Below are 230686 nucleotides of genomic sequence, written 5' to 3' on the forward strand. Positions count from 1 at the left end.
AGCAGGCTCCGGCATCTCCACCTCATGGCCAACGAGTTGGTCAGCCTGCCGGCAGAGCTGCCATCCAGGCTCCGCAGTTTGACTGTCGATGGCAACCAGCTGACCGATCTGCCCGCCCTTCCGGCAACGATCGAGGAGTTCTCCGCCAGCAATAATCAGCTGACCAGTTTGCCCGACCTTCCAGCCAGGCTCCGCCGCCTGGACGTCAGCGAAAATCAGCTGACGAGCCTGCCCGATCTTCCAGCCAGACTGCGCTACCTGGACGCAAGCGACAACCAGCTCACGAGCCTGCCCGACATCCCGGCCAGGATTGGATACCTGGACGTCAGCGAAAATCAGTTGACCGATCTGCCCGGGACACTCCCGGTCGGGCTTGAAATGCTCGGCGCCAGTAACAACCAGCTGACCGGCCTGCCCGCGACCGTGCTGACGCAGCTCGGCAGCGCGTCCAGCATTGACCTGCGGTCTAATCCGATACCGGCGCCGGTGCTGGCCGATTTGGCGTCAGCCACGCGTGGCGCGGATTATGCCGGCCCGCAAGTCTTGCTGTCGATGCCGCTACAACCGATGGAACACCAGTCGCGGCCCCTGCACGAGGTTGTCGCGGACTGGCTCGCGGACCAGCCTGGCGCAGTGGACGCGTGGCAGGGCTTCGCCGCAGAGCCGGGTGCGCAGGACTTCGCTCTGTTTCTCGAAAGACTTGCGGGCACCGTAAACTATGGTCATCAGGCGTTCCGCGAGCAGGTGGCCGAGAATTTGCTACAGGCCGCGATGAGGCCGGCGCTGCGCGAGCGGCTTTTCGAGCTGGCCAATGGATCGACTGCGTCGTGCGAGGACCGCATCACTTTGACCTGGAACGGCATGCAGACCGCACGCCTGAACGCTGATGTCAAGGAAGGGCTCTATGACAATCGGCTCGATCAACTGCTCCAACACGGCCGTGTTATGTTTCGTTTGGAGGCGCTTGACGACATCGCACGCAAGACGGTCAGCTCGCTGCGTGGCGCCGACCCGCAGGCAAATATCGACGAGATCGAGGTCTATCTTGCCTATCAGACCCAACTACGGGATCAGCTGGAACTGCGCCACATCGCCCCGGATATGCGCTTCTTGAATCTCGCTGACGTCACGCCGGACGACGTTGCCAGGGCTGAGACGTCGGTACGGGAACAGGAAGCGGCGGGTTTGGCGGATTTTCTGGCAACGCGCTGGGAACCTTGGGATACGGTGGTGAGGCGGATCGCCCCCGATGATCATGCCGCGATGCGAGACCGGCTTGCCGATGCGCTGGAAGATGAGTTTCCGACGCGCTTGAACGAACGACTCGCGGAGCATGGCCTGACAGATGATGTCGATGCCCGGCGGGTAGTCGGAGCCCAGATCCTCAGCGAAATCGCCCGCGAGATCAAAGGCGAGCTGATGCATAAGGTTCTCCGGGAGCACGGTCTCGAGCCCTGATCGATGCGATCGCCGCCCCGATCATGCAGGCGCGGCGTCGCCTTTTCATAGAGCTGATGGAGGGCGGCATCGGCGTCGTAGACGGCCACGCCAGCCTCGCGAACGCTTGGTGGATTTGCCCATCCCGATTGAGCCGGTCAGTCTGAGGATCCAAGCCGCAGGGATTCGCGCCGCGCGTGGTCATCTAGGACCCTAGTTCGATCCTGCGCGCCCACTGCCTATTCCGCCAAATTGTCCGGTGCGAAACTACAGGTGCATTTCAGCCGGAACCGGCTTCCGAGCGTGTTTCCAGTTCAGCTGGGCGATCGCCTGGTCGGCTACTGCAGAAAAGTTCGCACCTGCCATGATCGTAGGATTGAGCATGTTCCCGTGCAGCCGAGCAAGCGCGCGCAACTGCGCGCGGAATCGGTAGTTCTTACTCTCGGCTTCCCAACATGGAGTTCGCACGCTCGATCGTGTTGTCGGTCGCGCCCCCTATCTTCGCAGGCTTTGGCTAGTTGCTGCGCCCCTGCAGGGCCCTAGAAGCCGCACTCGCCAGACATTCCAAGCTCGGCCGCACAACCCAAAATCATTTAGCGACAGATCGACGAAAAAGCAGCTTCCCAGATTCACACACGTGAAGGCCGCCGGTCCGCGAGCGTCCGCAGCGGCCCTTTTGCGGGACAAGGTTGCCCCTTTTGGCTTGCCGTGCTCAATGCTAGCCAGAAGGTCGCGCCCCCTCACGTTGTGCCGTTGAGCCGGATGATCATGCCCTCATTTCAGCTTGCACCCCAGCAGGAAGAGTTCCTGAACAGCTTTCTCGGGCGGAACGATGCACGAACTCTGCTCGTGGCAGCGCCCGGCTCGGGTAAAACGGTAACATCCAACATGGCTGGCGTCCGGATGTTGGCACGAGGTCTAGTCGACCGCGTGTTGCTCGTTGCTGGTCACCGTGTGCTGGTAGACCAGTCGCAGCGCCTTCTCAAGAACGGTGATTTAGGGCACGAGACTGCCTCAGAATCCGCATTCGTAGCCACAACATACGCTGCGTTGATTGAAGATCCCGGTGGGATTTGGAAGGATGTGGCACCAAGAACGCGATGGCTGTTTCTCTTTGAAGAAGTTGATTGGGCTGACCCTCAAGTCGAAACGATTGTGGCTGACGCGCTTAGCCGCTTCCCTGGTTCTCGGGCGCTTGTTGTCGCGAGCGAGGCACCGCCTATTGCGGTGGACACTCAATTTACTTTCCAGTTCTTTGGGCGCGACGCGCTCGCCGAACCAGACACTCGCTTCCGGCTTGAGCAGTATGCTCCCAGCGTCGGGTTGTTGCAGAGGATTCAACGGAAACTCATCCAGATCGATGATCTCTCCTGGCGAGAGTTCGAGCAACTAATAGCCAGCATGCTTGAGGCTGACGGCTATTTGGTCGAACTACTGAAGGGCTCAAAGGATGGCGGCGTTGACGTCGTTGCGATCAAAGACCTCGGCGAGGCCGGGCTATTTAAGTCCGTTTGGCAGGCGAAGAAGCACCGTCTTGATCGGAAGGTTGGACTCTCGCTCGTACGTGAGCTAGCCGACACGCGGTTAGAACATGGTGCAAGCAAGGGCATCATCGTAACCACGTCATTTCTGACGAGTGGTGCACTGGAGCGCGTTGAACGCGATCAATATCTGCTCGGAAAAGTTGACCGGGCTGATCTTGACCAGTGGATTGAGAGAACTCTCCGAGCTGACTGACAAGGGAGATCCGGCGAATGAACCTGATCAAACGAGTTTGAGTTAGCGCCGTACGCCTCGCGAATGCTAGAACTTGTTGAAGAGCAGGTTCATTGTCTTCTCAGAGCAGAACCGAATCCGGAGGTCGAGAGCAGCGGTTCACGATTGTGTTCCTGGTCAACAGCTACCGCGACAGACATCCGAAAATTCCGCAACGCGGTTTCGCGGAAAATGTTGCGCCTTACTGCGACCTGAGCCGAGCGCAACCCGCCAAAAGGCCCAAAAAAGACACGACCACCTGTCAGAATTCGCGCCGCATCGAGCGGCTTGCTCGAACCCTGACAGGCAGCCGCTACTACTTGTGCCGGCTTATCCGCAACGGCCAGCGATGCGCGGATGCTCTCCGGTCCAAGTTCAGCAGCAGATACGGAACAGGGTCGAACATACCCTTTCTGGCCGCCACGATCTCCGCGAGCGCGTTGCGAACGTCAATCTGTCAGGGGGCCGATCCGAGGCAATTGCCCACCGAGGGACATCGCGCACTACATGCCCTGATTTGTCTCGTCGAGGCAGCCTATCACTTGGTTCGTAACGCGGAAGCCTCACTTAAGAATGGTGACCGCTATCAAGACTCGCGGCTGCGAGAAAACGCAGTAGAGCTGCAAGGCAAAGTTCTCATATCGCTGGACATTCAATATATCTTCAGCGAATGTGGTTCTCCTCGCGCACGAACTCAGTTTGCTTTCCGTCGCATCGTTATTCAGCGGGTTGATAGATTTAACGTCGGCGGCAAGAGCTCAAAACATCGGTTCGGTCTTACACGCCGGTTTGGCGGTCACGAGGAGAAGATTCGGTTTCTCGCCTTACTTACTTGCGCCAATTCTTATCCTCGAACCGCCCGATCGCGGAACAGGTCGCTCTTGTCGCCGGGCCAGGCGATGATGTCGGCCAGCGAGTTCGCTTCCATCCGCGCGCGGCGCTTCCTCACGGAGTCAGCCATCGCTCCTCACCGTCCGGGACAGGGCCACGCCCTCTTCAGGGCGGCGGGGAACATGATCGCCGGCAGGCTGTCTCGTTTCGACGGGTGTCCTTGAGGTAGGCGCAGAACACGTCTGTCACCTGCTCGAGCGTGGCGCGGTCGGCTTGCGCGCCGTATCGGGCGCGCACGAAGGGCAAGACGGAGAATGGCGTCGGTTACGTGAAGAAGAACGCGATTGCGGGGCATTCCTTCGCGAGCTGGGAGGCATTCGAGGCGCATCTGGCCGGATGGGAGCGTGAGGTTGCGAACGTTCGTATCCACGGCACGACCGGCGAGGCGCCGATCGCTCGCTTTGCGCGTGACGAGCTAAATCGGTTGAAGCCGCTCGGCGGGCAGCCGTCGTTCGGATCCTTGCGTGAACTGACCCGCGTCGTCGGCCATGATTGCGCCGTCGAGATCGACACGAACAGCTACTCAGTGCCGTGGCGCCTGATTGGCCAGCGCGTGGCGGTAACGATCGCGGCCGGGGAAGTGCGGATCCGCCATGGATTGCACCAGGTTGCGATCCACAAGCAATCGGATGGACGCCGGCTGCGGATCATCGACACCGCCCATCTCGATGGTGTTGCTGGTCGCAATGGCGCGGTCCGCCGGGCTGAGATCGCGGCGGCGGTGCTGGCGCCGTCCTCACCGCCGTCGCTGTTGCGCCCTCTTGCCGAATACGAAGCCGTGGTTGGAGGAAGCTTCTGATGGCGCGGGCAACGAAAATAATGGAAGCAACGACCGATCCGCTCGATGCCATGCTGGCGCGACTGCAGCTCTCCGGTATCCGCGATCAGCTCGACAGCCTGCTCGACGAGGCGGCGCGCGCGAACCTGTCGTCGCGTGAGACGCTGATCCTGCTGTGCGAGCGCGAGATCGCACGCAAGGACCATCGCCGCATAGAGATGGCGCTGAAGCTCGCACACTTCTCGGCGGTGAAGGAGCTTGCTGGCTTCGACTTCGAGGCGCAGCCGTCAATCGATCCAAAGCAGATCCGTGTCTTGCCGCATCACGTTGGATAGCCAACGGAGAGAACGTGCTGCTGCTCCCCGCCAGGCGTAGGTAGGACGCACTTGTCGATCGCGCTCGGGCGAGAGGCGATCCTGGCCGGATACACGGTGCAGTTCACCACGGCGACGGCGCTAGTCGCTGGCCTTGCCAAGGCGCACGGCGAGCGACGCCTGGACGAGAAACTTCTCGCGCTGTCGAAGCCAAAGCTGCTCATCGTCGACGAACTCGGCTACCTGCCGCTAGAACCTGACGCGGCCCATCTGTTCTTCCAACTGGTCAGCCGGCGATACGAAACCGGCGCGATGCTGATCACGTCGAACCGCAGCGTTGCCGAATGGGGTACAGTGTTCGCCGAGCCGATGGCTTCATGATGCCTCCTTCTTCGAACGCTTGGTGCGTCGTACCCGATTGCGAAGCTGACTGATCTGTTCGTCGGAAAGCTCGATCTGCCATGGCTGACCTTTGGCTAACTGATGACCTGCCAGCAATCCGCGCGCGAGATAATCGAACACCGTCTGTGGGGTTACTCCAAGCTCGGCCGCCGCGCCCTGAATCGAGAAGCTCCCGTCGGGCCAGCGCATCGGGTTCTTGTCCATGCCGTTGATTTTGACGGTGGGAATGCCCCAGCGGGTGCGTAACACCCAGACGTTCTCGCCTTTGAAGGCGCAGCCTCGGGCCGCGACGAAGCCTTCCTGATTGAGTATCGCCGCGATCTCGCCATCCATTTTGTGTTCAGCATTCAACTCGAGGATCCGTCGCCGCAACCGATCAATGTCGATGTAATCGCGGTAGGTGTGAACGCGCCGTTGTACGTGATGCTCGCTGGTTGCGCCGGTCTGCCAGACGATCTTGAGCCACACTTGACCTCGGGTCCGCTTCTGATCAAGAACGACTTCGCGGATGACAAATCGCAGAATGCGCTTGCGATCGGCTGCCGACGTGGTGGCCGTATTCCAAATCCGCGGCAGGTTCTCGCCGAGCGCTTGTAGCCCAGCGCGTTCCGCCGGGCCAATCAGAAGCGGCTCTTGTGCGCACCAACGCGCATGCTGCTGCTCGACCGCCTCGACGACACGCAGCTTCTCTTCCCAAGCCCGCTCAAGTGAGCGCGCCACAAGACGGTTCTCGGGTTCTACGGCGTCATACTGACGCCGAGCGCGCTCGGCCTCGTAGCGGGCGCGCTCCACGCGAAGCGCCCACTGGCGCTCGAGCTGACGGCTCTCCTGCTCCAGTTGGCCCGCCGCCGCGAGTGCGATCTCAATCTGATCCGGCACCAGGGCATCGAGGACCACCCGCTCGACCAGCGCGTCAACCGCCAAGGCCCGGACTTCCTGACACAGTGCACTGCCTTGCTGGTCCCGATCCGAGCGGCAGCAATAGACCGGATAGTCGGCATTCGGGCCCGTGTAGCGCATGCTCATGCGCCGTCCGCAACGGCCGCAGATCGCAATTCCTTGTAACAGGGCTACCCCCTTGCGCGGTACGCCAGAATGTCCTGCCTCATAGCGGAAGACGTTATCTGCCAGTCGCCCCTGGTTGGCCATGAACTCCTCCCAGCTGATATAGCCTGGGTGAGCGGCGTGGAGGCAAACCGCCCAATCCCCGATCGCCACCTTGACCGTTCCCGTCAGCGATCCCGGCCGGCATCGGCTCGGATCCTTTTGCCGGCGGCCATAAACATACGCCCCAGCATAGGCCGGATTTTGAAGGACGCTAAGGACGCGTGCACTATCTGGCGCACGCCAGACGATCTCGTGTGGAGATGGTCCAAGCAGCGGTCGAACCGGCAAGGACAATCCGTTCCTGTCCAAGTAACGCATCACACGGCGAGCGCTCTGCAGTTCCCGGAATTTGGCGAACACGAGATGAAGACGGGCCCGCACCTCCTCATCGGGATTGAGAACAATTGTGCCCGCTCGATCATAGGCGAGCCCGGCTGGCAGCGGCAGCCGCAGCTCGCCCCGCGCCGCCTTCTGGCGTTCCCCTTGGTGAAGGCGCATCCGAAGCTGATGCAACTCCGCCTCGCTCATGATGCCGGACAAGCCCAACAGCAGGCGGTCGTGGTAGGCGCGCGGATCGTAAAGCCGCTCGCCATCCGCAATGAGCACGCCGAACACCGAGCACAGTTCGAGAAGCTGATGCCAGTCCCGGTTATTGCGGGCCAAGCGAGAAGCGTCGAGGCTTACCACAAGACCGGCGTTGCCAAGGCCGATCTCGGCAATGAGCTTCTGGAAACCATGACGATCCACGCCGCCAGCACCGGATTTGCCCAGATCCTCGTCAATGACCTGGACGCGCTCCGGGGGCCAACCCAGACCGATGGCACGATCGACGAGGCGGTACTGCAGCTCCGTGCTCTCCTGGTGCTGGCGCACCTGGTTCACGGATGACTGCCGCACGTAGACATAGGCCAACTTGGCTCGGTGCGCAGTCGTGAGCCGCTCGTCAGCGACGTTCAAGCTGATCAGCACGACCCAGTCCCCTTCCGGGCGTGCCGGGAACCGCTTGCATTCGCCGCAGCAGCGTGGCGAGGATTTGAGCGATCTGGGTTTGCGTCGCGGTCGACAGATTCGGCCACAGGCGCGGAATGTCGGCCGTCGGATGGCCGGGTGGATTTGCCAACGTCGGCAGGGGTCGATACGCAACGCGACCTGGAAGCGGTCGGTGGGTCATCGCGAATCACCTTCTCGTCGAGAAGGCTCAGACTCGCGCTCAAATGTTGCATCAATGGGATCAGCGTACGTGCACTGATGCGCGGCAGATCGGCCGCATCCGGGCGGGAAGTGATCGGCGTCTCGGCAAGATCCGTCGACGCGATCCGAACCGCCCGCGGCCGGCCGTCCGGCAGCGCGACAACGACGTAGGCGGGACCGCGCCCCGACCGCTCCTTCAGCACCTCAAGCCGGTGCCCAAACAGAAAATGATGCGGGTCCGTGATCGTGACGTGAGACACGACCCGCTCAAGAATAGGGGTACTCTGACGTGTTCGGCGACCCTGTGGTCGCCACCGCGATCCTTGATCGCCTGTTACACCACAGTCACGTGATCACAATCCGCGGCGACAGCTACCGCTTGAAAGAAAAGCGTCGTAGCGGGCTTTTGCAGAAGGCCGCCGCGCCAGAAGCTAAATCGGAGAAAAAGCCGTGAAGCAAGCCGCTCGCTCGCTACGGCGCTATGGGGGCGCGCTCCGCGAGCGGCTTGCCACATCCACCAAAACAACAAGGGGGTCACTTCTTCACGTCGCTACGGGGCGCATTGCCTCAGTAAAAATGTTACCGGACAACTTCCCTGTCGTGTCTGGGGCGGAGCTGCCGAATCAGTTCGGTGGCGGGTATGGCAGGGAAGATCAGCATGCGCGCAAAGCGCGAGATCACATCAGCGCTGGTGGAGCGTTATCGGGCGAGCGGACGGCTCGAGAAGGCACGGATCCTGGACGAGCTGTGTGCCGTTACGGGATGGCATCGCAAGCACGCTATCCGAGCACTGTCGGTGGACGGGGCATCGGGATCGGCCGTGCCGCGGCGACGGAGCCGGACCTACGGAGCTTCCATTCGCGTTGCACTGATTGTGCTATGGGACGCCTCTGACCGGCTCTGCAGTAAGCGGCTCGTCGCGATGATCCTTTTGCTTCCGGCTCTTGAACGGCACGGCAGATTGAAGCTTTCTGCCGATGAGAGGTCGAAGGTTTTGAAGGTGAGCGCGGCGACGATCGATCGCCTGCTGAGCGACGTAAAGATCGCAGCAGCCGGAGGACGCCGACGGCGGGCGGGCTTTTCCAGTGCCGTACGGCGGCAAGTCCCGGTGCGTACATTCAATGACTGGGGATCACCTCCGCCGGGGTACTGCGAAGCGGATCTGGTTGCGCACGGCGGCATGTCCGTATCCGGCGCGTTCATTCAGACGCTAACAATGGTGGATATCGCAACGGGGTGGACCGAATGCTTTCCGCTCGTCGTGCGTGAAGCAGCTCTTGTGGTCGAAGCTCTCGAGCGCGCGCAGAACCTATTTCCCTGGCCCGTTCGGGGGCTCGATTTTGACAACGACAGCGCCTTCATGAACGACACGGTCGTGTCGTGGTGCCGTTCTCACGATGTCGAAGTCACTCGTTCCAGGGCCTACAAGAAGAACGATCAGGCATTCGTTGAACAAAAGAACGGAGCTATCGTTCGCCGCCTGGTGGGCTACGGGCGGTTTGAAGGCATTGATGCTGCTCGCTCATTAGCTCGCCTGTTTGCGGCGGCACGGCTGCACATCAATTTCTTCCAGCCCTCGTTTAAGCTGAAGGAGAAGCACCGCGAAGGTGCCAAGATGATCAAGCGCTATCTTCCTCCCGCTACGCCGTACGAAAGAGCATTGGTCCACCCGAGGCTCAATGAGGCATTCAAAGGTCGGCTGCGGGAGATTTACCGGACGCTTGATCCGGTGGCATTGCTGGCACAGATGCGGGACGCTCAGAATGAGCTGGGTAAGCGCGTCGATCAACGGGCTGGAAAGCCAGCGATGACTGTCGCGCAGGGGCATGGCGACTTAGCGGCCTTTGCCCGAGAGCTCGGCGATGGTTGGAAACAGGGTGAGCAGCGGGGCATTCATCGTCGTCGCTATGTGCGGCGCAGGCCTGTGCCACGTCGGCCATCGATGCTCGACCCCTACATTCCCATCATCGAGGAATGGCTCGCCGCGGCTCCGCACTTGTCCGCGGTCGATCTTCTCTCCCGGCTGGAAGCGCATGCGCCCGGTCGGTTCAGCGGCCATCAGCGGCGCACGGTGCAGCGATTGGTGAAGAATTGGCGATCAAAGGCCGCTCGACAGCTCATCAGCAGCACAGAGATCACACTATCGGTCCAAGCTTCGCGCCTTCGTATTTAATCCTGACAGGTTCTTTCGCCGAAGCACCGCAAGCCGCTCGCTCGCTACGGCGCTCTGGAGGGCGCGCTTCGCGAGCGGCTTGCTCCGACTCGCGGCAGCCGATCCAGAAAGACACCAGGGTGCGCTTCAGTAACATTGTCATCTGAGGCAATATGCGGGGTTAAATCCGGACGTCGCTTGACAGTCTCTATCGTCGGACCTTCGGCAACGTCTTCTAAACTGTCCTGAGCTATTCTTGTGGCATGGACGACGATGATGTACCTGCGGGGGGTGGGACCGCTCTTAGACAGAGCTATGCCGGTCTAGCCGCTTGGATGGTGCGGTTTAACCGCGCATCTGAGCCTAGTCGATCGCCGCACCCGACGCGGGCTGAACAACCCAATCGAGTTCTCGATAAACCGCGTCGGCCCGCGCCCCCGCGCCCATAAGCTCGGACGAGGCCACGTCGACGAAAAGCCGCAACTTGAGCCGATCTTGGTCACCGGAAGAGGAGGGGCGATTAATCTCCCGTGTTGGCGACGGAGCCACTGCGAAATTGGAGAACGGCTGGGTCGAACACGTCGGTCGGTTTACGCTCGCCTCCAGCGCTTTCAGAGGCAGCGGTGGCAAGCGAGCAGAACAAGCGGGAAATTCTTCCCGTAGTTGCACATTGTTTAAACCTTACCGCCTCGCATTGCTCTTTCGCCAGCTACCGCTTCAATCCTCAGGCCATCACTCGCCTCACATGCATGTCTCGCCAGTGGCAGAGACCCTCACGGCGGGGTCGATCGGCAAAGTATCGCGTTGCTGCGGCGGAGGACCCAAAAAACGAGACTGGCAGCGCCTCATGACCCACCGGCGTCGAGCGGTAACCGGGCATCAACCGATCCCGCTTACGATAGATCATCGCGGATTGGTGACGAGTACCGCGGTACGCATGGGCATTGAGAACCCGCTGGCTATCGAGGCCGGCGGGTTTTTCGTTGACTAATTTTCTCTGTACGGAATACCGAGGTTGTTGCAGGCCGCCGCGAATGACGCTTTTGCCTTGGCGTCTTCAAAGCAGAACTTAGTGCCGACCTGCGCGCGGTCTGTCCACCAGCCAACATTTGCACCTTTCGCGATACGAAAGGCTTCGTCGCGCAAAAGGTCCAGTTGCCTCCCGGCAGCACGGACAATCACGCAATTTTCTTCAGGCATAGGTATTGTCTCCAACGGCAACGAACCACAAAGTTGTCAATTGAACGGAAAACGTTCGGCCGGAGCGGCTGTCAGCAAAACGCCGCAGCAGTCGTCCTGCTGCGGCCCCTTCTCAAAACATTGCTGGGTAAAAGAGGATCTAAGTAGAACAAGTAGGATATGCGCCAGCTCCGGTAAGAATTTTCTAACACATGTACGCCGCCAGTCGCGAATCATTTCGCCAGTTCGGAATTTGGAACTTTTGCGTCCCCGGCGCTCTGACCCGCAATTGGATCGGCAGCCGGGAGCATTGGGGCTAGGAAACAAGCCGTGCCATGCTCGCTCTCAAGGTGCAATCCGTCGAATGACATTGATTTCGGAACGGTATGTTCGCCCGCGGGAACGCAGGAAGCTTGATCCGATACGAGCGACATCTTAGAGCCCTGAAGAGTGCCGCGCCGATCGTGCGGAACGTCGCGGCGCCGGCCGCAAGGGTCGTACCAGAGCGGCGCCTGCGGCCCTTCCCCTTTATCAGCAGAGCTGTGGGAATTTGGATACAAATCCGTGAATAATTGGAAAGCGAAGAAACAGCTGATCGGAAATGTGTTGTGTCTCGCGGGTGACGGCCTCTGTCCCAGGAGGCAAGAGCCTGTCCGGAGGCCCCAGCATCATCATGCCCCCCGGCCCGATGCTGGGGCCACCACGGGCGCCGTTTCCGTACGAGGCGTCGATTGGACGAGACTTGGAGAGTCCTGTTTGCTATCAGTGCGACGGCTGTTGTCGTCGTTGGCTCATTCTTCGCCATCCGGTTATTATCGGTTTGCACCTGTGACTTCGATCTGAATTGATCACTGCCCGGGTGGTCTACGATTGCAAGTCGTGCATCGCCGCACTCGAAGTCGGGGCCGAACGTCGGCTCCCCGAGAGCCGCACCCCAGAAGACAAACCGCGGCTCGAGATCTGACAGTAGGACGTCATCAGCCCAGCGATGCAGTTCACCGTGGTGTCCGCAATGGCAGTAGACTAGGACGCCGCGCAAGCCCGTCTCGCGCATCTCCGTCGAAGGTGATCTTGAACGGCCGACCGTCAGCATGCGTGGGCTTGGGGCGTCGGACTGGGCGAGGCATGCCGCCATTCAAGCGGCATCACAAGTATCTCGCAAATTATAGATCGATGGTGGCCTCGAACCCGCGCGAGCTACAGCCTCTTGTGGGTGTGGAAAAGCAAAGCCTGTCGGTCACTCGGAGAGAGCGATTGAGGCACCGGTTATATCCAAAGGCATACATACCCGATTGCCGGATCTTCCTAGACCTTAGTATGCCTCGGCGGCCCCCCATTACTGTCGAGGCCTCCAACGGCTCCGGCGGGTTGTGCTGGGGCCGTTTTTTTCGGCCAGCGATCCGCACCCAGCGCAACGCGGTGCCCGCAATGTGGAAAGTCTCACAGCTGTCAATTGCGAACTTAGGAACGAGACGTCGGCTTTCACATTCCTTCTGAAGTGCAATCGGGAGCCTCAGCATGGCAATCCAAATCGTGATGGATCACAGCGGCGACAGCCAGCACTTCTTCGACGAATCCAATGCAGAAGCATTGGCAGAGGCGGAGAAGCGTTTTCTGCAATTTGCCTTCAAAGGATATACAGCGGCGGTGCGGAAGGGGCCCGGTGAGATAACCAGGATCACCGCGTTCGATCCGACTGCCGAAGAGACACTGTTTTTCCCGCGGCTCGTGGGCGGGTGATGATCTGGTGACGAGAAGGCTTCAACGCATCGGCCTGTCGCTCCATCGAAGCGTCGCGATTGGCAGATTTTATCATGCAGCTAAGGCCGAGAAGACGATTCAGGCTTGTGCGCTGCGACTGCTGCGTTCCTGGCTTTCGCCTGAGCAAAGGGCAGAGTTCGATACCAGGGGGTACTTCGATGTGGTAGGATGCGATAGCGGGAAGCGTTACCGCATCCGGCAGGGAACATCCGGGAATTTCAACGAGCTCGACGAGTACGGGCGGCTCGGCACGGGCTGGTGTTTCGTCCCGCTGGGTGGCTTGGTCGAGGGCGACGTCATGCTCGCTCAAAAGATAGCTCTGGAGACGGACGAGGAGCGCGCTTTAAGCGTTGCCAACACTTCCCGGGACCGATTCGGTGGCGCCTACCAGATGGTCGTTCAGCAGAGAGGAGAAGTTTGGGCGCACGTCTTTATCCCAGCTAAGAGCCGGTCGGGACAATCAATAAACCTCCAGGCATTGTCCGCAGGCAGGGGAAACTGCGGCTCGACTCCGCCGCGGCAATCGAGCCAATCGGCATTATGTTCCGAGATCCAATCCGCCCCTAGCGGGCCCGATGACTGGCCACGTTCACAATGGAGACTTGGCGCTATGTTTCATTACGGGCGTGGTTCGGGGCACAAATCTGAGCGATGCTTTGCGCTTCGACGGGAGCGGGGTGCTGCTACTGAAGGACTCTTAGGCAGCACGACGATGACCTCAATCACCTGTTTCAAGATCTCTGTAGCTAAGTCAGCAATCACCAAAGCGAAGTCATCCTCAATCTCCGCAGCGGTGCTTCGTCCTTCGCATATACGTACAAGAGCGGTCCGTCGACTTCAGCAAATCTGACGCCGGCGAACACACAGTCGCGCCTATTCACCTGCTAGCTTTGCCTGAATCGCGTAGTTCTGGGTATCGCTGAGATCCATGGCGCGGAGATAAAGTCACTTGGCGCGAAAAAAAGTCATAAAAAACATTTCAGCAACCTATTGCAAGCGAATTGGAGGAAACGCTTGCTGTCTGCGGGTGCAGTTCTCACGCGCTCCACCCGACGCAACATGATCGTGTAGGTGCTGGCCGTGGAGCAATCCACATTTCGCGCGGATTGTTGTGGCGCACTCCACCTTAGTGCGCAATTCGTTGTCGGCTCACCTGGGCACGGATCCTCCCGCACGAGATCCGGCCGCTTGCGCGCCTACTGCGTGGCCAGTTTGGTTCACTGGCGCTGTCCGATGCCGCTGGCTCTCACGAGGCCACGTAGTTGCTTTTCCTCATTGCTTCAAGTTAGTCGAAACTCTTCCGCTTGGACCGAGCCATGAGAGGCCTTTGAAGCTCTTGCGTGGTTGAATCTTCCCATCAACAACCTGCTCTCTATTGATCAGCTTTAGATCCCGAATAGGGTGAAAGGTCGCATCGCAGTCGAACATCGTCCCAATACCAAAGATCCCAATCCCTCGAGCCTCTGCCTTCCAACAAGTCGCCTCATTAACCAGCTTATCAAACGACAGCGTCTGCTTTCCATCAAAACGACGCTCGTCACTTGTAACTGACTACGGCGCTCCTTCGATGTCGAACGACGCGATGCCGGTCGGGTCGACCATCTACGTCAACAGTACGAGCGCGCCTCCCGGCTACGTCAAGGAAAACGGCGTGCTGTTGTCGCGGGCGTCCTTCCCGGCTCTGTGGGACTACGCGAACGCCTCCGGAAACATCGTCAGCGAAGCGGCGTGGGCCAGCCGGCGGAAGCAGCGGCGCGTTCTCGACGGGCGATCTGTCGACGACCTTCCGAATTTCGACGCTCGCCGCGAGTTTTTCCGCGCTACGACGACGGCTCGGCGGGGTCGACGGCGGCCGCCTGCTTGGCCTGCAGGAGGCTGAAACCAGAAACGTGGGTCGCGCCGGCCAAAGCTACCGGACCGAGGTATCCGTGCTCGCGTTGGCATGTTGGGGAACGAGTCCCTCCCTTATGCCTGCGTTGTCGTTGGACGAGGGCTCCTCGAGACAAGGGAGCGATTACCGCCGCGTCCAGTTACGAGCATCCATCGGTGCTACGCTGCGACAGGCCTCAGCGACTTGGCTCATGCAGCGAGGCGCGGATCCGTGGCAGGCAGCGGAGTATCTCGGGATGTAGCTTGAGGTGCTGTTCAACACGTATGGCCATCACATTCCCGACGATTTGTCCGATGCCGTCGACAGAATCGCCAAGTGCTACCCAGCCAGCGAACGAAAAGCGCACGTATCTGGTGCGATATCTGGTGCGGTGCTTCCGATGAAACGAAACTGGGCCTGATAAGTCACTGATTTCATTGGTGGGCCCGGCAGGACTCGAACCTGCAACCAGACCGTTATGAGCGGCCGGCTCTAACCATTGAGCTACAGGCCCCGCCGCGAGGCGGCTCGCGGGAACACGCGGCCGGCAACGGTGCGCGGTTCGTTTACAGGGATGAAGGCGGGGGTGCAATGCTGGCGCCAAAGCATGATCCGGAAAAGTGCGAAGCGGTTTTCCGGAAAGGTCATGCGTAAACAACAACCTAAAGCGATGACGATTCATCCAAATCTCATCGCGCCGGCGGAAGGGAGCGCCAGCGCCCGAATTTTTGAATACCCGAAATCTGCGATGATGCCCTTATAGTCCTGTTTTGCCCGACGGGTCAAATCGAGCTTACGGCAAGGCTCGTTTCTTGCTTCCGTAACCCCTTGTAATTGCTGGCCTCGTCTACTGTGCATGGGGTTGTTTTTCGACTTTTTGTCTGAGGGGGACCGCACGGTCCCCACAGATGTCTCGCAAGCAAGCGGACGGGCCGCCGCCTAAAGCGCGATGAGATTTGGATGAATCGTCATCGCGCTTTAGCTTGTTGTTTACGCATGATCTTTCCGGAAAACCGCTTCGCACTTTTCCGGATCATGCTTTAGTCCACGGAGACCCCGGCGAACTCCACCACCTTGCGCCACTTCTCGGTTTCGTCCGCGACCAGCTTGCCGAACTCGGCGGGCGTCATCGGCTTGGGGAGGCCGCCGACCTCAGTGAGGCGCGCGACCAGCTTGGGGTCCTTCAGCGCTTCGCCGACGGCCTTGTTGAGGATCTCGATCACCTCGGGCGGCGTGCCCTTCGGCGCGGAGATGCCGTAGAAGCCGACCGATTCGAATCCCGGCACGGTCTCGGCGATCGCGGGCACGTCGGGCACGCTCGGCCAGCGCTGCGGCGAGGTCACGCCGAGCGCGCGGACATTGCCGCCTTTCACCTGCTCCATCGCCGAGGGCAGATTGTCGAAGATCAGCTGCACCTTGTTGGAGATGATGTCGGGGAAGGCGATGGCCGAGCCGCGATAGGGCACGTGCACCATGTCGCACTTCGTCATCACCTTGAACAGCTCGGCCGACATGTGCACCGAGGTGCCGTTGCCGGAGGAGGCAAAGGAGATCTTGCCGGGATTGGCCTTGCAATAGTCGATGAACTCCTGGACCGTCTTCGGCGGAAACGCGTTGGAGACGACCAGCATGTTGGTGAGCTGCATGATGCTGGCCACCGGCACGGTGTCGCGCAAAAAGTCGAACGGCAGCTTCTTGTAGAGCGAGGTCGAAATCGCGTTGTTGGGCGCGACGAACAGCAGCGTGTAGCCGTCCGGAGGCGAATTGATCGCGGCAGCCGCGGCGATGTTGCCGCCGGATCCGGTGCGGTTCTCGACGATGAATTGCTGGCCGAGACGGTCCGACAGCCACTGCGCCATGATCCGCGCCACGATGTCGACCGGGCCGCCGGCGGCAAAGCCGATCAGCCAGTGCACGGGACGGTCGGGGTAGCCGGCGGCGGCGGGAGGGGTGGCGCTGAAAAGACCTAAGAGAACTGCGAGCCCGAAAACACCGTTACGCAAAATTCGCAACATGACGCCTCCCATTGCTTTATTGTCGTTGGAGGGCATGCTTTCACAAAAACGCGCGGCTGCCTACATCGCCGCAAGTCGATGTTGACGCAGGCCCGCCGGGAGCGACCATGAGATTCGCGATGATGCTCATCAGTGCGGCGCTGCTCGCCAGCTCCGCCGCCGCCCAAACCGGAGGCACGGCCATTCCGACCACTACTCTCAGCCTCGGCACCGCGACACCCGGCGGCGGCTTCCCGCTCTATGGCAATGCCTTCGCCGAGGTGATGAACGCGGCCGATCCGGAAATTTCCATCGCACCGCGCAACACCAAGGGCAGCAACGAGAACATCCCGCTGCTGGAGAAAGGCGAGCTCGATCTTGCGCTGGTCGCGGGCGAGCCGGCCTATGAGGCCTTCGCCGGCATCGGCCGTGCGCCGGTACGATTGAAGATTCTCACGGCGATCTATTCCAACCCCGGCATGTTCGTGGTGCGCGCGGACAGTCCCTACAGGACCATTCGCGATCTCGTTGGCCAGCCCGTCGCGTTCGGCGCCAAAGGCTCCGGCCTGCCGATCCTGGCGCGCTATGTACTCGATGGCCTCGGCCTGAACCAGGACGAGGACTTCAAGGCGATCTATCTCGACCGCGCCGGCGACGGCCCTGCGATGGTCGAGGACGGCCGCGTCGCCGCGCTCTGGGGCGCCGGCATCGGCTGGCCCGGTTTTGCCGCGGTCGCCTCGAGCGCATCGGGCGCGCGCTTCATCGCGCCCAATGCCGAAGAGATCGCGCGCATCCGCGCCAAGCATGCGTTCCTGAAGCCGCTCACCGTGCCGGCCGGCAGCTATCCGAAACAGTCCGAGCCGATCGCTTCGCTCGGCTCGTGGAGCTTCGTGCTGACGCGCGAGGATCTGCCCGACGATGTCGCCTATCGGCTCGCGAAGACGCTGCACGGTATCGAGGCGACGTTCTGCAGGAAGCTCGCGCAGGCCTGCGAGACCACGGCCGCGAACACGGTCGCGGCCGCGCCGAAGGTGCAGCTGATCCATCCGGGCGTGATGAAGTACTTTCGCGAGATCGGCGTGGTGAAGTGACCGCGTAGCGGTCATTCCCTGGCGCGCGAAGCGCGAACCCGGAATCTCGAGATTCTCAGGTGCGCAATTGCGCACCGTAGTTCGGTCCTGCGGACCGCCCCGGGATGACGGCTACCTCGTCACTTCTTCACCAGCGCACATGCCGGGTCCGGCGGACCGAACGCCTTGTCGCCGGAGATGGTCGTGAGGATCCTGTAATAGTCCCACGGATATTTGCTCTCCTCCGGCGTCTTCACCTGCACCAGCCAGAGGTCGTGCACCATCAGATTGTCCTCGCGCAGTTTGCCGTTGCGGGCGAAGAAATCCTCGATCGGCTTCTCGCGCATCTTGGCCGCGACCTTGAGCGGATCGTCGGTGCCGGTCTCCTTGATGGCGTTGAGATAGTGCATCACGCTGGAATAAACGCCGGCCTGCCACATCGACGGCATCTTGTTCATCTTGGCAAAATAGCGCTTCGACCATTCGCGGGTCTTGTCGTCCATGTCCCAGTAGAACGACGTGGTCAGGAGCAGGCCTTGCGCCGCTTGCAGGCCGAGGCCGTGGATGTCGGTGATCAGCGCCAGCAGCGCCGCCATCTGCTGGCCGCCCTTGAACACGCCGAACTCGGCGCCGGTCTTGATCTCGTTCATGTTGTTGGGGGGACCGGCGGCAATGCCGATGATCTTGGCCTTGGAGGCCTGCGCCTGCAGCACGAATGAGGAGAGGTCCGGCGTTGCCAGCGGCGGCCGCACCGAGCCCAGCACCTTGCCGCCATTGGCGGTGACGACGGCGGAGGCGTCGCGCTCCAGCGAATGGCCGAAGGCGTAGTCGTCGGTGATGAAGAACCAGCTGTCGCCGCCGCGCTTGACCACGGCGTCCGCGGTGCCGACCGCGAGCGCGCGGGTGTCGAACACCCATTGGATCGCGTAAGGCGAGCAGAACTTGCCGTGGAAATCCGCGGTGCCGGTGGAGTGGGTGATGAACAGCCGCTTCTTCTCGTTGGCGATGTTCTGCACCGCGAGCCCGACCGCCGAGACCGGCACGTCGACGATCAGATCGACGTGGTCGACGTTGTACCAGCGCCGCGCAATCGCGCCGCCGACATCGGCCTTGAGCTGGTGGTCGCCGATCACGACGCTGATCGGCTTGCCGAGCACGGTGCCGCCGAAATCGTCGATCGCCATTTGCGCCGCCGTCACCGAGCCCTGGCCGGTCGGCGCCGAGGCCGGGCCGTTCATGTCGGTGAGCACGCCGATCTTGACGACGTCGTCGGAAACCTGCGCCGACGCCGCACCTGAAAGCAGCGCCGCCGTCAAGGCGGCCGCGACCGGCAGTCCAAATCTGGTTGGGTTCACGCTTGTCCTCCCCTGAGCCGGCTCGTTGGCCGGTGTTGCGTCCGGGTATGCCCGGCTGAATTGGTTTCTTTTGCAACTGTTTGGGGGCGGGCGTCAACGTCAGGCCGCGAAGCGGATCAGCCGTGCGGGCGAGGGATCGTAGCCGGTCAGCTCCTCGGCACGCTGGCGCAGCCGCCGTTCGTTCAGGAAGCGGAGCAAGGCCTGCATGGCAGGGCGGAAATAGCTGCGCTGCCGAGGTCAAAGTTCTCCCAGACCAGCGGCACGAAATCGAGACCGGCCGAGCGCGCCGCGGCGCGCGTCGCAATGCCGCAATCGGCCTGGCCGGCGCGGACCAGTTCGGCGCGGGAACCATGCCCGATCATCTCGCTGCTTTGCAACACATCCGCACGCGCGATTTCTGCTCTGGTGAACGATCCCAGAGCGCTCTGCGTTGCCGAAGTTTCCCGGCTAAGCAGCGCAAGCGCGTCACGAGTGCGGCGCAATCGATCATCATGATCGCGTCATAGCCAGTGGGGAACTTGATCATGGGCCGCCTATCCGTTGCCGTCGCGCTTCTCTGCGGCCTTGCTGCGGGCGTTGCCGCGTCGTCCGCGCAGGACCGCGGCATAGTCCTCGCGACGACGACGGCGACGCAGGAGTCCGGCCTGCTCAACTATCTGCTGCCGATCTTCCGCGACAAGACCGGCATCGACGTCACCGTGATCGCACGGCGCGCCGACGAAGTGCTCGATGGGGCGCGACGGGGCGAGGTCGACGTCGTGCTGATGCACGCGAGGCCTCAGGAGGAGAAATTCGTTGCCGACGGCTTTGGCGTGAAGCGCTACGACGTGATGTACAACGATTATGTGTTGATCGGGCCGAAGAGCGATCCTGCGGGCGTGAAGGGCAAGGACATCGCGACGGCGCTGAAAGCGATCGAAGCCAAGGGCGCGCCGTTCGTGACGCGTGGCGATCGGTCGGGCACTCACGCCGCGGAGCTCGCGCTTTGGATCGTCGCCGGCATCGACATCGCGAGCGCCAAGGGCGCCTGGTATCGCGAGGCCAAGCAGGGCATGGACGCGGCGCTCGAGGCCGCGCGTGCGGCAAACGCCTATGTGCTGTCGGATCGCGGCAGCTGGACCGGCTTCAGGGATCGCGGCGATCTCGACATCGTCGTCGAAGGCGACCGGCGACTGCTCAACCAGTATGGCGTGATGCTCGTGAGCCCCGAGAAGTTCCCGAACGTGAAGAAGGACCTTGCGCAGACCTTCATCGACTGGCTGACGTCGCCGGAGGGGCAGACAGCGATCGCCGGCTACAAGGTCGACGGGCAGCAGCTGTTCTTCCCCAATTCGGACAGGTCCGGCGGCTGAGGCCGTCGTCGCCGGCGGTTGCCAAACCGGACGATGCGTGATCCATCATGGCGCATGACCCAGCGCCTGCCATCCTCGCTCACGCCGCTCGACACCGCGCTCGCCGCTTTGCTGCGAGGCGTTGATCCCGTCGCGCCGGTGGAGGTGCCGCTGGCGGACGCGATCGGCTGCATCGCGGCGGGCGCTCCGCTGCCTGCTGCCTATCCTTCGCGCGACATTGCGGCCGCAGACGGTTGGGCGTTATCCGCCAATGATCTCGTCGGTGCGTCCGCTTACTCGCCGCTGCCTTTGACTAAAGTGCCGTCGTGGGTCGAGGCCGGCGACGCGATGCCTGCGGGCTGCGATTGTGTGCTCGATGCCGACGCGGTGGAGGTGGCGGGGCCGCTCGCCCAGGTGCTGGCGGAGGGCGTGCCGGGGCAGGGCGTTCGGCGCGCCGGTAGCGACATCGTGGAACGCACGCCAGCCGGTGCCGAGGGCTGTCCGATCGGTGCGACGGATCTGCTGCTCGCGCGCGTTGCGGGCCTGGAGAAAATCGGCGTGCGGCGGCCCCGACTGCACATCGTGAACGTGCCGGGCGCAACGGCAACGATGCATCTGATTGCCGGGATCGCGTGCGCCACGGGATTGAACGCGGAAACGCGTCAAGCCCGTGCACGCGATGCAGCATCGATTGCCGACGTGCTTGATGCGTCCTCCTGCGATCTTCTGCTGTCCATCGGCGGTAGCGGCGTCGGCCGACAGGACGCCGCCATCACGGCCCTGGCGCAGCGCGGCGAGGTGATGGCGCACGGCCTTGCGCTCCAGCCCGGGCGCACCGCCGCGGTCGGACGGCTCGGACGAGTTCCCGTCGTCGCCTTGCCCGGCTCGCCCGATTCTGCGCTGGCGGCGTGGCTCGCGCTCGTGCTGCCGCTCGTCGACCGTTTGTCGGCGCGTCGGCCGCGACTAAAAGTGTCCCTGCCGCTCGCGCGAAAAATAGCATCCAGTGTCGGCATCGCTGAGATCGCTTTGCTGGCCGAGGAACATCGTGCCTGGCTGCCGCTTGCCGTCGGAGAATGGCCGTTTCAGGCAATCGCCGGTGCGGACGCATGGCTGCTCATTCCTGCCAGTCACGAGGGATTTGCGGCAGGTACGCCGGTGGATGCCCATCTGATGCGGGAGTGATATGGGTCCTGGCATGACGATGATCCCGAAATCACCAGACCGCAGCGCGCTCGAACAGGAGCAGTTCCTCAAGATCCTCTCGCGCGAGGAGGCCCTGGCGCGCTTCGAGGCGGCCTTGTTGCCGCACGCGCTTCGCAGCGAAACGCGCAAGCTCGCCGCTGCGCTCGGCGCGGCGCTCGCCGAGGACATTACCGCGCCGATCGACGTGCCGCCGTTCGACCGCTCCAATGTCGACGGCTTTGCCGTGCGCTCTGCCGACCTTGCGGCGGCCGGCGAGGGCGCGCCCGTGCGCCTTGCGTTGAATGGCGAGACAATTCATTGCGGCACCGCGCCGTCGCTGCAGGTGGCCGCCGGGACTGCGACGCCGATTGCCACCGGCGGTCCGCTGCCGCGCGGCGCCGATGCCGTGGTCATGGTCGAGCACACCCAGCCGGCCGGGCCGGATGCGATCGATGTCCGTCGCGCCGTCTCGCCGGGGCAGTTCGTCTCATACGCCGGATCCGACATCGCGCGCGGCGAGGCGCTGCTGCGCGCCGGCACCGTCATGGGCTCGCGCGAGATCGGCATGCTGGCGGCTTGCGGCATTGCCGAGGTGAGTGTCGCGCGCCGGCCGCGGGTTGCCGTGATCTCCACCGGCGACGAACTGGTTCAGCCCGGCCAGCCGCTCGGACCTGCCGAAATCTACGATACCAACGGCGCCATCGTCGCGGCCGCGGTCGACGAGAATGGTGGCGAGGCCGTTTTCCTCGGTGCCATTCCCGACGATGAAGCCAGGCTCGAAGCCGCCATGTGCAGCGCGCTTGCGGATGCCGACATGCTGGTGCTGTCGGGGGGGACGTCGAAAGGCGCGGGCGATCTCTCCCATCGCATCATCGGCCGACTCGGCGCGCCCGGCATCATTGCGCATGGTGTTGCGCTCAAGCCCGGCAAGCCGCTTTGCCTTGCGGTCTGCGACGGCAAGCCGGTGGTGATACTGCCGGGCTTTCCAACCTCGGCGATGTTCACCTTCCACGATATGATCGTGCCGGTGCTGCGCAGGATGGCCGGCCTGCCGCCGCGCTCCGATGCCAAGGTCAGCGCGACCGTGCCGGTGCGCATTGCGTCCGAGCTCGGCCGCACCGAATTCGTCATGGTCTCGCTGGTCCAGGGCAGGGATGGCCTGATTGCCTATCCCTCCGGCAAGGGCTCTGGTGCGATCACGTCATTTGCACAGGCCGATGGATTCCTGCGCATCGACGCGCTCGCCGATCAGATGCCGGCTGGGACCGCGACAGAGGTGACGCTATTCACGCCGCATGTGCGCGTGCCCGATCTCGTCATTGTCGGCAGCCATTGCACCGGCCTCGATCTCGTCACCGCACAAGTCGCGCATGCCGGCCTGACCGTGCGTTCCATTGCGGTCGGCAGCCTCGGCGGCCTCGCAGCGGCCAAGCGCGGCGAATGCGATCTCGCGCCGATCCACCTGTTCGACGACAGGAGCGAGACCTACAACACGCCTTATCTCGTCGACGGGCTCGAGCTCGTCCCAGGCTGGCGGCGGATGCAGGGCATCGTCTTCCGAAAGGGCGACACGCGCTTCCAGGGCCTGAACGCGAAGGATGCGGTCGCTGCCGCGCTCGCGGACTCCAGCTGCATCATGGTCAACCGCAACCAGGGCGCCGGCACGCGCATCCTGATCGACCGGCTGCTCGGCGGCGTACGGCCGGACGGCTACTGGAACCAGCCGCGTTCGCACAATGCGGTGGCGGCGGCCGTCGCCCAGCGCCGCGCGGACTGGGGCATGACGATCGCGCCGGTCGCCCATGCGGCCAGCCTCGGCTTCATTCCGCTGGCGGAAGAGCATTATGACTTCGCGCTGGTGACGGCGCGCAAACACCGGCCGGCAGTGCAGGCCTTTCTCGATGCGCTCGGCTCGGACGCGGCCCGCGTAGCACTCGAGCGCGCCGGCTTCCGGCCCGCGTAGATACCAGCTGGGTCTATCCCGGGTCACGGCCAGAGCTCAATGCACCGCCTTAGGACGCGTCATCCAGCGCCGCCAGCCGCTCGGCCTCGGCAATGTCCTCGACCGTGTTCGCATTGAAGAATGGATCGAGCGGCTCGGTCGGCCATGTCACCGTCGCCAGCGGATAGCGTGCCGTCCAGCGGTCGATCTTGCGGAGGTCTTCGACGACAAGGGCGTGGCGCAGTTCGTCGCGCAAGGCGACGCGCCACAGGCCGATCACCGGATGCGACTGCTCGCCTGATGCGGCGACCGCGAGCTGCGCGTTCTCACGCGCGCGCGCGTCATGTAGCCGTGCGACGAGATCGCGCGGCAGGAACGGGCAGTCGCCGGCGGCGCTGAGCACCCATTCGATCTCCGGCCGGTTCGCCGCGGTCCAGTCGAGCGCGGCGAGGATGCCGGCGAGCGGGCCGGGGAAGCCGGGCACGTCGTCGGCGACGACTTGCAAGCCGAACGCGGCGAAGCGGGCGGGATCGCCGTTGGCGTTGAGGATCAGCCCGCTGCACTGGGGCGAAAGGCGCGCGATCACGCGCTCCAGAATGGTGCGGCCGCCGATGGTGCGCATCGGCTTGTCGCCGCCGCCCATGCGCCGCGCGAGACCGCCGGCGAGCAGCACGCCAAGAGTCGAAGGAACACTCGTGGCGGGGATGTCAGTCGTCACCGCCTTCACCCTTGCGCTTGTGCTTGGCGGACTCCTCTTCCACATAGGCGAGGTTCTGGTCGTAGACGATGCGCTCCTCGCCCGCGAGCGCAATGAAGCGCTTGCCGCGGGTGCGGCCGACCAGCGTCAGCCCGACCTGCCTGGCGAGGTCGACGCCCCAGGCGGTGAAGCCGGAGCGCGAGACCAGGATTGGAATGCCCATGCGCACGGTCTTGATCACCATCTCCGAGGTGAGGCGTCCCGTGGTGTAGAGGATCTTGTCGGAGGGATCGACGCCGTGGCGATACATCCAGCCTGCGATCTTGTCGACGGCATTGTGGCGGCCGACGTCCTCGGTGTAGCAGAGCGGCGTGCCCTCCTTGCACAGCACGCAGCCATGGATCGCGCCGGCCTCAAGGTAGAGCGAGGGCATGGTGTTGATGGTCTGCGTCATCTGGTAGAGCCAAGAGGTGCGCAGCTCCGCCTTGGGCAGCGCGGCGCTCTCGACCGCCTCCAAGAGGTCGCCGAAGGCGGTGCCCTGCGCGCAGCCCGAGGTCTGCGTGCGCTTCTTCAGCTTGGCCTCGAAATTGGTGTGGTGCTCGGTGCGCACGACGACCACCTGGAGGTCGTCGTCGTATTCGACCTCGGTGACCACGTCATTATATTTCAGCATGTTCTGGTTCAGCAGATAGCCGAGCGCCAGATATTCGGGGTAATCGCCGATCGTCATCATGGTGACGATCTCCTGGGCATTCAGGTAGAGCGTCAGTGGCCGCTCCATCGGGACCTTGATCTCGACCCTGGCGCCGGTCTGGTCAGTGCCGGTCACGCTCTGGGTCAGGCGCGGGTCGTCCGGATTGGGGACGATCAGGGGCACCGGGGCTTTGTCGATCTTCATCATGGCGGCGAGGTTAGCATGACATTCGGGTCAAGCCGATATAAGCATGGCGGCAAGAGAGCGAAATGCCGCCTCGTCGTCATTGCGAGCGCAGCGAAGCAATCCAGAATAATATCCGCAGTGACGGTCTGGATTTGTTTCGCTGCGCTCGCAATGACGGCCGGCGGGTTCCATCGGCTGGCGAGCCGTTGGCGGAGATCGAACGGTTATGAAAGTCATCGGCCTTGCAGGCTGGAGCGGTGCGGGCAAGACCACGCTGTTGACGCGGCTGATCCCGCATTTCAAGGCGCAAGGCCTGCGCGTCTCCGTGATCAAGCATGCGCATCACCAGTTTGACGTCGATGTGCCCGGCAAGGATTCCTGGCGCCATCGCGAGGCCGGCGCGGCGGAGGTGCTGGTCGCTTCGTCAAAGCGGTGGGCGCTGATGCATGAGTTGCGCGGGGCGGCGGAGCCGCGGCTGCCGGAGCTGCTCGAGAAGCTCTCCGCGGTCGATGTCGTCGTGGTCGAGGGCTTCAAGCGCGAGCCGCATCGCAAGATCGAGGTGCATCGTGCCGCGAACGGCAAACCGCTGCTCTTTCCCGACGATCCCGGAATTGCCGGGATTGCGACCGACACCGCGGTTGAAACCCGGCTGCCGACCGTCCATCTCGATGATATCCCTGCTGTAGCCGCGTTGCTGCTGCTTGCGGCGATGCCGGTCGAGGAAGTGGTGGCAAGAAGCACCGCGATACGCTGACGAGGCACCATGGCGCAATTATCGGACGATTGCTTTGCCTTCGGCGGCCCGATGATGTCGGTCGACGAAGCCGTCGGCCTCATCACGACACGCGTCAACGCGATCACCGATCTCGAGACTGTTGCGCTGGTCGATGCCGACGGGCGCGTGCTCGCGCGCGATATCGCGGCGCCACTGCCGCTGCCGCCGTTCACCAACTCCGCGGTCGACGGCTACGCCGTGCGCAACGCCGACCTTCCGCAAGCTGCGGAGCAGGCATTCCCGCTCGATGGTCGCATCCAGGCCGGCGGGCTTGCGCAAGCGCCAATCAAGCCCGGCCACACCGCGCGGATCTTCACCGGCGCGCCGATGCCGCCGGATGCCGAGACCGTCTTCATGCAGGAGGACGTCCGCATCGATGAGTCCGGCAAGATCGTGTTGCCGCCGGGGCTGAAGCCCGGCGCCAATGTCCGTCCCGCAGGCGAGGACATTCCGCAAGGTCACGTCGCGCTGCGCGGCGGCCAGCGCTTGCGGCCGCAGCATGTCGCGCTCGCCGCCGCATTCGGCCTGACGAGGCTCGACGTCGTCAGGCGCATCCGCGTCGCCGTGTTCTCGACCGGCGACGAATTGGCCTCACCTGGCGAGCCGCGCTCCGCCTCGCAGCTGTTTGATTCCAATCGCTTCATGCTGATGACGATGCTGCGGCGGCTCGGCTGCGAGGTCAGCGACCTCGGCATCCTGCGGGATGAGCGAACGTCACTTGCGAGCGGCCTGAAACAGGTCGCAGGTCACCACGACCTGATCCTCACCACCGGCGGCGTCTCGACCGGGGAGGAGGATCACGTCAAGGCGGCGGTCGAGAGCGTCGGCTCGCTGGTGCTGTGGCGGATGGCGATCAAGCCCGGCCGTCCCGTGGCGATGGGTATCATCGACGGCGTGCCGCTGATCGGATTGCCGGGCAATCCCGTCGCGAGCTTCGTGACGTTTGTCCATGTGGTGCGACCGACGGCCTTGGCGCTGGGGGGAGGCCTACCGGAGCCGCTGACGCCCATCCCGCTGCGGGCGGCGTTCACTTACAAGAAGAAGGCCGGGCGGCGCGAATATGTGCGCGCCTCGCTGCGCCGCGCTGAGGACGGCGGCCTCGAGGCGATCAAGTTCCCGCGCGAAGGAGCCGGGCTGTTGTCCTCGCTGGTCGAGACTGACGGACTCGTCGAACTCGGCGAGGACATCACCAATGTCGAGCCGGGTCAGGACGTGGGCTTCCTGTCCTACGCCGACCTGCTCTAGGGCCCTTCCGTTGACGCCATCGCTTCGTCCCGCCATGTTGCGGCCATGGCCAGAACGACGCTCGATCTCACCGGACTGAAATGCCCGCTGCCCGCCCTCAAGACGCGCAAGGCGCTCAAGCCTTTGCAGCCGGGTGATCAGCTCGAGGTTCACTGTACCGATCCCTTGTCGGTGATTGACATTCCGAACCTGATTCGCGAGACCGGCGACAAGGTCGAGATCACCGAGCGCAACGAGACGCGCATCGTGTTCCTGGTCGAAAAGAGCGACGCCCCGTAGGAAGGCGAATATTCACGGCGGGGACGTTTGACTATGCTGCGCCTGGGGGAACGGCCGGAGCTTCGCTGCAATGCGAAAGGCGCCGATTATTGTGGTGGATGATCTCAAACCTTAAACATCGGGCATGACTTTCTCAACATCGAGGGCAAGCGCAGCCGCAAACCCCACGGTGGGTCGCGAGCCTGCCGTCAAGCTCGGCAAGGCAGCTGCAGGGCCGGAGTTCAGCGCGCTGGCGCAGGCCTCCATCCTGATCGTCGACGACGAGCCGGGCATGCGCAATTTCCTGGTGCGCACGCTGGCGCCGCGCTGCAAGCTGGTGGACGAGGCGGCCGATACCGACCAGGCTTCGCGCAAGCTCGATTCCAATCGCTACGACGTCGTCATTCTCGATAACATCATGCCGGGCAAGAACGGCGTCGATTGGCTCGCCGAGCAGCGCGCCGTCGGCTTTTTCGCCGACGCCATCCTGATCACCGCCTATGCCGACCTCGACACCGCGATCCAGGCCCTGCGCGCCGGTGCGGCCGATTTCGTGCTGAAGCCGTTCCGCTCCAACCAGATCCTCAACGCGGTGGCACGATGCCTCGACCGTGTCCGCCTGCAGCGCGAGAACTATGTCCTGCGCTACGCTTTGCGTGCCTCGTCCGACCGCACGTTCCTGCGTGACAATCTGATCGGACGGTCGGCGGCGACGCTGCGCGTGCGTGAGACCATCGCCCGCGTCGCGCGCCTGCCGACCTCGGTTCTCCTCACCGGCGAATCCGGCACCGGCAAGGAAGTCGCCGCGCGCTCGATCCACTCGCTGTCCGATCGCGCCGACAAGCCCTTCGTGCCCGTGAATTGCGCGGCGATCCCGCCCGAGATGATTGAGGCCGAGCTGTTCGGGCACATCAAGGGCGCCTTCACCGGCGCCGATTCGGGGCGCGAGGGCCTGTTCCTGTATGCGCATGGCGGCACGCTGTTTCTCGACGAGATCGGGGAGCTGCCGCTGCCGATGCAGAGCAAGCTGCTCCGCGTGCTCGAGGACCGCCGCGTCCGTCCGGTCGGCTCCGAGCGCGAAGTTCCGGTCGACCTGCGCTTCATCTTCGCAACCAATGCCGAGCTGCAGAAGGAGGTCGAGAAGGGACGTTTCCGAGCCGATCTGTTCTACCGGCTCAACGTGATGCAGATCCGCCTGCCGCTCCTGAAGGATCGCGGCGATGACGTGCAGGAGCTTGCCACCATCTTCATGAGCAAGCTCTCGGCTCAGCTCGGCATGCCGCCGGTGCCGATCGACGCCTCGGTGCGGGCGGCGCTCGCAAGCTATGACTGGCCGGGCAACGTGCGCGAACTGCGTAACCTGATCGAGCGCACGCTGATCCTCGGCGCCTTCCCCGACGATTTCGCCGGCCCCCGCGACAACGGTCAGTCGGCGCCTGCCGACAGTCTCGCGGAGCTCGAGCGCCGTCACATTCTCGGCGTGCTGAAGGAGGTCAATGGCAATCGCGAGGAGGCGGCGCGGCGCCTCGGCATCTCGCGCAAGACCATCGACCGCAAATGCGCGTTGTGGGATGTCTGATGCTGGCGGCCGCAGCGGCGAGCCCGTGCGGGGACGCTCCGTCCGCTTCCGGCTGCTCGCGATCGCGCTGCTGCCGATGCTGGTCATCCTGCCGCTCCTGCTCGGCGTTGCGATCTATCGCTGGAACGCGAAATTCGACGCGACCCTGATCTCCAAGGTCAACGGCGATCTCACCATCGCCCACCAATATCTCGCCCGCATCCTCGAAAAGACCGGCGTCCAGCTCCGGGCGCTCAGCCTGTCGGCCCGCTTCCACGAGGTGCTGGCGCCGGATGCGCGCGGCTCCCTGCAGGATCTGCTCGATGAGACCCGCAAGGAAATCGGCCTCGATTTCCTGTATCTGGCCAACGGCCACGGCGACGTCCTGGCCTCGTCGCCGCCGCTGCAGCATCGACCGAGAAGTGACTGGCCGATCATCATGTCGGCGCTGTCGGGCCAGGCTCCTGCGACGGGCGTCGACATTTTCGGCAATGACGAGCTCGCCGCAATTTCGCCGGCCCTGGCCGAGCGCGCGCGCTTGGACCTCGTGCCGACCCCGAACGCAGTGCCGACCGACCGCAGCACGGAGACGCGCGGCATGGTCGTGCATGCGGCCAGCCGGGCGATGCTGCCTGACGGTGGCGCCGCTGCGCTGGTCGGCGGCACACTGCTCAACCAGAATCTCGAATTCATCGACACGATCAACGATCTCGTCTATCGCGCGGCGAGCCTGCCGGAGGGCAGCCAGGGCACCGCGACGCTGTTCCTGGACGACGTACGGATATCGACCAACGTCCGCCTGTTCGAGGGACGGCGCGCGCTCGGCACGCGCGTGTCGGCGGCGGTGCGCTCGGCCGTGCTGGGCGAGGGGCGCACCTGGCTCGACAGCGCTTTCGTGGTCAATGACTGGTACATCTCCGCCTACGAGCCGCTGGTGGACAGTTACGGCAAGCGGGTCGGCATGCTCTATGTCGGCTTTCTGGAGAAGCCGTTCAGCGAAGCCAAATACCAGACATTGGTGATCATCATCGCGGCGTTCATCATCATCACCGCCGCGACCGTACCGATCTTCCTGCGCTGGGCGAGCTCCATCTTCATGCCGCTGGAGCGCGTTACGGCGACGATCACCGAGGTGGAGCGCGGGAACCTCTCCGCCCGCACCAAGATGCCGGTACTGGGCGACGAGATCGGCCGCGTCGCGGTTCATCTCGACAGCCTGCTCGACCAGATCCAGGAACGCGACCGGCAACTCCGCGAATGGAATGAAGAGCTGAACGTGCGCGTGCGCGAGCGCACCCGCGACCTCGAGCACGCCAATCTCAAGCTCGAGGCAACCACCAAGCAGCTCATCATGTCCGAGAAGCTGGCTGCGATCGGCGAGATCACCGCCGGCGTTGCGCACGAGATCAACAATCCGATCGCGGTGATGCAGGGCAATCTCGACGTCATCCGCAGCGTGTTCGGCGGCGATGCCGACAAGGCGAAGGTCGAGTTTCGCCTGCTCGACGAGCAGATTCACCGCATCAGTCAGATCGTGACCAAGCTGTTGCAGTTTGCGAGGCCGGAGGAATATGCCGGCTATGTCGAGCGCCATGCACCGGCAAGCGTCATCTCCGACTGTCTGCCGCTGGTGCAGCATCTTCTGAACAAGACCGAGATCGCCGTGGTCAGGGATGATCGTGCCAACCGGCTCGTGCTGATGAACAGCAACGAGTTGCAGCAGGTGCTGGTCAATCTCATCGTCAACGCGATCCACGCCATGCCGGAAGGCGGAACCCTGACGCTCCGCTCCTTCGATGCCGAGCGCGAAGGCCAGCAGGGCGTCGCCATCGAGGTCGCCGACACCGGCATCGGCATGAGCGCTGAGGTGATCGAAAAGATATTCGACCCCTTCTACACGACGAAGCGGCGGCAAGGCACCGGGCTCGGCCTCTCCATCAGCCAGACGCTGATCAAGCGCCAGGGCGGACAGATCACGGCCGAAAGCCGCGTCGGTTCCGGGAGTACATTCACGGTGTGGCTGCCGGAAGCGACCTGATTGGACATTTTGTCCAAGGACCTCGGGACATTCTGTCCGACGCAGCACATTGCGCTGCGGGAAGTCGTTGAATTGTCACGATGCCATTTCTGGCACGCGCGTTGCTCATTTCAAGACAGGGTGTTGAGGGGATGAGGGCGCGATAGCCGTCACTGCAACGCTGCTCGCAAGGCGAAGGGACATCACCCGCGATCAGCTGCTTGCTCGGTGCGCATGAGGCGATGTGCACCAGACATTCCGCTTCGACATGAAGTCCGACCCGTCATGCGCGGCTGCGAGCACGCATGACCGGTCTCAAACCGATGTGCCGGAAGGCCGCGCTTGGGAGGTAATGCTTATGACGACTGCCGATACCGTTCTTGCACCGGTTGGTGCTTCCGGCTTTCTCGATCGTGAACGCACGATCGCGACGGCCGGGTTCAATCGCTGGCTGGTGCCGCCGGCGGCGCTGTGCATCCATCTGTGCATCGGCATGGCCTACGGCTTCTCGGTGTTCTGGCTGCCGCTGTCGCGCGCAATCGGCGTCGCGGCGCCGAAGGCCTGCCCCGACATGTCGCTGTGGCAGGAGCTGTTCACCACGACCTGCGACTGGAAGGTCGCGAGCCTCGGCTGGATGTACACGCTGTTCTTTGTCCTGCTCGGCGTTTCGGCCGCGATCTGGGGCGGCTGGCTCGAGCGCGCCGGTCCGCGCAAGGCGGGCGTCGTCGCTGCCTGCTGTTGGGGCGGCGGGCTTCTGATCGGTGCCTTCGGCGTCTACGTCCACCAGCTCTGGATCATGTGGCTTGGCTGCGGCGTGATCGGTGGCGTCGGTCTCGGCCTCGGCTACATTTCCCCGGTGTCGACGTTGATCAAATGGTTTCCGGACCGCCGCGGCATGGCGACCGGCATGGCCATCATGGGATTTGGCGGCGGTGCCATGATCGGAGCGCCTCTGGCCAATCTCTTGATCAACTACTTCAAGACGCCGACCTCCGTCGGCGTCTGGGAGACCTTCGTCACGATGGGGGTGGTCTATTTCGTCTTCATGATGATCGGCGCCTTCGCCTATCGCGTGACGCCGGCCGGCTGGCAGCCCGAAGGCTGGACCCCGCCGGTCAAGGCCAACGCGATGATCTCGAAGAACAACGTCCATCTCAACGACGCGCACAAGACGCCGCAGTTCTGGCTGATCTGGTGGGTGCTCTGCCTCAACGTGTCGGCAGGTATCGGCGTGATCGGCATGGCCTCGCCGATGCTTCAGGAGATCTTCGCCGGCAAGCTGATCGGTTTGCCGGAAGTCGGCTTCAACGCGCTCGATGCCGGGCAGAAGGCGCAGATCGCCGCGATCGCCGCCGGCTTCGCCGGATTGCTGTCGCTGTTCAACATCGGCGGCCGCTTCTTTTGGGCGTCGCTGTCGGACAGGATCGGGCGGAAGAACACCTACTACACGTTCTTCATCCTCGGCATCGTGCTCTACGCGCTGGCGCCGACCTTTGCGGCGATGGGCTCGAAGCTCCTGTTCGTGGCCGGATTCGGCATCATCCTGTCGATGTATGGCGGCGGGTTTGCGACCGTGCCGGCCTATCTTGCCGACATGTTCGGAACGCAGTTCGTCGGCGCCATCCACGGCCGTTTGCTGACGGCGTGGTCGACCGCCGGCATCATCGGCCCGGTCGTGGTGAACTACATCCGCGAGTTCCAACTTGCGGCCGGCGTGCCGCGCGACCAACTCTACAACACCACCATGTACATCCTCTGTGCGATGTTGATCGCGGGCCTGATCTGCAATTACCTGATCAAGCCCGTGGATTCGAAGTGGCACATGAAGGAGGCCGACGTCGCCAAGTTGCAGGCGGCGAGCGCCAGCGCCGCGGCTGCGGGGCCGCACGGCTCCTACGGCATCGGATTTGGCGGGCTTGACATCAAGGCGGCGTTCTTCTGGGCGATCGTCGGCGGTCCTCTCCTCTGGGGTGTCTGGAAGACGCTGGAGAGCGCGGTCAAGATTTTCTGATCTTCGCCGCGGGCGGGAGCGCAGCTTGCGCGCTCCCGCCGTAGCCTCGGAGCCGGAGCGCGATACGATTTCGCTATCGCAGCATGGGAAGCCTTTATTGATCTCCACACCAATTCAGGCTTCGTTCCATCAGTTGGCGCGTTAGACGAACGCAAGGCTGTGTCCGGCAGCACTCCAAGGTTGCCTTTCGAGCCGCGCTTAACTGCTTCCGAGAGCATGAGAATTTGCTTGGCATCTGGCATGCCAGAAGCTAGAACTGGAGCCGTTCTAAAAGACGAGATCGAGACCAATCGATGAGCCACGACGTGCACAAGGTCCGCCCGTTCGAGCATCCCGGCGAGGGGCGCCGACGCGCCAAGGCGACTCCCAAGGGGCGGCAGGTCGATCCCACGGCCGCGCACGAGATCGAGAAGTTGCTCGGCGACAGGCCGCGGCGGCGCGATCTCTTGATCGAATATCTGCACCTGATCCAGGACAAGTACCATCAAATCTCGGCGGCGCATCTGGCCGCGCTCGCCGACGAGATGAAGCTCGCCTTCGCCGAGGTGTTCGAGACCGCGACCTTCTATGCGCATTTCGACGTGGTGAAGGAAGGCGAGCCCGACATTCCGCCGCTGACGATCCGCGTCTGCGATTCGCTGACTTGCGCGATGCTTGGCGGCGAGAAGCTGCTCGAGGATCTGCAGAGTGCGTCAGGTCCCGGCATCCGCGTCGTGCGCGCGCCCTGCGTCGGTCGTTGTGATACCGCGCCTGCCGCGGAAGTCGGTCACAACTTCGTCGATCACGCCACCGTCGCCAACGTGATGGCGGCGGCCAAGGCTGGTGACACTCACGCGCATCTGCCCAAATATATCGACTACGATGCCTACGTCGCCGGCGGCGGCTACAAGCTGCTGGGCCGGCTGCGCTCGGGCGAGCTGTCGAAGGACGATCTCCTCAAGGCGCTCGACGATGCTTCGCTGCGCGGCCTCGGCGGCGCCGGCTTCCCGACGGGACGGAAATGGCGCGCGGTACTGGGCGAACCGGGCCCGCGGCTGATGGCGATCAACGGCGACGAGGGCGAGCCGGGCACGTTCAAGGACCGCTATTACCTGGAAACCGATCCGCACCGCTTCATCGAGGGCATGCTGATCGGCGCGCACGTGGTGCAGGCCTCCGACATCTACATCTATCTGCGCGACGAATACCCGGCATCGCGCGAGATCCTCGAGCGCGAGATCGCCAAGCTCCCTCCGGGCGGCCCGACGCTGCACATGCGCCGCGGCGCCGGCGCCTATATCTGCGGCGAGGAATCCTCGCTGCTGGAAAGCATCGAGGGCAAGCGCGGCCTGCCCCGGCACAAGCCGCCATATCCGTTCCAGGTCGGCCTGTTCGGGCTGCCGACGCTGATCAACAACGTCGAGACGTTGTGGTGGGTGCGCGACATCGTCGAGAAGGGCGCCGATTGGTGGAAGGGCCATGGTCGCCACGAGCGTCATGGCCTGCGCAGCTTCTCGGTCTCGGGCCGCGTGAAGAATCCCGGCATGAAGCTGGCGCCCGCGGGCATCACCGTGCGCGAGCTGATCGACGAATATTGCGGCGGCATGGCTGATGGCCATCAGTTCTATGCGTATCTGCCAGGCGGTGCCTCCGGCGGCATCCTGCCGGCCTCGATGGACGACATCCCGCTCGACTTCGGCACGCTGGAGAAATACGGCTGCTTCATCGGCTCGGCTGCGATCGTGATCCTGTCGCATAGTGACAGCGTGCGCGCGGCAGCACTGAACCTGATGAAGTTCTTCGAGGACGAGAGCTGCGGCCAGTGCACGCCGTGCCGCGTCGGAACCCAGAAGGCGGCGCTGCTGATGCAGAGGCCGGTCTGGAACCGCGCCTTGCTGGAAGAATTGAGCCAGGCGATGCGCGACGCCTCGATCTGCGGGCTCGGACAGGCGGCATCGAACCCGCTGTCCTCTGTGATCAAATATTTCCCTGACGAGTTCAAGGAAGCGGCCGAATGACGAAGATTACGTTCGAGCTCGACGGCAAGCAGGTCGAGGCCAATCCCGGCGAGACGATTTGGCAGGTCGCCAAACGCCAGGGCCGCGACATCCCGCATCTGTGCTACTCGCCGGCGCCCGATTATCGCCCCGACGGCAATTGCCGCGCCTGCATGGTCGAGATCGAGGGCGAACGTGTGCTCGCGGCGTCCTGCAAGCGCACGCCGTCGGTCGGCATGAAGGTGAAGACTGAATCCGCGCGTGCGATTGCGGCACAAAAAATGGTGATGGAGCTGCTCGTCGCCGACCAGCCGGCACGCGAAACCTCGCACGATCCGGATTCGAAGTTCTGGCACTGGGCCGAGACCACGGGTGTCACCGAAAGCCGCTTCCCCGCCGCCCAACGCTGGGCGACCGACGCCAGCCATCCGGCGATGCGCGTCAATCTCGATGCCTGCATCCAATGCGGCCTGTGCGTGCGCGCCTGCCGCGAGGTCCAGGTCAACGACGTCATCGGCATGGCCTATCGCAATGCCGGCGCCAAGATCGTGTTCGATTTCGACGATCCCATGGGCGAGTCCACCTGCGTCGCCTGCGGCGAATGCGTGCAGGCCTGCCCGACCGGGGCGCTGATGCCGGCCGTGATGCTCGACGACAAGCAGACCCGCGTCACCTATGCCGACAGGAAGGTCGACTCGCTCTGCCCGTTCTGCGGCGTCGGCTGCCAGGTCACGTATGAGGTCAAGGACGAGAAGGTGATCTATGCGGAAGGCCGTGACGGCCCCGCCAACCACAACCGTCTCTGTGTGAAGGGTCGTTTCGGCTTCGACTACATCCACCATCCGCATCGCCTGACCAAGCCGCTGGTGCGGCTGCCCAATGCGAAGAAGGATGCCAACGACCAGGTCGATCCCGCCAATCCCTTCACGCATTTCCGTGAAGCGAGCTGGGAAGAGGCGCTCGACATCGCGGCTGAGGGATTGGTCAAGATTCGCGACGAGAAGGGCGTGAAGGCGCTGGCCGGCTTCGGCTCGGCCAAGGGCTCCAACGAAGAGGCGTATTTGTTCCAGAAGCTGGTGCGTACCGGTTTTGGCTCGAACAACGTCGACCATTGCACCCGTTTGTGCCACGCCTCGTCGGTCGCGGCGCTGTTCGAAGGACTGAGCTCGGGGGCGGTGTCGGCGCCGTTTGCGGCCGCGATGGACGCCGAAGTGATCTGGGTGATCGGTGCCAACCCGACGGTGAATCATCCGGTCGCGGCGACCTACATCAAGAATGCGGCGAAGAACGGTGCCAAGCTGTTCGTCATGGATCCCCGGCGACAGACGCTGTCGCGTCACGCGACCAAGCATCTGCAGTTCAAGCCCGGCTCCGACGTTGCGATGTTGAATGCGATGATCAACACGATCATCACCGAAGGCCTGACCGACGACCAGTATATCGCTGGCTACACTGAGGGCTTCGAGGAGCTCAAGGAGAAGATCAAGGAATTCACGCCGGAGAGGATGGAGCCGATCTGCGGCATCCCGGCGCAGACGCTGCGTGAGGTCGCACGGACCTATGCGCGCGCGAAATCGTCGATCATTTTCTGGGGCATGGGCATCAGCCAGCACGTTCACGGCACCGACAATGCGCGCTGCCTGATTGCGCTTGCATTGATCACCGGCCAGGTCGGCCGTCCCGGCACCGGCCTGCATCCGCTGCGCGGCCAGAACAATGTGCAGGGCGCCTCCGACGCCGGCCTGATTCCGATGTTCCTGCCGGACTACCAGCCGGTCGGCCGCGACGACCTGCGCGGCGCCTTCGAAAAGCTCTGGCAGCAGGACCTCGATCCCGTCCGGGGGCTGACCGTGGTCGAGATCATGAACGCGATTCATGACGGCGAGATCAAGGGCATGTATATCGAGGGCGAGAATCCCGCGATGTCCGATCCCGATCTCCAGCATGCCCGCGAAGCGCTCGCCATGCTCGATCATCTCGTGGTGCAGGATCTCTTCGTCACCGAGACCGCATTCCATGCCGACGTGATCCTGCCGGCCTCGGCCTTTGCGGAGAAGGAGGGCTCCTTCACCAACACCGACCGCCGCGTGCAACTTGCGCGCCAGGTGATCAATCCGCCGGGCGATGCGCGGCAGGATCTCTGGATCATCCAGGAGATCGGCAAGCGCATGGGGCTGCCGTGGAATTATTCAGGCCCCGGCGACGTCTATACCGAAATGGCGGAGCTGATGCCGTCGCTGAAGAACATCAGCTGGGAGCGGCTGGTGCGCGAAGGCGCGGTCACCTATCCGGCCGACGCTCCCGACAAGCCCGGCAACGAGATCATCTTCACCACGGGCTTCCCGACCGCGACCGGCCGCGGCAAGATCGTGCCGGCCAAGGTCATCCCGCCGGACGAGATTCCGGACGATGAATATCCGATGGTGCTGTCGACCGGCCGCGTGCTGGAGCATTGGCACACCGGCTCGATGACGCGCCGCGCCCAGGTGCTCGATCAGATCGAGCCGGAGGCGGTCGCGTTCATGTCGCCGCAGGACATGCGGAAGAAGAACCTCGCGCCGGGCGATTTCATTCGCCTGGAGACTCGCCGCGGCGCCGTCGAGGTCAAGGTCCGCTCCGACCGCGACGTGCCGGAGAACATGGTGTTCATGCCGTTCTGCTACGCCGAGGCGGCGGCGAACCTGCTCACCAACCCGGCGCTGGACCCGTTCGGCAAGATCCCGGAGTTCAAGTTCTGCGCAGTACGGGCCGAGCGCGCCGAGATGCGGGACGCGGCGGAGTAGGGGGGCGTCGCGGGTGGGGCGCGCATCTGCACCCACACCGTCATTGCGAGCGAAGCGAAGATTCCATGGGGAGTGGATAGCGACCAGGTCTGAGGCCAGACTGAGGGTTGCTGAATCCATTCAACCTGGAGACGACGATGTTGCTCGATCATCCTTCCGACGGACTGGCCGCTATCCGCACGCAGTTTGGCGCAATTTTTGTGTCATTGGAACTGAGCCGTTCGACATGGCTGGTCACTTCGCTGTCGCCCTGCAAGGGTGAGAAGATGTCCAAACGCAGCATGAAGGCCGGCGACCTTTCGGAACTGTTGAAGCTGTTTGCGGAGCTGAAGCGCAAGGCGCAGGCGCGAACGGGTGAGAGCTATCCGATCATCGCGATCCAGGAGGCGGGGCTGGACGGGTTCTGGCTTCACCGCGCCCTGCAGCAGGAAGGCATCGAGAGCCACGTAGTCGATCCGGCCTCGATTGCGACGCCGCGCCGGCGCCGGCGGGCCAAGACGGACCGGCTGGATGGCGAGACGCTGTTGCGGACGCTGCTGGCCTACAAGCGCGGCGAGGTACGGGTCTGCGCCATGGTCGTTGCGCCCTCTCCGGCAGAGGAGGACCGCCGTAGGCTGTGCCGCGAGCGAGAGACCTTGATCGCGGAGCGGATCGAGCATGTGAACCGGATCAAGGGTCTTCTGTTCGCGCAAGGGATCTTCGACTACGCGCCGCTGCGGCGAGACCGGCGGAAGCGGCTGGAGCGGACGGGCGACGGGCGCGCCTTGCTGGCGCATCTGAAGGCGCAGATCAGCCGCGAACTCGACCGGCTCGAACTGCTGCTCGACCAGATCACGGCGGTGGAGCGCGAGCAGGATGCGTTGCTGGCCGCGAGCAAGGCGGCGGGGAGAAGACCGTATCGAACCCGGTGGCAATGCTGCTCGAACTGAAGAGCCTGGGCCCGAACTTCACGGCCGTTCTCTGGTCGGAGGCCTTTTACCGGCAGTTCGCCAACAAGCTGCTCGTGGCCCTCTGGAAGTACGTGACCGCGGGCGTGGTGATCGAGGGAGCCGAGATAAAGGCCGCCGCCTGACACCACGCTCCTCAGCCTCAAAGCCAATCTGCCGAGATTGATCAGCCTCGGCCGATCCGGGTGGACGAACCGATGGATTGCATGGCTTCAAACGCCGTAACGAAGAATGGTCTCGTCCTCTCGAGCCTGCCCGCCGCAAGCGGAATGTTGGTGCAGCCGCCGCCGCGCGGCGACCGAATGTGAGTTTGATCTGGCAAGCAAACCAGATTGCAAAAACCGGCCCGACCACGGTGGTAAATACCGTTTATGTCCAAAGTCACCCCCGCCACACGTGCGCTTGGCGCCGCCGGTGTTGCCTTCACCGTTCACACCTACGACTATGATCCCGACGCCGAGAGTATCGGGCTTCAGGCGGCCGCTGCCCTTGGCGAGGACCCGGCGCGCGTCCTGAAGACGCTGATGGCGCTGGTCGATGGCAAGCCGGTCTGCGTGGTCGTGCCGTCCGACCAGGAGGTCTCGATGAAGAAGCTGGCGGCGGCGGCGAGCGGCAAGTCGGCGCAGATGATGAAGCCGCCCGAGGCCGAGCGCGTCACCGGCTACAAGGTCGGCGGCATCAGCCCGTTCGGGCAGCGGCGGACGGTGCGCACCGTGGTCGAGCAGAGCGCGCTCGCCCATGACCTGGTCTATCTCAACGGCGGGCAGCGCGGCTTGCAGGTGCGGCTGAAGCCCGGTGACGTCAGGGAAGTTTTGAAGGCGGTCGTCGCGGACGTGCTGGCGTGAGCGTCTCGGACTATTGCTTCTGCAGCAGCTTGAGCCGGCAGCGCAGCGCTTCGCGGATGTGTGCGCGCGCCAGCTGCTCGGCCTTGTCGCCGTCGCGCGCGGCGATCGCGTCGATGATAGCCTGATGCTCGGCGTGGCTGGTCGAAGGGCGGCCCGATACGGTGAAGGTGGTCGGGCCGAGCAGGGCGATCCAATCCTGCAATTCCCGCGAAGCGTTGTCGAGATAGCGGTTGCGTGCGGCGCGGCAGATGGCCTCGTGGAAGGCGCGGTTGAGCCTCGCCATTTCGGCTGCGTCTCTCGCGGATGTCTCGACAAAGGCCTGCTCGATATCGCAGAGCGCGTCGATCTCCGTCATTGAAGCGTGCGCGGCGGCGAGGCGCGCGGCAGCGCCTTCCATGATCTCGCGCATGGCGTAGAGCTCGAGCACCTCGGAGATGTCGAGATTGCGGACGATCAGCCCGCGGCCGCCTGCGGGCGCGACGAAACCGCGCGCCGCGAGCCGGCCCAGCGCTTCCCGCACCGGCGTGCGGCTGACCTTGAGTCGCTGCGCCACTTCCTCCTCGCGCAGGCGGTCGCCGGCGCGGTAGCTGCCGGCCTGGAGCGCCTCGCACAATGAGCGGAACACGGCTTCGCCCAGCGCCACGCCGGCGCCGCGCGAAACCGATCCGCCTGTCTTTGCCGGGCGTCTGGCCATGATCCCTCGATGCGCATCCTGCCCATGCAGAGATGCCGCTTGCGCCTGTTATGTATATCTTTGTATACAAAAGTGCGCAATGGCGGATCGGCGGCAATCGAGCCCCCGGCCGGCAGAATGTCTCCAACTTCGTCGCATCGGGCAGACGGCATGGGCAGCAAATACGACGTGCTGGTGATCGGAGGCGGCAACGCGGCCCTGTGTGCGGCGATCAGCGCACGGCGCGGCGGCGCCTCCGTCCTCGTGCTCGAAGGTGCGCCGAAGTTCTATCGCGGCGGCAACACCCGCCACACCCGCAACATGCGCTGCGCCCACGATGCGGCGACCGAAATCCTGACCGGCCCCTATACCGAAGAGGAATTCTGGGAGGACCTGCTGCGCGTCACCGGCGGCCAGACCGACGAGGAGCTGGCCCGTCACATGATCCGGGAGTCCAAGGACATCCTGAACTGGATCGTGGAGCAGGGGGTACGCTGGCAACCCTCGCTGGGCGGCACGCTGAGCCTCGGCCGCACCAACTCGTTCTTTCTCGGCGGCGGCCGGGCCATGCTGAACGCGTTGTATCTCGCGGCCGAACGGCTCGGCGTCGAGGTCGAATACGACGCCGAGGTCATCGACCTCGTGATCGAGGATGGCATGTTCCTCGCGGCGCGCCTCAAGCGGCCGGTCAAGGGCGAGACCGAGATCCGCGCGACTTCGCTGGTCGCGGCGGCTGGCGGCTTCGAGGCCAACGTCGAATGGCTGAAGCGATATTGGGGCGAGGCTGCCGACAATTTCCTGATCCGCGGCACCCCCTATAATCGCGGCTCGATCTTGAAGCTGCTGCTCGACAAGGGCGTGCAGGAGGTCGGCGATCCCACGCAATGTCATGCGGTCGCGATCGACGCCCGCGCGCCGAAATTCGACGGCGGCATCATCACGCGCCACGACTCCGTCGTGTTCGGCATCGTCGTCAACAAGCATGCCCAGCGCTTCTACGACGAGGGCGAGGACATCTGGCCGAAGCGCTACGCGATTTGGGGCCGCCTGGTCGCGGCGCAGCCCGACCAGATCGCCTACATCATCTTCGATTCCACCGTCGTCACGAGCTTCATGCCGACGCTGTTTCCGCCGATCGCCGGGCAGAGCGTCGCCGAGCTTGCCGGTAAGCTGGAGCTCGATCCGACCGCGTTGGAGAAGACCATCACTGAATTCAACGCCGCGGTGCGGCCCGGCACGTTCGATCACACCATTCTGGACGACTGTCGTACAGAGGGCATAACGCCACCCAAGACGCACTGGGCGCGCAAAATCGAAACGCCGCCTTATCTCGCCTATCCGGTGCGGCCCGGCATCACCTTCACCTATCTCGGCACGCGCGTGAACAAGGAGGCGCGGATGCTGATGAAGGGCGGCAAGCCATCAGGCAACATGTTCGCCGCCGGCGAGATCATGGCCGGCAACGTGCTCGGCCAGGGCTATGCGGCCGGCATGGGCATGACGATCGGCAGCGTGTTCGGGCGGATCGCAGGACGGGAAGCGGCGGAACATGCACGGAACTAGGATTTTGGACGAAGCCGACCGTCTGATGACGGTCTGCAATTCCTGTCGCTATTGCGAGGGTCTGTGCGCGGTATTTCCGGCGATGGAGATGCGGCGCGCCTTCTCCGACGGCGACCTCAACTATCTCGCCAATCTCTGCCATGCCTGCGGCGCCTGCTACGTCGACTGCCAGTTCTCGCCGCCGCACGAGTTCAACGTCAACGTTCCCAAGACGCTTGCGGTCGCACGCGCGGAATCCTATGCGGCCTATGCCTGGCCGCGCATGCTGTCCGGCGCGTTCGCGCGCAACGGCCTCCTCATCAGCATCATCGCCGCGCTGAGCATGGCGGCCTTCATCCTCGGCTTCGCCGTGCTCAACGATCGCAGCGTGCTGTTCGGCGTCAACACCGGGCCGGGTGCGTTCTACAAATTGATGCCGCACAATGCGATGGCTGCGCTGTTCAGCGCCGCACTTCTCTATGCCATCCTGGCCCTCGCCATGAGCGTGCGCGCGTTCTGGCGCGATATTGGTGCGCCGATCGGCGGCCGCGCCGATGGCGGCTCGATGTTCCAGGCGATCCGTGATGCCGGCGAGTTGCGCTATCTCCATGGCGGCGGCGTCGGCTGCTACAACGAGGACGACCGTCCGACGGACCGGCGCAAGCTCTATCATCATCTGACGTTCTATGGCTTCCTGCTCTGCTTTGCCGCGACGTCGGTGGCGACGCTGTATCACTATCTCTGGGGACGCCAGGCGCCGTATCCGTGGTGGGATCTGCCGGTCGTGCTCGGCACGCTCGGTGGCATCGGTCTGATCATCGGGCCGATCGGCCTGTTCATGGCCAGGATGCGGCGCGATCCGGCGCTGCTCGACGAGAGCCGCTACGGCATGGATGTCGGCTTCATCGCCATGCTGTTCCTGACCGGTTTCACCGGGATGCTGCTGCTGCTCTTGCGCGAGACCGGCGCGATGGGGCCGCTGCTCGCGCTGCATCTCGGTGCGGTGTTTGCCCTGTTCATCACCATGCCCAACGGCAAGTTCGTGCACGGCATCTATCGCTTCGCCGCGCTGGTGCGTTACGCGCAGGAGCGGCGAACGGCGGCATGACCGGCGAACCCGCTCGCCGTCTTACGCCACCTCGCGCTCCGGCGCGGAAGCCTGCTCGCGGGGCATCGCCGTCGCCGTGACGTGCTCTACACCAGCACCGGTTTGCGCACGCGGCCGGCGTCGCCGAACACGCGCAGGTAACGCTCGATCTCCGAGGGAAGGCCGGTCGCTTTCTCCGGATTGTCGGAGAGCTTGACGGCCGGATGGCCGTCCACCGACGAGACCTTGCAGACCAGCGAGATCGGATCGAGATCGAACGAGCCATCCGGCGTGCAGCCGACGAAGTCGTTGGTGAGGTTGGTGCCCCAGCCGAAGGAGAGCCGCACGCGACCGGCGAAGTGATGATAGGTCTCCTCGATCGAGCCGACGTCCATCGCGTCGGAAAAGACGAGGAGCTTGTCCTTGGGGTTGCGGCCCTTTTTCTGCCACCAGGCGACGATCTCCTCGCCGGCCTGGATCGGCGGCGCGCTGTCGGGGCGGAAGCCGGTCCAGTCGGCGACCCATTCCGGCGCATCGCGCAGGAAGGCCTTGGTGCCGAAGGCGTCGGGCAGCGCGATCAGGAGGTTGCCGCCATAGGTCTGGCGCCACTGGTCGAGAATCCGGTAAGGCGCCCAGCGCAATTCCTCGTCGTCCCTGGCGAGCGCGGCTGCGACCATCGGCAGCTCGTGTGCGTTCGTGCCGATCGCTTCGAGATCGTTGTCCATCGCGAGCAGCACGTTGGAGGTGCCGATGAAGGATGAGCCCAGGCCTTCCTTCACCGCCTCGACGCACCAGCGCTGCCAGAGGAAGCCGTGACGGCGGCGGGTGCCGAAGTCGGAGAGCCGCAAGTTCTCCAGCTTGCGCAGCCGCTCCACCTTGGTCCACAGCTTGGCCTTGGCGCGGGCATAGAGCACGTCGAGCTCGAAGCGGCCGCGGCCCTTCATCGCCGCGCGCGAGCGCAGCTCGTTGAGGATCGCAAGCGCCGGAATTTCCCACATCGTGGTGTGGGTCCAGGGGCCATGGAAATGCAGCTCGTACTGGCCTTCGACCTTGCGCAGCTCGTACTCAGGCAAACGGAATTCCGCCAGCCAGCGGATGAAGTCCGCCGAGAACATATGAGTCTTGCCGTAGAAGGTGTTACCGGCGAGCCAGATCAGCTCTTTCTTGCTGAAGCGGATGGTGCGGGCGTGGTCGAGCTGGGCGCGCAGCTCGCCCTCGTCGATGATCTCGGCGAGCCGCACATGGCGCGAGCGGTTGATGACCGAGAAGGTCACCTGCTGACTCGGGTAATCCTCCCGAATCATCTGTAACATCAATAGCTTGTAGAAGTCGGTATCAAGCAGGCTGCGGATGATGGGATCCAGCCGCCAGCTGTGATTGTAGGTCCGGCTCGCAATGTCGGTCACTGTCATGAGCGGATTTTAGCGCGGCTCCCCTTGCGCAACCAGTGGGTTTGCGAAGGGCAGTCTTGCAGACGACGGCACCTGACATCAGGACTTGATATCAGGGCTCGATGTCAGGGCTCGATATCGGGGCTCGATGTCAGGACTCGATGTCAGGACTTGCCGGCCGTCGCCGCGACGGCCTCGAGCTGGCTCCTGACCCAGCGGTGGGCCGGGTCTTTCTGGTAACGCTGGTGCCAGACCATGAACATCGGCAACTCGGCCAGGGTCCGCGCGCGGGACGCCAGCGGTATCGGCGTTTGTCCAAAGCCGCGCATCACGCCGGATGCGAGCAGGCTCGGCATGCTCGCAAGCATCTGCGAGCCGCGCAGGAACGACGGCACGCCGGAGAAGCTCGGCACCGAGATCGCGATGTCGCGATGGAGCCCGTTGGCTGCCAGCCGGCGATCGAAGTCGAGCCGCTCGTTGTCGGTATAGACCACGGTGATGTGACGCGCCGCGAGATAAGTGTTGCGGCTGGCCGGCGCGGCACGCGCCTTTGCGTCGTAGTAGCAGACGTAGTGATCCCTCAGCAGCCGTTTCTGCACGATGTCGACGCCGGATGGCGGCAGCGGGGTGATCAGGAGGTCGCAGCGGTTCTCGCGCAGCATCGCCGGCGAAGGCGATTGCGAGGGAATCACGCGCAGGTTCAAGCTCTTCACTTGTGCGGCGACGTGATCGAAGAACCGTGGCAGCAACAGGTCGCGCTGGAAGTCGTTGGCGGCGATCGTCAGCGACAGCTGGGCCTGGGCCGGCGCGAAGCTGACGCCGCCGGCAAAGCTGCGCATCTCATCGATCAGCGCGCGTGCCTTGCCGGCCAGCGCCTGGGCATGAGCCGTCGCAACGATGCCACGGCCGGACTTGGCGAACAGCGGATCGCCCGCGATGCGCCGCAGCTTGTTCAGGGCGTGGCTGACCGCAGATTGCGTCAGGCCGAGCCGCGTGGCCGCCGCCGTCACCGAACCTTCCTCCAGCACGGCGAGGAACAGTTCGAGGGCGTGGCCGTCGAGAGCCAAATGATCGATTTTCTTCATGAAATATATTATAATCGATCTATTTATCTGTGGAATAGTCCGGCCCATGATCTCCCGATAAGCCGCGCCCGGACCTGGGCGCTTCAGGGAGAGACAACGCCGATGAATGCCCAGGCGCCAGCCTTGCAGGATCCCCGCCTCAACCGACCCGAGCCCTTTACGCCGCCGCTCGGCGACGGCGGCTTCTTTCAGCGCGACCGTTCCATTCATCCGCCGGCGCATGCGCCGGGGTACAAATCCTCGGTGCTGCGCTCGCCGCGCCAGGCGCTGCTGTCGCTGGAGAACTCGATCTCGGAGATCACCGGGCCGGTGTTCGGGCACAATGATCTCGGCCCGCTCGACAATGATCTGATCCGCAATTACGCCAAGGACGGCGATCCGGTCGGCGAGCGCATCATCGTCCATGGCCGCGTGCTGGACGAGACCGGCCGCGGCGTTCCGAACACTCTGGTCGAGTTCTGGCAGGCCAATGCCGGCGGCCGCTACCGGCACAAGAAGGACACCTATGTGGCGCCGATCGACCCGAATTTCGGTGGCTGCGGCCGCGCGCTCACCGACGATACCGGCTACTACTACTTCCGCACCGTGAAGCCGGGGCCCTATCCCTGGCGCAACTACGTCAACAGCTGGCGCCCCGCTCACATCCATTTCTCGCTGTTCGGCTCGGGCTTTGCCCAGCGCTTGATCACGCAGATGTATTTCGAGGGCGATCCCCTGATCCCGGTCTGCCCGATCCTGACGACGATCCCGGACAAGGATGCACTCGACCGCCTGGTGGCGCCGCTCGACCTCAACGCCTCGACGCCGTTCGACTCGCTGGCCTACCGCTTCGACATCGTCCTGCGTGGCCAGCGCTCCACCTATTTCGAAAATCGCACCGCGGGGAACTAAAACCCATGCCGCAGCCGCTCAACTATCTCAAGGAAACCGCCTCGCAGACCGCCGGGCCCTACGTCCATATCGGCCTGATCCCGGCGATGGCCGGCTTCGACATCTTCGAGAAGAATTTCTCCAACGTGCTGGTGACGCCGAATACCAAGGGCGAACGCATCACGCTGGAGGGCAGGGTGCTCGACGGCGCCGGCACGCCGTTGCGCGACGTGCTGCTGGAGATCTGGCAGGCCAATGCGGCCGGCCGCTACAACCATCCGGCCGACCGTTCGGCCGGTGCGCTGGAGGAAGAGTTTCGCGGCTGGGGCCGCGCCGGCTCCGACTTCGACAGCGGCCTCGTCACCTTCGAGACCATCAAACCGGGCGCGATCACCGACAGGACTGGGCGCAAATGCGCGCCGCACGTCAATCTCTGGATCGTCGCGCGCGGCATCAATATCGGTCTCAACACGCGGCTCTATTTCTCGGACGAAGAGGCCGCCAATGCCGCCGATCCCGTGCTCAACCTGATCGAGCAGCCGGCCCGGCGGGCGACGCTGATCGCAAAGCGCAGCGAGCGTGCCGGCAAGATCGTGTACACCTTCACGATCAATCTGCAGGGGCCGGAGGAGACGGTGTTCTTCGACGTGTGAGTATCCTGCGGTCGTCTCGCAGGGTCACTCGACCCGGTCGTCGCGCTTGATCGTTCCGCGCGCGAGGAATTGCTGCGGCTGCCGCAGCTCGCGCGATCCCGTGCGCTCGACCGGATCTCGTCCCAGCTTTGGTCTCAGTTCGGCCAAATCCATGAAGACGTCCGCCTGCCGGCGCAAGTCGTCGGCGACCATGGGGGGCTGAGTGGACAGTGTGGAGACGACCGTCACGCGGACACCGCGGCGTTGCAAGGCCTCAACCAGCGAACGGAAATCGCCATCGCCCGAGAACAACACGATCTGATCGACGTGCGGGGCGAGCTCCATCGCGCTTACGGCGAGGTCCACATCCATGCGGCCTTTCACCTTGCGGCGGCCGGTCGTGGCGTCGACGAATTCCTTGGTGAGCTTTGTGACGACGGTGTATCCGTTGTAGTCGAGCCAGTCGATCAACGGGCGGATCGACGAAAATTCCTGATCCTCGATGAGGGTCGTATAGTAGAAGGCCCGAAGCAGCGTACCTCGGCTTTGAAATTCGCCGAGCAGGCGTCTGTAGTCGATGTCGAAGCCGAGCGCCTTGGCGGTGGCATAGAGATTGGAGCCGTCGATGAAGAGCGCGATCTTCCCAAACGAAGACATTATGCACAAATCCCCAGTTCGACACGAAAGCTGACCGTCCAGCCGGAATGGCTCGGTGTGTCGGCCGGAAAATACTGAAGGCGCCGATGGCTTGCCTAAAAAGCGGCGCAGACGACCGGACAGGGTTGGCCGCCTTGCGCCGAGGTTAGGGAGGTTCCATGCCACCAGCGCCAGGGCGCCGAATGCAGTCACGCTAAGGCGTTCGCATCCCCTGCTCAATTGTACGGAGGTAAAGGGCCTCTATCCAAAGGATGGGACGCCATAAACGAAGGTAAGTGGCCGCGAAGACGCCGGATTGAGGCGGTCGGCGCGCACCGCGGCCTAGTAGAATGCGACGCTTGCAGGTTTGTCTTCCGGGGCCTCAGCTTTCGCTGCCATGGAGCTGGGCGCGGAAGGCGCGCGGCGATACGCCCGTGGCTGCGGCGTAGACCCGGCTGAAATAGGCAGGATCCTCGAAGCCGAGCGCGTAGGCGATCGTCGAGACCGGCAGGTTGGTGTAGACGAGGTTGCGCCGCGCCTCGCGGATCAGGCGATTGAGGATGAGATGCGAGGCGGTGTCGCCGGTCGCCGCCCGCGTGATCCGGTTGAGATGCGTCGGGGACACCGACAGCGCCTTGGCATAATCGGCGACGCTCCAGCGCTCCAGGTGGTGCTGCTCCAGCAGTGCCTCGAAGCGGCGGAATAATCCGCTTTCCGCCGTACCGCTGCCGCCGCACTCGCCCGTGAGTGCGCGTGCCACGAGCCCGATCATGGCCGCCGACAGGGCGCGGAGCACGTGCGCACGGCCGAAATGGCGAGCGGCGTGTTCGGCGAAGATCTGATTCATGATGGCGCGGATCTGCGGCGTGCCGCGCACCACGCCCGATTGCGACAGGACACCGCGCAGGCCCTCGGCCGAGAGCAACGCCTCATCCAGAATCTCCGCCGCGATCGTCAGTACCCAGCCCTGGGTACCGGGCACGAAGCGGAAGCCATGGACGTGGCCGACAGGCACGTTGACGATCTGCATCGGCCTCAAGAGCACCAGGCGCCCGTCGAGTGTCGCCTCGCCGCCGCCGCGCTCGATCAGCAGCACCTGGTGCAGCCGGGCATGGCGGTGCACGGCCAGCGTCCAGTCGTGCAGCATCGAGCGGGACGCGATCGTCTCGCAATGCACGACATCCGGCAGATCGCCGGACTCGCCGAACAGATTGTAGACCCGGATCGGCGGAGCAGGGGCGGCATTCTTCATGTTCGAATAGTACAAGACAATGACGAAACCCTCCATCGGTTTGCGGCGCCGATTCTGCAAAAAAGTACCGACGGGAGGATGCAAAAATGAAAGTTCAGGTCTGTATCATCGGCGGCGGGCCGTCCGGGCTGCTGCTGTCCCAGCTGCTGCACCTCAAGGGCATCGATACGGTCGTGCTGGAGAAATACAGCCGCGATCACGTGCTGGCCCGGATCCGCGCCGGCGTGCTCGAGCACGGCTTTGCGAAACTGATGCGCGAGGCGCAATGCGGCGTGCGGATGGACCGCGAGGGCGAGATGCATCGTGGGTTCGAGATCGCCCATGACGGCATGCTGTCCCATATCGACCTGCACAAGCATTCCGGCGGCAATTCGGTGCTGGTCTACGGCCAGACCGAGCTGACGCGGGACCTCTACGAGGCCCGCGACCGGCTCGGCGGCAAGGTCGTGCACAACGCCGAGGATGTGACCCCGCACGATCTGACATCCGACCGGCCCTATGTGACGTATCGCTCGAACGATGAAACGATCCGCGTCGATTGCGACTACATCGTCGGCGCCGACGGCTTCCATGGCGTCAGCCGCAAGTCGATCCCGAAGGACGTGCTGCGTGAATATGAAAAGGTCTATCCGTTCGGCTGGCTGGGGGTGCTGTCGCGCACGAAACCGGTGTCGCCCGAGCTGATCTATGTGAAGCACGCGCGCGGCTTTGCGCTCTGCTCCCTGCGCTCGCAGGTGCTCAGCCGCTACTACATCCAGGTGCCGCTGACCGACAAGGTGGAGGACTGGAGCGACGATGCGTTCTGGGCCGAGCTGAAGCGCCGCCTGCCGGAGGAGGTCGCGGGCCGCCTGATCACGGGGTCGTCGATCGAGAAGAGCATCGCGCCACTGCGCAGCTTCGTCGCCGAGCCGATGAGCTATGGCCGGCTCTTCCTCGCCGGCGATGCCGCCCACATCGTGCCGCCGACCGGCGCGCGCGGCCTGAACAGCGCCGCCTCCGACATCTACTATCTCTACCATGCCATGCTCGCGCACTATCAGCACGGCGACGATTCCGGCCTCAAAGGCTATTCCGCCAAGACGCTGGCGCGGATCTGGAAGGCGCAGCGCTTCTCCTGGTGGATGACGATGCTGCTGCACCGCTTCCCCGACCGGATCGAATATGAGGATCGGCTGCAAAAGACGGAGCTGGACTATCTGCTCTCGTCCGAGACAGCGCAGCGCCTGCTCGCCGAGAATTACGTGGGCCTGCCGTTTTAGGGAGCGCTCTCGCAAGATGCGTGCTGCCATCCCTTCTTCCCTTGTGTGAGAGGGTGGCGCGATGCGCCGGATGAGGGGTTCTGCGCTACTTCCCTTCCAGGATATTGACCGGCGTCCAATCCGACGGCGGTGGACTTGCCGCAAGCGCTCTCGCGCGTTTTTCGAACAATGCCGACGCCGGATCGGTCTCTGCCGTCTTTCCGAATGCATCCGCCGCCTTCGCAAACTCCCTTGCCCGCCAGCACGTCAGCCCCTCTGCATACGCGGCGGCGACCTTTGCCTGCGCGGCGGTCTCCGCGCCCATCTCCGCCAGCGGCTCGAACACCCTGATCGCCTCGCCGCGTCCCATCACCCTGATGGCATCGAGCTCGCGCCAGGCGAAGGTGTCGCCGGTCTGCGCGACCGTCGCCTCCGATGCCATGATCGCGGTGCCGTAATATTTGTTGGCGCCTTCGAGCCGCGAGGCGACGTTCACGGTGTCGCTCATCACGGTGTAGTTGAAGCGGCGCCGCGAGCCGATGTTGCCGACCACGGCTTCGCCGCTGTTGAGCCCGATGCGATGCGACAGGCCGTGGCCGGCGAACGCGGGATGGCGGGCATTGAGCTCCGCCAGCTTCCCGTGGCACTTCAGTGCGGCACGCACCGCGTTGCGCGCGTGCGCGGGATCGTCGGCGGGCGCGCCGAACATGGCGACGATGGAATCGCCGATATATTTGTCGACGTAACCGCCATGACCTTCGATGATGTCGGTCATGGCGGAGAGATATTCGTTCATCAGCGTGACCAGCTCACCGGGCGTCATCGTCTCTGCGATCGAGGAGAAACCGCTGAGGTCGGAGAAGAACATGGTGACATTGCGCATCTCGCCGCCGAGCGCCGGCATCTTGCCGGAGGCGACCATCGTCTCGATCACTTCAGGCGCGAGATAGAGCGCAAAGCTCTTGCGCAGGAAACGCTCGTCGCGGTCTGCCAGCACGAAGCGATAGCCGGTCATCATGGCGAGCGCGGCAAGGCTCGCGAGCGCAGGCTCGGTCAGCGGCAGTGCCAGCGCATGCACGAACACGCCGACGGCCGCGGCCGTGTAAACGGCGGTGAGGGCGAGCCAGGCGATCACCGCACCGAAAGGCGCGAGCATGCGAGCCGCGCAGGCGATGATCGCTGCGAACGCAAATGTGAGAATGGTCCGCATGGGAGAGCCGAGCTCGGTCACTGCGTCCTGCTCGATCAGGCTGCGGACCACAGTGGCATGCACGAACACGCCTGCAACGTCGCTGCGGGTCTTCGCGGTGCTGGCAGGGGCGGGCAGCGCGCATCGCGACCCCGGCGAGCCGTCATATCCGCCGGACAGCCGCATCGAGGTGAGCTTGCGATCCTCGAAATTGAGGATGGTGCCGAGCAGCACGACCTTGCCCTCGAAGGCGCGGCGGAAGAAATCACGGTCGCCTTTCTCGACGCAGGCGCGCAGGTCGGCGAATGAATAGGCCGGGACGTCGCGGCCGAGGCCGCGGAAGTTGAGCGTGAGCGTGTTGGGCACCGCGCTGGGGACGGCATAGCCCGACAAGTTCGTCATTCCGGTCGGTCCGATCTCAGGCTTGGCACCGAGGGCGCGCGCGGCAAGCTCGACCGCCATTGCAGGCGCCGGCTGGCCCGCAATGGAAAAGCTCAGCGGCATCCGCCGGATGACGTCGTCACTGTCGGTATGGACGTTGAGCGCGCGGATGTTGTTCTTCACCGCCAGTTGCTGCGCGCGGTCGGGCCTGTCCGGATGGTCGTTGCTGAGAATCTCGCCCAGCACGAGCTTGCCGCTGTCGGAAAGTCGCCTGAGCGCAATCAGATAGTCCCGGTCAAATCCCTTCATGCGCGCGCCGAGCGGCGCCTCGCCAAAGGGAATCTCGGACTGCTCGATCGAGCTCGGAAAGATGACGTCGAAGCCGATCACCTTGGCGCCGCCCTCAGTGATGCTCCCGAGCACCCGGCCGATCTCGCGCGTCCAGGTCTGCGTCGGCGACCCCTTGAAGGGTGGCGTGTCGTAGGTCTCCCCGTCGATCGCCACCACGACGACGGGTGATGTCGCGGGATCGCGGCGATCGCCAATGATCTTGCCGCGCAGCGCCGTGAGGATGTCGAGGGAGAGACCTTGCAGCGTCTCAAGCGGGGGCGACGTGAAGACCCCGCCCGCAAGGAGCGCGATCAGGATCGCCGCAACCATATCCCGCCTGCCGATCCGCCGCATCGCGCCTTCGCCAGGCTCCCTATTCGAGACGCAGCAGGCGGCCGATGATCGGGGTCGGCGAGGAGGTGGCGCTCGCGTCGATCTGGAAGGTGTAGCGCTTGGCACCGAGAATGGCGAGATAGCTGCCGCCCGGCGTCAGTGCCTTCCCGGTCTTGGCGAAATCATAGAACTTGCCGCCGATCATGGCATCGCCCTTGAGCGGCACGCTGATCGTGGGCTCCTTGCCGTCGGTGCGCTCGATCACCAGCGTGCTGCCGGCCTTGGCTTGCACCAGCGGCGAGACGCCGTAGAGCGTCGGCAGCTTGGCCGGCACGCCCTTCGCGTCCGACCGCATGGTGCGGAAGGTCGTTGCGGCACTCTGGTTCGCCTCGCGCTCGGACAGTTTTGCCGCATTGGTATCGCAGGGCACCTTTTCCCGCTTGACCTCGCCGAGCTGCACGGTGCTCTGCTCGGCGCCGACCAGGACGACACCCTCGCTGATGGTCTCGCGCTGGCAGGATTTGAGGTAGCTGAGCGTGATGCTCGCCTTGGGCCCGAGCTTGATGATCTTGCCCGGCGCCACATAGTCCATGAACGCGATGCCATCGACCTTGCCCTGGACGTCCTCGACGATCGCGGCAGGAGTCTCCGCCAAAGCAGGGGCCGCAACAAAAAACGCGCCGACACAGGCGCCGATCAGGCATTTCATGGGAATTCTCATCTAATTCGACGATGCTCTGGTGCCCCGTCCTGGTTCGATGCCTAGCAGCAGGGCGCCGGGGCAAGTGTGACCAGAATCACTCTTAGCTGTTGGTGCCACTCTAGCAGGAACAGGTTCAAACCGGCGACCGCAGAAAAATGAAGCCGCGGCAAGATGTTCGCGAACTGATCATGTCAGGCGGTCGGCCTCGGCCGATTGGCCGGACGGCTCTCCGCCGCACCCTCCATAGCTGGAACGAGAGGGGACTCGATCCTCTGAAAGGAGGTCGTCCGCTGACCGGCGGCGATCTCGATCACCTCGTCCCAGCGCGACAAGAAAGCCTCGACGCAGGCGGGATCGAACTGCCGGCCCGCGTTCTCAGCGAGGTAAGTCCGCGCCACCTCGAGCGGCATCGGCTCCTTATATGGCCGCCTCGTCGTCAGGGCGTCGAAGACGTCGGCGACTGCGACCACGCGCGCGGCGACCGGGATTTCATCCGCCTTGAGCCCGTTCGGATAGCCCGCGCCGTCCCAGCGCTCGTGATGTCCTGCGGCAATTTGCGCACCGAGCCGGATCAGCTCGCAGCCGGAATCGGCCAGGATTCGCTCGCCGATCGTCGCGTGCGTCCGGATCACCGCCATCTCCTCGTCGGTGAGCTTGCCTGGCTTGAGCAGGATATTGTCGGGAATGGCGACCTTGCCGACGTCGTGCAGCGGCGCGGCGAGATAGATGTCGCGGCAGAGTCGGGCCGGCAGGCCGAGCTGCTCGGCGATGATGCGGCTGTAGCGGGCGACCCGCAACGTATGCTCGCCGGTGTCGTTGTCGCGGTATTCGACCGCGAGCGCGAGCCGCAGGATGATCTCCTCCTCGCGCTCGCCGAGCTTTCGTGTCGCGGCCGCGACTTCGCTGGCCAGGTGCGCGGCGCGATCGTTGAGCTTGCGCACGGCTGCACCGAGCTGAATCAAATTCCGCAGGCGCACCGTCATCTCGACGCTCTGCGGCGCCTTGGGCAGGAAATCGGTTGCACCGGCCTGCAGCGCTTCCATCTTGACGTCATCGGTCTGTCGCGAGGTGATCATCGCGATCGGAATGTCGGAGCAGCCGGCCAAGGTCCGGAAGACACGGATGAAGCTGATGCCGTCCATATGCGGCATCTCATAGTCGACCAGCACCAGATCGAAGACGCGCTCCTGCGCGCAGGCCAGCGCCTCCACGGGATCGAGGAAGGCGGTGGCCTCGACCAGACCTTCGGCCTCGATGTGACGTTTCAGGAAGTTGAGGACGGAGCGACTGTCATCAACCAGGAGCGCTTGGGTCAGCATCGGCGGCCGGGGCTCTCTTCGCTGGCAAAGGCACGGCCCCTTGCATACCGCGCACGATTTAACGCGAAGCAAATGCATCGTGCAGATACGCGGCGATGGACATGCGCACCTTGCATGATATTTCGCCACGCTATGCACGGTTGGATGCATTCGCGCGAAGTCCTTGGGAATGTGACCCGTAGTCGTACGGAGTCCTCCGTTAGGGGTTTGCTCATCTGATTCGCGTCAAACGTGTATTAGAAGTTTCGCAAAGGCGGGGCAGCGATGGCGCTCAATCCCACGGAGCCGAAGTGGTCGTTACGGTTGCCCGCCGACTGCAGCATTGCGGCCATTCGCAGCGTCTACGACCTCGTTCGCGAGGCGTTCGGCCGCCAGGAGCGGCTCGAGATCGACTGTTCGAGCGTCGATAAGGCCGACGTGACCTCGATCCAGCTTCTGCTGTCGACCGCCAAGACGGGCGAGGCCCAGGGCCGCCCGGTGGTCCTGACCTCCTTCTCCCAGTCTCTGCGCAACACCCTGCGCCGCGCCGGCTTCGCCAGCAATGCGCTGATCGATCAGCATTTCCCGCAAAAGAAAGATGGCATCTAATGGCCACGATTCTGACCGTCGACGACTCCCCCAGTATCCGGCAAATGATCAAGGTCGTGCTCGAGCCGGCCGGTCACAACGTGATCGAGGCCGGCGACGGCGCGCAAGGGCTCGCCAAGGCGCAAGCGGGCAAGCTCGACCTCGTCATCACCGACCTCAACATGCCCGTCATGAATGGACTGGAGCTGATCCGGGCACTGCGCAAGCTGCCGAGCGCGGTCGGCATGCCCATCGTGTTCCTGACCACCGAATCCAACGACGCCGTAAAGCAGGAGGCCAAGAGCGCCGGCGCCACCGGCTGGATCACCAAGCCGTTCAAGCCCGAGCAGTTGCTCGCGGTGGTTGGCAAGCTGGTGCGCACATGAGCGCAATGGACCCGGCCGAGGTCTTCCGTCAGGAAGCCAGCGAGCTCTTCGAAGTTCTTGAAGGGGCCTTGCTCGATCTCGGCCAGTGTCCCGACGACCGCGAGCTGGTCGATTCCGCCTTCCGCGCCCTGCATACGATCAAGGGATCGGGCGCCATGTTCGGCTTCGACAAGGTCGCCTCCTTCACCCACGAATTCGAGACCGCCTTCGACCGCGTCAGGAAGGGCGAAATCAAACCGACGCAGGAGCTGATCTCGGTCGCGCTCGCCGCCAAGGACTACATCCGCGCGTTGATCGAGGACCCGCAGTCGACCGACGACATCATCGGCGAAGCCATCCTCGACGACCTCAAGCGCTTCGTCTCCGCCGACAAGCCTGCCGCTCCGGTCGTCGAGGCACCGCTGCTGTCTCCACCCGAGAGCAAGCAGGCCGGCTGGCACCTGTATCTGGAGTTCGATTCCCATATCCTGCGCAACGGCTCGAATCCGCTCGATCTGTTGGAAGATCTCTGCAAGCTCGGTCCCTGCTTCGTCGTGCCCGTCACCGACGGCATCCCGTTCCTCGACGAGATGGAGCCGGAAGACTGCTATCTGAAGTGGGACGTCAAGCTGCACGCCGCCTGCACCAAGGACGCCATCGACGACGTCTTCATGTTCGTCCAGGACGAGATGAAGTTGACGCTCTCGCCTTTGCAACGTGTCGAAGCGCCCGCGCCGGTCCCGTTGTTCCAGCTGTCCGAGGAAGAGCCGGTGATCGCCGAGATGGCTGCGCCGGTGGTGGAGGCTGTTGCCGAGCAGCCCGTCGCAAGGGCGGAACCCCAATCTGAGGCCAAGCCGGAGACGAAGCCGGAGACGAAGCCGGAGATCAAGCGCGAGGCGGCACCCGCGCGCCGCGAGGACGGAAAGCAAGAGCGTGGCATCGCCACGGTTCGCGTCCAGGCCGAGCGCCTCGACGAGCTGATGGACCGGGTCGGCGAGCTCGTCATCGCCCAGGCGCGGCTGACCCAGCTCGCCGCCTCCGGCTCCGACCTCTCGATCAAGATAATCGCCGAGGAGATCGAGCGCCTTGCGTCCTCCTTGCGCGACACCACGATGGGCGCGCGCATGGTGCCGATCGGCTCGTTGTTCGGCCGCTTCCGCCGCCTCGTGCACGATCTGTCGCGCGACCTGTCCAAGCCGGTCGAATTCGTCACCTCGGGCGAGGATACCGAGCTCGACAAGACCATGATCGAGTGCCTCGCCGATCCGCTGGTGCACCTGATCCGCAACGCCATCGACCACGGCATCGAAGACACCGCGACGCGCGCCGCCAACGGCAAGACCGAGCAGGGCCGGATCGAGCTTGCCGCGGTGCATTCGGGCGCGCAGGTGCTGGTCACGGTGAAGGACAATGGCGGCGGTCTCAACACCGCGCGCATCCGCGCGAAGGCGGAAGAGCAGGGGCTGATCGCGGCCGGCGCCGTGCTGACCGACCATGAGATCCATCAATTCCTGTTCCACCCGGGCTTCTCGACGGCGCAGACCATCTCGGCGCTGTCCGGCCGCGGCGTCGGCATGGACGTGGTCAAGCGCACCATCGAGAACATGCGCGGCTCGATCGACCTGTCGACCAGGCCCGGCCAGGGCACCACCGTGACGCTGCGCCTGCCGCTCACGCTCGCGATCATCGAAGGCCTGCTCATCCGCGTCGGCGAAGGCCGCTACATCATCCCGCTGTCGGCGGTCGAGGAATGCGTCGAGCTGACAGCCGAGGACGAGCGCTCGCGCGGCCGCAACTTCCTCAACGTGCGCGGCAACCTCGTGCCCTTCTTGCGCTTGCGCGAGCTCATGGCCGCATCCGGTGCGCCCGACCAGCACCAGAAGACGATCATCATCTCGACCGGCGAGACCCGCGTCGGCCTCGTCGCCGACCAGATCATCGGCAACCACCAGACCGTGATCAAGTCGCTGTCCAAGCTGCATTCGGACGTCACGATCTTCTCCGGCGCGACGATCCTGGGTGACGGCACGGCGGCGCTGATCCTCGACGTCGCGCAGCTGGTCTCGCTGGCGCAGTCGAAGTTCGAGAAGCAGCATATCAACGAGGCGGCGTGATGAACGGCGGGTTGGCGGGCGAGCAGCAGTCGAGTGCGATGCAGGTCGTGATGATCGGCCTCGGCGAGGAGAAGTTCGCGCTGGACGCGGGCCTCGTGCGCGAGATCATCGATCCCGTTCCCGCGACCCAGGTTGCGGGCGCGCGAGCCTTCGTTCCCAGCGTGATCAACGTGCGCGGCAACGTCATTCCGCTCGCGGATCTGCGCATCCGTTTCGGCATGCCGCAGCTCGACAACTCCGCCGACACCCGCATCGTCGTGATCGAAATCGAGATCGATAACGAACCGGTGCTGGTCGGCGTGACCGCGGACAAGGTTTACGAGGTCACGGAGATCTCGCAGGCCGATGTGCAGCAGACGCCGCGTGTCGGCATGCACTGGAAGCCTGAGTTCATTCGTTTTATCGCGAAGTGGCGTGAAGAGTTCGTTATTGTTCCCAACATGGAACACATTTTGAATTGAGAGCGGTCTCGAGAAGGCCGGTAAATTGGGGGCTCGATATGCGATTCACGATCAAGGCAAAGCTGGCTTGCGCGTTTGGTGCGATCATCGTGCTTTCGGGACTCACGGGTGGACTGGCTTTTCTGAAGCTTTCGGATCAGGTCGAGGTCTCCGCGGATTTCGTGGTGCGCGCGGCGCGCATCGACAGGGCCGGCGAGCTGCAAAACAACGTGCTCTATCAGACCCGGGCGGAGCGCGACATCATCCTCGCGTCCACGGACGCGGAGATGCAGAAGCTGGCCGATGAGATCAAGAAGTATCGCGCCGAGGTGAGTCGTCTTCTTACCGAGATCAAGGCGACCGCTTCTGACGTCGGCAAGCACCTGCTCGACAAGTTCTCGGCGTCTTACGACAAGATGAATGCCGGAGAGGACGTCATCGTCGGGCTCGCGATGAAGAATTCGAACTATCGGGGCGGCCAGCTGTGGACCACCGACGCGATGCCGATTCTGAAGCATTGGAACGACTCGCTCGATGCGTCTCTCGCCGAGCTGAATCGCCTGCCGCCTTCCGCCGAGAAGAACAGCGCCGTTCTGGCGATCCATGCCATCAGGCTCGAAGGTGTCCGCCTGCAGCGGCAGGTCGCCTTGTCGTTCTCGGCCTCCAGCGTCGAGGAGCTGAATGCCGCGATCAAGTCAATCAGCGAAGGAGACGAAGCGCTCAAGGCGGCAACCAAGCAGGCCGTCGCCCCCCTCACCGCGGCCGGCGTGTCGCCCGCGAGCTTTGTGGCTCAGACGGATCGCCTCGTCAATGTCGTCTCCCGCGTGGCGGAAATCGTGAAGGAGGGCGGTAATATCAGGGCAACCACGCTTGCCGCGACCGAAGGGAAGGCGAACGCTATGGACGCGATCGCAACCTCGGGCGAGTACATCACGCTGGTCAAGAAGCAGATGACGGAGATGTCCGCGGAGTCGGTGCAGAATGCCGCTCGCGCAAAGATCATGTTGGTCAGCGTCATCGGATTGTCACTCCTGCTTGGCGTAGGATCGGCAGTCATGATGGCACTCAGCATCAGCCACGGCTTGTCGCGCGCGGTCAGCCTCGCCAGCGCGGTCGCCAATGGCGATCTGAGCCAGACGATCGCCGTCAAGAGCAACGATGAGATCGGAGATCTCGTCCGTTCTCTCAACGTCATGGTCGAGAAGCTTCGTCAGGTCGTGTCCGAAGCTCTCACCGCGGCCCAGAACGTATCTGCCGGCAGCCAGGAGCTTTCCGCCAGCGCCGAGCAGCTGTCGCAGGGTGCGACGGAGCAGGCTTCCTCGGCGGAAGAAGCTTCGTCTTCCATGGAGGAAATGGCGTCCAACGTGAAGCAGAACGCCGACAACGCCAACCAGACGGAGAAGATTGCCGCACAGTCGGCGCGCGATGCCGAATCCAGCGGCAGCGCTGTCGGTCGGGCCGTTCAGGCAATGCAGACCATCGCCGAAAAGATCACGATCGTTCAGGAGATCGCGCGGCAGACTGACCTGCTCGCGCTCAACGCTGCCGTCGAAGCCGCTCGTGCCGGTGAGCACGGCAAGGGCTTTGCGGTGGTCGCCTCCGAAGTGCGCAAACTCGCCGAGCGCAGCCAGGCCGCCGCCGCCGAGATCGGCACCTTGTCGAGCGAAACAGTCAAGGTTGCCCAGGAGGCCGGAGAGATGCTCTCCAAGCTGGTGCCCGACATCAAGAAAACGGCGGAGCTCGTTCAGGAGATCACCGCGGCCTGTCGCGAGCAGGACGTCGGCTCGGCCCAGATCAACCAGGCGATCCAGCAACTCGACAAGGTCGGCCAGCAGAACGCCAGCGCATCAGAGCAGGTCTCCTCGACCTCCGAGGAGTTGGCCTCCCAGGCCGAGCAGTTGCAGTCGACGATCTCGTTCTTCCGTATCGATGACACTGCGCGCGAAGCGAAGGCCGCACCTCAGGAGATCGACCGGGCCGTTGGACAGCTCCGCGCCCAGGCGGCGAAGATGGCGGCGGTCGATCGCCGCGGCAAGGCGCCCGCTGCCAAACCGGCCCGAGCCCTGAAGGTTGCCGGCGCGGGAGGCGGCTTCGCCTTCGACATGGATGCTGGCGGCGACGATCGCGACGCGGAGTTTCAACGCTGACTGGCTGGTCCGAACGGGCCTCTCCCAACATCGAATGGACGCACCATGGCCGCAACCTCGCAATACCTGACGCTCGGTCTCGCCGGCGAGACGTTCGGCATCAGCATTCGCAACGTCCGGGAGATCCTGGATATGCGGCCGATCTCGCGGCTGCCGCATGCGCCGAGCTTCCTGCTGGGCATGATCGACGTGCGCGGCAGCGGCTATCCGATCGTCGATCTCAGGACCAAGCTCGGCTTGCCAAGCGTCTCGGCGACCGAGGCGACGCGCATCATCATCCTCGACGTGCCGATGAAGGACCGCCTGGTCGGCGTCGGCTTCGTCGCGGATTGCGTGTTCGAGGTCACCGACATCGACGAACAGGCGATCGAGCCCGTGCCGGAGGTCGGCGGCAAATGGCAGTCTGATTATGCGGCCGGTATCGGGCGCAAGGGCGAAAAGTTTGTCATCATCTTTGATCTCGCCAAACTGATGGCGAAGGACGAGTTCCCGGACGGGCGCGATACTGCCGTGGACGCGTCCCGCGCCGCCTGAGTTTGTTCGGTTTAGGCGTTATCGAGCGTACGCAGCTCCATTCGAACCAAAAGGGATTGAGATGAGATTCACCGTCAAAGCCAAGCTGGCCAGCGCATTCGGAGTGGTCATCCTGCTGTCCATGATCGCCGGCGGGGTCGGTTACATGAAGCTGTCCGATATGGTCGGCACCACCGAGGCTCTGGTCGCTCGCGCGAATCGCATGGAAAAGGCGTCCGAGCTCAAGGAAGGCATCCTGCTCCAGCTTCGCGCGGAGAAGAACTCGATCCTCGCATCGGACGCCGAATACGATCAATTCGTCGCCGACCTCGCCAAGACCCGCGAACAGCTCGCAAAGTCCAAGGACGAGATCTATGCAGCCGCCAGCGAAGGCGGCAAGAAGCTGATGGATGGCTTCTCCGCCGCCTATGGCAGGATGAACGCTTACCAGGACGAAACGGTCAGGCTGGCGAAGACCGACAAGGCCAGGGCGATGGACCGCTCGATGCATGACGGCCGCAAGGTCGTCGCCGATGCGCTCGAAGCGGCCAATGCCTACATCAACAACGTCAAGAAGAACATGGCCGAGCAGGTCGAGCAGGCGAGGCAGGATGGCTCGCGCGCCGAGCTGCTGTTGATGATCCTGGTCATCGCTTCGCTCCTGATCGCGGCGGTGGCCGCCATCTTGATCGCACTCAACATAAGCCGGTCGCTGGGGCAGGCCGTCGGCCTTGCCGATGCGGTGGCGATCGGCGATCTCAGCCAAAAGATCGAATCCTCCAGCGACGACGAGATCGGTGATCTCATCAAGTCGCTGAACGCGATGACGGTGAATCTGAATGCCACCGCGGCGGTCGCCAACGAGATCGCACGAGGCAATCTCACGATCGAAGCCAAGCCGCTGTCGGACAAGGACACGCTCGGCCTCGCGCTCGAACGCATGGTGGAGAAGCTCCGGCAGATCGTATCGGAGGCGCTGACGGCGGCGCAGAACGTCTCTGCCGGCAGCCAGGAGCTCTCCGCGAGCGCCGAGCAGCTCTCGCAGGGCGCAGCCGAACAGGCCTCGTCCGCCGAGGAAGCTTCTTCATCGATGGAGGAGATGGCCTCGAACGTGAAGCAGAACGCCGACAACGCCAACCAGACCGAGAAGATCGCCGCGCAGTCCGCCAAGGACGCCGAGGCCAGCGGCGCCGCCGTGGGCCGCGCCGTCAACGCGATGCAGACCATCGCCGAGAAGATCACGATCGTGCAGGAGATTGCGCGCCAGACCGACCTGCTCGCGCTCAACGCGGCGGTCGAGGCCGCGCGCGCCGGCGAGCACGGCAAGGGCTTTGCGGTGGTCGCCTCCGAGGTGCGCAAGCTCGCCGAGCGCAGCCAGGCGGCCGCCGCCGAGATCGGCACGCTCTCGGCCGACACCGTCAAGGTGGCGCAGGAGGCGGGCTCGATGCTCGCCAAGCTCGTTCCTGACATCAAGAAGACGGCCGAGCTGGTCGAGGAGATCACTGCGGCCTGCCGCGAGCAGGACGTCGGTTCGGCGCAGATCAACCAGGCGATCCAGCAGCTCGACAAGGTCGGCCAGCAGAACGCCAGCGCCTCCGAGCAGGTGTCCTCGACCTCGGAGGAGCTCGCCTCGCAGGCCGAACAGCTGCAGTCCACCATCGCCTATTTCCGCATCGAACAGGGCGCAAAGAGCCAGGCGCCCGCGCCGATCGACCGGGCGGTCAGCCAGCTGCGGGCCAAGGCGGCCTCCATGGCGGCGGCTGAACGACCGGCCAAGAAGCCGCAGGCCAAGCCGGTACGCGCCGCAAAGGTCGCCGGCGGCGGCTTCACTTTCGACATGAATGACGGCGAGGACGACCGCGACGCCGATTTCCAGCGCTAGGCCCCCGCGAGGCTCCTGCGGACCGGTCCGTTCGGTGACCCGTCCGCCTTCAGCGGTGACGTGAACACGTGGGATTCAACATGGCCAGGATGACCCGACATTCAGTGCAGGCGGCCGTTACGAAGCAGGGTCGTCGTCCATGATGCCCGCCATGCCGGATACGGCCGTGCATCTGTCCGACCGCCACTTCCGGACCATCGCCGAATTGATCGAGAGCCAGGTCGGCATCAAGCTGCCGCAGGGCAAGCGGCTGATGCTGGAGGGGCGGCTGCACAAGCGCGTGCGCGCGCTGAACTTCGCCGGTCTCAATGAATATGTCGAGAACCTGTTCGAGGCGGATCTGTTCGAGACCGAGCTTACTCATCTCATCGACGTGGTGACGACCAACAAGACCGATTTTTTCCGCGAGCCGCAGCACTTCACCTTCATGAGGGACGTCGCGGTCCCTGCTCTGCTCAAGTCGCATGGACGGAAGAATGCGAACCTGAAGATCTGGAGCTCGGCGAGCTCCACCGGCATGGAAGCCTACACGACCGCCATGGTGCTGGACGACATGACGCGGAACGGCTCGCGCTTCCAGTACCGCATCCTCGGCACCGACATCTCGACCGCGGTGCTGCGCCTCGCCAGGACGGCGATCTACACCCGCGATGTGCTCGCCCCGGTGCCGGAGCCATTCGCAAAACGATATTTCTCGTCGTCGCGGGACAGGTCGCGCGGCGAAGTGCGGATCGTGCCCGAGTTACGGCGCATGACACACTTCATGAGGATGAACCTCATGGACAAGTCCTATCCCGTCGATCGCGACGTCGATATCATCTTCTGCCGCAACGTCCTGATCTATTTCGAGCGCGAGACCCAGCGCAAGGTGGTCGAGCAATTGTGCGGCCATTTGCGTCCGGGCGGTTACCTGCTGGTCGGGCATTCGGAATCGATGATTCACAGTACCGTGCCTGGGCTGAAGCAGGTTCAGCCAACCATCTTCCAGGTCTAGCCGGAGCGCAACCACGATGCCGAGGGGGAAAGTTCGCGTGCTGATCGTGGACGATTCGGCGTCGGTGCGCCAAATCCTGCAGACGATCCTTTCCGAAGACCCTGATATCGAGGTGATGGCGACCGCCTCCGATCCTTTCGCCGCGGCGCGCCGGCTCGAGAAGGAGTTGCCCGATGTCATCATTCTCGACCTCGAAATGCCGCGCATGGACGGCATGACGTTCCTGCGCAAGATCATGGCGCAACGTCCGATCCCGGTGATCATCTGCTCCTCGCTCACCGAGGAGGGCTCCAACGTGATGTTCGAGGCGTTCGAGGCGGGTGCGGTCGACATCGTGCCGAAGCCGAAGATCGACACGCGGCAGGCGCTGCTCGAATGCTCCACGCGGTTGCGCGAGGCCGTGAAATCGGCCGCCCGCGCCCGGGTGCGTCCGCGCGCGGAGCGTCGGGAGATCGAGAAGAAGCTGACTGCCGATGCCATCATCCCGCCGCCGGTACAGGGCAAGGTCCGGCCGACCACCGAGCGCATCGTTTGCATCGGCGCCTCGACGGGCGGCACCGAAGCGCTCAACGACGTCCTCGAGATGCTGCCGGCCCACTGTCCGCCGATCGTTATCGTCCAGCACATGCCGGCAGGCTTTACCGCGGCCTTTGCCAGGCGTCTCGACAGCGTCTGCCAGATCCGGGTCAAGGAGGCCGAGGACGGTGAGCCGGTGCTGCCGGGCTGTGCCTATATCGCGCCGGGCGCCCGCCACATGCTGCTCCAGCGCATCGGTCTGCGCTACCAGATCGCGATCAAGGACGGACCGCCGGTGTCCCGGCATCGTCCGTCGGTGGACGTGTTGTTCCGCTCGGCTGCCCAGCATGCCGGCGCCAACGCACTCGGCGTGATCATGACCGGCATGGGCGATGACGGTGCGCGCGGCATGCTGGAGATGCGCAAGCTCGGCGCCGCGACGCGGGCGCAGGACGAAGAGAGCTGTGTGGTGTTCGGCATGCCCAAGGAAGCCATCGCCCATGGCGGCGTCGAGAAGGTCGTTTCGCTGCACCACATCCCGCGCGAGATCATGCTCTGGTATCAGGCCGGGCATCCAGCGGTGGCAGGCTGACCGCAATGTCGCTCATTCCAGCCAATATGCTCACCGAGGCCATCGCCGGGATCGAGGACGTCTCCTCGCGAATCGAGGCCGTGTTCGCGCGCGTCGGCAACGAGCTGGGACGCGGGCATCTCGTCTTCAAGGAGCTGAACCAGGGTCTCGCGGCGCTTTCCGGTGAGCTCTCCGGCGCCGAGATCGAAGGCGCTGCATCGGCGCTCCAGGAGATCGCCGCGCGGCTCAACGACCTGGCGCAGGCGCTGCCGGCCGAGGCCGCGCTGCTGGAGACCATCGGCACGAGCACGGCGGAGGCGTCTTCGCTGCTCAAGCCGCTGTTCAAGCACATCCAGATGATCACCATCATCGCGCGCAGCGCGCGGATCGAGGCGGCCTCGCTCGACGGCGACCGCGAGGGCTTTCTCGCCTTCACGCAAGAGGCCTACGATCTCGGCAAGGCCGTGCAGGGCGCGATCGAGGGCTGCGCGCGGGATCAGCAGCGCCTGTCCGAGGCGGTCGCCACCGCATTCGGCCGGCAGAAGGAGTTCGAGAGCCGCTACCGCAATCAGCTGGCGGCGGAGAGCGTCGAGCTCGCGTCCGCCTATTCCGGGTTGCGCGATCAGCGCAGCAACAGCAGCCATCTCGCCGATCTTGCGAGCGCCAGCACGAGGAAGATCGCCGAGGCGGTCGGCAGTGCGATCATCTCCTTGCAGGCGGGCGACAGCACGCGTCAGCGTCTCGAGCACGTCTCCGATGGCCTCACGCTCGCCTCGGGATCCACCCCGAGCCTCGTTCCCGAACCCGTCGCGAGCGACGACGGGGTGCGCACCATTTGTCAATTGCAGGCGGCCCAGCTCAGAGATGCCCAACGCGAGTTCGGCGGCGACATCGGCCAGATCGTTCACGCGCTGACCGCAATCCTGCGCGATGCGGGCAGTGTCGTCGGCCGGGGCCGCACGCTGTTCGGCGGCGAGGAGGGCGGGTCGTCATCGTTCCTGGCGCGCATCAAGCAGACGCTGGCGCACGCCTCGACCCTGATCGCCACCTGCGAGGGCGCCGGCCGCTCGGTGGACGAGGCGCTCGCGATCGTCGAGGAGACGCTGACGAAATTCCGCCACGCCATCGCCGGGCTGGCCGAGGCGACTGTCGACATCACGCTGATCGGAATGAATGCGGGCCTCAAGGCAAGCCATCTCGGCAGCCGCGGCAGCGCTTTCGTCGTCATTGCCAACGAGCTGAAGGCCACCGCCGACCAGGTCTCGGCGGGGGCGGGGCGTCTGAGGCCCGTGCTCGACGGCATCGAGCGCTCGGCCAGGGACCTGAAGGAGCTCCGCGTGCAGGGCGATCCCACCCAGCTCGCCAAGCTCGAACCGCAGATTCTCCAGGCGCTGCGCGAGGTCGAGGCCGGCAATGAACGGCTCGGCAAGCTGATGAGCCGGCTGATCAATGAAGGTGCGGAATTCGAGGAGCTCATGAATTCGGCGCAAGGCCTGATGACCACGCTTGGCGAGGCCTCCGCGGCATTGCCCGCGGTCGCAGCGCGGCTCGAAGCCGCAAGCGCTGGCGCGCAGAAGCCGCGGCCCCAAGCGCAGGATCAAGCGATGCTCGACCAGCTGTTCGCGCGCTACACCATGGAGCGCGAGCGGCACGTCCACCGGAAATTTCTGCAGACGCTCGGGCTGGCGTCGATCGCGACCACGCGCCGGGTCGAGGCGATCGAGAGCGCGGACGACGGCATCGAATTGTTTTGATGCTGCCGTGGGCGTCGCCTCGCGCCCGCGGAAATTTGACGGATTGACTTTGCAGGGCGTTAACCGTGGCGGAATGCTCGCCGCGACGGTCATTGTCGCGCCCTCACGGTTCGTTGCAAATACGCATGGAATTCATGGGTGGACGTTTCCATGCTGAAAGAGGGCAAATACGCGGCGTGGTTCAGAACCGCGCAAGCACAAGGCACTGGTATCGTGCATCTGGCCCAGGGTCGGATCTCGGGCAGTGACAGCTTCTTCACCTATGGCGGCTCCTATCGGTTCGACGACGACCAGCGTTTCACGGCCGTTCTGACCACACGGCGACATGCCGACGGACCGCCGACCGTGTTCGGGTTCGACGAAGTCGAGGTCGAGCTCTCCGGCGTGTATAGCGGTGCGATGGCGACCTGTTCGGGCACGGCTCGCCAAGCGCCCGACGTGAGGTTCGAAGCGACCCTGATCTACAGCCAGGAAGTCGCGCCGGCTGCCGACGCCCGGAGCGCGGTCGTAAAGCTCAATGCCGACAAGCTGCCCAAGGGACTCGACGGCCGTTCCCGACCGCGGCCTCCGTTCAGGGCGGGCTCGCCCAAGCAAAAGCCAAATCGGCAATAATCCTCCATGGCGGAATTTTCCGGTTGCGGTCGGTGTTTCGATCACGATAGGGAGCGGAGTGTGCGGGAGGAGTGCATGAGCAAAGTGGCACTGTTGGGGACACTTGCGCTCGTCGGAGGCATCATTGCGGCGAGCGGAACGGCAAACGCGGAAGTCGTGAAGCTGCAAGCCGAGCTCAAGGGAAGCAATGAAGTGCCTCCGAACGGCTCGACCGGGTCGGGCAAGGCCGAGGCGAGCTACGACACTGAAACCAGAGTTTTGACTTACGTCGTCACCTATACCGGGCTCACGGGGCCGGCGATGGGGGCGCATTTTCACGGTCCCGGCGAGGCCGGCAAGAATGCCGGCATCGTCCTGCCGTTCAAGACGGTGCAAAGCCCGATCCAGGGCCATGCCACGCTCACCGAGGCGCAGGCGGCAGATCTGCTGGGCGGCAAATGGTACGCGAACATCCACACGGCCGCGAATCCGGGCGGTGAGTTGCGCGGTCAGATGATGAAGTAAAAGCGCGGTCCACCGGTCATCTCGCCAAGGAGATGCGGGCCGCCTCAGGACGGAGGTCTCGGAAGGAACGCCAGGATCATCTGGGCGAGCATGACGCCCACAGTGCCTCCTGCCGCCTTCTGCAAAACGTCGAGGAAGCCCGGATCCCGGTCGGGGATGAACGCTTGCATCAGCTCCAGTCCCATTGCGACCGCGATGACGAGCGAGCAAGCCAAACCGATTCGTCCGGGCAGCAGGAAGGAAAGCAGAAAACCGAGCAGTCCATAGGCGCTGAAGCGCTCGATCACGACGACCCAGTACGCCTCGTGATGCCCCATGAGCGCCGGCCTTCCCGACAGTTTCGCCAGCGTGGCGTAGACGATCAGGGCAAGGCAGATGCTCGCGGCTGCAATGACGTGGTTTCTGCGCATGGCGCCAGCATAGCCGGTTGGTTGCCGGTCTGGTTCGAAAGCCGAAAATATCGTTAAAGGCCCGCGTCGGGATCAGGCCACCAAAACCGTGTCGCCGGAGACCGCCGCGCCTGACCGCGTCACGCGGCGCGATACCACGAGCTCATTGAAGCGGGCGGAGGGCAGGGGCGGCGCAACGAGATAACCTTGGCCCTCCTCGACGCCGGACGCGATCAATGCACGGAGCTGCTCCTCCGTCTCGATGCCTTCCGCGACCACGGTCATATTGAGGTCCTTCGCGAGCGCCACCAGCATTTCCACGATCGCCGTCGTCGATGCGTCCACGGTGATCGTGTCGACGAAGAACTTGTCGATCTTGATCATGTCGGCGCCGAGGCCCTTCAGCCGGGACAGTCCGCTATGGCCGACGCCGACGTCGTCGATGGCGACGCGGAAGCCGTGATCCCGCAGCTCGGCAACGACCGCCGCGGCGCGCGCGAGATCGTCGAGCTCGTCGCGCTCGGTGATCTCGACCACGATCTGGCGCGCGGAGACACGCGCCGCCAGGACCGTGCGGCGCAGCGTTTCGACGAAGCCCGCACTCAGGAGATGATTGGGTACGACATTCAGGGACAACTTGAAATTCTTGTCTGTCTTCAGCAACGGCTTCAGTTCGGCCAGCGCCGATCCCAGCAGATGCCAGGTCATCGCCTGGATGCGCCCACTGGATTCGGCGAGCGGAATGAAGTTCATCGGCGGGACGACCGAGCCGTCTCGGCGCAGCCAACGCGCCAGAATCTCGCAGCCCTTGATCTGACCTGTCCGCAGGTCGAAGATCGGTTGGTAATATGGCTTGAACTCGCCGGCTGCCAGCGCCCGATCGAGATCGGCGACAGGCTCCTCCATGCGGCGGCTGCGTGCCAACAGGATGCCAAAGATTGCGCCAAGTCCGAGGGCCACCGCGACTGTGGGCCAATATGCCTCGTTATTCCAGCTCGCAAGCACCGCGCGCTCGAGCTGGATCGTGGCATGAAGCGGGAAGCGGACGGAATTCCGCTCGAAGCTGATCGGCTCCAGCAAGGACTTACCGGCGTCGCTCTGGAATTTGCCGAGCTTCTCGCCATTGCCCAAGGCGAGGATCACGTCGCTGCGTGCGCGCAGCTCGGCGGGCATGATATCGAACAGGCTGGCGTTGATGCCGACAATGGCGACGAGCGCGGAGCTGCCATCGATGTCCCTGAGCACGCCCAAGGCGGCGCCCCCGAACTGCTCCACGCGAAACAGCGAAAGCGCCTTGTCGCGCGAAGGCAGCATGTCGCGACGATCGACCCATCCCTTGTCGAATTCGAGCGTCTCGGAATAGGCCGAGCAGATCACGGAGCCATCCGGCTTGACGAGCCGGACGTCCTTGATCGCCGAGCGCTGATAGACGTGCAGGCGGATGGCTTGCAGTGCGCCCGGCTCGCAGCTGACTAGCTTGCGCCTTGCGAGCTCGTCCAGGCTGGCCGCGGCAAAATCGACCGCAAATTCCGACCGGCGCAGAACGACCTCGGTCAGCTCGTCGAGCTGATGCGCCTGCTGGCGGCGAATGACGGCCTCAGCGGCGAAATGACCCGCCAAGGCGAACGCCATCGTGCTCGCAAGCACGAGCGCCGCAAACGGAAAGGTTGGTCGCAGCAATCGCATCCGGCTCAGGTGAAATCAGGCGAGGCTAGAATTCGGGCAAGGCTTGAATTCGGCCACGGCTTGGCGATTGATCCTAGCCAGCAAGGGCTAAGATAGGGTTTAACGGAGCGACCGGCCGGACGGCCGACCCGAGGATGGCCTGACCAATGGTCCGGCGGCCCGGATAGAAACGAGCATGGAAAGTTGAGCAGTATGATCAGGACGTTAAGCCTCCTCCTGGCGCTAGCCGTCGGGATCTCTGTGGCTTCGGCGCAGGGAACCAAAGACACGCCATCGGGCACGCAGCCGACTTCCGCGACGCGCAGCGGCACGGGCACCAACTCCGGTTCGGACAGCATGGGGGGTGCGTTCAAAGGAACGGGGACGCCGAACTACGGCACCAGCCCGGGGATGGGCTCCCAGAAGAGGACGCACAACTAGTTGAGCAGGCCAGGCCGCCGGGCAGGACGCTCAATCGATGCTCACTGCCCGGGGCGCTGGCGGACGGGAATGAGCTCAGGATAGGACCGGTTAGGTCCGTCGATGCGGTGCGCGGCGGAATGGCGAATCGTCCGCAACCGGAGCAGCACGAAGGCGATGTTGATCGCCAGCCAAACCAAGATTGCGGAAATGGCAAAGTGGAGCACCGCCAGACCTCGCTGCGAGATCGGGTTGATTTGGTTCCGTCCCGCCGAGGGCAGGGCTATCGCATATGGGTCGTGGCTGCAGCCTGCGTGCACGCCTCGTCCTTCGAGACGGCGCGTACGCGCCTCCTCAGGATAAGGCCAATCAGCGTCAGTGCCCGTTGAAGCTGCTGCCGCGCACTCCGTCCTCATGCTGAGGAGCCCGCCTCAAGCGGGCGTCTCGAAGTATGGCCGCAGGGAAAGGATCTCATATGCGATGGCCCTGCGCCGAAGGGAAGCCGTGCAGACTGCGCCGCCTGCGGCGAGCGCGGCCGTTTTCGCAATCAGGTTTTCTTAGCCGCCTTCGACTTCAACGAAAGACCAAGGCGCAACGCCATGCGCTTGATCGCATCGGGCGAGCGCCCGAGAGCTTTCGCCGCTTGCTCCAACGAGGCTGAAGACTTGGCCAACTCCATGAGCCGGCGATCTTCCTTGAACGACCAGGGCCTGCGCGCCATAACCGAAATGATCCTCTCGTCGACACAACGACAAAGCCGCCAAGCGGACCCATGTTCGCTCGACGGCTTTGCTTGGGTGGGGCCGGGCTTGGGGGAGCCCGGTGCGGAAGATGGATAAGCAAAGCGCGAGGGTTCGCAACAAACAACGGGGATTAAGCTAACCTCTCAACCTTACCGCGCTGAAGTTGGTGCATGACGCTCCGTATAACCACGGGTGTTTTCCTCAGCGGTGTCACCCGCGACGGCTGCCAGACGTGTTCGAGAACGTGCCGGAGACATTAGCGTGCAGATCGCAGCTGTGCCCGACCACAGCGCGTTCAGCCGCTTCGTTTGAGGCTGCTTGTCGAAATGAAACAGGGGTTAACATCGCCCGCTGGATACTGCTCTCGAACAATGAGAGATTGCGTCATCTTCTGCAGGGGCTATCGCATATGGCTCGCGACGGCAGCCTGCGCGCAGGCCTCGTCCTTCGGGACGGCGCTTCCGCGCCGCCTCAGGATGAGGCTAATCGGCGTCAGTACCCGTTGAAGCTGCTGCCGCGCACTCCGTCCTCATCCTGAGAGCCTGACTCAATAAGGAGCCCCCTAAGGCGGGCGTCTCGAAGGATGGCCGCAGGGAAAAGCCATCAAATGCATAACCCCGTCATGACGACCGAGCTTCGAGCATCACGTTGCACAAACTTCATGTTCGTCTGACAAAAGTTTCAGCGCCGCTGATCTTGAACTCGTTACAGCATCACGTTGAAATGTACCGGGAGGTGCGTTCCGAAAATTGGGAACATTCCAAATGCTTGCAGTTCTGGTTTTGATTTCGATTTTTGCAGCTGGCTTTTGCTGTGGCTATGGTGTGCGGGCGTGGCGCTCGCGCAAGCGATCAGCCCGATATCGTCTCTATGCGCCCTACACGCCGGCATCGATGGGCGTCAGGCAAAATGAGCATCCATCGTGATGGCAGAGCCATGGACGCGGTGTCGGCTGGGGTTGATCTTGCCTTGCCGAAAGATCGGATAACCATGTGCAGTTAGGTTAACATGGTGCGGTCCTTGAGAGCTTCGGAAAGGCAACCTAAACGTATCAGTTCATGGCGAGAATTTGGCTGCTTCGATATTTTTCGCGGCGCGCATAGGTAGCGTGAATGGCGTATTTGATTGCGTTGCCGGGCGCGATTTGCGTCCTTATTTCGATCGCGTTTGTTCGTAGCTTTGATCGGCGGCTGAAACATCTTCCGGGTCCTTGGATCCTGAACGAGGGCCATTCGAATGATTGATCAAAGGCACAACGCGCCCCGCAGATATTTCGTCGACGCCCAAGGACATCGTGTTCTGATCGGCCTGTCTGCGGAAGAGACGGCAGAGTTCGAGGCGCTCGATCTTGCACCGGACGAGACAGTGCAGCTCGCATCCGGGATCTGCGTGCGCGAAGGCGCCGCTGCCAGGCACGAAATTCGCTGGCGCGAGCTCTATGCCAAGCACGAAGGAGCTTGGCGGGCGTGGATCGTACAAAGCCAGGCAGGGCGAGCGCAGGATTTAAGCTTTGTTAACTATGTCTGACCGATGGTAGCCGTCTGAATCTCGAATGTGGGATGGCCCAGATGTTTCAGCTGTTCCTGAGAGCGCGCGCACACAATCTTCTCGGCTCCCGCCGCGAGGACAAAGGCTTCAAAGCCCGCTCCGTCGAGCGTGATGCCGAGACCGACCGCGTGCGGATCGGTGCCGTCCTGGCGGCGATCGAAACAGCGTTGCAAGAGGCGGAGAGGGAACAGGTCGGGCTCAACCGGCGTGTTGACGATGCCCTTGCGCGTGCATCCGTCACCTTCGGAAACGGCACCGACGAATATCTCGAGCGCGAGGCGCTCGATAATTATCATCAGGATCTCTTTGCAGCCGACATCTCGAACGGCCAGCGACGGCTCAAGGAATTGGCCAGCACCATTGCCCACTTGAAGTTCGTCAAGACCGCAATGCTCACCCGTTTCCCGGACTTCAAGCCGCCGCAGCTCAACAGCTAGTTGGGACCTCGGTGCGCGCTTTGCGGCCATCCTTCGAGACGACCGCTTCGCGGTCTCCTCACAGGATGAGGGACGGCGTGCGCGGCAGCAGTTTCAATAGGCTCTGACGTCGATTAGCCTCATCCTGAGAAGCGCGTACGCGCCGTCTCGAAGGACGAGGCGTGCGCTGAGGCCGCCGCCGAGTCTTGCGATAGCCGTTGCAGGCAGACCGCGTGACAACTCGGCATCGCTTTGCCGTTTGGCGCTTCGTTGCTTTTTGGTATGGTTCCGGCAAGCATTCACGGACTGAAGGAGCGAAGCGGTGCCGGTCAAGAATTTGCGGACGTTGGTTGGATTGGCAGGTGCCTTGACGCTGGTCGCGCCGGCGACGGCTTCGGCCATCACTGCCGAAGTGGCGCGCGCATGCGATGCCGCGGTCGCCAAGGCCTTTCCGCCCAGACAAATCGGCAACCCCGCGGCCGGGAGCGCCAAGGGAACGGCCAAGGATCGGCGCGAATACTTCCAAAAGTGCGTCGCCAACAACGGCAAGGTCGACGACATGCCGGCGGATGCGCCAAAGGACAACAAGCCGGCCAAATAGGAAAGGGGGACGCAGCGTTATCTTCGCGGCGGCGGGCAGGGCGAGTAGAACGCGCCGTTGGTCGCATTGATGCGTTCGACGCATTGATTTGGATCAGTGATCGTTCCAGCCACGGTGAAGTCATAGCCCATGCCCTTGACGACGACGATGTAGCGGCCCGGCGCAAGCGCAAAACCGTCTTGCTCCGGCTGCAGCAATAGCATTCTCGACTGATCTTCGATCGGACCTACCTTGTAGGGGTAGGACATGCTGCGGATGACCCAGGAATCGCCGGCGCTGACCATGGCGGCTTTCCCGGTGGCATCGACGCCCATGGCCCGGGAGACCTTCGCGACCACCCGAACTTCGGTCCCGCTTGCATCGACACCTCCGTCGGGCCTGAACACGATGAACTTGACGTCGCCGTCCGGCAATGTGGTCACGCTCGGCGTGTTGATGGCGGCGGAGATCGCGACGCGCCGGTCCGGGATTTTTCCAGGAACCGGCTTGAGTTCATGGAGCTGGCCCTCGCTCAAGGCGTAGACGCCGAACGTCGTCGGCAAAGGCATCGAGGGTTGCGCAGCTGGCGCCGGATCCTTTGTGCTCTCCGCCGTTCGTTCCATGGTCTCGCCTGCCGAGCGAGTCGGGATCGCGGTCGGCTGAGGCTCCGGACTTTTCGGCGCACGCTCGGACAGCGGCGCCACCTGCGACGATGCGGTCAGTTGTGTCTTCAGCCGTGGCCAATAGATGGCCGCGGTCCCGGCGCCCGCGATGAGCAGGAGGATGGGGCTCAATCGAACCAGAGAATTGAAGGCGCCGCTCCGTTTGGCTCGGTCGGGCGATCGTGGCGGTGCGGCAGGATGGCGCGGCGTCTCGGCAGCCGTTGGAATGGCCGCTGAAGCCGAGGCAGCCGGTGCCGGAACAGAGACGCTGACCGGCGTCGCGGGGGCGGCCTTTGGCGGTGGGGATGTTCCGCTTCGTTCAAAGGTCCGCTCGACCTCCCGAATGGCGCGCTCGAGGACTTGCTGGAGCTCTCGCGCTTCCCGCGCATCGGTGTGGGTGAATTGTTCCAGGAGCTTGATCCGGGCCAGCTCGTACACGACATCCCGCATCTGCCTGGGATCGTCGGAGATTTCGCGGATCCGCTCCGTCAGCAGGCGGACCAGTCCGGCCTGGATCTCTTGCGCCTGCGAGGCGCTGGCTGCTGTGTCGCCGGGCTCCGTCATCAAGGCCGATCAACTAGCCCGGATGGTGCTGTTTCGCTAGGGCTTTTCACCTTCGGATCCCACCGGCCGCGATGAATCGCCTTGATGATCCGACCTGCAAGGGTCCGACGCGATCGTCTCTAAGAGCTTGCTTTTGGTTAGAAACCTGTGACATTTCGCCTAGCTCCTTCTTCCAGTGTGTGATCATGCGCGGCATTTTGACAGCAATCATGTTCTTGGCCTTCCTGGTTCAGTCTGCTTCTGCGCAAGGGGTCAAGGATCAGGCCAACACCACCAGCTCCAGCATCGTGACGACGCCCGAGAAGAAGAAGCAGACCACCCAGGCTGCCTCGCGGCCTACCGCTGTCCGGAATGTGACGGGGAGCCTTCCTGCCGGGCGGGCGGCCCAAGGGGTCTGGAGGGATGGCAAGCTGATCGCTGTGCCTCGGTGAGGTCACCCGTGCCTCGCTGAGATCACCCGTGCCTCGCTGAGGTCACGCAATGAACCGTGATGCCGCCGTGAAGGAACGCTGTTCGCCTCCCTGACGTTCTTGCTCGGGAGATCCCGCATGAAACGACTAGTCTTGATCACACTCGCGCTTGTCGGGCCTGCTGCCGGCGCCTGGGCCCAGGGCGTCAATGACCCCTCGACGCCCAATCGCAACGTGATCATCGTCAACCCGTCGCAGCCCTCGCCCCCTAACGCGACGCCGAATATCCCGAGCCGGATCGAGCCGCCCGTGACGAGGGGCGGATACGCCCGGCCCTATCACGGGAATAGAACCCGGGGCAGCGGCTCGAGCCCCCGTTAGTCGCGCTGAACACCAGGATGCAGGGCGGGCTATTGCGGATTGACCTCGACCTCCACTGTCGATGTCCCTGCAACGTTACGGTTCTTGCCCGAGATCAGCAGTGTGAACTTGTCGCTGCCGCGCGTTTCGTTTTCCGCCGAATAGCGGAAGCCCGATCCGAGCACCGCCAATTGTCCCCGTGATGGCCCGCTCACGACCGATACCTTGAAGATCTGCATGTACGACCAACGCAGGCCCTGGATGCAGTCCGCCCCAGGGGCGATCGACATCGTCCATTTCACCGTATCGTGCGACAAGGCGAACGGCGTGCGTTCCTTGATGCAGAGGGGACTGGCGTGCGCCGCGAGGCTAGGCACGGCGGACGCCGCAACGGCAACACCCAACAGCAATACTGGCCTTGCACGCATTCTCGGTAACTCCAGGAGCGGATGCCGAAGTTAGCAGCAATGACCTAATGCGGTCTTAGAACGACGGTCTTAGAACGGAGCTGTTCGCCCTTAGGCCGATCATACGACGTGGATCTCGGGTGCGCCAATCCATCCGGTCGGCCTTTCCCAGACCATGCCATCCTAGCCCTGTTTTGCCCGACGGATCAAATCGAATTTCGGGAAATACGTAACTCATTGATTCGACTGGTGTCCGCTACTGTGCATGGGGTTGTTTTTCGCTTTTTGATGGGACGGCGCCCAGCGCTCTTAAAATATTGCAATTGGCGCCCTCATGAGCTGAAGTTGCGGCGGCCTCGCGGCCGCTCGGCCCATTTGGGAGTCATCGGAGTGCGATCCACTCGCCGCAAGTCCGTATCAGATCGCTGGATGCTGGGGCGCGCGCCGGTCAAGGCGACCGTGGCCGCCGCTGTCGGATTGGTCCTCCATGCCTGTCCGCTTTCATGCCTTGCTCAGACCGAGCGGGAGCCGTCGGTCAACGACTATCTTCCACCAAGCGAGCCGGAAGTCTCGCGCCACGAATGGCGGCAGCGGATCGAGGAGGCGCGGCGGCGGGCCAAGGAGGTCTCGCGCGAGCGGCGGGAGCATCCGGAGCTCTACAAGCCGATTCCGGAAGATCCGGATCTTGTCGCGACCGAACGTCTCCTCCGCGACGACAGCCTGCAGCGAGGCGACATCGTCGCGACCAAGAAGGGCATGTTCGTCTATCAGGGCCGTTCCGACCAGCCGCGCCGGGATCAGGACTTCGTGCCCGTTCACCCGAAATCGGCGCGCTGAGCTAGTACCGCCGCAAGATCTCGTTGAATTTGGGATCGGTCACTTCTGTGGTCTCGAGCAGCAGCGACTTGCCTTGCGGAGTTGCCTGCACATAGGCCGCGATCAGCAGGGGCTCGTAACGCGAGCGATTGGCCAGCGCCGACCGGATGTCGGATTGCGCCAGCAGCCTGACCTCTTCGTCGGTTGCAGCTGCGCCCGAGGTTACGGTCTGGACACGAGAGAAGGCAACGTCGATCGGCACAGCCCCGGTCAGGTAGGACATCTTCACGGCGGGCGTGACCGCCGCGCCGGCCTGCGCCTGCAGCGTGCCGAGCGTGAGCCACAGCGCGGGTCGGATCGGTGAGACTTTCAAGGCAGCGATGATCGCGGCTTGGACCGTCTTGTTCTCGCTGGCCCTTCCGCCTGCGTCGATCGACGGAAAGTGAAGAATGCCAGCCGCCATCGCTGCCGCGTAATTCGCCAGCAGATCGCCATCCCATGAGAAAGATGCCAGGCCGCCGGCGGCTGCCAGCTTCTCCTTGTCGGGCGGGATCTCGCCCGAGAACAAGTCGCTGGCGCGAAAGCTCGGTCGGATCAGATCGCCATAGAACGTCATGCAGGCATGAAGCGCCAGCACGATGGCGGTGCAGATGCCGATGACGCGAAGCAGGTTGATGCGGTTCATGGAGGAGTTGACGGGGCCGAGGTTCGGCCAGACCATTAAATTGCGAGCAGACTATCGCCTTGGATCGTTAGCAGCGTCAAGTTTCCGGTCGCGTAGGCGCCGGTGTCGATGTTGATGCGGTTCGGACGGATATCGGGCGCGCTGACCGGCGTATGACCGTGAACGATATATTTGCCGAAGCGCTCCTCCGAGTTCAGGAATTCCTCGCGGATCCAGAGCAGATCCTCATCCTTCTGGCGATCGAGCGCGACGCCCGGCTTGACGCCGGCATGGACGAAGAAGAAGTCGCCGCAGGTAAAGGACGAAGGCAGTTGCTGGAGGAAGGCCAAGTGCTCCGGCGGCAGCGCGCGTTTCAGTCCCTCGATCAGCTCGACCTGCTGCTCCGCGGACGGATTCATGGTCGGCGTGATGCCGTAGGAGACCAGCGTCAAGAGGCCGCCATAGTGGCGCCACTCCTGCAGGCGGGCGGGGTCCTTGAGCACCTCGAGCAGGAAGACCTCGTGGTTGCCCTTCAGACAAACCGTCTCGTGCGATTTCGAGCGTTCGATCAAGAGATCAAGAACAGCGCGTGAGTCCGGGCCGCGGTCGACATAGTCGCCGAGGAAGACCTGAATGGCGCGTTCGGGCGCCGAGCGGGCGAGATCGACGTCGATCACGGTTAACAGCGATTGAAGCAAATCGGCGCGGCCATGCACGTCGCCGATCGCATAGACGCGAACGCCGTCGGGAAGCCGAGGCTTGGTCTTCTTGCGAAAGCGGCTGGAAAGGCCCATCAGGTCGGTCGAATCGCTTCTAGCGCCACGAGCAGAACGTCGTGCCCGCTCTTAGCAGAACAAGTCACGCATCGGTATTCTTAATTGTCTCTGACCAACGGGCCCGCATTTTGATTCAAGCATTGCGCGGCCTTTGAGCCGTATTTCAAGACGTCTCGCGTAGCGTCTCCCCAACAAGAACGGGGAGCGCGACATGCGCAAAGTTGTAAAGTTCCTGGCGGCTGCCGCCGCCATCGTTGTTGCCGTGGGGGTGCAGCGGAGCGCGGAGGCCGCCTTTGTCGGTGCGCCCATGGGGCTGCGCGGTGCCATCCAGTACATCAAGTTCGACCAGCCGACGCTGGCGCCGATGGCGTTCACAATCTTCTGCCTGAAGTACAAGGACGAGTGCAAGCCGCGGCCGCAGCAGATCGTCTTCCGGGGCGGACGCCTGAAGCTCACGGCCGAGCGCATGGCGCAGATGCAAGAGGTCAACCAGCGGGTCAATGCTACGATCCGTCCCGAGCCCAACCTGGAAGGGCTGCGCGGCGAGAAGTGGCTGCTGCATCCGGCGAGCGGCGATTGCAACGACTATGCTGTGACAAAACGCCACGATTTGATCGCCAAGGGCTTTCCGGCCCGATCGGTGCTGCTGAGCGAAGTCGTGACCACCTGGGGCGAGCATCATCTCGTGGTCGTGGTGCGCACCTTCTCCGGCGATCTCGTGCTGGACAATCTTTCCGGCCACATCATGCCCTGGTCGAAGAAGCCATATCGCTGGGTCCGCATCCAGTCGCCCAAGAACCCGAACTACTGGGCCTCGCTCGGCGATCGCGCGGTCTGATCACCCGCGCTCTATCGTGATGAGGATTGGCTGACGCTCTGCGAGAGTCCCAATCCCACGATCACCGAAAGACACAGGATTGCTGCCGGGTGCAGCAATCCGGGCCCATCGAAGCTCTGGACGAGCGCGAAGAGAACACAAGCGGCGGCTGCCGCCGGAAAGAACGAGTCGCGTCCGCGCTGCAGGGCACCGAAGAACAGGCGGACCAAGGCGATCAGGCTCACTGCGATCATGGCAGCGAGGCCGATCCATCCCGTCCCCGCAAAGACGGAAGTGGCCGCCGAGGGTGCGGTCAAAACCGCGCCGGCATCGCTCTGATAGATCCTGCCCATCGCAGCAAAGGTCCCGGCGCCGGCGCCGAGCCAGCGTGTATCGGCCAGCATGCGCTCGAGGGCGGCCTTGGTCTCGGTCCCCATCTCCGGGACGAGCCGCAGGAGGATCGGTCCGGAGCTCTTCTCGAACAGGAAGGTCAGCACGATCGATGCGCCGATCAGGGCTGCCAGCGACAATGCGCTCGCGGCCAATGGCGACAGGTCCAGCCTGCGGATGACGAGGATCAGCAGGATCACCACGACGCCAAAGGCCGCTGCAATCGCGCTGTTCGTGCCTGAAAACCCCAAGATCGCGGCGGCGCTGACCAAGGCCCCGACGAGACCGCAGAGACCGATCGCGACCGAGCGAAGCAGCGAGTGATGGGTCTCCGCCCGTTCAGCCGCGAGCTGCATGACCGCCAGATTGAGCATGAAGCCGAGGCCGGCCAGGGTCGTCGTGAGGTCATGGGGCGCGGCTCCGGCAAGCGCCGGCGAGACCCGATGCAGGTCCAACATCAAGGCGGAGACTGCGGTTAGTCCGCTCAGCACGAACAGGACCAGCTCGGCACGGCCGCGGTTACGGACCACCAGGATCGCGACGCTGAGCAACGAGACCGCAGCAAGCGCCAGCAGCAGCGCGTTCACCGTCAGGCCGATATCGGCCGTGATCGGCCCGAGCGACAGGCCGCCGAGCACGTCGTGAGCGCTGGCCCAGATGGGGTGCGCAAAGCTCAGCGGAAGCGGGGCGAGCTGGCCCGCGATGCACAGCGGAACGGCGAGCAGAATCCAGCGGCCCCAGGACGTCGCGCGGACGTAGTGCTCGTAATCGGCCTTTCGCGTGCTCATGGCGGCGGCCAGCAAGCTTAGAGCTGCGGCCATCGTCCCCAGCTGTACACCGATTTTGGCGCCGGCGATTTCGAGAGCGGAAGCGGAAACGATGGAAACGATGAGGGCAAAATAAGCGAGGGACAAACGGCGCTCGATGCGGAATCCTGAAACGGTCAGGTCACCATACAAGCGAGCGATGGGTTTTCAAGCGAAGGTCTGCCCAGGCGAACAGCTCGGCTCCAGCCATTCGCGCGCGAAAGCTTCAGCGCGGCGTCATCAGCGCAGAGTTTTGATGGGTCGGGGGAGCACGCGGCCGGCGCGCGCAGCAGCTAGGCCAAAGCGTGCGCCTGACCCGAAGAGATAGCCGCCCTGCAGGGAGATGGCTGCGAACACCACGCTTTTGAGGCTCTCGAGCGCCGTGAGATCGGCCAGCAGGCCGACCGGGACGGCCGCGAGCACCATGACGAAGGTCAACGGCAGCAGCACCAGGACCCGAAAGCGTTGGCCCAGCACCGCACCCATCAAAAAGCTGAAAATCAAAAACGCGGTCATCCGAAACACTCTCCGTGCTCCGGACCCTAGGTTTCCCACCCTAAAAAGACCCTTAAGTTGTATGGCTAAATTTGGCCTATTGGCTGCAATTTGCTTTCAGCGAATTGTACGCCTCCCGCAGCCCGTTCAGGGCTACCGTACCCTTGATCTCGCTGTCGCTCTCCCTCACCACCACGGACAGCGAGGGCGTCGTCTGCCACTTGCCGGCGGCAAAGGCGGAGACCTCGTCGGGCAGCAGCACGGCAGCGCCTGCGGCCGCCATGCTGGCTTCGAACGTCAGCGTGCCGCCGCCGCTCGCGGCGATCGTGACCTTGGGGTGGCTGCGGGGCGGGAAGGGCCGGATCAAGGCCACCAGCACGTCGATCTTGCCCTTCGGTGCGCAGCGGACGATCAGGCCCGCGAAGTCCGGGTCGGATTGGGTCGTGTCCGCCGTCTTCATGATCGCGGCGAAGCTCTCGCCATCCTTGGTGCCTTGGGTGCGGGTGAACTTCCAAACGGAGGAGGGGGACGGGGTGGCCACGGCAATGATGGGTGCACCCTGGCAGGACGATCGCGCGCTGCTGGCGCAGGGATCGGCCCGTTCCAAGGGGCGGTCCGCGCTGCCAAGGAGCGAACCTGCCAACAGCGGGATCAGAAGAAGACCAGACACGGCGGACTCCTACTCTTACGGACCCAGCCATAGCAGACGGACGCGAGCCCAAGAAGCCGCGCACTCGACACATCGAGTCCCTGACTGGGGCGGATTGCCCGCCAACCGGGCACACGAAATACAACAAATGGTCACAAAGGGTTAAACTAGGCCCCAAACAGTGGCCCGCACGCAACAGTAGCCAACGGATCGCTCCGTTAACCACCGGGAACACTTGTCGCACCCACCCGCTAGGCCGTACCAATTTACGTCAATTGGGGACCCTCGGGCGCGATTCATGTCATCTATTGCCAAGAACTATGTGTTGAAGCCTGCGTTTCTGGCCGCCGCTCTGGCGCTCGGGGCCTGCTCGACCAATCCCGGCTCGGGACCGCTGACGGACGACGTCAACAACAAGATCCAGACCGAAAACGCGCCGGCCTACGAGCTGGTGCCGCTCAATCCGGCGACCGTGAAGATCCTGCACACCCATGAGCCCAAGGGGCTCGCCGGCGTGTTCACCGACCGCCGTCCGCCGGCCAGCATCGTGTTCGGCATCGGCGACGTCGTCAGCGTCACCATCTTCGAAGCTGCGGCAGGCGGTCTGTTCATCCCGGCGGAAGCCGGCGTCCGTCCGGGTAACTATGTGACGATCCCGGATCAGTCGGTCGACAACGACGGCTTCATCACCGTGCCCTATGCCGGCCAGATCAAGGCTGCGGGCCGCACGGCGGTGGAGATCCAGCGCGCGATCATCGAGAAGATCGGCAACCGCGCGATCGAGCCGCAGGCGGTCGTGGCGATGTCTTCGCAGCGGACCCAGCTCATCAGCGTGCTCGGCGAAGTCAACTCGCCGGCGCGTTATCCGGCGAGCGCGGCGGGTGCCAAGGATCGCGTGCTCGACGCGATCACCCGCGCCGGCGGCATCAAGGGCCAGGGCTTCGAGACCTGGGTCATGCTGGAGCGTGGCGGACGTCGGGCCACGGTGCCGTTCGAAAATCTCGTGATGGCGCCTGAGAACAACGTCTATGTGCGCCCGGACGACAGTATCTACGTCTATCGCGAGCAGCAGAAGTTCCTGGCGTTCGGCGCCAGCGGCCAGAGCGGCGAGTTCAACTTCGATGCTTGGCGCATCAATCTCGGCGAAGCCGTCGGCAAGGCCGGTGGTCTCCTCGATGGTCAGGCCGATCCTGCCGCGGTGTATCTCTATCGCCGCGAGCCGCGCGATGTTGCGGCCCAGCTCGGCATCGACGTGAGCAAGTACACCTCGGAGACGATCCCGGTCATCTTCAACGTGAACTTCCGCGATCCCGGCGGCTTCTTCCTCGCCACCAAGGTCATGATGAAGAACGGCGATATCATCTACGTCTCGAACTCGCGCAACGTCGAAGTTGCCAAGTTCCTGAACTACCTGCGTGTGATCATGGCGACCGGCAGCGATGCCGTGAACCTCGCCAACGACACGCTGATCTTCCGCAACAACGTCAAGCTGGCGCCGTAAGACGCCGACTTGACCGACCAAAGACGATGGCACCGGGGCTTTGTCCCGGTGCCATTTTCGTTTAGCGATCCAATCGGTATTGTCGCCGGCCGGCGGGCAGGTTCGGATCTAGGCGTCACCGAGTAGGACGCGCCCGCTACTGGTCTCCGCACTGCTGCAAGGCCCTTCATGCGCTCTCGAAGATTTTGCCGTCTTCTGGCTCTCGTCCCGCTTGCCTTCGCCCTGGTGCCGCTCGGGCCGGTGCTCGGCGCTGCCGCAGAGATGGGCGTTCGCCATCGCATCGATGTCATGGTTTCCGCCGAGCCCGATGCGCCCGTCCTGTCGCGCCTCAAGGGCGCCAGGGGCGAGCTCTCCTTCATCGTCCGCCTCTCGGCGAACTCCAACCAAAGTAAGTTCTTCGGCATGCTGCGCCCGTCCTTCCCCGCCGTCGTCGTGCCCGATGGCCCTGGCAAGCCGCTGGTCCAGCAGACCAAGCTCTGGGAGGAGGATGTCTGCCATCAGCGCCGCGGCCTGCCGAAGGTCACGGTGACCCAGCTCGGCGGGCATTTTGCCGAAGGCGAGGAGCGGATCGAGATTTCCGCCATCAACCGGCACATCGGCGTCCTCGTCCCGCCCGACGAATTAACCCCCGGAATAAAACTCGATCAGGGGAGTGATAGCTTTGGACTATTCTACGCGTTCCGGGCGCAGAGCCGGAACAGCCGCCTTAACGTCGATCTGAAGATCTATCCGATCGATTGCTTCCTCTAGCTTCAAGCAAAGCTCGCGCGAAGAAAGCTCGCTCCAGAACGACGATGCGCCTTTGGCTTCCAACCATAACCTGGTCCAACTTTCGCTGGTCGTGGAGCCTTCCGGCTGCCTTCATCCTGTTCTTCGTGGCCGCCGCCGCGCCGTTTCCGTTCGGCTCGACCAATGATCTGTCGATCGCGTTCTGGTGCCTGTGTCTCGGCCTCGGGGTGATGTTCGCGCCCACGCGCGATCTGCGCCCGCCGCATCTCTGGCTGCTCGCCGGCATCGGCGTGATCGTCGCCGGCTATGCCTTCGTGCTGCATGAGCAGCTTTCCGACCATCCCTGGGTCGCGCCGTTCCAGCCGATCTGGAAGCAAGCCTCGGATTTGCTCGGCGTGCCGATCGCCCCGTCGGCCGCGATCCTCAAGAACGAGGCGTTCTTTGCGCTCGGCGCGCCGCTTGCCAACATCCTTGCCATCGTGCTCGGCATCACCGTCGGCGCCGATCGGATGCGCGCGCGCCGCCTGCTCTGGGTGATCGCGATCTCGGGCGCGGCCTACGCCCTCTATGGCGTCGCCTCGTTCCTGATCGAGCCCACCATGATCCTGTGGCGGGACAAGACGGCGTATCTCGGCAGCGTCACCGGCACCTTCATCAACCGCAACACGGCGGCGGCCTATTTCGGCTCCTGCGCGGTGATCTGGATCCTGCTGATCCTGGAGGACGTACGCCGGCGCCTTCCTGAGCACCATATCGAGTGGCGGCGACTGTCGTTCGATCTGCGTGCGATCCCCCCAAGAGAGATTCTGCCGCAGCTTAGCTGCCTGTTGATCTGCCTGATGGCGATGTTCATGACGACCTCGCGCGCCGGCGTCGGCCTGTCGCTGCTCGCGATGATCGTGGCGACGTGCGTGTTCTTGAAACGCGACCTGCGGCCGCGCACCGGCATCTGGATCTCGCTCGGCTCTGGCGTCGCGGTGGCGCTTGGCCTGTTGCAGCTGCTCGGTGGCCGCGTCTCCAGCCGGTTCGACAGCCAAGGCCTCGCGGATGAAGGTCGAATGGAAGGCTGGAAATCGACCTTGCAGATCATCGCCGACAACCCCTGGTTCGGCACCGGCATGGGAAGCTTCCAGTGGGCTTTCCCACCCTACCGCAGCCCAAACATCTCGATTCGGGGCGTTTGGGACGCCGCGCACTCGACGCCGCTCGAGCTTGCCTCCGATGTCGGCATCCCCCTAGGGCTGCTGGTGGCGCTCGCCTGGATTGCGATGTTCGTGATCCTGACCCGCGGCGTGTTCGGACGCCGTCGCGACGTGATCATTCCCTTAGGCGCGGCGGCCACCGCGATGTTGTCGCTGCTGCATTCGTGCCTGGATTTCACGCTGCAGGTGCCGGGCTACAGCATTCCCTTCTTTGCGCTTTTCGGGGCGGGCCTGGCGCAGTCCTTCTCGAGGCGGGAGAGCCGTGTCATGACCGAGCCGGGCGGCACCAGGGGAAAGTCGAGGCCCCCGCAACCGCAGGCTCAGCGGCGCGCCGGCTGCCGGAGCTTAACAAAAGTCTCAAGATTTTAAGCAGTTGCGCCGTTTACGAAATCTTTAGAATAAATGGACAGTCCTTTCCACTTCGGATAGGTTCCTGCATTGCACAGCCATTTGCCCGGGCCGAGGAGCACATCGGGGCAGCTGATTTTCTGGAGGTTGATTTATGAACGTTATCAAGATTGCGCTTCGCATGGCTGCCGCCGCGGCCCTCGCCGCGATGATCTCGTCCGCTGCCAGCGCTGCCATTTACCCGCCGCAGCGCCAGCTGCCGGCCACTGTCATTTCCGAGTTCAAGGCGGCGCCGAACAGTCTGCTGCAGCAATATCCGACCGGTGGCCCGCAGCTGATCTCGCGCGTGCGCGACCTCGGCGCCTCCGATCCGACCACGCTTCCCGGCCTGATCGCGCTGCTCAAGGATCCCGCGACCACGAAGGACCAGATGCGCGCGATCGTCGCCGGTCTCGCCCAGGTCGCTCGCATGGCCGCGCAGCAGGATCAGGCCTATGGCAATGAGATCCAGACCGCGATCGCCGGCACCGGCAATCCCGACGTGATCGCCGCCTATCAGGCCGCGACCGGCGACGTCGCGATCGCGGCGACCGGTGGCGGCGCCGGCGGCGGTGGCACCGGCGCAGGCGGCCCGACGGGAACGAGTGGCTTCGCCAATGGGGGCGGCGGTGGCGGCTTTGTCCGGTTCGGCAACAACACGACCGGCAACAATGCGTCCAACATCGGCAGCGGCAGCGTCGGCGGCACAACCGTCAATCAGTCCACTAGCCCGCGCTGACCGGACCCGGCTCTCTCGGCCGGCTCATGACACCTCACGGCAGCGGCGCCAGCGGGCGCCGCTTTGCTTTTGCGCCGTTAAGCTTCCCGCAAAAAGTCGCGCAAACCGCGCGCTGCGTTGCGTAGCGCGCGTTCAATTGCAGGCAGGCCTGTGCTAGTGTTTGCGCGCAGGGCGGGTTTGGCATCCGGTTTGCTCCGGATAGCCATTAGCGCTTTTGGTCAGCATTGATCCCAAGACGACAGATCGATCCATTTTCAGGAAATTGCCAAATGCTGCAGGTGAATAAGCCGCCGTCGGAGATCAACCGCGAATTCCTCGAGGTCGATGCCTCGCTTTCGCGCTCGCTTACTCTCTACCTAGACATAATCCGCCGCCAATTCCCCACAATGGTCACCATCGTCTTGGCTTCTGTGATCCTGGCGTTGCTCTATCTGCTCACCGCAGCGCCTCAGTACAGTTCCACGGCGTCGATGGTGATCGACACTCGGAAGGTGCAGCCGTTCCAGCAGCAGTCGATGCTTACCGACCTCGCGATCGATTCCGCAACGGTGGAGACTCAGGTCGAAATCCTGAAATCGGAAAACATCAGCCTCGCCGTCATTCGTGAGCTCCGCCTGATCGGTGATCCCGAATTTTCCGGCAGTGGCGGCGGTCTGGCCGGCGCTGTCGTCACTTCAGTTGGCGGTCTATTTTCAGGACGCAGTGCGGCGTCCGAATTCGAGTTGACGCGAAGGGCCTTGCAACGCTTCGAAGCCAACAGGAGCATCAGACGCCTCGGCCAGACCTATGTCATGGAGATCGGCTTCACCTCCCACGACCCACAGAAATCCGCATCAATTGCCAATGCGATTGCGGACGCATACATCGTCGATCAGCTGGAATCAAAATACCAGGCGACACGCCGCGCCAGCGTCTGGCTGCAGGATCGGATCAAGGAGCTGCGCACGCAAGCTTCCGCTGCCCAAAGGGCGGTGGTCGATTTCAAGACCGCCAATAACATCGTCGATACGGGCAAGGGGCTGATGAACGAGCAGCAGCTTGCCGAAGTGAATAGTCAGGTGGTTTTGGCTCGCGCCGCTACGGCCGAAGCCAAGGCGCGGCTCGACCGCATCAATAATATTCTTAAACAGGAAATTCCGGACGCTTCCGTTGCCGATGCCCTAAAGAATGAGACGATTGTTAAGCTGCGTGGTCAATATGTCGACATGGCCTCGAAGGAGGCGATCTGGTCGGCGAAATACGGCTCGGATCACCTCGCGGCTATCAATCTTCGGCGGCAGATGGCCGAGATTAAGAAGAACGTCGCCGAAGAGCTGAAGCGGATTCAGGAGTCCTACAAGAGCGATTACGATATCGCAGTCACACGCGAGGAAAGCATCAGGTCGAGCCTCAACGCGGTCGTCTCGGAATCTCAGCTCACTAACCAAGCGCAGATACAACTGCGCGAACTTGAGAGCAACGCACAGTCCTACCAGGCAATGTACGACAATTTCCTGCAGCGCTACATGGAGTCGGTCCAGCAGCAGTCGTTTCCGATCACTGAGGCTCGGGTAATCAGCCCAGCGACCCCCTCGCTGGGGAAGAACTCTCCCAAAGCACTGATTGTCTTGGCGGCTGCTCTTATGGGCGGATTGCTGCTTAGCTTCGGCGCGGCAGCGGCACGCGAGATGACTGATAAGGTGTTCAGGACCACCGGCCAAGTCGAGGAGGTGCTGGGCGCGAACTGCATCGCGATCCTGCCGACGCTAGGTTCTGATGGAGCTTCGCCGGGGCTCTCCACCAATGTCTTAAAGCAGAAGGGCAACCCGCACCCGGAACTGTTGCGGTATGTAGTCAATAATCCCTTGTCCCGCTTCGCAGAAGCAGTACGCTCGCTGAAAGTAGCGGTGGACCTCAATTCGATCGTGCGCGAGAATCGCGTGCTCGCGGTGACATCGACGCTGCCAAACGAAGGCAAGAGCACGGTTTCAACTAACCTTGCGCAGCTGATCGCACATTCAGGCGCCCGGGTGATCCTGGTCGACACGGACCTACGCAACCCCTCGTTATCGCGCGAGCTGATGCCAAACGCGGAAATCGGCTTGGTAGAGGTGGCCGCGCAAAAGGCCAACCTCGAGGCTGCGCTGACCGTCGATCCCGAAACAAACCTGTCGATCCTACCGGCTGGTACCACCTCGAAGCTCATGCACACAAACGAGATCCTAGCCTCCAAGGCGATGCACGCTCTTATTACGCAGCTTCGGTCGAAATACGATTACGTGGTGCTCGACATGCCGCCGATGGCCCCCGTTGTCGATGTGCGTGTCACCTCTTCTTTCGTCGATTCCTACGTGTTTGTGGTCGAATGGGGCAAGACGAAGATCGACGTGATCAAGCACAATCTACGCACTGCGCCGGAAATTCAAGATAAGCTACTCGGCGTTATCCTGAATAAGGCGGACACCAAAGCGCTAGCACGTTACGAGTCCTATTATGGACGTTATTACTACCAGAAGTATTACGCCCGCTATGGTTACCTGGAGTAGTGTATTACCTGCACGGTTCGCGCTGCTGCGAGGAGCCGTAGTGCTTTTTGGTCTTCTCGGCGTGTATTGGGCGTCAATCCAACTGTCATCACTCAGGTCTGCAGCACCTGCTGCTGAGATGACAGCACGCATAATGGCCGATGAGCCGTTCAAGCGGGGCGTGTTAAGCGAAATACTGACACAAATGGAAATAGAACCGCAATGGGTTCAGCGCGCAGGCTTTGCGCGTGCGACGGCCCTCGTTTGTGTTCGCGTAGCCGAAGAAGCGCCGCAGCGGAAAAGCTCGCTTGAGACCGATCGGGAATTCGAGCACGCGGAGGCTAAAGTACGTCTGGCGCTTTCACAGAACCCTGCCGATTCCTTTCTTTGGCTGAACCTGTATTCAGTGCACAATGCTAGGTACGGCCTTGGTTCGCAAAGTTTGAGCTATCTCGCACAATCATATGTGACTGGTCCGCGTGAGGGTTGGATCGCTGTTCGCCGCAACAGACTTGGTCTTGCGGTTTTGGCAATGCTCAGCGCCAAGACGCAGGGGACCGCAATCAACGAATTCGCAAGTATGGTTAGCGCTGGGCTCATCGAGGAAGCTGCGAGTAACCTAACAAGTGTTGGCTGGAGTCATCGCGCCCGTCTGCTTGCAAGCCTACGCGACACCGATATCGTTGCACGATATAGCCTCTCTAAGGCCCTATATCGCGAGGGCATCAACGTGGCTATCCCTGGAGTTGATGCTGATCAACGACAATGGTTTCGCTAACCGTGAAATGGCTCCCGTGGACGGCTCACGCTAGACACAAGCCTAGGCGGAACGGCGCTCCTTGCGTCGTGATCGGCGGAACGAAGTAAAGTACGTTTTGCAAGGCATTGCTGTGGCAAACGCGGCGCAAAGGTGCTCGCTCGTCAAGACGCCAACCACAATGGGACTTGATGCCCAAGTGTAACTGCAACAACGTTGTGCCCTTGAATCGCAGATCACCCGACCCACCGCATTGACACCCAAAGCTTGGGATCCAAGGTAAGCGTCGTTCTCAGGCCACGGCTTTGAAGGCTTGAGCTCGGTAGGCCCAGGGCAGTAGCTGGTCGATGTCGCGGTTTGGATGCCCGTTGACGATCCTTGTCAGGACGTCGGTGAGATAGGCGAGCGGATCGACGTCGTTGATCTTGCAAGTCTCGACCAAGGTTGCGACGACGGCCCAATGTTCGGCGCCCCCGTCGGATCCGGCAAACAGCGCGTTCTTGCGACTGAGCTTGATGCCACGGATTGATCGTTCGACCGTATTGTTGTCGAGTTCGATGCGGCCATCATCGATGAAGCGCGTTAAGCCTTTCCAGCGCGAGAGGGCGTAGCGGATGGCCTCGGCAAGCTTGATCTTCTGGCTGATGAGAGCCAGCTTGCCGCGCAGCCATACTTCGAAGGCATCGGCCAGTGGTCGGCTCTTCTGCTGCCGCACGAGGCGACGTTCCTCCGCGCTGCGGCCGCGGATCTCCTTCTCGATCGCATAGAATGCGGCGATGTGCTTCAGCGCCTCGCTCGCGATCGGCGCGGGGCCGGCTGTCGCGAGTTCGTAGAAGTTGCGCCGCATGTGCACCCAGCAGAAGGCGAGCTCGACCTCGCCACGTTCGGCAAGCTTTGGGTAGGCGTTGTAGCCATCGACCTGCAGGACGCCTTTGAAGCCGGCAAGATGGCTGAACAGCCGCTCGGCCTTGCGGTCGGGTGCATAGACATAGGCGATGCCGGGAGGATCGAGGCCGCCCCAGGGCCTGTCGTCGGCAGCATAGGCCCAGAGCTGGCCGGTTTTGGTGCGCCCTCGACCGGGATCGAGCACCGGCACCGTCGTCTCGTCGGCGAACAGCTTGGACCTCGCGCGAAGCGCCGTGAGAAGGCGCTCATGCAGCGGGCGCAGGTGGAAGGCGGCATGCCCAACCCAGTCCGCCAGCGTCGATCGATCGAGAGCGATGCCCTGGCGGGCGTAAATCTGCGCCTGCCGGTAGAGCGGCAGATGATCGGCATATTTGGACACCAGAACCTGGGCGACGGTTGCCTCCGTCGGCAGTCCGCCCTCGATCAACCGGGCCGGAGCCTCGGCCTGCAGGACGCCATCTTCGCAAGAACGGCAGGCGTATTTGGGACGTCGGGTGACGACAACGCGGAACTGGGCCGGCACCATGTCCAGCCGCTCGCTCTTGTCTTCGCCGATCTGGTGCAGGTCGCCCTGGCAGCAGGGACAGGTCTTGGCGTCGAGGTCGACCACGACCTCGATCCGCGGCAGATGCGCCGGTAGTGCTCCGCGATTGTTGCGGCGCCTGCGTGCGCGCTCCGCCCGGCCTTCCGGAGCTGCCTCGTCTTGGCTGGCTTCCGTACAGGCCGCAACCTGTTGGACGTCCTCGAGACCGAGCAGCATCTGCTCCTCGGGAAGCGACTCTGCCTTCCGGCCAAAGCGATGACGCTGCAGCTCCTTGATGATCTGGCGCAGCCGCTCGCTCTCGTGCCGCTCGGCAAGCAGCATCGCCTTCAGCGTCTCGGGATCATCAGGAAGGTTATCGCTCACAGGCAAATCAGAGCATATTCGCGCCCGCCTGACGACGTGCTCGATGCCCCTGATTCACTTCGCCGCAGCGCGGCCCACAATTATCCCGCTTGCGTCGGAACGACTGTCTCCCGTGCCGCGTGGACACGCCGCCAATCGAGCCCTTCGAGCAGCGCCGACAATTCCGCCGCCGACAAACGCATCACGCCATCCTCGATCTTCGGCCAGCGGAAGACGCCTTCCTCGAGCCGCTTGGCGAACAGGCACAAACCCGTACCGTCCCAGAAGATCAGCTTGATCCGGTCCGCGCGCTTGGCACGGAACACATAAACAGCACCCGAGAACGGATCGGCCTTCATGTGCTCGCGCACCAACATAGCAAGCCCCTCCATTCCCTTGCGGAAGTCGACCGGCTTGGTTGCCACCATCACCCGGACAGTTCCGGACGGGCCGATCACCGGCTCGCCTTCAGCGCATGGACGATGGCCGCAATCATCGCCAAGTCCGCGCCTCGGCCGACCCGGATAGTGACGCCTTCGGCTTCGATCTCGATGCCCCCGACATCCGACTTGGCCTTGCGTCGCGCTGTCTTGCGCTCACGGCCAGCAACCGCGACTGGTGCCATGGCGTCTACCACCGCCGGTACAAACGGCGGATCGTCAGCCATCGACGTCGGCAACCGGCGTGCTTGCCGGCGCCAGGTGAACACTTGTTGTGGGGTCAGCCCGTGTCGCCGGGCAACCTCGGAAACGACCGCGCCTGGTAGCAGCGTCTCCTCGACGATCCGGGCCTTGTCGTCCTTCGAGAACCAACGACGGCGTCCCGTCTCCGTGATCACTTCCAGCCGGCGCGCCGTCACGTCCGACTTAAGCGTATGGTCAAGCATAGACACAAGCCGATCCCTTCAAAGAGATCGTGAAACTCGCCTATCCCATGTGCCGCGAGAAGGTGGGAGCGGAACGACGCTTACGATCCAAGTGCCGACAGGCGGGGAAAATCGGCTCCCCTTAACGGCTTGTGGGCTTCTTCACGACGAAAAGCGCCGCCCGAAGACAAGTGCGTCCTGCACTTTGAGCGCATCGACTTTGAGTCGAGCAGGGCTCTCGATTAAGAAGTACGACAAGTAGCTCCACACAAAAGTAAGAACATAACAGGTGATTGCGAGAAGTCCCATGGTCAAGTACGTAGCCTGCAGAATCTTGTCTCCGAGAATGTTTAGGAAAACAAAGATAAACAAAATATGCCACATGTATATGGAATAGGTAAGCTGTCCCAGTGGAGCCAGCCAGCGTACAACTCCTGAATTCCTTCTGGTCAAGTCTGAGGAGATGGCGGAAGCCACCGTTACATACATGAGCCCCAGTATCATCTGGAGAGGTGCTCCCGAACTAATCGCGCATACGGTCGTACCTAAGGCGATTGAGAAGAGCAGCCTCGGTGCTGGTAGGCGGCCAACCATTGCGCGATGATTAAATAGACAGCAACCGACTAGAAAAGATGGGCACGCCCGCAATACCGGCGGGAGATCAACCCATTGGTTGATGTTCGTTTCAAACGTGAGTAGACCAAGAAGAAGCGCGGCTGTGATCCCAATCAACGCGAACCGCATCTTGGTCGCAACCAAAGCGACAATTGGGAAAATGGCATAGAGCACCATTTCGGCGCTGATCGATGAAGACGGGAAATTGAAATAAATCTGATTTCCGCAAGGCAGAAGTGCATGGAGGAGGAAGGCAGTTTCCAGAATACAAGCTGGACTAAAGCTCGGAATGTGATTGCTCGAGGCCCCCACGAGCAACAGAACAGACCACATCGCTATTGATGTACCTAGGGTCACCAAATGCAGGGGCAGCAACCGTCCAATCCTTCGTTGAATGAACGTTATGAAGCCAGCCCTTGAATGCACTCTGTGCTGATATACATGCGAAATAATATAACCCGAAATTACAAAGAATAAGTCGACGAATAACGTCAGGCCGATAAATCGATTTGCAATTTGTGCTCGCTGAATAACAGGAGCAAAATACTCGACCGAATGCCACCCCACAATCGCGACTGATGCTATCAACCTGAGGACATCGAGGTGAAGAAGGTCTTCTGAGGGCGCAATTAGGCGATAAGGCCATCTCTTCATAACTGCTGCTGTCTTTGATGAGTCGCGAGCGATTTCAAGGTTTCTAGCGTCAAACAGTTGGTAAGCGCCCTATCGGGGACCAACTGTTATCGCGTGGAAATCATAAATAGTGAGTTGAAGTTGGCGAGCTCAAGCGATCAAGTTGCTTAACAGGTGTAAGCAGACGCTCCGGCTTCTTGGCCCTAGAGTACTGGTAGAAGACGTATAGGAAGAGAATCGTGGGATAAACGTTTAAATTCACAAAGCGATCGTTGAATGCAAGCATTGGGGCGAAGGGAAGGAGGTAAATGGAGTGGCCGTATAGCATCACGGCAAGAAATCTCTGCATAAATGCCGAGAGCGCGACTATGCCCATAAAGCCATAAAATGCGAGCGGATAGAGAAAGAAACTATGCGGCTCCGTTGTGCCGAGTCGGATGTAATAGTCGGAACCGGCGCCAAACACTGGATTATTCAACCAGGTTTCGATTGCGTTTGCCCAATACTGGCCTCGGCCGGAAGCGCCTGTGCCTTCGCCTCGGTACGCATCATCGAGCAACAGCAGTTTAGCAACCCAACCCGAGACGTCGGAATTCAGTATTATCAAGAGTAATCCGATGCAAACGAAGATCACTAGCGCGAGGCGAGTAAACTGGCCTACGCGACTGAGAAGTTGGGAGACGAGCATCCCTCCTATAAAAAGTATTCCCAGCTCCGCGGCTCGACCTTGCATCAAGAATGCGGGAATGAAAAATAAAGGAAGAGCGAGCAGCGATAATCTCGGCGCTTTTACTAGCAGCGCAGCAAATGCTCCCCCGAAGAAAATCTCTGCCCCCAAATTTGGATGCGACTGCGAAAAATAAAGATATCGCCCAAACACCACGGCAATATTGCCTGTTTCGACGAGAGCAAGATAGGTAGCAGCGTTCGCTAACGTGCTGAGAAAAAGGCCCCTCCAATAATTTGTGCTGACGAAATTTAGTGAAACAAATAAATTGATGCAGAAAACGATGATCCTTATCGTCGAGATAAATTCCACTTCGTTTATCGCGGCTGAAGTAACTTCAGCAAGCAAAAGAACGTAGAGAAAGGGGACGCTAGTTCGTGCAGCTTCCGTAACTTGTCGGCCGCGAAGAAAAAGAAGGCACAGCTTGAACAGAATCGTAGCGGCGTAGTACGTGGACTGATCAATCTGAAACAGATACGACAGGAACACGAGACCGTCGACCGCTCCCGCCACGAGGGAGAGTCGCGCTTCAAATCGGGTTGCTGCGTCGTCGACGTGGGTGAATTGCAACTTCACGCTCCGGCACCGGCACGATGTTCTGCTCATCGCGACAGAACACGAACCCAATCAACTTCCAATTTGTGCAGAGGGCCGTCTTTGTGTTTGTTCGAGCCCAAAACCATAAACATCTCTTGCGTCTCGCAGATTTGTGGCGGCGTGGCCTCAAGCACAGGTACAGAGTCCAAGAACCACGTCAATTTATCCGGCGTCCACAATAGCCCATAGTTGTGCCACACAGAAAAATCCACGGCATAAGGCAGCTTCTGGCGTGCATTCTTGTTACGCACATGCGAGCTACTTGTCCAATCATGAACCGAACCGACAAATAAGTTAGGTCCAAAGTTTTCAAATACGTCGATCTCGCACCAGTGATTGTCGTCAATTCCTAACGAATGGGGACGGCTGAAAAGCCAGAAAGCCGACCAGTCGAGTTCATCATTGGCAAACCTCATCCGTGCTTCAAAAAAGCCGTGATGAAAGGTAGCTCCGCCTGGGCCGCGTCTTGGTACAGTTGTGATCGACGTCTCAGTTGTTCCAGGAGGCGTCGTAAGGGCCAAGATCCCTTTTGATACATAAATTTGATCCAATGGATTCGGTTCTTGGTACCACAACGCATTGTACCAAGGATTCCGTTTCGTGACAGCAGCATCTAAATTGAGTTCGCTGAAATCATCTTCGAAGGACAAACGTATATAGCCCTGAGCCAATACTTCCTTTGGCAGGTCGCGGCCGACTGAACTGTCCGCCATTGCATTCGTTGCGCACACGACAAACAGAGCAAGTACAAACGAAAAAAAGCGATGCACGGAGATTCCTTCTTGATCAGTCTCACGGTCTAAGGGGCCGAGGCAACGGTTGCCGCGCTTAGTTCGCTGGTCTGTTTCGCTTCTTAGCGAAGATCATCAGGGTAGTCTTAAATACTGAGGGCGATATAAGCTGTGTGAGCTTGAGCAACGAAAAGAGGGCCCGACTATTGAAGTGGTATGCGGGGCACGCGTCCCAGACGTAAGTTGCATGCTCGTAGCGTGAACTCGGGAAATGTGTTTTCAGAGAGCTGATTGTATTCAGACGATAATAGGCAGGGAAGACATCCTCTTCTTTGCGGGACGGCTGAGCTCCGTGCAGGAGCTGCGACTTGAGCCTAGGTGAGACAATGCGGTTCACGATGGCAATATAGCCGTGCCGATTAGGCGTTCTCGCGCACAACCAGCCTCCCGGCTTCAATATCCTATCCAGTTCGGCGCAGGCAATCTTCGGATCGGATATGTGCTCGAACGTGAAATCCGATACAATCATGTCAGCTGATCCGTCTGGAAGTGGTATCCGCTTGTCGCTCAATACGATCGCGCGATCTAATGCAGGATTGGACTGTACGACCGGATCAACATCTACACCTATGACCTCTCTTACCTTGCCCTTCAACGTTCGGAGATTTCTTCGATATGTTACGAGATCGTCGATGTGAGGTTCTCCGCGACCGGCTCCGAAATCCACAACTGTAAAATTCGGCTGAATCAACGCATTTACGCGCGAATAGAACTGGACCGTGCCATCCAGCTTATCGAAGCCACCTGCCCTCAGTTCAGGCAGCAGGTCGAACAAGAAATCGGGTTCAGAATTCATTTTAATTCCAAATCTCAGAGATTACAGAGCTCTTTGTGCTTTCCAATTGTTGGATGGAGTCGGAGATCGCGCAGCTCGCGGGACCCTACCATGCGCCGTCAATCGCAAACTATCGTCATTGGTGAGTGACCTATCTGGAGCTGAGAAAATACAATCGGATCCGGTTTCCGATATTTTGACGGTCTTTGCCTAGCACGTCGAGAAGCTCTTGTGGGGTGGCGAGCAAATTTTTGCTCGTTCGGTAAATCATCCACGCTGTTGCACAATCAAGTAACAGCACGGCCAGCGCTCCGCCCATTTCGCGCCCATAGCTCGCGAGCAGATACGCTAGTGCCACCGACGACATCGAAAGCAAAAGATACATATACGAAAACTGCTCGTGGCGATTTATCGCCAGGAGCAGATTGGAAACCGGCAGCCAAAGCCCATGGACTACCATCGCCAAAGTCATAAGGCCGAGAAACGTCCAACTCGCTTCGATTGCTCCGTGTGTCCATATTCGCACGATCTGTCCACCAAAGACGAGCAATACTAGAGATGTGGGAAGTAGGACTGCTAAGCTGGTCAATAGACTTGCGGCGACAATCCGTGCTTGAGCAGTGCGATCTAGCTGTGCGCTCACTACTGAATACTCCGGAGCGAGTGTCTTGTGCACAACTCCCGCCAACTGGATTCCGATGCGGGTAAGGGTTCGAATTGAGGAAAAGATCGCTGCTGACGAGACCGAAGACGCCGCCCCCACTGCGAGCGTGGTTCCTTGCAAGAAGGTGATTTGGGCGGCGGTGAGAGCGAACGCCCCGGCTGAAGGTCTAAGCAACCTTCGCACTTCGCTCCATGAAGCTCTGCCCAAACCGAGTTTGAGCCAAGAAGCTCTATTGCATAGCAATAGAGCTTGGAGACCCACGCCCACTGCCCTGCAAAGCACGAGAGCCAAGCTGGCGGTCGCGGGTGTTTCGTTCAAAACGCCAATCAGAACGAGGGCCACGCCCTCTGCTAAGAAAATCAAAGCTTGCGAGTAGGTGCCGAACGCGTACATGCCGACACAGCGGAAACCAGCAAGAAAAACCCCTCCCTGCAAGGAAATGACTGCTTGTAAGGTGAGCAGAGAAAGTGTCAGCCGGGCGGAAGCTGGTGCAACTGTGTTTGGCGGCACAATCACTTGATCCGGCATTGTCCATATTAAGGAAAGGCCAACGATTAATACGAGAGACGAGAGTACAGCAATTGCGGCCCAAGCATTCTGAAACGCAACAACCGCACTAAGGCGGTCTCCGCGAGCTACGTGCATCGTCATGTCGGCGCCGGCTGCCGTGGACAATCCGAGGTCGCCCAGCATCAGGTAGGATGGTACTGCTGATGCCAAAATCCACCAGCCGTAAAGTTCCAGTCCCCAATGAGTTATCAATGTGGGAACCAGCAAAAGCTGGATGATAGCGATGATGATTTGAGTAAAGGCGTTCGCACCCACTCCATGCAAAACACGCCTCCACATAGTCTTACCATCCATGGTCTTAGCGTCGCGCGAGGCGGATCGAACCATCTAAGATATTTTGGGCTGCACTCTGCGGTGTGAATGGTCCAATTTGGTTGATGCAGAACTCGGCCGTTGTTCTGAACTCCTTGAGATGAGCAACGGCTTGCATTTTCCTTGTCAGATCGTCGATGTCGCCCCACGCGAACACGTATCCCGTTTTACTATCGATAACGAGCTCTGGAACGCAACCGCATCTGTCGCTTACCACCACTGGACAGCCATGGCTCAGGCTTTCGTTGATGACAAGGCCCCAAGGCTCGCTGCGGCTCGGTAAGATCAACGCGGTCGCCTTCAGATACTCCAAAAAGAGTGCATCGCCATGCTTTGGGCCAGCAAATTGAACCAGGGAGTCTGCACCCAGTTGGCTGCACAACAATCTAAGATGTTTTTCCTCAGGACCGGCTCCGACCAATATAAGCTGAGCGTCTGGCGAGGCTCGTAGAACACGAGCGAATGCAAGTATCAAATGATCAATGCTTTTTTCACGAGACAAACGCCCGACGTAAAGGAATCTAAGGGGGGCAGATGGATCATACATCTGTATGCGACGTTCTAGCGCGAGCTCTGGAGTGTATCCCTCATACAGAGCGGCCGCTTGGCAGCCGCGAATGATCTTGTCCGCTGTGGCCCCATAGAGCGCGACGTATTCTGCGGCGCGCTGGCCATAGCAGAAGATGCCGCTGCACCATCGGAAGAATGCGCGTTTAAGAAGGCCAACAATAAACTTCTGCTTGTTGTCATACACCGTCGAATCGCAAAAGCATGCGAAAGTCTTGCCACGAAGGAGGAGAATCATTGCCTGAATCCAATATTCAGGTCGGTCGTAGCCGGCAAGTATTGTCGTATCGGCATCATCACTCCAAGCCTTCTTCGCGATCTGCCACAGTAGCGATAGCCGGGGGATGGCCTCGTAGGCGCCGTTGAATAGCAATTCGTATGAATATTTGTGCCAGGACGTATCCGTTGGTGGTAAGCTGGTCCGCTGGTTTGCGGTTTCGGCAATTTGATACACCTGCAGTTGGATCTTTCGCTCGGCGCAAAACGTTTGCAGGGCAGAGAAGACCGCGGCTTTATAACGAGACCACATGATATTGTGCCAGACGACAATCTTCATGAATAACACCTAACGCTGCCGCTGAAGCGAGATGGAGCCGAACGCACTAAATCGTCTAACGAATGGAGGGCTGAGGTCTTCGTGTCTTGAAATTCGCGAACGATCTCTTGGCGGTCGAAAGTGCCCGTTGGATGCTCTCGCAGCAGTTGGCCGAGGTAAGTGCTTGCCCGTACGCAGAAATCATCAGTGATAGGAATCGCCAGGCCGCTCTTTCCGACTTGACTGCCGATGCAGCCGCGATCGTACGCAATCACCCGGTTTCCGGCGGCGCGGGCTTCGAATAATACGGTGGGTTGGGCTTCATTTGCGTAGTGCGTGGGAAATACAAACACGTCGATACTGTGATAGAAACGGTTCTTGGCATCGCCGTAAACAGGTCCGAGATATTTGAGCATGCCACCTAGTTCGGCTTCGGCGGCGAAGACGTTTGCTCTATCTTGCTCGTTCGCGATCGGACCAGCGAGCAGCCCCTGCACCTCGACGCCGGAGTTGCTTAAGTGGCGCAGCAGAGCGAGAAAGGTGTAGAGGCCCTTCTCTCGCGTCAGATTGCTGAGCAAGCCGATGCGCAAGCTTCCAGATGCGCACCCTGCTTGGGCAACGAAGGGCTGAACCTCCACGAAAGCGGCATTAGAGATGATGGAGGACTTGAGGACCTTGCCATAACGTCGTTCGAAGCGTTCGCGCATCGTCGTGCAGAGAAAGATGTGGCGGATCTGCGCCCTGCCGACTCCTAGTATCAATTCTATTAATCGGGACGCGCAATCGATGTAGCTGAAGCTGTGATGGTGGAGAAAGATCGCGTGGCCGAATAGGCGCGCAACTACGACCAACGCCGCCGTATAGATGAGGCCCAAATCCCCTTCGCATCCCAAATAAACCAGCCTAGGAAGCCGGTTATTTCGCGCAATTCGCCAGCAAGCGCGTATCGTCTGGCGGCTTTTTTGAACATGCTTTCGAAGACCTTGCCGATTACCCGGCGAGATATTGATCGTTTCAATCTTCGCGTTCTTACTGAGGGTCTCAATAAGACGGGCGGTGATGTAAGCATAGCCCGTCACTGGTGGCGGGATTTGCCCAACAGCGATGATGTATGGTTGCGCGTCGGAACTTGTGATCGTAGGCACTTATCGATGTCCTTTGAGATCTGCCGGATGGCCTGCTACGATCGTTGCCGGATCGATAGATCGGAGGACCAGGCTCCGTGCGCCCACAATTGCGGCGGCGCCGATGGTTACGCCGGGAGCGATAAAGCAATCTGCGGCGATCCAGGCCTCGCGCTCTACAACGACCGGCTTGGCAACTAAGGGAAAAGTGATGTCTTTATGGTCATGCGTGGCTGCGCAAAGATATGAACGTTGGGAAACGACGGCGTGGTCACCGATGCTGATCGGCCCGAGGCTATAAAGCTCCGCATTATCGCCAATCCAGCAATAATTGCCCAACTTAACCTTCCAAGGGTAGGTCACCCGAACGGTTGGGCGCACTAGCACGCCTTTACCTACTTTTGCTCCGAACACACGCAATAACCACCTGCGCCAGCCATAGGCGGGCTGAGGAGACCACGCAAATAAGGTTTGTTGTACGGTCTGCCATAGCAGAACCGTCAGTGCCGAGCGTCCTCTGAAACCAGGTGGCACTTTGGATCGCGAAAGGTCCTGAAACCTCAGTGGGCAGTCGATCATCATTACGTTCTCGCGATCAATACGCTGTCGGCCGGAAAGTGAGCATCACCGTCCGCAACAAGATCGTGACGTCCAGCCACAGGCTCCATTTATTAATGTACCACAGATCAAACTCCACGCGCTTCTGCATCAGCTCGAGCGTGCGGGTTTCTCCGCGGTAACCATTAATTTGAGCCCAGCCGGTCATACCGGGTTTGACGTGGTGGCGGAAGGCATAGTTGCCGATGAGCTGCTCATACTCGGTGTTGTGGGCGGCCGCGTGCGGGCGCGGGCCGACCAGCGACATGTCGCCCTTGAGCACATTGAAGAGCTGCGGCAGCTCGTCGATCGAGGTCCTGCGCAGCCATTTTCCGATTCCCGTAACGCGCGGGTCATTCTTCTGCGCCTGCACGATCGTCGGCCCGTCCTCGAGCACGTGCATGGTCCGGAATTTTAAGATCCTAAACGCGCGCCCACCAAAGCCGTGGCGAGTCTGCCGGAAGAATACCGGACCCTTCGAGCTCAGCTTGATCAGAATCGCGGTCGCCAGCATCACCGGCGCGAACACGAACAGCGCTAAACTCGCGCCGACGAGGTCCAGCGCCCGCTTTAGCGCACGCTCGCGCCAGGACAGCGGAGCGCGGCGCAGCTCGGCGGTGAACATGTTGCCGGTACTCACTAGCGGATAGCGCAGGAACCGCGCGGCGTTAGGGTCCGGTACCAGATGCACGGGGATGGGAAGGATCTTCAGCGTGTCCAGAATGCTGTCAATCGCGTGCTGGCGACTCCAGTCGATCAGTAGGAAAACGTGCTCGATCCGGTTCTCGCGTGCGAAAGCGATCAGCTCCTCGAAGCGCGGCGCGAGCGATGAGAGCAGCAAGGGTGAGGCGAGGTCCTTTGTCGGGATCTCCATCACCTGCACAAGGCGGTATCCGTGCTGGCCGAAGTCGTCGACCGCGTTGGAGGAGGCGGCAAGGCCGAACTCCGCGATCATGATCGCCCGGCCGTTGGCAAAGGCGCCGGTGCGCAAGCCATGCGCGGTCCAGCGTGCCGCCGCGATCTTCCAAGCGAGCAGGGCGGCAAGGCCGACCAGATAGAACGAGATCGTGGTGCCGCGCGAGAACTCATCGCTGACCTTCATCGTGAAGGCGATCGCCAGTAGCGCGCCGAACAGCCCGGTCCACGTCGTCAGCGTCATTCGGAAGATGCGCGGCAGATTGGTGATGTTCTTCAGGCGGTAGCCATGCTGCACCACGGTCAGCAGGACGAAATTGATCGCCACCAGCACGCTGGCCGCCGCGTAGACATCCGCCTTGCCGAGCATGCCCGTGGTTGCAACTTGATAGCTGATCGCGCAGCCGACCCCGCTGACGACGATCAGCGCCGCATCGACCACGGTCATCAGCCGTTCCACGACGCCAGGCCGCAGCCAGCTCGGTGCATACCCTGAAGCTGCATTCGCCGCAGGCTCTGCCACGCAACTTTTCGCGGTAGAATCAGCGACCGGGACCGGCCGTGTGGAAAGAATTGTCATCCTGCCAAACTCATTTACGCAAAATACACTTTACTCGAACGAGCCGTCGTATCGTCAAAATTGCTGTTAAAACAAGGCGAAGGAAGAATTAACCTTACCCCACGAGCTGCATTCTAGCCTATCTCGTTCCGAGTGATATGCTAAATTTCAGAACCTGTTAGGAAGTCCTCATTGCCTCGCATCCAGTCCCGGCGGCGAACCCGGTCGAGAGGGAAGCGGTACCTCGCCATTGGCCTTGCTGCCGTCGCTTTGGTGGGGCTCGCGCTTCTCCTTCTTCGTCCCGAAGCAGCCCCCATCCGAGCCCAAACGTCTTTCCGGACCGGCGCAATCAAGCTCCTCCTTGACGGGCGATACGGCGCGAGGTTTGCCGGCGAGCTCGCTGCATTCAAGCAGGGATATTTCTCTTCCCGCGTTGAGGTATCGGCTCAGCCCGAAGACCCAGACTTCGTCCAGACCATTACACGCCAACATGCTATCGGCGTGACGAGCGGCCAGAACTTCCTGCTGGCCAGCTGGCGCGGCGTCCCTGTGACTGCGATTGCCGCAAGCTTCCTCGATACCTCTGTCGCGATTTTCACGCTCGAAAGCTCCGGCCTGCGGCGGCCGGCCGATCTCGTCGGAAAGCGCGTCGGATACCGCAGGGCGAGTGAGGGAGACGTCGTCTTTGATGCCATGATGGCGCAGCTCGGGCTTCCTCGCAGTCAGATTGTGAAGATCCCCGACCGCGACAGCTTCGAAGCGCTGACGGCCAGGGAGGTGGATGCGATCATTACCGCTATCGACGAGCAGCCCGATCCCTCCAGCTCGACCTTCGTGAAGCTGAACGTCATCAAACCGCAGGATTACGGCATCCACGTCCCGGGCCAGGTCTATTTCGCAAGCAATGATCTCATCCATGACCGGCCGTCCCTGATCGCCGACGTGCTCCAAGGCATCATTCGAGGATGGCAATTTGCCTATCGGGACTATGCACAGAGCGTGCCCGTTCTTGCCGGTCCAGCCGGGCTAACAACCGAGCGGCTGAGATTCGAGCTACAGCAGCAGCGCCCGCTGGTGCTGCCGGCCGGCGGCCGCATCGGCGACTACGACGAAAGTCGCTGGCGGACGCTTCGCGACATCCTCCTGTTCGCCAAGCTCGGCGCGGAAGACGTGCCTTTGGCCCAGACGGTCAACTACCAGTTCCTTCGAGATGTGTACCGGCGTTCACCCGACCTCGCTGCTCCGGGCGCCTGGAGCGAGGAAAAATAGGACCAAGAAGCCACACTTGCCCGCCATATCGTCCCAAAAGGCCTTCAGCCGCCCCCGCATCGGTTGCATTTCCGCCGGTGGCCTTGGTAATGTTCAGTATTGGGCTAGTGCGGAGTCCCGTTACGGACCATGACTTTGGCCGGCTAGGGTCTGACAAGCGCGTGTCGGAATCAAATCCGCAGGGGCGAGGAGCTTTTTGGATGTTTACGACGTCGATGCGAGCAGGTCTTTTGGCTGCAACTGTTACCTTGTGTGCAGCGACCGGGGCGAGCGCCGCAATGCAGATGCCGGCGCCGGCCGCCCTGCTCACGGGCGAGAGCCAAGCGAGGCCTGTCACGTTCTGGGCGCAGCCATATCCCTACCGATATGTGCCGCGGCGCCACTGTCCGTTGGTACGGGTCGAGACGCCCTATGGCTGGTACATGGACCGCGTTTGCGCGCCTGTCGGTCCGGTCCTGCGTCGGGCGTACTGAGATTAAAGTAAACCGAGCGGCGACTGCCGCTGTCACCAATCCTTCCAAGGCAGTCGCACAGTTGATGCGGCTGCCTTGCTCGTTTTTGTTTCATTGTGTGCTGATCATTTGTGCGCGCAGCGCAGGTTCACCATGAATATCTTTGTCGGGCCGGGGCAGGCTGTCGCATGGTGAAGATTGTGTTAGCAGATTGGCGGGGCTGCATCGGCAGCGTGATTGCGTAATGCGACCGGCCGCCGGATCTCGCCTGGTGGTGCGATCCAGCCGGAAGCTGACAGAGGATACGATGGCAGTGGCTTCAACCTACGATCTCACGGGCAAGCGTGTCTTCGTCGCGGGTCACCGCGGCATGGTGGGATCAGCTGTCGTCCGCCGGCTTGCGTCGGAAAATTGCACCGTGCTGACGGCTGATCGGCGTGAGCTGGATCTGACCAAGGAAGAACCCACGCTCAAATGGCTCGAGGCCAATCGCCCGGACGTCGTGGTTCACGCCGCTGCAAAGGTTGGCGGTATCGCAGCCAACAACAATTTCCCGGTTGACTTTCTCTGCGACAACCTTGCTCTGGAATTGAGCGTGATCCGCGCAAGTCACGCGGTTGGTGTGCGGCGCCTGCTGTTCCTCGGCTCCTCCTGCATCTATCCAAAGCACGCCAAGCAGCCGATCGCCGAAAGCGAATTGTTGACCGGGCCGCTCGAGCCGACCAACGAGTGGTATGCGATCGCGAAGATTGCCGGCCTCAAGATGTGCCAGGCGTATCGTCGGCAATATGGCGACGATTTCATCTCGGTGATGCCGACCAATCTCTACGGCCGCGGCGACAATTATCATCCGGATCATAGTCACGTTCCCGCCGCGTTAATCCGGCGCTTCCACGAAGCCAAACTCGTCAGTGCACCCAGCGTCGCGGTGTGGGGCACCGGCACGCCGCTGCGCGAATTCCTCAATGTCGATGATTTTGCGGATGCCTGCGTTTTCCTTGTGAAGAACTATTCGAGTGACCAGCCAATCAATGTTGGCAGTGGTGACGAATTGTCGATTGCCGAATTCGCGACCACAGTCGCGGAGGTCGTGGGCTATGGAGGCAAGCTTTCGTTCGATACATCCAAGCCCGACGGAACACCACGCAAGCTGCTTGATAGTTCGAGAATCCGAGAGCTTGGTTGGCAGCCGAAACTTGCACTGCGGGCTGGTCTCGCAGGGGCCTACGCAGATTATCTCCAAGGCTACGGACGTCATCTGGAAGTCAGCGCGACGCGCTGAGCTAGACTACTTAGATTGCAAGCGTCTTTTTATTCTGAACTTTGAATTTGGACGGGCTTTATGCGTATCCTCTTGGTCGGCATCAATTATGCCCCTGATCTGATCGGCGTGGCGAAATACAACGCCGAGCTTTGCGAAAGTCTGGTGGCCGAGGGTCATGAAGTCAGGGTGATTACGGCGCCTCCCTATTATCCCGCTTGGAAGATTCCTCCGGCGTTCAAGCCGTCGTACTTCAGATCGAGAGATATGGACGGTGTTCGGGTAACGCGGACGCCAATTTATGTGCCTGGACATCCCACTGGTCTCAGACGGCTGGTCCATCACGCTTCATTCGCGCTGACGAGCGCGGCGCCTGTGCTTTTTGAGGCGCTATCCTGGCGGCCCGACGTTATGATCGCGGTCGCGCCATCGCTGATGTCGGCTGCCTTCGTTTCGTTCGTCGCTCGTCGCGTTGGCGCCAAATCATGGCTTCACGTACAGGATTTCGAAGTGGATGCGGCGTTCGATCTCGGTCTGCTGCGCAATCCTTCTCTACGGAAATGGATGCTTCGTTTCGAAGCAGCGATTCTCAAATCCTTCGACAACGTTTCAACCATCTCTCAAGCAATGGTGGAGCGGCTGAGGAACAAAGGTCTGAGCTCCGACAAAGCCGCCGAGGTGAGAAACTGGATTGACACCGTCGCGATCTGCCCGGCCTCTCGAATAACCAAATACCGGCAGCAGCTGAAGCTGGGCGAGGACAATCTCGTTGGACTCTATTCCGGCACGATGTCCAACAAGCAAGGCCTTGAACTCGTAATCGAGGCCGCGATTCGCTTAGAGAAAAGTCATTCGCATATTCACTTCATCCTTGCAGGCGAAGGGCCTCACAAGATGAGGCTCGAGCAGCTTGCCGCCGGGCATCACAATATCCACTTCCTAGGGCTTCAGCCCAATGACAGCTTCAATCAGTTGATGGCCACGGCCGATTTCCATTTGATTCCGCAGAAGGCCGAGGCCGCCGATCTCGTGTTGCCTTCGAAGCTCGGCGCGATCTTCGCATCTGCTCGGCCGGTCATTGCGATGGCTGAAGAAGGCACTGGCCTCGCCGCGGAGGTTACGGATGCGGGCCTTGTGATTCCACCGGGAGATTCGTCGGCTCTCGAGCTTGCAATTTGCCAGCTTAGCGAAGCGCCCGCGCTCCGTGAGCACTACGGCGAAGAGGGAAGAAGGCGAGCCCTTGATCGTTGGGACCGGCGTACGATCGTGCGCCGGTGGTCGGACGCCATGACAGGCCAGCGCAATGCGGTAGGGCAGACGAATGTCGGTCTGGCGGGCGCTGACGTTGGGCTCCCGGTGGAGGATGCCGTTCGTTAGCCCTGAAGTATTCGACCGCAGTTGGTTGCAGTGACTGCTTCCGAAAAAAATGAGCGCCGCGATGGGCGCTCAGTTGCTTGGTTGGTCGCCTTCCTGGCCGATCTACAAGAGCTACTCGTGTCGCGGATAATATCTAAAGCCGTGCTGCTTGATGAGTTCGTCGCGCTTGGCGGATTCGAGATCCTCCCTCATCATTTCTCGAACCAGACTTTCGAACGACGTCTTGGGCGCCCAGCCAAGCTTCTGCTTGGCCTTTGACGGGTCACCAAGAAGCGTCGCGACCTCAGTGGGGCGGAAATAGCGGGGGTCGACGGAGACGACACACTTGCCCGTCTTGGCGTCATATCCCTTTTCTTCGGCGCCGCTTCCCTCCCAGCGGACTGTCATGCCGACTTCGTTGGCTGCGACATTGACAAAATCTCGGACCGAATGTTGTACCCCAGTGGCAATCACGAAATCCTCAGGCTTGTTCTGCTGCAGCATCAGCCATTGCATTTCGACGTAGTCACGCGCGTGTCCCCAATCGCGGAGGGCATCCAGATTACCCAGATAAAGCCTTTCCTGCAGTCCCAAATGGATCCGCGCCAAAGCACGCGTGATCTTTCGGGTGACGAAGGTCTCGCCGCGCACGGGAGATTCGTGGTTGAAGAGGATGCCGTTGCAGGCATACATCCCATAAGCTTCGCGGTAGTTGACCGTGATCCAGTAGGCATAGAGCTTGGCGACCGCGTATGGCGATCGCGGATAGAAAGGCGTGGTCTCCTTTTGGGGGATCTCCTGGACCAAGCCATACAGTTCGGATGTTGACGCTTGATAGAAGCGCGCCTTCGTCTCCAGGCCGGTAATGCGCATCGCCTCGAGGATGCGCAAAGTGCCGAGGGCGTCAGAATTCGCTGTGTATTCGGGTTCTTCGAACGAAACGGCAACGTGGCTCTGCGCCGCGAGGTTGTAGATTTCGTCTGGCTGCACCTGGCCAACGATCCGGATCAGGCTCGAGGAATCCGTCAGATCGCCGTAGTGAAGCCGGAGGGGCGGATTGGGCTCGTGCGGATCGAGATAGAGATGATCAATGCGGTCGGTATTGAAGAGGGAGGTCCGGCGCTTGATGCCGTGGACCTCGTATCCCTTCTGCAGAAGAAGTTCAGCCAAATAGGCGCCGTCCTGGCCCGTGACGCCGGTAATAAGTGCTCGTTTCTTTGCCATAGATAATCTCTAGGTTCGGTAGGCCGTTCGTACTCGAAAACGAAGGGGAATGGGAGGTGGGCTACGTTAAGAAAACAAGCTTAGATTAACGGCATTGAGGTCTGCGCAATAGGCAACCGATGTCCTGCTAAGGCAATTTTCGAATTTGTCTTCCCATGGTAAAATTCTGGCTCTATGGATGTTGTACGATTTGTGAATTGAATTTTGCCTGGAGCTTCAGGTTTTGGACAAACGCATAATCCCCCTGATCATGTGCGGCGGTGCCGGCACGCGGCTGTGGCCGGCTTCGCGCGAGGTTCGGCCCAAGCAGTTCCTGCCGCTGTTCGGCGCGCGCTCGACGTTCCAGGACACGCTGCTGCGCGTGTCCGATCCCTGTTCGACCGGCCGATCGTTATCACCAACGCGTCCTATCGCTTCATGGTGCTGGAGCAGCTCGCCGAGATCGGCATCGAGGCGGACGTGATCCTCGAGCCGATGCGGCGCGATTCCGGTCCTGCGATCGCAGCCGGCGCGGCGTTCGCGCAGAACCGCGCCAGTGAGGCGATCGTGCTCGCGCTCGCCGCCGATCACGTCGTGCAGAACAAGGCCGCTTTCGTCGCCGCCTGCGAAGGCCTCGCCGCCGCGAATGCCGGGCGCATTGTCACTTTCGGCGTCAAGCCGGAGCGGCCGGCGACGAATACGGTTACATCAATCCGGGCGAGGTGATCTCGGGCGAGGTGCATGCGGTTGCACGTTTCCTCGAGAAGCCGGACGCGGTGAAGGCCTCCGACTACGTCAATTCGGGCTATCTCTGGAACAGCGGCAACTTCATGTTCCCGGCGAGCGTGCTGCTCGACGAATATCGCAGGGTCGATGCGGCAAGCGTCGAGGCGGTCACCAATGCGGTCAACAATGCCGGCCGCGATCTCGGCTTCGTCACGCTGGCGCCCGAGGCGTTCGGTGCGGCGAAGGCGATCTCGATCGACTATGCCGTGATGGAGAAGACCTCGCGCGCGGCGGTTGTGCCGGTGTCGTGCGGCTGGTCCGACGTCGGCTCCTGGCACGCGGTGTGGGAGCTCTCGGAGCAGGACTCGCAGGGCAATGCCGCGCACGGCACCGCCGTGTTCGAGGATTCCCGCAACTGCAACGTCACCACCGATTCCGCGCTGGTCGCACTCGAAGACGTCGACGATCTCGTCGTGGTCGCCACCGCGGACGCAGTGCTGGTCTCGCGCCAGAAGGATGCCAACGGGCTGAAGCGCCTGGTGACGAAGCTGAAGGCGGTCGCACCGAAGGTCACCGAGGAGCATCTCAAGGTGCACCGGCCCTGGGGCAGCTATCAATCGGTCGACAACGGCGAGCGCCACCAGGTCAAGCGCATTGTGGTGAAGCCGGGCGGGCGACTGTCGCTGCAGAAGCATCATCATCGTGCCGAGCACTAGATCGTGGTCCGCGGCACGGCGCAGGTGACCGTCAACGAGACCGTGAAGACGGTGCACGAGAACGAGTCGATCTACATCCCGATGGGCGCCGTCCACCGGATGGAGAATCCCGGCAAGATCCAGCTGGAGCTGATCGAGGTCCAGACCGGCTCCTATCTCGGGGAAGACGATATCATCCGGATTGAAGACGACTATCAAAGAACCTAAGCAACACCCGAAGTGCGCATTGCGATGATCGGCGCGGATAGGTGGGAGGGCTGGTGTCCGGCAACTCCTTCGCGGTTTTCGGTCACCGCCTGATCTGCGTCGACAAGGACGAGAAGACGATCGCGGCGAGATCCCGATCGACTTACCCGGGCTTGACGAGCTGGTGACGAAGAATGTCAAAGCCAAACGGCTGAATTTCACCGCTGACCTGAGCGAGCCGGTCGCAGCGACCGATGCCGTGTTCATCGTGGTTGGCATGCCCCCCGTCGCGGTGGCGGCCATGCCAATCTGTCCTCTGCCTACGCCGCCGCCCGAGATCGTGTCGCACACCGACGTCACATGGTGGTAACGAGATTGACCGTGTGGGTCGGCACCGGGGACGAACGCATCATCCGGGAAGCCCAATCGCAAGGCCGATGTGGTTGACGCCTTCACTCTCGAATTCCTGCGCTTCAACCTCAGATTGGTCTGACCCTTAACACTCGGCGCGGAACCATTTATCCGCCTCTCTTGCACGGTACCCAGCACGGTAGAAAGGCCGGCCACAACATCGCGCCGGCTGATTCGGCAACGCTCCAGCGTAGGCGGAATTGCCAGTCTCCTTCTATGGCGTCTTGTTGCTCATGTGCCCCCAACGTGCGTGATTGATCAGGAAACCCAATCAGTGATTGTGGCCTTGCCCGAGAATGCAAGTTTACGCAAGGGCTCTGCCGCTTTCTCCGGGAGGTTCGTTCCCTGCATAGTCTCCTGGAGAGAGATAGGTCGATCTGAGCTACGTACTCTAGGCTAGCTAGACCGCGTACTCATAAATCTTGGGTTCGCTCTGGTACCCGCCACCTTTGTGCAATCGCAGCAAATGACGCGATGAGCCACTTGATGACCTCACTGGCTTCCGAACTGTGTGTCCAACATGCGGCTACAATTGCTCGACCTGTTCGCGCAAATGGGAGAGGTGCCGTATAAGCGCCGCCAGCTTCTGCTCGAAATCATCCTTGACCGGTCCGGCCGGCAGTCGGTCGCGAATCTTCTCGGCGCCCATCAGCGCGGTCTGGAGATGGCCCACCGCGGTCCACAGCTTCGTTTTCGTGAGTCTGTCCAGCGCCTCCGCAAGAGCGCGCTCGTTTTGGAGCTCGGACGGTAATAGCGGGCAACGAGATTGCTTGAAATGAACGACCGTCCCCATGGCTATCTCCAGATCTATTTTTGGATTGCTGGCTCAATTGTGATATGCGGCCCTGGACAGGGACTTGAAATCCGCGCTTAAGCGGCCTGGATGGCAGAGAGAAATCTCTGGACTTCATGTTCCAAGCGACTGCGTTCTCTCGTGAGAGACTGCGCGGACGCTAGCACCTGCGAAGATGCTGATCCTGCCTCGACCGCGCCCCGTTTTACTTCGGTGATGTTCGAAGCGACTTGTGCCGTTCCCCGGGCGGCATGCTGCAAGCTGCGCGAAATGTCTCCGGTCGTATTGGACTGCTCTTCCACGGCAGCGGCAATTGCGGCCGTAATCGCCGAGATGCGATCTATTGTTGTGCTGATATGTTTGATCGCGTCGGCGGATTCCTGCGTTGCGATTTGTATTTCGCTGATCTGCTCGCTTATCTCGCTGGTCGCCCGCGCGGTCTGGCCGGCGAGGGCTTTAACCTCGGAAGCAACGACCGCAAAGCCCCTGCCGGATTCTCCAGCCCGCGCCGCTTCTATCGTCGCGTTCAGAGCCAGTAGGTTGGTTTGCCCTGCGATGGTCGTAATAAGGCCGACAACATCGCCTATGCGCGTTGCTGCCGTGGACAATTTTTGGATCCGATGATTGGTTTCTGCAGCCTGACCAACCGCTTCGCTCGCGATTTTGGTCGATGCCTCGACCTGTCGGCCGATCTCGCTAACGGATGATGTCATCTCCTCAGTAGCTGACGCGACAGTCTGAACATTGAGAGATGCTTCTTCGGACGCCGCCGCCACTGTTGCCGAAATATGCAGGGCTGTATCAGCGGTCTTAGATAGAGTCTCTGCAGCCGCTTCCAGTTCGCCGGAGGAGGTGGAGAGCGCGGCCACGAGTTCGCCGATCATTGATCGGAAGCCGCCGGTAATCGTGTCGATCCGCTGACCGCGTAAGATCTTGGCCTCGGCCTCTGCTGCGGCAAGCTTGTCCGCGGCTTGCTTTGCGATGAGGGACTCTTTGAAGACCTGCAGGGCAGCGGCCATTTGGCCGATCTCGGTATGCTTGGCCCGGCTATGGACCACCACGGTAACATCGCCGTTGGCCAAAGCCCGCATTGGCGCAATGATGGATCTAATCCCCATTGAGATGTCGCGCAACAGCAATAGGCCGACGATAGAACTGAGTACCAAGGTGAGGACAAGAGTCCCAACAATGAGAGCAAATGCGAAGGCATAGGTCTGCTCAGCACTCTGACCAGCGGCCGCTGCACGCTTGTTGTTGATGTCCATTGCCTTCAGCAGGGCCTGTCCACTGTCCTGACGCAGCGGCTGCATTTGATGAACGATCAGATCGCTGGCAGTGGCAATATCATTCCTGCGGGACGCAGCGAGCACGTCTGGAACTTGCGCGACATACGCGCTCCAGAGTTGTTGGAAGTCCGTGTAAAGCTTGCGCTCTTCCGGAGAGGAGAGCAGCAGCTCGTAGGCGGCGCCCTCCTTTTCGATGTCGCGCGTCAGGTCGGCAAGAAGCTTCTCGGCTGAGGCTTTCTTCGCGGAGTCGGATTCCAGAATGTGATCGCGCACGACGCTGCCATATCGGATGGTGTAGGCTCTGAGGTTACCGAGCAGGCGGACCGCGGGCAGCCAACGGGATTGGAACTCAGCGACGCCCCCCTGGATGAGCCGCATGTTGCTGATGGCGAGCAGGCCAGTGCCGCCGAACACGAGAAGGAGCAAAGAAATAAAGACGACGAGTTTGCTCCTGATCGAATAGCGCGAAAGCATGGCAAGCGACTCCTGCGAAATGAGCGACAGCACAAATGGAAAATATTGGAAGATGATGTTTCCTAGACGCCGTCATGCTGCAGGCCATCCAGTAAATTTTTTACCAAGATTTAGTTGAAATTTGCGTTACAGCAATCATTGATTGCACATCTTTTGCGCACGGCGGGGAGGATTTAGGCTGTTTGAAACCTGGAGCCGCGTAGCAGCGGACATCGCGCATCGATCGAATCGGGCGGATTCATGGGCGGTATTTTCCACCGTGAGCGATGACCGCGGCCAGGCCAGGAACGTTGCGTTTGGCCAGCCCCCTTGTGATCCAAACTCGCGCACTGGGCGCTCGAATCATGCGCTACGAACTCGCCGACGCGAGACACTTTGACGCGAACAACTTCAATTAAGATGGAGATATCGGCCGTGAGGGACAACGCCATTGATCGCTATGCCGATTGCGTCGTAGATCGGAGCGGGCTGGAGGCGAGCCGAAGGAACGGCTGATGCCAACTACTCTCCAAGAACAACTGGACCAGGTTGAACGCGACATAAAGTTATACATGGAGTTTGATGCAAACGAGAAAGATCGTTTCAATCGCGAGTCGTACTTGTGGACTGCAGAGGATCGCATCGAGTGGCAGGAGATACAACGTGACAATGCTCAACGACTCCGAGAGCTGCTCGAGGAGCGTGACCATTTGCGCAGCCGGTTGGGCCTATGAAACGACAGTCAGATGATTGCCGTAGATCGCAAGTGCGAAAGATCGCAGCTGCTTCGACATTTCCCTCAAGAACTCAAATGCTCGGCTCGAAACTATCAGTTCGCCGAGACTGAAGATGGGCTCGCGTCCTGCTTGCGATTATGGGAGCTTGCTTTGGGATCGTTACGCGTATTCTTGTGGGCTTGAGTAACTCATCGGTGTTGGACCATCCATCCGAGGTCAACGACGGGCCGCGTTCTAGTCTGCTGGTGCTCGCGAAAGATACCTTAATATCTGCTGCCGGCCCGCCGGGTACCCGCCGGTTCCGCGGTTGATAGGGGAGTTGCGTAGAGGCTCCGTAGGGGACTGGCACTAAAATGTCTTCGGATGGCTCCGAAACAGATTCCTCAGGTAGAGATCGTCCGACCGCTAACATGGCGGGCTGCTCTGCTGGATGGATGTCTGGAAGGGCAGCTTCCTCGAGCCTCTTCTGATAGGCGACCTCAAGAGCCCTGGCGTCTGCCTCTAGAAGAGCGTTCTTGAGAGGAATGCTGACCTTGGCCCAGGCAAGCAGCGCCTCGTCGTCCTCCTGACGGCCATCCATTTGTGAATGGGATGGCGGAGGCGCTTTTGGATAAGCTTCGCGGGCGAACTCGATGTGAGTCCAAGACTATCCAAGCAATTTTAGTCGCAGTTTCATGGTTAAGAATAACCAATCATTGTTGCGGCTAAGGCTTTACGAGTTCTTGTTCGAGCGCCGCGATCTGCGTGAGGATGATCTCGCTCGGCGCAAATCAACGAGTTTTCCAAGTGAGCATCGCTGGCGCGAGACGAGCAGAGTGCCTTTACGCTAATCGAGTATCGAATGTGACCATCATTCTCACCTTGCTTCTGGCAAGCACGATCCTGGGATTGTTGACCGGTTTGTTTTATCGGATCTGGGCGGTTGGTCTCTTGTCAGTCCTCATCGCTATCCTCTCAGCCTTGGTTCTCCACTTCTTCGGATTTCGATTGCTCGAGGGCGTAGCTGTCAGCGTTCTTTGTCTTGTAGTCTGCCAGCTTGCATACTGGGTGTCCTCACTTGGCTTGCTCAAGGGAGCGGATCTATCTGAGGATGAAATCGACGGCTGTCCAGGAGGCGAGCGCGAGCAAGATGTCGACGACGAGAACCGCTAGCGCTATACGGATCAAATTCGGATCCTTGCGACGCCAGCGTCTCGTTGTCGCCAATATCCGCGAATGGCCTCGCGGCGAGTCAGCGGCGGGTCTCGCTGCTGTCCCGAACAAGAACGTATTCTTTTGACGCAACCAGTAGTTCATTCTGAAACACCACCAAGCTTCTCAAAGCGCTATAGAGCGTATGAGCAAAAGCGATGCCATCAGGTAATCTGAACGGCTGCAGCGGCATCGTTCGGGCGATCATGCGCGCCGCGGCTCGACTTGGTGCCGTGTACTCTTCCAGGGTCAGCGAGCTGTAGCCCAAAGCAGGCCAACAAGGTGCCTCGCTCAGGGCCTCTCGTGCCGCATTGGGGTATCGCTCCGGCGAGGACCGCCTTGCGCGGTTTGATGGAGGATGAAGACATAGGCGTATGACTGACCATATGCCTATGCCGAAGGTTTCCCGGCTTGAAGTCGTCTCGACGGGCGCTCGACGCCGTTGGACATTGGAAGAAAAGCAGCGGATCGTTACCGAGAGCTATGGCGGCCACGTTTGGTGTCGGTGACGGCGCGACGTAATGGGCTGTCGACGAGCCAATTGTTCACGTGGCGCCGGTTGACGCACGAAGGCAAGTTGAGCGGGGATGCCGCGCCGGTGCTTGTTCCGGCTCGGCGGCGGCTGTCGTGTTCGCGTTGACCGTGACGTGGACGTTGAGGCGCTGCAGCAGGTTCTTGAGCTTCCGAGACGGCGATGATCCCGATTCCGAGCGGCGTCAGGGTCTGGATCGCGACCGCCACACCGACATGCGCCGCGGGATGCAAAGCCTGGCGCTTGCGGTCCAGGAGAGCCTGAAGCGCGATCCCCATGCTGGCGATCTCTACATCTTCCGGGGTCGCCGCGGCGATCTGGTCAAGATCCTCTGGCATGACGGGCTGGGCATGTCGCTCTACGCCAAGCGCCTGGATCGCGGCAAGTTCATCTGGCCTTCGGCGTCGGACGGCGCGGTATCGATCTCGGCGGCGCAGATGGCCTATATGCTGGAAGGGATTGACTGGCGGAATCCGCAACTGAGCTGGCGGCCGCTAAGCGCGGGCTGAGCGCAGAATCCGCAGCTTTTTTTGCATTTTGGGGAATCCCAACGCGTCCAATCTGTGATTCACTGTGTCGCATGGATGCTGAGCGCGACGCTGTTCCGGATGACATTGCCGCCCTGAAGAAGGCGCTGGCGGTCGAGCGCGCGAAGGGTTTGGAGATCGCCGCTGAACTTGCGGTCGCCCGCGCGAAAGCGTCGGAAGATGAAGCGCTGACCGCGCAGCAGACGCTACAGATCGCCAAGCTAAGGTATCAGATCTACGGCCAGCGGTCGGAGCGCTCGTCGCGCCTGATCGAGCAGTTGGCGCTGGCGTTCGAGGAGCTGGAAGTCGACGCCGCCGAGGACGAGCTTGCGGCGGAACGGGCCGTGGCCAAACGATGACGGTGCGCGCGGATTTACCCGCAAGCGTGCCGAGCGCCAGACCTTCCCCGAGCACCTTCCCCGGGAACGGGTGCTAATCGATGGACCTGGGGCTTGTGAATGCTGCGGCAGCAATCGCCTGCGCAAGCTTGGCGAGGACGTGACGCTGACGCTGGAAGTGGTGCCGCGCCAGTGGAAGGTGATCGAGACGGTCCGGGAGAAGTTCTCCTGTCGCGACTGCGAGAAGATCAGCCAGGCGCCGGCGCCGTTCCATGCCGTGCCCCGGGGTGCGCGTTCCAGCCGATCGTGATCACCGATTCCAGGCCATCGTGATCACGCGTTCCAGAGCATCGTGATCACCATTTCCAGCCGATCGTGATCGATCGGGGGCAACCAGGAGGCGTCCACCGCTGACAGTCTGCAACCTGGCTACCTTGGTCTTTTGCCTAACCGCAGAGGATCGAGATGCCGACCGAGAGACTGTCCATGCGCCACATTCGTGAAGTTCTACGCCTGCACTACAGCGTCGGCATGTCGCAACGCGCCGTTGCCCGCAGCCTCGGCCTGGCCCAAGGCACGGTCAGCAAGTACCTGAACCGAACCCGCCGCGCCGGCCTGACCTGGCCGTTGCCGCCGGAGCTGGATGACGATGTCCGGCTCGAGAACCGCCTATATCCGCCACCATCCGATCGGCCCAGCGACGAGCGTCCGCAGCCGGATTGGGCGCTGGTGCATCGCGAGCTGCGGCGCTCAAACGTCACGCTGATGCTGTTGTGGGAGGAGTATTGCGACGCAAACTCCGACAGCTTCAGCTACTCGTGGTTCTGTGAACGCTACAAGGAATGGGCCGGCCGCCTCAAGCCGACCCTGCGCCAGGTTCATGTCGCCGGCGAGAAGCTGTTCGTTGATTATTCCGGCCACACCATGGAGGTGGTTGACGGGCTCAGCGGTGAGGTGCGGAGCGCGCAGATCTTCGTCGCCGTGCTCGGCGCCTCGAACTACACCTACGCCGAGGCCAGCCTCAGCCAGAGCCTGCCGGACTGGATCGCCTCGCACGTTCGGGCGTTTGCCTATTTCGGCGGCGTGGCCCGGCAGACGGTGAGCGACAACCTGAAGGCCGGCATCACCCGGGCCTGCTTTCATGAGCCGATGGTCAACCGGACCTATGCCGATCTCGCCCGCCATTACCGCACCGCCATCGTCCCGGCGCGGCCGTATCGGCCGCGCGACAAGGCCAAGGTCGAAGTCGGCGTCCAAATCGTCGGACGATGGATTCTGGCGCGCCTGCGCAACCACCGCTTCTTCTCGCTTGCCGCCCTCAACGAGGCGATCCGTGTGCTTCTCGCCGATCTCAACAATCGACCGCTGCGCAGCTGGGGACGAAGTCGGCGCGACCTGTTCGAGGAGCTCGATCGTCCGGCGCTCACCCCCTTGCCGGATGAACCGTACGAGTATGCCGAGTGGAAGCGCTGCCGGGTCAATCTCGACTATCATGTCGAGATCGCCAAACATTACTACAGCGTTCCTCACAACCTCGTGCATCAGGAGGTCGAGGCTCGGATCACCGCGCGAACGGTCGAGATTTTCCTGCGCGGCAAGCGCATCGCCTCGCACCTGCGCAGCACGCTGCCGCATCGCCCAACGACGATTTCCGAGCATATGCCGAGCTCGCATCGCCGCTATCGTGACTGGACCCATGAGCGTATTCGTTCCGAAGCCGCCAAGGTCGGCCCCGACGTCGACACTCTGATCGACGTCATCCTGCGGTCGCGGCCGCACCCGGAACAGGGCTTCCGCTCCGCCATCGGCATTCTCGGGCTGGTCAAGCGCTACGGCCAGGAACGCGTCGACGCCGCCTGCGCCCGTGCCCTCCTGATCAACGCCCGTTCGTACAAATCGGTCGCCGCCATCCTCAAGAACGGCACTGACAGAACCGCTCCGCCCGCCGAGGAGGCGCCCATCCTCTTCCACGCCAACATCCGTGGCCGCAGTTACTACAATTGATCAGGAGAGATCAGCATGCTCATTCACCCTACCGTCGATCGCTTGCGCGCCCTCGGCCTCGCCGCCATGGCCGATACCCTCGTCGAACTGCAGAACAATCCCGAGGCGGCCGGGATGCCGCATCCCGATTGGCTCGGCCTCCTCGTCGATCGCGAGGTCACCGCCCGTGACAACCGCCGCCTCACGCGCCGCTTGACCAGTGCCAAGCTCCGCCAGGCGGCCGCCATCGAGAATGTCGATTATCGCACCGCCCGCGGCCTTGACCGTTCGCTCTTCCAGACCCTCGCCACCTGCCAATGGATCCGTGATGCCAACCACCTGGTCATCGTCGGCCCAACCGGCACCGGCAAGTCCTGGCTTGCCTGCGCGCTCGGCAACAAGGCTTGCCGCGACGGCTTCTCCGTCCTCTACAAGAGGGCATCTCGCCTGTTCGCCGATCTCGCCCAGGCGCGCGGCGAAGGCCGTCTGGCGCGCCTGATCGCCGCTCTGGAGCGCGTCAATCTCCTCATTCTCGACGACTGGGGACCCGAACCGCTCACCGCCGACCAGCGGCGCGATCTGCTCGAGATTGTCGATGATCGCTACGACAAGGGGTCGTTGTTGATCACAAGTCAGGTCCCCGTGTCGCAATGGCACGACGTCATTGCCGACCCCACTCTTGGCGATGCGATATTGGACCGCATCATTCACAATGCGCATCGCCTTGAGCTCAAGGGCGACAGCCTGCGCCGTCAGGCCGGCGAAAAGAAAAAACCGTGAGCGCCTCGCGCACGATCGCCCCGCCGGCCCACAGGCCCCTCCCGCGCGCGTCGCTACGTCGCTCGTGGGGCACTCCGCGCCGCGCACGGGGCCCTCCCATGGACCGCCGGGACGATCTCCAAGCCAGCCCAACCATCCTTGACGAGGAGACTATTTCCAGCACACTTAAACCCGTCAGTCGTGTTCGTCTCCTGTGATCACGATCATCTGGAATCCGTGATCGCCATCGTCTGGAACACCTGATCACCATTCCTGGAATGCGCACCCCGGGGATGGGCTGGCCCGAGCCTGTTGGCCATGATCATGTTCGAGAAGTTCGGTCAGCATCAGCCCTTGAACCGCCAGGCCGAGCGCTACGTGCCGGAAGGCGTGCCGATCGCACTGTCGACCATGGCAGATGCCGTAGGCGCAGTCTGTGCCTCGCTGGTTCCCCTGCTGCACTTGCTGGAAGCCCATGTCATGACGGCCGAGCGCCTTCATGCCGATGATAATGTGCTGCAGAAGCACACGGAAAGGATGATCGAGATGATCTGAAAATCTGTGTGCACAAGCTGTGGCAGCGGGGTAGGCCCCTCGGGATCGACTTTCAGGAGGAGGTCCCAAATCACTTCAAGCGGCTTCGCTTAAGAGGCGCGGTCGTGAGCGTTGAAGCCAACGGTCGGGAATACCCGAGCGGATAGGCGCCCGAGAGACGAATGAAAATGAACCCGCCGATGAACCGTCGTAACGTGGAAATCGTCGTCAAAACCAGAGGTGTGTCGTCCCTCTGGGATGAGCCCGCCGGAAGCCTGATGACCGGGCGGGCGGCGACCGGCGTTGAGGGGGCGTGAATCGGATGCAGGCGCTGCCGTGGAACTGCAGGAACCAGTCGCTCCGATGGAAAGGGAGAAGCACAAGCGGAGAAGACCGCGAGGCGAGATTACCGACGCGGAGCACTGGGACGGACCGATCCGTATTAGCGACGAAGGCTCGTAATGGGGCCGGAGCAAAGGGATCGGATCAGGAGGGCTGGCCACCGTCGCAACTGACAACAGGAGGACGGCGGTGAACCAGCCGAGCAAATGGTTCAACATCGACAAGAGAGAGGTGTACGAAGCATATCTGCAGGTGCGATCCAATGGTGGCGCAGCCGGTGTCGACGGAGTGACGATTGAGCAGTTCGAATCCAACTTGAAGAGCAATCTCTACAAGATTTGGAATCGAATGAGCTCAGGCGCTTACTTCCCGCCGCCTGTTCGCGCCGTCTCCATTCCAAAGAAGAGTGGGGGCCAAAGGATCCTCGGGGTGCCCACTGTGGCAGACCGCGTGGCACAGACGGTTGTCAAACAACTAATTGAGCCGGCTCTCGACGCAATCTTTCTGGCGGATTCTTACGGCTACAGACCCGGTAAATCGGCTCTCGATGCCGTAGGCATAACGCGACAGCGGTCCTGGAAGTACGATTGGGTTCTGGAGTTCGACATCAAGGGACTGTTCGACAATATCGACCACGAGCTTCTGCTGCGGGCCGTTCGGAAACATGTGACGTGCGCATGGGCGCTGCTCTACATTGAAAGATGGCTGACAGCGCCGATGGCGCAAGAGGATGGAACGATAATCGAGCGAAGCCGCGGTACCCCACAAGGGGGCATGGTGAGCCCGATCCTCGCCAACCTCTTCATGCACTATGCATTTGATCTCTGGATGGCACGGATGTTCCCCGATCTCAGGTGGTGTCGGTATGCAGATGACGGGTTGGTGTCAAGCGACGTCCGGATTTAACCCCGTAGCGACGTGAAGAAGTGACCCCCTTGTTGTTTTGGTGGATGTGGCAAGCCGCTCGCGGAGCGCGCCCCCATAGCGCCGTAGCGAGCGAGCGGCTTGCTTCACGGCTTTTTCTCCGATTTAGCTTCTGGCGCGGCGGCCTTCTGCAAAAGCCCGCTACGACGCTTTTCTTTCAAGCGGTAGCTGTCGCCGCGGATTGTGATCACGTGACTGTGGTGTAACAGGCGATCAAGGATCGCGGTGGCGACCACAGGGTCGCCGAACACGTCAGAGTACCCCTATTCTTGAGCGGGTCGTGTCTCACGTCACGATCACGGACCCGCATCATTTTCTGTTTGGGCACCGGCTTGAGGTGCTGAAGGAGCGGTCGGGGCGCGGTCCCGCCTACGTCGTTGTCGCGCTGCCGGACGGCCGGCCGCGGGCGGTTCGGATCGCGTCGACGGATCTTGCCGAGACGCCGATCACTTCCCGCCCGGATGCGGCCGATCTGCCGCGCATCAGTGCACGTACGCTGATCCCATTGATGCAACATTTGAGCGCGAGTCTGAGCCTTCTCGACGAGAAGGTGATTCGCGATGACCCACCGACCGCTTCCAGGTCGCGTTGCGTATCGACCCCTGCCGACGTTGGCAAATCCACCCGGCCATCCGACGGCCGACATTCCGCGCCTGTGGCCGAATCTGTCGACCGCGACGCAAACCCAGATCGCTCAAATCCTCGCCACGCTGCTGCGGCGAATGCAAGCGGTTCCCGGCACGCCCGGAAGGGGACTGGGTCGTGCTGATCAGCTTGAACGTCGCTGACGAGCGGCTCACGACTGCGCACCGAGCCAAGTTGGCCTATGTCTACGTGCGGCAGTCATCCGTGAACCAGGTGCGCCAGCACCAGGAGAGCACGGAGCTGCAGTACCGCCTCGTCGATCGTGCCATCGGTCTGGGTTGGCCCCCGGAGCGCGTCCAGGTCATTGACGAGGATCTGGGCAAATCCGGTGCTGGCGGCGTGGATCGTCATGGTTTCCAGAAGCTCATTGCCGAGATCGGCCTTGGCAACGCCGGTCTTGTGGTAAGCCTCGACGCTTCTCGCTTGGCCCGCAATAACCGGGACTGGCATCAGCTTCTCGAACTGTGCTCGGTGTTCGGCGTGCTCATTGCGGATGGCGAGCGGCTTTACGATCCGCGCGCCTACCACGACCGCCTGCTGTTGGGCTTGTCCGGCATCATGAGCGAGGCGGAGTTGCATCAGCTTCGGATGCGCCTTCACCAAGGGGAACGCCAGAAGGCGGCGCGGGGCGAGCTGCGGCTGCCGCTGCCAGCCGGGCTCGCCTATGATCGAGCGGGCACAATTGTTCTCAATCCCGATGAGGAGGTGCGGGCCCGTCTTCATCTCGTGTTCGCCAAATTCCGGGAACTGCAGAGCGCTCGCCGTGTGATGCGTTACTTGGACAGGAACGGATTGTCCTTGCCGGTTCGACCGCTGCTTGGACCATCTCCACACGAGATCGTCTGGCGTGCGCCAGATAGTGCACGCGTCCTTAGCGTCCTTCAAAATCCGGCCTATGCTGGGGCGTATGTTTATGGCCGCCGGCAAAAGGATCCGAGCCGATGCCGGCCGGGATCGCTGACGGGAACGGTCAAGGTGGCGATCGGGGATTGGGCGGTTTGCCTCCACGCCGCTCACCCAGGCTATATCAGCTGGGAGGAGTTCATGGCCAACCAGGGGCGACTGGCAGATAACGTCTTCCGCTATGAGGCAGGACATTCTGGCGTACCGCGCAAGGGGGTAGCCCTGTTACAAGGAATTGCGATCTGCGGCCGTTGCGGACGGCGCATGAGCATGCGCTACACGGGCCCGAATGCCGACTATCCGGTCTATTGCTGCCGCTCGGATCGGGACCAGCAAGGCAGTGCACTGTGTCAGGAAGTCCGGGCCTTGGCGGTTGACGCGCTGGTCGAGCGGGTGGTCCTCGATGCCCTGGTGCCGGATCAGATTGAGATCGCACTCGCGGCGGCGGGCCAACTGGAGCAGGAGAGCCGTCAGCTCGAGCGCCAGTGGGCGCTTCGCGTGGAGCGCGCCCGCTACGAGGCCGAGCGCGCTCGGCGTCAGTATGACGCCGTAGAACCCGAGAACCGTCTTGTGGCGCGCTCACTTGAGCGGGCTTGGGAAGAGAAGCTGCGTGTCGTCGAGGCGGTCGAGCAGCAGCATGCGCGTTGGTGCGCACAAGAGCCGCTTCTGATTGGCCCGGCGGAACGCGCTGGGCTACAAGCGCTCGGCGAGAACCTGCCGCGGATTTGGAATACGGCCACCACGTCGGCAGCCGATCGCAAGCGCATTCTGCGATTTGTCATCCGCGAAGTCGTTCTTGATCAGAAGCGGACCCGAGGTCAAGTGTGGCTCAAGATCGTCTGGCAGACCGGCGCAACCAGCGAGCATCACGTACAACGGCGCGTTCACACCTACCGCGATTACATCGACATTGATCGGTTGCGGCGACGGATCCTCGAGTTGAATGCTGAACACAAAATGGATGGCGAGATCGCGGCGATACTCAATCAGGAAGGCTTCGTCGCGGCCCGAGGCTGCGCCTTCAAAGGCGAGAACGTCTGGGTGTTACGCACCCGCTGGGGCATTCCCACCGTCAAAATCAACGGCATGGACAAGAACCCGATGCGCTGGCCCGACGGGAGCTTCTCGATTCAGGGCGCGGCGGCCGAGCTTGGAGTAACCCCACAGACGGTGTTCGATTATCTCGCGCGCGGATTGCTGGCAGGTCATCAGTTAGCCAAAGGTCAGCCATGGCAGATCGAGCTTTCCGACGAACAGATCAGTCAGCTTCGCAATCGGGTACGACGCACCAAGCGTTCGAAGAAGGAGGCATCATGAAGCCATCGGCTCGCCGAAGACTGAGCCCCACTCGCCGACGCTGCGGTTGCTGGTGAGCAGGATCGCGCCTCTCTCGTAACGGCGGCTGACGAGCTGGAAGAAGAGATGTGCGGCATTGGGCTCAAAGGGCAGATAGCCGAGTTCGTCGATGATCAGGAGCTTTGGCTTGGCAAATTGCGCGAGCCGCTCGTCAAGCCTGCCTTCGCTGTGTCCTTTGGCGAGTTGCGCAACGACCGTCGTGGCTGCGACGAACTGCACGGAATGCCCAGCCAGGATCGCTTCACGCCCCAGCGCGACCGCCAGGTGCGTCTTGCCAACGCCAGGCGGCCCAAGCAGCAGCACGTTCTCGCCATTGGCAATCCAGCGCGCACCGGCAAGCTCACGTACCTGCTTGGGGTCTAGGGACGGCTGGGCCGAGAAGTCGAAGCCGGAGAGATCGCGAACGAACGGGAAGCGAGCGAGTTTGAGGGTCATCTCGATGCGCCGCTCGTCCTTGCGGGCGATCTCGCGCTCGCACAGTAGCACCAGGGTCTCGCGCAGGCTCAGCTCTTGTCGGCCGGCCTCGTCCAATAGCCCATCCAACTGGTCGCGGACGGCGGTCAGCTTCAGGCGGGTCAGCATATCGCTCAGGCGATCGGGGACAGCGGCGCGCATCAGAAGCCCCCTCCGACGATTGCCTCATACTCGCCGAGCGGCCGCAGCAGCGCCGGCGAGTGCGGCGCAACGGACGATCCTGCGAGCGCGGCAGCTCGGTTCGATCTAAAGCCAGTCAGGCCCGCAAAATGCTCGGGGTCGACGACGCGGCGGCGACGACCGGCACAAATCGGATGGACGGCCACCTCATGGATCCCATGGTGGATGCGCACCAGCCCGTCGGCGATCATCACTCGCACCATCTCGCCGATTAGCCGCCAGGGCACCGAGTAGGCGTTGCCATCGATCTCGACGGCACAGTCGGCCTGCACACGGCGGATCACTTCACGTGCAGCCTGGAAGGGCGGCCTCCCAACGATGGGCTTGAGTGCCTGCGCTTCCGCCCGCCTGAACCGCTCGATCGGAGGCTCGCCGGTCGTGCCATGCTGGCGCAGGTCGGCGACCTCCCGCGTCCAAGCCTCAAGATGCGCCTCAAGGGCGTCCCAGCTCGGGAAGGCGCGGCCCGCGATCGCGTTTCGTTTTACGTAACCAACGCCGTTCTCGGTCTTGCCCTTGGTCCGGGCTCGGTATGGCGCGCAGGCACGGGGCCGGAAGCCCCAGTGCTTGGCAAATGCGCTCAGCTTGTCGTTGAAGACCACTGTGCGCGTGATGGCGTCATGCTCTACGACCAAGGCACGGGCATTGTCGAACAGCACTTCTTCGGGCACGCCGCCGAACTTCATGAACGCGCTTTCCAGGCCGTCGAACCAGTTCTCTTGCCGTTCGTTGCGGAAGGCTCTGACATGATGCCGGCGCGAGTAGCCCAACGTGGCGACGAACAGGTAGACGCGAACCTTGGCGCCGCCGATCTCAACCAGCCGTTCACCAAAATCGATTTGCAGTTGCTTGCCAGGCGCTGTCTCGAACCGCACCGTCGCGCGCGCTTCCGCCGCAAGCTCCTGGCGATAGCGCTGTACCGCCCGCTCAACTGTGCGCAGGCAGACAACGATGCCTTTCTCGGCTGCCAACTCCTGGCGGATCACGTCAGCATTGCCGCGGTGCTGCCGCAGACGCTCCTTGAGCCAGCTCTCCTGGCCCTCAAGTGCCTTTTTGCGCTGCGGTTGCCGATAAGGTGTCCAGCCGCCGGCCGCGATGTACTCCTTCACCGTGTTGCGGCTGATCCCGAGCTCCCGGGCAATCCGTTTGCTACCCCACCCCAGCTCGTTGAGCCGGAGTATCGCCGAAACCTCGTCCGGCTCCAGCATGGCCTCCCTCCGCGGATCTTTGAACCGCAGAGGACCTGAACTGAGTCGCTGCATAAAACCCCCGTTTTGATCGTGTCGCGAGGGGGTCAATTCCTCGTGTCGTCAGGGGGGCAATTTCCCATGTCGCCCGACAGGGTTGGTACATTGTCGGAATGAGATGGAGGCGCAAAGCGTTCGCGAAGCGCTCCAGGCTCAGCTGGCGGAGTGCTGTCTGGAACTGCATGCTACGAAGACGAGGATCGTCTACTGCAAGGACGACCGACGCCGGGGCAAGAGTGAGACGGTTATGTTTGACTTTCTCGGTTATTGCTTCCCGGCCGCGATCGGTCCTGGGGCCGCGTTCGCAGAGGATGTTCTGCGGGTTCACTCCGGCGGTCAGCAAACCAGCGCTGAATGCCATGCGAGCGACGATCCGAGGCTTGAAACTTCGCAAGCGAACCGAGGTGACTTTGGACGATATTGCCCGCGAGCTAAACCCGATGGTTAGGGGTGGATCGCTTATTATGGGCAATATACGCGTTCAGCGCTCTATCCTTTGGCGCGCTACATCAACCAGACGTTGGCTATCTGGTTGAAGCGAAAGTACAAGCGCTTCCATCACCGCTTGGGACGCGCGCGTCTCTTCCTGGAGAAGATTGCGCGTCTCTACGGATTTCCGGCCGACCAGGTCGACGTCAAGTTTGATGGCTTTTCCGGCGCGGGAGCCAATACTCCACTCCCAGCTCCGCGAACGTTTGCGCATCTCAAGTTCGAAGAACGAGAAGTCGTCCAAGCCTCCTGCGAGGAAGAGCGAGGAAACGCGTGGTGGCGAGCGCGTTGTTTCTCTTGCGCTACTTAAGGAACCCATCGGAGCCTTCGGACTAATTGCAGGAGCAGCTTGATTGCCGCCGTCCCCGTAGCCATCGCCTATGGCAAGCGGGTGAACTGGGCTCGTGTGCGCCCTGGTCCCGATCTATCGTGCGGAATCCGTCTAAATGTCCGCTAAACGTCACCAAGACTGCCCTCGGTAGCCAGAATGACCTTGGTCGGGTCACCTCCATGAAGCGGACATTCCCGCGCTGTGGGCTGAGGTCAGCCACGGGGCCAGAAGCTGACATCGACCACCGCGTCTGCAGCGGTCAAAGGATCGCTGATGCGAAGTCCGGACTGCCCTCAACGGCATGTTGCGTGATGATGTCCATTCTTGCTCGGACGTAGCGCATCCCGACGCAGCTAGCGCCAGCGTCATTTGCAATGCTTACGGTGAGCAAGGAACTTCCCAAATCCTTGGGATATCCCTGTTATGCACAGCACTCCCGACATATACCTTCGTTGTGTTGACAATCTCAAAAAAAGTTCGGGCGAGAGTCGCAAACCGAACCGACATTCCCGCTTCTCTTTAACAAAGTTGTATTGGGTCGGGGCTAAATCACGGCTCATCCAAAATCTGATCGAACACAGAGCGTGAGCTCTCGTGACGCAAGCGAGCGTCGCGAGGAATGCTTTCGCTTGAGAAAGGGAATGTTGCGTGAGTGAAAGCGAAATGAAACTGACGCCGAACGGAACGAATGTTTTCGGGATGCCATGGTTGGATTTCTCGAAGGTCGCCTTCCCTGGCGTGGGGCGCGAGCTTACCGAGCGAGGCCTCGCCCGCGCACGGGAAGGTTGCGAGAAGATCAAGGCCGCATCGGAAGAGATGACGGAGGCGCTGCGCGAGACCTATTCGAGCAATGCGAGATGCCGACCGACTACGGGCTCAAGGTGTTCGAAATCTCAAACGCCAATGTCGCTTCTGCGCTCGATTTCTTCGTCCATCTGTTCGGCAGCAAGTCAGCGACCGACGTCTATACCTTATCGGCGGCGCAAGCGCGCAAGGCGTTCGACACCGCCTCCGACCAGAACAAGGAATTGTGGGCGCTTGCCCAGAAGCTCGCGACGGAAACGGGTGAGCCGATCAGGAAGCATTTCACCAGGGTTCTCCACCAAGGCGGCGGCTAAAAAGCGCGCTCAATTTCACATCCAGATTCGTTTGAGGAGGGACCCGGCCGGTTTGAGCAAGCCGAGCTGAGCGAGCACGCCCCACCGCCCCATGCTCGATCAACAAGGTGCGCGACGCCCCCCAACCCCGCACCGACAAGAGGCGTATTCCAACCGGCCGGTGCTTTTCTGCAAAATACAACAAAGACAAATCGCAAGGGAGGGCAACATGGGAATGGTTATGGTCAAATGTCCGCAAACCGGACACGCGATTCCCACCGGTATCCAGACTGATCGCGAGAGCTTTGGACGCCGCGCGGTGTTTTTCTCGCGAACCCGTTGTCCGATCTGCCGCACCGATCACGCGTGGTTTGCGCGGGAAGCCTGGGTCGACGAGCCGGGCATCCGGATCGCGCCGTCATAGCGGCGGCTCCCGAAATTACCCCAACGGCGAACGGCTTTGTTGACCTTGTCTCGGTCCCGGCGGTCCTCAGACGCAAGCTGCATGACCGGCTCATGGATTTCGGCCGGGACACAAGGTGCGAGACATTCATGAACCCTCTATCGGCGAGCGACGTGTTCTGTACGGTCGCCATCATGAGCGTCACCTTCCTGGCCGAGGTTGGGCTCTTTATTTTGATTGGAATGCTTTGAAAGGAGCGCGCGAGCTGGGCAGCGCCGATGCAGGTCTAGGACCCCGCAAGCTTCAACAGCGGGGGAAATGCAGACATCACCCGAGGTCGCAGAAGGGTCATTCGCGTCGTTCCGGTCGCGAGCGAGCCACTTCCGATCTACCCCGATCATCAGACAATTTCAGAGACCGTCTCGACTTCGCATTCGGGGCCAGTAGCGGACAACTTCCTGGCCCTCTCTCAGGGGAGTGACCTCGCCCGGAACAGGTGGACAAGTTCTACCCTGCACATTTGCGAATCCCTGCTCTGTGCTAAGCGCCAGAACGACAGGCTTGGATGGCGATTCCTTTCGCGTCCGTGGAGTTTGCGAGATGTTGGTGGTCCGAGAACGAGGCCCCGCTTACCGGACGATTGAACGCTGGGCGCGATCGGTATTGTTGGAAGCTGGTGCCATCCGCGAGTGCGAGGAGCGGTTGGATGCAGGACCGCACAGATCCACATGCTCGTCAGCTCGCTTTCGAAATTGCTCGGAAACATTCTCCGGCCGGTGTCTCGCCAGAAGCGGCTGCCCTGGCAGTAGCGGAGGTCCTCGACGGCATCGGCGAAACTTGCCCTGAGTGCCTGTCCGAAGACGGGCACTGACAACGGTCTGTTTGGCTCGGGGTTTCTCGCCTGGCTGCGTCCACTCAAAGGACAGGTAGAATCGGCCTGACGGGCTAGGCGAGGCCCCTTCGCTTTGCCTTCAGAAAGTGTCTACGCCCAGAGATATTCCAGCAGTGCCTTGCTTTCCTTCAAGTCGCGAACGTCGAAGCCTTCGTTGAACCAACCGTAGACCGGCGCGAGAAGACCGCGTGCTTCATCACACTTGCCTTGATCACACCAGAGCCGAGCGAGACTGACGGCAGAGCGAAGTTCCCAGAGTTTCGCCTCCTGCTGGCGAGCAATCGCGATGGCGCGTCGAAACTCAGTCTCCGCCTCGACCTCGGCACCCGGCCGAGCCATCAGCATCAACTCGCCTCGTCGCCGGTGCAGCTCGGCCTCGAACCATCGCACCCCCAATTTCTCGGTGAGTGCCAAGGCGTCGGAGAGTTGACCGAGCCCGGATTCAAATCGTGCTGCCTTTGCCTCGGCTGCCGCGAGCTGCGCGAGGTAGAACGGAAGAGTCCATGCTGCGCCGGATGCCTGGAATCCCTCGATACCGTGCCGCAGTAAGTTCACCCCGGCTTCGGCGTCGCCGGCTTCGGCCAGCGTCCAGCCGCGATAGGCCGTCCCCATCGCGAGAAAAAAAGCAAAGCGCTGCTCGGTGGTAAGCGCTACTAGCTCCTCCGCCCGTCGCCCAACCATAGCCGCATCATCGAGCACGAAATGCAACCGGCAGGCAACGCTCAGCGCGAATGCGAGGCTGATCGGGTGAGATGAATGCCGCGCCTCCGTCAAGGCATCCCTGCTCTGCACGCGCGCCTGGTCGGCGAAGCCAAGTAGGCCACACGTCAGCGACAGGAACGAAAGCATCGCTACGCGGGCGTTTTCCGCGAACAGAGCCGTCAGAAAGCGCTGCTGCTCCGGATCGTAGAGGGCGAGCCCCCGCTCAAGATGGGAACGCGCCAAGGCCAATTGCCCGCGATGAAGCCAGCTATCGCCGACTGCCCGGTGACCGGCGACAAGAATGGCCGCGTCGTTTTGTCGTCCGGCCAAATCGAGCAGATCCTCGGCGATGCGATGCGATCGCTCAGTTTCACCACGCACGTGATAATGCACGAACGCGCCCCAGAGCGCCTTCAGCAGGTTCGGCGTGTCGTTCAGTGACTCGCAGAGGCAACGCGCCCGGGCGTAGGCCCTGCCAGTCTCTTCGGCCGCATGGCCCTTTGCGGCGATCAGCGCGCCGCCGAGCGCGAGTTGAAGGTGAGTTTCGGTGCGCTGTCGCCCCGGGGTATCTGGTAGATGGGATAGCAGATCGAGCGCCCTTCGCATCTGTACGATTGCTTCTGTCATTGCCGATCGAGCTTTCGAACGCTCACCAGCCTGCTGCCAATAGGAAACCGCCTTTTCGATCAAACCCGCATGCCCGCAATGGTGAGCGAGGATCTCCGGTTCCTCTTGGATGCCCCGAGCGAGCCTCTCCTCGAGCGTGCTAGCGATCCGCGCGTGCAGCTCGCGGCGTTGGCTGCGCAACAGTGTGCCGTATGCCGCGTCTTGGACCAGTGCGTGTTTGAACAAGAAATTGGCGTCGGGCGGTTCGCCTCGCCCGAAAATGAGCCCGGCGTTGATCAGCCGGTCGATCGCCGCTTGCAGCTCGTTGTCGCACCGCTGTACGATCGCAGCAAGCAGATCGTAGGAGAACTCGCGGCCAATGGCCGCGCCGACTTGGGCCAACTCCTTAGCTATCGGACCGATTCGATCGAGCCGCGCCATCAACGAAGCATGCAACGTGGCCGGCACAGCAAGTCCGGGCAGGGGCGCGAAGGAGATGGCTCGCGCGAACCCCTCAGGGTTCGTTTCGAGCACCGCTTTGGTCAACTCCTCGACGAACAGCGGCACGCCATCCGTTCGTTCAGCAATTTCATTGACGATTTCGCTCGGCAGCGTCCGGGTGCCGGCCACGCTCCGGATCAGTGCGGCGCCCGCGCTCTGGTCCAGCCGGTTCAGCACGAGCAAGCTGACGTGCGGCTTTCCGGTCCATACCGACTGGAACTCGGGGCGACAGGTGATCAGGACCAAAACCGGTAGGCTTGCTACTCGATCGACCGTTTGGTCCAGCAGCTCGCGCGAGCTCGGATCGATCCATTGCATGTCCTCGAACACAACCATAATTGGATGTCTTTGTGCGAGAGTTTCAAGCTGGCGAACGAGAGCGGCGAAGCTTCTCTCCTTCTTTTGTTGCGGCGTACCGGTAACCGGCAGATACAGATCACCGTCCGGGATCGACAGCAACTCGGCCAGGATCGCCACGTCCTCGTCGGAGGGCAATGCCGGGGATAGTAGCACTCGGAGTTTATCGAGCTTCGCCCTTGGTGTGTCCTCACGATCAAAACCAGCCGCTCGCTGGAGTTGTGCGGTGAAGGGATAGAGCGCACTTTCCTGATGACGTGGCGAGCAGAAATAGCGCAAGTAGGTGTGCGGCTCGCGCTCGATACGCTCCTGGAGAGCCGCAACGAGGCGCGACTTGCCGATCCCCGCCTCGCCAACGAGCAGTGTTACTTGACCGGTACCCACTCGCGCACGGCGCCAGCTTCGCTCCAGCCGCGCAAGTTCTTCCTCGCGCCCAACCAGCGGGGCGAGGACCGCAGGATGCAACGCCTCGAAGCGGCTTTCCGCTGTTCCCTCATGCAGCACCCGCCAGGCCTGCACCGGCGTGGCGAAGCCCTTCAGCGTCACCGCGCCGAGATTCTCGTAGTCAAAGAGCCCGCCGATGAGCCGCCGCGTGTCCTCAGCGATTACCACCCCATCGGGCTCGGCGAGCGCTTGCAGTCGAGCGGCAAGGTTCGGCGTCTCGCCAAGGACCGCCTGTGCCTCCGCAGCTTCGCTGCCGATAAGGTCGCCCACGATGACGAGACCAGTCGCGAGCCCAAGGCGAACCCGAAGCTCGAAGCCGGGCGGGGCGCCCGGCGCGTTCTTGGGCGCGGCGATCTCAAGCGAAGCGCGCACCGCGCGTTCGGCATCGTCCTCATGCGCTGAAGGATGGCCGAACAGAATGAGCATGCCATCGCCGATGTAGCGGCTGATGGTGCCACCGTATTTGCGGACGACCGCCGCTACGCTATCACGATACTCGGCGATTATGTCTCGTAGATCTTCCGGATCGAGCATTGTCGCAAGTGCCGTCGAGTCGACGAGGTCGCAAAACATCACTGTGAGCTGGCGACGCTCGGCGGAAGAACTTGGTGCGGGTGACAAGCTCGAGCGTTCCGTGACCCGTGCTACGATGGACGTCGATGCGCCCGCCCCTGCTGTTACTCGCGGCGGTACTGTCGGCGTGAGCGCGGCACCGCAGTCGCCACAGAAGTTCTTGCCTGTCGGATTGTCGGCCCCGCAGGCAGGGCACCGAAAGACTAGCGGCGCGCCGCAATCGCCGCAGACCTTCTTTCCCTCTGGGTTGACTCTGCCGCAACTCGGACAATCCATGCCGCACCCGATCGAATTGCTGACCTACATGACTTCACGTCGGTCTGGGAGCGACTCTTCAGAGTGCGCTCTTTGAAGATTCTTCGTCAGCTGCCTGCCAAGCGCCAAGAATGATCAAACTCACGATGATCAGGACGTAGATACAGGCGATAGTCGCAGGAAAATGAGCCAGCCGGGTGTCATCGTTGCCTCCCGAGCGGTTGTCTCTAGAAGCTTAAGCCGGCAGGCTCGACAAGAGTTATGAAGTGGCTAACACTCTGCAGCTCAAGCCTATTTTCAATCCAAGAAAGCTGAACATAGCCTGTCGCGAGCCAAGCGCGAAATTGGTGATGATCAGCAAATGCCTGCACCTGTAGGCAGTCCACTAACTACTGCCTGCCGATTCGATGAAAGGTCCTCTCGCGCGTCAGCAACCGAGTGCAAGCAAAAATCCAACTGCAGCGCGGAATGACTTACTACTAGCTGCATTGCAGATCGGGTTGTCGCGCTGAGGCCGCTACTGCACGTCTTGCCAATCGCGCATCGAAGAGCGCTCAAAGCGCGGGCACAAGACTGAGCGTGCCGGGCGCGGGTTATGGGGCGCCGCCTCACCCCAATCTGTTAGCCACCAGACCGCATCAGAAACGGATCCATTGACAGAGCTAATCGGTCCGCAACTTGCGGTGCGACCGGCGTGGATTGCAGTTCGGTAGGCAGCGAGCCGAGAGAATTGACGGCAAGAACAGCTATCACAATCGCGGAGAGATATTCGATCCTCATGGCGATGATACTCCATCGCTGATGACAAGACAATTGTGTTCGCTCAAAATTAGTTCCCTCGCAGGCAGGTTCATGATTGCCGATCAGGGGCATGAGGCCGATGATCGCGGCAGTGAGAATTGCTTCGCTGGCGTAAAGGGTCATAGCGTGCCTCGCATATTGCGAAGCTCCGAAGCCCTCAAAACCTATCGAAGTCAGGAATGTTTCAGTTCCAATAGCGTTAGGCATGCTAACGCATTTTGAGTTCCTTGATCACCAAACAATTTGCCGCTTGCGGGATCTTGATGATCTTGCTTGCGACCATATCCGTGGCGATCGTCGCGATCCGTGACGCGAATCGTATGGAGCGCCTGCTCTTAGCTGCCGTGATGCGGCTAACCATTTCAGACTTAGAGCGGCGGTTTGTACTCGCAGGAAGCGCACGCGGGAGAACATGATAGCACGGGACGCGCGGTCCATCGAAATGCGACTGCGCTTGGCGGGACCGCCGGGAGGACCACGAACAAAAAGAACAGCCTTGCAGGAGCAACGAACCGTCTTACGCGTTTAACGCCGCAGGGAAGCTGTGTACATCCAGAACAGTCGCAGCTATGGCGGACAGCCTTCCAACGCGTACCCCTAGTTCATCTCCGGATCACGAGTCGGAGCATCGCCGGGCAATCTGCGACGAGATCGGTCAGCAGCTTCGCGGGATCCTTGCCGACGATCTCACGCCACTACCATCGCGTCTGGAAGGCATGGTGGACCGGCTGACCAAATTGGACGGCGATGTAACGTTGATTGCGCCGGGTCGCCAGGACGATACGTCACCCCGACCGCGCCGGAATTTTGTGTCTGCGCTTTGGCAGGTCTTACGACACGGCCTCTAGGCGCGACCGCCCTCCTTGAGGATATTTCACCCGCACGTTTTCCGACTTTGCTCGCACCCTGGCTTGAACGAGGCAAATCGCACGTACGCATGGGCGCCTTTCTAATGCCAGTGCATTGGTAGCGCGCGCGATATCTGGCTTTCCCTTGGAAGCGGACGTTTGTGCTGCCCTCTAGGATGTCTCATTCGGGTCAACTGCGGATGCTGTCGCGCCAGGTTGGCACGGTTGCCCGCGAGGAGTATCTTCGGCTCTGACGAACGGGGCAAGTCCGGATCAGGTGTCTTATGGCCGCACCGGCAACTCATTGCGTCAAGAGCGGTGACGTTCACCTCGCCTATCAGGTCCTTGGAAATAGACCGTTGGATTTGGTATTCGTCCCGGGTTTCGTCTCGCACGTTGAGGCGAGCTGGCACGTGGCGGAACGCAGCGCGTTCTTCCGTCGCCTGGCATCGTTCGTCCGCCTTATCCTTTTCGACACGCGCCGCACCGGAACGTCAGACCGAGGATCGCAGATCTTCACCCTTGAGCAACGCATGCACGACGTGCAGACGAGTCTGGAGAAAGTCGGTTCAGAGCGCGCGGTTCTGTTTGGCGCATCCGAGGGCGGCGGCCCGTGTCTGCAATCCGCGCTCCGACCGCTCATCTTACATCGTATTGGAGACCGCTGGCTCGAGATCGAGCACGCGCGCTCCTTGCTTTTGCAACAACTACGTTGCCTTACAGGAGGTGTATCATGAAGACCGCACTTCTTATTGCAGCTATATTAGCTGTGGGTGTCGTATCAGCTGATGCTGGTCATAATCAGCGTCATGGTTCATCATCATTCCATAAAATAGCACCGTGTTGGATCAAGCATGGCGGCTGTTGGTGTTCCAGCAGGCGGTAGTCTTGGCGAGCAGTCTGCTTCGGCGCTTTATAGGCGGAATCTGCGCGACTCAGGCTACGATGCTAAGAAGAACTTTGATAAAGCTGGTCATATGTGCGTGTCCTGTGATTTTTACGGCAATTGACCAAGCTGGTGCTGTGGCGACTGAGAACGGGATAACAACAGGAGCAGCCGGGCAGGACGAACCGGGCCGGGTGTGCAAATAAAAGCCTTGCATTTTTTGAATACGAGCTTCGCCAAAAAATTGCCCCCAAAGACCATGATGGGGTTCCTGTCGGGGCTTTTTTGTTCGCCTGCCCCGCACTCAGCCATGCGTTCTTATTCGCGCCTGATGGAGTTGATGCCGATGTAACCGTCCGGTGCAGCTTGCGTTACTGATGTAGTAGACGCAGCATTGGTCATCTGCTTTGGCAGGCATTTGGGTCTCGCTTCTTTGCTTGCGTGTGCGTCGTCATTATTGTCTGCGGCATAAGCCGACCGCCCGCGTCAAAGACGCTCGTGGTGTTGGCGCTATCCCTACATCGGCGCTGTCCGGCTCGTGCGGAGACGGCTTGAGCCAGACGAGCCGATCACGGTAACCGGAACGCTGGGCGAGCACTGATTTAGGAAACTCCATAACGCAACCAAGGGGAACGGCTCATCCCAACGGGATGCCGATGGATCCAAAAGCTGACGGGCCGCGGGTTAGGCCACAAGGTCAGCTGCGGGCCCAATAGACGACATCTCGGGTTGGGCTCCTCGTCGGCGACGAGAATGTAAACGCTCAACTCGATTGCCTTATACTGCCACCATCCGCGGCAGGGTGATCGTGAACTCAGTACATGCTCCCGGCTCCGTTACGAAGGCGATCCTGCCGCCGTGTTGTTTGACGATGATGTCGTGGCTCATCGAAAGCCCCAGCCCGGTGCCTTCGCCGGGGGGCTTGGTCGTAAAGAAAGGGCTGAAGATCTTCGCTTTGGCCTCCTCCGGAATCCCGACGCCATTGTCGCGGATCCTAATCTCTACTTCGTTTGCCAGAGCTCTCGTGGTGGCGCTCAATGTCGGCTCGAAATCAGCGTCGGCAGCTTCCTTACGCTTGTGAGCCGCATAGATGCCATTGGAGATCAGGTTGAGGAGCACCCGCCTGATCTGCTGCGGATAAAGCTCCGCTGTTCCGGCGTTCGGGTCGAGGTCGCGTTTAAGTGTGATGCTAAAATCGGATTTCTCCGCGCGGGCGCCGTGATAGGCTAGGTTGAGGCTTTCCTCGACAATTGCATTGATGTCGGTCGGGCGACGTTCGCCGGCCCCCTCGCGGGAATGCAGCAACATGTTCTTGACGATGGAATCGGCGCGTTTGCCGTGCTGGACGACCTTGTCGAGGTTGCCCTTCAGCATGCGGGCAAGCTCGTCTACGTCTGCGCGGATCTTCTCATCGAGTTCCGCCTTTCCGAGCAGCTCGTTGAGCTCGCCGATCAATTCGGCGGACAGAGAAGAGAAATTGTTGATGAAATTGAGTGGGTTCTTGATCTCGTGCGCGATGCCGGCAGTGAGCTGGCCGAGGGATGCGAGCTTCTCGTTCTGCACCAGGCGGTCTTGGGCGGCGCGCAATTCATCGAGGGATTTGGCTAGTTCCCGGGTGCGAGCTTGAACCTCCTCGAACAAGCGGACGTTGCCAAGCGCGATCACCGCCTGATCGGCGAAGGTCTGCAGGAGCGTGACCTGCTTGTCACTGAAGGGCTGCACCTGGGTGCGGCGAAGTACGATCGCACCAATGCTGCCACCTTCGCTTAGCATCGGCACGGCGAGAAGGGTCCGGCAACCATCCTGTCGTGACATCGCCTGCGCAATAGGAAAGTTGACGCCTTCGTCCGAGAGGACGTCATGCAAGTGTATCGGCACCCGCTCGGCAATTGCGAGACCCGACACGGAGGTGCGGTCGTCGGTCCACGTCTGAGTTCCCATTCCGATCGGTCCGTGATGCGCGCGAACGACGAGATCCTGGTCCTCCTTCAGAACTACCACCGAATCATAGGCATCACAGAGCTCGCCGGCGCTCTCGACGATGGTGCGCAAGACGGGCTCAACATCGGTCGGCGACGAGGCGATCACCTTGAGAATGTTGGCACTTCCGGTCTGATAGGTTAGCGCCTCGGAGAGGTCGCGCGTCTTCGCCTGCACTTGTTCAAATAATTTGACGTTCTCGATCGCGATCACCGCTTGATCGGCGAACGTCGCTACCAGTTCGATCTGCTTGTCCTCGAAAGACCCGGCGGCGAAGCGAAACAGGTTGATGACACCGAAGGCGTGCCCCTCCCGGACGAGCGGCACACCAAGCGCGGCCCGCATGCCGATGAGCCTTTGTGCTTGCGGGCGATTGAAGTCGGGATCAGCGAGTAAATCCGGGACGTGAACGGGACGGCCATCAAGAATAGTTCGGCCGAAAATCGAGCCGCGGTCTGCCTTCGTCGTGTAGGTCTGGAAATGCTCGATCCACTCGGGTTTGCAGCCATAGGCGGCGGCGAGCCGGTAATTTCCCTCGTGCTCGTAACGGATCGTTCCAATCTCGGCGTCGCACAGCCGACAGGCTGACGAAAGCAGGGCATCCAGCACGGTCCGCAGATCGAACGCCGAGCGACTGATCACCTTGAGTACATCGGCGGTCGCGGTCTGCCGCTGCAAGGCCTCGCTTAACTCATGCGTCCTGAATCGAACCTGCTGGAACAGACGCGCGTTCTCGATAGCGATCACTGCCTGGTCGGCGAAGGTTTGCAGCAACTGCACGTGGTGATCTATGAACGATCCCGCTTCGAGCCGCGTCACGCTGATTAGGCCGATCGGCACATTATTGCTCATCAGCGGCGCGAGCAGCATGCTGCGGAAGCCACGTGCCCGAGCGATCTGCTTGATCTGGGAGTCTGGAAGCGTCTCGACATCGCCAATCTGAACCGGTTTGCCGGCCTGTGCGAGCCTGAACGGCTCGAAGCGGGCGACAGGAGTCGGAAATCGGGCCTTCAGCACCTTGTCGGCGGCCGAGCTAGTCGGCGTGAAGGCCGCAAGGTGCGCAATGTCGTCGACGAAGCGGAAAACCGCCGTCGAAAAGCCGCCGATCAGCTGCTTGGCGCTGCTCGCGATGGCGTCGAACACCGGCTGTACGTCGGACGGCGAGGAGGCAATCACCTTCAGGATGTCGGCAGTGGCGGTCTGCCGCTCCAGCGTTTCCCTGGTCTCGTTGAACAGGCGCGCATTCTCGAGCGCCATCGCTGCCTGGCCGGCAAAGCCCTGCAGCAGCACGAGCTCATCATCGGAGAACGGATCGAGCCGGTCGCGACAGACGATCAGAGCGCCGATCGCTTTGCCCTGGATACGCAGCGGCGTGCCGCACATGGTCCGGGTGCCGGCGGCCTTGGCGTGCGGCAGGCCGGGAAACTCGGCTAGATCGGGATTGAGATCGTCGAGATCCGGCACGTGGATTTGCCGGTTTCGACCGACCACCGCGCCGGGCATGTTGCGGTCGCCCGCGTTGACAGCGCTCGGCGGCAAGCCCGCGCGGAGGAGCTCGTCGCTCGCGCCGTACCGGAAGGCCTTGCCGCATTCGCCGTTCTCGGCAAGCTGGATCCAGACGCTGGAGGCCCCGATCAGCCGAACGGTAGTCTCCGCTATCTGTTCCAGAGCTGAGTCGGCGTCACCGGAGGTGCTCGCAATCATTGCCAGGATATCTGCGCTGGCTCTTTGGCAGTCCCGCGATTTTGCAAGCTCGCGCTGCAGGTGTTCGATCTCGACCGCGCTCGACTGGTTCTTCTGTTCTAGCTCGGCGATCCTGCGCGCAAGATCGGCGTCTTGAGACAGCCTGGTCATCGATAAATCCATATCGCCCAGCGCCCGCCGGCGCCGCGCTAAATTATCTAAAAACCCAATTACTCCGCGGTCAAGCTAAGCCGGCCAGCGATATCGTTGCAGATACTGGAACAAACGATCGAGTACCCTTCAGTTCCGGGCCACCACGTTCCAAGTCCGCTCAGTGTCAAATTGCGAAGAACTCAAGATGAGCAAATCTAGGCCGCCAAGTGACAATGAGCGAGCCTCCGTCAGACGAGGCGTTACGTCGCTGGTGGGCCAGAAGCCGACCACGTTTCAGTTAACCCGTTGACGTGCCCGCACGATATGGGCACCAGGTCCGAGCGCGATGCCTCGCCTTAGGACTCCGTAATAGTGCTGGGCTATTTCGCTGGCACCGAGATCTTCCACTACGTTAAACCCCACGCCGTGCAGCAAGTGGTGCAACTCGATCGGCTCGAACAGGCTGAGCCAAGGCTCACCTCGCGCGGCCGCCCTTTCTGCAGTTGCCACAATGCTGGCGCGGCGCTCAGCAGGATAATTCTCAAACGGTTCGGCATAATCGAAAACGACAGCAGCTTGTGGTAGCTCGGATATGAACTTCAAGGTGCACCAGACCGCATGCTTTGTCAGATATGGTACAACGCCAAGCCATTGAAAAAAAGCTGGCTCGTCCACCATGAAACCGACTCTCGTTAGACCTTCTGCCAGACTTTCTCGTTCAAAATCGATGGGCGCGAAGACAAGCGACGGCGGCTCGGACAGGCCCGCGGCCTTTATCCGATCGCGTTTCCATACCTGCGTTGCAGGGTAGTCGACCTCGAAAACACGAAGGCCTAAATCAGCATAGGGATTTCGCAAGGAGAATGTGTCGAGACCAGCACCCAGTACCACGACCTGACGTACGCCACGTGCAACGCAGTTTGCTATTGTGTCTTCGGAGAACCGGCTGCGTGCGGCTATGAATAAGCGCATTGGGCGCACGGAATCATCTCTTGCGATCTCGCTCAAGGACGCCGCCGTCTCCGGGTCTAGTATTCTCAGCGCAAACTGATCCTTGAAAACTGCCCCGCGTTCCAAGGTTTGGTGAATGGCGCGGTAAGCAGCTGCCCGCCGAGCGGTTTGACTTGGTTGTCCATCACGCATGACAATTTCGCCAGTCGTTTGGTGCTGGAACGCGCCTTGTAGCATGCCGGCGGCAAAAACTCACGTTGGCTCGCCCATCGACCTCCCAAGCGGCATCATATCGGCCCGGGGCCACGAGGTCTGCAACCTACCGTGCTAAGCTGGTGCCGCTCATGCAACCGCCCGATGGTCTAGCGCGTGTTCGCTCTTACCGCTCGGGGTGGGGGAGAATCAGCAGCGCCGCCTCGCAGCCACCTCGTAGGGGACGTGGTTGGCTATAGCCGACCGATGGGTCAAGACGAGCGCGGAACGCTTCGCCGGCTTAAGGTCATTCGGCAAAATCGCCGAGCATCATGGCCGTGTCGTCAAGACGACTGGAGACGGCATTGTCATCGAGTACCCAGCGCTGTAGAGGCTGTAGCCTGCGCGGTGGCCATTCAGCGAACGTCCCGGGCGTACTCTGAAAGCGTACACTTGGTGCCGGAATCAGGAGTAACACCGGGCAACGACCGCTTCGGGTGTGCGCCGTGAAAAGGCGGCGCTTTCCAGTGGGTGCAAGTCCCACCCGGCAAACGCTCCAGCCGGAAGCAATCGGAGCAGTCATGGAGGTAACGAAGTGGCTGAAGCCTTCGATTAGCGTGTCACGAATTGGTGACAGCGCGAGTGTGCAGGCCGTAACGCGAGTGAACGCCGAGCAAGCCTCGAAAAGGACGATGCGCAGGCCGACCCGACGACCCTTTCGGGGAAGGCTGATACGGCTGGGGGATTGAGCGAAGTAGTACGCCCAGCCGCTGCGCCGGGGTAGTGGCGACAGCATGTACACAAGGAAAGCGTACGCAACACGGGAGGCCCTACGACGTGGTCAGGGATGATCAACCGGACGCCCGCGAGGGACAGGCCGGGCGCCGTGGGGATGCGGAGAGGTTCGTAATACCGCTGAAGCCGGGTAACGCCGGGGGAGGGAAGGGACCTCAGTTCAAGACGAACGCAAGACGTAGTGAGGGACCTGGGGATTGGGCAACCTATCAACTCCGAAGAGTGTTCAGAAACTGCAGACGGCGTTGCACGCGAAAGCGAAGGCAGAAGCCGGCTACCGCTTTTATGCCCTGTACGACAAGATCAGCCGGGAAGACATCTTGGCCCATGCCTATGCCCAATGCCGCTCCAACAAGGGCGCACCGGGGGTGGATGGTCAGGACTTCGCGGACATTGAAGCGTATGGGGTGCAGCGGTGGCTTGGCGAACTGGCGCTTGCGCTCAGGCAGGAGACGTATCGACCGGACCCTATCAGAAGAGTGTACATCCCGAAGGCCAATGGCAAACTCAGGCCATTGGGCATCTCAACCTTGCGCGATCGGGTCTGCATGACGGCAGCGATGCTGGTGCTGGAACCGATCTTCGAAGCCGACCTTCCACCCGAACAGTACGCGTACCGTCCTAGGCGAAATGCTCAACAGGCGGTGGTCGAGGTGGAAGGGCTGCTGTTCCGTGGTCACCCGGAAGTCGTCGACGCCGACCTCGCGGACTACTTCGGGAGCATTCCGCATGCCGAACTTCTCAAGTCGGTGGCGCGCCGGATCGTGGATCGGCGCGTGCTGCATCTGATCAAGATGTGGCTGGAATGCCCTGTGGAAGAAACCGACGATCAAGGAAGGAAGACACGCACGACCGAAGCCCGGGACAACCGGCGCGGCATCCCGCAAGGTTCACCCATCTCGCCACTGCTGGCTAACCTGTACATGCGCCGGTTTGTGCTGGGATGGAAGATGCTCGGTCTCGAGCGAAGCCTCGGCACTCGCATCGTGACCTATGCCGACGATCTCGTGATCCTATGCCGGCGGGGCAAAGCCGAAGAGGCCTTGTCGCGACTGCACGAGATCATGGGCAAGCTGAAGCTGACGGTCAACGAGGACAAGACACGAATCTGCAAGGTGCCGGAAGAGGAGTTCGACTTCCTGGGATACTCGTTCGGACGGATGTACTCAGCGAGAACCGGCCAGGCGCGCCTGGGGTACCGGCCATCGAAGAAAAGCATCAAGCGTATGGTTGAGCAAATCCATGCGCTGACGGACCGAACGGGGACGTGGCAAGACACCACAGAGTTGGTGGCGAAGTTGAACCGCACGCTGCGCGGATGGGCGAACTACTTCAATGTAGGCACCGTCACCAAGGCGTATCGGGCGATCGACAACTACACCGCTGTGCGGTTGCGCCGGTGGTTGCGCATCAAACACAAGGTCAGGCGACGCAAGGGCGGGACCTATCCACTCTCGCACCTTTACGGGCACTTCGGGCTCGTACGTCTCACCGCACTTGGGCGCGACGTGCCGTGGGCGAAGGCGTGAGGCCTTGTCCGAGAGCCGGATGCGGAAGATCTGCCTGTCCGGTTCGACGAGCGGGATGTGGAAACGGAGTCACGGCTACACCACTAAGGCACCGCCAGACGAAAGGGGCGGCAACAGATATGTGCAGCCTAAAGCCACCGCGCCACATCTCGACTCCACCAAAAGAGCCGGTTTGAACGGCGCCGTGTCACTTCCGGTGTGCCCCGATCAGCAGACCATATCTGCGCCAAACCGAACTTCGCCATCGGGCCACAAGCGGAAGTATCCCAACCGCGCAAGTCTAGTCCTGTCTACTTCCAGAATCGGACACACATTCCAGCTCGGCTCCGAGCTCTCAAGCGTATGGGTCGATGCTTCAGGTGAGAAGCAAGTTGGCATCGACCGACGCTGGCGCAAATGGACGAGAATGTCATAAGCCGAACGCTTGCTCATCAGGGCATGCGAAGAGCTGCAAATCGCTCGGTTAGAACCGTGGCTATGCGTCGGCGTTTTGGCACCGAACGAGCAATTGCGCTCGTCGTGGCTTGATAAGTCGCTTCGCATGTCGAGCAAACGTGCTATTATCACGACAGAAGCCGTAGGTTCGCCATGACAGCTATTGCGGAATGGTTGGCATCGATAGGCTTGAGTGAGTACGCGGGGCGTTTCGCCGAGAACGCTATTGATCTTTCGGTCCTGGGCGATCTTACAGAGCAGGACCTGAAGGACCTTGGCGTCTTGCTGGGACATCGGCGCAAGATGCTTCGTGCGATTGCCGAACTTCGGGGCGATGTTCCTCCGGCAGCTCCGACAGGGAGCAAGAAGGTACCGCGGGAGGGCGCCGAGCGCCGTCAGCTCACGGTGATGTTTTGCGATCTAGTGGGCTCGTCTGCACTCTCGGTCCGCCTTGATCCCGAGGACCTGCGAGCGGTAATCGGCGCCTACCACGCTTGCATCGCTGAGATTATAACCAAATCTGAGGGGATCATCGCCCGGTATATGGGGGACGGCGTTCTTGCCTATTTCGGCTTTCCCCAGGCACACGAGGATGATGCCGAGCAGGCGATCCGAGCCGGGTTGGCGTTGGTAGATGCCGTCGCTAACCTGAAAACAGAAGCCGGCGCGGTGCTCCAGGTTCGCGTTGGCATCGCTACCGGAATGGTTGTAGTAGGCGAGTTGATTGGCGAAGGCGCTGCCAAGGAACAGGGGGTAATTGGTGAGACGCCGAATTTGGCCGCACGCCTGCAGGCGCTCGCAATGCCGGGCACAGTCCTGATCTGTGAGAGTACGCGTCGACTCACGGAGGGACAATTCGAATACCGCAATGTCGGCCCGGCTATACTCAAAGGATGGGTAGAACCGCTACCGGCATGGGAGGTGTTGGGAACGAGTGGGGTGGAAAGCCGTTTCCAGGCGCTGCACCAGACCCGATTGACCCCCCCAATCGGGCGTGACGAGGAGATAGATCTGCTGTTACGTCGCTGGCACAACGCCACGCGTGGTGAGGGCAGCGCTGTCGTGCTCACCGGAGAGCCGGGCATCGGAAAGTCGCACATCGCACAAGCGCTCGAAGAACGACTCAAGGAAACCGAACCGCACGTCACGCTGCGCCTCTTCTGCTCGGCGCACCACACTAACAGCGCGCTGTACCCGTTCATACGCCAACTCGAACGAGCCGCGCGTTTCGAGCGAACCGACTCGCCAGATGTGAAATTCGTCAAGCTCCAGGCTTTGCTGGCGCAATCCGGTGCTGCCGCAGACCAGATAGTACCACCTTTGGCAAACCTCCTATCCGTGCCTGCCGGTGATCGCTATCAGCTGCCAGATCTGAACCCACACAAGCGGAAGGAGATCACACTGGCGGCGCTTCTGATGCAGCTCAATACACTCGCGGCACGTCAGCCCGTCTTCATTGCCTTTGAGGATGCTCATTGGGCCGATCCTACGTCGCTTGAGCTCTTGACGCTTACACTGGAACGAGTACCGCAGCTTCGGGCGCTGGTGCTCATCACCGCGAGGCCGGACTTCATGCCCCCTTGGCCGGGTCATGCGCATGTGACGACGATTTCGCTCACCCGCCTGAACCGACGCAACGGTGCAGCACTGATCGAGCGCGTTACGGCCGGCAAGACACTCCCAAAAGAGGTCACGGACCAGATCCTCGCTCGTACGGACGGCATACCCCTCTTCGTCGAGGAACTAACCAAGACGGTGCTCGAAACAGGCTTGTTGCACGAGCAAGACGATCATTATGTCCTCAGCCGGCCACTGCCTCCGATGGCGATTCCGACGACATTACACGCGTCTCTCATGGCAAGGCTCGATCGGTTGGCCCCGGTGAGGGAGGTGGCTCAGATTGGCGCTGTGGTGGGTCGCGAGTTCTCCTACGAACTGCTGAGCATAGTCGCTGGATTGCCCAGAGAGAGACTTGACGAGGCGCTTGGTCAGTTGGTTCGATCAGAGCTGATATTTTGCCGAGGCGAGATACCCCGGGCGGTTTACACCTTTAAACATGCGCTCGTGCGAGATGCTGCCTATTCGGGACTTCTGAAGAGCCGGCGCGCGGCGCTGCATGCCATGATTGCGGATGCCTTCGAGCGGCATTTCCTGGAAATCGTGGAAGCTCAACCGGAAACAATCGCGCATCATCTAACCGAGGCGGGACTGTTTGAAAAGGCGACGGGATATTGGCTGCTGGCAGGCAGGAAAGCCGCCATGCGCTCCGCCAACCTCGAGGCCATTGCTCAGTTGGAGCGGGGTATCGAGACCACTATCCACTTGGCCGATGGTGAACGAAAGGACAGGTTGGAGCTTGATTTTGCAGTCGCGCTGGGACCCTGCCTGATCGCTACCCAGGGGCCCGCTTCCAACAAAGCGGTGGCAACCTTCGCTCGCGCGCGGGAGCTGTGCGAGCGCCTCCGAGATCCCCCTGAACAATTGCAGATTATGTTCTGGTTGACTACCGCGAGCGTCATTCGCGGCGAGTTGCCGGTTGCCCAGGAAACGATCGCGGCACTGCTTCATCTCACCGAGACGCGCGGCGATCGGCCAGCGCTGCTCAATGCGACCCGCGGTCAGGCCATGATTCGCCTTTTCATGGGACGTCTCACCGATGCCCGTGAAGCTATCGAGCGCGCGGTTGCGGAGTTCGAGGCAAGCTCTGAGGATGACAGATTGGCCGCCCGAGCAGCCGGTCAGGATGCCGGAGTAGCTGACCTTGCGCTGATGTCATGGGTTCTCTGGCTGCTCGGTCACTTTGATGCAGCTAGCGCACGCGTGGATGCCGCCATTCAACGCGCCGACGTCATCAATCATCCTCACTCGCAAGCGTATGCCTGCTACTATGCTTCTGTTCTCCACGCTCTTCGCGGCGAATTGTCGCGCGCGCAACGCTATGCGGACCGCTGTCGCAGCTTGTCGGAGGAGCATGGATTCCGCCAATGGCACGGGCTGGCGCAGGCCGTCCGTGGCATATGCGTGACAATGCTTGACCCCTCCTCCAGCGCCGTCGAGGAGATCCGAGCTGCAATGGACGAATATCGTGGCGCGGGTTACCAACTGGGAATCACGGCGCTATATGTGCTGTTGTGCCCGGCTTTGCTGCTTGGACAGGATTACGAGACTGCGATGGCGCTTATCGAGCGGGGCCTGACGACAACCACTCGCAATAGCGAACGGATATTTGAAGCCGAGCTGTATCGATTAAAAGCGCGTACCTTGATGCTTCGCGGTTCAAGAGATGCCGGAACCGAGTTGCTCCAAAAGGCCTTAACGACGGCAAGTGCCCAACGGGCCAAAGCTCTTGAACTCAGAGCCGCAATGGATCTTGCCGCCGTCTGGGTGGAGGAAGGCGACCGTGAAGAAGCGATCAAGGTCCTCACGCCCGTCTACGACTGGTTCACCGAGGGTTTTGAGACGCAGGACCTCAAGCAAGCACGGGCTCTGCTCGATCAACTGCGGTCTACAAGTGCAAGACCGCGATAGTTCGTCGTCCGTTAAGAAGCCGATTGCAGCGGTGAGCGGTCGCTGATGGCTGCGATGAGGGTGGCCAGGAAGAGGCACCAAAGAACCCTCAGCCAGGCGAGGATGCGGCGGAAGTTGTGACCGACGGCAGAGAGGATGACGTTGGCGGCATCGCCGGCGCGGCCTTTGAGGTAGCAGCGGCCGAGGTGACCATCGGCCTTCAGGTGTCCGATGACGGGTTCGATGGCGGAGCGGCGGCGCAGCTCGCGCTTGATGATACCGAAGACGCCGCGCTTCTGGCCGGAGATGAAGACACGGCGCGGGTTCTGCGCGTCATGGCCGCGGTATCCCTTGTCGACATAGGCCCGCTCGATCGGACAGCCGGTGAGTGTCTCGGTGCGGTCGATGACGTCCCGCAGGGTGTGACCGTCGTACGGGTTATCGGGTAGCGCCCTGGCGTGCAGCACGAACAGGCCGCCGGGAGCACGGCGGTTGTTGGTGACGATGGAGGCTTTGACACCGAACTCGTAAGGCGCGGCTGCTTTGCCCTTGCCGATGCACTCGACCTCCGGAGCATGGAAGGAATACAGCTTCCAGCCGCGCTGGCGCTGCTGCTGCGAGCGGATCTGCGCGGCCCGGCTGAGCGGCAGGGCGAAGGCGTTCTCGAGCACGGCCTGAGCTTCGATCTTGCGGCGGATATCGCGGATGATCCGGCCCAACCGGCTGCGCAGGATGCGCAACTGCCGCTGATGCCGTTTGAATTGCTTGGCATGGGCGTAGCGGGAAGCCATCATGGCCGCGGTCTTGGCAATGCGAAGATAGGACTGCCGCAGCCTGATCCCGTGCTTCCTCGCCAGACGGTTGAGCCCCTTGATCGCCGCGTGCAGCAGCTTGGCATCGGTCGGGAAGGTGATGGCCTTTGGCTGCACCGTGGTATCGACTGTGACCCGCTTGAGGTCTTGGCCGCGTAACGCGCCGGCCTCGTGCGCCACCCGCAGGCTCTCGGCCAGCAGCAGTTCCAGCTTGTCGCCGAGCCGCTTGCGCCAGTGGCTCAGGTCCGAGCGCTCGTGCGGGAAGGCGTGCTGGAAGAACTCTTCGCCGGTGAAGTACTGGAAATATGGGTCGTGGACCCAGCGCTCGCAGACCCCTCATCGGACAGGCCGTAAATGTGCTTGAGCAGCAGCAGCCCGATCACGAAGCGGGTCGCGATGCCGGGCCGGCCGTTCTCGCTGTAGAGCGGCGCGATCTCGCCGTCGATCCAGTCCCAATCGACCTTGCCAGCGAGCTGAACCAGCTCGTGCTTCATGTTGATGATCTGGTCCAGCCTGGCCCGGAACAGATCGCCCGATCCCGTCGTCCTGTGCTTCTTCGGTCGCATCGCCACCTCCGATGCGGCCACCGAATCATGTCTGGCGATCGACGGAATCCTGAAAATGAAATTGCAAGGTTCCGATGCCCGAAGCATCAAAACCCTGCAATCCTAAAACACCCCGCAACCACAAATGCGATTCCAGCTCAATCGCTTAGCCGCTCTTCACGGATGACTAGTTCAGATCTGCTAACTCTCGGCGAGCGCTTTCTTCAGCTTTTGATAGTCATCGCGAATTCGTCGCCAATCGGCATCTTGCTCGGGTCTTTCGTTGATGAAGAGCGGTTCTCCAGGATGGGGTGTATCCTTGTTTTGGCGATATTGCTTGATCGCTTGTTCCGCAGACTCTCGCCCCAGCTTTCGCCCATTGTCCAGGTTGCTGTGATTCCATTTGAAGTTGATGTGCCCGGGGACATGAATTTCGACAACCGTGCCATTCCATACGTCGCTTGAACTGTGAACTTGCGAATCTTTGGCCTTCGAATTCTTAGTCTTCGCAGCATTATTCTTCGAAGCCTCAGCTCTTGTTTTCTTGTAATTCTGATCCTCCGCAGTGTTGTCTTTCGATGCGTCGCATTTCCGTTTGTCGTACCGGACGTGGTATTTGAACAGCTTCACGTCATCTTCGCCGACCGACGCTGCAAACAATTGGCAGAGATTTGCCAGCGCATCGTGAAGATTGTCCGGCTTTCGGATTTGTTTGGAATCGACAATCCGGCTAATCCATATTTCATCGAGCTTTTGCCCTCTCACCTGGAGATCGAGCAGTCCCTCGAAATTGACCGTATCCACCAAGGCCCCTTCGCAGTAGGTCGTTCCATCGATCTCCACGGTTTCTTCGATGAAGGGAAGAGCCGAGCACGCGCATAAGGACTGTGCGGTGATAGGGCCGCCGTATCTCTTCTTTATGCTTTCGTCGGTCTTGTTCAGCACCGGCATCGGACGATTTGCGAAGAACGTGAGCTCGTGACGATCCAGATCCCACGCGTTGTGAAAGATTAGGGGTTTCTTCTCCGCGTCGTCGCGACCGGATGGGGACAGCCGGTCGAATTTGATCTTCTTCATGAACTCGCTCTCCGGGTAGTTTATTCTGGAGAGTCCGTTGAACTTGGACAGGTACATCAGGGATGTCAGATAGCGGATGAAGGGATTAGGAGCCATCACCTGGTTGAGTATCCATCGATTGAGATCTCCTTCGTCCAACCTCTTGAAAGATCTTCTTTCACCGGTCGGCAGTTGATCCATTACAATTGACAGGGATTCCTGGACGTAATCGAAGATCCTGTAGGGCTGCCATTGAAAGTCCTTATAATTTTTGGGGTCAGTAACGAATTTGTTGAATGCGTCTATGTTGCTGCGCCAATCCGGCCCGAACACGGTGTTTATCGGGAAGCGCCTGTAGCCCTCATCGTCTCGAAATACGCCATCTCGGAAGAATTCGTAGGTTTCTTCGACCTTACCTTTAGCATTGGGTTTGTCTGATTGGTTGTAGACGATACCGACCCATGCACCGATGCAAGACAAAGACCATACGTCGAAATGCAGGTCGGGCTGATTGGCAAGGGCTTCCAGAACCCCGATGTGCAGCCCCGCTGCCGGCCCACCTCCACCGAGCGTAATTGCTCTACGCGGCTCTCCGTTGGTTGGCATTTGAATTCTCCCTACGCATTACTGTCGACGCTCCAATCAAGTTCTAAATTCCGCAACTGGCCGCAGATTAGTTCGTTTTCAAGCAATTGTGAAGTATATGCTGTGAGCGGGCAGGTTGTGATGGAAATCGAATACGGCAGCCGACCTGACGCAGAGCGGTGTAGATCACTCCTATCTTGTTCTTACCGAACGATCGGCGGGCCTGCTGGCTTACCCCTTTTTAGTCCCATCGCCCCATGATGTACCGGTTCTATCCGTAGTCGTTGAGCGGTCGCGCAGCCCACTCCGATGTCGACAGTGGGTCACGTCGATTGAGCTCGTCCCGAACCGGTCAGGATTCAGCCGACATTCGAGCAAATGTCGCGAACGGTCGAGAAGGGCCATGTGTGGACGGCTCCGGGTTGGCAAGAAGAATCTTCACGTCGCAGCATTGGTCGGAGCAGCCATGTGTTCGGCCTGTTTGCGCGGCTCTCATGACCGCTGGCCATAATGCCCTCCGCGGATCAGGTCCCTATCACAAGCACGCATTCGAAGATGCCTTGGCCCATTGTGGGTTGTCCTGATCGCCGGATCGACCGGCACTGCATTACGTGCTGTTCGTCCTCCCAACCGTTACGCCACGCCGGCTGGCCGGTGTGATCTCATTCACGCCGCGAGAGCGGCAGGTTCCCTATAGCGTTCGTTCCTTGCCATCATCGCCCATGCCATCCTGGCGAGCTTGTTGGCGAGCGCGATGGCAGCGACCTTGGTGGGGCGCCGCGCCAACAATCCAGTGAGCCAGGGCCTGTGACCGCTGCCGTGGATCTTGGCATAGCGGATCACGGCGAGTGCGCCTGCCGTGAACAGGCTGCGCAAATAGCGATCGCCTTGCTTGCTGATACTGCCAAGCTTGTCCTTGCCCCCGCTCGAGTTCTGCTTCGGCACGAGCCCGATCCAGGCCGAGAAGTCCCGTCCCGATCGGAAGGCGTTGGCATCGGCAACGCTCGCGACCAACGCTGTTGCCAGCGCCGGCCCGACGCCGGGGATCGCGTCCAGCCGTTTGCTCGTCGCGTTCAATCGATGCCAGCTGATGATACGTCGGTCGAACTCTAGGATTTGGGCCTTCAATGCCCGCAATTGGCTGCCGAGAGCCGCAAGACACGCGCGGGCTACCTCTGGGAGCCGGTGGTCGGCTGTATCGGCGACGACTTCCAGCAGTTGCTCGACACCCCTGCGCCCGACAGGAGCGACAATCCCGAACTCGGCAAGATAGGCGCGGATTGAATTGATGACGGCAGTCTGCTGGCGGATGAAGAGATGGCGCGCTCGATGAAGCATCAGACAGCTCTGTTGCTCGACCGTCTTGGTCGGCACGAATCGCATGTTGGGTCTCGTGACCGCCTCGCAGATCGCCTCCGCGTCGGTGCTGTCGTTCTTTTGCCGCTTGACGTAGGGCTTCACATAGGCTGGAGGCATCAACCGCACCGTATGTCCCAACGCCTGCAGCTCGCGGGACCAATGGTGCGATGACGCGCAAGCCTCGATCCCCACCACGCAAGGCGGCAGCTTCTGGAAAAATGCCAGGACGTGTCGGCGCCGCAACTGACGGCGTATGACCACCTGGCCGGCTGCATCAACACCATGCACTTGAAAGACCGACTTCGCGATATCCAGACCGATTGTCGAAATTGACTGCATAGGCTCCTCCTCCGAATCGTGGGAGCCTCAAAACGGCGCCCACTCCTTGGCACTCTCGTGCCCGTGGAGGAGCCGTCCACAGCATCACGAGCGTAGCGTCGCAGCCATCCTCGACCCTGGTCCGTTCGCACCTCGCAAGCCGTCTCAAACGGGAACAGCTCTGAAGGCTCGGCGTGGACACCGCCAAGAAGCAAAGCAGAGGCAAGGGACGCATTCAGCTATCGATCGCCCCAGAGACAATCCGGAACGCCGCGCGACAATCTGGTCCCGCAGCAAAGTACATTCATCTCGAAGCGCGATGTGGCCCAACTATTTTGGTGGACTGTCAGCGTTCCAGGTGTCTCGCCAATACAGCCATTTGCCGCCGACCTTTTTCGATACCGACAAGAACTTGCCGGTCTCGACAACCTTGCCTGCCTTATCCTTGACTGTATAGGAGCCCGAAGACCAACCCAGATTGCCGTTTGCGCCACCATCCTGTTTGTCGCTGAAGCTGAACACAAGGCCGGCTTTGGCTGCGTCTGACGCCATGTTCGCCAGGGAGGTGCGAATGGCGTCGCGGCCTATGACAGCCGGCGCATTGGGTGGCATCAGAACTGCGTGTTCGTCGTACAACTTCGCCATCACATCGCCATCGGCGGCGGTGAAGCCTTTCAGCCACGCCTGATCGGCGGCATGGAGTGCCTTCACTTCCGCGTCTGGTCCGGCGGCCCACGTCGGTAAGACGTCGGCGGAGAACATCATAAGGAACGCTATGACATATGCGGCCCGGACTGCTGTGCGCATGGTTGTCCCTCCACGTTGATGTCGATACGTTCAGGGTATCACTTCGGGCGCCCGAGGTAAGGCGGTTCCAGCGGAGTGCTCCCTACCTCCCTACCGGCGCTGAAAAGCTCTAGGCGCTGCTGAGAGAGAGAATTTCCGCAAGCTGACGACGCCACGCGAGGAGTCGCAGGTCGAGTGCCTAATCGGCGATAGATTGGTGATTTGCTCACGTACAAACATCGTCGTCCGGCAAGATCGGCCTTGGGTCATTCGCGTCGATCGGGTTCTCTGACGGCCGAAGGGCTTGTGCCTTGGCCGGCTAAGCAACTGGTTAAGACCTCGCGCCTCGAGGCTGGTATGGGTCAAAGCAGCAGTTAAAGCAGCCGCCGTATGAGGGTCTCCGGCAGACAGCCGAGATGGCAGCCGCTGCAGCGGTGTTTGGATCGGCCGACGCAGTCCAGTTAAGCAACGAGCCGTTCAATTCGGCTGATCGATCAGATGAAGGAATGATGCGGCGTTGGGACAGCGTGGTTGTCGATTCACATCGCTTGCGCGAATAGAAGTTTGAGCATTGAATCAGCGCGGATAACCACAACTGCAAGTGGTTTCTCGGGTATGCCTGCCGCTCTCGCAGGATCAAGCGATGCAGAGATTCGCCTGGGTTTCGGGCGCGTGATGGCTTCATGCGTAGCTGAACCGGAGAGCTACGCCTAGTCGCTCCTGCCAATTGATTGGGAGTAGCCACACGCGCCTCATGCGCGCCTAGCACGGTCGACGGCCAACAAACGGGAGGAGAACAATGAGCAGCTGGCTTAGTGAGCGAGAACAGCGTCTGGTCGCGGGCGCGGAAGCAGCATCGGCGGCAACGCCTATCCCGACCCAGATTGTCTCCAATGGCGAATATCTCCCGCCCCCGCAGAGCGATACGCAAAAGAAAGTCGAGGCACGGATCAACGAGCTCGCTGAGGTCAACGGCAGACACCTCGGCTTAAGCCGCAGGCAGTTCTTGCACACGAGCTGCGGCATGGCGGCAGCGTTCCTCGCCATGAACGACATCTACGGCAATGTTTTCCAGGTCGCGCCCGCTGAAGCCCGCGAGCCCGAGCTGATGCTGGCCCGCGCGGAGAGCCTTGCAGGCCAATTCATCTTCGATGTCCAGACTCATTTCGTGCGGGACGACTTCGACCACAAGGAGCTGTTGGGGCTGGCGGACTTTGCGAGCCAGCACTGGAATCCGAAGATGAAGGAGGAAGGCGTCTCTTCGCTTGCCCGCTACAAATTCCAAAACTATGTGAAAGAGATCTACTACGACAGCGACACCAACATGGCGCTCCTGAGCGGCGCGCCCTTCGACGACCCGAGTTGGTGGCTGCTGTCCAATGAGCAGATCGTCAAGGCGCGAGAACTGATCAACGACTTCGCCGGTTCGCGCCGCCTGCTGGCGCATAGCGTCATCACCCCCAAGCAACCCGGCTGGATGGACGAGGTGGACAAGGCAATCGAGGTCTACAAACCGGATTCCTGGAAGTCCTACACGATTGGCGATCCGCTGGCGCCCTCGAAGTTCCCATGGCGGCTCGACGATGAGCAGGTGATGTATCCGTTCTACGAGAAAGCAGTGAAGGCCGGCATCAACACGCTGTGCATCCACAAGGGGCTGCTGCCGCCCGATTACGAGAAGTCGTTCGCCGGCGTCTGGCAATATGCAACGGCGTGGGACATCGGAAAGGCCGCGAAGGATTGGCCGCAGATGAACTTCGTGATCTATCACTCGGCGCTGCGGCCGTTCCTCGAGCTACCCGATCATGCGTGGGCGGAGTTCGAGCAGACCGGCCGTATCCAGTGGGCCACCGATCTCGCGGAAATCCCGCAGAAGCTCGGCGTCGCCAACGTCTATGCCGAGCTCGGCACGTCCTTTGCCAACTCGGCGGTGGCGCATCCCAAGTTCTGCGCCGCGCTGATCGGCACGCTGATCAAGGGGATGGGTGTTGACCACGTCATGTGGGGCACCGACTCGGTCTGGTACGGCTCACCGCAGTGGCAGATCGAGGCGCTGCGCCGGCTCGAAATCCCCGAGGATATGCAGAAGAAGTACGGCTTTGCGGCGCTTGGCGACGCCAACAGCGCTACCAAGCAGCTGATCTTCGCGGGCAACGCAACCAGGTTCTACAAGATCAAGCTGAAGGCGGCCGAGAACACCAGGATGCCGGCTTTTTCCGAGGACCGCCTCGCGGCGCTCAAGAAAGAGTACACACAAGCTTCGAAGCAACCGTCCAACCTGCGCTACGGCTACGTTCGCGCCGCCTAGGAACGATGCCAACAGCGTGGACGAGCTCGGCCGGCAATGGACGCGCGGCTGCCGCAAATCCGACTTCGGCTCAGGGTCGATCGCGCCGTTTCGCGCTCGACAACAAGCTTTCGGTAGGCTCCCATAAGCGGGCATGTAGCTGTACCGCATCAACGGAAGCGATGGGCCAGATTCGGAAGTCGCAGTTTGGGCGGCGAAATCCCGTTCGCTCCGGAATGGCCTGCTAGGGTATTTGATAAAGATGTACCCCGTAGCCTTCAAATTGGTCTTCGAAAGAACCTTGCGCGAGGGATACGCTACGCCCCTCGCCGATGACCCGAGCACTGGTCTGATGAACGTTATTGACCGTGATCCGCGCTGTGGACGGAGAGTTCTGCATCGCGACGGCAAAGATATACGTGTTGTCTTTGTACACCTTCACCATGGTTGCGATCGGGACCTGCGAGTTTACGGATATAGCCCCGGATACGCTTGGGCTCTTCAACGCTGGCGAGAGAGACAAGATCAATCGGTTCGTTTTCGTGACCTCCTCCACGATATCGGGGTAACGGAAGATGGCGTCCTCCCGGAAGGTTGGTTTAAACTCATGCACGAAATAAAAAATGCCTGTCGCGCCATGAACCAATGCCATCCAGATCTCCGCCCGAACTTCCGCCGCAGTCGGTCGACGAGTTGGATCTAGTGCCGTTGTCTCGAGCGCCATCCATACGCTTTGCCCATCGGTAGCCCTCTTCGCGAGATTGGTGACGCCACGCGCAACATATTCCAGCCTTCCCTTAACTTGGGGCGTAGTGGATCCCACTGGATAGATGTCGTACGACAAGAGATCTGCACCTTGGATCGCAATATCGTAGTATCCCTGATCACCGTTGCAGGGACCACGACCGCGCCAGAATTCGTTGGCTACACCCTGCCCGAAATTGATCATGATCGGTCGCGTTGGATCCCGGGCTTTCATCTCTCGCGTACGCCGAGCGACTTCAATTGCTGGAATGCATGTTCCATACACTCCTGGCCCGATTGGTTGGGCATTGTCCGGTTCGTCTTCTTGCATCCACGCTTTTATAACGTGCCGGTTGACCGATTTCAGCGCAACGTCGTTTTGGCCGGCAATGGCGAACATGTGCTGCCGCGCCAATGCGGCGAGTTGCTCTTCAGTGGGTCCTTCGTACAATCCCACAAAGGTATTGATCCCGATTGCCTTGTAAGAGGCAGCGCGAGTCGGCGATTGCAACCAAACGCCAATCGGGAAGAAGTTGGCATCGGTGGGAAATCCATTTACCTGCAACTCGCCACCCGATACGGGAGCTCCCACGAAGAGCAAGACTGCGACAACTATCCTGAAACCGAACGGCATGGCGCGACCTCAGCTAAGTTGTTGACACCAATGAAGCGATCCCACGTCATCGCGTCGACTACTGGACCATCAAATGGAGCCTAGCATATTCAACCTAAGCCACCCGTACAGATGATGCAGGCAGAACCGCTCTGGACGAGGCGCGGCGGCCTAAGGTCGGCTTCGGGTGTGCGCCGTGAAAAGGCGGCGCTTTCCAGTGGGTGCAAGTCCCACCCGGCAAACGCTCCAGCCGGAAGCAATCGGAGCAGTCATGGAGGTAACGAAGTGGCTGAAGCCTTCGATTAGCGTGTCACGAATTGGTGACAGCGCGAGTGTGCAGGCCGTAACGCGAGTGAACGCCGAGCAAGCCTCGAAAAGGACGATGCGCAGGCCGACCCGACGACCCTTTCGGGGAAGGCTGATACGGCTGGGGGATTGAGCGAAGTAGTACGCCCAGCCGCTGCGCCGGGGTAGTGGCGACAGCATGTACACAAGGAAAGCGTACGCAACACGGGAGGCCCTACGACGTGGTCAGGGATGATCAACCGGACGCCCGCGAGGGACAGGCCGGGCGCCGTGGGGATGCGGAGAGGTTCGTAATACCGCTGAAGCCGGGTAACGCCGGGGGAGGGAAGGGACCTCAGTTCAAGACGAACGCAAGACGTAGTGAGGGACCTGGGGATTGGGCAACCTATCAACTCCGAAGAGTGTTCAGAAACTGCAGACGGCGTTGCACGCGAAAGCGAAGGCAGAAGCCGGCTACCGCTTTTATGCCCTGTACGACAAGATCAGCCGGGAAGACATCTTGGCCCATGCCTATGCCCAATGCCGCTCCAACAAGGGCGCATCGGGGGTGGATGGTCAGGACTTCGCGGACATTGAAGCGTATGGGGTGCAGCGGTGGCTTGGCGAACTGGCGCTTGCGCTCAGGCAGGAGACGTATCGACCGGACCCTATCAGAAGAGTGTACATCCCGAAGGCCAATGGCAAACTCAGGCCATTGGGCATCTCAACCTTGCGCGATCGGGTCTGCATGACGGCAGCGATGCTGGTGCTGGAACCGATCTTCGAAGCCGACCTTCCACCCGAACAGTACGCGTACCGTCCTAGGCGAAATGCTCAACAGGCGGTGGTCGAGGTGGAAGGGCTGCTGTTCCGTGGTCACCCGGAAGTCGTCGACGCCGACCTCGCGGACTACTTCGGGAGCATTCCGCATGCCGAACTTCTCAAGTCGGTGGCGCGCCGGATCGTGGATCGGCGCGTGCTGCATCTGATCAAGATGTGGCTGGAATGCCCTGTGGAAGAAACCGACGATCAAGGAAGGAAGACACGCACGACCGAAGCCCGGGACAACCGGCGCGGCATCCCGCAAGGTTCACCCATCTCGCCACTGCTGGCTAACCTGTACATGCGCCGGTTTGTGCTGGGATGGAAGATGCTCGGTCTCGAGCGAAGCCTCGGCACTCGCATCGTGACCTATGCCGACGATCTCGTGATCCTATGCCGGCGGGGCAAAGCCGAAGAGGCCTTGTCGCGACTGCACGAGATCATGGGCAAGCTGAAGCTGACGGTCAACGAGGACAAGACACGAATCTGCAAGGTGCCGGAAGAGGAGTTCGACTTCCTGGGATACTCGTTCGGACGGATGTACTCAGCGAGAACCGGCCAGGCGCGCCTGGGGTACCGGCCATCGAAGAAAAGCATCAAGCGTATGGTTGAGCAAATCCATGCGCTGACGGACCGAACGGGGACGTGGCAAGACACCACAGAGTTGGTGGCGAAGTTGAACCGCACGCTGCGCGGATGGGCGAACTACTTCAATGTAGGCACCGTCACCAAGGCGTATCGGGCGATCGACAACTACACCGCTGTGCGGTTGCGCCGGTGGTTGCGCATCAAACACAAGGTCAGGCGACGCAAGGGCGGGACCTATCCACTCTCGCACCTTTACGGGCACTTCGGGCTCGTACGTCTCACCGCACTTGGGCGCGACGTGCCGTGGGCGAAGGCGTGAGGCCTTGTCCGAGAGCCGGATGCGGAAGATCTGCCTGTCCGGTTCGACGAGCGGGATGTGGAAACGGAGTCACGGCTACACCACTAAGGCACCGCCAGACGAAAGGGGCGGCAACAGATATGTGCAGCCTAAAGCCACCGCGCCACATCTCGACTCCACCAGACTGAGAAAAGCTCGATGCGAGCAATTCGCGTCCGCTAGACCCAGCGAAGCAGACCTGAAGAGTGCAAGCCGCAAGCTTCGCCTATGGCCGGAACCGACATTCGGATCGGTAGACCGGAGCCGTCTACGGCGCGTCTTCTTGGCTGTGCCCGCAGGGTACAAGCGCGACCACACTCATCGCGCCGTGTGAGTTCGAATAAGTCACACCGTCAGCTTCGCAGCCGCAGGCTCAGCATCGGCTAGCTCGTTCGCCGCCAGCATCACCGGCTCGAGCAATATCTGTCTGATCACCGCAACCCCGTTAAGCGCGGCTCGCTGCGAATGAAAGCGCCACGTCATTAGGCGCAGGTTGCACAAGATTTAGACTGGCTTCCCTCAAGGCCTTCGCTCTTGGAGGCCCAGCAAGCTGCACCTGCGCCGAGCAGGGCACGAGGAGCCTATGTCCTCGATTCTAATTTTGCTGGCCGCACTTTCAGAAATGCGCTTGAATAAATTCGTACAGCGGAGGTTTGACGGTCTTTTGATGACGAACAGCTTTGATGAGGTGCCATACGATGCGGTGGTGCTGGGCGCTGGCATCAGCGGCTTGGTCGCCACATCGATCTTGCTCCGCGACGGCGCCCGCAACGTCATTGTCATCGACGAGTACGCCCAGAGCGGTGGAAATCACATTGATTGCAAGATCGGTGACTACACGTTCGACGTCGGCAGTTACATCTTTCAGGATGATTCCCCGTTACTGTCGCACTTTCCCGAGTTGTTGCCGCTCTACATTGAGATCCACCCGTCTTGGGGGCGTCTCACGCCGCAAGGCGCAGTAAGCCACTATCCGCTATCGATCGCGGATGATCTGGTTTCAGCTGGTCCAATGGAGTGGCTTCGGATGGCGGGCTCGATCGTTTTTGCCCGAACGTTCCGCCGCAAGATCCGGAGCGCTAAGGACTTTGCAACGTTCTGGATCGGAAAGCGGTTACTGGAGCGCACAGGACTCGGCTTCTATTTGAGCCGGTTCTACGGATTTCCGGCCGACCAAGTCGACGTCAAGTTTGCCGAGAAGAGAATGCTTTGGATCAAAGAGCATGCGACGCTACGAAATCACGTTGCTCGCGCGTTGCGTCGCGCCCCTGACGCGCCCACCAATCGACAACTTGTTCGACCGCGGGAGGGCTTCGCATTTCTTTATCAGAAGGCAGTGGAGCGGCTTGAAGGTCGAGGCGCAAGCTTCGTTCTGGGGGCCAAGATAACTGGTGTTGAAAGGCAGAATGGTGGCTTTTCGATTGTGCTGGGAAACGAGCGCGCGATTGCCGGCCGGCGGCTGGTCTCGACCGTTCCCCTCGCGCGCATCCAGGATTTGTGCGGATTGCAAACCCATCGCGAACTTAAAACTGTCACGTTGCTGACGCTGTTCTACAGCTTTTCCGGTAAACGGGGTTTTACGCAATCAATCCTATATAATTTTTCAAGAGAAGGTGCTTGGAAGCGCCTCACAATGCACTCCGATTTTTATGGCAAGTGCCACGGCCGAGAATTCTTCTCGGTTGAAATCAATGCTGAGCACGTGGCGCACGATAGGGACAAGGCAGATTGTGACTTTAGAACCCATACCTGCGACAACAGTTTGTTTCTTGGCGACCTTCGGCTTGAGGGGGCGCATGCGCTTGGCAATGCCTATCCCATCTACACCGATCAGGCCGACGAGCGCGCCGGAAGGGCGGTGGCCGCACTGCGCCAGTTGGGAATCGAATCGATTGGGCGGCAAGGTAGATTTGACTATCAACCTACCGCGCGTGACTCCACGTTGAAAGCAGAAGCCGCGCTTCGTTCGGACTAGATCACGAGAGCCTGGTCAGATGCGAGCGCATTCAGGTTTGGTGAATTGCTTTCGCAACCGAGGCAGCAGCGGTTGGAGCCGCGCAGAGGTGGCAAAATAAGATTCCTAGAGCAGCAGAAGCGGATCGTGGGGTGGGCTCCGAGAGCCGGCCGGGTGGGGTGTCGCGGGCTGATGGGCCATCTTCCTAACCGTGCCGATGAGGCCTCGTAAGCGACCGCAGTTTCTGCAAAAGACAGGTGTGTCATCGAGGGCTCCGTCGTTACACTCGAACGTAACGGCCATCGTCGCGCAGTTCGAGCAAACGGATTCAAAATCCGTAGGGTCGGTCGAGCTCGCGCTCATCATCATCATCCTCATTGATGCAATCGATGGCTTCAGAGTCGATCTATTCGTGGCTCTCTAATTCCTGTGCAATCGAGCGATTATCAATTCCAATCAGAGGACCTTCTGTCTCGCAGAGGGCTTCAGGTCTACGTCAATATGCCGAATCCTCAAACAGAGCCGGGAGGGTCGCCAGCATTATCTTTGTGTCGAGCATGATGGACCAATTGCGCGCGTAGAATGCATCGCATGCGACGCGCCGGCGGTAAGTGGTTGTGCTGCGACCGCTCACTTGCCAGAGGCCCGTGATGCCAGGACGGCAGGCGAGGTAGGCGTCGACCTTGGAAGCGTACCGCGCCAGTTCGTCTTCGGTGACCGGCCGAGGACCGACGATGCTCATGTCACCTCGAATGACATTGAACAATTGGGGCAATTCGTCGAGGCTTGATCGACGCAGCACTGCGCCCAACAGCGTGACGCGAGGGTCTGTTCGTAGCTTGCGAGCGGCCTTCCACTCGGCAGCGGCCGCAGGATCCGACTCCAACAACCGCTGCAGCCGCTCCGCTGCGTCAGGCGCCATGGTGCGGAACTTGAGACATTCGAAGGTCTGACCATTAAAGCCAACCCGCTTGTGACGAAACAGCACCGGTCCTGGCGAGAACACAATCAAGGCCGAGCAACAGAGCAACAGCAAAGGAGAAAACAGCAGAATGCCAAAAGCTGCCAATACAAGGTCAATCGATCTCTTTACGAGTGTACCCACGGGACGCGGTGCCACGTGGGCGGGAGAACGTGTCTTTGCAGAAATAAAAGGCAACTCGCCGCGTGTATCGACCACATTGGCCATTGCGGGAACTCCATAAAACAACACCTAAAAAGCCTTCGAACTCGTCCCCTCTTTTTCTTTCGGTCTCATCGCCCGAATACGAGCACATTAAATTCTGACGCGGTGCAAAATTAATACAAGTTTAAAGTTTCGGCAGGGCCAGCGGATTTTTTCAGCGTAGTATCATTGAGCTCGTGATGGCTTTGCGATTTGAATTCGGCGGCAGCAGCGCCGCTACCTTCCTTCAGTTTTGATAATAGGAGTAGCGCCGATCGGAATAACCCTCAAAGCGACGCATAAACACTTCGTCGGTTTTGTTGAGGACGGCGCCAAGCAATCGTTCCGAAACAAGCGGCGATGACTGGATTGCCTTGAGGACCTCGTTGGTGGACGTGCCCCATTCAACCACCATCACAAACGCGTCAAACAGGCTTGCGACCGCTCTGACGTCAGCGATGGGCAAGATCGGCGGCAAATCGCAAATGATGTAGTCGTAGTCCTCGCGAGCTCGCTCCAGTCCCAGCCTGATCGATGGCGCACAAAGCACATCCGAGCTGTTTGAGGGCGGTGCCCCAGATGGCGAGGGGACGACATCGAAGTTGAAATTGAGGTCGTTGATGATCACGTCCTTGAGGCGCAACCGATCGACCACCATCCGCTGCAGCCCCAACCGGCGCTCGTAGCCAAGCATTTTGGACAAGGCCGGTTTACGTAGATCCGAGTCAATCAGGAGCGTGCGGGCCCCGGTTCTCGCAAGAAATGCGGCAAGCGCCGCCGTGGTGGTTGTCTTCCCTTCACCGGGAAGAGCCGACGTAATGCCGATCACCTTCGGCTTCGCCGGATGCAGGTCGATGGCGACCTTGATGTAACGCAATGCCTCGGCCGTAGCCGAAAAAGGAGCGGCTTGGTTGATCTGGTGGAAGGCACTCGCGTGACCGCCGCGCAATCGCGTCCTCAACTTTGAAACAGCTGGGAACGCAGCCAGGCACGGCGTGCTCAACAGCTTCTCGAGCTGGTCACGTGTGTGGACCCTCCGGTACATGAATTGCTCTCGGGCTATTGCTGCGAGAGTGCCCAGGCCGAGCCCGCACATCGCTGCGAAAGCCAAGGTGATTGCGAGCTTGGGAGAGCTTGGCTTTGCAGGTGCCGAGGCTTCCGTCACCACGCGGGCCTCGGTCGACGGAAACGACTGCTGCTGCACCGACTGGGTGAATCGAGACAGGAAGGCCTCGTAGATGCCGCGGTAGGTGTTTGCGCCCGTTTCCAGCTCACGCAGGTGAACCTGAGCTTGCCGCGTCGCCCCGGATTGCTGGAAGATCTCGATCATTCGCGTATCGATCGCCTCCTCCTGCGACTTCGCAATCTGGAGTTCGCTCTTATAGCTCTCCGCGATACGGGAGATTTCATCCCACATCGACCGTTGCAGCGCGGCCATTTCCGATCGGAGATTCCTGGCGGCCTCATGCTCGGCACCATAGCGCGCGCTCCATTCGGCCTGCTTGTTTTGGTTCTCCAGGTATTTCTGACGGAGCTTGGTAATGACCGGACTGTTAAGCGCATCGGTGACAACCGGATCCGGGATCGTGAAGTTTTCCTTCTCAGGTCGTTGTTCGAGGATGCGTTGTATACGCTCGAGCTTTGCGCGAGCTTGGCTGGTGTCGGCGCGTGCTTTGGCCAGTGCGACGCCGAGCTGATCGAGCTCAACCTCGCTCGCCAGTTTGCCTTCGACGCCAATGATGATGCCGTTTTCGGCCTTGAAGTCCTGCACGGCTTTGTAGGCATTGCTGGCCTGCTGACGGAGTTCGCTGATCCGCTGTTCCAGCCAAGCGCTGGCGCGTCTTGTAGCCTCGTACTTTGCCTGCAGCCGGTATTCGATGTAGGCATCGGCGAAGGCATTGGCGATCCGTGCAGCCTTGTCCGGGTCAAGCGAGGTATAGGCGATCTGCTCGACGTAGCTGCGGCCCAAACGGGTGACGCGCAGATTGTCCTTCAGGACCCCAAGCGCGCGTCGCTCCAGTTCTGCAGACGAAGGCCTTTCTTCGGACGAAGTCGTTAGCCGCAACGATCGGGCCAAGCGGCTTGTGATTGCATCGCTCGAGGCGACGAACTCTGGATCATCCGTGAGATGCAATTTGTTGATGACCGCTTTTCCGACCTTTTCTGACCTGGTGGTCTCGATCTCACTCTCCACAACGGCGTCGTCTACGCCTTGATGTTCCTGGGAATTCTCACTTCGTGGGGAGGTAATTCCCTTGGTATCAATGAACATGTCAGCCTGCGCCGTGAACTTGCGAGGCGCCGTCCCGACGTAGAACGAGCCAAGCGCCAACGAGGCGGCCGTCATGAAGGCGATAAGACGCCATTCGCGACGTAAGAAGTCGCGTAACAGAAGCAGAGATCTTGCCTGATCAGGGGCGGCTTCTGTCGCCGTTGCATAGGGCCGAAATTCGCCGGCGATGTTCATTCCACGCCCTCAACTCAATTCGTTTTAAGAACGCACCCAGTCCAAAAGGAGCAGCTCGCATCTGCTCGCGTAAACAAGAATTGGCATTTAAACAAAAAGGAGTATTGCCCATTAAATTGATGTTACAGAGCACAAATGCCGTGCAGGCTGTGCTCAAGAACCGGTCAATTGAGGGTTGAGCCCATGCTGATCGTTTCCATGCGTTGCTGCCTCGATCTGGCGCGTTGGGCTAAAAGGAGATCGATGTGCGATCGCATTTTGCGGATGAATGGCTCGCGGCCAAACTGCTGGGCATGAGCGACAATAGCCTCGGGCTCAAAGGTCATCCGCTCGAATCTGGCAATGCTATTGCTGATGGCATCAACTGTCTGCTCGTCGAAGAAGAGACCGGTCACGTCGTTTGCGACCGTCTCGGTAGCGCCCCCCCGCCCGAAAGCGAGCACCGGACGTCCGCTCGCCATAGCCTCAACCGGCACCATGCCGAAGTCTTCTTCTCCCGGGAAGATGAGCGCGCGACAGCGCGCGTAATGGTGCTTGAGTGCCTCAAACGGCTGCGGTCCGAGCACGGAGACGGTCGGACCGGCGAGGCGGCGAATCTCGGACAGCATCTCGCCACCGCCGATGACCACCAGCTTCAGTTTCAATTCGTTAAACGCGCGTACCGCAAGGTCGGGTCGCTTGTAGGATACGAGTTCGCCGGCCATCAGATAGTAGTCGCCGAGCTCGGAGGACGGGCACGGCGCGAATGCTGCAGTATCCACTGGAGGATGAATTACGTTGGCTGCGAGACCGTAGTAGCGACGGATGCGGTCGGCGACGGTCGCGGAATTGGCAACGAAGCTATCGACCCGCGCGGCAGAAGCGACATCCCACAGCCTCAGATAGTGCGCGAGCGAGGGCATGGCCAACCGCGCGAGCGAGCCTGCGCCTGCTCGGTAATCGTGAAACATATTCCAGATGTAGCGCATGGGCGTGTGGCAATAGCAGACGTGGAGGGCGTGAGGAGGAGCAATGATGCCTTTTGCCGGTCCGGATTCGCTGCTGAGGATCAGATCATAGTCGCGTAAATCAAGCTGCTCCAGCGCGAGCGGCATGAGCGGGAGATAAGTCTTGTACATGCGTGGAGCGCGCGGTAGCCGATTGATAAAGGTCGAAACAACGCGGTGTTTTCGAATAGTTTCGGAGACCATTTCTGGAACATAGACATGCGTGTAGATGTCTGCCTCGGGATACATCTCGCAAAGAGCTTCGAGGACTTTCTCGCCCCCGCGCATTCCCACAAGCCAATAGTGAATGATCGCGACTTTCATGCAGTCAATCTTTCGCAAATGGATCGAAATGATGTGCTGTGATTGCGCAGTGGGATTGAGCCGACATCTACGCTTCAGCGTGGCAGGACCTCAGGGGCAGGCGGGCAACCTTCGGCCGGACCAGGGCCGCGCCCGTATACGTGGACATAGTCGATCAACAGCGTGGAAGGACTGGGTGTCTGATCGATCGGCCAACCACCGCCGAGGGCAAGGTTCACAAGAGGGTAGAGCGGGCCGTCGAGTTCAGGCGGAGTTGGTTGGCTCCAGACCGGGGTTCTGTCGAAGAAGAACACGACGGCTTGCGGCGAGATATCGACGCCGAAGGTGTGGAAGTCTTGCACGAGCGCATCGTTCGGCACCGTGACCTTCTGCGCCTCGCCCCGGGTCTTCTGCGGTTGCTTGTACCAGATGTGCGTGGCGGCCTGATAAGCGGATGTAAATTGCCCATAATACTCGATGACATCGAGTTCGACGTTTCCTTCCGTCACCGTGGCGGGCTTCAGAGCAGCAAGCCAGAATGCGGGCCACGTTCCCGGACCGGGCGGCATCTTCATGCGCGCCTCGAAATAGCCGTACCGGGTTCCGGTCCCGGCGCCGGAAGCATCGGCTGCCGCCAGAAGACCCGACGTCCACTTGCCGTTCCGATCCTTTGAAGCGGTGATAGTGAGAACTCCGTCTTCCACCTTGAATGGCCCCCTTGGTCCCGGATTGGCAAACGCCGCGTCGCCGAAATCCCCCGACCATGGGGTGTGTGCGGTCCAGCGGGCCGCGCCCAGGCGGGTCGCTGAGACACTGAGCTCGTTGAAGTCTTCAAGCAGGACCGGATGAAGTTCACAGGATGCAGGCTGCTCGGCCGCGAACGCAGAACCGAATGAAATCCCGACAGTTAGCGCGACCGTCGTGGCCGCCCAGGTCAGGTGTTTTGTTGCATGCCCCTTCTCGGTCATTCCGCTCTCCTTGATCCTGCATCGTGCACTTCGACCGTCACACTGCCCCTGCGCGGCTGCTGACCCGAACACCAAAGCCATATAGCGCGCCGACATAGACACTGGCGCCGAACAGAGAGATCACTCCCAGTTCAAAAAAGGCAGCCAGATGGATTTCGGGCAGCTTGTATCGCAGGCCCATCACCAGCAGGGTCATCACCGCACATGCGGCGGCGATCGGCCACAGATTGGCCGCCTCAGACGCGACGCTTGTTCCGACCAGTTGCCGGGCGCCTATCAAGGAGAGGACGAACATGATGAACGAAACCGCGGCTCGTGCCGCGACCACGCCTGCAAGCGAATAGAAGTAGAAGCCAAAACACATCAGAACGATCTTGGCGCACAGCTCGACCAGGGTGAGGCGAAACACCAGATGGGTTCGATTGGTGGCCAGCGCCAACGAATGCAGGGGCTGATAGAACGCGCTGAGGACGGTCGACAATGCGAGCCACCGCAAGTAGAGTCCAGCCTCGCCCCACTGCGGCCCCAGCAGGACCTCGGCGATCAAGTCCGCGGTCAACGACATTCCGATGCAAGCCGGCGCGGCAAGTGACATCGTGAGCCGGGACGCCTTCGAATAGGCATGACGGAGCCGGTCCTGGTTCTGGTTGATCTGCGACAGTGCGGCCATGAGAGGCTGCATCGCCGGGCCGATCAGGCTCTGGGTTGGCATCACCGATAGATCGCTGGCGATGGTGTATTGACCCAATGTGGCCTTGCTCGAGGAATAGCCGAGTAGGATTCGATCAAACTGCCAGCTCAGGGCGATGATGATCTGAGCGCCGCTCAGCCAACCGAGAAAAGCCGAGAACTCCCGAAACTTCGACAGCGAGAGGTTTGGTCTGTAAGGGGCCAACAGATACGACATCGATGTGGCGGCCAAGGACGCTGCGATGCCGCTGGCGACAATGGCCCAGTACCCAGCGCCAAGTCTGACTGCTGTCGCTGCAATGATCGCCGCGGCAAGTTTGCCAAAGATCTCCGCAACAAAGACTGGCCTGAAAGCCAGGCTGCGGGTGTGTTCGACCATTCCAGGGCTATACAGGCTGCGAGCCAAGGGTCCGATGGCGCTTACGATGATCAAGCTGGCCAGGCGGGAATCCTGGTAAATCTGAGCAAAGGGCCACGCCACCAGCAAAAGCACCAATGTCAAGGCGATGCCTCTCAGCGCGCTCAAGGTGAAGGCAGTGTCCAAGTGCGACTTCGTTACGCTTGGCAAGCGCGTCAGAGCCTGCAGCGTTGGGACCTCGAGCACCATGTCCGCGATGATCGTTACGGTAGCGGCGAGGGCGGTGAGGCCGAAATCAGCGGGCGTCAGGATGCGTGCGAGGACCAAAAGCGTGACGAAATCGATAGCCCGGGCTGTTAGCCTGGACGACACAGTCCAAGCGGCGCCCAAGAGGGTTTTGCGGGCAAGCACGGCTCAATGCCTGCACGTTGAGACGAGGCGCTGCCTGGTCGTCGATGCGGAAAGAGTGCCGGCTCGCGCGGCTTCATGAGGCAGTGGCGTCATCGCGAGTGCCTGTGCTTGGAGTTACTGGTCGCGGGCGCGAGCTCTTGTCGCTCGGTATGAGGGTCGCTGCGCGCTCGGGCTCAAGACGGCCTCTCAGAACGTCGGCGAAACCGAGCGCGTTTCCGCGAAGGCGGCCCCGCCGATCGATGAAAGGTTCAGGTCTGGCGGCGCGCGCCAGGTTGATGGCGACGTTCCGAAAGATCTGCATTGTTGCCTGCCGAGGCGTCATCGTGCCTTTGCGCAGCAGGTAGATTGGATTGACGACTTGGGAATAGCCCAGTCGGTCTCCGGCAACACGGCCCGCCTTCTGTCCCATATGCACGCCGCGGGCGCGGGGAGATTTGATCAGCCGGCCGCCTCGCTTTGCAAGCGCCGCGCCAAAATCCCGGTCTTCCTGCCATCCATAGAGCACGAGCCGCTCATCAAAGGTTATGTTGCCGATCGCAGACATGCGGAAAGCCATGTTGCAGCCGTACGGGCTGAATGGTTCGATGCGCGGTGCTTCGGGCGACAGCGTGCCTTCCGTCAAGATGCGCAGCGCTTCATCAAAACTCAATCCCGGTCCAAGGATGCCATCAGCATAGAGATACCCAGTGAAGCCGACGACCTCTGGTTCGTCTCGAAACGTTTGCGCGGCCGCGGCCAACCAATCGGGATCCGCCAGAAAATCATCGTCGAAGAACACGATCACGTCGGTCTCATTCCTGAGCGCGGCCAACGCGGTATTCCGCTGAGCCGGCAAGCCGCCGGGGCCGGTGACAAGCCGAACGCCGGGCAGCTTGGCGGCATCGCCGGCATTCTCACGGTTGACGCAAGAAACGATGACGGCGTCCGGCTTGAGGGTCTGGGTCTGCAGCAAGTGAGTCAGGGTAGCCGTCACAGTTTGAGGTCTTCCTCGTGTCGCGATTGCCACCGCCACTCTAGGCATGGGTCCGACGGTGGTCTCACGCCTTCTCAGAGCCGATGCAGGCTCTTGCATCAGCTCGACATAGCCAGCCGCGGTGCGCGCCCAAGAAAACATCCTGATACGCTCACGGCCACGTCCGATCAGTTCATCGCGCTGATCGCCGGATATCGAGAGTTGCCGAATGCACTGAACCCATCGCCGTGGATCGTCGGGGGGAGCGAGCAAAGCGGCATCGCCGCACACTTCGCTCATGCTGGCGCGATCCGAGGCAACGACAGGACAACCACGAGCCATCGCTTCGACGATCGGAAGCCCGAAACCTTCTGTCCACGATGGAAAGATCAAGCACAAGGCGCGATCCATGAGATAGGCGAGATCGTCATCGGTGACGCGGCCGAGCAGGGTCAGGCCGCGTGCGTTCGTTAGACGTTCAGGCGAAAATATGTCCGCGCCGCCACCGGCGACGATCACGTCGATGTTCATTGCTGCGAGCTCCGGAGCGATGGTGCCAACCAGCTGCAGGTTCTTGTGCGGAGCGCGCGATCCGAGCGCCAGCACGAACCGGCCCTCGGCCGCAAGCTGGCAATCCTTGCGCGCGAGGCTGGGGTCCCAGGCCAAGGCGTGCTCATGTCCATTCGGAAGCACGGCAATGTCCGCGGCGCGTAGCGGCAGGTGCCGGGCAAGTTGTCGGGCCGAATAGGCTGAAACGGTGGTGATCCTTGCAGCGCGCTTGGCCAACAGCGGTTGCAGGGCGCGATAGGTCGCGCGAAATGCTCGTCGATAGCTCTCCGGTGCATCGAACACGTTGGCGTCGTGAATGCACACGACCTGATCCGGTTTGACGGCCGGCGCCGTGTTGCCGAGATTGAGCAACCGTCCGGGCCACCGCCCGGGAAGAACCAATTGCTCCCAGAGGTGTCCGTCGAGAGGCCCCGCCGTAATGAGTGGCATGGCCTGAAGCCGAGGATCGGGGGCGGCCTTGGGGGCAATGATCGGAACGATTGCGCCGGACCCGATGAGTGCTTGATTCATTGCCGCCGTGACGCCCTGGGCGTAGCGCTGCACGCCACTTGTGGGCTGAGTCAGATAGCGGCCATTGACGGCAAAACTGCTGGATGCATTCATGCTTTGGCTCCCGATGGTTCGGACGGCGTGAGCAGCACTCCTTCGAGGTGATCCCGCGGTGAGGCGCAAGCCAGCGCGGCGAGGGCATAAAACAGCAGACCTTGCTCCACGGTCGGAGCCGCCAATGTGTCACCGATGATGAGAGCCAAACATGCATTGCGCGCGGCTAGGCGAGCGTCGGTCTCAAAAGCACGCGGACCATTCAATGGTGCGAACAGGGCTGTTGCGGCGAAAAGCAGATAGAAGGCAGTTCCCGGAATACCAACGTTGGCAAGGAGTGCGATCGGAAAACTCGATGTGCGGATGGTTCCGAGCCCAACGCCAAAACCAAAGGAGTCAAAGAAGTTCTGTAGGGCAGCCGCATTCCAAGAGCTGCGCTCGACGGCCGAGGTCGTAGAGGATTTGTTGAGTATCAACGTATCGACATAGGCACGCACCGTTTCGCTAGCTCGCTCATCGAGGAGCACGGCCAAGATCAGGATGCTCAAGAGGATCGGGGTGCATAGCACAGCGGCGGAACTGAGCGGACGGTTCGGCTGAAAGCCCGATCGCCGCAGAAGTCCGGCGTAAAGGATCAAGCCGACCAGTGGAGCCCCAGCAAATCCAGTCGAGGAGGTTGACAGAATGACGAGCGCCAGCGATGCCAGCGCCATCGGGCCGGTGAGCATCGGGAACCTGCCGCTCAGAAACAGTGTGCCGGTGAACGCGAACGCGCCGAGAGTGGCGCGCGCGAAGGCGGAAGCTTCGGGAAATGAACCGACGATCCGCTTTACACCGTTGACCTGATCATCGGAGTGCATTGTGTACTGGGCGTTCCGCATGAAATCGAGAAGACTTTGGGTGCCCGTCGCATACGTTCCGACGTCCAGCATGGCGAGCAGGACGTTTCCGGCGCAATAGCCGAGTACCGCGGCGACAACGGCGCGAAAGCCGACATAAGTCGTTGCGATCGCGGCCGTGATCCCGAAGCAGGCGAGATCGGCTGCCATGTAGACAGACTGAGTAAAATTGCTGGACACTGGCCCAAGCGGGACGGTCGAGCCGGTGTCGGCGTATTCCGACGCGCCAAGAGGAACGATCTGCGTTGCGCCAGCCAGTAAACGTGGCATCAGGACAGCAGAGCCAACGCCAAAGATCACCATGCATAACAGCCAAAATCCAGGCTGGCCGAAGCTCATGGCTCGCATCGCAGCGGCAGCCTCGTGCCGCCGAGCGAGCACTGCCGCCACGGCGAAGCTTAAGAACAGGTGTGCCGGTTGGATGTTTGCACCGCCGACGAGAATGGCGGCGGCCGCGCCAAACAGGGCAGTGCCCATCAGTACGCCGAAGGTGGCGCGATAACCGAGCGGCAGGCAAAGCAACCCGAGGAGGATGGTCAAAATCCCGATCGGTTCTACCGACATGGCGCACCGGTGCGGGTTGGCTCGAGTGCGCCGCCTCGCGTCCTAACCGGAGTCGCGGAGCCAGCGGGGCGAACGGGAGACGGCGCCTGAAGTGCTGCTGGATTCGGCATCGGCTGTTTCAATGCTGGCGAGCCATCATGCCCCTGACAGAATGTATGGAATCGAGCATTGGCAACAGAGCGTGCTTAAGAATGGGAAATTGCCGAGCTATTGCGCCCTCACGCCAGAGTTCAAAGCGCAGCGATGCCAGCCTGTTCAACACCGGCTGGGGTTGCTCGGCGCGCAAGGCCTGCAGCACATCGGACCTGCCAAAGTCGACGGATCGGCCCGGCACTTCGAGACATCGCAATTCGCCGGCGGTAGGCCGCGTAATGGCCTGCTTGAGCCGAACCCAGGCGGGATCGGCATCGCGCAGTGCCGCCGCCCCGCCATCGATCGGAAGGTCATCTACGTAACTGAGCGCGCCGGACAGCAGTTCGTTTCCGCGGCTGGCGTCGCTGATCCCAAACCGGATATCGCCGCAATTGGCCGCGACATCCTCTCCCTCGTCGACAAAAGAAGTGACCGAGGGGACCCTGGGCTCGAACAAGCTCTCAATCAAATGCCAGTACCGCAGGACAGAGGAGCGGACGTCGAGCGGACTATAGCGATTGCGCTCAACCACGAGGCCGAACACCTGCTTGAAATGTTCTTCGCTGTGTCCCTTATAGTTTGATCGGGCAAACTGAATGGTTTCAATTTGTAGCGCCGGAAAGGCACTGGCCAATAGCCGCTGTGTGCTTCCATAGAGACCGGTATCGCACAACAGAATTCGGCGCGCATCGCTCCGGAGCTTGGCAAAGTGCCGCTCGAATAGCGCGTTCTGCCGGCAGACGTCAGACAAAACTGCCTTCGCGCGATCATCGAATAACATGGCGTAGAATACGTCTGCACGAAATGGCTGCTTCCACTCCTCTGGCAGCTCGTAGCGCCCTCCACCAAAGGCACAAGCCACATCAAGAAACGAGCGGCCTCGAAACTCACGGGCAATCTCTTCGAGCGCAGAAGCGCTGCGAACCATCACCGCAGCCCGCGCCGCAACGAGGCGAGAGACCATGAAGTTCTGCCGAGGCATGCCGAGCGGCAGCGAAAGTCGAGCGGCGACTCGTTCGAAAACTTCCCTTATTCCAACACCGCCCCGGGCGCAAAACAGCAAGGTCGCCTTGTCGCATGCGTCCACTTCGGCGGCGTATAGCCAAATCAGCAAACAAAACTGAGTGACGATGGGTCCAAGGACAAGACGTCCAAACGCGTACGCATTTTCGGGTGTCTCCGCTGCCGAGCACTTGCCGCGCTTTGGTCGCGACAATGCAGCCCGAGCGGCAACCAAACCGCCATTCGCCTTGCGCAAATAGCTGAACCAGACGGGCCGGGGTGTATGAATGACAGTTAGTCCAAATGCCGAGGCTTGACGAACGTCGGCGTGCGGATCATCGCCGACGTGCAGAATTCGGCCTAAGGGCACCCCTTCTGCTTCGGCGACCCGGGCAAACAGCGCACCGTCACGCTTGGTGCATCCCTGATCGGCGCTGCTGTAGATCTGGTCAACAACATCGCGCCCATGAAAATGGCAGATCAGTTCATCGAGATCTGCAGACGACAGCATGGTGTCGCTGACGGCGACAATGCGGTAGCCCGCCGCTCGGCGTGCGCGGAGAAGCCCGGCCAAGTTCCGGTTTGCAGCGAGAGAGGTCTTCTCGACCTCGAGCTCAATTGCCAATCGCGCAGCGCTCAAGGAAGCCGGAAGACCCAGCAAGCGAAGTTGCCGATCAATCACGTCGGCCAGTCGGACCTCACCGGATCCGCGCACGGCGAGCGATCGGAAGGCAACTCGCTCGGCTTCCTGTCTGGTTCTCGACAGCAGAGCAGGTTCGATTTGCCAGCCGCGCTCCCGAAGAAAGCTGCTGAATAAATGCTCACCGTGCACAATCCGTGAGCGAGCGGAGCGTACGGTTCGCAGCAGAAGCGTATCAAAGACGTCGACGGATATCAGATCGAATCCATCGGCGGCTCTGACGCGCTCGGCTAGCCTATGTGACTTCATAAATTACAGACTCCAAACGCACCGAAATGACGCAATACGCATAACGGTCGCAAATTGATTTATGCTAGGCGAGCTCCGCAATTAGATGTTGCTCAGATCAATAAATTGTTTGTAGCATTTTGCGTGCCAACTCTGAGAGGCGTTCATATTTAAGAATTATATTGATTGGCGAATTGTCAGCCGAATTCTCACGATCTCAGCTGACAATTCCAGCGAGGGGTATCTAGAGAATAATGATGCGATCGCTTACTAAGCATGGGATTTCCGCGCTTGCTTCTGTTGCCTCCAAGGCAGCACAAAGCGCGTCGTTGCGCAGGATGATATTCAATGGCATCCGGTTGCGGCGCCCTGAAGTGGAATGTTTTGGTCGAATGGACGAGATCCGCTTCCTGGCCTACTGCTTTCTAAATCGCGACCGATCGCGATCGCAAATATTTCAAGACCTGTGGGTCAGTTACGAACTCGGAGAGAAGCAGGGCGGGTTCTTTGTCGAGTTTGGCGCAACCAACGGCGTTACGAATAGCAATACCTGGTTGTTGGAAAAGGAATACGGCTGGCAAGGAATTTTAGCTGAGCCGAATCCATTCTGGCACGACGCGCTCGCGCAGAACCGGGCTTCGCGCAAGGATCGTCGGTGCATCAGCTCGAGCTCAGGCAGGAAGGTGCGCTTCTTGGTAACGAACGAAGTGGATCCGGAGCTCAGCGGGGTGGCCGAATTCGCCTCGGGTGATCACTTTGCAGCCGTGCGTTCTGCCGGACGAGAGATCGAGGTCGAGACGGTTTCGCTTAACCAACTGCTGGCGGACTGCAATGCTCCTCGCAGGATTGACTACATGTCGATCGACACCGAGGGGAGCGAGTACGACATCCTAAAGAGCTTCGATTTCTCCCGGTACAGCATCGATTTACTCAGCGTGGAGCAGAACCGGAAAACGGAAGCGGCGATTCAGACGCTTCTGACGGCGCGCGGATACAAGCGCGTCTTTGAGGAGTTCTCGCAGTGGGACGGCTGGTATGTGCATTCGGAGCGCATGATCTCTCGTCGTGGCACGAATCTTGACAGGTGCGTTGGCGCAAGCCCCGTCCAGAACGTGGCGTTGGTCGAGAAAGCGAATGGCTGACCAGACACGGGATGAGCTTTGAATGAAAGAGTTTTCAGCACGAGCAAGAATGCCACACGCATGTCATCGTTAGAGCCCGCGGCTGAAGCAAAGTGCATCAATGTCGCAATGTTGCTCAGCTGCAGTTCCTTCGAAGGATTTTTTGGGTGGGTACAGGGTCAGACGCGCGCCAGTTATCTCGAGCGCTATCGAAACGACTGGGCGTGGTACTATGCTCGCGGTTTGAGCCGAAACGGGATTAGGCCGTTGCTCTACATCCCCTCACTGCGGGAGTCGGGAAAGTTCGCCACAGATGTTGGGATCGACGTTCGATTTCTGCCACTCGAGAGTTGGTACCAGCTGATCGAACAGGTGTGGGTCAAGCGCCTGTCGCGCCGTTCGCGCTGGTCGTTATATGCTGAGGAACGGTTGAACACGATTGCCTTTATGCAGCCGCTTCGGAAGGCGCTGGCTGCGGACAAAATTGATCTGCTGTACGTGCAGGAATATTGGAGCGGCAGGTTCGATCACCTCGCAGGTCGAATTGATCTGCCAATCGTCGGTGCAGATCATGGTGGCCTATCGGATCGTGTCGTGAAGCTGTTCAAACGCGATAGCTTTCGCAAGGCGGCGTTGCTCTATGGTCAAACCGAGCAGGAGTGTCGCATCGTCAGTCGATATGGCGGTCGATCCCGTCTCCAGCCGAACGGCTGCGACGTATCGGAGTTCTTTCCGGATGCGGCCGCGAGCCGTTCCAAGACGATCCTGACGATCACGCGTTTGACCAACAGGCAGAAACGCACGACCGACCTAATTCGCGCACTCGCCAAACTTCCAGAGGAGTGGACGCTGGATATTGTCGGCACGGGGCCCGACAAGGACCTGATGCAGGGGCTCGTGGCAAAACTCGGCTTGTCGCACCGGGTGCGATTTCATGGATTTGTCGATCGATCCAAGGTGCGCGCGTTGCTGTGCCGGTGCGGCGTATACGTGATGCCCTCGGCGAACGAGGCGGTGGCACTTGCTGTACTGGAGGCAATGGCTTGCGGTGCGGCGGTGGTTCTGAGCCGCATACGGGCGTTTGAGCAATTGGTCACGCACGGAGTTAATGGCGTGCTGTTTCCCGTCGGTAACGTAAGAGATCTATCCGCCGCCATTCTGGATGCCTGGCGCAATCGTCAATCACTTGGCCGAGCAGCAAGCGAAACCGTCCACGAAAGCTACAATGCGGAGAAGCTGTACGCGGAGCTTGCAGATAGTCTGCGAAGATCCGCTCATCACACTGTCGCCACCGCGGCGGAATCAAGCTTGAACTTGGAGGCTTTGTCTTAGCGGTATAGGGCGGGAAATCATAGGCGACGGGTCGCCATCTTTCGAGAAGGTTTGCGCAATGAAGGAATTATACGAGGGTGACGCTTACGGAAAGAACAATCCGACATGGCACGAGGAGGATGCGCCGTGGAAGGCCAGTCACGTCGCGCAGATGATCCGGCGAAACAACATCCCAACCGAGCGCATATGCGAGATTGGCTGCGGGACGGGCGAGATCTTGCTGAACCTGGAAAGGACGTTTCCGGACGCGCGCTTATCGGGGTACGAAATCTCGCCCGATGCGTTCAGGCGCGCAGCGGCAAAAAGTACTCAACGTACAAAATTTCACTTGAGCAATCTTCTGGGCGAACACGATTTAGAATTCGACGTTATTCTCGCAATCGACGTGATCGAGCACGTTGAGGACTATATTTCATTCATAAAGCAGTTGCGTCGGTTTGGAACATTCAAGATCTTTCACATCCCGTTGGATCTCTCCGCGCAATCCATTTTGCGGGCTTGGCCGATTGCCGACCTCAGACGCAATGTCGGACATATTCACTACTTCTTCAAACAGTCGGCGTTGGCCACGCTCGAGGATTGCGGCTACACGATTGTCGATCATTGTTACACCGCCAGTCGGTTGGAATTGCCCAATCAGGCCTTCACAAGTCGTCTCATGCGGCTGCCCCGCCGCCTGATGTTTGCGTTCAATGCGGATCTCGCGGTGCGTTTGCTAGGCGGCTACTCGCTGCTGGTCGTCGCAAAATGAGGACCGATCCCGCAAGTCTGCTGGGTTGCGGCCATAGGCTGAGCCCTGTGATCGGCCTCAGTTGGAAGCGATCGATCCTGAATTGGACCTTCGCTTATCCGCTGCAGCCAGCTCATCTGGCGCAATCAGCTTGCGCGGATAGGCGCGAAACAGCGCGCGGATAGTGACCCCAACAAAGTAACCGCCTTGCAAGATGGCTTGGGTGGCGAGGACGGCAAGCACGGTCTCAAGCCCGCCGAGGCGCTGATTGAGTGCCAGGAAGATCGTGACAAGCAGTACTAGCAAGACAAAGGGGAGCAATGCCCGAAATCGGAAGCGCAGCCCCAACACCGCTCCGAAAATTGCCAGTCCAATCGCCGCGTATTCCATTCCAGTGTCCTGCGATGCGCGAAGTCCCTTCGGAAGAGCTGAGCTGAACCAACGTCCTTGCGACCGGTTTCGTGCCCCTCACGCCGCTTGGGGCCGGAGTTCGACACCTTGCCTCGCCGCCCCACTGACGAACCCGTCAAGTTACGGAATCACCTGTGCGAGAACGTAAACTGGCAGTGTGGCAAGATCTTGTGGCGGCACTCACGGGGCGCCAAGCCAGTTTGGTGCATCCGAACAATAACTTAGGCCTGCTTGTCAGACCAAGCCCTGTGAAAGCCGCCGACGAGTCAGAATAGCAAGCGGAGCAACCAGATCAAGTTGGCGCATTCCCCGTCAACGGCTTTTTTCGGCACAGGGATTTGTGTTCCGACCGATGTCACCTTGGCAGGGTATTTGCAGCGTAAGCACCGTTGGTTTTCCAGCTTGAGGTCAATCATCCCGGTGAACGCGCTGGACCAAGGACTGGGGTGTCTTTCATCTTCCCTGGCTATTTGCCGCAGGTGTGCATGCGTATTGTACAATTGCTCAATCATACACGCCGGCTGAATGGTCATGTGCATGCCGCCGTGGACCTCGCCTGTGCACAGGTGAAACTCGGCCATCAAGTCGCAATGGTGAGCGGCGGCGGCGATTTTGATGCCCTGCTCGCGGAAAACAATGTCGAAACCATCCGCATCGGTTTGGAGCGTCGACCTAAGGAGCTGCTGCAGGCCACGCTGTCGCTCTATCGGCTGATGCGCGATTGGCGGGCAGAGGTGGTTCATGCCCATATGATGACCAGCGCCGTCCTTGCCTGGCCAATTTGCAAGTTGCTCGGAATCCCGCTCATCACGACCGTTCACAATGAATTCGAGCGAAGCGCAGTCCTCATGGGCCTCGGAGCGAGAGTGATCGCGGTTAGTGCAGCCGTCGGTAAGTCGATGCGAAGGCGAGGCATCCCACAGTCGAGGATCCGCGTGGTTCTGAATGGAACAATCGGTGCAGCGCGGTTCGAGCAAAAGGATCGCTCGCCAGCCTCGCTTCAATCACCGGCGATCGTGTTCGTTGGCGGACTGCATCCGCGAAAAGGGCTATCGGACCTCTTTTCCGCGTTCGATATGGTTTACGCTGCGCTCGGAGCAGGACGCTTATATATTGTCGGCGACGGTCCGCACCGCGAGCAATATGCCGTTCAGGTCAGCTCGATGGCATGCGCGTCGGCGGTGACCTTCTTGGGTGCTCAGGATAATCCTTTTCCGTTCCTGTCAGGAGCCGACATATTCGTGTTGCCGTCGCATGCTGATCCCGCTCCGCTGGTGCTGTCGGAAGCGCGGGAAGCTGGCTGCGCCATCGTCGCGACCGATGTCGACGGAATTCCTGAACTGCTTGAACAGGGGAAAGCAGGCCTTCTCGTTCCCGTGGGCAACCCGCAAAGACTTGCCGAAGTATTGCGCTGTTTGCTCCAGGACCAACAAGCCGTGCTGGAATGGAAAAAGAAAAGTCAGTTCAATCTAGAGTTTCTTACAATCGAGCGAGTCGCTCGGCAAACGCTCGCGATTTACCAAGAGGCGTCCGGTCCCATTCATGCTCACGCCTGAAGCAAGCGATGTCAGTGACCCAGCTGAAGCGACGGCGTGCTCGAGAATAGAGGCCATCGATGCTGCTAGGCTCGCCGTCATCATCACCTGCTTCAATTACGAGGCTTACATTGAGCGAGCGATCAGAAGCGTCTTAGACCAGAACTGCGATGCCTGCGAACTCCTGGTGGTGGACGATGGCTCAACTGACGGCTCGTGGGAGACGATCACCCGCTGCGCGGTGACTGCATTCAAGATCGAAAACCGCGGGCAGCTAGGGGCCTGCCTGTTTGGGCTAGAGAAGACCCAAGCAAGATTCATCTTGTTCCTCGACGCCGATGATGAGCTCAAGCCAGGTTCACTGGCCAGAATCCTGGCCGAATTGGACGAGCGCGTTGCAAAACTGCAATTTGGTCTGACGCTCATCAATGCCGAAAGCAGGCCTATCGGATCGTTTTCGTCGCTCGAATCGTTTCGGGAGCGCGACCGATTGGTCAATGAGGTGCTCAGACGCGGCGTCTACAAGACGCCACCGACGTCTGGAAACGTATTTCGTCGGGATGTCTGCGAACTGCTGCGCGAGGTGGACTATGACAAGGCCGTTGATGGAGTGATTTTGTTTGTTGCTCCTTTCTTTGGTGACGTCGTCAGTCTTTCCGAAGAGCTGGGAAACTACCGCGTCCACGGCCTAAACGATTCGCAGCTCGGTCAGCTTCCAAGCGCTTCGTTGCTACAGCGCGATATCAAGAGGTTTGTGGCGCGTACCGAGCACTTGCGCGCGATTCTCGCTCGAGTGGCTCCGGGCCGAAGATTGGTTGAGCCGCAAGGCGCCTTTTACTATCGCGAGCGAAGCTTCTGCCTCCAAATCGTATCGGGAAGCAGCTCACGCGCTTCGATGTTGCCGAAACTGATAGCGAGTGTTGGCTCCGAGCCTTTCCCAATCGTTCAAAAAATGGCACTGGTTGCTTTCTTTGTGCTTGCGGCCATGCTGCCTCGCGAACCAGCCAGAGCATTGATGGCCTACAGGTCTCGAAACCGGAGACGATCGGGACGTCTCCGCGTTGTTTTGCGGCGCTAGACAAGGCGCTGTCATGGGCCCGGTGGCGGCCGTTCTCGATGCCATTATTCAGGTCCTGGGACCCGTCGCCCCCCACGGGCCGAGCTATCGGTTCAACCCATCTACCCAACTAGATCACTAGATCATGGAAGCTGAAGAGTTGGCCGAGCACATTTCCGATCGCGCCCTGCGGAAGGTTCGTTCCGTTGAAGCTGACGGAGTCTACGTAAAGATTGCGGTCGGTGTCGGGGGTGCCGTCCCAGCGGTCGTTGAGAAAGTGGACCAGGACAGTGTGATCGCCGGGTCCCCAATCCCCGTGCACCGCAATGGTCTCGGATTGACTTGCCGCATGCGATGCATGGGCCGTCAATGTCCCACCGACTTGGTTGCCATCGACCGAGATGGTGTAGAGCGCGTCTCCAAGATAGGCATCTTCGCTGATCTTGAACACGAGTTGATCCGGACCGGCGCCGATCGACGTTGATGAGCCGCTTTGTGTTTGTGAAGGCGTACTGGTCGAATTTGTCTGCGGTGGGGGCGTTATCACCGGCGTGGTCGTTTCGGCCGATGCACCATCGTGGAAGCTGAAGGTCTGTCCGAGTACGTTTCCGATGGCGCCTTGCGGAAGGTTCGCGCCGTTGAAGCTGACGGAGTCCACGTAAAGATTACGGTCGGTATCCGGGGCGCCATCCCAGCGGTCGTTAAGGAAGTGAACCAGGACGGTGTGATCGCCCGGTGCCCAATTGCCATGCACCGCGATCGTGTCGGATTGACCGCCCGCATGCGATGCATGGGCCGTCAATGTCCCGCCGACCTGGTTGCCATCGACCGAGATGGTGTAGAGCGCGTCTCCTAGATAGGCATCTTCGCTGATCTTGAAGATGAGTTGATCTGGACCGGCACCGATCGATGGTGATGAGCCGTCTTGTGTTTGTGAAGGCGTACCGGTTGGATTTGTCGGCGGTGGGGGCGTTATCACCGGCGTGGTCGTTTCGGCCGATGCACCATCGTGGAAGCTGAAGGTCTGTCCGAGTACGTTTCCGATGGCGCCTTGCGGAAGGTTCGTTCCGTTGAAGCCAACGGCGTCCACGTAAAGGTTGCGGTCGCTAGCCGGCGTGCCGTCCCAGCGGTCGTTAAGAAAGTGAACCAGGACGGTGTGATCGCCGGGTCCCCAATTCCCGTGCACCGCGATCGTGTCGGATTGACCGCCCGCATGCGATGCATGGGCCGTCAATGTGCCGCCGATCTGGTTGCCATCGACCGAGATGGTGTAGAGCGCGTCTCCAAGGTAGGCATCTTCGCTGATCTTGAAGACGAGTTGATCGGAACCGGCGCCGATCGATGTTGATGTCGGTGTTGCTTGGGGTGTGCTCGACGCAGTTACAGCGCCGTAGGTCCCGGCGTCATTACCCGCGGGAGATGAGACCGGCTCTAGAGAAACAGCTGTCGCCGATGGGTCGGCCGAATAAACGCGGATGTAATCGATCTTACTGGTGATAGGTATCCCCGCGAGGCTTGCGGGCTCTTGCGTAGCCAGATTCGCCAGAAGGTACATTGGCTGATGCATGTCGCTTGGCGTTGCGCGAGTCCCAACCAGCTGGCCATCGATATAGAAACTGATCTGCTCATTCTGCCAATTCACGCCATAGGTATGATAGCCAGCAGGATTTGGCAGTTCGCTATAGACCTGGAGCTGCGTCTGCCAGTTTTCATTCAACGCTCGGTCCGTTGTGTGAATGGTGCTGTATGCCCCTTTACTCCAGACGCCATAGTGCTCAACCACATCGAGTTCTTGCCACCGTCCGAGCCCATTCGGGTCGGGAAGAGTTTTCACGGGCAGCAGCCAAAATGCATCCCAAGCGCCTGGTAATGACGAGAACTCCGTCCGTATCTCGAAGTAACCGTACTGTTGTGAGAAAGTCCTCTGGGTTGTTATCAGTCCGGACTCCCAGCTCCCGGGAACTCCGAATGGAGTACGATCCGGAACAGCGGTAATCGCAAGCACTCCTTGGGAAACGGAGAAAGGATCGTATCCCGAGCTGGGGTCGACGAACGAGCTGGTGCCGAAGCCGACGTCGGACGCCGCATCGCCCAGCCATTCGGCCCTGGTGTCCGCCCACTTCGTGCCGGCGCCAGTAAGTGAAATGCTCCTGGAATTGAATTCATCGTCGAACGTCAGCTTGTAACCGCTAAGATCGATCATCGAAAATCTCCGCGAGTAAAGCCTTGAGCGGAACGAACGAATTATTTTGCGCGAGAAATGCTTCGAAGTTGCTGTAGCGAAAAGTGTGAGAGACTCGCTCGCGATGCGTTGATCGTTCGACGGCTCGGAGTATCAAACTTGCGTCAGTAGACAGTTCACACGTATCGGGCCGTCAGTGTCGGCATGTGAGGGCCCGACATACCGCCACGCCCTTCGAGACCAAGATTTAAAGGACCGGATCACCGCGATCTCTCTCGACTATACGCCCGTCAAGCCTGGAAGTGCATGGTGACGGAAGTGCATCCCTGCACCAATTTTAGGCGATTGCCCGGCGCGGACGCTGACCTCGCGGTCCTGCGTCAATCCTTTTGAATCACAATAGACGCAGAGCAGTGGGCTTGGGCCGAGCCAGTCAGTTGCGGTCCGCTGATACGCCTCAGAAGCCAGCCCGCCATGACTTCGGACCAAGGCACGCATGGCCAGGTCAGGTCGACTCTCCGCCAAGCAGAAGGCAGAACGCCCGCTCCGCTCAAGTCAGGCGATTCCATGGACTTACGATACGGTAAGCCTGCGCGTCCAGAGTTGCGGGTCGTGATTCGATTGTATGCGCAGAAAAGCGTATTGGTCGGAAGCTTCGTTGACGTTGAGAATGGCCGTACTCAGATTGTCGAGAACCAAGATAGCTCTGCCTTCTCGTACAAGCAGAACCAGGTGGTGCTCTCCGGTTGTCCGAATGCCAACCTCCGCAAGAAGAAGAGACGAACTCGGCCAACCTGCTCGCAGCAGCAGATGGCGCTTTGTGACAGCGTAGTCCGCGCAGTTTCCCTCGCTGGGAAAGATCTGCCAGTCATAGTCATTGCGGCTTGCCGCCAACGCCTTCGGCATGATGCTGAAATTGACCATGGAATTGATCTGGTTGAGCTCTCGCCATCGCTGACTGCGAGAACGGAAATCTGTAATACGCAGATCGCCATGTTGCTGGCAGTCTTCGGGATATCGGACGCAGAACAGAGCGAACGAAAGGGGAGCGGCGACTTGCTGTTCAAAACCGCAATAGGCCGGTTGGCCGCAAATCCAATAGATTATGGCAAGTGTGCTTGCAGCATATCTGATCATCGCTTGGTGCCTGACACCATCGCTCTATATTGCAGGCGCAAAAATGGGAACGCTATATCAATTATGGGGCAATTGATGCCTAGCCTTGAAGCGTCGCTGCCGCAGCCGTTTGCCGATCCAAGAACGCGGCGCTGTTGCGCGACGTGATCGCGAAGACGCAATCACGGCCTTAGAGAAAGGGGACAGACTTAACGTGTAAGAATTGGCTTCTCTGTCCAGAAAATTGCTTGGCGCACCGAGGGCCCCGACGCCATTTCGAGCAGCCGCCGGCCGTGCGCGATCGTTCCAATTCGTGGTGCCATCGCAGTAGCTGTTGGTTCCGCACAACGTACCCAGCTCATAAGCCGAGCGACAACATAGCTGCGATCAGCCAGAGACCCATGACGGCTAGCCTTGCTAGTTGCGCCGCATCAGCTTTCTAATGATAAGCGCAGCTTCGGCCTGAGTGAACCCTGGAAAGTAATTGTTCTGAAGCTCGATCGATGCAAGCAGAAGAGCGTCGTTCTCCGCCTCAACGATCAGCCTCGCCAGCAAGTCTTCAGATTCTGCCAACTTGCGCCCGTTATCACAGCCTTCAAGAAGATTGGCGACCCTCGCGCGTGGTGTCATACAAATTCCTCGCGAAAATTCACTCCGAAATCCCGGATCTCTCGAGGGTAAAATGACGTTTGATGCAATTGTTCAAGATAGTTATGGAAACGATAGCTGTATAACTCCGGTTTGCCGTCAAGCTTGACAAGTGCATTCCGCTCCCGATCGGAGAACCCCTTCTTGCTTGCGTAGGCCCTCACAGCGGTAGCTAAGAGCAGATGTATTTCAGGGCCGAGCCGGTCATCCGCGAGATACGATCTTGGTCATAGCCTGAGTTATACCGACGCGCGCGAGAGCGACGACCGAGATCCCGCAGACACCTCCAGCCACTTTGACCAGGCCATCCATGAGGTCACCATGTCTATCCGGAGTCAGCAGCTGCAGGGCTTCGAGGATGACTGCGCTGCCGACGACGATTACAGTTATGAGGATAATGCGATTCGAGTAGGCCAGCACGAACACGAGACCGAGGATGAAGAATGCGGCAAAGTGCTCGAAGTGACGGGGCGCAATCATGGGCCGATCGTGAATGGGAGCGAGCGTCACAAACGTGACGAGGGCGAGAGCCAACCAACCCGCGGCGAGAAAGAATTTGACCATGTCTGTTACGATCCAGAGTTCGTGTTCGGTGCAATGAGGCGAACGGCGCGAACATTTGGCCCTGTGTCGCAGCGGTTATCAACCGTATCGGATGATCAAAAGGTATGCAGGGGCCGCACGATCGATCGGCAGAGACCGTTTTAGGCGCGAGCCTGTATTTGCGTTCATCCGAGTGAACGAGTTGTGAGCGCCTGCTGCGGCGGAGTTCGCAGCGGTAGGCGGCTCCGAAGCTTGCAGGTGCGATGCCGCTACTCCGATGTTGCTTCGCATCCCGCTTTCGGAACTTCGATCAAGCGAACACATCTGTGAGCGCAAGCGAGAATCGAGAGTGCGCGGTCGGGAATATCGATCTGATCTTTCAGCGTGGCCGCCGCATCGGTGCGCTGACGAAGCGCTGGTGCCTGATCTCGCGCAGCAGCAATGTGCGTTTGGTTTGCGCGGCGTTGAGCAAGCCTTCGAACAGGACCAGGACCTCGCGCGCCTGGACGTAGACTTCAGTGGTGACGGCATCTTGATCAAAGCCCTAGGCGGCAAGCCGCGCTTCGATCTCGGTCGCAGCGACGGGATCAATGCGCCAGCTCAGGGCATTTTGCTGCGTGTAGTATTCGGCCTGGTGTTCGAAGTCGGGATCGATCCCGACCATGTCGATGCGCCGTAGCGCCGCTTCGATCGACTTTTGACGATAGGTCTCGAGCAATTTGTGCCGCAACATGCGGTAGCGCTGGATCTCCCAGGACAGTTCGGCGATGTCGATGGCGAGCAGCCATTCGATGGCAGACCGGGGGCCGCGCCGAGGTTGGCGAGGACGGCTGCGGCGCCGGCCGCGCTGTCGATCGGACCATGGACCGGGCTCGCCGCCCACAGTTCCTGCGCGAGCGGCAGTGGCGCGATCTGCAGGTTCGCCCACCACGGCCGTTCGTTGCCGTGCCGATGCAACAAACAGCAGGTGCGCCTTGCTGAGCTTGCGGGGTGGCTCCTTGGGATGAGCGAGCCCGGCCTCGGGTAGCGCCGGGCTCAAAGTTGTGCCCCTAAAGAACCGGAATATTGGCTCTGTAACAGAAGGGTGGGCGCGCTGGTCGGATGAGATGAGGCGTAGGCAGGGGGCATCGTTCCAAGACCGAAGCATCACGCGTCGCACCTGCAAGGAGAGGGTCGATCCAGCCACAACCGGATCACCTCATCAACATCGGGATAGGCGAGCGGTTGGTTTTCCAACCGACGCCGGAAAGCCTCGCCAATGGCGTTGAGCCGGGCACGACACTTGCTTTCTCGGCCGGCTCGGGCGAGCGGCGTGCCCTTGATGAGCTCATAAAATTCCGCGTCCCCAAAGCAAAAAAACTTGCGGGGACCATTCCGAGCCGCCCGAAATGGGGATTTACGCCCTTGGCATCGATGGCCATCCATCAGGGGATTCGCACAACGTTGCTTAAGGCAAACAATGACTCGCCGAACGCGCCATGCGATTCCAATACACCCTTATTTGTGCGGGAGCGTCCATTTCTAACACGCGGTGGCGCTGGTTGTTTGTGTGCGGGCGAAGACGATGCCGATCCATGAGCCCGAACGAAATCTGCGATGAAGGACTGTTCGGAGTGCGGCGACCTTCGGTCGAACCAGCACGGGGCGCGCTCGAAGTCGGAGGTGATGCTGAGGTAACAGGATGCGCCTAAGCCGGTATCTGGCCCCGCTTGCAGCCACCGAGCCGAACGGCTCGGGTAACGTTTTCGCAGGATCGGCGACGTAGGATGTAGCTTTACTCGCCGACAGGCCCGCCGTGGGATTGCCCATGACCTCACATTGCGACGATGAATTGACAAGTATCTCGCGAGACATTGCAGCCAAGCAACTCAGCATTGAAAACCAAGCCATCTTGATTGAGGTGCTTGAACAGGACGGACACGACATGGTTGAGGAGAGAAGCAGGCTCGCCAAGGAGCGATCCAACCTGGCAAGGCAGATCGCGCGACAACTCAGGCTGCTACAGACGCGATGCACATTGGACGAATGAGTTCGTTGCGGGCAGCACAGAATGATCGAGCGTCGAAAGCGTGAGCGTATCGAGGTGGACGAGGTCGCCTACGTGTTCGGCGACGGCGCCAGTTTGCGTTGTCGCGTGGTCAACATGTCGGATCAAGGCGCAGCAATCGAGCTTCCGTCGAAGCGATACGTGAATTCCACATTCAAGCTGATGCTTGAAAAAGATCGCAGCATTCGAAGTTGCCGATTGATCTGGTCGAGTGGCAATCTGATCGGCGTTGCGTTCGAGAGCTCTAGTAACCCTGCGTGAGCAGGCATGATCTGTGCTGTCGCTGGGAGGAATCGGCGATGTCCAACAATAGACTGGAAATACGTCCGTGGTCGCCCGAGGAAGAGGCGCATCTCCGTGCGCTCATCGAAAGCGGTATGACTGCAACCGAGATCGGCCGGCAGTTAGGCCGAACTCGTTTGGCGGTTTACGGTCGATTGCAGCGCTTCCGTAAACAGGACGGTCGCGTAAGCCGCACCAGCGGGCGCGTTTTCCCGCAATGGGCCGGTTAGTCAAGCCCGAGCCAGGCTGCTAAGTCGGTGCTGGACGACGCTGGTGCACCGCAGACGATTGTGGCAGGATAATACGGCATGCGTTGCGCCATGCCTGTGCTTCCCTCTGGATCGAAAACGGCCACAACCCGAAGCAGATCCAGCGCCTAATGGGGCATAGCTCGATCAAGGGTATTTGACGTCTACGGGCACTTTCTTTCAAACGCTGACGCGGATCAACGCGCCGCCGAAGCACTTCAGGCCCGATTGCTCGGGAGCTAATTTGATGGATTGGTTTAAGTCTCGGTTTCGGCAAAGCAAGGTAATCGCCCCCTCCTGGCCGTTGCATCTCGATGCCAGCTCCGAAGCTGCATTATCTGTGGCTCTTCAAAGCTTACCCGTCGGCGCGAGCGGATGGATTAGCAAGAGCGAGGCGGCCCAACTCTACTCAACCAGCGATGTTGCCTTCGATGAATGGGACAGCGCGGGCATACTCGCTCTTTCCGAATTCGCGGCTTACGAAGAGCACCGCTGCGATTTTCGCTTGGAGTCCGATCGCGTGATCTTCACTCGCACGTGAGCGCCACGCCAGCGCAACACCAAGGAGCTAAGCATGCCCTGACCCGCGATGGCACCAAGACGTTCCAGCGGGTCGTTGTTCATCTTCGCATCGAATGTCAGGCGTACGCATACGACGAAGGCCGCCTGATTGACGCATGCGCGCGAGCACGGCGAGTTCTACGATGGCGTTGCGTGAAGGGTCAGGCGGCTTGCTGATTGGCGGACTTGCCGGCTTGGTGCAGGAGCTTCCATTCCCAGGGCAGCAGTTCGCGCAGACGCGAGGTGGGAAGATCAGCGATCCGGGCGAGGACGTCGGCGAGCCAAGCCTTGGGATCGACGTCGTTGAGGCGACAGGTCGTGATCATCGTCAGCATGATAGCTGCACGATCGGCGCCACGCTGGCTGCCAGCGAAGGTCCAGTTGCGCCTTCCCAAGGCAATGCCTCTCAATGCACGCTCAGCGCAATTGTTGGTCAAGCAGATCCTGCCATCGTCGAGGAAGCGGACGAAGTCGTCCCAGCGCTTAAGCATGTAGTTCATGGGCTTCAGGACCTCGGCGGAGCGCGAGAGGCTTTCTCGCTCGCGGAGCAGCCAGTCGTGCATGTCGTCGAGCAGCGGCTTGCTCCGCTCCTGGCGCACGGCACGCCGCTCGTCGGCGCTACGGCCGTTGATGGCGCGCTCGATCTCGAACAACGCATCCAGACGCCTGACCGCCTCCAGCGCGATCGGAGAGACCGGTTTGCCCTTGCCTTCCCGGGCGGCTTTCTCGATGTCAGCCAGCTCGAAGAATCCCCGCCGCGCATGGGCCAGGCAAAATGCCGGCGTGATCGGCATTGCTTTCCTTTTTGGGTCGAACAACGGCTCGAAGCCGCCATAGCAATCCGCCTGCAGAATGCCGACGAAGGCGGCCAGATGCCTCTGAGGATTTTCGCCCCGTCGATTGCCCGAGGCATAATAGACCGCCGCCGGCGGCGCAGGCCCGGCGAACGGCCGGTCATCCCGCACATACGTCCAGATCCGGCCGGTCGTGCATTTGCCCTTCGCCAGGACGCGGATGGTGGTGTCGTCGCCATGAAGGCGCTCGGCCGCGAGCACGTGACGCTCGATCAGCTGGAACAGCGGCATGACGGCGAAGGTTCCGTGGCCGACCTGGTCGGCCAGCGTCGACAGCGGCAGATCGATCCTCTCGGCCTTGAAGCGCACGCTCTGGCGGTTGAGCGGGATATGCATGCCGAATTTGTCGAACAAAATCGTCGCCAGCAATTGTGGGCCGATGAAGCCGCGGGGCGTCGCATGGAACGGTGCCGGCGGCTGGCTGATCTTCTCGCAATCGCGGCAGGTGAACTTCTCGCGTACCGTCTCGATGACCTTAAAGCGACGCGGAATCTCCTCCAGCGTCTTGGTCACATCCTCGCCGACCTTCGCCAGCCGCGATCCGCCGCAGCAGGCGCAGGTCGTTGGAGCCTTGATGACGACGCGCTCACGTTCGATGTCGTCCGGCCACGGTTTGCGCACCGGCCGCTTGCGCGTGAAGGCGCTCACGCTCTGGGTTTTTGCCGCGGCAGCCTGCGCAGCCAGCTCATTCTCGGTCGCCGTGGTGGCGAGTTCTTCGAGCTCCAATTCCAACTGCTCGAGTAGCCGCGCCGTGCGCTCGGAGCGCTGCCCGTGCAGTTCGCGTTTGAGCTTCTCGATCCGTAGCTCAAGATGAGCGATCAGCACCTCGCTGTCCGACAGCTCCGCCCGCGCGTTGGCGGCATCCGCGACTGCCACATCGCGTTCAGCCTGCAACGCCTCGCGCTCGGCCAGCAGCGCAAGGTAGGCGCTTGCGAGATCCGACGGAAGATCATCCGGCTTCGATGTCATGAAGCCATTGAATCAGATCGAGCATCAGATTCAAACCCAAAACGATTATCCGACCCGCGTCGGGCGCTGGGTTTCTTGCGGATTGCGCCAATCGATCCCGGACAGCAGGTAGCTCAACTGCGCCAGCGAGATCGTTACCGCTTCACCGGCAACCGATGGCCAGATAAACTTTCCTCTCTCGAGTTTTTTTGTGAACAAGCAGGCTCCCTGACCATCGTGCCAGATCACCTTCACAAGATCGCTGCGGCGACCACGGAAGACAAACAAATGACCGCTAAGCGGTTCTTTGTGCAGCACCTCCTGCACTTGGAGGGCCAGCGATGGAAAGCCTCTGCGCATATCCGTGTAGCCTGTAGCCAGCCACACTCGCACATTCCCTGGTACAGAAATCATCGGCGTCCAAGCACATCGAGGACCCGCGCCACCGCCTCCGGATCGACGTGCGCATCCACCCGGATGCACCGTCGGTTGCCGAGATCGATCTCTATCAATCCAGTACGCGCAGCTGCCGCCGAACGAACTCGGCCATCAACCGTAGGCAAAAGCTTCGGAGTTTCTTCAGCCGAGGCTGCTAGGGCGGCGATCTGCACCGGCGTAAAAGATGGTGCAACTTGTTCCGATGTCCGTGCTTGGCGACGCCAGGTAAACACCAGGCTGGCCGCTACTCCGTTGCGCCGCGCAACCTCAGTTACCTTCGCGCCCGGTGCCAGCGTCTCCTCGACAATCCGTGCCTTGTCGTCCTGCGACCAACGCCGCCGCCGCTCGAGCCCGCCCAAAACCTCGACCCGCATCGCCTGATGACCTTAAAGCTAGACTTAAGGTCACACGCTTCGCGAATTACCACCCGTCACGCAAGACGGTCCTCGTCGGAGGCGTACTGTCAGGCTGCACCGGCGAACGGGCCTTTAGGGTTCTTAGAGTTCGTCCGGCTCCGAGGTGCGATAGACTAGCATCCAACTGGCGGACCTTCGCTTGTGGGTACTTTCTGCATTGACGCCAATGTCGCAGAAATATCAACTCGGCGCATGAAGGAAATGCAAGCCCAACTAGACCTGCTGCGCGCGCAAATTGCTGAATGCGAGCGACTTCAGATTGTTGCAAAAAATCAGGCTAAGCGCGATGTATATGCGCGACTGATCGTGCGCTATCGGGCCATCGCTACCGAGCTGGAGCATGCGATAGCAAATCTACCGTCATCTTTCGACACCCCCCTACGCCGCACAGAGGAGGAGTAACACCACCGCACGACGTGCGCCTTGGCCTTAAGTTTGAATTGAGCGATGGGCTAATGCTGGCCTAGTAAACGCACTGTCGGACCCAGTAGCCACCGCTCACCCGTATCCACTGGCATGGGCTCGGCGGGGGCTCTTTGATGATCGGCCACCCATGAATATCGATGTCAGTTGGCGCGGTGATGCCGCGCCAAAAGACAGCATTCGCTTTGGACGAATGGCAAACCAAACCTCCGGCGAGGCAGACAGCGGCTACGCTGCACAGCAGGAAACGGCTCATTTGTCTGATCCCGGTGAGACGTTGAACCCTTGCCGATGCTACGCGAGCCGCCGGGTTTTATCCACACCCACGAGGAGAAGTATGCCACTCCGGGGGGCGCTCCCCAACGTACAACACGGGCCGTTGCCGCTATGTTGCGTTGGAAGTGCGCGTTTGTGAGATCAGGCGCCTCGCTCCTAATTCGGTCCTTCGAAACAGTTCATTAGCTTTCACGTGGCTTGCTAGGAACGTGCCGATTACCGCCGATTGCGGCACATTGGAATGGGAATGCCGGCCCCGGCTGTTTCTCCCGACCTGCGGCTGGGGCCGTTTTTGAACTTTTGCTGTTCGTTCAACCCGGTCCATAACTATGTTTAGAGGCGTTGCCACAGCGCTGTTTGGAATGGGTATCTTTTCGCAGCTTGATCGAGCGTTCTTCTATGGCCGCCATACCGACGCCGCGCTCAAGATTGCGCGGGAGATTGGCCGAGGCTTTGGGCTGTAGGTCCGCCGCGCTGCGCTCAACATCGCTCGCGGGACTACTTCTTCAACAGCAGTCCCAACGTTCGTGCCATGCGCCTCACCGATCCAGCATGGCGGCCGAGTTCGGCGGCTATCTTCGATGTGCCAAATCCCTGCCGGGCGAGCCTGACCAATCGTCCGATCTCCTGCTCGGCCCGTTGCTTTGGCTTCGGTGTTTTCATGATGCGGCGCTCGATCCGCACCGGTTAACCGTGAGCGTCATCCAGGGACCACGCACTGAGGGCTGATCTGGTCGGCTAAGAATATCTCGCGGAATGGTTTGTCGCGGGGTCACAATGTCCAAGGATAGTCGTAAGGATAGTCGTAAGGATAGCGATAAGGATAGGCATACGTCTATCCTTGAAGCGCGCCGACACGCTGCAGCGCATCGAGATCATCACGGGGACGGGCCGGCGTCGGCGCTGGTCGACCGACGCGAAGGCGGCGATTGTTGCGGAGAGTTTTGCGCCGGGGGCGAGCGTGTCCGCGGTGGCGCGGCGGCACGATATCAGTCCAAGCCTGTTGTTTCTCTGGCGTCGCCAGGCAACGCAGGCGCCAGTCGCGGAGCGCGGGGACAGAGGCATGCTACCTGGCTTTGTGCCGGCCGCGATCATCGGCTGCGGGAGCAAATTGCCGAGTGGGGAGCAGGCGGCGATCGAGATCGAGGTCGGCGCGGTTCGGATCCGTGTCAGGGGGACAATCGACCGGCGGGCACTGTGCGAGGTGCTGGCGGCAGTCGGGGCGATTGGTCGATGATCGGGCTTCGATCTGGGTTGTCGATCTGGATTGCGACGCAGCCGGTCGATTTCCGCCGCGGCATGGACTCATTGGCGATGCTGGTGAGCGAGGCCTTTGGAGCCGATCCGTTCGACGGCGGACTTTATGTCTTCCGCTCCAAGCGCCGAGATCGCGTGAAGATCCTGACCTGGGATGGGAGCGGCCTTGTCCTTTACTACAAAAGAATCGAGGGACAGTTCACCTGGCCGCCGATCAAGGGAGGCGTCATGCCGCTATCTCATGCTCAGCTCTCGGTGCTGCTCGATGGCTCGGACTGGAAGCGTCTGCCGATGCGAGTTGTGGATCAGCCACTACGAGCTGGTTGATCCTTATTAAGAGTCGTTCGTCACTCATGCGGAGTTGTTGTAGAATCACTCTGCATGAGTGATTTGCCTTTCGATCCAGCATTGCTCCGTCAAACCGTGATAGTGCTATCGTCACGGCTTGCGGCGTTGTCGGCGGAATGCAGCTCGCTTTCGGCCTAGCGTGATGCGGCAATCGCCCAACGCGACGCTGCGATCCAGGAGAACGACAAGCTCCTGATGATCCTGTCCCAGTACAAGCGCACGATCTTCGGTCCCCGCTCCGAGACACTGGATCTCGGACAGCTGTCTCTCTTCACCATCACGGCACAGGCGGTTCGTGCCGCCGCCAACGACGACGTGACCGGAGGCAGGCTGCCCGACGGAGCGGAGGACCGTGGAAAGCGACCGGCGCGACGCAACCGTGGGAAGCTTCCGGAGCATTTGCCGCGCATCGATGTCGTGATCGATATGGAGAGCCAGATCTGCCCCTGCTGCGGCGAGCAGCTGCACAAGATCGGGGAGACCGTCAAGGAAGCCTTCGACGTCATTCCGATGCAGTACCGGGTCAAGCGCATTGTGCGCCCGCGGTACGGCTGCCGGGGATGCCGCCAGGGTGTCCTGCAGGCACCCGCGCCGGCCCAGGCGATCGACGGTGGGATGGTGACGGAAGCGTTGCTGGCCCACATCGCGGTGATGAAATACGGGTACCAGCTGCCGCTGTATCGCCAGGAACAGATGTTTGCCGCCCAAGGCATCACGCTCGACCGGCAAACGCTGGCCTCGTGGATGGGCCGCGCCGCCTGGTGGCTGAAGCCGCTTCACACGTTGTTGCGCGACACAGTGATGTCCTACCCGCGGCTGTTTGCCGACGAGACGCCGCTGCCAGTTCTCGATCCCGGCCGTGGCCGGACCAAAGTCTGCCAGTTCTGGGCGATCGCCACCGATGACCGTCCGTGGGGTGGCCCGGCGCCGCCGGCGGTGGTCTACATGTTTGCCGAGGATCGCAAGGCGATCCGCGCCAAGCAGCTGTTCGGGGACTACCACGGCATCCTGCAGGTCGACGGCTATGCCGCCTACAAGGGCCTGATCAAGAATGGCGGCCATCTGGTGCAGCTCGCGTTCTGCTTTGCGCATGCGCGGCGGAAGTTCTGGGACGTTCACGTCGCGACGAAGTCGCCGATTGCCGCGGAAGCGCTGCAACGGATCGCGATGTTCTACGCCATTGAGGATCGCATCCGCGGTCTGCCAGCGGCGCATCGGGCTGCGGTGCGGCAAACCAACACCAAGCCGCTGATCGAGGACTTCAAACCCTGGCTCGAAGCGCGACTGCTGGAAGTCTCGAAGAAGTCCGGTCTGGGCAAAGCCATCCGCTACACCCTCAACCATTGGGACGGCCTGACGCGCTTCATCGATGACGGACGCATCGAAATAGACAGCAATACGGTCGAGCGCAGCATCAAGCCGATAGGCCTGGGAAAGAAGAACTACTTGTTCGCCGGCAATGAAGGCGGCGCCGAGACATGGGCCATTCTCGCCTCGCTCATCAACTCGGCAAAGCTGCAAGACATCGACCCGCGGCACTATCTGACCGATGTTCTCGAGCGCATCGTCTCTGGACGCACCAAGATCAATCAGCTGAACACGCTGCTGCCGTGGAATTGGAAGGCCGAACGCGACGGTTCGGAGGCAAAGCTCGCCGCTTGATCAGTTCGACGGCAAGGCGTCAGGAACTTCCTGCGCATCGCTGGCGTCGTCGTAGATCTCTTCGCGGATCACGCGCAGCGTCACCTCGTGCAGATACACTTGCAGCGCACCCTCCAGCTCGGTGAACTCCGGCAGCAGGACTCGATCGACGAAGCCTCGTGATGCACGGACCATCACCGTGTTGCGTCGCTGCCGGTGATAACGAAACGGCCGCAGCCCATATCGGCGGCAAAGCGCCAGAAAAAGATGCCGAGACCATTGGTCCGGAAGTGAGAATTGCTGTTCGATCGGTGGATCGTGGCGAGCGAGTTCCTCGACCCTAGCTCGCACCCGCTGCAGCGCGGCTTCCGCCGCAAGGCGCTCACCAGCAGTTCCGGCACCTGCGAACAAGGCCTCGATCTTCCGAAGCTTCTCGCGCAGCTGCGACTCGCTGGTCATTCTGATCTCGTTACCCTCCGAACCAGGGTCACCCCATCACCGCGCGCCGGCGGCGTCAATCATCCCGACCGCGCTATCCAAAGCATTCCGCGCAAGTCAAGCCCGGGCACCGGTGATACTATCGTGACGCTCACGGTTAACCAGCGAGCGAAAATTAGCCTGAGAGACGGGGCGCGCGTGATGCTGCGGGACCAAGCCGGTAGCGTTGCCGAACAGGCCGAACTTGCGGGACGAAAACGACCCGAAAGGCAAGTGAAAGGAATGCGCTGTCACAACGGGACCTTGGCATGGCCCATTTTAATACTGTCGTCATTTATGGGTTGTATGTTGCTACCTTGGATTGCATATTTTTCCCGTTGTCGACCACCTATTGCTTTCAACAATCATGGTTTGGGCAGCAATGAGTAATCGAGGTCGAGTTTACAACTATTCGACTATTCTGGGCGAGCGGGTCGAGCGACTGGTCGCACTTTTTCGAGAACTGCAGACCCTCCGGCGTCGCCTCCGAGCCGCGCAGGCGAGAACGATTGCGAGGACTGGCCGTATCTCTAAAGCCAGTCGTCGAAGGAGAGTGCTTCGTCGGAGATAGCTCTTGCGAGCTCGTAGAGCCGTGCAGTGCGATGATCGAACTTGCCACTTCCGCTTTCTAGGAAGCTCGCGCCAGATCGCTCGACTGCGACCTCATTATCCGGTACCTGCCCAGCACCGAAGCGTCGGAGCAACAGTCGCACAGCTCTTTGGATCGGTGCACGATTGTTAATTTGCGTCGCGTGCGCGATTCAGGCCTGCTCTCTCCTAACCAACCAGACAAATAGATGGGGCGGGGAGAATGATGGTACGGGTCGCGGCTATTGTTGCTTTGTTGCTGATTCCGCTGGGGTCCGAAGCCTTCGCTTCGCGTCACCACAGGCCCACGGGGCGCATCTCGTGCAGCGAGGTCAGATACTACGTCGCGAAATATTCGGCACAAGTGGCCGAGATGTACGCACGCAATCATGGCGCTACTGACGCACAGATCGAACGGGCGCGACGTTGCTTGCCCTCAAACGAGACTGCAGAAACCGAGCGACCACGCGCTTATACCGATTAAGGTCGTAGATCAGCCCCGATGGAAGTGCTCTTGTGCGTCGTTTGCTACACCAGGATGTAGAGCTGAGTGCTAGCATTGCCGATGATCGCGACCTGCCAACGCTCCACGATTGCGCCCTGCAAACCATGGACCGCATCCTTCAGCCTAAATCGATCGCCTGTCAGGAAAGTGCTCTACAGTGTGGATGCGCCTATGATCCGCGGGCCATGGTTGCGCCCCCCGGCGTTGAGTGCATCATCGCGACTCAGACAGAGGCGCCGCATAGCCCAAAACTGGGCCTACGTACTCATGATCGGCTTGCCGGCTGATGTCCGCTCAAGCTCCAACAGCAGTCGAAGTGTGGGCATCTGCCGAGGTCGGTACCACTCGAGCATAAGGGCCCAGAAATCCGAGATGGGCCAATGCCAAGTCGGCATAAAGTCGCAATGGAGCGACCTCTAGTTTACGAGCTTGCGATTGCTGGCAATCCTATCTTCGTTTGCAACGAGCAGATCGTAATTGTCTGCAAGTCTAAGGTACATCCCACGCAGCCCCTCATCTGACGTACCAAACGCTAGGGTTCGGTACTCCTCGGCTACGTGCCGATGCCGGGCAAGCCTCCGGTGGGGCTTTCAATTACCCACAAATTCTGCTCCGACCATGGCGCCCAGCGCAATGTCGGTGAGGCGCGACAGCCCGCGCCACATGACGGTATTACCGGGCGGCGGATCGCTGGCGCGGGCGAGATAACCGCCGAGCCGGGCGATCTTGATCAGATAGTGCGAGAGCGTTTTCTGGCTTCCTTTTGGTTTGTCGTTGACGAGGCGATCGAGCACGCCGATTTCAGTCGCAGTCAACGCGAGGGTTGGCGGCGCGTCTGGGACGGAGCGGTTGAGCATCGTCATCCAGAAGACCCGCCAAGTCAGGATGCAAAACAGCGAGATCAGATTGGTCAGACGCTGGGCGGTCCTGAGCTTCGACTCCTCAGCTTTGCAGCCCGATTTGAGGATCTTGTGGAACACCTCGATCTTCCATCTCAAAGCATACCATTCGAGCTTCTCAATGGCGTCGGCGCGGGAACCAACAGGCAGGTCGGTGATCAGCTTCCAATCGATCTTCTTTCTGTTTTTCGGCGTCCCGCGCTCTTCGGCATGGATCACCGTCAGGGTCAGAGCGGGATAGCGCTTCTGCTTTCCAATCGGCGGCAGGACTCGAATCTTGCGATACCTGATCTCAAGAACGGCCTGGTCGGAATCGCCGTTGCTGTCTCTGACTTCGATGCGATGGAGCCCTTTGACGGCGACCTCGTCCATTTCGTCGGCGATCGTGTGATCCCCGTCTCCAGCTAAGCGGTCGACGCAGGTCCTGATCAGGAAATGAGTTCCGGTCTCCTGCGCTGCGCAGAAAAGCTCGTAGATGTCACTCTCGCGATCACCGATATGGATGCATCGTCCCGGATGATCCAAGAGTTGCGTAGACTGCTTGAGATTTTCCAACCACCGGACGCTTTCCTTTTTCTCGATGGGAATCCGGGTCGGATTGATCTTCTTTTTAAGCGCTGCTGTTCCCTTGAATTTCTTCCGGGTCCAGAACTTGACGGCCGCCAACCCCAGCGGCACACCTTCGATTGTAACCGCGAGGCTCGAATGCATCAGGATGCCGCAAACCGTGTGCGATCTGAGGCGACCCGCCTTATCCCGTCCACTGTTTATGCTCTTCGTGATGCCGATCGCTTTCTGACTTCTCGCGTTGATAGCTAAATTCGGTCGTGTCGTGCAGCACAAGAACGAGACCTTCAGTGGCGGCACGATCACGTGTCGATTGGAAATGGCCGGCCAGAATGTCCGCTTCGCTGACCCGGTCATTAGAGAAGAAGCGGTAGGCTGCCTTGGTATTCGCCCAATCCTGGCAGACGAGCGGAATGCTTTGTCCCATGGCGCTTCCAATCTGCGTGAGCAGTTTGCGGAATCTGTCGCCGAGCCGCGCGTCCCTAAACTCGCATCCGCTACTCTCTCGATCAATCCAACATTCATCTTCCAAGGACCGCAAACAGCCTTTTGCCGATCGATCCCTTAATGTCAGCCCCATAGAGCACCCCCTCGCGAATCAGGTGCTCAGCAAGGAATCACAAGTGATTCTTTCGATTCAAGATTTCGCCGATCAGCGGATCAGCCCGAGTCGTCAAAGTTATGGGTAATTGAAAGCCGGTGGGGGCCGCCTTCCCCGATCGGGTTCGAGCGTGAGATGGTTTGCTCATTAATTCGCAAGCAAATGAGCAAACGTGACGACGGTTACGGTTCTGTCCGGTCCTGAGCGGCGACGGCGGTGGACGAGTGCCGAGAAGCTTCGGATCGTGGAGGAGAGTTTGGCGCCTGGGGCCAGTGTTGTCGAGGTTGCTCGGCGACATGACGTTCACCGCAATCTGGTTACGGCTTGCCGGCGGCAGGTGCGCACCGGCGTCCTCGCTTGCGGGCCCGAGCCGATGCAGCGGCAGGATGATGGGGTCCGTTTTGCGGCAGTCTCGATTGCGCCAGAGCGGCGACCGTTGACGGCTCCCTCGGGAAGCTGCGGTGCGATCGAGATTGAGTTCGCGGCCGGGGCTCGGATGCGGATCACCGGTGCGGTTGATGCGGCGACGCTGAGCGCAGTCGTGGCAGCGCTGACGGATGGACGGCAACGATGATCCCGTTGCCGGCCGGCATGCGGGTATGGCTCGCGACCGGCCATACCGATATGCGAAAGGGCTTTCCGTCGCTTGCATTGCAGGTTCAGGAGATCTTGCATCGCGACCCGCTGGGCGGCCACCTGTTTTGCTTCCGCGGTCGCCGGGGCAATCTTTTGAAGGTCATCTGGCATGACGGCCAGGGCGCCTGCCTGTTCACGAAGCGCCTGGAGCGGGGGCGCTTCATCTGGCCGAGCCCGGCCGAGGGTGTGGTGACGATCTCGTCGGCGCAGCTCGGTTATCTTCTGTCCGGGATTGACTGGTGGCACCCACAAGAGACGTGGCGGCCGACATCGGTCGGATGAGGCTTTGACCTTGCGGATCGTGATGGATGTGATTCCATCATCATCGTGACCACATCTGAATCGCTCCCCACCGATCTTGCCGCCGCGCATGCGATGATCCTCGCGCAGCGTGCCGCGCGCCTGGAAGCGGAGGCGGTTGCGGCGAGCGCCAAAGCGGAAGCTGCCGACGTGAAGGCGGCCGAGGCCCTGATCAGTTACCTCAAGCTCGAGATCGAGAAGCTGCGTCGCCAGATTTATGGCAGCCGCTCGGAACGCAAGGCACGGCTCCTGGAGCAGATGGAGCTTGAGCTTGAAGAGTTGGAAGCAACCGCAACCGAAGACGAATTGGCAGCCGAGAGGGCGGCGGCCAAGACACAGACCGTCAGGTCCTTCCAACGCAAGCGGCCGTCGCGCAAACCGTTCCCCGACCATTTGCCGCGCGAGCGGGTCGTGATCGCCGCACCGCAGAGCTGCCCTTGCTGCGGCTCATCGAAGCTATCAAAGCTGGGCGAAGACATTACGGAGACGCTGGAGGTCGTTCCCCGGCAGTGGAAGGTGATCCAGACGGTGCGCGAGAAGTTCTCGTGCCGGGACTGCGAGACGATCACCCAGCCGCCAGCCCCGTTCCACGTGACGCCGCGCGGCTTTGCCGGGCCGAACCTGCTTGCCATGATCCTGTTCGAGAAGTTCGGCCAGCATCAGCCCTTGAACCGACAGAGCGAGCGCTATGCCCGGGAGGGCATCGATCTGAGCCTGTCGACACTGGCTGACCAGGTCGGCGCCTGTGCGACGGCCCTGCAGCCGCTTTATCGGCTGATCGAGCGTCACGTCCTCGCCGCCGAGCGACTGCATGGCGATGACACCACGGTGCCGATCCTGGCCAAGGGCCAGACGGTCAAAGGACATATCTGGACCTACGTTCGCGACGACCGGCCGTTTGGCGGACGGGCGCCGCCGGCTGCACTCTATTACGCCTCGCGCGATCGACGGCAGGAGCATCCCACGCGGCATCTCCAAAGCTTCTCCGGCATCCTGCAGGCCGACGCCTATAGCGGCTACAACGAGCTGTATGACGCCTCCCGCGCGCAGGGACCGATCACGTCCGCACTCTGTTGGGCCCACGCCCGGCGGCAGTTCTTCGAGCTGGCGGACATCGCGGCCACCGCGAGGCGCGACAAGAACGCCGCGACGATCTCGCCGATTGCCCTGGAGGCGGTCAAGCGCATCCATGCGTTGTTCGATATTGAGCGCGGCCTCAACGGCCAAGGGGCCGAAGAGCGTCTGCGGGTGCGCAAGGAGCAAAGCGCGCCGCTTTTGACTGCATTGGAAGCATGGCTGCGCGAGCAGCGGGGTCGGCTGTCGAACTCGTCATCGGTGGCCAAGCCGATCGATTACATGCTGCGCCGCTGGGACCGGTTTGCCCGCTTCATCGAAGACGGACGGATCTGCCTGACAAACAATGCGGCGGAGCGCGCGCTGCGCGGCTTTGCCTTGGGCCGCAAGTCCTGGCTCTTCGCCGGCTCGGAACGTGGTGCCGACCGCGCAGCCATCATGGCGACGCTGATCATGACAGCAAAGCTCAACGACATCGACCCGCAAGCCTGGCTCGCGGACGTTTTGGCCAGCATCGCTAGCACCCCGCAAGGTCGGCTCAATGAGCTGCTGCCTTGGGAATGGAAGAACAGCCCTGTTCAATCTGCGGCCTGATCGGGCCACCGCGCCACGCGATCATTCCGCGGCCCTCACCGGCTTTCAATTACCCATAACTTTGACGACTCGGGCTGATCCGCTGATCGGCGAAATCTTGAATCGAAAGAATCACTTGTGATTCCTTGCTGAGCACCTGATTCGCGAGGGGGTGCTCTATGGGGCTGACATTAAGGGATCGATCGGCAAAAGGCTGTTTGCGGTCCTTGGAAGATGAATGTTGGATTGATCGAGAGAGTAGCGGATGCGAGTTTAGGGACGCGCGGCTCGGCGACAGATTCCGCAAACTGCTCACGCAGATTGGAAGCGCCATGGGACAAAGCATTCCGCTCGTCTGCCAGGATTGGGCGAATACCAAGGCAGCCTACCGCTTCTTCTCTAATGACCGGGTCAGCGAAGCGGACATTCTGGCCGGCCATTTCCAATCGACACGTGATCGTGCCGCCACTGAAGGTCTCGTTCTTGTGCTGCACGACACGACCGAATTTAGCTATCAACGCGAGAAGTCAGAAAGCGATCGGCATCACGAAGAGCATAAACAGTGGACGGGATAAGGCGGGTCGCCTCAGATCGCACACGGTTTGCGGCATCCTGATGCATTCGAGCCTCGCGGTTACAATCGAAGGTGTGCCGCTGGGGTTGGCGGCCGTCAAGTTCTGGACCCGGAAGAAATTCAAGGGAACAGCAGCGCTTAAAAAGAAGATCAATCCGACCCGGATTCCCATCGAGAAAAAGGAAAGCGTCCGGTGGTTGGAAAATCTCAAGCAGTCTACGCAACTCTTGGATCATCCGGGACGATGCATCCATATCGGTGATCGCGAGAGTGACATCTACGAGCTTTTCTGCGCAGCGCAGGAGACCGGAACTCATTTCCTGATCAGGACCTGCGTCGACCGCTTAGCTGGAGACGGGGATCACACGATCGCCGACGAAATGGACGAGGTCGCCGTCAAAGGGCTCCATCGCATCGAAGTCAGAGACAGCAACGGCGATTCCGACCAGGCCGTTCTTGAGATCAGGTATCGCAAGATTCGAGTCCTGCCGCCGATTGGAAAGCAGAAGCGCTATCCCGCTCTGACCCTGACGGTGATCCATGCCGAAGAGCGCGGGACGCCGAAAAACAGAAAGAAGATCGATTGGAAGCTGATCACCGACCTGCCTGTTGGTTCCCGCGCCGACGCCATTGAGAAGCTCGAATGGTATGCTTTGAGATGGAAGATCGAGGTGTTCCACAAGATCCTCAAATCGGGCTGCAAAGCTGAGGAGTCGAAGCTCAGGACCGCCCAGCGTCTGACCAATCTGATCTCGCTGTTTTGCATCCTGACTTGGCGGGTCTTCTGGATGACGATGCTCAACCGCTCCGTCCCAGACGCGCCGCCAACCCTCGCGTTGACTGCGACTGAAATCGGCGTGCTCGATCGCCTCGTCAACGACAAACCAAAAGGAAGCCAGAAAACGCTCTCGCACTATCTGATCAAGATCGCCCGGCTCGGCGGTTATCTCGCCCGCGCCAGCGATCCGCCGCCCGGTAATACCGTCATGTGGCGCGGGCTGTCGCGCCTCACCGACATTGCGCTGGGCGCCATGGTCGGAGCAGAATTTGTGGGTAATTGAAAGCCTCACCGGACGGTTACGATGCCGGGCAGCTTCCGCCATGTAATCCGTGCCCATCGCAAGCTTCCTGGGAGGACCATCCCTCCGAGGAGACCATTGCGATAGATCAATGAGCAGGCCCATCATCGGCCGGCGTGTACGGGCCGGACGTTGGCTCGAGCTGCACTATGCGCGGCTGCTGGGAGGAAAAGGCTCGCTTCCGGAGTAGACCACATCGGCCCCAGCCTGGAGGCTTTTCCGGATCGAAAAACGGAGCTGGGACCGAGAGGTCTGCCGCTGTCTAGTCGGCAAACACAGCTTCATCCCAAGAAATCGTCCGCTTGGGATTCAAATTTGTGAATCCGAGTCCATGGAATATTTCTGCCCGTGGGGACGAGCTGGCAACAGGTCGTGGGAACGATGGCACGCAAGACCAACAGTCGAACTGAGAGCAGGAAGGATCGCTCCTGGCCGCCCGCCGCGGTCGCAAGCCATGGGCGACGCGGCTAGCGCTTCCTGCTAGTGGGCTTGCCTCGGCGGGGGCGCTTCTTCGGCTTGGGCCTTGTTGGTTTTTCGCTCTGTTCAGCCGCGAGAACTCGGGCTCGGATTTCCTCTAATTCAACCAGTGCAGAAACGATGCTCTGAAGACGTTCGCGAATTGCAGCAGCAGGTATCACCGCTCGACCGCGGGTGCTCATGGACGCCCCCAACTATTCTTCTTTGGCGCCGCCGTTGGGCACCCGCTCGAAGTCTTCCCTTTTCGGCGAACCTAGTCCTTAACAAATTTAAACGACGACTACCGCGTCCCAGCCAGGTCGATTTGTTCCCGGAGGGAACACTGCAGCATCCTGTCAACCGCGTATTCTCGATCCGTGCGTAAGGTGTCCAAGCGCCGGCAGAAAGCAGAACGACGTAAAGTTTATGCACGACCAGGACCTGCTTTCCGCCAGCTCGACCTTCTCGCGACTGTGGAGCAGCAGGAGCGCGCCAGGGTCGCCGCGCGGGACGATGAGGGTGAGCGCTCAAATCGCCTGAGAGGTTATGGGGCGCATTCACGGCCGCGTGTATGAAGCCATTTGAGGCCGCCAACGAAGCGAAGCTGAAACAACGCAATCCGATGCTGTGCTGGTAACGCCCGTTGCGGGAGGCTCAAATGCGTAGCCTGATTTTCGGTGCGGCTCTCCTAGTGCTCGCAACCATCGGATGCTCGACGTTTATTTCGGCTGCCCTTTCCGCAGCACGGGATGCAAAGGCCGCAACATTCTCCGAGCGGTTCGCGCCAGCAATCAAGGTTCCCTCAAGCAGCTAGTCCTGCCAGGCGAACCGGCGAGCGGATTGCGAGGCCTTAATGGGGAGCTTTGTCTTCGCGCTTGAGGAGCTCCAGTCGGCGCTCTAGCTCTTCCTTCTTCGCCAAAAGCCTCCCGGCCAGAACATCATTGACGAGGGTGTGAAGTTGCCAGAGCTCTTCAAGAGCCATGCTCTCGAAAGGCTTCCGTTCCATGAATCCCCCCGACTCGCGTATGGCACAAGGCTAGCGCGAAATAAAAAACGGTGCCACTTTTTCCCGCCGAGATGGAGTGAAAGAGGTGCCGACTCCCCCGTTACTTTATTCTCGAATTGATTCGTCGTTGTTCGCCACAAGCTTCGTGAGCCTCAGCGAGCTTTCAGTAGGTGTCGCGGGCCATCTCGGCCTTCATGATCTCGGCCAGTCCCGCGCACTCTTCGGCCCGATCTCTGAGCCGTTTAGGCGCAGCACGATCCATTCGGCAAGAGCCAAGCTCGGAAACGCATCCCACCACATATAGCAAATACCGTTGAGTGCGTTTCTCGCGGCTTGGCTGAGGTGAGACAGGCGAGGCTTGCAACGAGGCTCGAACAATTTGGCAAATAGAGAAGCGACAGACCTGACGCACCGAACACGGCCTTCGACCGGAACACCAGTTGAACAGAGCCACCGGCGATCGCCGGCGGCATTGGTATTCACAAGGTGGGTTAGGCCCTGCGCGATAGCGCCGGGCTGCCCGATTCGACAAAGGGAAATGGTCGATGACGAAAGCAAAAAAACAACTTCACACGTTTGCGCGGAGTGCCAAGCGTGGATACGAACGCACTAGACAAGGGGCACGCTGAGGTCGGCACGCTGGCCGCCTTGAAGGCGCCTCCACGTTAGCTCTCAGAGGAATCGCCTGAGCCCTTTCCTGGTTGCTGCCCTTGGTCGCGAAGTTGCTCGAGCCTACTTTCGAGGAGTTCCTTCTTAGCGGCTATCCTCGCGGCCAGCACTGAATCGACGTCCTGGTGCAGCTCCCACAACTCGTCAATGGACATATCCTGGAGCTGCTTTCGGTCAATCATTGCACTGGAACGCGTGTCTCAACGGGCTGCTTCGGCCTCGGTCTTAGGCCGGTCTATTATAGGACTCGCCGGAACGCCCTGTTATGGAGAGCCAAATACCAGTCTTGTGATTCTCAGCCGGTCAGAGCCTTGACCCACTGCTCTTCGCCTGAGCCGCCTTCGCATTCGAGGGTGACAACCGGCCCGTCGCCCCCACAGCAAGCTTGACATTTCTTGCGTTAATAAGGCTTCTTATGAGTCGTTCCGATCCCGAGATTGAGCCCTCAGCAAGTACGGGATCACCCTCAGGAGAAACGGTGAGCCAGTAAGAGACTCTCTCGTTGCGTCCGTCTATGATGATGGTCCCTTCGCCGATTAGATCATCGGTTGTTTCGTCATGCACGTCCATCGTTCACCCTCCAATCGGAGAAGCCCAGGCATCGCTCGCTTCTTGGTCGATGTACGCGGTGGGCATCCTGCCTGCTTTCGGCCACCCTGCGAACGAACCTGCTGTAGCGGTTGCCATGTTGTTTCTAGTCGGAAGCCGACAATCTGGACGCACCGTCGCGCAAATTTGGCCATGCGCAGCCGCATGCTGAAGCTGCGACGGAGCGCCTTTCGCAGCCCAACTCAATAAGCGGACTGTGCTGGTGACCTTCAATGGCGAGCCCGCGCCTGGCGGGCTCCGACTTGGTGCGCGCGAGCCTCATCTTCTGTGGCCACGGCCCTTCTCTCGATTGCCCTCCCGGAATTTGACCCTCAGGCGGATCAATCAGTCTCGCGTTTGGCCGGCCGATGCCACATCCGAGCCCGTCGTCGGACGACATCGAAGCGACGCCACCCGAGATCCAGACGGCGCGAACCCGAAATCAGCATCGCGAGAAGTCGATCTTGGCCAGCGCTTCACCCGGGTTATCGGCTTTGCCGCAGGCGCCGGACGGCTTGAGGTTGCAGTCGTCTTTCGACGGCCGGCCGTAATCCTTGGGTGGTTGGCAGTCGTCGTTGGCGTCCCTCGAGCCAGGATCGCGCTTCGCGCCATTGCCCGTGGCACCCCCGGGGCAGGCATCGTGAGCGTGCGCGGTCTCGGTCGATTTCGCACCTTCGGCGGCAAACTCGGTGGCCCCGACATCTCGCTCAGGCGCCGCTGCTGGTCTGTCGCTTGTCATTCCGACCCGAAATGGCTTCGCCGCCGCGTCAAGACGGATGAACATATCCGCTCCGTGGGTGATCTCGGGTCGGTGCGCCACGCTCACCCGCGTCATGTTTAGATGCCGAAGATTCGCATTGATTTCCTTCTCCTTCTCGGTGTCGAGATGTGCCGTGCCCTCGTCCAGAAAGAGGATCTTCGGTCGCCTATAGAGCGCACGCGCAAGTAGTACTCGCTGCTTCTGCCCGCTGGATAACGAGCTTCCCATGTCGCCGATGAGGCTGTTGTAGCTCATCGGCATTGCCATGATGTCGTCGTGGATCCCGGCAATCCGCGCGCATTCGATCATCCCCTGCAGATCGAATGTCGTATCAAAAAAGCAGATATTGTCGGCAATCGACCCCGACAGCAATTGATCCTCCTGCATCACCGCGCCAATTTGCTCGCGATAGACGCGCGCTCCGATCTGGCTCAGTGGAAGGCCGTCGATCAGAACCTCTCCGCTTGTCGGCTCGAGCAGCCCAAGCATAATCTTGACAAGGGTTGACTTGCCGCAGCCCGAGGGTCCCATGATCGTCACGAATTGTCCGGGAGCAACGCACAGATTGACGTTGTTGAGAATCAGAGGCTCTCCTTCTGCATACCGGAAGCACACGTTACGCAGTTCGATCGCGCCGCGAATCTGTCGGATATAGGACAGGTCCAGGTCGTGCCCCCGCTCGAGCGGGGTGAGCGCAATGTCGGCAAGACGCTCCAGGTGCAGTCCGAGAATGCGGACATCCACCAGCTTCTCGATCAACAGCGCTGTCCGCTCAGCGAACTGCAGCTTGTAGCTGACGAACGCGAATATCATGCCAACCGTGATGAGGTTGTCCAGTGCGAGACGAGCGGCAAGGTAGATCGTGATCACGTTCTCCAAGCCAAATATCGTGTCGTTCATGGCTTTGAAGCTGATCCTCGCCCGCCCTAGCCGCACGTTGGCATTAATATACGCAGCATAGCGGTTCAGCCACTGGCCCTCCCGCTCGTTCTCTCGGTTGAGCAACTTTAGGCTTTGCACCGCTCGCACGGTTTCGATGAAGGTGGAGTTCTCGTCTGCCTTGCTGTGAATGGCGGCTTCGCTCCGTTGTCGGAACATGCCGAAGAGAGCGAGCCGCAGGGCGGCATACAACGCGAACGCCAGCAGGACGACAAGTCCGAGCTGGACGCTGTAGGTGAACATCAACGCCAGCATCAACACCGACATGAGACCGTCGATCAGCCCCGTGATCAATCCCTCCGCGAGCACGTTGCGGATGGGTTCGATCGAGTTGAAGCGAGACAGGATGTCGCCGATGTGCCGCTTTTCGAAGAATGAGAGTGGCAAGCGCACCAAATGATGAAACAGCCGCGCGCCGATTTGAAAGCTCAACGTGTTCTGCAGAACAAGAATAATGAACGAGCGGGTCGCGGTTGACGCGACCCGTATCAGGAGAAGGAGCGCGAATCCTAGCCCGAGTACGACCAGCAGATCGACATCTCCTCTGGCGATGACCTCGTCAACGGTGAGTTGCATATAGAAAGGGGCGGCGAGTAGAAGAATTTCGATGACTACCGACAGAACTAATATTTGGGCGAGAGCATAATTGCTTCCGTTCATTCCGCTCCAGAACACCGAGAACGGCAGCCGCACTCTTTCATCCGTGCGACAGAACTTTTCAGTGGGCGAGAGTTCGAGCGCGACCCCGGTGAGGTGTCTAGACGCTTCAGTGAGGGGGAGCCATTTTTCGCCGGCTGCCGGATCGTGCACCACGATCCCTTTCCTCCTGTATGCTTTCAGAACAACGAAATGAGCCATGTCCCAATGCAGAATGGCCGGCACACGTAATTGGCAGAGGTGGCCGATCTCGATTCGCAGCGGCCGACATGCCAGTCCGAGGTGAGCTGCAATCTGCATGAGGTCGCGAAGAGTGACGCCCTTTAGGGACACCGGATGCCGGCGCCGCAGGCTGTTCAGGTCAGTTCGATGACCATGATAAGATGCTACCATGGCGAGGCATGCGAGCCCGCACTCCGTCGCCTCCGTCTGCCGGATGACTGGGAGGGATCTGCGTCCGCTGAAATTCAAAAGTCCCTGCATGCGCTACATCCTCGCGCTCAACACCGGATCGAGCAGCCACCTCATCAGGGGCCGTTGCTCAAGGATCACGTCGGCCCTCAGCAGCATGTCCGGCTGAAGCGGCATCTTGCGGCCATAGGCGTCGATGTCGGGCCGCTCGAGAGCCGCCGTCACACGGTAAGCTGGTTCCTTGAGGGTGATCGGCCCGGTCGTTTCGTTGCCGGTCAGAATCGTGTGGGAGACCTTTGTCACGCTGCCGCGGTAGGTGCCGAATTTCTGATAAGGAAATGCCTCATAAAGTATTCTTACCTGCTGGCCGGGGCGCACAAAGCCAAACGCGCGTGTCGGAAAGAACAGCTCCGCCTGCAAGTGCGCATCAAGAGGAATGATTTCGAGCTGCATATGCCTTGGATCGGCGATCTGGCCAACAGTCGCCTGCAGCGTGGACACGCGGCCACTCGTTGGCGCCCTGATAACGTAAGCCTGCCGCCCGTTCACCTCGGCCGCGCGCTGTTCGATCGAGGAGAGTTCATTACGCAGTCCTCGGATCCGCTCTGCGGCGACGGTGGGGAGTTGCTCGAGTGTATGCCGAGCGTCTGTCAATTGGGTGCGCCGTGCGGTGATCTGCTGATCCAGCGAGACCACGCTCTGCTTTTGCTCAAGGGCGGCCTGCTCGCGGCGCTTGAGCTCAATCGTTGGCAATGCGCCGCTCGCGGTTAGCTCAGCGCCCGTTGATACGAAGCTCTCGGAAAGCTTCAACCGCTCGTTTTGGATGTTCCGCTGGTCCTCGAGCTGGGCAATCTCTCCTTCAATCCCCTTGATCGTGGAAGCGAGGCGATCCTGTTCCGAGGCGGTTCGTCGATCTTCCGCATCGATTTGTCGCTCGACCACATTGCGTTGCTGCGTCAGCACTGCAAGGACGGTGGCATTGACGTCATCGCCACTGGCGGTGATTTGGGAAGTGACTACGGTCAGGAGCGGGTCACCCTCCGCAACCTCTTGCCCTTCCTTCACTTGTATCGCTTTAACGAAGCCCTGTTGTGGCACGAAAATCTTGGCTGTGCCGGAGGTCGGCGTGAGATACCCGGAGACGGTCTCCTTGCGCGCGTATTGCGCGATTGAGAGAAAGCACAGAATGAGTATGACGAGCCCCACCAGGCTCCAGCTAAGGAGCGTGCTCGATAGCGGCTGCAGCAATACGACCTCACCCCAGCTGTGGCGCTGATGCAAAAAGTCGACGGCTTCCTTGCGAAATAGAGCTGGCCGAGTCGCCATGGGCGCGCCTTGCTGTGCTCTTACTCATCAGCGCTGCGCGGAGTAGCGTTCCGCCGCAGCAAGACTGCGGGTCGATACCGGAGAACCGCTTCCCCTTATGGAGAAGCGGTTCGCCGACGCATCTTGGCTTTACCCAACAAAGATTTGGGACTGGGACTGCTTGGACAGCAGGCCCACCTGAACTTGGTTTCCGCTGAGGACATTGATGTCGCCAGTTCGGATCAGTGATCCATCATGGCACCCACAGCCGCCGGTGCCGGCGGCCACGAGGTCGAGCTCCTCATCTGACAGTTCGATAGGGTGAGCAAGATTGGTCATCTCTAGCATGTTGGCCTCCTTTCGATGTAAGTGGCGGAACATTGATGTAACTGTTGCCACGTCATCACTAGGTGCAAGACGCCAATTTGGATGCACGGCCGCGCAAATTTTGTGAGCGGCGCGCGTTTGACGCTTTGTCGCATCCTGATTTTGCAACGTCGTATGCGAGGTGACGGTGCGGTTTCGTCATAACGATTGGACGTTCGGATCTTCTTGACGGCGTGACGGAGATGCGACGCGTTTCGAACGAACGCGCGCTGGGACGCTATAGCGGAGTTCGGTCCAAGAACCGCCTTGGCTTTTGGCTGCATGATCGCTGCGCAAAGGTCTTAGACGTAGTCGGAGATGTGTGCGCTAAAGTTATGAATGCGACTTAGCGACCGTTTTTGAAGCCTCCATTTTCGAAGTCGACGAAAGGGATAACGTCGCTTCGCACGGCGACTTGCCTGGCCGACGCGCACGACGCATTACCCGCCTGCGCCGGTGACGACCGTTGGCCATTTGGCGGTCGGGAAAAGTTTGAAAACGTCGGGAACGAAGTTGATGCTGTTGACTTGAGTTCGCCGACGGTCGATTTCGTATTTTTTTAAAACGGGTCATTTAAATTAATTTTAAATGCAGGGCATTGAATGCCACGGGCAGTCCTGCAGGTGAAAGCAGTCGCGAATCTGCTTTGTGAGGGGTTACTTCGACCATGCCCCATCCATGCGCCGATGTGACGAAGGGAACGCCTCGCTCCGCCGCAGCGCGGCACGAGGGTTATTCAAATTGCGAGACGGCGCTTGATTACGAAACCGCTCTGCTGGAGTGCGCCTCCGGATCGCAGTCGGCCGTCGGCAAGATCTACGCCCGGGAGAAGGAACAGCTGCGCGCGATGGCGCACCGGATCGTGCACGACAGATCGCGTTCCGAGGACGTCATCCACGACGCATTCGCGCAGATTCTCCGATGTGCGAAAGACTTCGATCCTGCGCGAGGATCCGCCCGGGGCTGGATTTACGCGATCGTCCGCAACACAGCGCTCAAGATGCGGCAGAACGCCGGGCGCGAACTCGCGCTCGAGGATGATGCATTGAATGCCATCTGCGCGCGCGAACAGACCACTCCGAACCCTGCGTCCTGTATCCCAGACAGCATGACGCTGCGAACCATGCTCGACCAGCTTGAGCCACAGCGTCGCGCGAGCCTGCTTCTGGCGATCGTCGACGGGCGCACGCACGAGGAGATTTCCGAATGTCTGCGGGTTCCCGTCGGAACCGTCAAGGCGTGGATCCGGAGAGAGCTCGTGGCCATGCGCCGGCAGCTCGAATGAGGCGTGAACTTATTTCTTCGCCGATGCATCCACGGGTGTGCTTCGGCGACAGTAGGGGTGACCGCGTGGTGATCCCGGCAGGGCACGCGCGCGTGACCCTCGTGCCGTCGCAAAGCTGAAGCGAGGAGCGAAGCCATGTCTATCCTGAGCAGCGTTACGAGCATTCTCGGGCTCGGAAAGCTTGCGGGAACCGGCGTCCCACCCGAGGAATGCACGTCGACCAAGCCCGACGACTGCGGCGAGGGCAAGCAGTCAAAGTGGAATGACGATCGTAGGGGTAACGACGAGTATTCGAACAGCGACGGAAAGGACGATTATTCCAAGCTTAGCGGCATGGGTGCCTACCCGAAAGACGCCAAGGGCGACTACCCAGCGCACGATGGTAGCTGGAAGGACGTCAAGGACGGCGAATACCAGCCCAAGGATTATTGGGACAAGGGGGCTGACGATGGCAGCAGGGGCGACACCGATCGCAGTCCGGGTGAAGCGCTAGCCAAGTTCGACTTCTCCCATGGTGAATTCGCGGGTGATTTCAGCTCGCACGGTCCCGATCATTCGGGTGACATACAGGGCGCGCTCGCTTCGATGTCTTGCGACGATGCACTCGAATACGCCATCGATTTGATGGGCCCAACGGATCACTTCAACGTAGGGCATTTCGACACGGCGACGGATACGCCGCACGACACGAACGCCTGACATGCCGAAGAGACGCTGGCGGTGAATACTGCCGGGCGAGAGTGGTTTTGAACGAGAAAGGCGGCGGTCATGCAGCAGGTGGAAAAGCGCGAACTGTTCGAGCAAGAGCGGAAGATTTTCGAAGCCGGAGTGCAGCGCGCTGACAAGCGATCCGGATCTTTCAGTTTCTTGACCTGGTCGTTCTTCATTGCCCCGCTGATCGCCTGCGAAGAGTTCCTTGCGGCTCCGTTCAAATCCGCGCTGGCCGAGCAAGAAGACGCGACAACTGCTCAGGCAGGAGCGGGGCCGCAAGCGACGGACGACGAGCTGCCTGCGACCGATCCTGCGAAACCGGGCCCGGAGGATGAGAGGCCTAAGGGGCTGGCCGCTTCGTCGGAGACGCATGTGGCTCAGCTCGATCCGACCGGCCTCCCGGCGGAGCCGCATGAACACACGCCTAGACCGAGCACCGCTCGTGGCGACGCGATCGCCGCTGCGAACTATGGGGGTGAGGGCGGAGGTAGCGAAGATGCCGATTCCTGCAAGGACCATGCTCACACCTCGGCCGACGTTAGTAACGTCAGTTGCGTGAACTCGCCGTCAGCAGAGTCGGACGTCGGAAGCACTGAAGTGTCTGGTGGGTCAACGCTCGAATCCATTCGATCTGATTTGCTTTGCGGCTCGTCTAGCCCGTCGATCGTCAGCTCCTTTCCCCTGCTTGGAATGGTCGGTGATCTGAGCAATGACGTGGTGCTAGGGATTGCGCCGGTCGAGGCGATGGTGCCGCCGGCGCTCACGACGACGAGCGACACCGTCAGCACGCTACCGGATGGCGAGGTCTGCGCGATCGCGCCGCTCCAGGTGACGGCGCAGCCGACGCTCACGAGCCTGGCCCACACCGCGGGCACGCTGCCCAACGACGTGGCTGGAACGATTGCGGTGGTCGAAGCGGCGGTGCCGCCGGCACTCGCGACGATGACCGACACCGTCAGCACGCTGCCCAACGACGTCGCCGGCGCAATCGTGCCGGTTGAGGCGGTGCCGCCGACGCTCACGACGTTGGCGGACACCGTGGGCACTCTGCCCGACGGCATGGTTGCTACGATTGCGCCAGTCGAAGCGGCGGTGCCGCCGGCACTCGCCACGGCGACCGACACCGTGGGCACGCTGCCGAACGACGTGGTTGGTACGATTGCGGCGGCCGAGGCGGCGGTGCCGCCCGCACTCGCGACGACGACCGACACCGTCAGCACGCTGGCCAGCGACGTGGCCGGCGCAATCGCTCCGGCCGAGGCAGCGCCGTCGACGCTCACGACCTTGGCCGACACCGCGGGCACGCTGCTGCCCAACGACGTGGGTGAAACGATTGCGGCGGTCGAACCGGCGGTGCTGCCGGCGCTCACGACGGTGACCGACACCGTCAGCACGCTGCCCAACGACGCGGCCGGCGCAATCGTGCCGGTTGAGGCGGTGCCGCCGACGCTTACGAGCCTGGCCGACACCGTCAGCACGCTGCCTAGCGATGTGGCCGGCGCAATCGCGCCGGTTGAGGCGGTGCCGCCGACGCTCACGACCTTGGCCGACACTGCGGGCACGCTGCCCAACGACATGGTTGGGACGATTGCGGTGGTCGAAGCGGCGGTGCCGCCGGCACTCGCGACGATGACCGACACCGTCAGCACGCTGCCCAACGACGTGGCCGGCGCGATCGCGCCGCCTGAGGCGGTGCAGCCGACGCTCACGACGTTGGCGGACACCGTGGGCACGCTGCCCGACGGCATGGTTGCTACGATTGCGCCAGTCGAAGCGGCGGTGCCGCCGGCACTCGCCACGGCGACCGACACCGTCAGCACGCTGGCCAACGACGTGGCCGGCGCAATCGCTCCGGCCGAGGCACCGTCGATGCTCACGACCGTGGCCGAGACCGCGGGCACGCTGCTGCCCAACGACGTGGGTGAAACGATTGCGGCGGTCGAACCGGCGGTGCTGCCGGCGCTCACGACGGTGATCGACACCGTCAGCACGCCGCCCAACGACGTCGCCGGCGCAATCGCGCCGATCGATGCGGTGCCGCCGACGCTCACGACCTTGGCCGACACCGCGGGCACGCTGCCCAACGACGTGGTTGGAACGGTGGTTGGAACGATTGCGGCGGTCGAAACGGCAGTGCCGCCGGCGCTCACGACGGTGACCGACACCGTCGGCACGCTGCCCAACGATGTCGCCGGCGCAATCCCGCCGGTCGAAGCGGCGGTGCCGCCGGCACTCGCCACGGCGACCGACACCGTGGGCACGCTGCCGAACGACGTGGTTGGTACGATTGCGGCGGCCGAGGCGGCGGTGCCGCCCGCACTCGTCCGACGACCGACACCGTCAGCACGCTGGCCAGCGACGTGGCCGGCGCAATCGCTCCGGCCGAGGCAGCGCCGTCGACGCTCACGACCTTGGCCGACACCGCGGGCACGCTGCTGCCCAACGACGTGGGTGAAACGATTGCGGCGGTCGAACCGGCGGTGCTGCCGGCGCTCACGACGATGACCGACACCGTGGGCACGCTGCCGAACGACGTGGTTGGTACGATTGCGGCGGCCGAGGCGGCGGTGCCGCCCGCACTCGCGACGACGACCGACACCGTCAGCACGCTGGCCAGCGACGTGGCCGGCGCAATCGCTCCGGCCGAGGCAGCGCCGTCGACGCTCACGACCTTGGCCGACACCGCGGGCACGCTGCTGCCCAACGACGTGGGTGAAACGATTGCGGCGGTCGAACCGGCGGTGCTGCCGGCGCTCACGACGGTGACCGACACCGTCAGCACGCTGCCCAACGACGCGGCCGGCGCAATCGTGCCGGTTGAGGCGGTGCCGCCGACGCTTACGAGCCTGGCCGACACCGTCAGCACGCTGCCTAGCGACGTGGCCGGCGCAATCGCGCCGGTTGAGGCGGTGCCGCCGACGCTCACGACCTTGGCCGACACTGCGGGCACGCTGCCCAACGACATGGTTGGGACGATTGCGGCGGTCGAAGCGGCGGTGCCGCCCGCACTCGCGACGGTGACCGACACCGTCAGTACGCTGCCCAACGACGTCGTCGGCGCAATCGCGTCGGTCGATGCGGTGCCGCCGACGCTCACGACCGTCGCCGACACCGTGAGCACGCTGAGCAACGAGGTGGTTGGCCCGACGACTGTTCCAGACAGTCAGTCGACCACGTTGCCGCAAACGGTTGCATCGGACAGCACGGGAGCTCACACCCTGGCGAGTTCAGCACCAGCCTTTGAGATCGTGGGGTTGGCAGTGGATACGGCCAACGGTGCACCTGGTGATGTATCACAGCAACCACCGGTGTGGCTGGCGATGCTTTGGCGAGTGCGGCGCCGGTCGCTGACACGAGCGCGCCGGTGCTCGCCACAACAGCTGCCGCTCCGACCGATCCGGCGAGCGAGCTCTCGCATCCGGCCGACACTGCGATTATGGCTGGCGACGCTCTGGCGAGTACGGCGCCGGTCGCTGACACGGGCGAGCCCGTGCTCATCACAACGGCTGCGGCTCTGACCCATGCGACGAGCGACGTATCGCAACCGGCCGACACGGGCAGTGTGACTGCGAGTGCGGCGCCCGTCGCTGACGCGAGCGAGCCGGTGCTCACCACAACAGCTGGCGCTCTGACCAATCCGACCAGCGACGTCTCGCATCCAGTCGACACAGGCAGTGTGGCGGGCGATTCTCTTGCGGCCGTCGCTGACGCGGGCGAGCCGGTGCTCGCCACAACGGCTGCTGCGCTGACCGATGCGCCGAGCGACGTGGCGCAGCCCCCCGATACGGGCAGTGTAGCTGGGAATGCTGTGGTGAGTACGACGCCAGTCGCTGACGCGAGCGAGCCCGTGCTCACCACAACGGCTGCCGCTCTGACCGATCCGACTAGCGACGTGTCGCATCCGGTCGATACGGGCAGTGTGGCGGGCGATGCTCTTGCGAGTGCGGCGCCGGTCGCTGACACGAGCGAGCCCGTGCTCACCACAACGGCTACTGCGCTGACCGATGCGTCGAGCGACGTGGCGCAACCGGTCGACGCGGGCAGTGTGGCGGGCGACGCTGTGGCGAGTGCGGCGCCGGTTGCTGAGGGGAGCGAGCCCGTGCTCACCACAACGGCTGCCGCCCTGACCAACCCGACTAGCGACGTGGCGCAACCGGCCGACACGGGCAGTGTGGCTGGCGATGCTGTAGTGAGTACGGTGCCGGTCGCTGACGCGAGCGAGCCCGTGCTCACCACAACGGCTGCGGCTCTGACCAATCCGACCAACGACGTGTCGCATCCGATCGACACGGGCAGTGTGGCGGGCGATTCTCTTGCGAGTGCGGCGCCGGTCGCTGACACAGGCGAGCCGGTGCTCGCCACAACGGCTGGGGCTGCGACCGATCCGCCGAGCGACGTGGCGCAACCGGCCGACACGGGCAGTGTGGCCGGCGATGCTGCAGTGAGTACGGCGCCGGTCGCTGACGCGAGCGGGCCGGTGCTCACCAGCGCCGGAGACTCGCTCAGCAACCCCACGACCGAGCCCGTAGACCCGGCCGTGCCGGACACCGGCAGCGCTCAAACGTCTGGATCGGCCGACACCCTTCTTGCGCTCGCCAGCACAGCTGACGCTCCGATCGAGAGTTCGGGATCCGTGACCGCTGCCCCGCAGAACGTCGTGACGGACACATCGAATGCTGCGGTGACGACCACTGTCGCGGGCGATGTGATCGCGTTGAACGATGCGCCACCGCCTCCGGCAGATACGCTGTTCAACGGAACCCAGTATACAGACTATGGCGTCTCGCTCAGCGGCGACATCGCGCCCCCGCAGACGGCTACGTCTCAGGCGGACGCCGTACCGGCCCAAGATATTTCGGCGCCGGTGGCTGCCGATGTCCAAAATCCCGCGCCGCCGCCTCCCGATATCGTGGATGCTACTCAGATCGATCACCTTGGAACTCACGATGCCGTCCTCTAGTGGGAGGCAAACATGGCTGCTGTCGAGACACTGGACGATCCGCAGCGCACCCACTCCAGAGCTCAACTTCGCGTCACACCCAACGGCGAGGCCCGCGACTATGTCGGACCTGTCAACGCGCTGGCCGCCTGGCGTTCGGTTGCGCGCACCAACCTGATAGCAGTCGCGGCGTTTTCGGTCGTTGTCAATCTGCTGATGCTCACGTTGCCGATTTACCTCTTTCAAATATCCGATCGCGTGCTGACGAGCCGTAGTCTCGAGACACTGCTGATGCTCTCTGCTCTCGCGCTGGCGTTCATCGGTATCCTCTCGATCGTGGACATTCTGCGTCGGCAGGTGCTGGGGCGTCTTGCGACCAAGATGGAGGCGGTGCTCGGCGGCGCCGTGTTGGCGAGCAGCATCAACAACGCCAGGGCCGGCGAGGGCGGAACGATCCAGGCGATCCGCAGCCTTCACCAGGTGCGGGGTTTCATCTCGAGCCCTATCATGCTTCTGCTGATGGACGCGCCACTCTCACCACTCTACTTCGCAGTCATATTCCTCGTTCACCGACATCTGGGCTGGATCGCAGTGGTCTCGGGCCTGGTCCTCGCACTGATTGCGCTGATCAACCAGAAAGCGACCTCGGAACGTCTGAGCGAGGCAGGGCTGCATGCCGCCGAGGCCGATGCGGCGGCCGAGTCGCTGGCGCGAAATTCGCAGGTGATCAATGCGATGGGAATGCTGAGCGAAAGCATTCTCCACTGGGGGCGCCGGCAGGCGCCGGCGCTGACGGTCCAGAGCCAGGCCCTTGACCGGAATTTCTGGATCAGCGGTGCGTCGAAGTTCGTCCGGCTCGTGGCCCAGATCACGATTCTCGGTACCGGCGCCTATCTGGCCCTCCACGCCGAGATCACCGGGGGCATGATGATCGCGGCTTCGATCATTGCCGGCCGCGCCCTGCAGCCGCTCGAAGGCTTGATCGAGGGATGGCGCAGCTGCGTGCAGGCGCGATCGGCCTATGCCCGCGTCAAGCAGGCGGTCGAGTCATTCCAGCGCGAGACGCCCAAGCTGCGCTTGCCAAGACCGCAAGGTCGCCTGAGCGTTGATCGGGTCTTGTATCTGCCGCCCGGCTCGAAGGAGCCGGTACTCAATGGTGTGTCGCTCGAGCTCGCGCCCGGAGAGTCGTTGGCCATTGTCGGACCGTCCGGATCGGGCAAGTCGACTCTCGCGCGCATTCTCGTGGGATGTCTGGTGCCGACAGCGGGAAAGGTCAGGCTGGACGGAACAGAGCTGCGCAACTGGGATCGCCGCCAGTTCGGGGAATATACCGGCTACTTGCCCCAGGAGGTCGAGCTATTTCCCGGTACCATCAAGCAGAACATCTGCCGCATGCGCGACGATTTGCCCGACGAGAGCATCTATGAGGCGGCGATGTTGTCGGGCATTCACGACATGGTCTGCCAGTTGAGGCAAGGATACGAGACCGTGCTCGACCGCAGTGGCGGGCCGCTCTCGGGAGGACAGAAGCAGCGCATCGCGCTTGCCCGGGCATTCTTCGGCAATCCGTCCCTCGTCGTGCTCGACGAGCCCAACTCGAATCTCGACGCAGCGGGCGAGCAGGCTCTGACCGAGACCCTGCAGCGCGCCAAGAGGCGGGGGGTCACCGCAGTGGTCGTAACCCTGCGCCCGGCGCTCCTGAACAGTGTTGACAAAGTGCTGATACTGCGGGCCGGACGCGCGGAAGCGTTCGGCTCTCCGAGCGAGGTGTTGCATCGCTTGGTTCGGTCGCCCGGCAGGTCCGGCGGAGATGCGCCGGAGCAGCCGCAGCGCATCGAATCCTCGGGCGGGTGATCAGCGCGGGAGGATAGCATGAGAGTAAAGGACGACATCGGTGAGTGGTACCGCGGTGTTCCGCTGAGCGCCAAATGGCCCATCTTCACCGGCCTTGCCATCCTGGTTGTCTGGCTCGGGTGTTTCGGCGTTTGGGCCGCAGTTGCCCCACTCAACAGTGCGGTCGTCGCTTCGGGCACGTTTGTGGCTACCGGGCAGAACAAGCTTGTCCAGCACTTCGAGGGCGGCATCATCCGCGAGATTGCGGTCAAGGACGGGGATGTCGTCGAGGCCAACCAGGTCCTCGTCCGCATGGACGATACCGCTGCCAACGCCAAACTGAGACGGCTGGTTTTGAAGAAGTATCGCCTGCTCGCCATGAAGGCGCGTCTAGAAGCTGAAATGAGCTCTTCGGATACTATCAAACCTCCGGCCGCATTCAGCGAGAGTGCACGTGATCCAGAAATCAAAGCGATTCTTGAGCGGCAACGTGCCGAGCTTCAGGCGCGCCGGGCCAGTCTGCTGACCGAGGAAAGCGTACTCGTGAAGCAGATCGCTGGGCTGGAGGAAAGCATCCGCGGATATCAGGCGCAAGTTCAGTCCACCAAAGAGCGTATTGGTTTGTTCGCCGAAGAGCTGAAGGACAAGAATTCGCTTCTTGGCCAGCAGTTGGTCCGCAAGTCGGATGTGCTGGCGCTGCGGCGTTCCGAGGCGGGTCTCGGGGGCGAGCTCGGCGAGTATCTCGGGCGCATCGCCGATTCGAAGGAACGGATCGCTCAAGCGAACGAGAGAATAGCGCAGCTCCATGCGACGGCGCTCCGGGATGCGATCAAAGAATTACGCGAGACCGAGGCGGATCTGGACGATGTTGAGGAGCAGATTCGTGCAGCGCAGGACGTGGTCGACCGGATCGATGTTCGTTCGCCAGTTCGGGGCATCGTGGTGAAGAACAATTTCCATACGCCGGGTGGCGTCGTTTCTCCTGGCGCGGTCATCCTTGAACTCCTACCGATCGGCAATGAGCGCATCATCGAGGCGCATGTGAACCCGAAGGACATTTCGCATGTGAGCGTAGGTCAGGAAGCGCTGGTGCGGTTGTCGGCGCTCAACCAGCGCATCACGCCCATGGTCGGGGCGAGCGTCATCTCTGTGTCGGCGGACGCCCTGGCGGAGCAAGTGAAGACCGAAGCCCGTCCCGACGGTGACACGCGTCGGGAATTCTATGTCATTCGGGTGCGCCTGGACCAGGACGATATTCTCAGGCAAATGCCTGAATTCATCCCGACACCAGGGATGCCCGCGGACGTTTACATCAAGACCGGAGAGCGCACGTTTTTCGAGTACATCATGAAGCCGGTCTTCGACAGCTTCTCGCGCGCGTTCCGCGAAACCTGAAGCGAGCATTTTGGACTTTGATGCTGAGCACTCGCGGGGACGTGAACTCAAGCCTTCGTCTAAGGCTCGCTGAACGGCGCCACTTCGCTTTCGGCCGAGAGCTCTCGGTTGCGCATACTGAAGCCGCGTTCAGGTTGATGCGGGAGATTGGTCGAGGCTTTGCGCTGTAAGGGTAAATTCGTCACTGATCTTACGCGCGACGCGCCCGCCCGCTTCGCCTTGGCGCAAGGATTGGTTAGCCCGACGTGTCACCCGGACTGCCGCGCTTCTCGAGGTTCACCGCGGCCATGCCATCTTAGTCGTGGTGCCCTCTGAAGCGTCGCCTAACTGCATCCCACGCTTGAATGACTGGAAGGAGGAGCACGAAAAGAAATCTGATTGCACTCGGCGCCCTAACGCGCCGCAGGGGTGGCTCGTGGTCGTCCGATCGACGGGCCTTGTTGTTGATCGGCGCCGGGGACGGAGTTCCCCGTGACGCTCGCGCAGGAGCAACCGGCCTGCGCGAGGGCAGGACAACCACGACGAACAGAACGTTGACCAGTAGCCATATTCCCACAATGAGAAGGACAGTACGCACGAGGAACGACCATCGTTTGATCTAAGATCTGCCGAGCTTACCTCCTGTCTCATAGCCGTGACGCAGCCGACAGCACTACGCTTGCGCGGACCACTTCAGCGCAGCCCGGGCAAAGCACGGATTTGACAGCCCCTACCAAGATGCCGAGGCCGTTCGGGCCCCGAGCGCTTCGCGAGGGTCTGGGATCGGTCGCAGCCTAGTCCGGCGCAAAACTCAGGTCTGTGCGCTTTCGAACATTCATGCGCCTTCAGGTATGGTATTCCTATGCAGCATCCGGCGAGAGCCGGCCAGGGATGGTTCGGCCTTGCGAGCCGGTCGCCAAATGCCAGCGGTCGTCCTCAGCCCGCAATCCCGAAACTGCAGCTGGAGTCCTGGATTTGTTCCAGCAGGTGACCGTGGCGAGATATCGCAGGGTGAATAACCGGCGAATTCGCAGTTCGCAAAGAACCAATATCCCGTTTCGGCAGTTGACTCCGGCGTCATCCGAACAAGCAAGGTGTTTGTTTGGCCGATGAGCTTAGAAGCTGAGCCGGAACACCATGAAGGACCTCCGGCGACGATTGGAGAAGGTCCGCGCTAACGCCAGAGACTTTGCGCTGATGAGTCAGCAGGCGACGGACGTTGAAAAGCGCGAGCTGTTCAAGCGCATGGCGGATGAATTCGCTATCGAAGCTCTTGAGCTTGAGCTAATCGTGAAACAAAATGAGCCGTCGAATCCCTGCGACCAGCACGAGGTTGTGGAGTTTAAGCCGTCCTCTCAGAAGAAGCGCGGCTGACGCGGACAGAGCTAAGCCGACTGCTATATCGCGCATGCACGTCTTCGAGCGTGGCTCCGCGAGCGAGGAGGGCTGCTTACGGCGCATAGCGGAGTTTTCTCGTGAATTCCAACCGGGCTGCGCGAAAACTCCCCGCCTGTTGTCCATCCACGCAGAAGGCGAGCAACACGTTGTCGGGCGCCGTACCATAATTGGTGTAGCCCATTGACGTAGAGGATGCCGCCGGCGATCAGCGGTCCCGGTTCCGGTCCCGGTCCATCGAGCGAGCCGCCACGCGCCGACACGCCGTTTACGGTCGCATAGTCCCGCATGGTGTCGCTCATCCGCTAAGGGCGCTTAAGAGCGAGACAAACAAAAGTCGACGCCACCGGCTGCCCGGCGTTGCGGCGGTTAAGGTTGTAGCTGGCCACTGATTTTTCTCGGCCTAGCCCATTTGGGGGAGGCGCCAGGCGGCAGGGCTCCAGGACGCAAAATCGCCAGCCGGAAGATCAATAGTTGCTCCCCTCGGGGTTCGCATGACCCCGTCGTCTCTCCTACCGGAAGCGGCCATAGCAAGGCAATGAACTAAGGTCAGCCGAGCCACAAGCGGACGAACCACGCACGGATCGCTCGGGGCCGCCTCAAGCCCGCTCTCGACCACTCTTGGCTCGTTCTTGTGCTTTTGCATGAACCGGCGAAGATTGCCGGGCACCAGGGCCCGGATGCACATGGACGTCCTTAGCCGCCAGCGGTTCACCGCATTCCGAGCAGACCATCACGGGATCGAACATCCTCTTGCAGCTCTTGTGTTCGTGCAGCATCGGTCGGCCGCGCGAGTCGACCATATGCACGTTGCCCCAGTGCACGATCGACATGATGATCGGGTACAGATCCAGGCCCTTCTGGGTCAGGATGTACTCGTAACGCTTTGGTGCTTCCCGATAGGGGATTTTCCGCAGCACGCCGAAACGCACCAGCTTCTTCAGCCTGTCGGCGAGCAGATGGCGAGTAATCCCCAGCGACGCCTGGAAGTCGTCAAACCGGCGGACGCGAAGAAAACACTCGCGAAGGACGAGCAGACTCCAACGATCACCGATCACCGCGACGGTGCGGGCCAGGGAGCACGGCTCCTCTTCGAGTGCATCCCATTTCATCAACTTCCTCCGCGTTCTCCGGCTGTAGCAAAATAAATTCTAAAACAGAACTTATATGATTTCAATAGGATGCCTGTCTGGCAGGTATTGGATGACGAATATCATATTGACAGTTCTATAATAGAACTTATGGTTCGGGCGAGGTTCAAACGAGGCGGCGGTCGAACCGCTGATGCGTCGAAGGGAAGAGCGTTGCCATGGTTGCTGCGGTGAAGGTCGAGTTTCACTTCGATTTCGGAAGTCCCAACGCTTATCTCGCCGAGCTCGCGCTGCCGGAAATCGAGAAGCGTACCGGCGTCAAGTTCAACTATGTCCCGGTGCTCCTTGGCGGCGTCTACAAGGCGACGGGCAACATGTCGCCGGCGGACTCGCTGCGCGGGATCAAGAACAAGCCGGAATACAATGCGCTAGAGACCACGCGCTTTCTGCGTCGCCACAACATCACGAAGTTCACGCCGAACCCGTTCTTTCCGGTGAACACGTTGAGCTTGATGCGCGGTGTCGTCGCGGCCGAATTCGAAGGCCTGTTCGAGCCCTATTTCCGCGCGGCCTATCACCACATGTGGGTCGAGCCCAAGAAGATGGACGACCCGCAGGTGTTCCGTGAGGCGTTCCTGTCGTCTGGTCTCGACATTGACCGCATCATCGCGCGGGCCCAGCAGGATGACGTCAAGAAGAAGCTGATCGAGAACACCACGCGCGCCGTAGAGCGCGGCAGCTTCGGCTCTCCGACCTTCTTTGTCGGCGACGAAATCTATTTCGGTAAGGATAGTCTGCGCGACGTCGAAGAGGAAATCCTCGCCCAACTCGCCAGCGCGCGGCGCAAGACCGCGTGATCATAACATCGAGGCAAAACCAAAAGGCAAAAAGCCGTTTTCTCAGGGAGGGTGCCGTGGTCTCATTGACCCAAGAGACAATAGGGAGTGTGGACGGTCTGCCGAACCGGATCCATCACGTGATGGCGCCGCATGTCGCAGCAACGCCGGATCGCATGGCGCTGGTCGATGACACCGCGACGCTGACCTATCGCGAACTCAATGGAGCGGTTCAGGCCACAGCTGACACGCTGCGTACGCTTGGCATCCGCGCCGGCGACCGCGTGATGATCGTCAGCGAGAATTCGATCCCGCTCGCTTGTCTGCTGCTCGCCGCGAGCTTGCTCGATGCCTGGGCGATCGTGGTCAATCCGCGGCTGTCGCCGCGCGAGGTCGACCAGATCCGGGACCACAGCGGCGCAAGGCGGGTGTTTTTCACTGCCGGGGTATCGCAGGAAGCAGCCACCCATGCCGTTAGGTGCGATGCGCCGCTGCAGGAGCTTGGGCCGCTGCGCGATATCGGCGTGACTGCGCTGAACGCGGACACGGCGGCGGAGCCGGTCGAAGCCGATGGCGCCAAGCAAGTCGCGGTTCTCATCTACACGTCTGGCACGACGGGCACGCCCAAGGGCGTGATGCTGACCCATCGCAATCTCCTGTTCAGTGCGCGGGGCACGGCCGGCTGGCGCAAGATGACCGCGGCCGACGTGCAGTATTGCGTGCTCCCGATCTCGCACATCGTCGGGATCTCCCTGCTCACCATGACCTTGATGGTCGGCGCGAGGGTGCGCCTGGTCGCAAAATACGATCCGGCAGCCTTGGCGAAGGCGATGGCGGAGGAGGGCATCACGATCCTCAACGGTGTGCCCGCGACCTATCAGCGCCTGTTGGAGTACCGCCGCAATGCCGGCCTGCCGAAGCTCGATCGTGGCTGCCTGCGCTTGATCGCGGTTGCGGGCGCGCCGCTGGACCTCGAACTCAAGTCGCGCGTCGAGCAGGAGCTGGGCTTGCCGCTGCTCAATGGCTACGGGATCACGGAATGCTCGCCGGGCATCTCGGGCGTCCGGATCGAGTCCCCGAGGGCGGATCATGCGGTGGGGACAGTCCTGCCGGGCGTGGAGACCAAGCTCGTGGGCCGCGACGGCAAACCAGTGGCGGGAGATGCGGTCGGTGAACTCCACGTCCGCGGGCCGAACGTGATGCGCGGCTATTATCGCGCACCCGATCTGACTGCGAAGGCGATCGATCCGGATGGCTGGTTCAATACCGGCGATCTGGCTCGCTTGGAAGGCGATGTTCTCTACATCGTTGGGCGTACCAAGGAGATGATCATTCGGTCAGGATTCAACGTCTACCCGGCCGAGATCGAGGCTGTGCTGAGCACGCACGACGCGGTGGTGCAATGCGCCGTGGTCGGACGGCCGGTCGAGGGCAATGAAGAGGTTGTCGCCTTCGTGCAGCTCATCCGCGGTTCAAAGGCGACGGCGCAGGATCTCATGGCGCACATAGCTCCGCAACTCACCTCATACAAGCGACCGTCGGAAATCATCCTGATCGACGCGCTGCCGGCGACGTCGACGGGCAAGATCCTGAAGCACAAGTTGGCCGAGTCGCTGCGCAGTCCAGGCTGACGCTTTGCCTGACAAGAAGTTCTCTCGGAACGAAGGAAAAGGCCATGCAAAAGAGAAACGCCACCGCAGCCGTGATCGGTGCAGGGGACTACATCGGTGCCGAGATCGCCAAGAAATTCGCGGTCGAGGGATTTTCGATCTATGCCGGCCGCCGCAACGGCGACAAGCTGGCGCCGCTGGTCAAGGACATCGAAGCCGCCGGCGGCGAGATCCACGCCCGTTCACTCGACGCCCGCAAGGAGGAGGAGATCATCTCCTTCCTGAGCGACGCCGATAAGCACGCGCCGCTCGAAGTCTGCATCTTCAATATCGGTGCCAACGTCAATTTCCCGATTCTCGATACCACCGAGCGGGTGTTCCGCAAGGTCTGGGAAATGGCATGCTATTCCGGTTTCCTGGCGGGACGTGAGGCAGCGCGGCTGATGACGGCTCGCGGCGGCGGCAAGATCTTCTTCACCGGGGCGACCGCGTCCTTGCGCGGTGGCAGCGGTTATGCCGCCTTCGCCAGCGCGAAGTTTGGCCTGCGGGCTGTCGCGCAGGCGATGGCCCGCGAGCTCGGTCCGAAGAACATCCATGTCGCGCATCTCATCATCGACTCCGGCGTCGATACGGAATGGGTGCGCCAGCGCCGCATCGAGGCGCTTGGCCCCAACGCGCTTGACAATCCGGACCTCTTGATGCCCCCAGCGGCGGTCGCCGGCGCCTACTGGCAGCTCTACCAGCAGCCAAAGACCGCCTGGACATTTGAGCTGGAGATCCGTCCGTTCGGCGAGAAGTGGTAAGGAGCCGGTCCGATGGAGCTGGCATTGTCGCCGGAAGATGCGGCGTTTCGCGACGAGGTTCGCGCATTCATCAGGGATCATTACCCCGAGGAAATGCGCGTTCCGAACCCCGAGACCGATCTGACCAAGGAGCAGTCGCTGCTCTGGCATCGCATTCTCTACGAGAAGGGCTGGATCGCGCCGCTGTGGCCGAAGGAGTATGGCGGCCCCGGCTGGTCGATCACGCAGCGCTTCATCTTCGAACAGGAGACCTCCCGGGCGGGGACGCTGCCGCCCCTGGCGTTCAGCGTCACCATGGTCGGCCCCGTCATCTACACTTTCGGCAACGAGGCGCAGAAGAAAAAATTCCTGCCGCGGATCCTGTCCGGCGAGGATTGGTGGTGCCAGGGCTATTCGGAGCCGGGCTCCGGCTCGGACCTTGCGACCGTCAGAACCAAGGCAGTGCGCGAGGGCGATCATTATATCGTCAACGGTCACAAGACCTGGACCACGCTGGCGCAGCACGCCGACTGGATCTTCTGTCTGGTGCGGACCGATCCGAACGCGAAGCCGCAATCCGGCATCTCCTTCCTGCTGATCGACATGAAATCGCCCGGCGTCACCGTGCGGCCGATCATCACGATCGACGGCAGCCACGAGGTCAACGACGTCTTCCTCGAAAATGTCCGCGTGCCGGTCGAGAATCTGGTCGGCGAGGAGAACAAGGGCTGGACCTACGCCAAATTCCTGCTCGGCAACGAGCGCACCAGCATGGCGGGTATCGGTCGGTCGACCCGGTACATCCAGAAGCTAAAGCAGATTGTGAAAGCGGAAATACCGGCCGACGATCCCGTGCATCTCGAGTTCCTGCGCGACATCGCCCGTATCGAGCTCGACGTGCTGGCATTGGAGGCAACCGAGCTTCGCGTCGTGGCACAGATGGCGCGCGGCATCGATCCCGGTCCGGCGGCCTCGCTGTTCAAGATCCGCGGCACTGAGATATTCCAGAATATCACCGAGCTCATCCATCGCGCGATCGGCAATTACGGTCTTGCCATCCGCGAGCATCCGGTCAGCGCCAACCGTTTCATGCCGGGCCCTGAGCACGCTCATACCGCATCGGAGAAATACCTGAACTCGCGCAAGCTCAGCATCTACGGCGGATCCAACGAGATCCAGCGCAACATCATCGCCAAAGCCGTGCTCGGGCTCTAGCCACGGCGGATCGGGAGGAGCGGATGGATATTCAGTTCACGGAAGAGCAGGAATTGCTGCGATCCAGCGTGCAGCGCCTGCTGCGCGACCAGTACGATTTCGAGGCGCGGCGCAAGATCGTGGCGAGCGAGGAGGGCTTCAGCCGGACGCAATGGGAGGCCTTCGCCGAACTCGGCCTGCTCGCCGCGCCGTTCTCCGAGAACGCCGGCGGTCTCGGCGGCGGTCCGCTGTCGACCATGATCATCATGCATGAGTTCGGCCGTCACCTCGTCGTCGAGCCTTTCCTCGAGACGGTAGTGCTGGCCGGCAGCCTGATCGAACATGCCGGCACGCCCGAGCAGCAGCAGGCCTTCATCCCCGGCATCGTCGACGGCAACAAGATCTGGGCGCTGGCCTGGACGGAAAAGGTTTCCCGCTTCGACTTTGCCGATGTCACGACGACGGCGCGGCGCGAGGGCAACGACTACGTTCTGAGCGGCACGAAGACAATGGTGATCGCTGCGCCCTGGGCCGACTATCTGATCGTCTCGGCGCGGACGTCCGGCGACGACCGTGACCGCGCCGGCGTCAGCCTGTTCGTGGTCGACCGGCGTGCCGCTGGACTCGATCTCCAGAGCTTCAAGACGATCGACGGCCGCCGGGCCGCCGAGATCAGCCTGCGCGAGGTCCGCGGGCAATTGCTCGGGCGGGAAGGCAAGGGCGTTGTCTTGCTGGAAGCCGGTCGCGACCGCGCCATCGCCGCGCTCTGCGCCGAGGCGGTCGGCGTCATCGGCGAGCTGAATTCCGCGACGTTGGACTATTCGAAGACCCGCAAGCAGTTCGGCACGACCATCGGCTCCTTCCAGGTCCTCCAGCATCGCATGGTCGACATGTTCATTGCTCATCAGGAGGCGCTCTCTCTGATGCAACATCTCAGCCTGAACCTCAGCGCCGGTGATCCCGGCCTGTCGCGGCTCGCCTCCGGCGCCAAGTCGAAGATCGGCTATGCCGCTAAGTTCGTCGCTGATCAGGCGGTGCAGCTTCATGGCGGCATGGGAATGACCGACGAGTTCAATGTCGGGCACTATTTCAAGCGTATCTCCTCCATCAACATCCAGTTCGGCGATCCGGCGTTCCACGTGCTGCGCTACGCGCAGCTGGACGCGGCCGCGTAAACAGAAGGGGTCAGCATGACGATTGAAGCAGTCATCGTTTCCACCGCAAGGACGGCTGTCGGCAAGGCCTATCGCGGCGCCCTCAACAACACGGACGGTCCGACCATGGCCGGGCACGTGATCGCCGAAGCGGTGAAGCGCGCCGGCATTGCGCCCGATGAGGTGGAGGACGTCGTGATGGGCTGCGCGATGCAGCAGGGCACCATGGTGATGAACGTGGCGCGCAAGGGCGCGATCCGCGCCGGTCTGCCGGTCACCGTTGCCGGCACCACCATCGACCGGCAATGCGCGTCGGGCCTGCAGGCTATCGCGGTGGCCGCACGGTCGGTCATGCTTGACGGGGTCGAGGTCGCGATCGGCGGCGGGATTGAGTCGATCAGCCTCGTGCAGAACGAGCACATGAACAAGTTCCACGCCGTCGATGACGAGCTGATGGCGATGAAGCCTGAAATGTACATGTCAATGCTGGACACCGCGGAGGTCGTCGCCGAGCGCTACAAGATCGGCCGCGACCAGCAGGACGAATACAGCCTCGAATGTCAGCGCCGCGTCGGCGCTGCGTTGCAGGCCGGCCGTTTCAACGACGAGATCGTACCGTTCACGACGAGGATGGCGCTCGTCAACAAGGACACCAAGGAGGTCACCTACGAGCAGGTGACGCTCACCAAGGACGAAGGCCCGCGTCCGGAAACCACCGCCGAGGGCCTCGCCAGGATCAAGCCGGTGTTCGAGGGCAAGACCATCAGCGCCGGCAATGCCAGCCAGCTTTCGGACGGCGCTTCGGCCTGCGTGATCATGAGCGATAAGATCGCGGCTAGGAAGGGTCTCAAGCCGATCGGCATCTTCCGCGGCTTCGTCGCTGCCGGCGTCGAGCCGGACGAGATGGGCGTTGGCCCGGTTGCCGCGATCCCGCGGCTCCTCAAGCGCCACAACCTGAAGATCGACGACATCGATCTCTGGGAGCTCAACGAAGCATATGCGGTGCAGGTGATCTATTGCCGCGACAAGCTCGGCATCGATCCGGACAAGCTCAATGTCAATGGCGGCTCGATCGCGATCGGTCACCCCTACGGCATGACCGGCTCGCGCCTCACCGGGCACCTTCTGATAGAGGGTCGTCGGCGCAAGGCGAAATACGGCGTCGTGACCATGTGCATCGGCGGCGGCATGGGAGCCGCCGGTCTGTTCGAAATCGTCCACTGAGCGGCAAAGGCGGGGAGATCATTCGTGAAGACAGCGATCACTGAACTGTTCGGCATCCAGCATCCGATCATCCAGGGAGGCATGCACTATGTCGGCTTTGCCGAGCTGGCCGCTGCGGTATCGAATGCCGGCGGCCTTGGCATCATCACCGGCCTGACGCAGCGGACGCCGGAATTGCTGGCGAAGGAGATCGCGCGGTGTCGCGACATGACCGACAAGCCGTTCGGCGTGAACCTCACCTTCCTGCCGACCTTCTCGACGCCGCCTTATCCCGAATACATCGCAGCCATCAGGGAGGGCGGCGTCAAGGCGGTGGAGACGGCTGGCCGCAGTCCGGAACAGTACATGCCCGCGCTGAAAGCGGCGGGCATCAAGGTGATCCACAAATGCACATCGGTCCGGCACTCGCTCAAGGCCGAGAAGATCGGCTGCAACGCCGTCAGCGTCGATGGTTTCGAGTGCGGCGGGCACCCCGGCGAGGATGACATCCCGAACATGATCCTCTTGCCGCGGGCGGCCGATGCGCTGAAAATCCCGTTCGTGGCCTCGGGCGGCATGGCCGATGCGCGCAGCCTGGTCGCTGCGCTGTCGATGGGGGCCTCGGGCATGAACATGGGCACCCGCTTCGTCGCCACCAAGGAAGCGCCGGTCCACGAAAATGTGAAGCAGGCGATCGTCAAGGCGAGCGAGCTCGACACCGTGCTGGTCATGCGCGCGCTGCGCAATACCGAGCGCGTCCTCAAGAACAAAGGGGTCGCCCAGCTCGTCGAGATCGAGCGCAGCAAGGGCGCCAGCCTGACGATCGACGACATCCACGACCAGGTCGCGGGCGTCTATGCCAAGGTGATGGTTGACGGCGACATGGACGCCGGCGCCTGGAGCTGCGGGATGGTGGTCGGCCTCATCGACGACATTCCGACAGTCAAGGAGCTGATCGATCGCATCATGAGCGAAGCGGAGACGATCATTCGTCAGCGGCTGACCGGCTTCCTGGACGGCAAGGTTGAGACGGAGAAGGCGCGCGCAGTCGCCTGAACTGCGCTTCTGGGCACGGCAAGGTCGCGAGCCGGCATGACTTGCCGGCCGGACATGGAGGTCTGATCGCATGAGCGCACCTGTCTGTCTGATATCCGGCGTTGGGCCAGGCACGGGATCGGCGCTGGCGAGACGATTTGCCGAGGGAGGATATCGCCTCGCTCTTCTCGCCAGGAACGAGGAACGCCTCGCCGCGCTGGCGCAGCAATTGCCGGGCGCAAAGGCCTATCCATGCGACGTGTCCGATGCCGCGCAAGTTGAGGCCGTGGCATCCGCCGTCGAACGAGATCTGGGCAGTCCCGCCGTCGTCATCCATAACGCCGTCGGCGGGGCGTTCGGCAGGTTCAGCGAAATCGATCCGGAGATACTCAACCGCAACTTCCAGATCAACACGATGGGGCTGCTGTATCTGGCGCGGCGGTTTACCCCGGCGATGATACAGGCGGGCAGCGGCGCCGTCGTCGCGACCGGAAATACGTCGGCGTGGCGAGGCAAGCCGGGCTTTGCCGGTTTCGCTCCGACCAAGGCGGCGCAACGCATCCTTGCCGAGGCAATCGCGCGTGATCTCGGACCGCAGGGCGTCCACGTCGCCTATGTCGTCATCGATGCCGTGATCGATCTCGAATGGACGAGAAAGCGTTGGCCGGACCGGCCGGACGACTTCTTCATCAAGCCGCGAGCGATCGCGGATGAGATCTGGCACGTTGTTCACCAGGATCGCAGTGCCTGGTCGTTCAATGTGGAGATCAGGCCGTTCGGCGAAGCCTGGTGTTCGTAAGGGAATAGGCGTCGCCGATCAAATCATAACAAGCTTAGGAGGAAATGTAGATGTTGATGAGGAGATTCGTACTTGCCGTGGCCGCGCTCGCGGCATTTGCGGGGATGCCGGTTCATGCCGATACGCCCGGTGTCACGGAATCGGAGATCAAGATCGGGGCGACATTCCCGTTCAGCGGCCCCGCTTCTCCGCTCAGCAACACCGGCAAGGGCCTCATTGCGTACGTTCGCTCGATCAACGACCACGGCGGCGTCAATGGCCGCAAGATCAACCTCGTGACCTACGATGATGCCTATAGCCCGCCGAAGGCCGTCGAACAGACCAGGAAGCTGATCGAAGGTGACGAGGTGGCATTGCTGTTCAGCCCGCTAGGGACACCGGGTCTCAGCGCGACCGTCAAATATGTGAACGGCAAGAAGGTGCCACACCTCTTCGTCGTCAGCGGCGCGACCAAGTTTGCCAATTTCACCGACTTTCCGATGACGACCACGGGACTGCCGAGCTACAACACCGAAGGCAAGATCTACGCGAAGTACATCACCCGGACGGCGCCCGACGCGAAGATCGCGATCCTCTACCAGAATGATGACCTCGGCCGCGATTTCGTCGCGGCGTTCAAGGAGGCGTTAAGAGCCGATTTCGATCGGAAGGTGGTCGCCTCGCCATACGAAGTTACCGAACCCACCATTGAGACCCATGTGGTGTCACTCAAGGCCTCGGGAGCCCAGGCCTTCGTGATCGCGGGCACGCCGAAATTCACCGCCCAGGCGATCAAGAAGGCGAGCGAGATCGGCTGGTCGCCGCTCACCATCATCAACTATGTCTCGAGCTCAGTCTCCGCAACCATCCTGCCGGCCGGACCGGACAAGGCGGTCGGGGTTATCGCCGCGACCGTCACAAAGGATCCGAACGACAAGAGGTGGGCCGACGACCCGGGCATGAAATGGTATCGCGAGCACTTCGAGAAATATCTTCCCGGCTCCGACATTGGCGACAACAATTACCTGTTCGGAACCCAGCAGGGCCAGATCCTGGAGCAGGTGCTCAAGCAATGCGGCAACGACCTGTCGCGCGAGAACATCCTGAAGCAGGCGCGCAGCATCAAGGGGCTCGTGCTTCCGACGCTGATGCCCGGTATCGCGATCAACACCGGCCCGAGCAACAGTATGGCGTACACGCAGCTTCAGCTGCAACGCTGGACTGGAAGCTCCTGGGAGCAGTTCGGCAATGTTCTGAGTGCCGACCAGAACCAATCAGCACCAGAGCGCCCGTGATGATGACCCTCCGTACCGAGTCGGGGGCTTGGAGATCGATTTTCTAACTCAAAGAGTCCGCTTCGACACGGTCGGCTGACCAATTCCAGCCGAGCATTCTCGGACGTCCGAAAGATCGCGGATCAATCAGTGCAATCCAAGTTGACGGTATCACAGGCATCGCGAGGCAAGTCGTCCACAATCATCACGAGCCGGGATGCGCTGCGTTGTTTTCTTGGCTGCACGTACGGCCTCAGACCCGATCGCCTTGCGGCAGCCCGCACCAGGTGAAACATCCGGGCTTCACAGGGCTATCGGAGCTGTGGGAGGAGTGATCGAGTTGCCGCGCCGGGTCAGCGTCGATCCTCTCACGACTACCAGATAGGCCGGCGTGGCAAAGGGTGACGAGTTCCGCCCTTGTGGGCAGTCCGGACAACATCGAGTGCTGAGTTTGGCGCGCTGGCATTGGAGAACTCGATTCTCCTCAATGTGCACATGTGATCACGAACCTTGAGAGGAGTGCGAGCAACCGACGTTTAAGAAGTCCCGCTAACGGCACGCTCAAATCCTCATGCCACCAAGCCTCTCCCTTGGCGTGTTCGGCGAGTACGAAATCAAAAAAGCGCCCGGTGCCGAGCGGCGCAACGGCGAGAAGCCGTGGCCGGACCATATCGCGCGTGGGCATATCGGGAAAATTTGGAACAGGCGCCCCGAACGGTGGTTTGACGCTTTGGGAGCTTCGGCGTGCTCGAGGGAAGATCCGCAATGGCGCTCCAGACCGGCCCCGGGAATCGGCTTTTGGCGGCTTTGCCGCCTGCGGATCTCAACCTGCTTGAGCCTCACGTTCAGAAGATAGCGTTCGAATCTGACGCTGTGCTGGTGCGAACCGGAGATGAGCTCAAACAGGTCTATTTTCCCGTTAGCGGCGTCTTGGCGTTCCTGGTCGAGATGTCGGACGGACACATTGTCGCTTCCACTCTCATGGGCTCGGAAGGAGCGGTCGGCGCTCTCGCCATTCTAAGTCCCTCGCACTCGCCAGTCACGGCAACGGCCTATGTGGCCGGAGCTGCGCTGCAGATTCCTGTCCCACGGTTGCAACAAGCCTATGAGCAGAGCGGCGCCATCAAGCGTGTTCTGCGCCTCCATCTCCGCACTCAATTGTTGCAGCTTCAGAATGTGGCTGCCTGCAACGCGGTGCACCCGGTGGAATGCCGTATGGCCCGCTGGTTGCTCGAGATACATGACCGCGTCGCCAACGGCGAGATTAGATTGACCCAGGAGGCGCTCGCACAACTTCTTGGCGTGCGGCGAACGACCGTGTCTCTAACGATGCGTAAACTTCGGGCAATCGGATGCATCATATCGGAGCGGCGCGGCGTCTTGGAGGTCCACCGAACGCGGCTCGAGAACGTCGCTTGTGAGTGTTACGGTGTGATGCGCCAGAGGATCAAACGAATGTATGAGGGGGAGCTGGGCTCCCCGAATGTTTCGCATCCGCAATACTTCCCTTTCTCATGAAATCGAATGGTTTCCACGGAACAGCAGCGTTTGGCGGCACATCGAGCGGGGCAACCGTTGCCGAAGTCATCCATCGGCTTCTGACCCCCTGTGCGGGTTCTCCTCTGCAATTTTCTCGGAGCAGGGAACTGATCCTGGTGCCGCTCCGCGGAGGTGTTCTGCATCTCCGATTCCCCACTCGGGTCGGCGCGGCGGCTGATGATGTCTCGTCCATCACTTTGCCCGGTGGGGTCATTTCTGTCGGAACGACCGATTGAATGACATTGCGAGCGGCCCGACGATGTACTCGAATGCGGTTTTTTGGAAGGCGGGGATCATCATGGTCGCGGGCCGAGATACCAGGCGAATGTTCGGCAGGCGCGCCGGGCCGAACATTCGCCCAATCCATCGCCTCGCAACGTCAGACCAGATAGTCGTGATAGCTGATAAGCGTTCCCGTGTTCTTGTCTGCCTCCGTGTGGAAGCCCGCGGCATCGTACTGGCCCAACAGGGTGATGTCGGTGGTATGGACTCCGTCAGTCACCGACAGGGTTCCTCCGGTGCCGGCCTGATTTGCGACATAACTCGCGGTCGTGCCGACCCCAAACGCCACATCGAGGAGATCGAGGTGGTCATTCCCGTCAAATCCGGACA

The 230686-nt window shown here is 61.1% G+C and carries 179 protein-coding genes, 1 tRNA gene and 14 pseudogenes (1 of these 194 cut by a window edge); 116 read left to right on the forward strand and 78 right to left on the reverse strand.

Translation table 11 applies throughout. From position 1 onward, the window contains the following. Positions 1-24 precede the first annotated feature (24 nt). The 5 genes and pseudogenes from P6U28_RS01970 (at position 25) to P6U28_RS01990 (ending at position 5556) form a co-directional block, all read left to right on the forward strand. Entirely contained in the window at positions 25-1458 is a 1434-nt protein-coding gene (locus tag P6U28_RS01970) for an NEL-type E3 ubiquitin ligase domain-containing protein (RefSeq protein ID WP_245162651.1), read from the forward strand. Positions 1459-2205: 747 nt separating this feature from the next. Then, complete coding sequence (locus P6U28_RS01975; RefSeq protein ID WP_407121624.1) at positions 2206-3174, forward strand: restriction endonuclease; 969 nt, start codon at positions 2206-2208, stop codon at positions 3172-3174. Positions 3175-3266: 92 nt separating this feature from the next. Continuing rightward, a complete protein-coding gene (locus P6U28_RS01980) occupies positions 3267-4247 on the forward strand; it encodes a hypothetical protein (RefSeq protein ID WP_407121625.1) in 981 nt (326 codons plus the stop codon). A 47-nt stretch (positions 4248-4294) separates the two neighbouring features. Beyond that, positions 4295-4882: pseudogene (locus tag P6U28_RS01985) on the forward strand (Mu transposase domain-containing protein); the annotation flags it as partial. Between the two features lie 50 nt (positions 4883-4932). Further along, positions 4933-5556 (forward strand): annotated as a pseudogene (locus P6U28_RS01990) (ATP-binding protein). On the opposite strand, the gene P6U28_RS01995 reads toward P6U28_RS01990, so the two are convergent. Beyond that, on the reverse strand, positions 5551-7653 hold the full coding sequence (locus tag P6U28_RS01995; protein WP_209296537.1) for a recombinase family protein: 2103 nt from the start codon (positions 7651-7653) through the stop codon (positions 5551-5553). The pseudogene P6U28_RS01990 and the gene P6U28_RS01995 overlap by 6 nt on opposite strands. A 502-nt stretch (positions 7654-8155) precedes the next feature. On the opposite strand from P6U28_RS01995, the pseudogene P6U28_RS02000 reads away from it, so the two are divergent. Both P6U28_RS02000 and P6U28_RS02005 read left to right on the forward strand, forming a co-directional pair. Continuing rightward, positions 8156-8329, forward strand: a pseudogene (locus tag P6U28_RS02000) (ATP-binding protein); the annotation flags it as partial. A 186-nt stretch (positions 8330-8515) separates the two neighbouring features. Next, the gene (locus tag P6U28_RS02005; RefSeq protein WP_407121626.1) at positions 8516-10048 is read left to right on the forward strand and encodes a DDE-type integrase/transposase/recombinase; all 1533 of its coding nucleotides are present in this window, start codon (positions 8516-8518) and stop codon (positions 10046-10048) included. A gap of 966 nt (positions 10049-11014) precedes the next feature. Here the strand turns inward: P6U28_RS02005 and P6U28_RS02010 are convergent. Further along, a complete protein-coding gene (locus tag P6U28_RS02010; RefSeq protein ID WP_209294464.1) occupies positions 11015-11227 on the reverse strand; it encodes a hypothetical protein in 213 nt (70 codons plus the stop codon). A 1497-nt stretch (positions 11228-12724) separates the two neighbouring features. On the opposite strand from P6U28_RS02010, the gene P6U28_RS02015 reads away from it, so the two are divergent. The 3 genes and pseudogenes from P6U28_RS02015 (at position 12725) to P6U28_RS02025 (ending at position 14846) form a co-directional block, all read left to right on the forward strand. Then, the gene (locus P6U28_RS02015; protein ID WP_209294463.1) at positions 12725-12946 is read left to right on the forward strand and encodes a hypothetical protein; all 222 of its coding nucleotides are present in this window, start codon (positions 12725-12727) and stop codon (positions 12944-12946) included. A 28-nt stretch (positions 12947-12974) separates the two neighbouring features. After that, positions 12975-13325 (forward strand): annotated as a pseudogene (locus P6U28_RS02020) (hypothetical protein); the annotation flags it as partial. A 1209-nt stretch (positions 13326-14534) separates the two neighbouring features. Beyond that, a complete protein-coding gene (locus tag P6U28_RS02025) occupies positions 14535-14846 on the forward strand; it encodes a hypothetical protein (protein WP_407121627.1) in 312 nt (103 codons plus the stop codon). A gap of 429 nt (positions 14847-15275) precedes the next feature. Here the strand turns inward: P6U28_RS02025 and P6U28_RS02030 are convergent. After that, positions 15276-15351 (reverse strand) — tRNA-Ile (locus P6U28_RS02030). A 526-nt stretch (positions 15352-15877) separates the two neighbouring features. Then, a complete protein-coding gene (locus tag P6U28_RS02035) occupies positions 15878-16852 on the reverse strand; it encodes a tripartite tricarboxylate transporter substrate binding protein (RefSeq protein WP_164936908.1) in 975 nt (324 codons plus the stop codon). Between the two features lie 119 nt (positions 16853-16971). Between P6U28_RS02035 and P6U28_RS02040 the strand changes: the two genes are divergently transcribed. Further along, complete coding sequence (locus P6U28_RS02040) at positions 16972-17922, forward strand: TAXI family TRAP transporter solute-binding subunit (RefSeq protein WP_407121628.1); 951 nt, start codon at positions 16972-16974, stop codon at positions 17920-17922. A gap of 119 nt (positions 17923-18041) precedes the next feature. Here P6U28_RS02040 and P6U28_RS02045 read toward each other — a convergent pair whose 3' ends face one another. Next, on the reverse strand, positions 18042-19256 hold the full coding sequence (locus tag P6U28_RS02045; protein ID WP_407121629.1) for an ABC transporter substrate-binding protein: 1215 nt from the start codon (positions 19254-19256) through the stop codon (positions 18042-18044). A 99-nt stretch (positions 19257-19355) separates the two neighbouring features. Beyond that, positions 19356-19651: pseudogene (locus P6U28_RS02050) on the reverse strand (substrate-binding domain-containing protein). Between the two features lie 129 nt (positions 19652-19780). On the opposite strand from P6U28_RS02050, the gene P6U28_RS02055 reads away from it, so the two are divergent. The 3 genes from P6U28_RS02055 to P6U28_RS02065 are packed head-to-tail and all read left to right on the forward strand — an operon-like array spanning position 19781 to position 23732. Further along, the gene (locus P6U28_RS02055; protein WP_209294461.1) at positions 19781-20608 is read left to right on the forward strand and encodes a substrate-binding domain-containing protein; all 828 of its coding nucleotides are present in this window, start codon (positions 19781-19783) and stop codon (positions 20606-20608) included. 54 nt (positions 20609-20662) lie between these two features. Further along, complete coding sequence (locus P6U28_RS02060) at positions 20663-21769, forward strand: molybdopterin-binding protein (protein WP_209294460.1); 1107 nt, start codon at positions 20663-20665, stop codon at positions 21767-21769. A gap of 13 nt (positions 21770-21782) precedes the next feature. Further along, entirely contained in the window at positions 21783-23732 is a 1950-nt protein-coding gene (locus tag P6U28_RS02065) for a molybdopterin biosynthesis protein (protein WP_407121630.1), read from the forward strand. A 49-nt stretch (positions 23733-23781) separates the two neighbouring features. On the opposite strand, the gene mobA is transcribed toward P6U28_RS02065, so the two are convergent. Together mobA and P6U28_RS02075 are read right to left on the reverse strand one after the other, a co-directional pair. Then, the gene (mobA, locus tag P6U28_RS02070) at positions 23782-24474 is read right to left on the reverse strand and encodes a molybdenum cofactor guanylyltransferase MobA (protein WP_407121631.1); all 693 of its coding nucleotides are present in this window, start codon (positions 24472-24474) and stop codon (positions 23782-23784) included. Next, the gene (locus P6U28_RS02075) at positions 24419-25309 is read right to left on the reverse strand and encodes a formate dehydrogenase accessory sulfurtransferase FdhD (RefSeq protein WP_122405086.1); all 891 of its coding nucleotides are present in this window, start codon (positions 25307-25309) and stop codon (positions 24419-24421) included. The genes mobA and P6U28_RS02075 overlap by 56 nt, the downstream gene beginning before the upstream one ends. A 205-nt stretch (positions 25310-25514) precedes the next feature. Here P6U28_RS02075 and mobB point away from each other — a divergent pair, with 205 nt between their 5' ends. From mobB to ybaK, 10 genes and pseudogenes are all read left to right on the forward strand, one after another. Continuing rightward, positions 25515-26042 carry a molybdopterin-guanine dinucleotide biosynthesis protein B gene (mobB, locus tag P6U28_RS02080; RefSeq protein WP_122405085.1) on the forward strand — a complete coding sequence of 176 codons (528 nt, stop codon included), beginning with the start codon at positions 25515-25517 and terminating at the stop codon, positions 26040-26042. Between the two features lie 9 nt (positions 26043-26051). Then, positions 26052-27308, forward strand: coding sequence for a gephyrin-like molybdotransferase Glp (gene glp / locus P6U28_RS02085; RefSeq protein ID WP_407121632.1), 1257 nt, complete (start codon positions 26052-26054; stop codon positions 27306-27308). Positions 27309-27353: 45 nt separating this feature from the next. Beyond that, on the forward strand, positions 27354-27587 hold the full coding sequence (locus P6U28_RS02090) for a sulfurtransferase TusA family protein (protein WP_122405083.1): 234 nt from the start codon (positions 27354-27356) through the stop codon (positions 27585-27587). Between the two features lie 124 nt (positions 27588-27711). Then, entirely contained in the window at positions 27712-29145 is a 1434-nt protein-coding gene (locus tag P6U28_RS02095; protein ID WP_122405082.1) for a sigma-54 dependent transcriptional regulator, read from the forward strand. Beyond that, positions 29138-31162: a cache domain-containing protein gene (locus tag P6U28_RS02100; RefSeq protein ID WP_122405081.1), complete on the forward strand. Its 2025-nt coding sequence runs from the start codon at positions 29138-29140 to the stop codon at positions 31160-31162. The genes P6U28_RS02095 and P6U28_RS02100 overlap by 8 nt, the downstream gene beginning before the upstream one ends. Positions 31163-31499: 337 nt before the next feature. Then, entirely contained in the window at positions 31500-33152 is a 1653-nt protein-coding gene (locus tag P6U28_RS02105) for an OFA family MFS transporter (RefSeq protein WP_209294453.1), read from the forward strand. 293 nt (positions 33153-33445) lie between these two features. Beyond that, a complete protein-coding gene (locus P6U28_RS02110) occupies positions 33446-35149 on the forward strand; it encodes an NADH-ubiquinone oxidoreductase-F iron-sulfur binding region domain-containing protein (protein WP_407121633.1) in 1704 nt (567 codons plus the stop codon). After that, the gene (gene fdhF, locus P6U28_RS02115) at positions 35146-37911 is read left to right on the forward strand and encodes a formate dehydrogenase subunit alpha (RefSeq protein ID WP_407121634.1); all 2766 of its coding nucleotides are present in this window, start codon (positions 35146-35148) and stop codon (positions 37909-37911) included. Before P6U28_RS02110 ends, fdhF begins: the two co-directional genes overlap by 4 nt. 137 nt (positions 37912-38048) lie before the next feature. Further along, positions 38049-38983: pseudogene (locus P6U28_RS02120) on the forward strand (transposase). Positions 38984-39229: 246 nt separating this feature from the next. Next, on the forward strand, positions 39230-39703 hold the full coding sequence (ybaK, locus tag P6U28_RS02125; protein WP_129143612.1) for a Cys-tRNA(Pro) deacylase: 474 nt from the start codon (positions 39230-39232) through the stop codon (positions 39701-39703). A 10-nt stretch (positions 39704-39713) separates the two neighbouring features. Here the strand turns inward: ybaK and P6U28_RS02130 are convergent, their stop codons facing one another. Then, positions 39714-40397, reverse strand: a complete 684-nt coding sequence (locus P6U28_RS02130; protein WP_122405076.1) for a GntR family transcriptional regulator — start codon at positions 40395-40397, stop codon at positions 39714-39716. Between the two features lie 150 nt (positions 40398-40547). Here P6U28_RS02130 and tcuA point away from each other — a divergent pair, with 150 nt between their 5' ends. Together tcuA and tcuB are read left to right on the forward strand one after the other, a co-directional pair. Beyond that, positions 40548-41939 carry an FAD-dependent tricarballylate dehydrogenase TcuA gene (gene tcuA / locus P6U28_RS02135; RefSeq protein WP_407123190.1) on the forward strand — a complete coding sequence of 464 codons (1392 nt, stop codon included), beginning with the start codon at positions 40548-40550 and terminating at the stop codon, positions 41937-41939. Beyond that, positions 41926-43026: a tricarballylate utilization 4Fe-4S protein TcuB gene (tcuB, locus tag P6U28_RS02140; protein WP_407121635.1), complete on the forward strand. Its 1101-nt coding sequence runs from the start codon at positions 41926-41928 to the stop codon at positions 43024-43026. The genes tcuA and tcuB overlap by 14 nt, the downstream gene beginning before the upstream one ends. Before the next feature lie 86 nt (positions 43027-43112). On the opposite strand, the gene pncB is transcribed toward tcuB, so the two are convergent. Together pncB and P6U28_RS02150 are read right to left on the reverse strand one after the other, a co-directional pair. Next, complete coding sequence (pncB, locus tag P6U28_RS02145) at positions 43113-44417, reverse strand: nicotinate phosphoribosyltransferase (protein WP_129143609.1); 1305 nt, start codon at positions 44415-44417, stop codon at positions 43113-43115. 143 nt (positions 44418-44560) lie between these two features. Beyond that, positions 44561-45481: a LysR family transcriptional regulator gene (locus P6U28_RS02150; RefSeq protein WP_209294449.1), complete on the reverse strand. Its 921-nt coding sequence runs from the start codon at positions 45479-45481 to the stop codon at positions 44561-44563. A 102-nt stretch (positions 45482-45583) separates the two neighbouring features. Here P6U28_RS02150 and pcaH point away from each other — a divergent pair, with 102 nt between their 5' ends. Together pcaH and pcaG are read left to right on the forward strand one after the other, a co-directional pair. After that, positions 45584-46372, forward strand: a complete 789-nt coding sequence (gene pcaH, locus P6U28_RS02155; RefSeq protein ID WP_407121636.1) for a protocatechuate 3,4-dioxygenase subunit beta — start codon at positions 45584-45586, stop codon at positions 46370-46372. Positions 46373-46377: 5 nt separating this feature from the next. Next, positions 46378-47004: a protocatechuate 3,4-dioxygenase subunit alpha gene (gene pcaG, locus P6U28_RS02160; protein WP_122405070.1), complete on the forward strand. Its 627-nt coding sequence runs from the start codon at positions 46378-46380 to the stop codon at positions 47002-47004. A gap of 24 nt (positions 47005-47028) precedes the next feature. Here pcaG and P6U28_RS02165 read toward each other — a convergent pair whose 3' ends face one another. Continuing rightward, the gene (locus P6U28_RS02165; protein WP_129143677.1) at positions 47029-47640 is read right to left on the reverse strand and encodes an NYN domain-containing protein; all 612 of its coding nucleotides are present in this window, start codon (positions 47638-47640) and stop codon (positions 47029-47031) included. A 361-nt stretch (positions 47641-48001) separates the two neighbouring features. Beyond that, entirely contained in the window at positions 48002-48907 is a 906-nt protein-coding gene (locus P6U28_RS02170; protein WP_407121637.1) for a helix-turn-helix domain-containing protein, read from the reverse strand. Positions 48908-48957: 50 nt separating this feature from the next. On the opposite strand from P6U28_RS02170, the gene pobA reads away from it, so the two are divergent. Continuing rightward, on the forward strand, positions 48958-50130 hold the full coding sequence (gene pobA, locus P6U28_RS02175; RefSeq protein ID WP_407121638.1) for a 4-hydroxybenzoate 3-monooxygenase: 1173 nt from the start codon (positions 48958-48960) through the stop codon (positions 50128-50130). 85 nt (positions 50131-50215) lie between these two features. Here pobA and P6U28_RS02180 read toward each other — a convergent pair whose 3' ends face one another. From P6U28_RS02180 to P6U28_RS02190, 3 genes are all read right to left on the reverse strand, one after another. Continuing rightward, on the reverse strand, positions 50216-52363 hold the full coding sequence (locus tag P6U28_RS02180) for a CHASE2 domain-containing protein (RefSeq protein ID WP_407121639.1): 2148 nt from the start codon (positions 52361-52363) through the stop codon (positions 50216-50218). A 19-nt stretch (positions 52364-52382) separates the two neighbouring features. After that, positions 52383-53051, reverse strand: a complete 669-nt coding sequence (locus tag P6U28_RS02185; protein WP_407121640.1) for a hypothetical protein — start codon at positions 53049-53051, stop codon at positions 52383-52385. 185 nt (positions 53052-53236) lie between these two features. Beyond that, positions 53237-54364 (reverse strand): HD domain-containing phosphohydrolase, encoded by a 1128-nt coding sequence (locus P6U28_RS02190; RefSeq protein WP_129143603.1) that lies wholly within the window; start codon positions 54362-54364, stop codon positions 53237-53239. A 264-nt stretch (positions 54365-54628) separates the two neighbouring features. Here P6U28_RS02190 and P6U28_RS02195 point away from each other — a divergent pair, with 264 nt between their 5' ends. The 12 genes from P6U28_RS02195 to P6U28_RS02250 all read left to right on the forward strand — a co-directional run bounded on the left by P6U28_RS02195 (position 54629) and on the right by P6U28_RS02250 (position 67343). Next, the gene (locus P6U28_RS02195; protein ID WP_407121641.1) at positions 54629-54952 is read left to right on the forward strand and encodes an STAS domain-containing protein; all 324 of its coding nucleotides are present in this window, start codon (positions 54629-54631) and stop codon (positions 54950-54952) included. Then, positions 54952-55317, forward strand: coding sequence for a response regulator (locus tag P6U28_RS02200; RefSeq protein ID WP_122405062.1), 366 nt, complete (start codon positions 54952-54954; stop codon positions 55315-55317). The genes P6U28_RS02195 and P6U28_RS02200 overlap by 1 nt, the downstream gene beginning before the upstream one ends. Then, on the forward strand, positions 55314-57410 hold the full coding sequence (locus tag P6U28_RS02205) for a chemotaxis protein CheA (protein ID WP_407121642.1): 2097 nt from the start codon (positions 55314-55316) through the stop codon (positions 57408-57410). The genes P6U28_RS02200 and P6U28_RS02205 overlap by 4 nt, the downstream gene beginning before the upstream one ends. Then, on the forward strand, positions 57410-57871 hold the full coding sequence (locus P6U28_RS02210; protein ID WP_407121643.1) for a chemotaxis protein CheW: 462 nt from the start codon (positions 57410-57412) through the stop codon (positions 57869-57871). Before P6U28_RS02205 ends, P6U28_RS02210 begins: the two co-directional genes overlap by 1 nt. Positions 57872-57909: 38 nt before the next feature. After that, the gene (locus P6U28_RS02215) at positions 57910-59997 is read left to right on the forward strand and encodes a methyl-accepting chemotaxis protein (RefSeq protein ID WP_407121644.1); all 2088 of its coding nucleotides are present in this window, start codon (positions 57910-57912) and stop codon (positions 59995-59997) included. A 45-nt stretch (positions 59998-60042) separates the two neighbouring features. Beyond that, the gene (locus P6U28_RS02220; protein ID WP_122405058.1) at positions 60043-60531 is read left to right on the forward strand and encodes a chemotaxis protein CheW; all 489 of its coding nucleotides are present in this window, start codon (positions 60043-60045) and stop codon (positions 60529-60531) included. A gap of 61 nt (positions 60532-60592) precedes the next feature. Next, complete coding sequence (locus P6U28_RS02225; RefSeq protein WP_129143598.1) at positions 60593-62392, forward strand: methyl-accepting chemotaxis protein; 1800 nt, start codon at positions 60593-60595, stop codon at positions 62390-62392. Between the two features lie 139 nt (positions 62393-62531). Then, positions 62532-63386 (forward strand): protein-glutamate O-methyltransferase CheR, encoded by an 855-nt coding sequence (locus P6U28_RS02230; protein ID WP_122405056.1) that lies wholly within the window; start codon positions 62532-62534, stop codon positions 63384-63386. Positions 63387-63402: 16 nt separating this feature from the next. Further along, positions 63403-64494 (forward strand): chemotaxis response regulator protein-glutamate methylesterase, encoded by a 1092-nt coding sequence (locus P6U28_RS02235; protein WP_122405055.1) that lies wholly within the window; start codon positions 63403-63405, stop codon positions 64492-64494. Between the two features lie 5 nt (positions 64495-64499). Then, positions 64500-66227, forward strand: a complete 1728-nt coding sequence (locus P6U28_RS02240; protein WP_407121645.1) for a chemotaxis protein — start codon at positions 64500-64502, stop codon at positions 66225-66227. Positions 66228-66377: 150 nt separating this feature from the next. Continuing rightward, positions 66378-66839, forward strand: a complete 462-nt coding sequence (locus P6U28_RS02245; protein WP_407121646.1) for a hypothetical protein — start codon at positions 66378-66380, stop codon at positions 66837-66839. Positions 66840-66914: 75 nt separating this feature from the next. Further along, complete coding sequence (locus P6U28_RS02250) at positions 66915-67343, forward strand: CHRD domain-containing protein (RefSeq protein WP_407121647.1); 429 nt, start codon at positions 66915-66917, stop codon at positions 67341-67343. 44 nt (positions 67344-67387) lie between these two features. On the opposite strand, the gene P6U28_RS02255 is transcribed toward P6U28_RS02250, so the two are convergent. The 3 genes from P6U28_RS02255 to P6U28_RS02265 all read right to left on the reverse strand — a co-directional run bounded on the left by P6U28_RS02255 (position 67388) and on the right by P6U28_RS02265 (position 70538). Then, positions 67388-67753 (reverse strand): VanZ family protein, encoded by a 366-nt coding sequence (locus tag P6U28_RS02255; RefSeq protein WP_122405052.1) that lies wholly within the window; start codon positions 67751-67753, stop codon positions 67388-67390. Between the two features lie 72 nt (positions 67754-67825). Continuing rightward, positions 67826-69418 carry an EAL domain-containing protein gene (locus P6U28_RS02260; RefSeq protein ID WP_407121648.1) on the reverse strand — a complete coding sequence of 531 codons (1593 nt, stop codon included), beginning with the start codon at positions 69416-69418 and terminating at the stop codon, positions 67826-67828. A 946-nt stretch (positions 69419-70364) separates the two neighbouring features. Next, complete coding sequence (locus P6U28_RS02265) at positions 70365-70538, reverse strand: hypothetical protein (protein WP_164936902.1); 174 nt, start codon at positions 70536-70538, stop codon at positions 70365-70367. A gap of 1258 nt (positions 70539-71796) precedes the next feature. Here P6U28_RS02265 and P6U28_RS02270 point away from each other — a divergent pair. The 3 genes from P6U28_RS02270 (at position 71797) to P6U28_RS02280 (ending at position 73125) form a co-directional block, all read left to right on the forward strand. Further along, entirely contained in the window at positions 71797-72087 is a 291-nt protein-coding gene (locus P6U28_RS02270; protein WP_122405048.1) for a hypothetical protein, read from the forward strand. Between the two features lie 41 nt (positions 72088-72128). Then, on the forward strand, positions 72129-72545 hold the full coding sequence (locus tag P6U28_RS02275; RefSeq protein WP_122406856.1) for a hypothetical protein: 417 nt from the start codon (positions 72129-72131) through the stop codon (positions 72543-72545). A 346-nt stretch (positions 72546-72891) separates the two neighbouring features. Next, positions 72892-73125: a hypothetical protein gene (locus P6U28_RS02280; protein WP_245162647.1), complete on the forward strand. Its 234-nt coding sequence runs from the start codon at positions 72892-72894 to the stop codon at positions 73123-73125. A gap of 17 nt (positions 73126-73142) precedes the next feature. Here the strand turns inward: P6U28_RS02280 and P6U28_RS02285 are convergent, their stop codons facing one another. Beyond that, entirely contained in the window at positions 73143-74330 is a 1188-nt protein-coding gene (locus P6U28_RS02285) for a hypothetical protein (RefSeq protein ID WP_209294442.1), read from the reverse strand. A gap of 185 nt (positions 74331-74515) precedes the next feature. Here P6U28_RS02285 and P6U28_RS02290 point away from each other — a divergent pair, with 185 nt between their 5' ends. Both P6U28_RS02290 and P6U28_RS02295 read left to right on the forward strand, forming a co-directional pair. Next, positions 74516-74761, forward strand: coding sequence for a hypothetical protein (locus P6U28_RS02290; protein ID WP_122405045.1), 246 nt, complete (start codon positions 74516-74518; stop codon positions 74759-74761). A 117-nt stretch (positions 74762-74878) separates the two neighbouring features. Next, complete coding sequence (locus P6U28_RS02295; RefSeq protein WP_129145935.1) at positions 74879-75121, forward strand: hypothetical protein; 243 nt, start codon at positions 74879-74881, stop codon at positions 75119-75121. Positions 75122-75150: 29 nt separating this feature from the next. Here the strand turns inward: P6U28_RS02295 and P6U28_RS02300 are convergent, their stop codons facing one another. Continuing rightward, complete coding sequence (locus tag P6U28_RS02300; protein ID WP_122405044.1) at positions 75151-75528, reverse strand: hypothetical protein; 378 nt, start codon at positions 75526-75528, stop codon at positions 75151-75153. 369 nt (positions 75529-75897) lie between these two features. Between P6U28_RS02300 and P6U28_RS02305 the strand changes: the two genes are divergently transcribed. Beyond that, positions 75898-76344: a hypothetical protein gene (locus tag P6U28_RS02305; protein WP_407121649.1), complete on the forward strand. Its 447-nt coding sequence runs from the start codon at positions 75898-75900 to the stop codon at positions 76342-76344. Between the two features lies 1 nt (position 76345). On the opposite strand, the gene P6U28_RS02310 is transcribed toward P6U28_RS02305, so the two are convergent. Together P6U28_RS02310 and P6U28_RS02315 are read right to left on the reverse strand one after the other, a co-directional pair. Then, on the reverse strand, positions 76346-77044 hold the full coding sequence (locus P6U28_RS02310) for a hypothetical protein (protein ID WP_407121650.1): 699 nt from the start codon (positions 77042-77044) through the stop codon (positions 76346-76348). Beyond that, on the reverse strand, positions 77044-77781 hold the full coding sequence (locus P6U28_RS02315) for a metallophosphoesterase family protein (RefSeq protein ID WP_122405042.1): 738 nt from the start codon (positions 77779-77781) through the stop codon (positions 77044-77046). Before P6U28_RS02315 ends, P6U28_RS02310 begins: the two co-directional genes overlap by 1 nt. A 193-nt stretch (positions 77782-77974) precedes the next feature. Between P6U28_RS02315 and P6U28_RS02320 the strand changes: the two genes are divergently transcribed. Next, the gene (locus P6U28_RS02320) at positions 77975-78601 is read left to right on the forward strand and encodes a transglutaminase-like cysteine peptidase (RefSeq protein ID WP_122405041.1); all 627 of its coding nucleotides are present in this window, start codon (positions 77975-77977) and stop codon (positions 78599-78601) included. A gap of 11 nt (positions 78602-78612) precedes the next feature. Here the strand turns inward: P6U28_RS02320 and P6U28_RS02325 are convergent, their stop codons facing one another. The 3 genes from P6U28_RS02325 to P6U28_RS02335 form a co-directional block, all read right to left on the reverse strand. Beyond that, positions 78613-79758: a hypothetical protein gene (locus P6U28_RS02325; RefSeq protein ID WP_407121651.1), complete on the reverse strand. Its 1146-nt coding sequence runs from the start codon at positions 79756-79758 to the stop codon at positions 78613-78615. A gap of 258 nt (positions 79759-80016) precedes the next feature. Next, positions 80017-80292 carry a hypothetical protein gene (locus P6U28_RS02330; RefSeq protein ID WP_407121652.1) on the reverse strand — a complete coding sequence of 92 codons (276 nt, stop codon included), beginning with the start codon at positions 80290-80292 and terminating at the stop codon, positions 80017-80019. Positions 80293-80368: 76 nt separating this feature from the next. Next, a complete protein-coding gene (locus P6U28_RS02335) occupies positions 80369-80941 on the reverse strand; it encodes a hypothetical protein (protein ID WP_407121653.1) in 573 nt (190 codons plus the stop codon). Positions 80942-81218: 277 nt separating this feature from the next. Between P6U28_RS02335 and P6U28_RS02340 the strand changes: the two genes are divergently transcribed. The 6 genes from P6U28_RS02340 to P6U28_RS02365 all read left to right on the forward strand — a co-directional run bounded on the left by P6U28_RS02340 (position 81219) and on the right by P6U28_RS02365 (position 88760). Then, positions 81219-82421: a polysaccharide biosynthesis/export family protein gene (locus tag P6U28_RS02340; protein ID WP_407121654.1), complete on the forward strand. Its 1203-nt coding sequence runs from the start codon at positions 81219-81221 to the stop codon at positions 82419-82421. Positions 82422-82589: 168 nt separating this feature from the next. Then, positions 82590-83171 (forward strand): hypothetical protein, encoded by a 582-nt coding sequence (locus P6U28_RS02345; RefSeq protein WP_407121655.1) that lies wholly within the window; start codon positions 82590-82592, stop codon positions 83169-83171. Positions 83172-83215: 44 nt separating this feature from the next. After that, positions 83216-84721, forward strand: coding sequence for an O-antigen ligase family protein (locus tag P6U28_RS02350; RefSeq protein ID WP_407121656.1), 1506 nt, complete (start codon positions 83216-83218; stop codon positions 84719-84721). Between the two features lie 133 nt (positions 84722-84854). Then, positions 84855-85478, forward strand: coding sequence for a hypothetical protein (locus P6U28_RS02355; RefSeq protein ID WP_407121657.1), 624 nt, complete (start codon positions 84855-84857; stop codon positions 85476-85478). Between the two features lie 269 nt (positions 85479-85747). Next, a complete protein-coding gene (locus tag P6U28_RS02360; protein WP_407121658.1) occupies positions 85748-88003 on the forward strand; it encodes a polysaccharide biosynthesis tyrosine autokinase in 2256 nt (751 codons plus the stop codon). Positions 88004-88136: 133 nt separating this feature from the next. Continuing rightward, complete coding sequence (locus tag P6U28_RS02365) at positions 88137-88760, forward strand: hypothetical protein (RefSeq protein ID WP_407121659.1); 624 nt, start codon at positions 88137-88139, stop codon at positions 88758-88760. Positions 88761-89031: 271 nt separating this feature from the next. Here P6U28_RS02365 and tnpC (P6U28_RS02370) read toward each other — a convergent pair whose 3' ends face one another. The 12 genes from tnpC (P6U28_RS02370) to P6U28_RS02425 form a co-directional block, all read right to left on the reverse strand. Further along, positions 89032-90510 (reverse strand): IS66 family transposase, encoded by a 1479-nt coding sequence (gene tnpC / locus P6U28_RS02370; RefSeq protein WP_407123191.1) that lies wholly within the window; start codon positions 90508-90510, stop codon positions 89032-89034. Positions 90511-90632: 122 nt separating this feature from the next. Beyond that, positions 90633-90989, reverse strand: coding sequence for an IS66 family insertion sequence element accessory protein TnpB (gene tnpB / locus P6U28_RS02375; protein ID WP_063980520.1), 357 nt, complete (start codon positions 90987-90989; stop codon positions 90633-90635). After that, positions 90986-91417 carry an IS66-like element accessory protein TnpA gene (gene tnpA, locus P6U28_RS02380; protein ID WP_407121660.1) on the reverse strand — a complete coding sequence of 144 codons (432 nt, stop codon included), beginning with the start codon at positions 91415-91417 and terminating at the stop codon, positions 90986-90988. The genes tnpB (P6U28_RS02375) and tnpA (P6U28_RS02380) overlap by 4 nt, the downstream gene beginning before the upstream one ends. Positions 91418-91558: 141 nt before the next feature. Further along, entirely contained in the window at positions 91559-92665 is a 1107-nt protein-coding gene (locus tag P6U28_RS02385; protein WP_407121661.1) for an acyltransferase family protein, read from the reverse strand. Between the two features lie 100 nt (positions 92666-92765). Further along, positions 92766-93941 carry an O-antigen ligase family protein gene (locus P6U28_RS02390; RefSeq protein WP_407121662.1) on the reverse strand — a complete coding sequence of 392 codons (1176 nt, stop codon included), beginning with the start codon at positions 93939-93941 and terminating at the stop codon, positions 92766-92768. A 32-nt stretch (positions 93942-93973) separates the two neighbouring features. Further along, on the reverse strand, positions 93974-94738 hold the full coding sequence (locus P6U28_RS02395) for a family 16 glycosylhydrolase (protein WP_407121663.1): 765 nt from the start codon (positions 94736-94738) through the stop codon (positions 93974-93976). A gap of 58 nt (positions 94739-94796) precedes the next feature. Continuing rightward, complete coding sequence (locus P6U28_RS02400) at positions 94797-95555, reverse strand: class I SAM-dependent methyltransferase (protein ID WP_407121664.1); 759 nt, start codon at positions 95553-95555, stop codon at positions 94797-94799. Positions 95556-95685: 130 nt separating this feature from the next. After that, on the reverse strand, positions 95686-97062 hold the full coding sequence (locus tag P6U28_RS02405) for a hypothetical protein (protein ID WP_407121665.1): 1377 nt from the start codon (positions 97060-97062) through the stop codon (positions 95686-95688). A gap of 4 nt (positions 97063-97066) precedes the next feature. Next, on the reverse strand, positions 97067-98203 hold the full coding sequence (locus P6U28_RS02410; RefSeq protein WP_407121666.1) for a glycosyltransferase: 1137 nt from the start codon (positions 98201-98203) through the stop codon (positions 97067-97069). Continuing rightward, a complete protein-coding gene (locus P6U28_RS02415) occupies positions 98200-99327 on the reverse strand; it encodes a glycosyltransferase family 4 protein (RefSeq protein ID WP_407121667.1) in 1128 nt (375 codons plus the stop codon). The genes P6U28_RS02410 and P6U28_RS02415 overlap by 4 nt, the downstream gene beginning before the upstream one ends. Further along, the gene (locus P6U28_RS02420; RefSeq protein ID WP_407121668.1) at positions 99328-99888 is read right to left on the reverse strand and encodes a WcaF family extracellular polysaccharide biosynthesis acetyltransferase; all 561 of its coding nucleotides are present in this window, start codon (positions 99886-99888) and stop codon (positions 99328-99330) included. It lies immediately after the preceding gene. Positions 99889-99901: 13 nt separating this feature from the next. Continuing rightward, positions 99902-101266 carry an undecaprenyl-phosphate glucose phosphotransferase gene (locus P6U28_RS02425; protein ID WP_407121669.1) on the reverse strand — a complete coding sequence of 455 codons (1365 nt, stop codon included), beginning with the start codon at positions 101264-101266 and terminating at the stop codon, positions 99902-99904. Between the two features lie 303 nt (positions 101267-101569). On the opposite strand from P6U28_RS02425, the gene P6U28_RS02430 reads away from it, so the two are divergent. From P6U28_RS02430 to P6U28_RS02440, 3 genes are all read left to right on the forward strand, one after another. After that, positions 101570-102646 carry an ABC transporter substrate-binding protein gene (locus tag P6U28_RS02430; RefSeq protein ID WP_407121670.1) on the forward strand — a complete coding sequence of 359 codons (1077 nt, stop codon included), beginning with the start codon at positions 101570-101572 and terminating at the stop codon, positions 102644-102646. 759 nt (positions 102647-103405) lie between these two features. Beyond that, a complete protein-coding gene (locus P6U28_RS02435) occupies positions 103406-104380 on the forward strand; it encodes a GDP-L-fucose synthase family protein (protein WP_407123192.1) in 975 nt (324 codons plus the stop codon). 60 nt (positions 104381-104440) lie between these two features. Next, positions 104441-105736 (forward strand): WcaI family glycosyltransferase, encoded by a 1296-nt coding sequence (locus P6U28_RS02440; protein ID WP_407121671.1) that lies wholly within the window; start codon positions 104441-104443, stop codon positions 105734-105736. 111 nt (positions 105737-105847) lie between these two features. On the opposite strand, the gene gmd is transcribed toward P6U28_RS02440, so the two are convergent. Continuing rightward, positions 105848-106939 (reverse strand): GDP-mannose 4,6-dehydratase, encoded by a 1092-nt coding sequence (gene gmd / locus P6U28_RS02445; protein WP_407121672.1) that lies wholly within the window; start codon positions 106937-106939, stop codon positions 105848-105850. A 260-nt stretch (positions 106940-107199) separates the two neighbouring features. On the opposite strand from gmd, the pseudogene P6U28_RS02450 reads away from it, so the two are divergent. Beyond that, a pseudogene (locus P6U28_RS02450) lies at positions 107200-108567 on the forward strand (mannose-1-phosphate guanylyltransferase/mannose-6-phosphate isomerase). Between the two features lie 12 nt (positions 108568-108579). Continuing rightward, a pseudogene (locus P6U28_RS02455) lies at positions 108580-109018 on the forward strand (UDP-glucose 6-dehydrogenase); the annotation flags it as partial. Between the two features lie 465 nt (positions 109019-109483). On the opposite strand, the gene P6U28_RS02460 reads toward P6U28_RS02455, so the two are convergent. After that, positions 109484-109750, reverse strand: coding sequence for a hypothetical protein (locus P6U28_RS02460; protein WP_407121673.1), 267 nt, complete (start codon positions 109748-109750; stop codon positions 109484-109486). 77 nt (positions 109751-109827) lie between these two features. Then, a complete protein-coding gene (locus tag P6U28_RS02465; RefSeq protein WP_407121674.1) occupies positions 109828-111510 on the reverse strand; it encodes a methyl-accepting chemotaxis protein in 1683 nt (560 codons plus the stop codon). Between the two features lie 1559 nt (positions 111511-113069). Here P6U28_RS02465 and P6U28_RS02470 point away from each other — a divergent pair. The 9 genes and pseudogenes from P6U28_RS02470 to P6U28_RS02510 all read left to right on the forward strand — a co-directional run. Beyond that, entirely contained in the window at positions 113070-113378 is a 309-nt protein-coding gene (locus P6U28_RS02470; protein WP_407121675.1) for a hypothetical protein, read from the forward strand. A gap of 544 nt (positions 113379-113922) precedes the next feature. Beyond that, positions 113923-114057 (forward strand): transposase, encoded by a 135-nt coding sequence (locus tag P6U28_RS02475; protein ID WP_407123193.1) that lies wholly within the window; start codon positions 113923-113925, stop codon positions 114055-114057. Further along, positions 114045-114458, forward strand: coding sequence for an IS66 family insertion sequence element accessory protein TnpB (gene tnpB / locus P6U28_RS02480; protein WP_407121676.1), 414 nt, complete (start codon positions 114045-114047; stop codon positions 114456-114458). Before P6U28_RS02475 ends, tnpB (P6U28_RS02480) begins: the two co-directional genes overlap by 13 nt. Positions 114459-114529: 71 nt before the next feature. Then, positions 114530-115103, forward strand: a pseudogene (locus tag P6U28_RS02485) (IS66 family transposase zinc-finger binding domain-containing protein); the annotation flags it as partial. Positions 115104-115279: 176 nt separating this feature from the next. Next, a complete protein-coding gene (gene istA / locus P6U28_RS02490) occupies positions 115280-116818 on the forward strand; it encodes an IS21 family transposase (protein WP_407121089.1) in 1539 nt (512 codons plus the stop codon). A 15-nt stretch (positions 116819-116833) separates the two neighbouring features. Further along, a complete protein-coding gene (gene istB / locus P6U28_RS02495; RefSeq protein WP_249758007.1) occupies positions 116834-117577 on the forward strand; it encodes an IS21-like element helper ATPase IstB in 744 nt (247 codons plus the stop codon). A gap of 255 nt (positions 117578-117832) precedes the next feature. Continuing rightward, a pseudogene (locus P6U28_RS02500) lies at positions 117833-118075 on the forward strand (transposase); the annotation flags it as partial. Positions 118076-118272: 197 nt separating this feature from the next. Continuing rightward, a complete protein-coding gene (locus tag P6U28_RS02505) occupies positions 118273-118407 on the forward strand; it encodes a hypothetical protein (protein WP_256436599.1) in 135 nt (44 codons plus the stop codon). A 214-nt stretch (positions 118408-118621) separates the two neighbouring features. Then, positions 118622-119317: pseudogene (locus P6U28_RS02510) on the forward strand (group II intron reverse transcriptase/maturase); the annotation flags it as partial. A 125-nt stretch (positions 119318-119442) separates the two neighbouring features. Here P6U28_RS02510 and P6U28_RS02515 read toward each other — a convergent pair. After that, positions 119443-119616, reverse strand: a pseudogene (locus P6U28_RS02515) (ATP-binding protein); the annotation flags it as partial. A gap of 502 nt (positions 119617-120118) precedes the next feature. On the opposite strand from P6U28_RS02515, the gene P6U28_RS02520 reads away from it, so the two are divergent. Further along, a complete protein-coding gene (locus P6U28_RS02520) occupies positions 120119-122221 on the forward strand; it encodes a recombinase family protein (RefSeq protein ID WP_209296537.1) in 2103 nt (700 codons plus the stop codon). On the opposite strand, the pseudogene istB (P6U28_RS02525) reads toward P6U28_RS02520, so the two are convergent. Both istB (P6U28_RS02525) and istA (P6U28_RS02530) read right to left on the reverse strand, forming a co-directional pair. After that, positions 122219-122875 (reverse strand): annotated as a pseudogene (gene istB / locus P6U28_RS02525) (IS21-like element helper ATPase IstB); the annotation flags it as partial. The gene P6U28_RS02520 and the pseudogene istB (P6U28_RS02525) sit on opposite strands and share 3 nt — an antisense overlap. Beyond that, complete coding sequence (istA, locus tag P6U28_RS02530; RefSeq protein ID WP_347338424.1) at positions 122875-124119, reverse strand: IS21 family transposase; 1245 nt, start codon at positions 124117-124119, stop codon at positions 122875-122877. The gene istA (P6U28_RS02530) and the pseudogene istB (P6U28_RS02525), both read right to left, overlap by 1 nt. A 535-nt stretch (positions 124120-124654) precedes the next feature. Here istA (P6U28_RS02530) and P6U28_RS02535 point away from each other — a divergent pair. Together P6U28_RS02535 and P6U28_RS02540 are read left to right on the forward strand one after the other, a co-directional pair. Further along, on the forward strand, positions 124655-124957 hold the full coding sequence (locus tag P6U28_RS02535; protein WP_347338835.1) for a hypothetical protein: 303 nt from the start codon (positions 124655-124657) through the stop codon (positions 124955-124957). An 878-nt stretch (positions 124958-125835) separates the two neighbouring features. Next, on the forward strand, positions 125836-126096 hold the full coding sequence (locus P6U28_RS02540; protein WP_407121677.1) for a phasin family protein: 261 nt from the start codon (positions 125836-125838) through the stop codon (positions 126094-126096). 1364 nt (positions 126097-127460) lie between these two features. Here the strand turns inward: P6U28_RS02540 and P6U28_RS02545 are convergent. Then, positions 127461-130829: an adenylate/guanylate cyclase domain-containing protein gene (locus tag P6U28_RS02545; RefSeq protein ID WP_129145614.1), complete on the reverse strand. Its 3369-nt coding sequence runs from the start codon at positions 130827-130829 to the stop codon at positions 127461-127463. Between the two features lie 600 nt (positions 130830-131429). Next, positions 131430-131732, reverse strand: coding sequence for a hypothetical protein (locus P6U28_RS02550; RefSeq protein WP_407121678.1), 303 nt, complete (start codon positions 131730-131732; stop codon positions 131430-131432). 1084 nt (positions 131733-132816) lie between these two features. Here P6U28_RS02550 and P6U28_RS02555 point away from each other — a divergent pair. Continuing rightward, a complete protein-coding gene (locus P6U28_RS02555; protein ID WP_407121679.1) occupies positions 132817-133194 on the forward strand; it encodes an alpha/beta fold hydrolase in 378 nt (125 codons plus the stop codon). 117 nt (positions 133195-133311) lie between these two features. Next, on the forward strand, positions 133312-133467 hold the full coding sequence (locus tag P6U28_RS02560) for a hypothetical protein (RefSeq protein WP_407121680.1): 156 nt from the start codon (positions 133312-133314) through the stop codon (positions 133465-133467). Positions 133468-134120: 653 nt separating this feature from the next. Here the strand turns inward: P6U28_RS02560 and P6U28_RS02565 are convergent. Together P6U28_RS02565 and P6U28_RS02570 are read right to left on the reverse strand one after the other, a co-directional pair. Then, on the reverse strand, positions 134121-137189 hold the full coding sequence (locus P6U28_RS02565) for a GAF domain-containing protein (RefSeq protein ID WP_407121681.1): 3069 nt from the start codon (positions 137187-137189) through the stop codon (positions 134121-134123). A 264-nt stretch (positions 137190-137453) separates the two neighbouring features. After that, complete coding sequence (locus P6U28_RS02570; RefSeq protein WP_129145618.1) at positions 137454-138302, reverse strand: SAM-dependent methyltransferase; 849 nt, start codon at positions 138300-138302, stop codon at positions 137454-137456. A 992-nt stretch (positions 138303-139294) separates the two neighbouring features. Between P6U28_RS02570 and ltrA (P6U28_RS02575) the strand changes: the two genes are divergently transcribed. Together ltrA (P6U28_RS02575) and P6U28_RS02580 are read left to right on the forward strand one after the other, a co-directional pair. After that, positions 139295-140626, forward strand: a complete 1332-nt coding sequence (gene ltrA / locus P6U28_RS02575; RefSeq protein ID WP_164937182.1) for a group II intron reverse transcriptase/maturase — start codon at positions 139295-139297, stop codon at positions 140624-140626. A 588-nt stretch (positions 140627-141214) separates the two neighbouring features. After that, a complete protein-coding gene (locus P6U28_RS02580) occupies positions 141215-144589 on the forward strand; it encodes an AAA family ATPase (protein WP_407121682.1) in 3375 nt (1124 codons plus the stop codon). A gap of 11 nt (positions 144590-144600) precedes the next feature. Here P6U28_RS02580 and P6U28_RS02585 read toward each other — a convergent pair. The 4 genes and pseudogenes from P6U28_RS02585 to P6U28_RS02600 all read right to left on the reverse strand — a co-directional run bounded on the left by P6U28_RS02585 (position 144601) and on the right by P6U28_RS02600 (position 150050). After that, positions 144601-145946, reverse strand: a pseudogene (locus P6U28_RS02585) (IS5 family transposase). Between the two features lie 180 nt (positions 145947-146126). Continuing rightward, positions 146127-147587, reverse strand: a complete 1461-nt coding sequence (locus P6U28_RS02590; protein ID WP_122405003.1) for a patatin-like phospholipase family protein — start codon at positions 147585-147587, stop codon at positions 146127-146129. 645 nt (positions 147588-148232) lie between these two features. Beyond that, a complete protein-coding gene (locus P6U28_RS02595; RefSeq protein ID WP_407120260.1) occupies positions 148233-149264 on the reverse strand; it encodes an IS110 family transposase in 1032 nt (343 codons plus the stop codon). A gap of 309 nt (positions 149265-149573) precedes the next feature. After that, positions 149574-150050 (reverse strand): DUF4440 domain-containing protein, encoded by a 477-nt coding sequence (locus P6U28_RS02600; RefSeq protein ID WP_122405002.1) that lies wholly within the window; start codon positions 150048-150050, stop codon positions 149574-149576. A gap of 778 nt (positions 150051-150828) precedes the next feature. Here P6U28_RS02600 and P6U28_RS02605 point away from each other — a divergent pair. Further along, positions 150829-152337, forward strand: coding sequence for an amidohydrolase family protein (locus P6U28_RS02605; protein WP_407121683.1), 1509 nt, complete (start codon positions 150829-150831; stop codon positions 152335-152337). A gap of 223 nt (positions 152338-152560) precedes the next feature. On the opposite strand, the gene P6U28_RS02610 is transcribed toward P6U28_RS02605, so the two are convergent. Further along, positions 152561-153694, reverse strand: coding sequence for a hypothetical protein (locus P6U28_RS02610; protein ID WP_407121684.1), 1134 nt, complete (start codon positions 153692-153694; stop codon positions 152561-152563). A gap of 661 nt (positions 153695-154355) precedes the next feature. Here P6U28_RS02610 and ltrA (P6U28_RS02615) point away from each other — a divergent pair. Together ltrA (P6U28_RS02615) and P6U28_RS02620 are read left to right on the forward strand one after the other, a co-directional pair. Further along, a complete protein-coding gene (gene ltrA / locus P6U28_RS02615; RefSeq protein WP_407121685.1) occupies positions 154356-155687 on the forward strand; it encodes a group II intron reverse transcriptase/maturase in 1332 nt (443 codons plus the stop codon). Between the two features lie 601 nt (positions 155688-156288). Continuing rightward, a complete protein-coding gene (locus tag P6U28_RS02620) occupies positions 156289-157680 on the forward strand; it encodes an FAD-dependent oxidoreductase (RefSeq protein WP_244607748.1) in 1392 nt (463 codons plus the stop codon). Positions 157681-158155: 475 nt separating this feature from the next. On the opposite strand, the gene P6U28_RS02625 is transcribed toward P6U28_RS02620, so the two are convergent. The 8 genes from P6U28_RS02625 to P6U28_RS02660 form a co-directional block, all read right to left on the reverse strand. Next, positions 158156-158848 (reverse strand): sugar transferase, encoded by a 693-nt coding sequence (locus P6U28_RS02625; protein ID WP_407121686.1) that lies wholly within the window; start codon positions 158846-158848, stop codon positions 158156-158158. A 223-nt stretch (positions 158849-159071) separates the two neighbouring features. Further along, positions 159072-161291 carry a polysaccharide biosynthesis tyrosine autokinase gene (locus tag P6U28_RS02630; RefSeq protein WP_407121687.1) on the reverse strand — a complete coding sequence of 740 codons (2220 nt, stop codon included), beginning with the start codon at positions 161289-161291 and terminating at the stop codon, positions 159072-159074. A gap of 164 nt (positions 161292-161455) precedes the next feature. After that, the gene (locus tag P6U28_RS02635) at positions 161456-162601 is read right to left on the reverse strand and encodes a glycosyltransferase (protein WP_209295837.1); all 1146 of its coding nucleotides are present in this window, start codon (positions 162599-162601) and stop codon (positions 161456-161458) included. A gap of 74 nt (positions 162602-162675) precedes the next feature. After that, the gene (locus P6U28_RS02640) at positions 162676-163548 is read right to left on the reverse strand and encodes a glycoside hydrolase family 16 protein (protein ID WP_122404995.1); all 873 of its coding nucleotides are present in this window, start codon (positions 163546-163548) and stop codon (positions 162676-162678) included. Between the two features lie 37 nt (positions 163549-163585). Next, positions 163586-165007: a lipopolysaccharide biosynthesis protein gene (locus P6U28_RS02645; protein ID WP_129145627.1), complete on the reverse strand. Its 1422-nt coding sequence runs from the start codon at positions 165005-165007 to the stop codon at positions 163586-163588. Between the two features lie 73 nt (positions 165008-165080). After that, a complete protein-coding gene (locus P6U28_RS02650; RefSeq protein WP_407121688.1) occupies positions 165081-167132 on the reverse strand; it encodes a glycosyltransferase in 2052 nt (683 codons plus the stop codon). After that, on the reverse strand, positions 167129-168535 hold the full coding sequence (locus P6U28_RS02655; RefSeq protein WP_407121689.1) for a hypothetical protein: 1407 nt from the start codon (positions 168533-168535) through the stop codon (positions 167129-167131). The genes P6U28_RS02650 and P6U28_RS02655 overlap by 4 nt, the downstream gene beginning before the upstream one ends. A gap of 118 nt (positions 168536-168653) precedes the next feature. Continuing rightward, positions 168654-170618, reverse strand: coding sequence for a hydrolase (locus P6U28_RS02660; RefSeq protein WP_407121690.1), 1965 nt, complete (start codon positions 170616-170618; stop codon positions 168654-168656). 371 nt (positions 170619-170989) lie between these two features. On the opposite strand from P6U28_RS02660, the gene P6U28_RS02665 reads away from it, so the two are divergent. The 3 genes from P6U28_RS02665 (at position 170990) to P6U28_RS02675 (ending at position 173801) form a co-directional block, all read left to right on the forward strand. Then, positions 170990-171739: an FkbM family methyltransferase gene (locus P6U28_RS02665; RefSeq protein WP_407121691.1), complete on the forward strand. Its 750-nt coding sequence runs from the start codon at positions 170990-170992 to the stop codon at positions 171737-171739. A 108-nt stretch (positions 171740-171847) separates the two neighbouring features. After that, a complete protein-coding gene (locus P6U28_RS02670; RefSeq protein WP_283811092.1) occupies positions 171848-173050 on the forward strand; it encodes a glycosyltransferase family 4 protein in 1203 nt (400 codons plus the stop codon). 58 nt (positions 173051-173108) lie between these two features. Next, positions 173109-173801 carry a bifunctional 2-polyprenyl-6-hydroxyphenol methylase/3-demethylubiquinol 3-O-methyltransferase UbiG gene (locus P6U28_RS02675; RefSeq protein ID WP_122404990.1) on the forward strand — a complete coding sequence of 231 codons (693 nt, stop codon included), beginning with the start codon at positions 173109-173111 and terminating at the stop codon, positions 173799-173801. Between the two features lie 57 nt (positions 173802-173858). On the opposite strand, the gene P6U28_RS02680 is transcribed toward P6U28_RS02675, so the two are convergent. Next, positions 173859-174170 carry a hypothetical protein gene (locus P6U28_RS02680; protein ID WP_129145633.1) on the reverse strand — a complete coding sequence of 104 codons (312 nt, stop codon included), beginning with the start codon at positions 174168-174170 and terminating at the stop codon, positions 173859-173861. Between the two features lie 506 nt (positions 174171-174676). Here P6U28_RS02680 and P6U28_RS02685 point away from each other — a divergent pair. Together P6U28_RS02685 and P6U28_RS02690 are read left to right on the forward strand one after the other, a co-directional pair. Beyond that, complete coding sequence (locus P6U28_RS02685; protein ID WP_122406839.1) at positions 174677-175747, forward strand: glycosyltransferase family 4 protein; 1071 nt, start codon at positions 174677-174679, stop codon at positions 175745-175747. After that, complete coding sequence (locus P6U28_RS02690; protein ID WP_209295831.1) at positions 175734-176804, forward strand: glycosyltransferase family 2 protein; 1071 nt, start codon at positions 175734-175736, stop codon at positions 176802-176804. Before P6U28_RS02685 ends, P6U28_RS02690 begins: the two co-directional genes overlap by 14 nt. 109 nt (positions 176805-176913) lie before the next feature. On the opposite strand, the gene P6U28_RS02695 is transcribed toward P6U28_RS02690, so the two are convergent. The 4 genes from P6U28_RS02695 to P6U28_RS02710 form a co-directional block, all read right to left on the reverse strand. Continuing rightward, on the reverse strand, positions 176914-178986 hold the full coding sequence (locus P6U28_RS02695; protein ID WP_407121692.1) for a carbohydrate-binding domain-containing protein: 2073 nt from the start codon (positions 178984-178986) through the stop codon (positions 176914-176916). 552 nt (positions 178987-179538) lie between these two features. Then, positions 179539-180102: a transglutaminase-like cysteine peptidase gene (locus P6U28_RS02700; RefSeq protein ID WP_407121693.1), complete on the reverse strand. Its 564-nt coding sequence runs from the start codon at positions 180100-180102 to the stop codon at positions 179539-179541. Between the two features lie 396 nt (positions 180103-180498). Further along, positions 180499-180711 (reverse strand): hypothetical protein, encoded by a 213-nt coding sequence (locus tag P6U28_RS02705; protein WP_407121694.1) that lies wholly within the window; start codon positions 180709-180711, stop codon positions 180499-180501. Positions 180712-180933: 222 nt separating this feature from the next. Further along, a complete protein-coding gene (locus P6U28_RS02710; RefSeq protein WP_129145637.1) occupies positions 180934-181293 on the reverse strand; it encodes a VanZ family protein in 360 nt (119 codons plus the stop codon). Positions 181294-181690: 397 nt separating this feature from the next. Between P6U28_RS02710 and P6U28_RS02715 the strand changes: the two genes are divergently transcribed. The 6 genes from P6U28_RS02715 (at position 181691) to P6U28_RS02740 (ending at position 184390) form a co-directional block, all read left to right on the forward strand. Next, complete coding sequence (locus P6U28_RS02715) at positions 181691-181951, forward strand: hypothetical protein (RefSeq protein WP_164937183.1); 261 nt, start codon at positions 181691-181693, stop codon at positions 181949-181951. A 545-nt stretch (positions 181952-182496) separates the two neighbouring features. Further along, positions 182497-182850 (forward strand): hypothetical protein, encoded by a 354-nt coding sequence (locus P6U28_RS02720; RefSeq protein WP_129145638.1) that lies wholly within the window; start codon positions 182497-182499, stop codon positions 182848-182850. A 472-nt stretch (positions 182851-183322) separates the two neighbouring features. Continuing rightward, positions 183323-183580: a PilZ domain-containing protein gene (locus P6U28_RS02725; RefSeq protein WP_129145639.1), complete on the forward strand. Its 258-nt coding sequence runs from the start codon at positions 183323-183325 to the stop codon at positions 183578-183580. Between the two features lie 38 nt (positions 183581-183618). Beyond that, positions 183619-183831, forward strand: coding sequence for a GcrA family cell cycle regulator (locus P6U28_RS02730; RefSeq protein WP_129145640.1), 213 nt, complete (start codon positions 183619-183621; stop codon positions 183829-183831). Between the two features lie 71 nt (positions 183832-183902). Further along, a complete protein-coding gene (locus P6U28_RS02735) occupies positions 183903-184010 on the forward strand; it encodes a tyrosine-type recombinase/integrase (RefSeq protein ID WP_376707335.1) in 108 nt (35 codons plus the stop codon). 86 nt (positions 184011-184096) lie between these two features. After that, positions 184097-184390, forward strand: a complete 294-nt coding sequence (locus tag P6U28_RS02740; protein WP_129145641.1) for a hypothetical protein — start codon at positions 184097-184099, stop codon at positions 184388-184390. A 181-nt stretch (positions 184391-184571) separates the two neighbouring features. On the opposite strand, the gene tnpC (P6U28_RS02745) is transcribed toward P6U28_RS02740, so the two are convergent. Genes tnpC (P6U28_RS02745) through tnpA (P6U28_RS02755) form a run of 3 tightly spaced genes read right to left on the reverse strand, consistent with a single transcriptional unit; the run spans position 184572 to position 187024 of the window. Continuing rightward, entirely contained in the window at positions 184572-186233 is a 1662-nt protein-coding gene (gene tnpC / locus P6U28_RS02745; RefSeq protein WP_122401599.1) for an IS66 family transposase, read from the reverse strand. A 45-nt stretch (positions 186234-186278) separates the two neighbouring features. Further along, on the reverse strand, positions 186279-186626 hold the full coding sequence (tnpB, locus tag P6U28_RS02750; RefSeq protein ID WP_035701064.1) for an IS66 family insertion sequence element accessory protein TnpB: 348 nt from the start codon (positions 186624-186626) through the stop codon (positions 186279-186281). Beyond that, positions 186623-187024, reverse strand: coding sequence for an IS66-like element accessory protein TnpA (gene tnpA / locus P6U28_RS02755; RefSeq protein ID WP_129146472.1), 402 nt, complete (start codon positions 187022-187024; stop codon positions 186623-186625). Before tnpA (P6U28_RS02755) ends, tnpB (P6U28_RS02750) begins: the two co-directional genes overlap by 4 nt. Before the next feature lie 183 nt (positions 187025-187207). On the opposite strand from tnpA (P6U28_RS02755), the gene P6U28_RS02760 reads away from it, so the two are divergent. The 4 genes from P6U28_RS02760 (at position 187208) to tnpC (P6U28_RS02775) (ending at position 191032) form a co-directional block, all read left to right on the forward strand. Continuing rightward, positions 187208-187468 (forward strand): hypothetical protein, encoded by a 261-nt coding sequence (locus tag P6U28_RS02760; protein ID WP_129146471.1) that lies wholly within the window; start codon positions 187208-187210, stop codon positions 187466-187468. Between the two features lie 1138 nt (positions 187469-188606). Next, on the forward strand, positions 188607-189002 hold the full coding sequence (gene tnpA / locus P6U28_RS02765; protein ID WP_407121695.1) for an IS66-like element accessory protein TnpA: 396 nt from the start codon (positions 188607-188609) through the stop codon (positions 189000-189002). Next, positions 188999-189349, forward strand: a complete 351-nt coding sequence (gene tnpB, locus P6U28_RS02770; RefSeq protein ID WP_122401294.1) for an IS66 family insertion sequence element accessory protein TnpB — start codon at positions 188999-189001, stop codon at positions 189347-189349. The genes tnpA (P6U28_RS02765) and tnpB (P6U28_RS02770) overlap by 4 nt, the downstream gene beginning before the upstream one ends. Positions 189350-189565: 216 nt before the next feature. Next, positions 189566-191032, forward strand: a complete 1467-nt coding sequence (gene tnpC / locus P6U28_RS02775; protein WP_407121696.1) for an IS66 family transposase — start codon at positions 189566-189568, stop codon at positions 191030-191032. Here tnpC (P6U28_RS02775) and P6U28_RS02780 read toward each other — a convergent pair whose 3' ends face one another. The 3 genes from P6U28_RS02780 to P6U28_RS02790 all read right to left on the reverse strand — a co-directional run bounded on the left by P6U28_RS02780 (position 191033) and on the right by P6U28_RS02790 (position 194627). Next, entirely contained in the window at positions 191033-191422 is a 390-nt protein-coding gene (locus tag P6U28_RS02780) for a hypothetical protein (protein WP_407120961.1), read from the reverse strand. Between the two features lie 1749 nt (positions 191423-193171). Beyond that, a complete protein-coding gene (locus P6U28_RS02785) occupies positions 193172-194191 on the reverse strand; it encodes an IS4 family transposase (RefSeq protein WP_407121697.1) in 1020 nt (339 codons plus the stop codon). A gap of 40 nt (positions 194192-194231) precedes the next feature. Continuing rightward, the gene (locus P6U28_RS02790) at positions 194232-194627 is read right to left on the reverse strand and encodes a transposase DNA-binding-containing protein (RefSeq protein ID WP_245509744.1); all 396 of its coding nucleotides are present in this window, start codon (positions 194625-194627) and stop codon (positions 194232-194234) included. A 193-nt stretch (positions 194628-194820) separates the two neighbouring features. Between P6U28_RS02790 and tnpA (P6U28_RS02795) the strand changes: the two genes are divergently transcribed. The 5 genes from tnpA (P6U28_RS02795) to P6U28_RS02815 all read left to right on the forward strand — a co-directional run bounded on the left by tnpA (P6U28_RS02795) (position 194821) and on the right by P6U28_RS02815 (position 198866). Beyond that, complete coding sequence (gene tnpA, locus P6U28_RS02795) at positions 194821-195222, forward strand: IS66-like element accessory protein TnpA (protein ID WP_129146455.1); 402 nt, start codon at positions 194821-194823, stop codon at positions 195220-195222. Continuing rightward, on the forward strand, positions 195219-195566 hold the full coding sequence (gene tnpB / locus P6U28_RS02800; RefSeq protein WP_129146456.1) for an IS66 family insertion sequence element accessory protein TnpB: 348 nt from the start codon (positions 195219-195221) through the stop codon (positions 195564-195566). Before tnpA (P6U28_RS02795) ends, tnpB (P6U28_RS02800) begins: the two co-directional genes overlap by 4 nt. Positions 195567-195659: 93 nt before the next feature. Beyond that, positions 195660-197252, forward strand: coding sequence for an IS66 family transposase (gene tnpC / locus P6U28_RS02805; RefSeq protein WP_407123194.1), 1593 nt, complete (start codon positions 195660-195662; stop codon positions 197250-197252). A gap of 158 nt (positions 197253-197410) precedes the next feature. Next, a complete protein-coding gene (locus P6U28_RS02810; RefSeq protein ID WP_245509744.1) occupies positions 197411-197806 on the forward strand; it encodes a transposase DNA-binding-containing protein in 396 nt (131 codons plus the stop codon). Between the two features lie 40 nt (positions 197807-197846). Next, positions 197847-198866, forward strand: a complete 1020-nt coding sequence (locus P6U28_RS02815; RefSeq protein WP_407121697.1) for an IS4 family transposase — start codon at positions 197847-197849, stop codon at positions 198864-198866. 1324 nt (positions 198867-200190) lie between these two features. Here P6U28_RS02815 and P6U28_RS02820 read toward each other — a convergent pair. The 4 genes from P6U28_RS02820 to P6U28_RS02835 form a co-directional block, all read right to left on the reverse strand. Next, entirely contained in the window at positions 200191-200346 is a 156-nt protein-coding gene (locus tag P6U28_RS02820) for a hypothetical protein (RefSeq protein ID WP_160118875.1), read from the reverse strand. 1699 nt (positions 200347-202045) lie between these two features. Next, positions 202046-204442, reverse strand: a complete 2397-nt coding sequence (locus tag P6U28_RS02825) for a peptidase domain-containing ABC transporter (RefSeq protein WP_129145978.1) — start codon at positions 204440-204442, stop codon at positions 202046-202048. A gap of 3 nt (positions 204443-204445) precedes the next feature. Continuing rightward, positions 204446-205696: an HlyD family efflux transporter periplasmic adaptor subunit gene (locus tag P6U28_RS02830; RefSeq protein WP_407121698.1), complete on the reverse strand. Its 1251-nt coding sequence runs from the start codon at positions 205694-205696 to the stop codon at positions 204446-204448. Positions 205697-205825: 129 nt separating this feature from the next. Next, entirely contained in the window at positions 205826-206023 is a 198-nt protein-coding gene (locus P6U28_RS02835) for a hypothetical protein (protein ID WP_244607743.1), read from the reverse strand. 685 nt (positions 206024-206708) lie between these two features. Between P6U28_RS02835 and P6U28_RS02840 the strand changes: the two genes are divergently transcribed. The 8 genes from P6U28_RS02840 to P6U28_RS02875 all read left to right on the forward strand — a co-directional run bounded on the left by P6U28_RS02840 (position 206709) and on the right by P6U28_RS02875 (position 217557). Beyond that, positions 206709-207326, forward strand: a complete 618-nt coding sequence (locus P6U28_RS02840) for a sigma-70 family RNA polymerase sigma factor (protein WP_129145976.1) — start codon at positions 206709-206711, stop codon at positions 207324-207326. Positions 207327-207461: 135 nt separating this feature from the next. Then, entirely contained in the window at positions 207462-208025 is a 564-nt protein-coding gene (locus tag P6U28_RS02845; protein WP_129145975.1) for a hypothetical protein, read from the forward strand. A 726-nt stretch (positions 208026-208751) separates the two neighbouring features. Then, positions 208752-210542 carry a hypothetical protein gene (locus tag P6U28_RS02850; protein ID WP_407121699.1) on the forward strand — a complete coding sequence of 597 codons (1791 nt, stop codon included), beginning with the start codon at positions 208752-208754 and terminating at the stop codon, positions 210540-210542. Next, positions 210449-211555 carry a hypothetical protein gene (locus P6U28_RS02855; protein WP_407121700.1) on the forward strand — a complete coding sequence of 369 codons (1107 nt, stop codon included), beginning with the start codon at positions 210449-210451 and terminating at the stop codon, positions 211553-211555. The genes P6U28_RS02850 and P6U28_RS02855 overlap by 94 nt, the downstream gene beginning before the upstream one ends. After that, the gene (locus tag P6U28_RS02860) at positions 211528-212997 is read left to right on the forward strand and encodes a hypothetical protein (protein WP_407121701.1); all 1470 of its coding nucleotides are present in this window, start codon (positions 211528-211530) and stop codon (positions 212995-212997) included. The genes P6U28_RS02855 and P6U28_RS02860 overlap by 28 nt, the downstream gene beginning before the upstream one ends. 12 nt (positions 212998-213009) lie before the next feature. After that, on the forward strand, positions 213010-214830 hold the full coding sequence (locus P6U28_RS02865) for a type I secretion system permease/ATPase (protein ID WP_129145973.1): 1821 nt from the start codon (positions 213010-213012) through the stop codon (positions 214828-214830). 18 nt (positions 214831-214848) lie between these two features. Beyond that, complete coding sequence (locus P6U28_RS02870) at positions 214849-216204, forward strand: HlyD family type I secretion periplasmic adaptor subunit (protein WP_407121702.1); 1356 nt, start codon at positions 214849-214851, stop codon at positions 216202-216204. Positions 216205-217320: 1116 nt separating this feature from the next. After that, the gene (locus tag P6U28_RS02875) at positions 217321-217557 is read left to right on the forward strand and encodes a hypothetical protein (protein ID WP_122404961.1); all 237 of its coding nucleotides are present in this window, start codon (positions 217321-217323) and stop codon (positions 217555-217557) included. A gap of 620 nt (positions 217558-218177) precedes the next feature. On the opposite strand, the gene P6U28_RS02880 is transcribed toward P6U28_RS02875, so the two are convergent. Then, positions 218178-218690 (reverse strand): helix-turn-helix domain-containing protein, encoded by a 513-nt coding sequence (locus P6U28_RS02880; RefSeq protein ID WP_129145972.1) that lies wholly within the window; start codon positions 218688-218690, stop codon positions 218178-218180. Positions 218691-218887: 197 nt separating this feature from the next. Here P6U28_RS02880 and P6U28_RS02885 point away from each other — a divergent pair, with 197 nt between their 5' ends. The 10 genes from P6U28_RS02885 to P6U28_RS02930 all read left to right on the forward strand — a co-directional run bounded on the left by P6U28_RS02885 (position 218888) and on the right by P6U28_RS02930 (position 230053). Then, complete coding sequence (locus P6U28_RS02885; RefSeq protein ID WP_129145971.1) at positions 218888-219526, forward strand: 2-hydroxychromene-2-carboxylate isomerase; 639 nt, start codon at positions 218888-218890, stop codon at positions 219524-219526. A 56-nt stretch (positions 219527-219582) separates the two neighbouring features. Further along, on the forward strand, positions 219583-221136 hold the full coding sequence (locus tag P6U28_RS02890; protein WP_312016240.1) for an AMP-binding protein: 1554 nt from the start codon (positions 219583-219585) through the stop codon (positions 221134-221136). A 44-nt stretch (positions 221137-221180) separates the two neighbouring features. After that, on the forward strand, positions 221181-221918 hold the full coding sequence (locus P6U28_RS02895) for an SDR family oxidoreductase (RefSeq protein ID WP_122404958.1): 738 nt from the start codon (positions 221181-221183) through the stop codon (positions 221916-221918). A 12-nt stretch (positions 221919-221930) separates the two neighbouring features. Continuing rightward, positions 221931-223112 (forward strand): acyl-CoA dehydrogenase family protein, encoded by a 1182-nt coding sequence (locus tag P6U28_RS02900; protein WP_129145970.1) that lies wholly within the window; start codon positions 221931-221933, stop codon positions 223110-223112. A gap of 23 nt (positions 223113-223135) precedes the next feature. Continuing rightward, complete coding sequence (locus P6U28_RS02905; protein WP_407121703.1) at positions 223136-224266, forward strand: acyl-CoA dehydrogenase family protein; 1131 nt, start codon at positions 223136-223138, stop codon at positions 224264-224266. A gap of 15 nt (positions 224267-224281) precedes the next feature. Continuing rightward, entirely contained in the window at positions 224282-225469 is a 1188-nt protein-coding gene (locus P6U28_RS02910; protein ID WP_122404955.1) for an acetyl-CoA C-acyltransferase, read from the forward strand. Between the two features lie 24 nt (positions 225470-225493). Further along, positions 225494-226504: a nitronate monooxygenase family protein gene (locus P6U28_RS02915; protein WP_122404954.1), complete on the forward strand. Its 1011-nt coding sequence runs from the start codon at positions 225494-225496 to the stop codon at positions 226502-226504. A 70-nt stretch (positions 226505-226574) separates the two neighbouring features. Continuing rightward, entirely contained in the window at positions 226575-227282 is a 708-nt protein-coding gene (locus P6U28_RS02920) for an SDR family NAD(P)-dependent oxidoreductase (protein ID WP_129145968.1), read from the forward strand. Positions 227283-227332: 50 nt separating this feature from the next. Next, entirely contained in the window at positions 227333-228556 is a 1224-nt protein-coding gene (locus P6U28_RS02925) for an ABC transporter substrate-binding protein (protein ID WP_129145967.1), read from the forward strand. Positions 228557-229300: 744 nt separating this feature from the next. Next, a complete protein-coding gene (locus tag P6U28_RS02930; RefSeq protein WP_129145966.1) occupies positions 229301-230053 on the forward strand; it encodes a Crp/Fnr family transcriptional regulator in 753 nt (250 codons plus the stop codon). Positions 230054-230453: 400 nt separating this feature from the next. On the opposite strand, the gene P6U28_RS02935 is transcribed toward P6U28_RS02930, so the two are convergent. Beyond that, positions 230454-230686, reverse strand: partial view of a VCBS domain-containing protein gene (locus tag P6U28_RS02935; protein ID WP_407121704.1) — the 3' portion only. 7426 nt of this gene lie beyond the right edge of the window; 233 of the gene's 7659 nt are visible here — the last part of the coding sequence; the start codon falls outside the window, past its right edge; the stop codon is at positions 230454-230456.

Origin of the sequence: Bradyrhizobium sp. STM 3561 (assembly GCF_045571455.1) — a bacterium.
Lineage (GTDB): Bacteria > Pseudomonadota > Alphaproteobacteria > Rhizobiales > Xanthobacteraceae > Bradyrhizobium > Bradyrhizobium vignae.

Bases quoted from the DNA above. Each gene is read 5' to 3' on its own strand.
- P6U28_RS02005 (WP_407121626.1), top strand. From the start codon at position 8,516: ATGGCAGGGAAGATCAGCATGCGCGCAAAGCGCGAGATCACATCAGCG.
- P6U28_RS02570 (WP_129145618.1), bottom strand. From the start codon at position 138,302: ATGCGTGATGGACAACCAAGTCAAACCGCTCGGCGGGCAGCTGCTTAC.
- P6U28_RS02680 (WP_129145633.1), bottom strand. From the start codon at position 174,170: ATGGAATACGCGGCGATTGGACTGGCAATTTTCGGAGCGGTGTTGGGG.
- P6U28_RS02605 (WP_407121683.1), top strand. From the start codon at position 150,829: ATGAGCAGCTGGCTTAGTGAGCGAGAACAGCGTCTGGTCGCGGGCGCG.
- P6U28_RS02090 (WP_122405083.1), top strand. From the start codon at position 27,354: ATGGCCAGAACGACGCTCGATCTCACCGGACTGAAATGCCCGCTGCCC.
- P6U28_RS02240 (WP_407121645.1), top strand. From the start codon at position 64,500: ATGTCGCTCATTCCAGCCAATATGCTCACCGAGGCCATCGCCGGGATC.
- P6U28_RS02235 (WP_122405055.1), top strand. From the start codon at position 63,403: ATGCCGAGGGGGAAAGTTCGCGTGCTGATCGTGGACGATTCGGCGTCG.
- P6U28_RS02170 (WP_407121637.1), bottom strand. From the start codon at position 48,907: ATGGAGGGTTTCGTCATTGTCTTGTACTATTCGAACATGAAGAATGCC.
- P6U28_RS02545 (WP_129145614.1), bottom strand. From the start codon at position 130,829: ATGGATTGTCCGAGTTGCGGCAGAGTCAACCCAGAGGGAAAGAAGGTC.
- tnpC (WP_407121696.1), top strand. From the start codon at position 189,566: ATGATCCTGTCCCAGTACAAGCGCACGATCTTCGGTCCCCGCTCCGAG.
- P6U28_RS02810 (WP_245509744.1), top strand. From the start codon at position 197,411: ATGGGGCTGACATTAAGGGATCGATCGGCAAAAGGCTGTTTGCGGTCC.
- mobB (WP_122405085.1), top strand. From the start codon at position 25,515: ATGAAAGTCATCGGCCTTGCAGGCTGGAGCGGTGCGGGCAAGACCACG.
- P6U28_RS02250 (WP_407121647.1), top strand. From the start codon at position 66,915: ATGAGCAAAGTGGCACTGTTGGGGACACTTGCGCTCGTCGGAGGCATC.
- P6U28_RS02905 (WP_407121703.1), top strand. From the start codon at position 223,136: ATGGATATTCAGTTCACGGAAGAGCAGGAATTGCTGCGATCCAGCGTG.
- P6U28_RS02785 (WP_407121697.1), bottom strand. From the start codon at position 194,191: ATGCATTCGAGCCTCGCGGTTACAATCGAAGGTGTGCCGCTGGGGTTG.
- glp (WP_407121632.1), top strand. From the start codon at position 26,052: ATGGCGCAATTATCGGACGATTGCTTTGCCTTCGGCGGCCCGATGATG.
- P6U28_RS02420 (WP_407121668.1), bottom strand. From the start codon at position 99,888: ATGATGATCGACTGCCCACTGAGGTTTCAGGACCTTTCGCGATCCAAA.
- tnpA (WP_407121660.1), bottom strand. From the start codon at position 91,417: ATGCTTGACCATACGCTTAAGTCGGACGTGACGGCGCGCCGGCTGGAA.
- P6U28_RS02105 (WP_209294453.1), top strand. From the start codon at position 31,500: ATGACGACTGCCGATACCGTTCTTGCACCGGTTGGTGCTTCCGGCTTT.
- P6U28_RS02040 (WP_407121628.1), top strand. From the start codon at position 16,972: ATGATGCTCATCAGTGCGGCGCTGCTCGCCAGCTCCGCCGCCGCCCAA.
- P6U28_RS02580 (WP_407121682.1), top strand. From the start codon at position 141,215: ATGACAGCTATTGCGGAATGGTTGGCATCGATAGGCTTGAGTGAGTAC.
- P6U28_RS02425 (WP_407121669.1), bottom strand. From the start codon at position 101,266: ATGACCGTGGTCGATGCGGCGCTGATCGTCGTCAGCGGGGTCGGCTGC.
- P6U28_RS02925 (WP_129145967.1), top strand. From the start codon at position 227,333: ATGTTGATGAGGAGATTCGTACTTGCCGTGGCCGCGCTCGCGGCATTT.
- tcuA (WP_407123190.1), top strand. From the start codon at position 40,548: ATGGGCAGCAAATACGACGTGCTGGTGATCGGAGGCGGCAACGCGGCC.
- P6U28_RS02345 (WP_407121655.1), top strand. From the start codon at position 82,590: ATGCGCTCTCGAAGATTTTGCCGTCTTCTGGCTCTCGTCCCGCTTGCC.
- P6U28_RS02260 (WP_407121648.1), bottom strand. From the start codon at position 69,418: ATGCGATTGCTGCGACCAACCTTTCCGTTTGCGGCGCTCGTGCTTGCG.
- P6U28_RS02340 (WP_407121654.1), top strand. From the start codon at position 81,219: ATGTCATCTATTGCCAAGAACTATGTGTTGAAGCCTGCGTTTCTGGCC.
- P6U28_RS02210 (WP_407121643.1), top strand. From the start codon at position 57,410: ATGAACGGCGGGTTGGCGGGCGAGCAGCAGTCGAGTGCGATGCAGGTC.
- P6U28_RS02560 (WP_407121680.1), top strand. From the start codon at position 133,312: ATGGCGGCTGTTGGTGTTCCAGCAGGCGGTAGTCTTGGCGAGCAGTCT.
- P6U28_RS02355 (WP_407121657.1), top strand. From the start codon at position 84,855: ATGAACGTTATCAAGATTGCGCTTCGCATGGCTGCCGCCGCGGCCCTC.
- P6U28_RS02700 (WP_407121693.1), bottom strand. From the start codon at position 180,102: ATGATCAGATATGCTGCAAGCACACTTGCCATAATCTATTGGATTTGC.
- P6U28_RS02880 (WP_129145972.1), bottom strand. From the start codon at position 218,690: ATGAAATGGGATGCACTCGAAGAGGAGCCGTGCTCCCTGGCCCGCACC.
- P6U28_RS02215 (WP_407121644.1), top strand. From the start codon at position 57,910: ATGCGATTCACGATCAAGGCAAAGCTGGCTTGCGCGTTTGGTGCGATC.
- P6U28_RS02065 (WP_407121630.1), top strand. From the start codon at position 21,783: ATGACGATGATCCCGAAATCACCAGACCGCAGCGCGCTCGAACAGGAG.
- gmd (WP_407121672.1), bottom strand. From the start codon at position 106,939: ATGGCAAAGAAACGAGCACTTATTACCGGCGTCACGGGCCAGGACGGC.
- P6U28_RS02835 (WP_244607743.1), bottom strand. From the start codon at position 206,023: ATGCTAGAGATGACCAATCTTGCTCACCCTATCGAACTGTCAGATGAG.
- P6U28_RS02360 (WP_407121658.1), top strand. From the start codon at position 85,748: ATGCTGCAGGTGAATAAGCCGCCGTCGGAGATCAACCGCGAATTCCTC.
- P6U28_RS02550 (WP_407121678.1), bottom strand. From the start codon at position 131,732: ATGACCCTTTACGCCAGCGAAGCAATTCTCACTGCCGCGATCATCGGC.
- P6U28_RS02695 (WP_407121692.1), bottom strand. From the start codon at position 178,986: ATGATCGATCTTAGCGGTTACAAGCTGACGTTCGACGATGAATTCAAT.
- P6U28_RS02930 (WP_129145966.1), top strand. From the start codon at position 229,301: ATGGCGCTCCAGACCGGCCCCGGGAATCGGCTTTTGGCGGCTTTGCCG.
- P6U28_RS02590 (WP_122405003.1), bottom strand. From the start codon at position 147,587: ATGCCAACCAACGGAGAGCCGCGTAGAGCAATTACGCTCGGTGGAGGT.
- P6U28_RS02650 (WP_407121688.1), bottom strand. From the start codon at position 167,132: ATGAATGCATCCAGCAGTTTTGCCGTCAATGGCCGCTATCTGACTCAG.
- P6U28_RS02315 (WP_122405042.1), bottom strand. From the start codon at position 77,781: ATGGGCCTTTCCAGCCGCTTTCGCAAGAAGACCAAGCCTCGGCTTCCC.
- pcaH (WP_407121636.1), top strand. From the start codon at position 45,584: ATGAATGCCCAGGCGCCAGCCTTGCAGGATCCCCGCCTCAACCGACCC.
- P6U28_RS02460 (WP_407121673.1), bottom strand. From the start codon at position 109,750: ATGGGGACGGTCGTTCATTTCAAGCAATCTCGTTGCCCGCTATTACCG.
- P6U28_RS02830 (WP_407121698.1), bottom strand. From the start codon at position 205,696: ATGGCGACTCGGCCAGCTCTATTTCGCAAGGAAGCCGTCGACTTTTTG.
- pcaG (WP_122405070.1), top strand. From the start codon at position 46,378: ATGCCGCAGCCGCTCAACTATCTCAAGGAAACCGCCTCGCAGACCGCC.
- P6U28_RS02895 (WP_122404958.1), top strand. From the start codon at position 221,181: ATGCAAAAGAGAAACGCCACCGCAGCCGTGATCGGTGCAGGGGACTAC.
- tnpC (WP_122401599.1), bottom strand. From the start codon at position 186,233: ATGACATCGAAGCCGGATGATCTTCCGTCGGATCTCGCAAGCGCCTAC.
- P6U28_RS02725 (WP_129145639.1), top strand. From the start codon at position 183,323: ATGATCGAGCGTCGAAAGCGTGAGCGTATCGAGGTGGACGAGGTCGCC.
- P6U28_RS02705 (WP_407121694.1), bottom strand. From the start codon at position 180,711: ATGACACCACGCGCGAGGGTCGCCAATCTTCTTGAAGGCTGTGATAAC.
- P6U28_RS02400 (WP_407121664.1), bottom strand. From the start codon at position 95,555: ATGAATTCTGAACCCGATTTCTTGTTCGACCTGCTGCCTGAACTGAGG.
- P6U28_RS02015 (WP_209294463.1), top strand. From the start codon at position 12,725: ATGGCAATCCAAATCGTGATGGATCACAGCGGCGACAGCCAGCACTTC.
- P6U28_RS02025 (WP_407121627.1), top strand. From the start codon at position 14,535: ATGTCGAACGACGCGATGCCGGTCGGGTCGACCATCTACGTCAACAGT.
- P6U28_RS02710 (WP_129145637.1), bottom strand. From the start codon at position 181,293: ATGGTCAAATTCTTTCTCGCCGCGGGTTGGTTGGCTCTCGCCCTCGTC.
- P6U28_RS02685 (WP_122406839.1), top strand. From the start codon at position 174,677: ATGCGTATTGTACAATTGCTCAATCATACACGCCGGCTGAATGGTCAT.
- tnpC (WP_407123191.1), bottom strand. From the start codon at position 90,510: ATGCTGCTTGCCGAGCGGCACGAGAGCGAGCGGCTGCGCCAGATCATC.
- P6U28_RS01970 (WP_245162651.1), top strand. From the start codon at position 25: ATGGCCAACGAGTTGGTCAGCCTGCCGGCAGAGCTGCCATCCAGGCTC.
- P6U28_RS02365 (WP_407121659.1), top strand. From the start codon at position 88,137: ATGGCCGATGAGCCGTTCAAGCGGGGCGTGTTAAGCGAAATACTGACA.
- P6U28_RS02100 (WP_122405081.1), top strand. From the start codon at position 29,138: ATGTCTGATGCTGGCGGCCGCAGCGGCGAGCCCGTGCGGGGACGCTCC.
- P6U28_RS02010 (WP_209294464.1), bottom strand. From the start codon at position 11,227: ATGCCTGAAGAAAATTGCGTGATTGTCCGTGCTGCCGGGAGGCAACTG.
- tnpB (WP_122401294.1), top strand. From the start codon at position 188,999: ATGATCGGGCTTCGATCTGGGTTGTCGATCTGGATTGCGACGCAGCCG.
- tnpA (WP_129146472.1), bottom strand. From the start codon at position 187,024: ATGCGGGTCGAGGTTTTGGGCGGGCTCGAGCGGCGGCGGCGTTGGTCG.
- P6U28_RS02075 (WP_122405086.1), bottom strand. From the start codon at position 25,309: ATGATGAAGATCGACAAAGCCCCGGTGCCCCTGATCGTCCCCAATCCG.
- P6U28_RS02910 (WP_122404955.1), top strand. From the start codon at position 224,282: ATGACGATTGAAGCAGTCATCGTTTCCACCGCAAGGACGGCTGTCGGC.
- mobA (WP_407121631.1), bottom strand. From the start codon at position 24,474: ATGTGGAAGAGGAGTCCGCCAAGCACAAGCGCAAGGGTGAAGGCGGTG.
- P6U28_RS02230 (WP_122405056.1), top strand. From the start codon at position 62,532: ATGATGCCCGCCATGCCGGATACGGCCGTGCATCTGTCCGACCGCCAC.
- P6U28_RS02465 (WP_407121674.1), bottom strand. From the start codon at position 111,510: ATGCTTTCGCGCTATTCGATCAGGAGCAAACTCGTCGTCTTTATTTCT.
- P6U28_RS02675 (WP_122404990.1), top strand. From the start codon at position 173,109: ATGAAGGAATTATACGAGGGTGACGCTTACGGAAAGAACAATCCGACA.
- P6U28_RS02670 (WP_283811092.1), top strand. From the start codon at position 171,848: ATGTTGCTCAGCTGCAGTTCCTTCGAAGGATTTTTTGGGTGGGTACAG.
- P6U28_RS02275 (WP_122406856.1), top strand. From the start codon at position 72,129: ATGTTTCAGCTGTTCCTGAGAGCGCGCGCACACAATCTTCTCGGCTCC.
- P6U28_RS02690 (WP_209295831.1), top strand. From the start codon at position 175,734: ATGCTCACGCCTGAAGCAAGCGATGTCAGTGACCCAGCTGAAGCGACG.
- P6U28_RS02195 (WP_407121641.1), top strand. From the start codon at position 54,629: ATGGCGCTCAATCCCACGGAGCCGAAGTGGTCGTTACGGTTGCCCGCC.
- P6U28_RS02200 (WP_122405062.1), top strand. From the start codon at position 54,952: ATGGCCACGATTCTGACCGTCGACGACTCCCCCAGTATCCGGCAAATG.
- P6U28_RS02270 (WP_122405048.1), top strand. From the start codon at position 71,797: ATGATTGATCAAAGGCACAACGCGCCCCGCAGATATTTCGTCGACGCC.
- P6U28_RS02900 (WP_129145970.1), top strand. From the start codon at position 221,931: ATGGAGCTGGCATTGTCGCCGGAAGATGCGGCGTTTCGCGACGAGGTT.
- P6U28_RS02610 (WP_407121684.1), bottom strand. From the start codon at position 153,694: ATGCCGTTCGGTTTCAGGATAGTTGTCGCAGTCTTGCTCTTCGTGGGA.
- P6U28_RS02630 (WP_407121687.1), bottom strand. From the start codon at position 161,291: ATGAACATCGCCGGCGAATTTCGGCCCTATGCAACGGCGACAGAAGCC.
- P6U28_RS02635 (WP_209295837.1), bottom strand. From the start codon at position 162,601: ATGAAAGTCGCGATCATTCACTATTGGCTTGTGGGAATGCGCGGGGGC.
- P6U28_RS02035 (WP_164936908.1), bottom strand. From the start codon at position 16,852: ATGTTGCGAATTTTGCGTAACGGTGTTTTCGGGCTCGCAGTTCTCTTA.
- P6U28_RS02095 (WP_122405082.1), top strand. From the start codon at position 27,712: ATGACTTTCTCAACATCGAGGGCAAGCGCAGCCGCAAACCCCACGGTG.
- P6U28_RS02660 (WP_407121690.1), bottom strand. From the start codon at position 170,618: ATGAAGTCACATAGGCTAGCCGAGCGCGTCAGAGCCGCCGATGGATTC.
- P6U28_RS02440 (WP_407121671.1), top strand. From the start codon at position 104,441: ATGCGTATCCTCTTGGTCGGCATCAATTATGCCCCTGATCTGATCGGC.
- P6U28_RS02820 (WP_160118875.1), bottom strand. From the start codon at position 200,346: ATGGAACGGAAGCCTTTCGAGAGCATGGCTCTTGAAGAGCTCTGGCAA.
- P6U28_RS02595 (WP_407120260.1), bottom strand. From the start codon at position 149,264: ATGCAGTCAATTTCGACAATCGGTCTGGATATCGCGAAGTCGGTCTTT.
- P6U28_RS02640 (WP_122404995.1), bottom strand. From the start codon at position 163,548: ATGACCGAGAAGGGGCATGCAACAAAACACCTGACCTGGGCGGCCACG.
- P6U28_RS02220 (WP_122405058.1), top strand. From the start codon at position 60,043: ATGGCCGCAACCTCGCAATACCTGACGCTCGGTCTCGCCGGCGAGACG.
- tcuB (WP_407121635.1), top strand. From the start codon at position 41,926: ATGCACGGAACTAGGATTTTGGACGAAGCCGACCGTCTGATGACGGTC.
- P6U28_RS02320 (WP_122405041.1), top strand. From the start codon at position 77,975: ATGCGCAAAGTTGTAAAGTTCCTGGCGGCTGCCGCCGCCATCGTTGTT.
- P6U28_RS02190 (WP_129143603.1), bottom strand. From the start codon at position 54,364: ATGCTGACCCAAGCGCTCCTGGTTGATGACAGTCGCTCCGTCCTCAAC.
- P6U28_RS02285 (WP_209294442.1), bottom strand. From the start codon at position 74,330: ATGACGGAGCCCGGCGACACAGCAGCCAGCGCCTCGCAGGCGCAAGAG.
- P6U28_RS02625 (WP_407121686.1), bottom strand. From the start codon at position 158,848: ATGGCCAATGTGGTCGATACACGCGGCGAGTTGCCTTTTATTTCTGCA.
- tnpB (WP_129146456.1), top strand. From the start codon at position 195,219: ATGATCCCGTTGCCGGCCGGCATGCGGGTATGGCTCGCGACCGGCCAT.
- pncB (WP_129143609.1), bottom strand. From the start codon at position 44,417: ATGACAGTGACCGACATTGCGAGCCGGACCTACAATCACAGCTGGCGG.
- P6U28_RS02325 (WP_407121651.1), bottom strand. From the start codon at position 79,758: ATGAGCACGCGAAAGGCCGATTACGAGCACTACGTCCGCGCGACGTCC.
- P6U28_RS02410 (WP_407121666.1), bottom strand. From the start codon at position 98,203: ATGAAGATTGTCGTCTGGCACAATATCATGTGGTCTCGTTATAAAGCC.
- fdhF (WP_407121634.1), top strand. From the start codon at position 35,146: ATGACGAAGATTACGTTCGAGCTCGACGGCAAGCAGGTCGAGGCCAAT.
- P6U28_RS02245 (WP_407121646.1), top strand. From the start codon at position 66,378: ATGCTGAAAGAGGGCAAATACGCGGCGTGGTTCAGAACCGCGCAAGCA.
- P6U28_RS02540 (WP_407121677.1), top strand. From the start codon at position 125,836: ATGCCGACCGACTACGGGCTCAAGGTGTTCGAAATCTCAAACGCCAAT.
- P6U28_RS02130 (WP_122405076.1), bottom strand. From the start codon at position 40,397: ATGGCCAGACGCCCGGCAAAGACAGGCGGATCGGTTTCGCGCGGCGCC.
- P6U28_RS02060 (WP_209294460.1), top strand. From the start codon at position 20,663: ATGACCCAGCGCCTGCCATCCTCGCTCACGCCGCTCGACACCGCGCTC.
- P6U28_RS02505 (WP_256436599.1), top strand. From the start codon at position 118,273: ATGAAAATGAACCCGCCGATGAACCGTCGTAACGTGGAAATCGTCGTC.
- P6U28_RS02385 (WP_407121661.1), bottom strand. From the start codon at position 92,665: ATGAAGAGATGGCCTTATCGCCTAATTGCGCCCTCAGAAGACCTTCTT.
- P6U28_RS01975 (WP_407121624.1), top strand. From the start codon at position 2,206: ATGCCCTCATTTCAGCTTGCACCCCAGCAGGAAGAGTTCCTGAACAGC.
- P6U28_RS02290 (WP_122405045.1), top strand. From the start codon at position 74,516: ATGCGCGGCATTTTGACAGCAATCATGTTCTTGGCCTTCCTGGTTCAG.
- P6U28_RS02600 (WP_122405002.1), bottom strand. From the start codon at position 150,050: ATGCGCACAGCAGTCCGGGCCGCATATGTCATAGCGTTCCTTATGATG.
- P6U28_RS02740 (WP_129145641.1), top strand. From the start codon at position 184,097: ATGGATTGGTTTAAGTCTCGGTTTCGGCAAAGCAAGGTAATCGCCCCC.
- P6U28_RS02730 (WP_129145640.1), top strand. From the start codon at position 183,619: ATGTCCAACAATAGACTGGAAATACGTCCGTGGTCGCCCGAGGAAGAG.
- P6U28_RS02310 (WP_407121650.1), bottom strand. From the start codon at position 77,044: ATGGTCTGGCCGAACCTCGGCCCCGTCAACTCCTCCATGAACCGCATC.
- P6U28_RS02825 (WP_129145978.1), bottom strand. From the start codon at position 204,442: ATGCAGGGACTTTTGAATTTCAGCGGACGCAGATCCCTCCCAGTCATC.
- P6U28_RS02620 (WP_244607748.1), top strand. From the start codon at position 156,289: ATGTCCTCGATTCTAATTTTGCTGGCCGCACTTTCAGAAATGCGCTTG.
- P6U28_RS02865 (WP_129145973.1), top strand. From the start codon at position 213,010: ATGGCTGCTGTCGAGACACTGGACGATCCGCAGCGCACCCACTCCAGA.
- P6U28_RS02845 (WP_129145975.1), top strand. From the start codon at position 207,462: ATGTCTATCCTGAGCAGCGTTACGAGCATTCTCGGGCTCGGAAAGCTT.
- P6U28_RS02150 (WP_209294449.1), bottom strand. From the start codon at position 45,481: ATGAAGAAAATCGATCATTTGGCTCTCGACGGCCACGCCCTCGAACTG.
- ybaK (WP_129143612.1), top strand. From the start codon at position 39,230: ATGTCCAAAGTCACCCCCGCCACACGTGCGCTTGGCGCCGCCGGTGTT.
- P6U28_RS02870 (WP_407121702.1), top strand. From the start codon at position 214,849: ATGAGAGTAAAGGACGACATCGGTGAGTGGTACCGCGGTGTTCCGCTG.
- istA (WP_347338424.1), bottom strand. From the start codon at position 124,119: ATGCTGGAGCCGGACGAGGTTTCGGCGATACTCCGGCTCAACGAGCTG.
- P6U28_RS02180 (WP_407121639.1), bottom strand. From the start codon at position 52,363: ATGCGGCGGATCGGCAGGCGGGATATGGTTGCGGCGATCCTGATCGCG.
- P6U28_RS02840 (WP_129145976.1), top strand. From the start codon at position 206,709: ATGCCCCATCCATGCGCCGATGTGACGAAGGGAACGCCTCGCTCCGCC.
- tnpC (WP_407123194.1), top strand. From the start codon at position 195,660: ATGATCCTCGCGCAGCGTGCCGCGCGCCTGGAAGCGGAGGCGGTTGCG.
- P6U28_RS02435 (WP_407123192.1), top strand. From the start codon at position 103,406: ATGGCAGTGGCTTCAACCTACGATCTCACGGGCAAGCGTGTCTTCGTC.
- P6U28_RS02665 (WP_407121691.1), top strand. From the start codon at position 170,990: ATGGACGAGATCCGCTTCCTGGCCTACTGCTTTCTAAATCGCGACCGA.
- istA (WP_407121089.1), top strand. From the start codon at position 115,280: ATGCCGACCGAGAGACTGTCCATGCGCCACATTCGTGAAGTTCTACGC.
- P6U28_RS02225 (WP_129143598.1), top strand. From the start codon at position 60,593: ATGAGATTCACCGTCAAAGCCAAGCTGGCCAGCGCATTCGGAGTGGTC.
- P6U28_RS02205 (WP_407121642.1), top strand. From the start codon at position 55,314: ATGAGCGCAATGGACCCGGCCGAGGTCTTCCGTCAGGAAGCCAGCGAG.
- P6U28_RS02565 (WP_407121681.1), bottom strand. From the start codon at position 137,189: ATGGATTTATCGATGACCAGGCTGTCTCAAGACGCCGATCTTGCGCGC.
- P6U28_RS02815 (WP_407121697.1), top strand. From the start codon at position 197,847: ATGCATTCGAGCCTCGCGGTTACAATCGAAGGTGTGCCGCTGGGGTTG.
- P6U28_RS02265 (WP_164936902.1), bottom strand. From the start codon at position 70,538: ATGGCGCGCAGGCCCTGGTCGTTCAAGGAAGATCGCCGGCTCATGGAG.
- P6U28_RS02055 (WP_209294461.1), top strand. From the start codon at position 19,781: ATGGGCCGCCTATCCGTTGCCGTCGCGCTTCTCTGCGGCCTTGCTGCG.
- P6U28_RS02165 (WP_129143677.1), bottom strand. From the start codon at position 47,640: ATGTCTTCGTTTGGGAAGATCGCGCTCTTCATCGACGGCTCCAATCTC.
- P6U28_RS02655 (WP_407121689.1), bottom strand. From the start codon at position 168,535: ATGTCGGTAGAACCGATCGGGATTTTGACCATCCTCCTCGGGTTGCTT.
- P6U28_RS02255 (WP_122405052.1), bottom strand. From the start codon at position 67,753: ATGCGCAGAAACCACGTCATTGCAGCCGCGAGCATCTGCCTTGCCCTG.
- P6U28_RS02300 (WP_122405044.1), bottom strand. From the start codon at position 75,528: ATGCGTGCAAGGCCAGTATTGCTGTTGGGTGTTGCCGTTGCGGCGTCC.
- tnpB (WP_035701064.1), bottom strand. From the start codon at position 186,626: ATGATTTCTGTACCAGGGAATGTGCGAGTGTGGCTGGCTACAGGCTAC.
- P6U28_RS02330 (WP_407121652.1), bottom strand. From the start codon at position 80,292: ATGACCGCGTTTTTGATTTTCAGCTTTTTGATGGGTGCGGTGCTGGGC.
- P6U28_RS02875 (WP_122404961.1), top strand. From the start codon at position 217,321: ATGAAGGACCTCCGGCGACGATTGGAGAAGGTCCGCGCTAACGCCAGA.
- P6U28_RS02350 (WP_407121656.1), top strand. From the start codon at position 83,216: ATGCGCCTTTGGCTTCCAACCATAACCTGGTCCAACTTTCGCTGGTCG.
- P6U28_RS02920 (WP_129145968.1), top strand. From the start codon at position 226,575: ATGAGCGCACCTGTCTGTCTGATATCCGGCGTTGGGCCAGGCACGGGA.
- P6U28_RS02885 (WP_129145971.1), top strand. From the start codon at position 218,888: ATGGTTGCTGCGGTGAAGGTCGAGTTTCACTTCGATTTCGGAAGTCCC.
- P6U28_RS02405 (WP_407121665.1), bottom strand. From the start codon at position 97,062: ATGGATGGTAAGACTATGTGGAGGCGTGTTTTGCATGGAGTGGGTGCG.
- P6U28_RS02185 (WP_407121640.1), bottom strand. From the start codon at position 53,051: ATGAAATGCCTGATCGGCGCCTGTGTCGGCGCGTTTTTTGTTGCGGCC.
- istB (WP_249758007.1), top strand. From the start codon at position 116,834: ATGCTCATTCACCCTACCGTCGATCGCTTGCGCGCCCTCGGCCTCGCC.
- P6U28_RS02790 (WP_245509744.1), bottom strand. From the start codon at position 194,627: ATGGGGCTGACATTAAGGGATCGATCGGCAAAAGGCTGTTTGCGGTCC.
- P6U28_RS02295 (WP_129145935.1), top strand. From the start codon at position 74,879: ATGAAACGACTAGTCTTGATCACACTCGCGCTTGTCGGGCCTGCTGCC.
- P6U28_RS02110 (WP_407121633.1), top strand. From the start codon at position 33,446: ATGAGCCACGACGTGCACAAGGTCCGCCCGTTCGAGCATCCCGGCGAG.
- pobA (WP_407121638.1), top strand. From the start codon at position 48,958: ATGAAAGTTCAGGTCTGTATCATCGGCGGCGGGCCGTCCGGGCTGCTG.